Here is a 230,686-nt window from a genome sequence, read left to right as displayed (position 1 = left end):
TCGCTATCTATTCCACCTTCCTGCAGCGCGCCTACGATCAGGTGATCCATGACGTGGCCATTCAGAAGCTACCGGTACTGTTTGCTATCGATCGTGCGGGCATCGTCGGTGCCGACGGCCAGACTCACCAGGGCGCGTTTGACCTGTCGTTCCTGCGCTGTATTCCCGATATGGTTGTCATGACACCAAGCGACGAAAACGAATGTCGTCAGATGCTGTTTACCGGCTACCACTATCAGGATGGTCCAAGTGCCGTTCGCTACCCGCGCGGTAATGCGGTGGGCGTTGAGCTGCAGCCGCTGGAAAAGCTGGCGATCGGTAAAGGTCTGGTAAAACGTCGCGGTGAGAAAGTGGCAATTCTGAACTTCGGTACGCTGATGCCGGAGGCCGCGAAAGTGGCTGAAACGCTGAATGCCACCCTGGTGGATATGCGCTTTGTGAAGCCGCTCGACGAGTCTCTGATCCTGAGCATGGCGCAGACGCATGACGTGCTGGTCACGCTGGAAGAAAACGCCATTATGGGCGGTGCGGGCAGCGGCGTGAACGAGGTGCTGATGGCAAACCGTAAAGCCGTTCCGGTGCTGAACCTCGGCCTGCCGGATCATTTCATTCCACAAGGTACCCAGGACGAAGCCCGCGCGGCGATTGGCCTGGACGCGGCCGGTATTGAAGCCAAAATCCGCGCCTGGCTGGACTAATCCCTCCCCTTTTCCGCTCCTGCTATGCTTAAACCTGGTGTTTAAACAGCAGGAGCGGACCGTGCAATACACTACATTAGGAAAAACCGACCTCAAGGTTTCCCGACTTTGTCTGGGATGCATGACCTTCGGCGAGCCCGATCGGGGAAATCACGCCTGGACGCTGCCGGAAGAGAGCAGCCGTCCGATTATCAAACGCGCCATCGAGGGCGGCATTAACTTCTTTGACACCGCCAACAGCTACTCCGACGGCAGCAGCGAGGAGATTGTGGGTCGCGCCCTGCGTGATTTTGCTCGTCGTGATGAAATCGTGGTCGCCACCAAGGTGTACTACCCGGTGGGCGACCTGCCTCAGGGCCTTTCTCGCGCGCAGATCCTGCGTTCCATTGATGACAGCCTCAGACGCCTGAACATGGATTACGTCGATCTGCTGCAAATTCACCGCTGGGATTACAACACGCCGATCGAGGAGACGCTTGAAGCGCTCAACGACGTCGTAAAGGCCGGTAAAGCGCGCTACATCGGCGCGTCGTCTATGCACGCGTCGCAGTTTGCACGGGCGCTGGATCTCCAGGCGCAGCACGGCTGGGCGCGCTTTGTCACCATGCAGGATCACTACAATCTGATCTATCGTGAAGAAGAACGAGAGATGTTGCCGCTGTGCCATCAGGAGGGCGTCGCGGTGATCCCGTGGAGCCCGCTGGCACGCGGCCGGCTGACCCGCCCGTGGGGAGAAACCACGGCCCGCCTGGTATCGGATGAAGTGGGAAAAAACCTGTACGAAGGAACAGAGGCCAGCGATGCGCTAATCGCCGAACGCTTAGCCGGGATCGCCGACGATACCGGAGCAACCCGCGCCCAGGTGGCGCTGGCGTGGCTGCTGGGTAAGCGCGGCGTTGCGGCACCGATTATCGGCACATCCCGGGAAGAGCAGCTGGATGAGCTGCTGAGTGCAGTGGATTTATCCCTGACACCGGAGCAGGTTGCCGAGCTGGAGACGCCGTATCAGCAGCATCCGGTGGTGGGGTTTAAGTAAATACTTGCCGGGTGGCGGCTTCGCCTTACCCGGCCTACGCTCTCACCCTATTTGTAGGCCGGGTAAGCGCAGCGCCACCCGGCAATACAGAACACACAAACTTACGCGAAGTGATCGTACCCTTTCCAGTCCAGCGTCACAGGCGTACCGTCTTTCACAAACTTCAGCCCTTCGCCTTCCGGCATGATCTGACCGATGCAGGTAAATTTCGCGCCGAGATGCGCTAACGCGACATCCAGCGTCCCACGGTTCAGCTCCGGCACGGTGAAGCACAGCTCATAATCTTCGCCACCGGAGAGCGCCCAGCGCAGGGCCTGCTCAGGCTCCACATGGCGAAGCAGTTGCTCTGACAGCGGGAACAGGTCCAGGTCAACGCGCGCGCCGACGCCGCTGGCCTTCAGAATATGGCCGAGGTCTAAGATGAGACCGTCAGAGAGATCGATAGCCGAGCTTGCCCGCTCGCGCAGCGCCTGGCCGTGCAGAATACGCGGCGTCGGGCGCAGATGGCGTTTAACCAGATATGCCGCATCGTCAGCGTCTTTCACGGTTAAGCGATCCTGCAGAATAGCCAGCCCTGCCGCGCTGTCACCAGGCGTACCGGTCACGTAAATCCAGTCGCCGGGTTTTGCGCCTGAGCGCTTCAGCGCGCGACCGAGCGGGACATAGCCGTGGATCGCCAGCGTCATCGACAGCGGCCCGGCAGTGGTATCGCCGCCAATCAGCTGCATATCGTAGTAGTTGAGCTGCTCAAACAGCGCATCGCTGAAGGCTTCAAGCCAGGCTTCATCTACCTCAGGCAGCGTCAGAGCCAGCGTCAGCCACGCGGGATCGGCACCCATTGCCGCCAGATCGCTAACGTTAACCGCCAGCGCTTTATACGCCAGATCGGCAGGATCGATATCCGGTAAAAAATGACGTCCGCACACTAAGGTGTCGGTGCTGATTGCCAGCGTCTGTTTTTCGGGAATATTGAGAAGTGCACAGTCATCGCCAATGCCGGTTTCAACATCAAGACGAGAGGTTCTGACACGGTCGAAATAACGGGCAATCAGGGAGAATTCGCCGCATGCCATACGTTATGCCTCAGCAAATAAAAGAAAAAACCGGAGCCGCACTGCCCGTCAGGCAACGCAGGACTCCGGTTTGCGGATCACTTTTTGTGGGGACGGATCGCAGGTGCTGCTTTATCAAGTACGCCGTTTACAAACTTATGGCTGTCTTCAGCGCCGAAGGTTTTCGCCAGTTCGATCGCTTCGTTGATGGCCACTTTATACGGCACATCATCACGTTTGGACAGCTCAAACAGCGCGATACGCAACACTGCTTTTTCTACCTGACCCAGCTCTTCGAGCAGACGGGACAGGTATGGCTTCATCAGGCCATCGAGATACGCGCTATTAGTCGCCACTCCCGACAGCAGTTCACGGAAGTACAGAACGTCAACATCTTTCACGTCCTGTTCTGACAGGAACTGGTACTCAACATCAGCGATGTCGTTCTGGGACAACTGCCAGGAGTAAAGTGCCTGGACGGCACATTCACGGGCGCGGCGACGAGCAGCAGGTTTCACGGAATTCCCCTTACAAAAAAATCAGGCCTTGATGGCTTTCAATACATTAATCATTTCAAGCGCGGTCAGTGCAGCTTCTGCACCTTTGTTACCGGCTTTGGTGCCAGCACGTTCGATGGCTTGTTCAATACTTTCGGTGGTCAGCACGCCGAACGCGACAGGAATTTCAGCGTCCTGCGCAACGTGTGCCAGACCGTTGCTTGCACCGCCCGCAACGTATTCGAAGTGCGCAGTGCCGCCACGAATAACGGTACCCAGTGCAATCACCGCGTCATATTTACCGGTTTTCGCCAGCGCGCCCGCCGCCAGTGGCAGTTCGTAAGCGCCTGGAACCCAAACAACGGTAATGTTGTCATCTTTAACCTGGCCGATACGTTTCAGGGCGTCAATGGCACCTTCCAGCAGGCTGTCGTTGATGAAGTTGTTGAAACGCGCAATGGTGATGGCGACGCGAGCGTCCGGGGTAGCTACAGCAGCTTCAATAATGTTCATACTCTTCCTTTACGGGTTCATTTGGCCCCGCAGGGGGGCGGATTTTATCATAATACTTTGCGCACTGCTTCCCTATTTCGGGAGCAATTACGCTGTCGTTAAGTGGAGGCAGACATCCGGACCCACCGGACGAATCTCGCTAAATTTGAGTTGTGGTGCATCGGCCAGTTTTTCAAGGCCGGGCAGCACAAACAGGCCGCGCGCGTCGTGACCTAACAGTTTAGGCGCAACGTAAACAATCAGTTCATCCACCAGCCCGGCCTGTAAGAGCGCACCGGCCAGCATCGGGCCCGCTTCGACCCAAATGCTGTTCACCTGTTGCTTGCCGAGCAGCATCATCAGGACCACGAGATCCAGATGGCCGTTATGCTCTGGCACCATGATGCTGCGCACGCCTTCCGGCCATTCGCGCGTATCTTCCCTGGTGCGGGCAATCCAGGTTTCACCCGGCTGCTGGACAATACGGTGCTCCGGCGTCACGCGGTTCTGGCTATCAATAATAATACGCAGCGGCTGACGCAGGTTCTCCTGCGGATAGAGCGCCTGGGTATCGGCATTCAGCTCATCCCAGCGCACGGTCATGGCCGGATCGTCAGCGAGCACGGTTTCACTGCTGGTGAGGATAGCATGGCTTTGCGCACGCAGACGTTGCACATCGCGCCTTGCCTGCGGCGAGGTTACCCACTGGCTCTCGCCGCTTGCCATCGCCGTACGTCCATCCAGCGAGGCGCCCAGCTTGAGCTGGATATACGGGAACCCCGTGCGCATACGCTTCAGGAAGCCTTTATTGATTGCTTCCGCGTCCTGCATCATCAGACCATGGCTGACCTCAATGCCTTCCTGCTGCAGGCGATACAGACCGCGTCCGGCCACCTGCGGATTCGGGTCCTGCATCGAGGCGACCACGCGTGAAACACCGGCGGCAATCAGCGCTTCGCAGCACGGCGGCGTACGCCCGTGATGGCTGCAGGGCTCCAGCGTAACGTAGGCCGTGGCACCGCGCGCCTTCTCGCCAGCCATGCGCAGCGCATGAACCTCAGCATGCGGCTCGCCTGCACGATAGTGAAACCCCTCCCCCACAATCTCGCCGTCTTTGACGATCACGCACCCGACGTTTGGGTTGGGATGGGTAGTAAAACGACCGCGCTGCGCCAGCTTCATGGCGCGCGCCATGTACATCTCATCGTGCATGAGCTTAATCCTGTAAGCGGGCGATCTCTTCGCCGAACTCTTTGATATCTTCGAAACTGCGGTAGACAGAGGCGAAGCGGATATAGGCGACCTTATCAAGTTTTTTCAGCTGTTCCATCACCAGGTTGCCGATCATCTTGCTGGGCACTTCACGCTCGCCCAAACCGCGCAGGTAAGATTTTATGTGGTTTAACGCCATTTCGACGTCATCCGCGCTGACGGGCCGTTTTTCGAGGGCCTTTAGCATCCCGCTGCGCAGTTTCTCTTCGTTGAACGGCTCGCGCACGTCGTTACTTTTTACCACGCGCGGCATTACCAGCTCTGCAACCTCAAAGGTCGTGAAACGCTCGTTGCACACCAGACACTGCCGACGACGGCGTACGGATGACCCCTCGCCCACAAGACGAGAGTCGATGACTTTGGTATCCACAGCGGAGCAGAATGGGCAATGCATACGGTATCCCTGTTATCCGGTTAACTGATTTTCATTTTACCCTGATCTGGCCTGACAACAAAGGAAGAGCTTTTTGAGATAAAGGATCTATGTCTGACACAATGATGCTGGCTATCATTAGAGCGATCCGTTATTTCAAGGAAATAAACGCAATGACAAGACGTTACCTGAAAATTTTGCTGGTGGGGAGCCTCTTCACCCTTAGCGCCTGTGCACAGCAAACCGAAGTCCGTCAGATGAAACAGAGCGTGAATACGCTCAATACGGCGTTGGACAAACTGAACAAAGAAACGGTGAAGATCACCCAGCAAAACGCGCTGAACGCCAAATCCAGCAGCGGAGTTTATCTGCTGCCGGGCGCGAATACGCCTGCGCGCCTGAACAGCCAGGTCGGCACGCTGAAAATGTCGCTGGTGAACGTGGCGGCGAATGCTGATGGTACGCGCGCAACATTACGCATCCAGGGCGAATCCAGCGATCCGCTTCCAGCCTTCAGCGGTACCGTGGAGTGGGGACAAATCCAGGGCACCACGGAGAATTACCAGGAGGTGAACGTGAAGAATCAGCTGTTCACCGCCCCGGCCAGCGTTTTAGCGCCCAGCGATGTGGAAATACCGCTTCAGCTAAGCGGCCTTACGCCGGAACAGTTAGGCTTTATCCGCATTCACGACATTCAACCCGCCGCGCAGTAATTCCATCCTCTTAAGCGGAGTGAAATGTCACTCCGCTAACATTTACATTTCGTATGGATTGGCAACATAAATGATTGCCGCTACAATCCCGGCCGTTTAAAGTACGCAAACGTGAACGCAATCGATTACGCGTGTGAGAGATATGTGAAACAACACATATTTTTGTGAGCAGGGATTCCTATAATAGGCACCGCAGAAACACGAAATATTTAGAAACGCAATTCGCGCATTTTTCACTCCCGGAAGGGAATTTCAATCAGTGGCATGATTATGAAAAAAACATTACTCACAGCTGGCGCCGTGCTGGCACTGTCCTCCTCTTTCACTGTTAACGCAGCGGAAAACGACAAACCACAATACCTCTCCGACTGGTGGCACCAGAGCGTTAACGTGGTTGGCAGCTACCACACCCGCTTCGGACCTCAGATCCGTAACGATACCTACCTGGAATATGAAGCGTTCGCCAAGAAAGACTGGTTTGATTTCTATGGCTATATGGATGCACCGGTCTTCTTCGGTGGTAACACCGACGCGAAAGGTATCTGGAACCACGGTTCCCCACTGTTCATGGAAATTGAACCACGCTTCTCTATTGATAAGCTGACCGGTACCAGCCTGGCGTTTGGTCCGTTCAAAGAGTGGTACTTCGCGAACAACTACATCTACGACATGGGCCGCAACAAATCCGGTCGCCAGAGCACCTGGTACATGGGTCTGGGTACTGACATCGATACCGGTCTGCCAATGAGCCTGTCTCTGAACGTGTACGCTAAGTACCAGTGGCAGAACTACGGTGCCGCGAACGAAAACGAGTGGGATGGCTACCGTTTCAAAGTGAAATACTTTGTGCCAATTACCCAGCTGTGGGGCGGCAACCTGAGCTACATCGGCTTCACCAACTTTGACTGGGGTTCAGATCTGGGCGACAACGACTTCCGCGACCTGAACGGTAAGAAAGCGCGCACCAACGACTCCATCGCCTCCAGCCACATCCTGGCGCTGAACTACGATCACTGGCACTACTCTGTTGTTGCGCGTTACTGGCACAACGGTGGCCAGTGGAACGATGACGCGAGCCTGAACTTCGGCAACGGCGATTTCAGCGTCCGTTCTACCGGCTGGGGTGGTTACCTGGTTGTGGGTTATAACTTCTAACCTGACGGTTAGTGCCGGGTGGCGGCTACGCCTTACCCGGCCTACAAAACCTGTAGGCCCGTGCAAGCGCAGCGCCGCCGGGCAAAAAAGCCAGCTCAAGAGCTGGCTTTTTACTGCCTCACCTTGCGCAAAAAATCCGCCAATGACCTGTCCGCACTCTCGCTAAACCGCCTCTCCGTCGTCACAATATTGAGGCATCTGTCGAGCCGGAAACAGCGATAGTCATCGCGCCGTTCGCACCACGCCGCCAGCAGCCAGCGCTCACCCCAGAAGAACAGCCCCAGCGGCTGAACCTCACGCTTAGAGAGCTGTCCGGCTTCATCGCGGTAATGCAGCGCCAGCACGCGCTGGGCGGAAATCGCCTGATGAATCATGTCAAAATGGCTGCGGGAGTGGCTTTGTATGCAAAAGTCCGGGGCGTAGATACGCGCCTGCTCCGCCTTTCGCCGACTCTCCTCCGGCAGGATAGCCAGCACCTTTTCCTGAGCCGACTCCAGCTCGCGCGACAGCGACTCACCTCCCCAGGTTTTGAGCAGGCGAATCGCGACGATCAGCGCCTCTGACTCCCTGTTTGTCAGCATCAGCGGCGGCAGGTCAAAACCCGACATCAGCCGGTATCCGCTTCCCGCCTCACCTTCCACCGGCACGCCGGAAAGTGACAGGTCGCGGATATCGCGGTAGACCGTGCGCTCGGACACGCCAAGCCGGTCCGCCAGGTGCGCTGCCGTTGTCAGACGCCTGCCCCGCAGGATCTGCACAATCTGGAACAAACGGTCAGCGCGTCGGGTCATATCTAAATTAGCTCTCAGGCAGGTTGATGGAGGCCGACGCGATTACCTTCGCTGTCGGTGAACAAAGCAATGGTGCCAATGCCTCGCGGCAATTCCAGCGGACCAAAGACGCATGCACCGCCCGCAGAGGCAATGCGATCGAGCGTGGCCGCCAGATTGTCAGTATGCAGATAAATAATAGCGCCCTGCTGCGACGGCGTAACGCCGTCAAATTTCGCCAGCGCGCCGCCGGTTGCCGGGTCTTCGTGCGGGAAAATCGCCAGCTCTGCAACATCCATTTGCTCGCGCTTCAGCGTAACCTGCATTACCGGTTCATAAAATTTGATGGCGCGATCCATATCGGCGACCGGAATTTCAAACCAGTTAATCACACTTTTCATACTTCCTCCTGCCTGTTGTTTGGGTTCGAAAAGAGTCTACGACAGGGCTCCTGACAGCATACTGTCAGGAGTGTTTGTCAGGAGCAGATAAAAAAAATCCCGGCCAACAGACCGGGATTTCGATAACACCTAAGACAATGTCTTACGGCAGAATGGACGGCTGATCCGCCCCTTCTTTCTCGACTTTCTGCTGGAGCAGGTGCTCGCGCTTCATGCCGAGTTTCAGTGCCAGAGCGGACGCGACGTAGATAGACGACGCCGTACCGATGGTGACACCAATCAGCATGGTCAGCGAGAAGCCTTCCAGCACCGGGCCACCGAAGAGATACAGCATCAGGATAACCATCAAGGTCGTTCCGGATGTGATCAAGGTACGGTGCAGCGTCTGGGTCAATGACACGTTAAAGATTTCGTACGGCGTACCGCGACGGATCTTACGGAAGTTTTCACGAATACGGTCAGATACCACGATACTGTCGTTCAGTGAGTAACCGATAACGGACATCAGGGATGCCACAATCGTCAGGTCAATCTCAATGTGGAACAGCGACAGTACGCCCATGGTGATCACCACGTCGTGCGCAAGAGCGATAACTACACCTGCCGCCAGGCGCCACTCGAAGCGGAAGCCAACGTAGATCAGGATGGAGATCAGCGCCACCATCAGCGCCATCGCACCGGTTTGCGCCAGATCCGCGCCCACGCTCGGGCCGACGAACTCAATACGCTTCACCGCCGCATTCTGGCTGGTCGATTCGTTGATGACCTTGAGAACCTTGCTACCCAGCTCCTGGCTGCCGTTGGCATCGTGTACCGGAGGCATACGCACCATGATGTCGCGGCTGCTGCCGAAGTTCTGCAGCAGCGGCTCTTCAAAGCCCGCTTTCTGCAGCGATTCGCGCATCTGGTCCATATCGATCGGTTTTTCCAGGGAAATTTCAATTACCGTACCGCCGGTAAAATCGAGACCCCAGTTAAAGCCTTTCACGCCCATAATGACGATGGACAGAATCAGCAGAAAACCTGAAATGCCGAAGGCCCAGTAGTCCCAGCGCATAAAGTCCCAGACTTTACGGCCGTGGTTTAATTGTTCAACAGTATATTCCTGTGCCACAACGCACTCCTCAGATAGACAGCTTTTTGACGCGCTTGCCGCCGTACAGCAGGTTCACGATGGCACGGGTGCCGACAATAGCGGTAAACATCGACGTTGCAACACCGATACCGGTGGTAATCGCAAAGCCTTTGATAGCGCCAGTACCCACTGCATACAGGATAAGAACCTTAATCAGTGTTGTTACGTTCGCATCGAAGATGGAGCTGAACGCCCCTTTATAGCCTTCTTCAATCGCCTGTTGCACAGAGCGACCGTTGCTCAACTCTTCTTTGATACGTTCGTTTATCAGTACGTTGGCGTCGACCGCCACCGCAAGGGTCAGAACGATACCCGCAATACCTGGCATGGTCAGCGTCGCACCCGGCAGCAGGGACATGATGCCGATGATCAGCACCAGGTTAGCCAGCAGCGCGGACGTCGCGATCAGACCAAACTTCTTATAGAAGAAGATCATGAAGAGGATGGAGACCACCAGACCGGCCAGACACGCTTCCAGACCCTGCTGGATGTTTTGCATACCCAGAGTAGGACCAATGGTACGTTCTTCAACAATCTGAATTGGCGCAATCAGCGCACCGGCACGCAGCAGCAGAGAGAGCTGACGCGCTTCGTTCGGGTTGTTAATACCGGTAATACGGAAGCTGTTACCCAGACGAGACTGGATGTTGGCGATGTTAATCACCTCTTCCTCTTTCACCAACACCGCACGACCGTTTGCGTCTTTCTTACCGCTGTCTTTGTACTCCACGAACAGGGTCGCCATCGGTTTGCCGATGTTGTCCTTCGTGAAGTTGGACATGATGTTACCACCCGCGCTATCGAGCGAGATGTTAACCTGCGGCTGGTTGTATTCATCCTGGCTGGAAGTGGAGTCAGTGATATGGTCACCGGTCAGGATCACGCGTTTGTACAGCACAACCGGCTGACCTTCGCGGGTCTGTTTCACTTCGGAGTCACCCGGAATACGGCCTGCGGCAGCGGCGGACTGATCGACATTGGTGTTAACCAGACGGAATTCCAGAGTCGCGGTTGCACCCAGAATCTCTTTCGCACGTGCGGTATCCTGGATACCCGGCAGTTCTACCACGATACGGTCAGCACCCTGACGCTGTACCAGCGGCTCAGCCACGCCAAGCTGGTTTACACGGTTACGCAGAATGTTGATGTTCTGCTGAACGGCGTATTCACGCGCTTCGCTCAGACGCGCATCCGTCATCACCGCACGCAGCTGGTTGCTGCCCTGAGAGGTAATCACCAGATCGCGGTGACGCTGAGACAGGTAAGTTACAGCCTGGTCGCGCGCCGCGCTGTCGCGGAACGTGATGCTCAAGCCGTAGTTATCTTCTTTACGCACGGTAGTGTACGCAATGCCTTTCTCACGCAGATCGCTGCGCAGGCTGTCGATGTTCTGTTCCTGCAGCTTGCCGAGCGCGGTATCCATATCCACTTCCATCAGGAAGTGAACGCCGCCACGCAGGTCAAGACCCAGTTTCATTGGCTCTGCGTTCAGAGCAGCCAGCCAACGCGGGGTTGCAGGAGCAAGGTTAAGCGCCACGACGTATTTATCACCCAGCACGCCCATCAGCGCTTCACGAGCGCGGAGCTGCGTGTCGGTGGTGTCGAAGCGAGCAAGAATAGCGCCCTCTTCCAGTGCCACAGACTTAGCGGTAATTTTTTCTTCTTGTAACGTTTTCTGGACCTGGATCAGCGTTTGCTCACTGGCGGCGACACCGCGCGCGCCAGTGATTTGAACGGCCGGATCCTCACCATACAGGTTGGGAAGTGCGTACAGCAGGCCGACGAGAATCACGACGACCAGCATGATGTACTTCCACAAAGGATAACGGTTTAACACGGCAGTTCCCTTTGGGAAAAGTTGGGATTACAGCGCCTTCATGGTGCCTTTCGGCAGAACGGCAGCTACGAAGTCACGTTTGATAACCACTTCAGTGGTGTCATTCAGGGCGATAGCAATGTAGCCGCTTTCCGCTACTTTGGTCACGCGACCCACCAGGCCACCGTTGGTCAGTACTTCATCGCCTTTCGCGATAGAGTTCATCAGGTTTTTGTGCTCTTTGGTGCGCTTCTGCTGTGGACGCAGGATCATGAAGTAGAAGATCAGACCGAACACAACCAGCATCAGAATCAGAGACATCGGGCTGCCCTGAGAAGGCGCGCCAGTTGCTGCTACCGCATCAGAAATAAAAAAGCTCATTCAAATTCCCTCATTATTAAAATTAATCAACGTTCAAAGGTGGGACATCCCGGCCCTGGCGTTGGTAGAAATCGGTCACGAAGCTCTCTAATTTACCCTCTTCGATAGCCTTACGTAAACCAGCCATTAAGCGCTGATAATAACGAAGATTATGAATGGTATTGAGACGCGCACCTAAAATCTCGTTGCAACGATCGAGATGATGCAGATACGCGCGAGAATAATTGCGACAGGTATAGCAATCGCACTCGGCGTCGAGCGGACTGGTGTCACTTTTATGCTTCGCGTTACGGATTTTCACCACGCCATCGGTAACAAACAGATGACCGTTACGCGCGTTGCGGGTTGGCATAACGCAGTCGAACATATCGATGCCGCGGCGTACGCCTTCAACCAGATCTTCTGGTTTACCCACGCCCATCAGGTAACGAGGTTTATCTGCCGGGATTTGCGGGCAAACATGTTCCAGAATACGGTGCATGTCTTCCTTCGGTTCACCCACAGCCAAACCGCCGACAGCGTAGCCATCAAAACCTATCTCTACCAGACCTTTAACAGAGATATCGCGTAAATCTTCGTAAACGCTGCCCTGAATAATGCCGAACAGGGCATTTTTGTTCTGCAGGGAGTCAAAACGATCGCGGCTACGCTTCGCCCAACGCAGTGACATCTCCATAGAGCGCTTCGCGTAGTCCCAGTCGGCCGGGTATGGCGTACATTCGTCGAAGATCATCACGATGTCAGAGCCGAGGTCGTACTGAATCTCCATCGATTTTTCTGGATCGAGGAAAATAGGATCGCCGTTGATCGGGTTACGGAAGTGCACGCCCTGCTCGGTGATCTTGCGGATATCCCCCAGGCTGAAGACCTGGAAACCGCCGGAATCGGTCAGGATGGGGCCTTTCCACTGCATAAAATCATGGAGATCGCCGTGAAGCTTCATGATCTCCTGACCCGGACGCAGCCACAGGTGGAAGGTGTTACCGAGGATGATCTGCGCGCCAGTGGCTTCAACTTCTTCCGGCGTCATCCCTTTGACGGTGCCGTAGGTACCCACAGGCATAAACGCGGGGGTTTCTACCACGCCGCGATCAAACACCAGGCGACCGCGACGCGCGCGGCCATCGGTGGTATCGAGTTCAAATTTCATTTTCTTTCCTCTGTGCCGGAAAAACAGTCCGACACATTATTCTGGTGCCGCGGACTTATTCCCCGACACGCTCATTCAAAGCCAGCGGATTGTACGTGATAAACATCGCGTCCCCGTAGCTAAAAAAGCGATATTTTTGTTCTACCGCAGACTTGTAGGCATTCATCGTATGCTGATAACCCGCAAACGCGGAGACCAGCATAATCAGCGTCGATTCAGGCAGATGGAAGTTGGTCACCAGCGCGTCAATCACTTTGTACTGGTAGCCCGGGTAGATAAAGATCTGCGTATCGCCAAAGAACGGCTCGATAAGATCATTTTTTGCCGCCTGCGCGGCACTCTCCAGCGAGCGCACCGACGTCGTGCCGACCGCAACGACGCGGCTACCGCGCGCTTTCGCGGCCAGCACCGCATCCACCACGTCCTGCGGCACTTCGGCATATTCGGAGTGCATGATGTGATCTTCGATGCTGTCCACGCGAACCGGCTGGAAGGTTCCCGCGCCGACGTGCAGCGTGACAAACGCCATCTCAATACCTTTCGCGCGCAGCTTTTCCAGCAGCGGTTCATCAAAGTGCAGGCCTGCCGTCGGCGCCGCGACCGCGCCAGGCTTCTGGCTGTAGACGGTCTGGTACAGCTCGCGGTCGGCCTCTTCGTCCGGACGCTCAATGTACGGCGGCAGCGGCATATGGCCGATGGCGTTCAGGATGTCGAGCACCGAACGCTCGTCATCGAACGCCACTTCAAACAGCGCGTCGTGACGCGCGGTCATGGTCGCTTTGATGCTCTCGTCATCGCCCAGCAGCAGCTCAGCGCCCGGCTTCGGCGCCTTAGACGCGCGAATATGTGCCAGAATACGTTTATCATCGAGCATACGTTCGACCAGCACTTCAATCTTGCCGCCGCTGGCTTTACGGCCAAACAGGCGCGCCGGGATCACGCGGGTATTGTTAAAGACCAGCAGATCGCCAGGGTTGAGCTTGTCGAGCAAATCGGTGAAAGTACCGTGCGTCAGCTCGCCCGTTGGCCCATCCAGTGACAGCAAACGACAGCTGCTGCGCTCAGGCATTGGGTAGTGAGCAATCAGGGATTCAGGTAGTTCAAAGGAGAAATCGGCGACGCGCATGACGTATACTCGTGACTTAAAAACAGGCGGCATAGTCTAGTGCTCACACCCTTTTGCTGCAACAACTAGCCGCCCACGGACAAATAAAACGCATGAATTTTCTCGCTCACCTGCATCTCGCTCACCTCGCTGACAGCTCCTTGTCCGGCAATTTGCTGGCCGATTTCGTGCGCGGCAACCCCGCTGAAGACTATTCTCCTGAGATTGTCGACGGGATTTTTATGCACCGCCGCATTGATGTCATAACCGATAACCTGCCGGAGGTGACGGAAGCCAAAGCGTGGTTTCGCCCTGAAACCCGCCGCGTTGCGCCGATCACGCTCGACGTAATGTGGGACCACTTCCTGTCGCGCCACTGGGAACAGCTGTCGCCGGAGATGCCATTGCCGGAGTTTGTGCGCTATGCCCACCAGCAGGTATCGATCATTTTGCCCGACTCGCCGCCGCGCTTTGTGAATCTGAATAACTACCTGTGGTCGGAACGCTGGCTGGAGCGCTATCGCGAGATGGACTTCATCCAGAACGTGTTAAATGGGATGGCAAGCCGCCGCCCGCGCCTGGATGCGCTGCGTGACTCCTGGTATGACCTTGACGAACATTACGATGCGCTGGAAACGCGTTTCTGGCAGTTTTACCCGCGCATGATGACCCAGGCGAAAAACAAACAGCTGTAACAGAATTCACATTGATAGGTAAAAGCTGGCGGAACGATTGTCACCACCTCTTTGTCTTATCCATGAACACTCTCTATACTGGCTCGCGTTGCGTTCCAAATAACCTTAGTATCTACAGGAGAATCATATGGTTCTGGTAACTCGTCCGGCTCCGGATTTTACAGCTGCAGCAGTTCTGGGCAACGGTGAAATCGTTGAAAACTTCAACTTCAAACAGCACACCAACGGTAAAGCGACCGTTCTGTTCTTCTGGCCAATGGACTTCACTTTCGTTTGCCCGTCTGAGCTGATCGCATTCGACAAACGTTACGAAGAATTCCAGAAGCGTGGCGTGGAAGTTGTTGGCGTCTCCTTCGACTCTGAATTTGTACACAACGCATGGCGTAACACCCCTGTCGAAAATGGCGGCATCGGTGCGGTGAAATACGCAATGGTTGCGGACATCAAACGCGAGATCCAGCAGGCTTACGGTATCGAACATCCGGACGCTGGCGTTGCGCTGCGTGGTTCTTTCCTGATCGACGCAAACGGCATCGTTCGTCACCAGGTTGTGAACGATCTGCCGCTGGGTCGTAACATCGACGAAATGCTGCGCATGGTTGACGCGCTGCAGTTCCACGAAGAGCACGGTGAAGTGTGCCCGGCTCAGTGGGAAAAAGGTAAAGAAGGCATGAACGCGTCTCCAGACGGCGTTGCTAAATACCTGTCCGAGAACGTATCCAGCCTGTAATTGGCACGGTTTACGAAAAAGGCCCGCTTATGCGGGCCTTTTTTTATGCCTTACGCTGCGTCTCACGCCAGATACGCCAGGCCATGCCCGCCAGCAGAGCCACGCCCGCAATCAGTACGCCCCACACCAGCAGCGTGTTCATCCTGCTCTCCCGCTCGGCCGCGGAGGTGGCGGTCAGACGCCCTTCGCCGCCTAACGCGACATTATCCTGAATGTCAGCCTGCGGCAGGTTTGCCACATCATAGGTTTTACGCAGGTCGGCAGGGATCAGCATGTCGGGCTCCACGCTGGCAGGCTTTGCCGCGCCGTTGCCCCAGGCGAGCACGTACGGCGCTTTCCCCTGCGCGTTGAACACCAGGTCATAGCGGTCGCGATGCCCCGTTACGCCCGGCAGGTATTCTGGCAAACGCGCATTCAGCGTCGTGATTTTTACCGCCTGCACCAGGCCCCCGTTAAGCGAAACCGGTGGAGACGTTTTCCCCTCCAGACGGTAAAGAACCTCTTTTTTCAGGGGGTGCCATACGTCTTTTTCGGTACTCCGCCACGCTATCTCCACGGGAAGAACGCCGTCGCCATTCAGTGAAATGCTGACAGCGCTCAGGGGCTGCGGTCGCGCCCAGTGCCACTGCGCTTCACTTGCCGATAACGACTCCCCTTCGCCTTCCAGGTTAACCTCTTCCGGGGCCGCCTGCGCGGGTGCGCTAATTGCGTTTACGCCGGTCAAGGTTATCCCCTGGCTTTTTGTATTCAGCACCACCATGAGATAGCGATTCGCATCGGGAGATAAAACCGTATCAACATCGATCCGATCGAGCTTAAGGCGATCCTGGCCGCTGACAACGTCCAGCAGGGGCATATCCTCGCGCAGGGTATACCAGCGCTTAAGATCCTCGCTGTAATAAACCGACGCCGTTCCCTGCCACGACGTCTGAGGGGTATTCCAGAGCAGCTGCAGTTGGGACAGGCTTATCTCGCCCGTAGCCTGCTCCGGCAAGGTCAGCAGATAATGTTGCCCGGCTGCGGCGGCTTTTTGCCCCTCAAGCACAATCTCCACGCCGTTTCCGGAACGAAGCAGGATCTTATCGCTATCACCACCGTCTCGCGCAGGCGCAAGCGGCGAGGCGTCCAGCTTGAAGAGGCGCAGCGCTGTGGATTGCACTGGCACCTGCGGACGCGTCGCGCTGACCAGGCTGAAGGGAACCGGCTCGCCCGACTGGTTAAAGACGCGTACATCGTGCAGATCTGGTGACGTGCTCTGCTCATAGACGGCGAGCGGGAGCGCGACCCGATACCACTGGGAAGGGACAGACGTGTCCAGGGAACGACCAAAGGCATAATCCCGCGGCGATTCCGTTTGTGCCTCGTCGCAGAGCGCCGGGCCGGAAAGCGCCAGCAGCGCGGGGTAGTAGCGCTCCACCGCGCGATAAAAGATGACCAGCCCCAGCAGTGCGAACGCGGCACCTTCCTCAAGCGGGTTCACCAGCGGCAGCCATGTCTGGCGATAGACCACACCGTCCTGGAAATTGGTCACGACCAGCAACACCAGCAGCGCCGCGACGGCAGGGACCGGGGCCAGGCAGGCGTAAAGCGCGGGCCATTCCCGGAACGGCCACCCGCGACGCCGTACCGCGGCAGAGAGTGCCATAATCAAACCGCCACCTGCTGCCATCACTAGTCCACTTCCCCAGGCCGCCATCCCCCACGGAAGTGACCGGGCAAACCAGTAAAGCTCGGCGGCCAGCGCCAGCAAAATCATCCAGAACAGCGACAGATGCAGCCCCATCGCGAGGCGCGGCAGGAGCCTTTGACCGTCGCGCCACAGCAGCATCAGCGCGGCAGGAAGCGCAACGCACCAGGCCAGATTTGCCCAGCCGGCGGCAAAGACCTGCTGATGCGAGAGCTGATAACCCACCATCAGCAGCATAAGCGGCCACAGCAGCCATTTGCTGGCATCCAGCTCCCGCCATGCCAGACGAGCGGCAGCCTGACGCCAGCCCCAGACCGAGACGGCCGAGAGCGCCAGCACGCCTGCCAGAACAGCTAATTCCTGCTTCAGCATCAGCTGCGACGCCCCCAGCAGCGCCACTATCCAGAACAGCAGCCCGCCGGCCAGCAGCGCCCAGCTGACCGGCAGAGCGATTTTCCGCCACAGCCAGGCCGCAGCCAGCCAGCAAAGGCTGAGGACGCCGAAGATAAGCAGCAGGCTCAGCGACGTCACACCGTTCATTTGCGCCCACAGCGCGCTACCCAGCGCCAGCACCAGCAGCGCCGTCCCGCTATAGCTCATGCGCCGCTGCTGCTGCTGCACGCCCAGCCAGAGGATGCCCAGCCCCTCCAGCGCCCAGGCCATCGCCGTCCAGCGCGCCGACAGTGCCAGCGGAATGGCGAGCGTGGCAAACCCGCCGCCGATCGCCAGCGCCGCCATGACCAGCGGTCGTCCGATAGAGGGATAGCGCCGCAGCGCAAGGAACGCGAGAGTAAGATAAAATGCGCCGTATCCCAGCGAGCTCAGGGCCGGGCCATATTCCCAGTGCCGGGTCATGCCGTACTGCATTCCGAAACCGATCAGCGGCGGGGCAAACAGCAGCACGCCGTCAACGATCTGCTTCCCTTTCTCCTGCGCCCGCAGCGACAGCGCCACGCTCAGCACGCCGAATATCAGCGTATTGGCAATCAGGAACAGCTGGCAGACCCCATAGTCTTCAGGCCGGTAGTCGCTCAGCCCCCACAGACCGCCGACGCCGAACGTAAACAGCAGTCCGAGCAGATTCAGCTCGCGCCAGTGCTGCCAGATGCTGATCGCGAGAATGCCGATAGAAAGCAGGAGATAGAAAGAGAACAGCGCCACAAAGCTGCCGCCTCCGGTAGACAAGACCAGCGGCGCAAGATACCCGCCGAGGCTCGCCAGCATGGCAAGGCTCAGCGCCTTCTGCAGCACCGCCAGCCCGACGCTCGCCGCGCAAATGACCACCAGCAGCGCAAAGGCCAGCGTCATCGGCAACATCTGCCAGAGCCGGAAGGCGCCAAAGACGGTCAGATAGAGAATGCCTGTCGCCCCGCCCTGGAGAATCAGCGAATAGACGCGCTGTTTGTGCCGTAGCCGCCACCCGAGGACCAGCAGGACCATAGCAAACAGCGCCGTCGCGGCCAGGCGCAGCTCAAGCGGGAACAGGGAGTGTTCGACGGTATAGCGCAGCAGGAAAGAGAGACCGAGGAAAAGCAGCAGGATGCCCAGTTTCGCCAGCGGGTTACCCTGCATGAACCAGCGCACCAGCGACGTCAGCATGCCGCCAAAGGCAGAAGGCTGTTTTGCCGCGGGCGCAGGAGCGGGATTGGGTGCTGCCGCGGCAGCGGGAATATCCGGACGCCAGGGGTCGACAGGCGCGGGGACGTCCTCAGCCACCGGCTGGGCCACTGCCGGCGGCGCGGCGGCCTGTTCAGGCGCCGGCGCTTTCTCCGCGACGCCGCGCTGCTCGAGCGCTTCAATGCGCTGGCGCAGCCGGGCGATCTCCTGTTTCGCCGCCGTGCTTCGGTTAAAGCCGATAACCGCAAGCACCGGCGCAACGCCCAGCGCAAAAACCAGGAACAAACAGCCAAGGATGTAGAGCTCGTCCATGTTTCCACCTTCACCGTAAACGATCCGTTAAGATTGACACAAATAGTTGCATTTGCGCCATCTTAAAAGGTGAAAACCCTTCCGCCCGCGATTAACTGGCGAACCAGACCGCAGCGGAGATCGCCGGAAGCATGAGCACGCCATCCTGGAACGTTGCTTTACCCTCTTTGCTCTTCCACGTTTTTCCCGCCAGCAGCGGTGAATCTTCCAGCACCACCTCGCAGGCCTCGCCCCGGTTAATCGCCACCAGCACGCGCTGCTGATTATAGATACGGACAAAGACCACCACGTTATCGTGGGCGTACACCACCTGGCAGCCGCCGTAGCGCAGGGCGAGACTCTGCTTACGCAGCTTCGCCAGCCGCTGGTACAGGCTGAACAGAACCTTGTCCTGTTTTTCTGGCGCCCACGGGAAGGTTTTGCGGCAGAACGGATCGTTGTTGCCGTCCAGCCCCACCTCGTCTCCGTAGTAGATGCACGGTACGCCCGGCCAGGTGAAGAGCCAGGTGACCGCCAGCGGCAGACGCGCGACGTCCTTGCCGAGCAGAGACTTAAAGCGCGCGGTATCGTGGCTATCGAGCTGGTTAAACATCCGCAGCTGCTGCTGATGCGACAGGCCGGCGCGGTAGTTCTCCATCCACGCCATGCAAGTTTCCGCGTCAATATGGTTCGGATCGTAGGAGATATCGGTATTGGCGAGGAATCCCCACAGCGGGAAGGTAAAGCCGCGATAGTTCATCGCCGCATCTTCTGCATCGTTCTGCAGCCACTGGCGCGCGTCGCCAAAGTGCTCGCCAAAGACGAACGCCTCCGGCTGGGCCGCTTTCGCCGAGCGCGTAATCCCGGCGACGTGCTGAAGGTTATCCCGCGCCCCGCCCGCTTCGCCGAGCATATGCACCACGTCCAGACGCCAGCCGTCCATATTCCACGGCGCCTTCAGCCAGTGACGCACGATGCTGTCTTCCCCGCCGTAAATCTCGTTCACAAGCGTTGGCGACTGGAAATCCAGCTTCGGCAGGCTCGGGTAGCCCAGCCAGTCCAGGGCGCGGCCCTCCTCGTTAAAACTGTACCAGTCCCGCTGCGGAGAATCCGGGTTATGACATGCCCCGCCCATCGACTGATTATGACGGTCAAACCAGGCGTGCGAATCTCCGCTGTGGTTGAACACGCCGTCAAGAATGAGGCGCATGCCTTCGTTTTGGGTGTTCTTACGCAGGCGCAGCAGCGCCTCGTCACCGCCAAACCGGGCGTCAACGTGGCGATAATCTTCGGTATCGTATTTATGCACGCTTGGGGCTTTAAACACCGGGTTGAGGTACAGCGCCGTCACGCCCAGTTTTTTCAGATACGGGAGCTTCTCGCTAATGCCGTCCAGATCGCCGCCGTAGAAGGTCGAGCCGCCAGCCTGCGCGGTTAGCGGCTCATCCCACTCTTTCAAAATAATGTCGTGACCCGCGGCGTGGTGGTAATAGACCTTATCCTGTTCGGCAGTCCGCTTCTGGCTGCGGGCAAAGCGGTCCGGGAAGATCTGGTAAAAGACCTGCTCGTTAACCCACTGCGGGCCGTTATCCGGGTAATCGACCGCAAACTGCTCCAGCCGTGCGGGCGGGAAACGGCTAAACCCCTGCGGGGTAAACCACAGCTGGCGGTTATTCCACAGCAGCTTAAAGCTGTAGCGGCGGCGAGGCTGTCCGCTACTCAGGTCGATGTTCGCCCGCCACGCCGTGATCCCCGGCTGCGGCTGGCTGCGCTGCTTGTGCATTTTCAGCGACGTTTCTTCGTTATCCACTTCGGCGCGGAGCGTCACGCGTTCAGGCTGGTTTTCCCCCGCCAGCCAGAGCGTAATCACAAGGTTGTCTTTGTTTTGCTTAACAAATGGGGCAACCGGAAGGTGCCAGGCGTTTAACATCACGAATCCCCTTTGATGAAATTGACGTCACCTTGCCACAGGGTGGTTAAGGATAGCTCATCACGACAGGGATTATTGGGGGAGGAGAACGGAGGAGGAGTCATCAGTGCGGCCTGATGCCCTCACCCCAACCCTCTCCCACAGGGAGAGGGAGAAAAAAGATTACTGCGCTTCCGCCAGCTGACGGTCGCGGCGGCATTTAAACATCCAGCCCACCAGCAGCAGCACGATCCACGCACAGCCCACGTACAGGGAAATGCGGGTATCCGGGTGATAGCCAATCAGGCCAATGATGAACACCAGGAAGATCAGCCCGACGACGGTCGTTGCGACGCCGCCCGGAACTTTGAACTTCAGCGCTTTCGCCTCTTCCGGCGACAGGCGACGGCGGAAGGCAATCTGCGACAGCAGGATCATGATCCACACCCAGACGGTTGCGAAGGTCGCGAGGGACGCAATCACGAGGAAGACGTTCTCCGGCATGATGTAGTTCAGGTAAACCGAGAACAGCAGCGCAACGGTCATGACCACGACGGTCACCCACGGCGTGCCGCGACGCGACGTTTTGGCAAACACCTTCGGCGCACTGCCCTGCTCCGCCATGCCGTGCAGCATGCGGCCCACGCCAAAGACGTCACTGTTGATTGCCGAGAGCGACGCGGTGAGCACCACAAAGTTCAGAATACTGGCCGCAAACGCAATGCCCATATGCTGGAAGGTCAGCACAAACGGGCTACCGTTGGTACCCACCTGGTTCCACGGGTAGATGGACATAATCACAAACAGCGTACCCACGTAGAACACCAGAATACGCATCGGCACGGAGTTGATGGCGCGCGGAATAGATTTCTCCGGGTCTTTCGCTTCACCGGCGGTAATACCGATAATTTCGATACCGCCATAAGCGAACATGACCATCTGTAGCGACATGACCATCCCGAGCCAGCCGTTGCTGAAGAAGCCCCCGTTGCTCCAGAGGTTATGGATACCGGTCGGCTGCCCGCCGTTGCCAATACCCCAGATGATGATGCCGAAACCGGCCACAATCATGATGATAATGGTGGCGACCTTGAAGAAGGAGAACCAGAACTCCAGCTCGCCGAACACCTTCACGCTCATCAGGTTAACGGCGCAAATGATCAGCACCACGCTCAGGACCCAAATCCAGTGCGGCACCGCCGGGAACCAGACGCCCATGTAGATGCCAAACGCCGTCACGTCGGCGATCGCCACAATCAGGATTTCAAAGCAGTAGGTCCAGCCGGTGATAAACCCGGCCAGCGGGCCAAGGTTTTCCTGCGCGTAGCGGGAAAACGAGCTGGCGGACGGGTTGTGAACAGACATTTCACCGAGGGCGCGCATGATGATATAAGCCGCCACGCCGCCGATGATGTAGGCCAGCAGCACACTGGGACCGGCCATTTTAATGGCATCTGCCGAGCCATAAAAAAGACCGGTACCGATAGCAGAGCCCAGCGCCATAAAGCGGATGTGGCGCGTGCTCAGTCCACGTTTAAGTTTGTTAGTGCTTTCCATTTAAATCTTGCCATTCAACACGAAAAAAACAAAAAACCACGGGGCCTTAAGCCCCGTGGTTAAACAGTTTGTTGCCGTTGATTAATGGGCGTTCGATGCGACCTGACGCCCTGCGGCACGGTCCCAGATAATCGCCAGAACCAGTGCAACAACGGTAGGCATCAGCCAGGCCAGACCCTGCTCGGACAGCGGCAGACGCTGTGTCCATGCAGGCAGTATTCCTGCGAATGCTGATGCTTTAATGCCGTCAAGGATACCAAAAATCAGGCTGATAAACATGGCTGGCGCAATAATTCGTGAGGAGTTGTTCCACCACGGGCGGGTGAAGCTCAGCACCACCAGCACGATACACGGCGGATAAATCGCCGTCAGCACCGGAATAGAGACCTGAATCAGGTGGCTCAACCCGAGGTTGGACACCGCCATAGAGAAGATACCGAGGATAAACACCAGGGTGCGGTAAGAGAGCGGCAGATACTGTGCAAAGAACTCTGCGCAGGCACAGGTCAGGCCAACCGCCGTCACCAGACACGCCAGGAAAATAAGCGCCGCCAGCAGCATGCTACCCGCACCACCGAAGGTGTGCTGAACGTAGGCGTGGAGGATAGCTGCACCGTTCGCGTTCTGATCGACCAGCATGGCGCTGTCGGAACCCAGGCGGAACAGTGCCAGATACAGCAGCGTCAGACCCACGCCGGCCATCAGGCCAGCCCAGATGGTATAGCGGGTCAGCAGGCGCGCTTCGGTCACACCGCGGGAACGCGCGGCGTTAACGATAACGATACCAAACACCATGGCGCCCAGCGTATCCATCGTCAGATAGCCGTTCACAAAGCCGTTAGAGAACGCGGCGTTTTTATAGGCGTCCATCGCGTCGCTAATCGGGCCGGCAGGCCAGACAATGGCAGCCACCGCCAGTACGATCAGCGCCACAATTTTCAGCGGAGCCAGGAAGTTGCCCACGGTATCCAGCAGCTTGCCCGGATAGAGGGAAACCAGAATCACGATCGCGAAATAAATCAGGCTGTAGATAAACAGCGGCATCGCACCGTCACCGGTCAGGGGAGCAATACCCACTTCGAAGGAAACGGTCGCCGTACGCGGAGTTGCGAACAGCGGGCCAACGGCCAGATAGCAGACGGTTGCCAGCAGCACACCCGCCACTTTGCCAATAGGGGTGCTGAGGCTATCCACGCCGCCACCGACTTTCGCCAGCGCGACGACGGTCAGTACCGGTAGGCCCACGGCAGTAATCAGGAAACCAAACGCGGCGGTCCAGACGTGTTCACCCGCCTGTAAGCCAACCATTGGAGGAAAAATGATGTTGCCTGCGCCAACGAACAGCGCAAATGTCATAAAGCCCAGCGCGATGATGTCACGCGATTTTAAGTGATGGGTCATAAAACCTTACTGCCTGTGGATGTGGTGTTGAAAACATTGAGATTTCCGGCTTCCCTGACGGGACGATACAGCCGAAAACTTGCTCAATTTCAGCGGGAAATGCTCCCGTCCTGGCGTGGAGAAGAATAGTTTTTCGATTTACCACGCAAATACAGTCGGTCTGACAGTATCTGGGGGGCAATTTAAACGCTTATAACGTTTAAAGGCAAGGAGGGATCGTAAAACCAGAACAATATGCCATCATGAAAATACGCACCAGCATAATACGCTATTTATAAGAAAAACCCATGGCTAATCATGCGAACAAAAAACAGACAGCCGTATAAAATTCATCCGCGTTTCGCTTGACTGCAAAGCAAACGGGCCAGCTGACGCTGACCCGTGGAAAGGTAAAATGACACACCTGCTGTCAGGCGATCTTTTTGGCAATTAATCGTTCCGGGATAACGAAGCTGAAGCGGGTTCCTTTGCCCAGCGTACTCTGGATTTCGAGACGGCTTTCATGGTGATTCACCGCGTGCTTAACAATCGCGAGCCCCAGGCCGCTTCCTCCCGTCTGCCGCGATCGCGCTTTATCCACGCGGTAGAAACGCTCGGTCAGACGCGGAATATGCTCCGGTGCGATACCCGGCCCGTTGTCCTCCACGCTAAATTCGGCTCCCGTTGGGCTGTGGTGCCAGCGCACCAGGATTTCCGTCCCTTCCGGCGTATGATTCACCGCGTTATACACCAGGTTGGAGATGGCGCTGCGCAGTTCATCTTCACTGCCCAGCACCTTCAGCGCGCTGTCGACCTCAAAGGTCAGGTGGTGCTTTTTGTGGCTTAACGTCTGCGCTTCACGCTCCACTACCCGCAGCATCATCGGCACGTCAATGGTGTCATTCAGCGCAAGTGTGGGTGCCGCTTCAATCTTCGAGAGCGTCAGCAGCTGCTTCACCAGGCCTTCCATTCGGTAAGTTTGCTCGCGCATCGTGTGCAGCGCTTTTTCACGCGGCGCCCCTTCAAGCGTTTGCTCCTGCATCATCTCCAGGTAGCCCTGAAGCACGGTCAACGGGGTTCGTAATTCGTGGCTAACGTTCGCGAAGAAGTTGCGGCGCGCCCCTTCCAGCTGGTGCATCTGGGTGACATCGCGCGCCACCATCAGCCACTGCTTATCGCTGTAGGGCATCACGCGGATTTCCAGATGGCGACCGTTATTGAGCTTCAGATTGTGCGGACGGGTAAAATCACGTTTTTTCAGATACAGCGTGAACTCGGGATAACGTAGAAGGTTGAGGATATTCTGGCCATTATCGTCCGGCCAGCGCAGGCCCAGCAGCTGTTGCGCCAGGCCGTTACACCAGAAGATGGTCCCTTCTTCGGTGGTCAAAATGACCGCATCCGGCAGCGATTCCGCACCGCTGCGAAAACGCTTAATCAGGCTTCCCAGCTCGCGGCGACGCTTCTTATTACGCATCTGCATCTGATGCAGACCGTACAGCAGCGGCTCCCAGCTGCCGCTTCCCGGCGGCGGCGTCATGCTTCGGTCAACCCACAGCCACCAGGAGAGGCGCAGCAGGTTCCAGAAGTGCCAGATCAGCAGCCCGGTGACCGACGCCAGCAGAAACCACGGCAGATGTCCAAGAAAGGCCCCCAGAATGAAGGCCGGAATACAGCATAAGATCAGTTCAAAGACGAGCCTTTTCCATGACAGACGTTCCAGCACGCGTCACACTCCTGTCATTGTTCAGAAACGGGTAGAAAAACGATAACCCGTGCCGCGGACCGTCTGCACCATGCGATCGTGGCCGCTCAGTTCCAGCGCTTTTCGCAGGCGGCGGATATGGACGTCAACCGTCCGGTCTTCGACATACACGTTAGTTCCCCAGACGTTATTCAGCAACTGCTCGCGGCTGTAAACGCGTTCCGGGTGCGTCATAAAGAAGTGCAGGAGCTTAAATTCCGTAGGCCCCATATCGAGGGGATTTTCACCGGTCATCACGCGGTGTGAGGTGGGGTCAAGGCTCAGCCCCTGCATCTCAATCACCTCTTCCACCGCCATCGGCGAAATACGGCGCATCACGGCTTTAATGCGGGCCACCAGCTCTTTTGGTGAAAACGGTTTGGTAATGTAATCGTCCGCGCCGGTCTCCAGACCGCGCACGCGATCCTCTTCTTCACCGCGCGCCGTGAGCATCACCACCGGTATATCGCGTGTTAGCGCTTCACGCTTCAGATGTTTGATAAACTGCAGTCCGGAGCCGCCGGGCAACATCCAGTCCAGCAGAATCAGATCGGGCCAGGGTTCATTTAGCTGGTTCACTGCGCTGTCATAATCTTCCGCTTCAACCGGCTGGAAGCCATTTTGCTCGAGCACGAAGCACACCATTTCACGAATTGGAGCTTCATCTTCTACGACCAGAATACGTCTCGCCATACTTTGCCCTGTCTTATCTTATTTAAGTTACAAGTTTGTAATTCGGCGCCATTATGCGTCAGATTTATGACAGATTTATGAAAAACAGTACCACGATAACGGGCAAACCGTTGTTTTATTACAGCGGTTATTTTCCCTTCTCTGAAGGTTTATAATCCGGCTTTCTCTTTTTTGCCACGGATCAGCTATGCGCATACTTCACACCTCGGACTGGCATCTGGGTCAAAATTTTTACAGCAAAAGCCGTGCGGCTGAACATGAAGCGTTCCTGGGCTGGCTGCTGGAAACGGCCCGGACGCACGAGGTGGACGCGATAATTGTGGCGGGTGACATCTTTGATACCGGTTCTCCCCCCAGCTATGCGCGTGAACTGTATAACCGCTTCGTGGTGAATCTCCAGCAAACCGGCTGTCATCTGGTGATTGTCGCCGGCAACCATGATTCCGTCGCGACGCTCAATGAATCCCGCGACATCCTGGCATTTCTCAATACCACCGTTGTCGCCAGCGCCGGGCACGCCCCGCAGATCCTGAAAAAACGCGACGGTACGCCGGGGGCGGTGCTGTGTCCGATACCGTTTTTACGTCCGCGGGACATCGTGCAAAGCCAGGCGGGGCTGTCGGGGGCGGAAAAACAGCAACATTTATTACAGGCCATCACCGACTATTATCACCAGCAGCACGCCGAAGCCTGCGCTCTGCGCGGCGAACAGCCGATTCCGGTGATTGCGACCGGGCACCTCACCACCGTCGGGGCCAGTAAAAGTGACGCCGTACGTGACATCTATATCGGCACGCTGGACGCCTTTCCGGCGCAAAACTTCCCGCCAGCCGACTACATCGCGCTCGGGCATATCCACCGCGCGCAGGTTATCGGCGGCTGCGAGCACATCCGCTACTGCGGATCGCCCCTTTCGCTCAGCTTTGATGAAACGGGCAAAGCCAAATCCGTGCATCTGGTGAGTTTTTCCGACGGAAAGCTTCACGCCGTCGAGACGCTGGAAGTCCCGGTCACCCAGCCGCTGGCGGTGCTGAAAGGCGATCTTGACGCCATTACCGCCCAGCTTGAGCAGTGGCGCGGCGCGGCGCTTAACCCTCCCGTCTGGCTGGATATCGAAATCACCACCGATGACTACCTGCACGATATGCAGCGAAAAATCCAGGCGCTGACCGAAGATTTGCCGGTTGAGGTGTTGCTGGTCCGCCGCAGCCGCGAACAGCGCGAGAAAATTCTGCTCAGCGCCCGGCGCGAAACCCTCAGCGAGCTGAGGGTAGAAGAGGTGTTTGAACGCAGGCTCTCGCAGGAGGAGATAGACGACGCGAAGCGTGAAAGGCTTAGCGAGCTGTTCACCCATGCCCTGCATGCGCTCGATGATGAGGACGAAAACGCATGAAAATTTTGAGCCTGCGCCTGAAAAACCTTAACTCTCTCAAGGGCGAGTGGAAAATTGACTTTACTGCTGAACCCTTTGCCAGCAACGGGCTGTTTGCTATAACCGGCGCGACCGGAGCAGGCAAAACCACCCTGCTCGACGCCATCTGCCTGGCGCTTTATCACGAAACCCCACGCCTGCAGAAGGTCTCTCAGGCACAAAACGACCTGATGACGCGCGACACCGCCGAGTGTCTGGCCGAAGTGGAGTTTGAGGTGAAAGGCACGGCCTATCGCGCCTTCTGGAGCCAGAACCGGGCGCGCAATCAGCCTGACGGCAACCTGCAGGCACCGCGCGTGGAGCTGGCGCGCTGCGAAGATGGCAAAATCCTGGCCGACAAAGTGACGGATAAGCTGGAGCAAACCGCCGCGCTCACCGGGCTGGACTACGGCCGCTTTACCCGCTCCATGCTGCTCTCTCAGGGGCAATTTGCCGCCTTCCTCAATGCCAAACCGAGCGATCGTGCAGAACTGCTGGAAGAGCTGACCGGCACCGAGATCTACGGCCAGATTTCCGCCATGGTATTTGAGAAACATAAAGCAGCCCGCAGCATGCTTGAAAAGTGCGAGGCGCAGGTTGCAGGCGTCGTGCTGCTGAGCGAAGAGCAACAGCAGCAGTTACAGCAAAGTTTGCAGGCACTTACTGACGAAGAGAAAAGCCTGCTGGTACAGCAGCAAAGCCAACAGAGAGATTTTCAGTGGCTTACGCGCCACGATGAGCTTGTACGCGAGCAACAGCGCGTCACCGCGATGCAGCAGCAGGCGCAGCAGGCACTGACGGACGCAGCGCCTGAGCTGGCAAAACTCCAGCTTGCCCAGCCCGCCGCCCAGCTTCGACCGCTTTGGGAGCATCAGCAGGAGCAAACCGCGCGCCTGACGCAAACGCAGCAGCGAATTGTCGAAGTAAATACTCGCTTACAAGCTAAAACCGTGCTGCGCGCACGGATCCGCACCACCGCCCTGCGTAACCACGAGCAGCTACAGACCGAACTGACGGCGCTGGCGCAGTGGCTGGCGGAGCACGAGCGTTATCGCCTGCTGGGCCAGGAGATTGCCGGCTGGCGCGCGCAGTTCTCGCAGCTTAACCGCGATAAAACGCAGTTAGCCTCGCTTGCTGCGCGGATGCGTGAATTACGCAACAAGCTGGCAGAGATGCCGGAAAATGCGCTGACGCTGACGGCGGACGAGGTCAGCGCGGCACTCGAGCAGCAGTCCCGGTCACGCACGCTGCGCCAGCGGCTAACGTCGCTTCATGCCCGCTATCAGCCGCTGCAAAAGCGCCTGCTTCAGAATTCGGAAAGTCTGCAAAAAGCGCAGGCGGAACAGGGTAAGCTCAATGAAACGCTGGCGCTGCGCCGCCAGCAGTACAAAGAGAAAAACCAGCACTATCTGGACCTGAAAGCGCTGTGCGAAACCGAAGCGACAATCAAAAAGCTGGAACATTATCGTTCGCAGCTTGAGGCGGGCAAACCCTGCCCACTGTGCGGCGCAAGCGAACATCCCGCCGTGGAGACATACCGGTCGCTTGAGCTGACGGAAAACCAGCGCCGCCGCGACGCCCTGGAAAAAGAGGTCGCCTCACTCAAAGAGGAAGGCCTGCTGGTGCTGGGACAGGTTAATGCCCTGACGCAGCAGATCCAGCGTGAGACAGACGAAGCGCAGACCCTGGCTCAGGAAGAGCAAGCGCTCACTAAAGAGTGGCAGGAAGTCTGCGCGTCCCTGAATATCGCATTGAATATTCAGGAAGATATCGCTCCATGGATGAACGAGCAGGAACGCTACGAGCACCAGCTTTATCAGCTCAGCCAGCGTCTGACCCTGCAAAACCAGCTGAACGAGCAGGAAGTGCAGGAACGACAGTATCAGCAGCAGCTGGCGGCCGCGCGCCAGGCGCTGGAACACACCCTGCTCTCGCTATCGCTTAACGTACCTGAAGAGGGTAATGAAGCCGCCTGGCTGCACGCCCGTGAAGCCGAGTTCGCGCAGTGGCAAGAGAAGCAAACGCAGCACGGCGTGCTTCTGGAACGTATGAACGCCCTGAAGCCGCTGCTCGACGCGCTTCCGGAAACGCACAGCGAAGAGGCCGAACCGGCTATTCCTGATGACTGGCGCGCCATCCACGACGAATGCGTGTCGCTGCAAAGCCAGCTCACCGCGCAGCAGCAGCAGGAAGCGCTGGAGCAGGAGCGCCTGCAGCAGTCGCAAACGCAATTCACCGCGGCGCTCTCAGCCAGCTGTTTTGCCGACCGGGACGCGTTTCTTGCCGCGCTGCTGGATGAACCGACGCTTCGTCATCTCGAACAGCTGAAACAGTCGCTGGAAAACCAGCTACAGCAGGCCGCGACGCTGTGCGGGCAAGCTCAACAACAGCTGCAGTCTCACCTGGCACTGCGACCGGAAGGGCTCGACGCCGACGCTCCCACTCTGCAAATCCAGCTGCAGCAGCTGGCGCAGCGGCTTCGTGAGAACACCACCCATCAGGGCGAGATCCGTCAGCAGCTTAAGCAGGACAGCGATAACCGGCAGCACCAGTTGGCGCTAATGCAGCAAATTGAAGAGGCCGCGCGTCTGGCAGACGACTGGGGGTATCTGAACGCGCTTATCGGCTCCAGCACCGGCGACAAATTCCGCAAGTTCGCTCAGGGATTGACGCTGGACAATCTTGTCTGGCTCGCCAACCAGCAGCTTACCCGCCTGCACGGGCGCTATCTGCTACAGCGTAAGGCCAGTGACGCGCTGGAGCTGGAAGTGGTCGATACCTGGCAAGCGGATGCGGTTCGCGATACCCGCACGCTCTCCGGCGGCGAGAGCTTCCTGGTCAGCCTGGCGCTGGCGCTGGCGCTTTCCGATCTGGTGAGTCACAAAACGCGGATCGATTCGCTGTTCCTGGATGAAGGGTTCGGCACGCTTGACAGCGAAACGCTGGATACCGCGCTGGATGCGCTCGACGCGCTGAACGCCACCGGGAAAACCATCGGCGTGATCAGCCACGTTGAGGCGATGAAGGAGCGCATTCCGGTGCAGATCAAAGTGAAAAAGATTAACGGGCTGGGGTACAGCAGGCTGGACAGGGAGTTTGCGGTGCCGTAAAGGCCCGCTCCCTTCTGTAGGCCGGGTAAGGCGCAGCCGCCACCCGGCTTTTTTATTACGGCTGCCTGAATTCGCCCGGTGGCGCTTCGCTTACCGGGCCTACAAATTTACCGGCCATAACCACGCCGCGCCGCGCACGCCGCTGGAGTCACCGTGGACGGCTTTACGGATTGGGGTTTCGCACTCGCCGCCAAACACCCACTGTTTCACCAGGTTCGGCACAGTGGCGTACAGCCGGTCAACGTTGCTCATGCCGCCGCCCAGCACAATTACGTCCGGATCGAGAATATTCACCACGTGCGCCAGGGATTTCGCCAGACGCATTTCGTAGCGGCTCAGGGCCAGCTCGGCCACCGGATCCTGCTCTTCGACCAGCCGCATGATCTCGTTGCCCTTGAGCGGCTGGCCGCTCAGACGGTGATAATCGGTCGCAAAACCGGTGCCGGAGATAAACGTCTCTATACAGCCTTGTTTACCGCAGTAGCACGGAACGTCGGTGCGGTATTTAAGTTCGTCTTCATCCATCCACGGCAGTGGGTTATGTCCCCACTCGCCCGCAGTGCCGTTACCGCCAATATGGGCGCGCCCGCCGAAGGCCAAGCCCGCGCCGCAGCCGGTGCCGATAATAACGGCAAACACGGTCTGGGCACCCGCTGCCGCGCCGTCGATGGCCTCAGAGACCGCCAGGCAGTTGGCGTCGTTAGCCAGACGGACTTCCCGGTTCAGGCGCGCGCTTAAATCTTTATCAAACGGCTGGCCGTTGAGCCAGGTCGAGTTGGCGTTTTTAACCACCCCGGTATACGGCGAGATCGACCCCGGGATCCCCATCCCGACGCTGCCGATTTGTCCTGTCGCCTGCTCTGCCATCTCGACCAGCCGGGCAATCGTCTCGATAGTCTGGTGATAATCATCGCGCGGCGTAGGCAGACGGTGGCGGAACAGCTGTTCCCCCTGCTCGCTCAGCGCGATGACTTCTGTTTTGGTGCCGCCCAAATCAATCCCAATACGCACACGACTCTCCTCATTATTTTGATTATCAACAGAGTAGAAGCACGCTTCCCGATTAGCAATGCAAGCGATGCGACAATTCGTTATCATGCCCGCTGATTTAACGACAAGGCCGTGGAAATTATCATGCTGTGGTTCAAAAATTTGATGGTTTACCGTCTCAGCCGCGACGTTTCGCTGCGTGCAGAAGAGATGGAAAAACAGTTAGCCGCTTATACCTTTTCCCCTTGCGGTAGCCAGGATATGGCAAAAACCGGTTGGGTTCCGCCAATGGGTTCTCAAAGCGATGCACTGACCCACGCCAGCAGCACGGGTCAAATCATCGTCTGCGCCCGTAAAGAAGAGAAAATACTGCCTACGCCGGTGGTTAAGCAGGCGCTTGAAGCGAAAATTTTCAAGCTGGAAGCCGAGCAGGGCCGCAAGCTGAAAAAAACCGAAAAAGATTCGCTGAAAGATGAGGTTCTGCATTCACTGCTGCCGCGCGCCTTCAGCCGCTTCAGCCAGACCATGATGTGGATCGATACCGTTAACGGGCTGATCATGGTGGACTGCGCCAGCGCGAAAAAAGCGGAAGATACGCTGGCCCTGCTGCGTAAAAGTATCGGCTCTTTACCGGTCGTTCCGCTGGCGCTGGAAACGCCAATTGAGCTAACGCTGACCGAATGGGTACGCAGCGGCGCTGCGGCGCAGGGTTTCCAGATCCTTGATGAAGCCGAACTGAAAGCGTTGCTGGAAGACGGCGGCGTGATCCGCGCGAAAAAACAGGATCTGGTGAGCGACGAGATCGCGGTACACATTGAAGCGGGTAAAGTGGTCACTAAACTGGCGCTCGACTGGCAGCAGCGCATTCAGTTCGTGATGTGCGACGACGGCTCCGTGAAGCGTCTGAAGTTCTGCGACGAGCTGCGCGATCAGAACGAGGATATCGACAGGGAAGATTACGCTCAGCGCTTTGACGCGGACTTCATCCTGATGACCGGCGAGCTGGCCGCGCTGATTCAGAACCTGGTGGAAGGTCTCGGCGGCGAAGCGCAGAGATAGTCTCCCCTCACCCTAACCCTCTCCCCAATGGGGAGAGGGAAAAAAATCATTTCAGATAGCGGCACAGATAAGAGGTCGGTTCAGCAACCTGCAAATGGAACTCGCTGTGGCCAGGGACGTTGAAAACTTGTCCGGCGGCGTAAACTTTCCATTCCGTTTCCCCCGGCAGCAACACGTTCAGCGCGCCGCTCACCACCGTCATTTCTTCGGCCTCCGCCGTGCCAAAGGTATATTCCCCTTCAGCCATTACGCCAACGCTGGCGCGGCCAGTGCTGCTGCTGGTAAAACCAATGGATTTCACTTTACCGGAAAAGTATTCGTTACTCTGAAGCATGAACTGGCCCTTATATTTTCAGATAAAAATTCACTATAGGGGCCATGCTCATCACCTGTCACGTAAAATCATTACATCAGAAGCTCCGAGGCCAGGCGCGCCATCAGAACGTTGGATAACAGTACGGGCACATCCAGCGCCTTTTGCAGCAAATCACGATGGTGCTGGTGGAAACCCAGACAGTCCAGGATCAACACATCAGCCCCTCTCTCCAGCAGCTCCTTCCCGGCGGCAATGAGTTTGGCCTCACTGTCCCAGAACGGATTTGCCAGCGCGTACAAGGGGACTTTTTCGAGCACCTGCCATTTCGCCTCCTGGTTGTCCATGAGCTCCTCGATAGGAACAATCACCCCAACCTGATGGCCATCGACGATGGAGGCCACCAGCGGCGGTATGATCCGCATCGGCTCCAGCAAAATCGCATTGCGCGCCATGAGTCCCTTAATGGGCGCGGTACTCATCAGCAAAATAACGTCATAACCTTGATTATCGAGCACTTCTATCACGCCCTGCAGCGAGCGCTCGATTTTCTGGCGTGATACATGCGCCAGTTTACCGTCGCTTAATAACGTCGCCAGGGGATCCTCCCCCGCCTCTACAGCGTAGTCTTCCATGACCTCTTCCCGACTCATCTTCCCCAGCAGGCTGAGGTGCGTTATCTGTTGTTCAGATACATGCTCGGTTAAGAGCGGTAACACTTCGCTTACAGGGACCACACCAATGGTGAGGATCGCCAACGTTGCCTTCATCTTTATCGCCTTCCATTACTCCAACATCGTGCACACAGGTACAGGCTCACTACGCTGCACAGTTCATTTTTTCAACAAAACAGCACCAAGCGTAGCAGGCGATCCCGACATAGAAATGTAAAGATCGCCTGCCGATACCGGAGTTACTTGTAATAACTAAATATTAACTCCGGCTTAACTTTCTCGGTGAGTAAAAAGTGTGATTCAGGCACGATATTGGAGCGTTTAGGAAAACTGTCAGGTTTTGTCGGGATCTTCGTAGCGCCGTTTCGCATCCAGCGCTTCCTGTTCAGTCTCGTGTTCACTGATCAGCGAGTCCGGTTTTGGATGATCGGCACGCAGTTGATACCAGGTCACGGTGTGACTCGTCTGGCCTTTTTCAACGGTAACAATACGCGCTTCACGCGGATAGGGAGGTCTGGTTGGCATAGCTCATCCTTTTTTTATGTCTGAGCTATAAGTATAGACGCCGGTTAGCTTGCACAAGCCAAACGCAGGGCGGTAATAATCTGAATCACAACGTCTTCGGGAGACGCCGATGCATCCACCACGTGGTGAGCCGCTTCGCGGTATAACGCATCGCGTTCGGCCAGCACTTCACTCACCTCTTCGCTGAGCGGCCTGGAGGTCAGCGCGGGGCGTTGCCCCTCTTCAGGAAACGCTTCCAGTCGCCCGACCAGCGCCGACACCGGCGCGCTGAGATAAATCACAATCCCCTTTTCGCGCATAAAGTGACGATTGCACTCCGCCAGAACGATGCCACCGCCGGTCGCAATTACGGCTGACGGCGTGGTGACCGCTTTCAGCGCGGCCGTTTCGCGTGCGCGAAAGCTCTCCCACCCTTCCTGCTCAACAATGTCGGCGATGGTTTTTCCGGCCTCGGTTTGCAGCCAGTGGTCGGTGTCAACAAATTGGCGATGACACACGCGTGCCAGCTCCAGGCCAACGGTGGTTTTCCCACAGCCGCGGGGGCCAACTAAAAAGATGGGTTGGGTCATAGCCAGGTGTTCCCCTTGATGCCGGATGGCTGAAGAGTGTAAAGAAATAATTGCAGAAGATGTTGCGATTACTTTACTGCAAAGCGGTACGGGATGACAACCCTGTGGAGGCCACACTGTACCACAAATTGACAATAATTATCATTACGCAGTGCGGCGCTTCACTTCCAGCAGCCATTTATCCAGTTCGGCAGCGAACTGCTGACGGTCGCGCTGGGACAGGCTGTCTGGTCCACCGGTCTGCACGCCGCTGCCCCGCATCGTATCCATAAAATCGCGCATGGTGAGCTTCTCGCGAATGGTCGAAGGCGAATAACGTTCACCGCGCGGGTTAAGCGCCGCCGCCCCTTTCTCCAGCACTTCAGCGGCCAGCGGAATATCCGCCGTGATCACCAGATCTTCCGCACTACACAGGCGCACAATTTCGTTATCCGCCACGTCGAACCCGGCCGGCACGCGCAAAGAACGGATGAACCGCGAAGGTGGTACGCGGATATTCTGGTTCGCCACCAGCGTCATCGGCATCTGGACGCGCTCGGCGGCGCGAAACAAAATCTCTTTAATCACATTCGGACACGCGTCCGCATCAACCCAAATCGCCATATTGTCTCCCCATAATGAGTCTGCCGACTATTGTCGCCTGCATTTCGTTGTTAAGCTATCAATCAGAGAAAACAACGCACAATGACGGAGAATCGTGATGGACAAGAAAATCGGGTTTATCGGCTGCGGTAACATGGGCAAAGCCATCCTGGGCGGTCTGATCGCCAGCGGGCAGGTGCTACCGGGTCAGATTTGGGTCTATACCCCGTCACCGGACAAGGTCGCCGCGCTGCGCGATCAATACGGGATCAACGCCGCCGAAAGCGCGCAGGAAGTGGCCCAGGTTGCCGATATCGTCTTTGGCGCCGTTAAGCCAAACATCATGATCAAAGTCCTGAGCGATATCACCTCCAGCCTGAACAAAGAGACGCTGGTCGTGTCGATTGCCGCTGGCGTCACGCTCGATCAGCTGGCCCGCGCGCTGGGTCACGACCGTAAAATCGTCCGCGCCATGCCTAATACCCCCTCGCTGGTCAACGCCGGCATGACCTCCGTGACGCCTAACGCGCTGGTGACCTCAGAAGAAGTGGCCGATGTGCTGAACATTTTCCGCTGCTTCGGTGAGGCGGAAGTGATTGCCGAATCGATGATTCATCCGGTGGTCGGCGTGAGTGGTTCTGCGCCTGCGTACGTCTTCATGTTTTTAGAAGCGATGGCCGACGCCGCCGTGCTTGGCGGTATGCCGCGCGCGCAGGCGTATAAGTTCGCCGCGCAGGCCGCCATGGGCTCCGCCAAAATGGTGCTGGAGACCGGCAAACACCCTGGTGAACTGAAAGATATGGTCTGCTCACCGGGCGGTACCACCATCGAAGCGGTGCGGGTGCTGGAAGAGCGCGGATTCCGCTCGGCGGTCATTGAAGCGATGACAAAATGCATGGAAAAATCAGAGAAGCTGAGTAAATCCTGATCGTCTCAGCCGGGCGTTATGCGGCCACTTCGGTGCGGCTGCGCCCGGCATTTTTCGCCCTGTACAGCGCCACGTCAGCCGCCTTCAGCCATTCCCGATAATGCCCAAACTGCGGCCCCCAGGGGGCAACGCCCACGCTTATGCGCAGCGCTTCTTTTGGCGCGCACGGTAGCGACAATTTCTCCAGCCGCTCGTGCACCCGTGACATCACGGCGATGGCGCTTTCCGCCGCGGTCTGCGACATAATCACCGCAAACTCATCCCCGCCAAACCGGCCGATAGCATCGCCTGAACGCACCGACATCTGGAGCTGGCGCGTAATGGCGATGATCGCCTCGTCGCCCACATCATGTCCCCAGGTATCGTTGATGTTTTTAAAGTGATCGATATCAATCAGCAGTATCGTGGCGGTGATGTGGCTTCGTCGGCACTGCTCAAATTCATTTCGCAGCAGCATTTCCCAGTGCCGGCGATTAAAGACCCCGGTCATTCCGTCGCGGGTGCTCATCATTTCCAGCCGCCGCTTATGCTCCGCAAGCCTGACGGCCGTTCGGTGGCTGAGCCAGGCAAAGAGCATGGGATAAAGTACGAGTACGGGAAGCGTGAAGCCCCACTCCACGGGGTCGGGGTTGAAGGCAGCCACCCTCCCGAAGAATGGCAACGTCACCAGCGCAGAGAGCAGGGTCAACATTATCCCCGGGATAAACAGGCGGCAGCCGCCGGAACCCATCATATTCATCCCCACCATCATCACCAGCGCTGCGGTAGGTAACGCATTCATCCCCATCACGCCGATCCAGAGCCCGGCAATAATGGCATCGATCTTAAGATTGAAGATTTCCTGCTGATGAGGCGACGTGGCGCGGTAGGATAATTGCCAGGCGAAATGAGGCCAGATGAACGACCACCCCACCAGTATAAGCCACCAACCGCCGGGTAAAAAATGGGTGACCAGCATCCCGGCGATGGGGAAAAACATTGCCGCCAGCCCGGCTGCGCGTGCCAGCCGAACTCGCCGGGCAAACTGAATGCCGGCGCGGTGAGGGTCATCCTGAGAAAGGGTTAAATTCCACTCTTCCCGAATGCGCTTTTTGTTGTAATAGGTTTCATCATTCATCATTTTTGGGAATATTCTGAAACATTTTCCCAAATTATAGAGAGGAGGTCTGCGGGGAAAGTATGAAATTTCGGGTGAGCCGCCGGAGCCGCTCACCCGATAGGACTACACTTTTTTCTTCAGGCAGGCACTCATGAACTTGCTGCGGTCATCCCCCTTCAGGGACTGCTCGGTTGCCTTCGCATTACACTCGCGCATTTTTTGCTGCTGCGGCGTCAGGCTTTTTTCAGCGGGTTTCGAGGCGCCATTTTTGAGGCAGTCGCTCATGTAGGTCTTACGGGCGTCCCCCTTCAGGCTCTGAGACGTCGCCTGTTGGTTACACGTAGTCATACGCTGCTGTTGAGGCGTTAACGTTTTCTCTTCCGCGTTCGCCGATGCGACCATGAACAGGCCAGAGAGCAGAGTAACCAGTAATGTTGTTTTCATTGCACCATCCTTTTGTGAACATTCCCTGTAAGTCTGGTTCGTGACGGGAAAAAAACCACCCGGCAGATGTGATTTCCGCCGGGGTTTTATCATTTAAGACCCAGCGCCGCCTTCATGGTGTAGAACAGATCCGTTTGATCGGTCAGGCCCACCACGTTTGCCGCATGCGGACCGTAGGCTGCAATGCGCAGCTGGGTGCCCGTGTGCTCCATGGACTCTTCTTCAGAGTTGCCATAGCTCATCACCATGACGGCGCCATCTTTGGTATTCAGCGCCTGCGTAAGCCCCGGTGCTTTGGTATCAGCCGGGATGATCTGGCTGGCGTGCGCATGATCCGCGGTGACGATCACCAGGGTGTTACCGTCTTTTTTCGCGAACGCCAGCGCCTTCTGCACCGCTTCGTCCAGATCGACCGTTTCGCCAATCTGGCCGCACGGGTTGGCAGCATGATCCTGTTTATCGATCGACGCGCCCTCCACCTGCAGGAAGAACCCTTTTTCGCTCTTGCTCAGCAGAGAGATCGCTTTATCGGTCATCGCCGCCAGCGTCGGTACGCTGTCGGTGCGTTTCGGGTTAGGCGTACAGGTTACGGCAGGCTTATCAATGTTGCCGTGATATGAGGCTTTTGGACCTTCCCAGCGCACGGGCATGTTGCCGTCGGAGAAAAGCCCCAGCAGCGGTTTGTCCTGGCTCGCCTCGGTTATCGCCGCCAGAGAACTGGCATCACTCACCAACTGATAGCCGCGAGCCTGCGCCTGCTCGCGCAGCGTTTTGCCCTGCCACTCGCCGGCCGTCGCGGTTTCCGCGAAGGTTTTCGCGCCGCCGCCCAGCGTCACGTCAGGGCGCGCGTTCAGCAGCTGTTCCGTAATCGATCCCTTGCCGCCTTTTTCCAGCGCGTTCGTTGGGCATTTTTCGCTGGTCACTGACGGGCCGTAGCATTTACGTGAGGTCACGTGCGCCACCAGCGCCGCAGGCGTTGCATCCTGAAGCTCAGCAGTAGAGACGTTGCCGGTCGCCAGACCCGCCGCTTTTGCCATCTCGAGAAGGGTTTGATGATCTTTTTCGTGAATATCCACGCCCAGTGCGCCGTTATAGGTTTTCACGCCAGTGGACCACGCCGTGGCAGAGGCCGCTGAATCCGTTACGTAATCCGGTTTGCCGGTTTTTTTATCCAGCGCGTAATGGGTATATTGTCCGGTCAGCGGTAATGCGTCGATACCTTTAAAAAAGCCGCCCGCCCCCTCAGCATAATTTCGCGCCGCCGTAATTTCGGAATCACCCATTCCATCGCCAATGAGCAGAATAATGTTTTTTGCCGGTTTCTCATTCAGCGAAGCGCGAATAGAGGCGGTTTGATCTTCCGACAATCTGCGGGCGCCGCCAGGCTCGGTGATATCCCCTTTTGCAGCACGATTATCCAGCACGCTGGTTTGGACTGTGTCCGCATAAATGGCCGGGGTAATTAAAAGGGGAAGTAATGCGATGAAAAGTGCGCTCTGTTTCAATTTATTTTCTCCATGTACAAATACATAAAAATAAAAACAGAGCGACTATAGGCATCCTGCATGACAATTCTATGACACGTCGTTACGTCCTGTGACGGTTTAGCTGCGCGGATGCCTTAACAGCTTCTTTACGTACTGGTGGAGCATCTCCGCATCCTCAACCGGCACCTGCGATTCAGGCCTGACGCTGTCCAGCGCACCTTCCACGCTCTCAATCAACGCCTGTTGATCGGTTTTCGCCATCTGCCGCAGCAGCGCGGTAACCACAATTTCCAGCGCTTCGACCTGAGCGACCAGTTCTTTTGACTCTTCTTCCTTTTGTGCAAGCTTGACCAGCAATTCAGCAATCAGATTTTTCATCGTGCTATTTCCTTATCAGTTTTTTCTGAAGTTAGCATTCTGAATCCGTTATGCAAAGAGAAGAAATATATTATGGTATGCAAAAGTGATGCAGGAACGAAAATAAACGCCCCACGTCGTCAGCGAAACGTTTTTCTATAAAAAAACGCCGCATTTTGTTATATAAAAATGCGGCTACCATAAGAATATATAATACATTAGCGAAACGGTTATCTCCCTGATTTCGCCACCTCCATTTGCCTGCGGCGACGCAGCGCAATAGCCAGCTGGATAATATTGATTAAAACGACAATCGCCGTAGCAGCAAATACCCAACGAAAACCAGCCATTGCGGAAACGGAAGCACCAATAAGCGGACCGGCAACATTCCCCAAATACATAAATGACTGGTTATATCCAAAAATACGCCCCGTCACCTGGTCGCTGGAATATTTAACCAGCAGGGTCTGCACCGCAGGCAACATTGCGCCATCGGCAAAGCCGAGCAGAAAACGCAGTACGCCAAGCTGAAGCGGAGAGGTGACAAACGACATGGCGAAAAAGAGCACCACGGCAAAGATCAGCGTCGCCATCAGAATGCGCGCCGTGCCGATCCTGTCACCCAGTTTTCCAAGACGCGGCGCGGAAATCAGCGCGGATACGCCCGGCACGGCGGCAATCATGCCGCTCAGAAACGCGATATTGTTACTCTCCGGCTCCATCGACTTAATAAACAGCGCCAGAATCGGACCAACCGAACCGTTACAAAGCTGGATAACCATGGTGGTCACGAACAGGCTGATCATCAGCCCCGGATAGGGCAGCGAGGCGAAAACGGCCCTGCCGCTGAGGCGTTCAGATTTACTGATAACCGGGCGGCCTCCCTCTTTGATAAGAAAGAGCGTCACCAGAAAACTGACCACCAGCAGGATCGCGGTGATGATAAATACCGCGCGCAGCCCGACGTGGTCCGCCAGAAAGCCCCCCAGCAGCGGGCCACCGATAACGCCGCTTATCTGCGCCGTGGAGAGCGTGCTTAGCGCCCAGCCGCTGCGCTCGCGCGGTACCTGAGAGGCGACCAGCGCCATGGCGTTGGGAATATACCCGGACGTCAGCCCCATCACCGCTCTCAGGAAAAAGAGCTGCCAGACGTTGGTGGCAAAGGCCTGCAGCAGAATGGCTATCGCCATCCCGAGCGAGGCGCGCAGCAGCATCAGCTTCCGGCCCTTCCGGTCGGCCAGGCTGCCCCACATCGGTGACACAATGGCGGACACCAGAAACGTGACGCTGAACGTCAGACCGGACCACATGGAAAGCGCTTCATGGGAGGTCACACCCAGCTGTGAAACGTATAGAGGCAGGAACGGCAAGATCTGGCTGATGGCAAGCCCGGTAAAGAAGCAACCGAACCAGACCGAGATGAGATTTACTTTCCAGGATTCCATAAAGAAATAGTCTTCATTTTTAGGCGAATTCGCAGACAGATTAGCAAGTTACGCGTGTTGACGTCGCACCAGAGATGCGGCCTGAATGACTTTGGTGTTTTATCTTCCCAGTCATCATATTTGTGAAATAAGTCACAAATCATCCATTTTCTGGCGGAATATTATGCTTCAGCGGCAGAGCCCAAAACCGCGCATCCCCAGATGAAAGTGGTTGGCATGCGCCGCGTTATACTCAGGCCCCAGGCCGTTTCCGTAATAGCCACAGCTTGCCGCCAGCATTGCCTTCAGCCATGGCTGCGTGTTGGCCGCCTTCCAGCCTTTTAGCACCGTGACGCGTTCACCGTTCGTCAGCCGAAAGGCGGCGATATCCAGTGCCTCTGCCGTGGCATGTTCACTGCGTCGCGCGTCAGGGCGGTGGTAAATATTGCGGCAGGCATAGCTGCCGAGGTGATCGATCCGCGCCAGGTCGCTGCCCATATAGCGTTTTGCCAGCGGCCGGGCCTGCTGGCTGATAAACAGCGCAGAGCTGAGCGCCAGCGGACAGCTGGCAAGAAAACTGCCGTTGAGGCTGACCGGGCCGAAGCTACGCACGCGAACGACATTGTTAAGCGGACACGCCCCGCCGCTGTCAGCCACCGGTTGGGTGCGGATAAGATCTCTTTGGTTAGCCTGGGATAACAGGCTGGCGCAAGCCTCGGGGGTTAAACGCCGAAGCTTATACTGGGTGATTCGGCCAGGCGGGTCGTCAAGCGTCAGCGGGATGAAAGGGTTGTAGTCAGGCGGCAACCAGCGGTAACCCACCGTTGCGACGGCCACAATAATCAAAATGGTCAGCAGCGTTTTTCCTTTCACACTCCCCCCTCAACATTCCCCAAAATAGTATGGCAGAAGGTCGCGAAACCCGCCGGGCATCGTGGTATGTTACTGGCTTTTCGTCAGACTGGAAGAGAGTGAGATGGCTAAGCAGCGCGTAGGTATTGTCTTTGGGGGAAAATCAGCGGAGCACGAAGTTTCATTGCAATCGGCCAAAAATATCGTTGATGCGATCGATAAAAGCCGTTTCGACGTGGTGCTGCTGGGCATTGATAAACAGGGGCAGTGGCACGTTAACGATGCCAGCCAGTATCTGCTTAACGCCTACGATCCGGCACATATCGCCCTTAATCCTTCGGAAATTAGCGTCGCGACCGTACCCGGCGTGGTGAAAGGGCAGCTCATCGACGCTGGCAATGCACAGGCTCTCGCCCAGATTGACGTTGTCTTCCCAATCGTACATGGCACCCTGGGCGAAGATGGTTCCCTGCAGGGAATGCTGCGCATGGCCAACCTGCCGTTCGTCGGTTCAGACGTCCTCGGCTCCGCCGCCTGCATGGACAAAGACGTCACCAAGCGCCTGCTGCGCGATGCCGGGCTGAATGTTGCGCCGTTCGTCACTCTGACCCGCGCCAACCGCGACAAGCACGGTTTCGCGCAGATTAGCGAACAGCTGGGACTGCCGCTGTTTGTGAAGCCTGCAAACCAGGGTTCTTCCGTGGGCGTCAGCAAAGTGACAGACGAAGCACAGTTCACCGAGGCCGTCCGCCTGGCGTTTGAGTTCGACCATAAGGTGGTGGTTGAGCAGGGTATTAAAGGCCGTGAAATTGAATGCGCCGTACTGGGTAACGATTTCCCACAGGCGAGCACCTGCGGCGAAGTGGTCTTAAACAGCGACTTCTACTCGTACGACACCAAATACATTGATGACAAAGGCGCTCAGGTTGTCGTTCCTGCGGATATCGATCCGGCAATCAACGATAAGATCCGGGCGATCGCCATTCGCGCTTATCAGACGCTCGGCTGCTGCGGCATGGCGCGGGTGGATGTGTTCCTGACGCCGGAAAACGACGTGGTGATCAATGAAATCAACACGCTGCCGGGGTTCACCAACATCAGCATGTATCCGAAACTGTGGCAGGCGAGCGGGCTGGGCTACTCGGAGCTGATCACCCGCCTGATTGAACTGGCACTGGAGCGTCACGCCGCCGACAGCGCGCTTAAAAGTTCCGTAAACGGTTAATCGGCTCGCTTCGCCGCTTCCGCCTCATCCGCTGTCGTCTCTTCAGGGCGACGGCGGATAATCAAACCCGCCAGCCAGAAACTGATTACCCAGGTCACCAGCCCGACGGCATACGTTTGCCACCCTTTGGCTTCAAACCCCAGCAGGCCCACGACGCCGTTCAGAATAAAGATAAGCCCAATGGCAAAGGCATAGTAGTGCCAGTCACGGCGTAGTTTGGACGTGAGCTTCATAACATCTCCGGCAGGAAAAAAAGACATCCTCTCACAGTTTTATGGCCAGGTCTGTGGTTGATACGGAAATTCTGAAACGCGACGCAATTTCACTTAAGTGATGAAATTGTGATGTGCTGCAGAATTCAACAATCCAGGAGGATTCCGGCGGGTAAATTACCACGATTCTGATATTGACAAATGCGATGACCTGTCAAACTCACCCTGTACGACGCGTATTGAAACAGAGTGATATTTCGGGAGGTCTTATGGCTGACTTTACATTGTCGAAACCGATTTTTGGCGGCAAACCAAAAACCTCCACGGCGGGTAATATCGCTTATGCCCTGTTTGTCCTGTTCTGCTTCTGGGCCGGCTCGCAGCTGCTCAATATGTTGGTCCATGCACCGGGCGTTTATGAACACCTGATGCAGGTCCAGGACAACGGACGCCCGCGGGTTGAGATTGGTTTTGGTGTCAGCACCCTGTTCGGCCTGATTCCCTTTCTCACGGGATGCATGATTCTTGGCGTTGTCGCGTTAGTTCTGCGCTTTCGCCGTCGCCGTTAAAGCCCCATACAGCGAGCCCGGCGATCGTCCACGCGTTTAGCAAACCAGGCTGTGGTCAGGTTACGCGTGATCTTCGGGCTTTCCAGCTGGATCCCCGGCAGGATAGCCCTCGGTAACGTTTTTCCGCTTTTCTGCTCTGCGAGCGCAAACACCTTCCTGTACAGATCCGTTTTCTCAAATGCCAGGCTGTCGCCTTTCTCAAGCTGACGGCGAATGTCGCTGTTGCTCAGGCCAAGCGTTGTCGATAATTTCCGTACTGCCTGCTCGGTGCTTCCCGCCTCGCTGCTGCCGTAGGCGATAAGATCGCCGTCCAGCGCCAGCTTAACCCCGCTTGCGCGGCTGACCGCACTCTGAAATGCCGCGTTACGGCTGGCATACCAGCCCGCGTTAAAGTCGGCAAAGCGGTAGAGCGGCTCATTGTAGTTCGCCGGATAGTTCAGCAGATGATACGTGCCGAACCACAGTCCGCCGCGCAGGGAGAAGACCTCCTGGCGCACCGTACCGTCGATTTTCCACGGGTAGCCGTCGGTATGTTTCTCCGCGAACGCGATGCTCACCTGCATCGGCCCACCGGTGTGTACCGGGTTAAGCGAGCCAAACAGCTTCTGCCCCATCGGGACCATGCTGATGAAATCATCAAAGATGGCGCTGAGCTGCTTTTCGGTTTTCACGGAATCCAGCCGCTCGCTGTAGCTTTTACCGTTTGGCGAGTTGATTTTTAGCGCGGTGTGCACGAGGAACACCGGGATGTGCATGGATTCCGCTCGGCGGTCGATCTCTTTCCAGGCAATTTTGTTCAGGCCCGGCACGGCCGGATCTGACTGGTACATCGACTCCTGCTGCGCCACCGCCAGCACCGAGCAGATGTTCTCCTCGGTCGGCGCGATCTTTTGGCTTTCAAAGGTTTTTGCCAGCGCATCTGCCCACGCATTGCGATCCTTCACGCTCGCGGGCATTTTCTGCCGCACAACGCTTGCCACATCAACGGGCTTCTCGCCCTTTTTGAGCGGAGCGGCCCCCTTTTCGGCACAGCCCGCCAGCACAAGAGCGGCCAGTAAGGACAACGGTAACGCGCGCGGTACGGCAAAAGTCATAGCAACTTCCTGTATTAGCTAAATGTATTGGTAACTTCCTGCAGGTCACGATCGTCCAGCTCGCGTTCAAAACTGCGCAGACGTTTGTAGATGGACATCAGTTCTACCAGCGTAGTCCATGAGCTGATCAGGTACTGGAAAGAGCCACGAACCTGACCGAAAACGTTGGTGATCTGCGTCATCAGACCGAGCGTAATCGTACCCGCAACAATCGACGGAAACAGCAGGAACAAACCGAAAACGTTGTCCACCTGCAGATACAAAATACGCGCGATGTTGAAATACATATAGTGGAAGTAGAGACGGAAATAGTTACGACGCACGGCGCCAAACAGCTCGCGGACGGTCGGCGGCGAGGCGCGGTTGGCATCATCTTCGCCGTAAACCAGCTCTTTACGGTATGCGGCTTCGACGCGTTGATTTTTAAACTCCAGGCCCGGCAGTTTGATCCCGACCACCGCCAGCAGGCCTGTTCCCATCAGCGACCAGACGATTGCGGCAATCACCAGACCATACGGCAGGTGACCCACAATCGGCAGATCCGGCACATGCGCGGAGAGCGTCACCAGTACGGGCAGGAAGGCAATCAGCGTCATAATGGCGTTGATAAAGCTGACGCCCATGTCTTCAAGGGTGGAGGCGAAACGCATGGTGTCTTCCTGCACACGCTGCGCGGCCCCTTCGATATGGCGCAGGTGCTGCCAGTGCGCCATGTAATGTTCGTTCATTGCGGTACGCCAGCGGAAAACGTAGTGGCTGACGAAGAAGTTGTTCATCACGCCGATGATCACCGCAATAAGGGCGATACCGAGGAAGATCCCGACTTCATGGTAGAACTGGTTAATGGTCACTTTGTGCGGCGAACTCAGCGCGGTCTGGATCAGATCGTAGAACGGCGCATACCAGGCGTTAACCGCCACGCCCACCTCCACGAGGAACCAGGTCACAAAGATAATCAGGGATGTGCCGAGAATAGACCAGTACTGCCAGCGGTGCGGAGAATAAACAAACCAGAACAGCGCAAACAGCCCCACGCATACCGTATAGTAAGCATAAAACAGCAGATAGCTCAGCGACCAGAAGCGCGCGGCGCTAATCGGTACATCGCCCGTTGCCCCCGTGATGCGCGTCAGCCATGCGCCGCCGCCCGCCTGCCAAAAAATAACAGCGATGAGTGCCCAAATAAATGCCGACAGGAAAAAAGGCCCCGGCTTTGGGAAAAAAGACTTAAACATAATGCTTCCTTCTTGTTGTTATGGCTGTTGCTGTGCACAACACATCACCACACGAAAATCTGCCCGGGCCAGCCTGGCGGCTCAGGCAAAAAGGTCAGACCCGAGGGTTGATTATTAGTTCGCTTTCCAGTTTTCGAGAATTGTTTCGGTGCGTTTCACCGCGAGAGGATTCGCGGGTGCGATGAAGTCGCGCCAGACGTCGTTGTAGTGGTTAATCAGAACCTGCGCATCAGCCGCCGGGCGATTGGCGGTGGTATGGGCATCTTCCGCCACGGTAATGTGGTAGCCCCGACTGACGCCGTTTTTAATGGTCGCGTCGACACAGTAATCGGTGGCGCAGCCGCAGATGACAAACTCGCGAATGCCCTGCTCACGCAGCAGCGCCTCAAGCGCGGTGTTATAGAAGGCATCACAGGCGGTTTTGGTCACGTAAAGTGCGTCAGCCGGCTGATTGAGCTCAGGCAGTAGCGCAAATCCTTCACTTCCCTCTTCCAGCCCCCCGGTCTCGGTATGCTGAATAAAAATCACCTTGTCGGCTGCCTGCGTAAGCTGGTTGATCAGAGAGACGCACTTTTCGCGCTGATGACGCGGGGTTTCAAATACCCCGTTCTGCATATCGACAACCATAACCACACGCTTTTCAGACATACCGTTCTCCGTAAGATTGAGTGACACTGGTGCCTATCATAAGCCCGATGTCACAAAATGGGAGATGGCTCGCAAGTAAATTGTTCATATTTACCCATGGTTACGTTTTTCTCGCTATCGTTATGCAATTCCGGGCATTGCACGGTACCGATTAGTAGTATAAATACCCATTACTTTCCTAATTCACTTCATGGATGCTTTTCGTTGAAACGTTGTCTGCTCTCTTTTGCCGCGCTGTGTGCGGTGAGCTTTTCTACCGCCCAGGCAGCCCAACCGCTGACGGCGCCCGTTTTAGCTTCAGACATTGCCGATCGCTACGCGAACCTTATCTATTACGGTAGCGGCGCGACCGGGATGGCGATGGTTGTCATCGACGGCAACCAGCGCGTGTTCCGCAGCTTTGGCGAAACGCGCCCAGGAAATAACGTTCACCCGCAGCTGGATTCCGTTATCCGCATCGCGTCCTTAACCAAGCTGATGACCAGCGAAATGCTGGTAAAGCTGCTCGACCAGGGCGTGGTGAAACTCGACGACCCGCTCAGCAAATACGCGCCGCCAGGTGCCCGGGTTCCGACATATCAGGGCACGCCGATCCGGCTTGTGAACCTTGCCACCCACACCAGCGCGCTACCGCGCGAGCAGCCTGGCGGGGCAGCGCATCGTGACGTATTTGTCTGGCCAACGCGCGACCAGCGCTGGAGCTACCTGAGTACCGCCACGCTGAAGGCGGCCCCAGGTTCGCAGGCCTCTTATTCAAACCTGGCGTTTGACCTGCTGGCGGATGCCCTCTCGACGGCGGCTGGCAAACCCTACACGCAGCTGTTTGAAGAGCAGATAACCCGTCCACTGGGCATGAAAGACACCACCTTTACCCCGTCCCCGGACCAGTGCCGTCGCCTGATGGTGGCTGAGAAAGGCGCAAGCCCCTGTAATAACACGCTGGCTGCCGTAGGCAGTGGCGGAGTGTATTCCACCCCTGGTGACATGATGCGCTGGATGCAGCAGTTCCTCTCATCGGATTTCTACGCTCGCAGCAGCCAGGCCGATCGTATGCAGACCCTGATTTATCAGCGTACTCAGCTGCACCGCGTTATCGGGATGGACGTGCCGGGTAAAGCCGATGCGCTCGGCATGGGCTGGGTCTATATGGCGCCGAAAAATGGCCGTCCGGGTATTATTCAGAAAACTGGCGGCGGCGGCGGGTTCATTACCTATATGGCAATGATCCCGCAGTCAAACGTGGGCGCGTTTGTGGTGGTCACCCGCTCCCCGCACACGCGCTTCGTTAATATGAGTGACGGTATTAATAATTTAGTGGCTGAACTGAGCGCCAACAAAGCACAGGTTCTCACGGCGTCTAACTAAATCTAATATTCCGTGGGCAAGCGGTTAATGCTGACCAGCTTGCCCCGGCTCATATTGATGTAATTTCCTTGCCGCAGGGCCGCGAGCACCTCTGCCACCACTGAACGTGAAATACGCGTGCTTTGTTGAATATGATTCATCACACCAATTTTTGAGCGCAACGTTTCATCCCACTCCGCCATATTCAGCAGCATGGCGCGGATCTGGTGATAGGAATTATTTCCCACCAGCTGCATATCGCGTTTTTCAAGAATGTGATTTATCCAGGATAACCAACAGAATGCTTCTTTCCAAAGAGCATGCTGTTGTATCAGTTGACGAGTGGTTTCAGTGGGCAAATAAAAACCCGTGCAGGGTGTTTTGGCTATCACTCTGTATTCCTGACAGTGGTTAATCATCAACGTAGAAAGTCCCAGAATAAAAGGGGCCCTCGCAATGCCCACCAGCAATTCATCTGAATGTCGATGGATTTCCATGACACCGGTTTGTAATACGATAGTGCTGGGTTCATCACGCTCGCCGGAAGTAATTAAATGTTGCGGTGCAGATTTAAAAGGCGTACTGGCTGCTATCAGACACTGTTCGAGCCGGCGTAATTCAGAAAGTGGTTTCGCATTAACGTTCATGCAGACCTCAAGTCATCCGTATTTGTCGGTTCACTATTATTTTTATCGAAAAAAAAGCGGGGGATATCCTCCCCCGCTTTTATGCATTACCAGGTATATTTCACACCCACATTGGCGCCCCAGTTCTGATCAACGTCGCCGCCGCCCAGATAAGTGGCATCAGTGTACGCACTGAAGTTTTTGGTGAAGCTGAACTGAGTACCCAGCCCTACACGTACGGCTGAACCTTTCACGCCGTTATCAATGCTGTCACCGTTAATGTCAGCACTGTTATCGGCATCGTCATAGACGTAGGCCAGTTTAAAGTAAGGCGTCAGAGCCTGATCGCCGCCGTAGTTGAAGGTGTAACCCGTATCAACACCGAGCTCATATCGCAGGCTATCGTAAGATTGCCCGTCCATGCGCATGTCATTACTCAGGCGATAATCATCACCAGACTGGAACAGGCCAGACACAGCTGCGTATGGCGTAACATAGCCAGAGAGCTTAGGTTTCCAGTCATAGCCCAGTTTCAGACCAAAACCAACCGCATCATTGGTTGTATTGCCGTCAACATATTGGCCGTTGCTCATATTAGCGGAGAGATCGCTGTTGAAGCGGGTGTAGCTCAGTGAGCTGTCGAGGAACACATCGTTCGCAAACTTCGCCGACGCATAGAGCATCGCCGTCTGGCTATCCTGATCGACCTGACCGGTACGATCGCTGATATCACCCTTCGCAAACCCTGCCGCACCACCGACGATCCACTTCGCATTATTACCGTCAATCTGGGTATCCAGACCCACCATAATACCGCTCACGTCCTGATCGTAGCTGATAACGCCATTGTCACCGTCGAAGTTACCGCCGAAGTAGCTTACCCACGCCCCGCCGTTATCCGCCAGGCCGTGACGGCTGTTGGTCAGACGCGTGCCTACGGTATCCTGCTGCAGGTTCCAGATATTGGTATTGGCAGAAGGAATGCTCAGCGCCATGTTGGCGTAGTCAGTCAACTCTTTCTGCTGCAGAACAACGGTGTCACCCTGCTGCTTCGCCTGGTAGGTATAAGCACCTAAATCGGCTTTGTTTGCAGCAGTAAAGCTGGCATTGGTGTCCGCGTTATTGTCATAGACGCGGATAATCTCTTTATTTTTGTAATCAGCAACGGAACCGGCACCGGTCGCGTCGTCGATACGGACTTTGTAGTTGCCTGCGACATCACCGTTCACCGCCAGATGGCCGTCAGAGTTAATCGCCACAACGCCGTGGTCGTAATCAGCCTGGTGAATATCGTTGGTGATATAGCGTGCGTTGTTCAGATCGCTGTTCAGCACGTAATCACGGCTGGCAACGTTCAGCACACCACCATCGGTCAGAACCATATTGTGCGTATCAACCTGACCCAGCCCCAGCGCCAGCTCTGCACCGTTATCCACGGTGATGGTGTTAGCATACAGTTCGGCCGTTTCTTCCGTCAGTGCCGCACGGCTATAGCTGTCCAGATACAGATCGGTCGCCACGCCACCGCTGTCACCAATGTTCAATGATGAGGAATTGGTCAGGGTGATGGTATCCGCCAGCAGTCCAGAGTTTTCAACATTGACCTGAGAGCGGTTGTTTACCGTCAGCGCGTCGATGTTAGACAGCTTGCGGGTATCCCACTCAGAGCCGTTATCCAGCGCGATGTTAAACAGACCGCTCTGGTACACCGCTTCACCCGCAACGTGCCCGTTGCTGTCATAGGTGGAATCCGGCCAAATGCTGTTAGGGGACAGACTACTCCAGTCTACGTTGCTGTAGCCCAGGCCATACATCTGAGCCGTGCCGATAGCCTCGACGCTGGACTGAGCGGCACCTACCCACTTGCTGCCGTTGGTCAGGGTGACATCCAGCTTATCGGTGCCGTCCCAGCCGTTGGTAGTTGGGTTATAGATACCGTCTTCAGACGTATCGGTTGCAGGATCGCCGTTCGGGTAGAAGTTGTTGTCGAAGGTGCTGGAGAAAAGAATATCGCCCGTCACGGTGGAGTGATCAAACGTCGCGGTCGTTTGCATCGCGTTATCAGACGCGCCAGCGGCCACGATCAGCGCCGCATCATCTGCCGCTGTTGCGTTGGCTTCACCGTAGTCGCTCGGTTTCGCGGTTTGGCCGTAGAAGCCGCTGGTACCTAAATCACTGTAGGCGCCAGAGGTCAGCACAGAGTCTTTTACCAGCAGCGTATCGGTAAAGACGTTGCTGCTGTTGGCTACGCCTTCAACACCGTCGTATGGGGTATTATCCAGCTCCTGATAACCCTGCGTCAGGGTTATACCGGCGATGTGTGAATTATTCTGGATAACAATATCTGATTCCACATCCAGGGTAATCGCATTACCCAGACCATATGTGTCCAGATAGTGTCTTTCCGTATTTTCCCCATTCACGACATCATACGCATAATGCTCGTACGTATCGTTAATGGTGGAATTATCTACGGTCAGGCTAAAGCGATCGTACTGAGAATGATTGGTGCCGTCAGTATCCAGGCCGTCAGCACATGTGGTGGTCATGCACTCCGAGGTAATCATGCCATTAATGGTGCTATTGGAAATGCTCAATGCATTCGCCCGACCATTGATACCATCATCCAGATAATACGTTGAAATAACACCATTCACGGTGGATTTATTAATCACCGGGTAAATATCACCGTCATGACTGGCACCGGAGTAATTCCAGTCAGCATAACCATAATACCAGGGCGTAGAAGCGGTATTCTCATATCCAAAAGTATTATATGTCGTACCAGAAATATCTTTCGCATTGGCCTGAGAAGCGATAGCCAGGGTGCAGGCTAATGCAAGTTGAGATACAACCAGTTTCTTTTTCCATGTTTGCATTGGGTCATCCCTCCTCAGGGACGTAAGCAAGTTTGTCCATCAAATCATTTGGCAATATTTAATTGCGGAGGGAATTATGCATTTTCATTTCGAAAAGGTTCAATGAATGTTTCCATTAAGTCCGTATCCAGACAAATAACACTCTGAAACCACGAAACGATAAACCACTACAAATAAACATTATCAAAACAGAAACTTAAAATACGAGAAAAGCCATGCAAAAAATATCACAAGAAATAATGGATCATTTTTAATTATATATTCACTCCAATATAGAAGCAGCGCGAATATCTCATCATTCTTTCAGAGTGATACTTCCCTGAATTATATATTGATGAGATAAAGCCTGACCTGCCGCATTTTGCAAAAACAAAAAGCCCACTTTCGTAAAACCACAGCCTCCACTTTGAGGTACACTAGCCTTCTTTGTTCCACAAACATCAGGCATACCATGACCGATTTAATTGCACGCCCCCGCCGCCTGCGCAAGTCACCTGCACTGCGCGCCATGTTTGAAGAGACAACCCTGACCTTAAACGATCTGGTGTTGCCGATTTTTGTCGAAGAAGAGATTGATGACTATAAGGCCATCGAAGCCATGCCGGGCGTAATGCGCATTCCGGAGAAACATCTGGCACGTGAGATCGAACGTATCGCCAACGCGGGGATCCGCTCGGTGATGACCTTCGGCATTTCTCACCATACCGACGCCACCGGCAGCGATGCGTGGAAAGAAGATGGCCTCGTCGCCCGCATGTCGCGTATCTGCAAAGAGACCGTGCCGGAAATGGTGGTGATGTCAGACACCTGCTTCTGTGAATATACCTCACACGGCCACTGCGGCGTGCTGTGCGATCATGGCGTGGATAACGATGCTACCCTGCTTAACCTTGGCAAGCAGGCTGTCGTTGCGGCTGCTGCCGGTGCGGATTTCATTGCGCCTTCTGCCGCGATGGACGGACAGGTTCAGGCGATTCGTCAGGCGCTGGATGCGGCGGGCTTTACCGATACCGCCATCATGTCCTACTCCACCAAATTCGCCTCCTCCTTCTACGGCCCGTTCCGCGAAGCTGCCGGTACGGCACTGAAGGGCGATCGTAAAACCTATCAGATGAACCCGCTGAACCGCCGGGAAGCGATCCGCGAATCCCTGCTCGATGAAGCCCAGGGCGCAGACTGCCTGATGGTGAAACCAGCGGGCGCGTATCTTGATATCCTGCGCGACATCCGCGAGCGCACCGAGCTGCCACTGGGGGCTTATCAGGTCAGCGGCGAGTACGCGATGATCAAATTCGCTGCTCTGGCCGGTGCGATTGACGAAGAGAAAGTGATCCTGGAAAGCCTGGGGGCGATCAAGCGCGCCGGCGCGGATCTGATCTTCAGCTACTTCGCACTGGATCTGGCAGAGAAGAAAATCCTCCGCTAATCTTCACCAAACTGCAATACAACCGACATCTCCTCCTTCTACTGTCTGGGCAAGACGGCAGGAGGAGTGACCATGTTTAGCCTCGATAGCGTTCTCGACGATCTTTGGCCTCAGGCGAGGCCTGCACCCTGGCAAAAAAGTCTGTTAAAAAGACTGTTTTACGAAGACGAGTTTCAGCAGTTTGCCGCAGCACACCGCCACCTGAAAGGACTGGATATGGTGGAGCAAGTTCTGGAACATCTTGATATTCTCTGCACCGTTTCCGCCCGCGATCTCGAACAAATCCCCGAACATGGCCCGCTGGTCATTATTGCCAACCACCCGACGGGTACGCTGGACGGGCTGGCGCTGATGTACGCCGTCTCCCGCGTACGGCGCGACGTTAAAGTCGTGACCAACCGGATGCTGACCCACCTTGAGCCCCTCAGCTCGCTGTTTATTCCGGTGGACAATATGGGCGGCAGGACGGCGAAATCGTCCCTGATCCAGATGGAACAGCATCTGCAAAACGCAGGCGTGCTGATCTTCTTCCCGGCGGGAGAAGTTTCCCGGCCGACGCGAAAAGGCGTCCGCGATAAAAAGTGGCACTCAGGCTTTATCAAACTCGCCGGCAAGCTGCGCGCCCCGCTGCTGCCGGTGCATATTCAGGCGCATAACAGCCTGCTCTTTTATGCCAGCACGCTGGTGTCGCCGACGCTGTCGATGCTGCTGTTGATGCAGCAAATGTTTCGCCGCCGCCACAGCCAGCTGCCGATTAAAATCGGCCAGCAGATTGCGTGGCATCACTGGCATAGCGCCACCCTTTCGTCGCGTGAGATGGCCGAGCAGTGTCGTCAGCACGTGATGCGTCTTGGCAAGGGAGTGCCTGGCGTCTTTAGAACCCAGTGCGCCATTGCCCGTCCTGAAGACCGGGCTATGCTGAGGCGTGAACTGGCGCAGGCCGAGTGCCTGGGGAAAACCAGCGACGGCAAAACCATCTACCTGTGGCAGCGCAACGGTCAGGAAGATGCCCCGCTGCTGCGCGAACTGGGCCGCCTGCGCGAGATTGCCTTTCGCGCCGTGGAGGAAGGGAGCGGCAAACGCCGGGACACGGACAGCTATGATGACGATTATCTGCACCTGATCCTCTGGGATGAAGAGGATCTGGAGATCGTCGGCGCATATCGCTTTATGCCGACCGCAAAACAGGTTGAACGTCGCGGTCTGGAAGGGTTGTACAGCTATAGCCTGTTCCACTACGACGACAAAATGCAGGACGTGCTGGAACACGGTATTGAACTGGGGCGCAGCTTCATTCAGCCGCGCTACTGGGGACGCCGCGGCCTGGATTATTTATGGTCCGGGATTGGGGCTTATCTGGCGCGTTATCCGCACTACCGCTACCTGTTTGGCCCGGTCTCCATCTCCGGTGGCTTACCGCCTGCCGCGCGGGATCTGCTGGTGGCATTTTACCGCCTGTGGTTCCCGGCAAGCCATCCGCTAGCCGCCTCACGTCAGCCGTATCCCGCATCGCTTCCGGACGTGCTCGCGCAGTTTGGCGGCGTGGATTACGTGGACGATCTGACGAAGCTGAAATCCCTGCTCGGCAATCTGGGCTGCGGCATTCCGCCGCTCTACAAGCAATATTCCGAGCTCTGCGAACCCGGCGGCGTGCAGTTTATTGATTTTGGCAGCGACCCGGCATTTAACGACTGCGTCGACGGGCTGGTGCTGGTGGATTTGTGTTACCTGAAGGCGAACCGCTATCAGCGGTATATTGAGGCGCACCTTTAAATGTGCGGTTTTTGTAGGCCGGGTAAGCGCAGCGCCACCCGGCAAGAACGGTGCACAATTGCCGGGTGGCGGCTACGCCTTACCCGGCCTACGGGTGCGACGGTTCAAGGACGGTAAAACGGCTTATCCCCCAAAATCGTCGCCCGCTGCATAATCCGGCGCTGCGGAAGATAGTCCGCATTGGCATAGTGCTGTGTTACCCGGTTATCCCAGATCGCCAGGTCGTTCTCCTGCCAGCGCCAGCGCACCTGAAACTCCGGCTTGGTGATATGCGCGAAGAGGAACCCCAGCAGCGCCTCACTCTCTTTCTCGGATACGTCCACGATGCGCGTTGTGAACCCTTCGTTCACAAACAGCGCCTGCTTGCCCGTGACCGGATGGGTACGCACCACCGGGTGCAGCAGCGGCGGGTGTTTTGCGACAGCCTCCTGCCAGCGCTGATGTTCCTCTTCCGTTTTACGGTACTTGTACTCCTGGAACGATTTTTTGAAGTCGTGCTCTGCGCGCAGCCCGCTCAGCAGCGTCCGGAACGGCGCGGAGAGCGCCTCAAAGGCCGCAATGCCGCTGGCCCACAGCGTATCGCCGCCCGTCTCCGGCAGCAGCTTCGCCGCCAGAATCGCCCCGGCCGGCGGCGTCTCGATAAAGGTCACGTCGGTGTGCCAGTTGTCGTTATCCGGCGGGTTATCGTTGTGGGTGTCCAGAACGATAATCTCCTCCACGCCTTCCGCATGCGGATAGACCGGGTGGATATGCAGGTCGCCAAAACGCAGCGCCAGCGCGCGCTGCTGCTGCGGGGTGATCGCCTGTTCGCGCAGGAACACCACCTGATGACGCAGTACCGCGTGGTACAGCTGCTCGAACTGGTTATCGCTCAGCGGACGGGTCACATCCAGGCCCGACACCTGCGCGCCAATGTACGGCCCCAGCGGGGTAATGGTCAGACGTTCACTCATTGTATTTCTCCATGCCAGGGCGTCAGGCGGCGCTGTAACGCGCGCAGCCCCAGTTCTAATCCAAAGGCGATCGCGGCGATCACCGCGATCCCTGCCAGTACCACGTCAGTCGCCAGGAACTCTCCCGCCGACTGCACCATAAACCCTAACCCTCGCGTGGCGGCAATCAGCTCTGCCGCCACCAGCGTTGACCAGCCCACGCCAAGGCCGATGCGCAGCCCGGTTAAAATTTCCGGCAGTGCGCCCGGTAAAATAACGAACAGCAGCACCTGCGTGCGGCTGGCTCCCAGCGACTGCGCCGCGCGGATCCGCACCTGCTGGGCGCTCTTCACGCCCGCCAGCGCCGACATGGCGACCGGGGCGAAAATCGCCAGGTAGATCAGCAGGATTTTTGACGTCTCGCCGATGCCGAACCAGATAACCATCAACGGCAGATACGCCAACGGCGGCACCGGGCGGTAAAGCTCAATCAGCGGGTCGAGGATACCGCGCACCGTCGGGCTCAGCCCCATCGCAATGCCCACAGGAATACCGATGATGACCGCCGCCAGCAGCGCCACCAGAATGCGCGTCAGACTTGCCCCAAGATGCTGCCAGAGCGTGGCATCCATAAAGCCCTGCGGCCCGGCGATGGTAATGAGTTTGGTCAGCACCTGTCCCGGCGGCGGCAGAAACAGCGGGCTGACCCACTGCTGGGCAGCAACCGCCCACCATACCGCCAGCAATACCAGCAGCGTGCCGACGCTGAGGGTTAACTGACGAGAGAAAGGCCAGCGCAGCGCCAGACGCGTGCGGCGCGTTTTTTCACTGAAGACGATGCTCATGAGAAAGCCTCCCGTTGTTCAAACACGCGGCTTAAGACGTATTCACGCTGTTCGATAAACAGCGGATCGGATTTGATGCTGCGCACGGGTTCTCCCGCGACGTAGCGGCGGGCGAAATCCAGCGGCAAACGCTCCAGCACGCGGCCCGGCCCCGGCGAGAGCAGCACCAGTTCGGTCGCCATAAACACCGCCTCTTCGATATCGTGGGTAATCAACAGCACCTGCTTGCCCGTCTCATGCCACAGGCGCAGCAGCAGGGTTTGCATCTGCTCGCGGGTGAAGGCATCCAGCGCCCCGAAAGGCTCGTCCAGCAGCAACAGCTGCGGGTTTGCGGCCAGCGCGCGGGCAATACCTACGCGCTGCCGCTGGCCGCCGGAAAGCTGCCAGATAAAGCGTTTTTCCGCCCCTTCCAGCCCCACTTTTTTCAGCATCGCCCGTGCCGTTTCCAGCCGCAGTTCACGATTAACACCCGCCAGCTGCAGACCAAACGCCACGTTTTCCTGCACGTTGCGCCAGGGGAGCAGCCCTTCATTCTGGAAGACCACGCCGCGCTCGGCGCCCGGGCCTTCAACCTTTTTGCCTTCCAGTTGAATGGTGCCATGCTGATAAGGGACAAACCCGGCGATCAGATTCAGCAGCGTGGTTTTTCCGCACCCGGACGGGCCCAGCACCACCAGCAGCTCACCGCTGTCCAGCGTCAGGTTGATGTCCTCCAGCGCGGGTTTACCACCGTAATCGGCATACAGGTTCGTAATATTCAGCATGGCGAACTCCTTATTTCACAAAACGATCGGTCACGTACTGGCTGTAATCCGCCGCCACCGCGGGCACTTTGCCCTGCTCTTTCAGGAAGGTGGCCGTATCCACAATCGCTTTGTTCACCGGCCCCGTCAGCTGCTGTACCTGCTGTGCGGGTGTCAGATAGGTATTGCCTTTCACCAGTCCCGGCACGTCCGCCTCCGGCACGCCGCTCAGGCGGGAGAGTTTTTCCAGGTTGGCGGGCTGCTTCAGCCATTCATCCGGATTGCTGATGTACGGCTGCTGGGCGTCAATCGCGCTTTTCGCAAAGGCTTTCACCACCTCAGGATGTTTCTCGGCAAAGTCTTTGCGCACGACCCACACGTCGAGGGTTGGCGCGCCCCACTGGCCCACTTTTTCAGAGTCAGTCAGCACGGTGCCGTCTTTTTCCAGCTCGTTCACCGCCGGCGCCCAGACGTAAGCCCCGTCAATATCGCCGCGCTGCCAGGCCGCGATAATCGCCGGCGGCTGGAGGTTGAGAATTTGTACCTGACCCGGCTTGATGCCCCAGTGTTTCAGCGCCGCTAGCAGGCTGTAGTGGGTAGTGGAAATAAACGGCACGGCGATACGTTTGCCGATCAGGTCTTCCGGTTTGGTGATGTTTTTCTTCACCACCAGCGCTTCAGAGTTACCGAGCTGCGAGGCAAGCAGGAACACCTCAATTGGCACCTGCTGGCTGGCCGCGACCGCCAGCGGGCTGGATCCGATATTGCCGATCTGCACGTCGCCGGAGGCTAACGCACGCACCACGGACGCCCCGCTGTCGAACTTACGCCAGTCGACTTTCGCCCCGCTCTCTTTCGCAAAGGTGTTATCCGCCTGCGCGACTTTCGCCGGTTCCGCAGAGGTTTGATACGCGACGGTGACGTCCACCGCCTGCGCCTGAAAAGCCCACAGCGCCAGTGCGCCGAGTAATGTGATTCGCGATGAAATTGCCATAGTGCCTGCTCCCCTTGTTGTTATGAGGGCAGTATTTCCGGCGCGGGAATTTTGATAAAGGAATAAAAAGGTATCGCTCATTCCGAATCGTTTTTAGAAAAAAACCGGCAAAGGATAGTTAAAAAGTGGACTGTGGCTTTATTGCAATTTTGTTACATCGGTTACATAACCGCAGCCGCAGGATTGCCAGCCCGCCGGCAACGGGCATCATAGGTCAACTAATGAGCAAAAGGTGTCGAGATGATTAAAGTGGTGCTGGTGGACGATCACGTGGTGGTGCGTTCCGGTTTCGCCCAGCTGTTAAATCTGGAAGAGGATGTGATCGTTGAGGGCCAGTTTAGCAGCGCGGCGGAGGCGTGGCCCGCCTTGTCGCGCAACGATATCGATGTGGCGGTGATGGACGTCGCAATGCCGGACGAAAACGGCCTTAGCCTGCTCAAGCGCCTGCGCCAACAGCGGCCGACGTTTCGCGCCATCATCCTGAGCATCTACGACACCCCGGCCTTTGTGCAAAGCGCCCTCGACGCGGGTGCAAACGGCTACCTGACCAAGCGCTGCGGTCCGGAGGAGCTGGTGCAGGCCGTGCGCACCGTCGGCATGGGCGGGCATTACCTGTGCGCCGATGCGGTAAAAGCGCTGCGCGGCGGCGAGCCGATGCCAAAAGCGCTTGAGGCACTCACCCCGCGCGAGCGCGAAGTGTTTGAGCTGCTGGTGAAAGGCGAAAGCGTGAAGGAGATTGCCTATACGCTTTCGCTGAGCCATAAAACCGTTCACGTCCATCGTGCCAACGTGCTGGGCAAGCTTCAGTGCAGCAGCACCATCGACCTGGTGCACTTCGCGCTTGATAACCAACTGCTCACGGGCCACTGATGCGGCGCGCTGTCCGGCATCTGATCCTGTCCCTGTTCATTATGCTGGCCTGGGGAACCGGCTGGCTGATGCTGTGGACGCTGAGCTTCTACCTTACCCACAACGGCCAGCAGGCGGTGCTGTTTCTGCCGCAGGGCGTGTGGCTGGCGCTGATGATTTTACTTTCACGTCGCTACTGGCCTGCATTAATTCTTCCCCCCCTTGCCGCCATTCTGTGGCTGCACGGTGAGCAGCTCCTCACGCGTTATCTAATGCTGGCCGTGCCGCTTATCGGCATCGTCAGCGCCTGGCTGGCACAGAGGTACTGGCACCGCTTCCCGCTCTACTGGCAGCGGCTGTCGACGCTGATTGCGGCGGTGACGGTGAATGCCCTGCTGCAAACCTTGCTCCTGTCGCCCTTTCTGGACAGCCCGGCCACGCTGCTTTTGCTCGGCTCCTTTACCGGTGGCGTACTGCTTACGCCGTTCGTCTATCTGGTCTTCGAATTTTTACGCCAGCAGCATCGTTACCATCTGCTGGGGCTGGACACCAGCAATCCGCCGCTGCGCACCTCGCTGATTATCTGGTGCAGCCTGTTTTTCATTATCGGCATCGGCACGCAGATGGTGCTCTCCCCCGCGCTGGAGCGGCTACTGCTGATTGTCGTGTTCCTGCCCAACGTGGTGATGGCGTGGAAATTCGGCTGGCAGGGCGGTGTCCTTTCCGGGCTGCTCGGCAGCATGATGATCACCATTGCCCGCCAGGTGGGCGTCGGGTTTAGCGACCTTCTCGAACTGGAAATTTTTCTCTCTACCCAGTCGCTGCTGGGGATTGGCCTGGGGATCGCCATCAGCCGCCAGCAGCATCTGGCGATGAACCTCGAACGCTATCGCCACCGGCTTGAGAGTGAACTTCAGGCCAGACGGGCGCTGGCGGAAAAGCTGATCCATTCCGAAGAGGACACCCGCAAGCAGCTGGCGCGCGAGCTTCACGATGAAATCGGCCAGAACATCACCGCTATCCAGATCCAGTCTCAGCTGGTGAAGCGGGCGAGCGATACGCCGCTCGCCATTGAGGCCGCCGGACAGATCAACGACCTCGCGCGGCGTATTCACCACTCCACGCGCCAGCTGCTGCGCCAGCTCCGCCCACCCGTGCTCGACGAGCTGTCGCTCCAGGAGGCTCTGCACCACCTGGTCAACGAGTTCGCCTTCGCTGAACGCGGGATCCGCTGCCGTTTTGACTACCGGCTTCCCACGCCGCCGGAAAGCGAAACGCTGGTCTTTACGCTGTATCGCCTGCTACAGGAGCTGCTCAACAACGTCTGCAAACACGCCAACGCCAGCGAAGTCACGATTCTGCTCTGCCAGCGTCACGCGCGGCTGTACCTCGAGGTGCACGATAACGGCAGCGGCATCAGCCCGCAGCAGCAGCCCGGCTTCGGCATTCAGGGCATGCGCGAACGCGTCTCGGCGCTCGGCGGCGAACTGACGCTGGAATCCCGTCTCGGGACGCGCGTAATTGTTAACCTGCCCACAAATTTGCAACAAACGCCGCGCTGACCAGGAAAAAGTCTTAGTCACTCCAGACTTTGTCTCATCCCATTTATGCCGCACTTCCCTACAGTCATCTCAAACGGAGAACGCCATGCACGCACTGTCTGCTGAAGAGGTTTCACAACGTTACCGGGCGCTGCGCCCCAGACTGCTCCTTTGTATGGTGATTGGCTACGCCGCGTTTTACCTGACGCGAAAAAGCCTGAACACCGTTTTACCCGCGCTGCAGCTGGATTTGGGGCTCAGCAAGGGCGATATCGGGCTTATCGGCTCGCTGTTTTATCTCAGCTACGGGCTGTCCAAATTTGCCGCCGGACTCTGGCACGACAGCCACGGACAGCGCGCGTTTATGGGCATCGGGCTGCTGGCAACGGGCGTGCTGAACGTGCTGTTCAGCTTTTGCGATGCGTTCCCGCTGCTGCTGTTTATCTGGACGCTGAACGGCTTCTTTCAGGGCTGGGGCTGGCCGCCCTGCGCCAGGCTGCTGACCCACTGGTATTCGCGCAACGAGCGCGGCTTCTGGTGGGGCTGCTGGAATACCTCTATCAATATAGGTGGCGCGATTATTCCGTTGATTTGCGCCGTTGCCGCCCACCGATGGGGCTGGCAGGCGGCGATGCTGACACCGGGGATCATCAGCATCGTGCTCGGTCTGTGGCTGACCACACAGCTGCGGGGCACACCGCAGGAAGAGGGTCTGCCCACGGTCGGGGAGTGGCGGAGCGATCCGCTGGAGCTGCGCCAGCAGCAGCAAAGCCCGCCGATGGGGCTATGGCAGATGTTGCGCACCACCATGCTGCAAAACCCGATGATCTGGCTGCTCGGGGCGTCGTATGTGCTGGTGTATCTCATCCGCATCGCCCTGAACGACTGGGGCAACATCTGGCTGGCAGAAAGCCACGGCGTGAATCTGCTCAGCGCCAACGCCACGGTGATGCTCTTCGAAGTGGGCGGCTTACTGGGCGCGCTGTTTGCCGGATGGGGATCAGACCTGCTGTTCAGCGGCCAGCGTGCACCGATGATTTTGCTGTTCACGCTGGGGCTGATGGTGTCTGTCGCCGCGCTGTGGCTGGCACCGGTTCACCACTACGCCCTGCTGGCGATGTGCTTTTTTACGGTCGGATTTTTCGTCTTCGGTCCGCAGATGCTCATTGGCCTTGCCGCCGTTGAGTGTGGACATAAACAGGCGGCAGGCTCGATTACCGGCTTTCTCGGCGTATTTGCCTATCTGGGCGCATCGCTGGCCGGGTGGCCGCTGTCACAGGTGATTGAACGCTACGGCTGGTCGGGGATGTTCAGTTTGCTCTCGATTGCGGCCGTCCTGATGGGTTTATTACTGATGCCCTTGCTGATGGCGGGCATCACCGCTTCTCGCAGTCACATAACGTCATAAAAAGGGCTGAATAATGAAAACAACGCTTCTCTCTACCCTCATTGCTTCCGGGATCGCGCTGGCTACCTTAACCGGTGCCGCACAGGCCAAAGGCCGTCTGGTGGTGTACTGCAGCGCCACCAACGAAATGTGCGAAGTCGAAACCAAAGCGTTCGGTGAAAAGTACGATGTTAAAACCTCGTTTATCCGCAACGGCTCCGGCAGCACGCTGGCGAAAGTGGATGCCGAGAAGAAAAACCCGCAGGCCGATGTATGGTACGGCGGCACGCTCGATCCGCAGTCCCAGGCCGGTGAAATGGGGCTACTCCAGCCCTATAAATCGAAAAACCTGGAACAGATCATGGAGAAATTCCGCGATCCGGCCAAGGTGAAGGGCAACCTCTCCTCAGCGGTTTACGTCGGGATCTTAGGTTTTGGCGTCAACACCCAGCGCCTGAAAGAGAAAAACCTGCCGGTCCCAAAATGCTGGAAGGATCTGACCAAACCGGAATACAAGGGTGAGATCCAGATCGCCGATCCGCAAAGCTCCGGCACCGCCTATACCGCGCTGGCAACCTTCGTCCAGCTGTGGGGGGAAGACCAGGCCTTCGACTACCTGAAACAGCTGAACGGCAACGTATCTCAGTACACCAAATCCGGTATTGCCCCGGCGCGTAACGCCGCGCGCGGTGAAACCGCCATCGGCATCGGCTTCCTGCACGACTACTCGCTGGAAAAAGAGCAGGGTGCGCCGCTGGAGCTGATCTCTCCGTGCGAAGGCACCGGGTATGAGATTGGCGGCGTGAGCATTCTGAAGGGCGCGCGCAACGAAGAGAACGCGAAGCTGTTCGTGGACTGGGTGCTCTCCAAAGAAGCGCAGGAGCTGGCGTGGAAGAAGGGCAAGTCCTACCAAATCCTGACCAACACCACGGCGGAAACTTCGCCGAACTCGCTCAAGCTCGATGACCTGAAGCTCATCAGCTATGACATGGACAAGTACGGCTCTACGGACGTGCGTAAAGCGCTGATCAATAAATGGGTCAGCGACGTGAAGATGGGTAAATAAGCCCGCGAACAGTGGTCATCGCCCGGCTGCATTCCTTTGCCGGGCATCCAACACCCGGAAAACTTATGTCACAAACACTTCCTCTTCATCCCGCGAAAAAACGGGATGCGGTATTCCTGTGGGTTTTACTCGGCTGGCTGGCCTTTGCCCTGCTGCCGAGCTGGAGCCTTGATTACGGCCTGCTGGAATCTACCGGGGATGAGATCCTCGACGCCTACGGCTGGTCCCATTTCAACGTCAGCTGGCTGTGGTACCTGCTGCCGAGCCTGCTGCTGGTGCGCCCGTTTAACGAAGCAAAGCGCGAGCAGCGCAGCCGCCACTACCTTGACGCGGGCTGGGCGCTGCTGTGCATGGCCTTTATAGTCATCAGCGCCACGGTGGAAGGACGCGGCTTAGGCTATGCCACCATCATGCTGTTTGTTGCCCTGGGCGCCATCATGACGCTGGCCCTCACCCGCCTGGAGTGGCTGGGCGGCGATCGCTTTGTCATCGGCTCGCTGATTACCATCGTGGCGCTGATCGGCATTTTTATCGTCTGGCCGAGCATCGCCATTTTCATTCCGATGTTCACCAACGACGCTGGCGAATTCGCCCCGCTGGCCTTTATGAACGTGCTGTCGCAGGCGCACATTATCCAGGTCATCATCAACTCGATTCTGCTGTCGATAGCCGTCGGGGTCGGCTGCACCTTCTTTGGCCTGGTGCTGGCGATTTACACCACGCGCATCGCTAAACGCAGCGCCATCATTGGACGTATCTTCTCGATTCTCCCCATCGTGACCCCGCCGTTTGTGGTGGGGTTGGGCGTTACGCTGATGATGGGGCGCTCTGGCTATATGACGGAGCTGATGGTGGACTGGTTTGGGTTAACCAATACCAACTGGCTGTACGGCTTCACCGGCATCTGGCTGGCGCAGGTGCTGGCCTTCACGCCGATGGCCTTTATGATCCTCGACGGCGCGATCAAAACCATCCACCCGTCGCTGGAAGAGGCCTCATACACCCTGCGCGCCAGCCGCTGGCAGACCTTTAACGGCGTCTTCGTGCCGCTGCTGAAGCCGGCGCTGGCGAATGCGTTCTTAATCGTGATTGTGCAGTCGCTGGCCGACTTCAGTAACCCGCTGGTGCTGGGCGGGAACTTCGACGTGCTGGCCACGCAGATCTACTTCTACATTACCGGCTCACAGCTGGATTATCAGGCAGCGAGTACCCTTGGGGCCTTCCTGCTGCTGTTCTCGCTGCTGGTGTTCTGCATTCAGTACATGTGGATCGGCAAGCGCTCCTACGTCACCGTGTCCGGTAAATCGTACCGCGGCGACGTGCAGCCGCTGCCGGTGACGCTGGTGTGGAGCGTGATCGCCCTGCTGGCGGTGTGGATCGCCTTTAACGCCCTGCTCTACGGCAGCATTTTCTACGGGAGCTTTACCGTCAACTGGGGCGTGGATTACACCCTGACGCTGGATAACTTTATCAAGCTGTTCGGCCAGGGGATGAGCGACGGTGCGTGGCCTTCACTGCTCGATACTCTGCTTTACGCCGGGATTGCCGCGCCGATCACCGCCGCCTTCGGACTGCTGATTGCCTGGGTTGTGGTGCGCCAGCAGTTCCGGGGTAAAAAGACCATCGAGTTCACCACCATGCTGTGCTTTGCCGTACCGGGTACCGTGGCGGGCGTGTCGTACATTCTGGCCTTTAACAGCGCGCCGGTGTACCTCACGGGCACCGCCGCCATCGTGATTATCTCCATGGTGATGCGTAACGTGCCGGTGGGCATTCGCGCCGGGATCGCGGGATTAGGGCAGATCGACAAGTCGCTGGACGAGGCCTCGCTGAGCCTGCGTGCCGGAAGCCTGCGCACCATCACCCACATCCTGCTGCCGCTGCTGCGTCCGGCCATTTTATCGGCGCTGATTTACAGCTTTGTGCGCGCCATCACCACCGTCAGCGCCATTGTGTTCCTCGTCACGCCGGACACCCGCGTGGCAACGGCCTACATTCTGAACCGCGTGGAAGACGGCGAATACGGCGTGGCGATTGCCTACGGCTCGATCCTGATTGTGGTCATGCTGGCGATCATTTTCCTCTTTGACTGGCTGATCGGCGAGGCGCGTATCTCCCGTTCAAAAGCCAAAAACCAGGCGTAACGCTATGACTGAGAAACATTTTGTTGAACTGCGCAACGTGACCAAACGCTTTGGCGCAAACACGGTAATTGAAAACATCAACCTGGCGATCCCGCAGGGACAAATGGTAACGCTGCTCGGCCCGTCCGGCTGCGGTAAAACCACCGTGCTGCGCCTGGTTGCCGGGCTGGAAAAACCGACCGAAGGGCAGATTTACATCGATGGTGAGGATGTGACCCACCGCTCCATTCAGCAGCGCGATATCTGTATGGTGTTCCAGTCCTACGCGCTTTTCCCGCATATGTCGCTGGGCGAGAACGTGGGCTACGGTCTGAAGATGCTGGGCGTTTCGCGCGCAGAGATAAAAACGCGGGTCAAAGAAGCCCTGGCGATGGTTGACCTGGAGGGGTTTGAAGATCGCTACGTGGATCAGATTTCCGGCGGCCAGCAGCAGCGCGTGGCGCTGGCCCGCGCTCTGATCCTCAAACCCAAAGTGTTGCTGTTCGATGAACCGCTGAGCAACCTCGATGCGAACCTCAGGCGCAGCATGCGGGACAAAATCCGCGAGCTGCAAAAGCAGTTCAACATCACCTCGCTGTACGTGACGCACGATCAAAGCGAGGCATTTGCGGTTTCCGACACCGTGCTGGTGATGAACAAGGGCAACATTATGCAGATTGGCTCGCCTCAGGATTTGTATCGGCAACCGGCGTCTCGCTTTATGGCGAGTTTTATGGGGGATGCCAACCTCTTCCCGGCCCGCTTCAGCGAGGATGTCGTGGAAATCCACGGCTATCGTCTGCCGCGTCCGCTGCACTTTACTACCCAGGGCGAAGGCACCGTCGGCGTGCGTCCGGAGGCGATTACGCTCAGCCAGCACGGCGAGGCGAGCCAGCGCTGCACTATCCGCCACGTCGCCTATATGGGTCCGCAGTATGAGGTGATTGTCGACTGGCACGGACAAGAGATTTTACTGCAGGTTAACGCCACGCGCCTGCAGCCGGACGTGGGCGATGCGTACTATCTTGAGATCCATCCGTACGGGATGTTTGTATTGGCGGAGGCGGCATGATGTGTGCCGGGTAAGGCGCAGCCGCTACCCGGCAAAAGACTCAGCGCTGCGCGTTCAGCTCAGCAATATCTTTTGGCGTGGTGCGGCAGCACCCGCCAATCAGCTTCGCTCCGGCTTCCAGCCACTGCGGCAGATACCCCGCCAGCGTCTCGCACGCTTCGCCGTGGTGGTGCCAGGTTTTGGTTACCGCGTCATAGTGCTCGCCCGAATTCGGATAGACCACCAGCGGCAGCGCGGTCAGGCCTTGCAGATGCTTCAGCGCCGCCGTGGTGTTTTCCAGAGCGATGCAGTTAATGCCCAGGGCAACAATGTGCGGAGAATTCGCCAGTACGCTGACCACCTCACGCAGCGGCGTGCCGTCGCTCAGGTGTTCACTGTCTCGCAGGGTAAACGAGAACCACGCCCGGGCGCGAGGATACTCGGCCAGAAGTGCCGCCAGCGCCTTGATTTCCGCAAAGGACGGCAGCGTTTCACACGCCAGCAGATCGGCACCCGCATCCAGCAGTGCCTCCACGCGCGGGCGGTGAAAAGCAGTGAACTCTTCAGCACTGCGCACATAGTCGCCGCGATATTCAGATCCATCCGCCAGATACGCGCCGTACGGCCCCACGGAGCCAGCAACCAGCAGCGTGCCCGCATGCGGGTTTTCGGCCAGATACGCTTCGCGCGCGTTACGCGCCAGCTCTACGCTTTTGCCGATCAGCGCGCGAGACTGCGCCTCGTCCAGACCGCGCGCGGAAAAGCCCGCAGGCGTGGCCTTATAGCTGGCGGTGATAGCCACCTGCGCACCAGCCCGGTAGTAATCAAGATGTACTTCGCGGATGAGATCCGGGTTTTCAACCAGCACTTTGGCAGACCAGAGGCTGTCTGCCAGGTTACAGCCGCGCGCTTCCAGCTCCGTTGCCATCGCGCCATCCAGCACTACGAACGGCTGTTTTTCGAGGATGGCGGTAAGCGGATTATTCTGCGACATGTTCAGGCTCCTGCGATGTCATATTTCGGGTCAGATAGTAGGCACCATAGCACAGGGCAACGAACGGAAGCCCGCAATAAAGGGCAATGCGCTGGCTCGGGTCAAACCACAGGCCGACACAGGCCACCACGCAGAGGATAAAGCCGAGCACCGGCACCAGCGGATACCACGGCGCTCGATACTGCAGCGCAGAGAGCGGCTGGCCGGACTGCAGATAACGACGACGGAACACGAAGTGCGACGCGCAGATGCTGATCCAGACCGCCACCACGGCAAAGCCAGAAATCGCCGAGAGCGCAACGAACACGGTGTCCGGAGCCACGACGCTTGAGAACAGCGCCAGCACGCCGCCGAGCATGGAAACCGAAAGCGCCGTAAGCGGCACGCCGTTTTTGTTGACGCGGGCAAAGCAGCGCGGCAGCGTTTTCTCATTCGAGAGCGACCACAGCATGCGTCCAGACGCGTACAGACCGGAGTTCGCCGCCGAGAGGATCGCCGTCAGGATCACAAAGTTAAAGATGTCCGCCGCATAAGGAATACCGACCTTTTCGAACACCAGCACGAACGGGCTTTTTTCCACACCCGCCTGCTGCATCGGGATCAGCGCCGCCAGTACAAACACGGTACCGATAAAGAAGATAATCAGCCGCGCAATGGTGGTACGGATAGCGACCGGAATCACCTTGTGGGGGTTTTGGGTTTCACCCGCCGCGATACCGATAAGCTCCGTCCCGGAGAAGGCAAAATTCACCGCTACCATGGTCATCAGGATCGGCAGGCCGCCGTGCGGGAACCAGCCTTCGGCCGTAATGTTGGTTAAGCCCGGCGCGGGCGTACCGTCCTTCATCGGGATAAAGCCAAAGACCGCCGCGCCGCCCAGGATAATAAAAGCGATAATGGTGATGACTTTCACCAGTGAGAACCAGAACTCACCTTCCGCAAAGAAGCGCGTCGAGATGACGTTGAGGCTAAAAATCACCGCGCAGAAGACCACACACCAGGCCCAGACGGGCACCTGCGGGAACCAGTACTGCATGCAGAACCCGGCGGCGGTAAAACTTGACCCGAGCGCCACCGTCCAGGTGAGCCAGTAGAGCCACGCCACGGTGTAGCCCGTGGCCGGGCCAAGATAGCGGGCGGCGTAGACGTGGAACGCGCCGGTTTCCGGCATCGCCACGGAGAGCTCGCCCAGACACTGCATCACCAGCCAGACCACCAGCGCGCCTATCAGATACGCCAGCAGCGTACCCGCCGCCCCGGTCGTCGCAATGATGTATCCGGTATTAAAGAATAACCCTGTCCCAATCACGCCGCCCAGCGAGAGCATAATCAGGTGGCGCGTTTTCATGGTGCGCTTAAGCTGTCCATTTTCTTGTTGTGTTTGCATATTACCTTCTATACGTATGGACATCTAAACATCCAAAGAAGGTGTGTTATACCGCGGTTGTTAATAAAAAGCTAGATGACCAGACGCAAACGGGCGCGCCGCGCGCTGAGTCTGGGGTGGGTTGTGAGGATCACATAGAGAATTGGACGCCAGGCCATAAGCACCTCCGCAAGCAGATACTTACAGCATGGTGCGGACGACGTCGATCCTGGGTCAGACAAAAGTCATATCTTTTCCCTACCAGCTAAACCCTCTGCATGCCTCGCGCAGGCGAATTAAAAACTGGCGCGCGTTAGTGGTCATCGCCGATTTCTGCGACCACACCGCGCAGTACTGAGCCGACGGCAGCTGGGCGATGGGCAGCGCGACCAGCTTGTCATCAAGCTGCAGCGGCTGACACATTGCCCGAGCAACCACCGTCAGATAGTCCGCGTTGAGCACCATACTCAGGCCGGTGATAACAGAATCCGTACGCAGCGGCGTCACGTCGACCTGTCGGTAAAAATGGCTGAGCTCGTTTTGCAGCTGCTGGTAGTAACCCATTGATGACTCCGGCAGCAACCATTTAGCCTGACGCAGCGCCATCAGATCGCGTGCGTCAGCCAGCGGATGTCCTTTGCGCGCGACGATACAAAACGGCGAGGTGAACAGAGGTTCGATCATCACCCCTTCTGGCGGCGCCATCGGATCGACAGAACCGATGGCGATGTCAATTTCACCGTTGCGCACGCCGGGTAACAGCGAGGATAACTGCCCTTCTTTTACCGTCAGCAGCACCTGCGGCAGCGTCTCCTTAAACGCCTCGGCCACATCGGGAAACACCGTCAGCGCAATCAGTGACGAGAACCCCACGGTCAGCCGTCCGTGGGTGTAATGGTTAATCTGTTCCACTTCATCTGCCGCACGGCGCAACTCCTCCAGCACCCACTCCGCGCGGTGGGAAAAGGCCATTCCCGCCTCGGTCAGGGCGATGCCCTCTTTGCTGCGCAATAAAAGTTGCGTGCCTAAAGTTTGCTCAAGCTCACGCAATGTTCGGCTCAACCCGGGCTGAGAAACGCCCAGCTCGCGCGCGGCTGAACGAATACTGCCGCTGCGTGCCACCTGACGAAAGGCCTGAAGATGCCCAAGCTTTGGCAAATATCTCATCACTCACCCTATAACAAAAAAGCATCACCTATAGAAAAATTATATCTTCCCGGGTCTCAGGTAAACCCCTAGATTCGGAGTACACACAACACTCCTCATCACACTCTGACGTCAGGCGGAAAATAAAATGAAAAGCCAGTCACAGATGATTTTTTTGCTTTTTGTCGGCTATGTCGTGGTCTATATCGATAAAACCGTCATGGGGTTTGCCCTGCTGCCTATCGAAAAAGAGTTCGGCCTCACCAGCGCGGAACTGGGCTACATCACCGGCATTTTCTTCCTGGCCTATTCTCTCTTTCAGGTGCCCGCGGGCTGGCTGAACGACAGGCTCGGCTATAAAACCATGCTGATCCTCTCCCTGTGCGCGCTCGGGATCTTCGCCCTGTGCTTCGGTGCGCTGGGCATGAGCTTTGGCCTGCTGCTGCTGTTTCGCTTTCTCTCCGGAGTGGGGCATTCCGGCTACCCATGCTCTTGCGCGAAAGCGGTGGTCAGCAATTTCTCGCTGGAAAAACGCACCTTTGCGCAATCGGTTTTGCTTTCCTCCGCCGGGCTGGCAATGACCGTGGGGCCCATTGTGGCCGTCTCTGCGCTGGAGCATCTGGGCTGGCACGCGTCGTTTGTGGTGCTGGGGATCGTTGCTTGCGCCATCGCCGCGCTGATCGCCGTGCGCGTGCCCTATCAGAAACCTGCGCCGCGCCCGCAGTCAGGTGAGCAAAACGGCGCCCTGTGGCGTAACCCGACGGTGGTGCTACTCTTTGTCTCTGTGTTCTGCGTCAATATTCCCAGCTACGGCCTGATGGCCTGGCTGCCAAAATTCTTCGTCCAGAGCAGGGGGATGCCGCTGGAAATTTCCGGCTATATCGTCGCCGTCGGCGGCGCGGGGATTTGGCTCTCGTCCTTGTGCACCGGCTGGTTCGTCGGGAAATATTTCCACAACCGCGAGCCGCAGGTGATTTTGATCTGCGCGCTGATCGGTGCTGCCGCCATTTTCGGCATCTTCCATACCGCTACGGCGCTGACGGCCAGCGTCCTGCTGTTCGTGGGGGAGATCTTCCTGATGGCAACCTTTGTAACCGCCTTTACCCTGCCGATGAAACGCCTTCCGGAGAACATTATGGGATCGGCTATCGGCCTGATAAACACCGGCGGAACGCTGGGAGGCTTCGTTTCGCCTGTCGTAATTGGCTATCTTGTCGGGAAAAGCCACAGCTACGAAAGCGCGTTTATTTTCCTGTCACTGGCAATGGTCTGCGCGGGGGCGGCGATAGTACCGCTGATAAAAAAACCTGTGGCCACGCTGCCGGTGACTGACTGAAGGAGACCGTCATGAAAAGTACCACTGAAAACCTTATCCGCGACGTTAATGAAGAGGTGATCCGCTGGCGCAGGCATATTCACGCCAACCCGGACCTCTCGTTTCAGGAAAAGCCCACCGCTGATTTTATTGCCCGCGAGCTGGGGAATCTGCCGGAGCTGGCGATAAGCCGCCCGCTGGAGAACAGCGTAGTAGCCGTATTGCAGGGCGAAAAACCCGGCCCAACGTGGGCGCTGCGGGCCGATATCGACGCGCTACCGCTACAGGAAGAGAGTGGAGAATCATTTAGCTCCACTCGGCCCGGCGTGATGCACGCCTGCGGTCACGATGCCCACACCGCCATGTTGATGGGGGCAGCGAAAGTGCTCTGCCATCTGCGCAGCCAGCTTTGCGGCAGCATTAAGTTTATCTTCCAGCCTGCCGAAGAGGTGCCGCCGGGCGGCGCACGCGAGCTGGTGGAGAAAGGGGTCGTTGACGACGTCGAAAAGATTTTCGGCCTGCACGTATTCCCGAACAGCCCTACGGGAAAAATCACGCTGAAAGAGGGCGTTTACGTTGCCTCCAGCGATAACTTTGACATCACTATTTTTGGGCAGGGCGGCCACGGCTCAATGCCGCAGTTCTGTATCGATCCGGTGGTAATCGGCGCTGAAGTGGTTACCGCCCTGCAAAACGTGGTCGCACGTAATCTTGACCCGATCAACGCCCCGGTGCTGACCATTGCCACCTTCCAGGCCGGTGATAGCTATAACGTCATTCCGGACAGCGCCCGTCTGGCAGGAACGGTGCGAACCCATAATCAGCAGGTTCGTGAACAGGTTCCCCGGCTGATGCAGCGTATTGTTGAAGGCGTAGTGAGCGCCCACGGGGCGCGCTGTGAGATCCGCTGGCAGCAGGGTTATGCCGTCGGAAATAACCATGCCGACACCAACGCCATCGCCAAAAAAGCCATTGCGGAGCACTTTGGTGACGGGACGCTGCAGCTGGCCGATCGCGCGCTGTTCGGCAGCGAAGATTTCTCATCCTATCAGGAGAAAATTCCCGGTTCGTTCCTGTTTATCGGCTGCGGCAACGAGGAAAAGGGTGCGGTATGGAACGTCCATAACCCACACTTCCGCATTGATGAAGCCGCGCTCACCGTGGGCGTTAAGGCACATATTGCGCTGGTAAGCGCGTTATTTGAGGCGATTTAACGCCTCACCAACCATTGCACCTTACCCGGTGCAATGGTTGGTAATTCTCACAATCGGTTCTATAGTCGTCACAGTTTCTTAGTAACCAGGACTGACTGATGCGCTTTAACGGACTGACCAAAGGCTTCTTTATTTTCATTCTCGCCCTTGTGACCTGGGCCTTCTTCGACGTGCTCTCGCCCTACTTCTCCGCGATACTGTGGGCCGCGATTCTGACCGTCATTTTTAACCCGGTAAAAAACAAGCTGCGCACCGCGCTGGGGGAGCGCAACGGGCTTGCCTCGCTGTTGACCATCGGCATTATCTGCCTGATCGTCTTTATCCCGCTGATGGTGATCCTCTCCTCGCTCGCCATTGAGCTGAACGTGGTTTACACCAAACTGCAGGAGAACAACACCCAATTCCCTGAAGTGGTGGCGAGCATCTTCAACCACCTTCCAGGCTGGGCCAGCGGCTTCCTGGCGGATCACAACCTGACCAACGCGGCGCAGATCCAGAAAAAACTCTCCGATGTCGCCCTGCAGGGCGGGCAATATCTCGCCGGCAGCGCGTTTCTGATTGGCAAAGGGACGTTTGGCTTTGCGATTAGCTTCGGCATCATGCTTTATCTGCTGTTCTTCCTGCTGAAAGATGGCCCGTATCTGGTGCGCCAGATCCTCGACTCCCTGCCCCTGTCTGATTTCGCCAAGCAGCACCTGTTCGCTAAATTCGTCGGCGTGTCGCGCGCCACGGTAAAAGGAACGGCTGCGGTGGCCGTGGTTCAGGGCATACTCGGCGGAATTGCGTTTGCAATTGTGGGTATTGACGGCAGCGTGCTCTGGGGCGCGCTGATGGCGTTCCTCTCCCTGGTGCCCGCCATCGGCTCGGCGATTGTCTGGGTGCCCGCCGCTATTTTCCTGTTCGCCACGCATCAGATCTGGCAAGGGCTGTTTATTGTCGGCTTCTTCGTGATCGTCGTCGGGCTGGTGGACAACATCCTGCGCCCGCTGCTGGTGGGGAAAGACACCAAAATGCCGGACTACCTGATTCTGATCTCCACCCTCGGCGGTATGGAGCTGTACGGCATTAACGGCTTTGTCATTGGGCCGCTGATTGCCGCGCTGTTTATCGCCTGCTGGAACCTCTTCTCCGGGCGCGATCACGAAGGTAACGCCGAAGAGCTGGACGCGGATTTCATCGAAGAAGGAAAAAATCCTCCAGATTTGTAGGGATGTGACGATAAAGACCACACGAGGCGGCACTGTGCCGCCTTTTTTTTCACCTTAAATCAAACGTTTTCTATAATTTGAAGAACGCCATCCTACTCATGCCGTAAAAGGATCATCTGGTGCGAATCGCGACGATAACCAACTGGGCCTATGGTGCCACGGTCTGCCTGACCATCGCCTCCGGCATCATTATGCTGATGGCGTCCAATGCCGATACCATCGAGCGTCAGGCCGTTGAACAACGGCAGAAATTTGATCAGCTTACGGAAGATATCGAAACCGATGTCTGGGCGCAGTCTGATTTAGCACGGCTGTACGTCATTAAAAAAGATCCGCAGATTCTCAAGGAATATAACCAGGCAGAAAAGAGCCTGAAGAGCATCGAGCTTCGGCTGGAAAAGTTGCAGGATAATGGCGCATCGGATGAAGAACTGTCCCTGCTGCATGAAGGGGTAAAAATCGTCGATGAGCTGCAGGACGAACAGCAAACCGCACTCGCCAGCCTTGAGCAAGGCGAAGACGCTCAGGCCGTTGCCCTGCTCTATGGCGCCCCGTATGAGCAGGAGCTGGAGCGCGCGCAGAACCAGATCGATCACTTTCGCCAGATACTCGACAAACGCGTCATCGCCTCCGTTCAGGAAGCGACAAAAAAATCGAAAGCGCTGCGTACCGCCTCTGAGCTGACGGTCGGCCTGACCGCCCTGCTGTTCCTGTTTGTTCTTGGCTTTATATTAAAACGCCGCGTGCTGCGCCCCGTGGTGCGACTGAGCGACGTGGTGCACCGCCTGGCGTCACAGGATTACGCGGTTGAAACGCCCAATTTCAACCAGATTGATGAGATCGGCGATATGGCGCAGGCCATCAGCATCTTCCGTGAAAACGGCCTTGCGCGACAGCGTCTGGAAAGAGAGCGCGATGCCGACTGGGCCATCCGCGAGCTGCTGGCGCGCATGACCCAGCGGCTGCAGGGGTGTGAAAACTTTAACGATGTGATTAACGTGGCGGAGCTGTTTGCGCCCAACATTGCACCGGGGATAGCGGGCCGGCTCTACATTCTTGACCGTGAACCGTGGCAGATGCGCTGCGTCGCACACTGGCTTTCACCGGTGGGTGAAGAGACGACCTTCCACCCGGACGAGTGCTGGGCCGTACGTCGCGGGCAGAGCCATCCGCCGGTAAACGGTGAGCCGGATATCGCCTGCTACCATCTTCCCGCTTCACAGGCGGAAACCGCGCTGTGCGTGCCGCTTATCGCCCAGGGAGAGGCCATTGGCCTGCTCTCCTTCCAGAATATCACGGCAGACAATGCCCCTTCCCGCGCGTATCTGGAACTGATGGCCGAAGCGCTCGGGCTGGCGCTGGCCAACCAGCGTCTGCGCGACGCGTTGCTGGAAAAAGCCTTGTTTGACCCGCTCACCGGCCTGCGTAATCGCCATCATCTGGAAGATACCCTGCAAACCCAAACGGCACAGGCGATTCGCAGCGGCGAGCCGTTAAGCTGCATGATGATCGATATCGATCACTTCAAGAGCATTAATGACCGGTTCGGCCACGAAGCGGGCGACCTGGTTATCAAAACCGTGGCGTCGATTGTTCAGCGGGCCACACATGACAACGGACTGGCGTTCCGCTACGGGGGCGAGGAGTTTCTGGTTCTGCTTTCCGGTGCCGATGAAGCAGGGGCATACGCCTGCGCGCAGAAGATTTACACCGGCGTGCATGAGCTGTCGATTCGCTACGGGCTGACCGAGATTGGCCCGGTAGATGTGTCGATAGGCATTGCCAGCTACCCGCAACATGCCCAGACTGACAACCTGCTGCGCGCCGCGGATGTGGCCCTGTACCGCGCGAAAGAGCTGGGCCGGGCGCGGATTGTGAGTTTTGGGATGCTGGAGGCGGGTTAGCTATTATTTTCACGCCACTGCTTTACCATCTCATCCGTCACTTCATTTTTATAACAAATCGGAGCATAGCCTCCTGCTTTGCTCCATGCGCTGCGTCTTCCGCAGGCGCTTCCGTTCCTGGCCCGGTTAAAAGGACAGGCGCATACCCCGGGATAAGATGCAATTGACTCTGCAATAACATTCTCTTTAACCTGTTCACTGGAAACTGAACTGTTTTTTGCCACGGCAATGTCCGCAGCAAAAAAACAGCACACAGCGAAAAGCACCATCAAGGATGGTCTTTTTTTCATTTTTTTGACTCGTTTTAAGTAAGGGGCCTGCACACGATAAGCGGCGAAAGAAAGAGATATAATGATTCAAGTCAATGGTAATACATTTGAAAAAGACAAATTTAGCTGTGGTAAATTTAATAAAGAAAAAACGACCACTGTTTCCCCTCTGCGAATTAAAGAATGTCCGGTATAGATCGAGGCACACGTCGCCAGACATCATTACTCAAAGTATGATAGCGCGGCACCTGTACGGACACCGTATCGCAACGCCCACTGGAGCCGTCATCGGCACGTCCTGTCCTGACGTTTAGTCACTAAAAAATGATTTTCATCACAGATAAATCTGTGATGCGTAAAACGACAATCCGTAAAAACGATCGTTTTTTAAACGGCTGGGGAGCTTGTTCAAGTAACCTAAGCGGATTTCAAAAAAAGAAGCGCAGACAGACAATCAAAACCCGCAGATTCGGAATTGCGCAACCCATTGATTACAATGAGTTTAAACGCAACCATTCTTTAAAAACCATAGCGTTCCAACAAAATATATAAACTAGTAGGATTACTAAATTATAATTCTTATACTTCTGTTAAAAAGTGGAGGCAAAAATGCGATTAACCCTACTGCTGTTATGCTGTCTGGTACCTGGTGTAACCTGGGCTGGCGAACTGCCAAAACCAGTTGGTAAACCCATTTTAACGATTTACGGTAATATAGAAAATACCAATGAAAATGGAAAAGCAGTGTTTGATCTCGCCAGCCTTGAAAAACTGGGTGTGGTGAGTTTCGAGACGACCTCCCCCTGGTATAATGGACGTACTAAGTTTGAGGGTGTTCCCATGAGCAAACTCATGGATTATGTGGGTGCGAAGGGCTCTAACGTGAACGTTATTGCGCTCAATGATTATTCCACGATCATCCCTCTCAGCGATTTCAAAAAATACAACGCCATTCTCGCCTTAAAGGTCAATGGCGAATATATGCGCATCCGCGATAAAGGTCCATCATTCATTGTTTACCCCTATGACAGTATTCCGGAGTTGAATAATCAAATTTATTACTCGCGATCAGCATGGCAGGTTAGCAAAATGAAGATTGAGTAGCAGTTCAGGAGAACATAATGAACAGGATACTGGTTGGTATCATTTTTTCTCTTTTTATCACGACAGGATATATTGCATACCTTGTTTACGATCGTCAGCAAGAGTTGCAAAAACTGACTCAATACACTGAGTCCTGGTCCGTGGCACAACTGGTATCAGAGTACTACCGATTTGAATCATGGCTTGGTCTATACGCAACCGATACCGACGACGTTACGATAGACCAGGTCCGCATGCGCCTCGAAATTATGTTAAGCCAAAGTGACTTAATGAAAGGGGGAGATTTAGGTCGCTATATTGACAGCGATAAACTGCACCAGGCGCTCGCTTCACGCTTAGAGCAAATACTGGCCTATCTGGATGCTAATCTTGAAAAAATGAGCCATTCAGAGTTACAGGCATACCTGACAAATATGCACGAACTCGATGCGCCGCTAAGCCAACTTTCTGCAACGGCATTAACAAAAGATATTAATACCGTTAATGAATCCAATAATAAAATACAGATTCTTTATTATATTTATTCGGCACTTTCGTTACTTCTGGTAATACTAAGTTTCATCCTTGGTTTCTTAATGATCTACCAGAATAAAAATATTCTCAAAGCGCACATGCAGGTTAAAAGTCTTGCTGACGAGCTTCAGATATCAAAAGAAACGCTGCAAATCCAGAATGCGAAGCTGGAATATGATGTTTACCATGATTCCCTCACCGGCATGAAAAACCGCCTTTTCTTCTGGGACGACCTCAACAAAATTAATCTTCAGGCCGATAAAAACCACATCCCCGTCACGGTGATGTTATTTGATCTGGACCGCTTCAAAGAGGTCAACGATACCTATGGCCATGATGCCGGTGATTTGCTGTTGAATCAGGTTTCCCGGCGACTGACCTCGATGAGCAGTGCTTCCGATACGTTTTACCGTTTGGGGGGAGACGAGTTTGCCCTTCTGTCCAGCGGCTTGACCGAAAGCGCGGCAGTTACGCGCGCAAAAGAAATCAGCGATCAAATCAGCCAGCCCTATACGATTAATAACCAGCTGATAAAAATTGCCACCTGCGTGGGTATCGTTTTGTCTGATAATGAACGACGCTCTGATTATCTTTATAAATTTGCCGATCTGGCCCTCTACGAAGCCAAAAAAGAAGGCTCACAGCAGATAAAAGTCTTCCGTCAGTGGATGCTGCAAAAGCTGCAGGAAAGCCGAACTCTTGAACATGATATGGCATTGGCGCTGGATAACCATGAGTTCGTTGTTTATTACCAGCCGATTGTCGATTCATTCAGTAGTGAAATTTACGGCTACGAAGCGCTTATTCGCTGGATGCACCCGGTGAAGGGAATGCTGTCGCCGGATTACTTTATTTCTGTTGCTGAAAAAACAGGGATGATCAATGAGATTGGTAAAACGGTGCTTGAGCTCGCCTGCCGGGAAGCGGTTTCCTGGGCGGTTCCGGCAAGGATCTCTGTGAACGTCTCACCTATTCAGTTGGGTAACAAATTGTTTACGACGATGGTGCAGTCCATCCTGAAAGAGACAGGGCTGCCTGCTAGCCGACTTGAGTTAGAGGTGACGGAGTCTTCGCTCTTCAGCGACAGCAACACGCCGCTTACTATTCTCAAAAAGCTACGAGCGCTGGGTGTGAAAATTTCCATCGATGATTTCGGTACCGGATATTCGTCGCTCTCAAGATTGAGCGAGCTTAATTTTGATAAAATTAAGATAGACAAATCCTTCGTGAACCCGATATCCACGCAAGATGATGCGCTTAATATCGTTAAATTGATTACCGGTATGGCCAAGAGCCTCAATATGAGAGTCATTGCAGAAGGCGTTGAAACCGAAGCGCAGCTTGAACGTCTACAGGTGCTTGGCTGCGATCTCGTACAGGGTTACCTTTTCGGAAAACCGCAGCCTGAGGTTGAAAGGAAGATCAGATACGGTTGAAAAGGTTTTGCGGTTGTTTCAGGCCCAACACCTTTCAGATGATTGCGAATCAAGGTTAAACATGAAAAAAACCATCCCAGAATATACGCCTGTTGACTTATCTCGTTGGCCAAGGAAGGAGCATTTTGAGGTATTTCAGTCATTTGCTGAATGTACCATTAACCAAACTGTTCTGATCGACATTACCGCGCTGCGAAAACATATCAAAGAGGTTGGCTGGAAGTTTTATCCAACGATTATTTTCCTCCTCTCTAAAATCATGAACCGACATTCCGAGTTCCGTATGGTCATGAAGGACAATGAGCTTGTCGTATGGAATGAAATTCATCCCAGCTATACGATTTTCCACCCTGAAACGGAGACGTTTTCGTCATTGTGGAGCCATTATGATGGCAATATCCATCACTTCCAGAACACATATGCAGAAGACGTTGCCCACTATGGAAATACCCTTTCTTACTGGCCGAAGGAAGAGTCCCGGGAAAATGTCTTTTTCGTATCGTCTATTCCCTGGGTAACGTTTACGAACTTTACTATGAACATTGCTCACATGAAGAACTTCTTTTCCCCGATGTTCACGTTTGGCAAATACTACGAACAGGATGGAAAAGTTCTGTTGCCTATGGCGGTGCAGGTTCATCACTCCGTGTGCGATGGTTTCCACGTGGCAAGGATGTTTAATGAGCTGCAGGAGATGTGTGATGGTTTGCCGGAGGTGTCGGGGGAACGTAATGGCTGATGCGCCAGATTCCTCTATTTAAAAAGGCAAATGTTGTTTATTTAAAAGCTTTTAAAAGATGGTGCCGATAATAGGAGTCGAACCTACGACCTTCGCATTACGAATGCGCTGCTCTACCAACTGAGCTATATCGGCCCTGAGAGGCCGGTTACGAGCGTAACCACGGGGCAAAAGGTTAGATCTATCCGGGTGATGCGTCAATGCCCTTTTGAATCAAACGGCTATTTTTGCATCACCCGTGATTATTTACGCACGAATCGTATCGTCGCCGAAGCCGATCCACTTGTAAGTGGTGAGTGCTTCGAGGCCCATCGGACCACGCGCGTGCAGTTTCTGCGTGCTGACCGCCACCTCAGCGCCGAGGCCGAACTGGCCGCCGTCGGTGAAGCGCGTTGAGGCATTGACGTATACCGCGGAAGAATCCACCTCGTTCACGAAGCGATCGGCGTTGCGCAGCGTGCGCGTCAGGATAGCGTCGGAGTGCTGCGTTCCATGTTCACGAATGTGCGCAATGGCGTCGTCGAGATCGGTAACGATTTTCACGTTCAGGTCCAGCGACAGGAACTCGTCGTCGTACTGCTCCGCTTTTACGGGTACGACATTCGCCGGGCCATCCTGCAGCAGCGCGAGCGCGTTGGCGTCAGCATGCAGCGTCACGCCGCTCTCCGCCATCTGCTTGCTCAGGGTCGGCAGGAAGGTATTCGCAATACCCTGATGCACCAGCAGCGTTTCTACGGTGTTACAGGTGCTTGGGCGCTGTGTTTTCGCGTTCACGATAATCTTCAGCGCCGGTTCAATCTCAGCGCTGTCGTCCACCACGATATGACACACGCCGATACCGCCGGTGATCACCGGAATCGTCGACTGCTCGCGGCACAGCTTGTGCAGGCCCGCGCCGCCGCGTGGGATCAGCATGTCGATGTACTTGTCCATGCGCAGCATTTCGTTGACCAGCGCGCGGTCAGGGCTCTCGATCGCCTGCACGGCACCCGCGGGTAAGCCACACTCTTCCAGCGCCTGCTGAATGACTTTCACCGTCGCGGCGTTAGTGCGCCAGGTCTCTTTCCCACCGCGCAGGATAGCGGCGTTACCGGTTTTCAGGCACAGGGAGGCCACATCAACCGTTACGTTTGGACGAGCTTCATAAATGACGCCGATGACGCCGAGCGGCACGCGGCGGCGCTCAAGGCGTAAACCGCTGTCGAGCAGCCCGCCGTCGATCACCTGCCCCACCGGATCGGCCAGATTGCACACCTGGCGGACATCGTCGGCGATGCCTTTCAGGCGCGCCGGCGTCAGCGCCAGGCGGTCGAGCATCGCTTCGCTCAAACCGTTACGGCGGGCTTCCAGCAGATCCTGCTCGTTGGCGAGCAAAATTTCCTGGGACTGGGATTCCAGATAATCAGCGATTTTTTCCAGCACGCGGTTTTTCTCGCGGCTGGAAAGGAGCGCCAGTTTGTAAGAGGCGGCCTTCGCGGCGGCGCCCATTTGTTCCAGCATGTTCTGGCTCCTTAACGAATAATCATGTCATCTCGGTGCACGGCAACCGGGCCATATTCATAGCCCAGAATGGCGTCGATCTGCTGCGAGTGGTGACCCGCAATGCGGCGCAGCGCGTCGCTGTTATAGCGGCTTACGCCGTGGGCGATGTCGCGACCTTCGAGGTTACGGATACGGATCACTTCACCACGGGAGAAGTTGCCTGTCACGCTTTTAATTCCTTTAGGAAGTAATGAACTTCCTCGTTCCAGAATCGCAGCTGTTGCCCCTTCATCAACGACGAGTTCGCCTGCCGGAGGCGCGCCAAATATCCAGCGCTTACGGTTTTCCAGCGGGGATTCCTGGGCGTGGAAACGCGTGCCGACGGAAATACCTTCCATCACGTCGCCAATCACGCCAGGACGGCTGCCCGCCGCAATGATGGTGTCGATACCGGCGCGGCACGCCACGTCAGCGGCCTGCAGCTTGGTTCCCATGCCGCCCGTTCCCAGGCCAGACACGCTGTCGCCGGCGATGGCGCGCAGCGCATCGTCGATGCCGTGAACGTCGGTAATCAGCTCGGCTTCCGGATTAGAACGCGGATCGGCGGTGAACAGCCCCTGCTGATCGGTCAGAAGCAGTAATTTATCGGCACCGGCCAGAATCGCGGCCAGCGCAGAGAGGTTATCGTTATCACCTACTTTGATTTCAGCGGTGGCAACGGCATCGTTTTCGTTAATAACGGGAACGATATTGTTGTCCAGCAGCGCGCGCAGGGTATCGCGGGCGTTCAGGAAGCGCTCCCGGTCTTCCATATCCGCGCGCGTCAGCAGCATCTGCCCGACGTGGATGCCATAGATAGAGAACAGCTGTTCCCAGAGTTGAATGAGTCGGCTTTGCCCCACGGCGGCCAGCAGCTGTTTGGAGGCGATCGTCGCGGGGAGTTCGGGGTAACCCAAGTGTTCACGCCCGGCAGCAATCGCCCCGGAAGTCACTATCACAATACGATGCCCTGCGGCATGCAACTGAGCGCACTGACGAACAAGCTCAACAATGTGGGCGCGATTTAGGCGGCGCGATCCGCCTGTTAAAACACTGGTACCGAGTTTTACCACCAGCGTCTGGCTGTCACTCATGATTCTCTGCCGTTCAACGATAAGGGAAAGTAATGTCGAACGAACGTTTTAACAGGAGTCAGCCCGGTTGCCAACTGCCTTAGCACATCGCGAAACACTTTGTTGCGCGGGATCAGGAAGCGTAGCGGGAGAATTTGACACATTTATTACCGAAATAATAAATCACAGTTTTTTAAAATTATTCTTAGTTTGTCATAAAAGTTTCACTCCAGAACGATAAAACCCTTCCTGTTTTTTCACGGGACTTAAGCATGAGCTTATCGTCCAGCGAATTTTTTAGCGCGTTTATAAGACAGGATCGAAAATGAAAAAGAGCACTCTGGCATTAGTGGTTATGGGCGTAGTGGCTTCTGCATCCGTTCACGCAGCTGAAGTTTATAATAAAGACGGTAATAAACTGGACGTGTACGGCAAAGTTAAAGCCATGCACTACATCAGTGATGACGACACTAAAGACGGCGACCAGACTTACGTTCGTTTCGGTTTTAAAGGCGAAACACAGATTAACGATCAGCTGACGGGCTATGGCCGTTGGGAATCCGAATTTGCGGGCAACAAAGCCGAGAGCGACTCCTCTCAGAAAACCCGTCTGGCGTTCGCGGGCCTGAAGCTGAAAAACTTTGGTTCTCTGGATTACGGCCGTAACCTGGGTGCCCTGTATGACGTCGAAGCATGGACCGATATGTTCCCTGAGTTCGGCGGCGACTCTTCCGCGCAGACCGATAACTTCATGACCAAGCGTGCGACCGGCCTTGCCACCTACCGTAACACCGACTTCTTCGGCGCGGTTGACGGCCTGGACATGACCCTGCAATACCAGGGCAAAAACGAAAACCGTGACGCCAAGAAACAGAACGGTGACGGTTTTGGTACCTCTCTGTCCTATGACTTCGGCGGCAGCGATTTCGCAGTCAGCGGCGCTTACACCAACTCTGACCGCACCAATGCTCAGAACCTGCTGGCGCGTGGCCAGGGGCAGAAAGCAGAAGCCTGGGCAACCGGTCTGAAATATGACGCCAACGATATTTATCTGGCCGCCATGTATTCAGAAACCCGCAACATGACCCCAATTTCAGGTGGTTTTGCAAATAAAGCGCAGAACTTTGAAGTCGTTGCACAATATCAGTTCGACTTCGGTCTGCGTCCGTCCCTGGGTTATGTCCAGTCGAAAGGCAAAGATATCGAAGGTATCGGTGACGAAGATCTGGTGAAATATATTGACGTTGGCGCGACCTATTACTTCAACAAAAATATGTCCGCGTTTGTTGATTATAAAATCAACCAGATTGACGACAAAAATAAACTGGGCGTGAGCAGCGATGACATTGTTGCTCTGGGCATGACCTACCAGTTCTGATTATGCGAATAAGAAAATCCCGGCAGATAAGCCGGGATTTTTTTGCCCGGTGACGCTGCGCTTACCGGGCCTACGGGATAGTGCATTTTGTAGGCCGGGTAAGGCGAAGCCGCCACCCGGCGTCGTGACACCATCAGGCAGTCAGCTTCACCGCTTCGCTGGAAAAGTCATCCGCTGGCTCGAACTTGAGATCCAGGGTTGCCAGCAGCGCGCTTGCCTTCGCGTGGAACTCTTTCAGCGTATATTCCAGGCGATCGATCACTTCCTGGTCTTTAATGGTGGTGGCCTGCCAGTTGCCGTCTTTGTTAAACAGGCCAAACTGGTAGCTATACGTAAAACGTTTTTCCTCTGCTTCCATTTCCATCCACCAGCCCCAGAATTCACGTTTTTCGGGTGCAGGCTTCACGTTGACGCATACAGCCAGGCAGTCGAAAAAAAAGCGATTCTCTTCACACTGCTCTTCTCGAATATACGGGCCGAGAGCCATAAACTTCTTAATCAGTCTACTTTTCGGGTGTCCACTCGGTAACGTCATTGCGATCTCCTTTTGTGAAGCCACTGTTTTACCAAACCAGCAAAATTTAGCAAACTATTAACACAATCTCTGAGCGATCCAGCGCGTAATCTCTTTCAGTGCTTTGTCGAAATTCTGATAGACCGGGCTGAACGGCACCTCAAGCAATTTGCCATCCGCAGATGACGACGTGATTAAGCGCGATTCTTCTTCTGGGCTAAATGGATCGTTTTTCCAGAACCCCGACAGCATCGGCGTTGGGCAGCGACGTCCCAGTAAACCCTGCGTTTTTAACGAGTAGCGATTGAGCTCAACGCGCAGCGCTTCGTCTGATGCATCATGCATGCCAAGGCGGCTGGCCAGCACGTCAAGATACATTTCAGGTACGCTCCCCTGACGCGCGGGATCGCTGAGCAGGGCGTGAACGACCGGCCCAAGGCAGGCGACGGCTTTCAGGCGAGAAGCTTCAAGGTAGGCCAGACGCACCGCGACGTTCGCGCCAAAACGGAAGCCAAATGCCGCCACGCGGGTGTGGTCAACCCACGGAATGTTTTCCAGCGCTTTTAGCGCATGCTGGTGCAGCAGGCTCGAATCCTGAGTCAGTTTCCATTTGGATGAGAAGCCAATTGAAGGCATATCAAGCGTCAGCATCGCGATCCCTTTTGGTGCGAAGTAGCGCTCGTACAGGCTGTAATAGTCGATCTGCAACGAATCCAGCCCCCCGCACATCAGTACGGTCGGGAATGGGCCTTCCCCTTCAGGCATATGCAGGAACCCGGTAACGGGCGCGCCACCCGGAATGGTAAACTCAAGTTCGCGCATCTGGCCCGGCAAGCGTTGAGCCGCCTCTTCATAGGCGCGATTCGCCAGCGCCTGAGCCTGCTCGGCCAGTTCATCGCCTTTTAAATGCGGGTAGGCGGCAATCCCGTAGAGGTTAGCGGCATGCAGCCAGTGCTTGCCGCTGAGCGTGGCATCCTCTTCCTGGCTGGCTTTTTGCTGCCAGAGCATCGCCTGCTTCGACCATTCATAGATCCAGTTGCCGCCGCGATAGCCCACCACCGTATCGTAGAGTTCGCTGTCGGTACGTTCGGCTTCACTCATTACGATACGCGCCTGCACGTCGAGGATTTCACGCGGATCGATACCGCGCCAGACCCACATCAGGCGGTTAATCATGCGATACCAGTGAGGCACGTTTTTACCGTCTAACGCAGACTGGACGGCAGGCTGGGTACCCGGATTAAAGCGGCGCACCAGCGTCGACGTTTCAGGGTGTTTGAAACGGGGTTTGAAGAGAGTTTCGGTGAGATTCGCCTGCGTCATTGCGTTGCCTCCATGGATACGTCGTATAGAGACTATTGTAACGCGGTGCAGGCTAAAAAGAACAACGCCCGGCATAGCCGGGCGTGTAAAGTTACGTACTGCTATTAACGGCCTGAAATAGGCGGCACAAAGACCACGCCCATATCCCATGGCTGTTCAATCCAGGTATCCTGCGGGATATCAATCACGTAATCGTCAACCAGTGGGCGGCCCGCCGGTTTCGCGAAGATAGTCACGAAATGCGCTTTTGGATACATTTCGCGGATGGCAACCGCAGTACCGCCGGTATCTACCAGGTCATCAATAACGATGAAACCTTCACCGTCGCCTTCCGCGCGTTTCAGTACGGTCAGCTCGCGCTGGTTGTCATGGTCATAGCTGGAGATGCATACGGTATCGACATGACGAATGCCCAGCTCACGTGCCAGCAGCGCCCCCGGTACCAGACCGCCACGGCTGACGGCAATAATGCCTTTCCACTGTTCGGAAGGCATCAGACGCGCAGCCAGTTTGCGTGCGTGAATCTGCAACATGTCCCAGGTGACGACGTATTTTTCGCTCATGTGAAGTGTCCCAGCCTGTTTTTATACGGCTTAAAAAGTGTTCGAGGGGGAAATAGGTTGCGCGAGATTATAGAGATCTGACGCACTAAAAACCAGTGTTTAGCGCCCTCTGCCTGAGTTTTTACATGCTTTATGCTACCAGCCAGCAGAGAAAGTGGTATTCTCAGTTTCATCTCGCAAGCCTGACTTGTGGTAACTATTAACCTGCTAACCCTGTGACCTGCAACCCTGTTTGCAGCGCCTCGACAAGGAGACTTATCGTGTCTGAACTGTCTCAATTATCTCCGCAGCCGCTGTGGGATATTTTTGCCAAAATCTGCTCCATTCCACACCCTTCCTACCATGAAGAACAGCTTGCCGAACATATTATGGGTTGGGCGAAGGAAAAAGGTCTGCATGCTGAACGTGACCAGGTTGGCAACATTCTGATCCGCAAGCCCGCTACCGCAGGCATGGAAAACCGCAAACCGGTTGTGCTGCAGGCGCACCTGGACATGGTGCCACAGAAGAACAACGACACTGTTCACGACTTCACCAAAGACCCGATTCAACCGTACATCGACGGCGACTGGGTGAAAGCGCGCGGCACTACACTTGGCGCAGATAACGGGATCGGCATGGCCTCTGCGCTGGCCGTGCTGGCTGACGACAGCGTTGAGCACGGTCCGCTGGAAGTGCTGCTGACAATGACCGAAGAAGCGGGTATGGACGGTGCATTCGGTCTGCAGGCTAACTGGCTGCAGGCGGATATTCTGATCAACACCGACTCCGAAGAAGAAGGCGAAATCTACATGGGCTGCGCGGGCGGGATTGATTTCATCTCTACCCTGCCGCTGTCGCGCGAAGCGATCCCTGCCGGTTTCCAGACCTTCAAGCTGACGCTGAAAGGGCTGAAAGGCGGCCACTCCGGCGGTGATATTCACCTGGGCCTGGGGAATGCCAACAAACTGCTGGCGCGCTTCCTGGCAGGCCATGCGGCAGAGCTGGACCTGCGTCTGGTCGATTTCAACGGCGGTACGCTGCGCAACGCGATCCCGCGCGAAGCGTTCGCCACCGTGGCGGTGCCGGCGGCAAAAGCGGACGAGCTGAAAAAACTCTCCAGCGTGTACCTGGATATCCTGAAAAACGAACTGTCAGCAAAAGAGAAAAACCTGACCGTGGTACTGGAATCCGTCTCCACGGATAAAGCCGCGCTGACCGCAAAGTCTCGTGACACCTTCGTTCAGCTGCTGAACGCGACGCCAAACGGCGTGATCCGCAACTCTGACGTGGCGAAAGGCGTGGTGGAAACTTCACTGAACGTTGGCGTAGTAACCATGAGCGACGACAGCGCGGAAATCATTTGCCTGATCCGCTCGCTTATCGACAGCGGTAAAGAGTATGTGGTGAGCATGCTGGAATCTCTGGGCACGCTAGCGGGTGCAAAAACCTCCGCTAAAGGCAGCTACCCGGGCTGGCAGCCGGATGCAAGCTCTCCGGTGATGGCACTGGTGCGCGAAACTTACCAGCGTCTGTTCAACAGCACCCCGAACATCCAGGTGATCCACGCCGGTCTGGAATGTGGCCTGTTCAAGAAGCCGTATCCGGACATGGACATGGTTTCTATCGGGCCAACCATTACCGGACCACACTCGCCGGATGAGCAGGTTCATATCGAAAGCGTGGGCCATTACTGGACCCTGCTGACTGAACTGCTGAAAGCGATTCCTGCTAAGTAATACCCTCACCAAGCCCTCTCCCAAAGGGAGAGGGTGTACAACGTCGTGCCACCGGTCTTTTTACAATCCCAATACCAGCTGTCGTTCCAGCTGCGGGTCCAGCAGCGTGACGTGCAACCCCACCAGCCTGACGCCGCGCCCTGCCCGCCGCTCTTCCCATGCCTTTTTCGCCGTCGCAATGAGATCGTCTTTATTCAGACGCGGCCAGACGTGTTCCTGCGTGGTCTGCTGGAAGTCGTTGAATTTTAGCTTGATACCCTGACGGGCAATGAGCAGGTCCGGTTTTACTTTAATTAAGCGTCGTTCCAGCTCCGGGTAGAGCTGTTCTGTGATAATGAATTCGCATTCGGACCAGTCATGAATATCTTCACTGAGGGTTCGCTCAACGCCAACGGATTTCCGTAACCGTTCGCTGTTTACATCGCGATCGTCAATCCCCTGGCTGCGCTCCCACAGCACGCGGCCAAACTTGCCAAAGCGCTTGAGCAGCATGGCGAGATCGCTTCGCTGCACATCTTCGCAGGTGCGTAATCCCATGCTTTCCAGCTTTGCGGCGGAGACTTTTCCCACCCCGGGGATTTTGCCGAGCGGCAGCGTTTTTAAAAATGCAGGCACCTCTTCCGGCGTAATGACGTACTGGCCGTTGGGCTTATTCAAATCGGAGGCAATTTTGGCGAGGAATTTAACGGGCGCGACACCCGCCGATGCGGTCAGATTCAGCTCGTTGAAAATCGTCTGGCGGATCTCCTGAGCCATTAGCGTGGCGGAGCCGTGACAATGCACGCTGTCGGTAACATCCAGATAGGCTTCGTCCAGCGACAGCGGCTCAATCAAAGAGGTATAGCGGGAGAAGATTTCGCGAATATGAACCGAGGCTTCCTTATAGGCGTCAAACCGGCCTGGCAGGAGCGTGAGATGAGGGCAAAGCTTTAAGGCCATCGCCGTCGGCATGGCGCTACGCACGCCAAATATGCGCGCAGGGTAGTTTGCGGTGCTGATGACACCCCGCTGCACGCGGCTGCCGCCAATGGCGATGGGAATATCCCGTAGCGCCGGGTTGTCACGCATCTCCACTGCGGCAAAAAAACAGTCCATATCAACATGGATAATTTTGCGCATAGTAAGCCCTCACTCATTACTGGATAAGTATACAGTAAATAAATGAGAATTGAGAAGCGGATCGAAGAACGCCGGGTGGCGGCGTTGCCTTACCCGGCCTACAAAAACTCAAATAATGCGCTGCTGTTCGCGGGCCATTCTTTTTTTCCGCGCATCGCACGGTTCCGGGCAGTCGCACACCTTCTCCATCCCAATGGAAGAGATGCCGCCGCAGCTGCCCTGGAGGCTTTTCCGCTTAACGATCCAGCCTAACGACATGCCGAAGATGACAAGCACAAAAACCGCAAAGGTTGCCAGAAACGTCAGCATCATCAGCCTCCAAAGTCATCAAGCATGATGTTCTCATCTTCCACGCCAAGATCTTTCAGCATCTTAATCACGGCGGCGTTCATCATCGGCGGCCCACACATATAGAACTCGCAGTCCTCGGGTGCCGGGTGCTGTTTGAGGTAGTTTTCGTACAGCACGTTGTGAATGAACCCCGTGTATCCCGTCCAGCTATCTTCCGGCTGCGGATCGGAGAGCGCCACGTGGAAGGTAAAGTTCGGGTTTTCGCGCGCCAGCTGTTCGAATTCATCATCATAGAACATCTCGCGCAGCGAGCGCGCCCCGTACCAGAAGCTGATCTTACGCTGGCTGCCGAGCCGCTTAAGCTGGTCAAAGATGTGCGAGCGCATCGGGGCCATACCGGCTCCGCCACCGATAAACACCATTTCAGCCTCGGTATCTTTGGCAAAGAACTCGCCGAACGGACCGGAGATCGTCACTTTGTCGCCTGGCTTAAGGGACCAGATATACGACGACATCACGCCCGGCGGCGCGTCCGGCACGTTCGGTGGCGGCGTGGCGATACGCACGTTGAGCATGATAATGCCCTTCTCTTCCGGGTAGTTGGCCATCGAGTAGGCGCGCAGCGTCGGCTCTTTCACCTCGGACACAAAGCGGAAAAGGTTGAATTTGTCCCAGTCGGCGCGGTACTCCTGCGGAACGTCAAAGTCCGCATACGCCACCGTGTGCTCCGGGCACTCAATCTGAATGTATCCCCCGGCGCGGAACGGGACATCTTCCCCTTCCGGCACCCGCAGCTTCAGCTCTTTAATAAAGGTGGCTTTGTTATCATTAGAGATAACCTCGCACTCCCATTTTTTAACGCCGAATATCTCTTCCGGCAGCTCAATCTTCATGTTCTGCCGCACCGCGACCTGGCAGGCGAGACGGCAGCCCTCTTTTGCCTCACGTTTTGTGATATGCGCCAGTTCGGTTGGCAGAATATCGCCACCGCCCTCTTTCACCGTCACGCGGCACTGCCCGCAGGAGCCGCCGCCGCCGCAGGCTGAGGAGACAAAAATGCCGTTACCGGAGAGCGTATTGAGGAGTTTATCCCCCGCCGGCGTGCGGATCTGATGCTGCGGCTCGTCGTTGATATCAATCACCACGTCGCCGGAATTCACCAGCTTCGCGCGCGCCGCCAAAATGAGCCCTGACAGCACCAGTACAATCAGCGTGAACATCACCACGCCAAGAATAATTTCCATCTGTAAGCCCTTATAGCTGCACGCCGGAGAAGGACATAAAGCCCAGCGCCATCAACCCGGTGGTGATAAAGGTGATCCCTAAGCCACGCAGCCCAGCAGGCACGTTGGCATATTTCATTTTTTCGCGGATCCCCGCCATGGTGACAATCGCCAGCATCCAGCCGATGCCGGAGCCGAAGCCGTAGACGACGGATTCACTGAAGTTGTAATCACGCTGAACCATAAACGAGACGCCGCCGAAGATGGCACAGTTCACCGCGATAAGCGGCAGGAAGATCCCCAGCGCGTTGTAAAGCGACGGGAAATACCTATCCAGGATCATCTCAAGGATTTGGACCAGCGCCGCAATTACCCCGATAAAGGTGATGAAGTTCAGGAAGCTGAGATCAACGCCTTCCACCAGCGCGCCGTCCCGCAGCACAAAGTTGTACACCAGATTGTTAATGGGCACGGAGAACCCGAGCACGACCGTCACCGCCACGCCCAGTCCAAAGGCCGTCGACACTTTTTTGGAAACCGCAAGGAACGTACACATGCCCAGGAAAAACGCGAGCGCCATGTTTTCAACAAACACCGCGCGCACAAACAAACTCAGGTAATGAGCCATCGTCGGTTACTCCTTTTCCTGCTGTTCTGGTCTTAACGTACGAATCAGCCAGATCAACAAACCGATAATGAAAAATGCACTAGGAGCCAGCAGGAACAGGCCGTTTGGCAGATACCAGCCGCCGTTCTGCACCGTGTCCAGCACCGTGATGCCAAACAGCTTGCCGCTGCCAATGAGCTCACGCAGGAACCCAACGGTCAGCAGGATCACGCCGTAGCCGAGGCCGTTGCCGATACCGTCCATAAAGCTCGCCAGCGGCGGCATTTTCATGGCGTAGGCTTCCGCACGCCCCATGACGATACAGTTGGTGATGATAAGCCCGACAAACACCGAAAGCTGTTTCGAGGTTTCATAGGCGAAGGCGCGCAGCAGTTGATCGACCACGATCACCAGCGAGGCGATGATCGCCATCTGCACGATGATCCTCACGCTGTTGGGAATGTGGTGGCGGATCATTGAGATAAACATGCTGGAAAACGCGGTTACCAGCGTTACCGCCAGCGTCATCACGACCGCCGTTTCCAGCTTGGTCGTTACCGCCAGGGCTGAACATACGCCCAGCACCTGCAGCGTGATCGGGTTATTGGCGAGCAGTGGGCCAACGAGCACCTTTTTGACTTCTTTCAGTTCACCGGTATCAGCCATTGTTCAGCGCTCCTTCACGTACGTTTTTCAGGAAAGGACCAAAGCCCAGCTCGCCCATCCAGAAATCAAAGCTGTGCTGCACGCCTTTTGATGTGAGCGTGGCGCCGGAAAGCCCGTCGACGGCGTAGTCGTCACCGGGACGAGCCGCCCCTTTCATCACCTTCAGCGCGGGCAGACCGTTATCGTCGAGCACTTTTTTGCCGACGAACTGTGCCCGCCAGTTAGGGTTCTCAACTTCGCCACCCAGCCCCGGCGTTTCCCCCTGGTCATAGTACGTAATGCCTTTTACGGTGCGGCCATCCGTATCAAGGGCCACAAAGGCGTACATCATCGACCACAGTCCGTTGCCGTAAATCGGCAGCACCATTTCCTGCACGCGTTTTTGCTCATCTCGCACCAGGTAAATTTCGGCGAGATTGCTGCGGCGCTTAATACCGGCGGGATCTTGCGATGCCTCAAGCGTCAGGCTCATCTGCGGATCTTTCAGCGCCAGCGCCTGGTTGAATTTTGCCGGGTCTTTATCCAGCAACTGGCCGGTTTTTAAATCCACCAGACGCGCCGAAATACGTTCAGCAAAGACGGCCGAAACATCATCTGCGCTCATTCCTTCCTGCATCAGCCCGGCTACGGCCAGAATGTTGCGCTGTTTATCCAGCGCGCGTTGCTTCTGCTGCAGAGGTTTTAACCCCACGGCAGAACCGGCCACGACAATTGAACAGACCAGACACAGCACCAGCACCACCAGCAGCGTTTTGCTGATGCTGTCGTTATTTTTAACTTCAGCCACGCGCCTTCCTCCGCTTAATGTTGGCCCGCACCACCAGGTAATCGAAGAGTGGCGCAAACAGATTGGCAAACAGAATGGCCAGCATCATCCCCTCCGGATACGCCGGGTTGACCACGCGGATCAGGACACACATCGCGCCAATGAGCACGCCATAGCTCCATTTGCCTTTATCCGTAAACGAGGCAGAGACAGGGTCGGTCGCCATAAACATCATGCCGAACGCGAAGCCACCCAGCACCAGATGCCAGTACCACGGCATGGAGAACATCGGGTTGGTGGTCGAACCGATAACGTTGAACAGGGTGGCGGTCAGCACCATGCCGATCATCACGCCTGCAACAATGCGCCAGGAGGCCACGCGACCGAAAAGAATGATCGCGCCGCCCAGCAAAATCATCAGCGTAGAGACTTCCCCGATGGAGCCCGGAATGTTGCCAATAAAGGCATCGAACCAGGTGACAGGCTGTCCCGTCGCGTTGTTCACCAGCGCTTCACCGCCGCGTGCCGCCCACTGCGAAAGCGGCGTCGCGCCGGAAAAACCGTCTGCCGCCGTCCACACCAGGTCGCCCGAGATTTGTGCCGGATAGGCAAAGAACAGAAACGCACGCCCCGCCAGCGCCGGGTTGAGGAAGTTCCGCCCGGTTCCGCCGAAGATCTCTTTGGCAATCACCACGCCGAAACTGATGCCCAGTGCTGCCTGCCAGAGCGGCAGCGTTGGGGGAACAATCAGGGCAAATAGAATGGAGGTCACGAAGAAGCCTTCGTTGATCTCATGTTTACGGATGATGGCAAACAGCACTTCCCAGAAGCCGCCCACGATAAAGACCGTGATGTAAATCGGCAGGAAGAAAACCGCGCCCAGGGTCATCATGCTCATCCAGCCTGCGTCTGCCGAGAAGCTCACCCCTAACAACTGGGCCAGACGGTAGTGCCAGTCAGACTGAAGCACCTGCGCCAGCTGCTGTGCATCGTACATGTGGTGCAGCGCCGGTATGGTCTGCAGGCCGACGTTGTACATCCCCCAGAACATCGCCGGGAAGACCGCAAACCACACCAGGATCATCATCCGCTTGAGGTCGATGGCGTCACGAACGTGCGCCGCCCCTTTCGTCACCAGCCCCGGCGTGTAGAAAATGGTCGCCGTGGCTTCATACAGCGGGTAGTACTTTTTGAGCTTCCCTTCGGTAAAGTGAGGCTCAATCTTTTTAAAGAGGTGTTTTAAGCCCATCGGTTATCCTTCCTGCTCAATGCGGGTTAACACCTCGCGCAATACGGGTCCGTATTCGTATTTTCCCGGACACACATAGGTACAGAGCGCCAGGTCTTCTTCGTCCAGCTCCAGGCAGCCCAGCGCCTGCGCGCTGTCGGTATCGCCGGCGAGGAGATCGCGCAACAGCATGGTCGGCAGAATATCCAGCGGCATGACGCGCTCGTAGTTGCCAATCGGGACCATGGCGCGCTCTCCACCGTGCGTAGTGGTCGAGAAGTTAAACAGCCGGTTACGCAGGAAGTGACCCAGCGTGGTCCGGGTGACGGAATATTTCTCCGCGCCGGGCAGCACCCAGCCGAATAGCTCTTTCTCGCGGCCTTCCTGCACAATGCTGACCTGCAAATGGAAGCGTCCCAGATAGGCGTGCGCATCAACAGCATGGCGGCCGCTGAGCACCGAACCTGAAATGAGGCGGTTTTCGCCCTCTTTTATCTCACCCACCAGCAGTTCATTGATGTCCGCGCCCAGCAGCGTCTTCACCAGACGCGGGTGGCTCGCCTGAGGCCCGGCGATGGCGATAGTCCGTTCAGCGCTCAGTTCACCGGTGGTGAAGAGATGACCAATGGCGATAACGTCCTGATAGTTAAGGTGCCAGACCTGTTTCGTCAGGCTAACCGGCTCAAGGAAGTGGATGTGCGTCCCGACCAGCCCCGCCGGATGCGGGCCAGCAAACTCGTTAAACGTGACCTGCCCCTGCGGATGCCCGCCGAGCTTGCCGCCGCCGGCCTGACAAACGTGAACTTTCCCCGACGTCAGGCGGGTTAAAAGGGTCAGCCCGGCATCAAAGGCTTTGCGCTGCGCCAGGATAACCGGCTGCGGGTCCACGCTAAGCGGGTTGGTATCCATTGCCGTAACGAAGATCGCGGCCGGTTCCGTGCCTGGAACAGGGGATTTACTGAAGGGACGGGTCCGAAGCGCGGTCCATAAACCCGACGCCAGAAGTTGAGCCTGAACAGCGTCACGGCTCAGCGACGCGAGGTCTGCCGCGTCGTAATGGGTGAATTCACGCTGTTCATCGCCTTCAATGCGGATAACCACCGATTGCAGAACGCGCCGTTCGCCGCGGTTGATCGCTACAACGATGCCGCTCGCGGGTGCCGTGAACATTACGCCGGGATTTTTTTTGTCCTCAAAGAGCGCCTGTCCTTTGATAACGCGATCGCCTTCCTGTACCAGCATTGACGGCCGCATTCCCAGGTAGTCGTCGCCCAGGATGGCGACATGACGGACACTAACGCCTGTCGAAACGTGCTGTTCGGGCACGCCTGCAATCGGCAGATCAAGTCCTTTTTTGATTTTAAACATGTGGTTAGCAGGTTTCCATGAACAACAATCCAGTGGGCGCGAAGTGTAACATTTTCCCCTTCCCGCGGGCAGGGAATCCGCCGTCGCGCGCGCCAAATTGCGAGCTAATACGCAAAGTTCCTGGAGCCATCGCGATTTTGATGGTTTATAACGTAAAACTAATTTGTAAACTCACCGCCCGGCTCTTGCGAAAATCTCTGGCGGTGCTAATGTGAGCGCTCCTAACAGAATAATCTGATTTCGGGTCTCTTTTGCCGTCCTGGCAAGTTGGTCATGGTTTTATCAAGGAACTAGTAGTATGCGTAAAATCGCATTGTTCATTGCGATGCTTCTGATTCCGTGCATGTCGTTTGCCGGACTGCTCAGCAGTAATAGCTCAACGACGCCGGTCAGCAAAGAATATAAACAGCAGTTAATGGGATCGCCGGTTTATATTCAGATCTTCAAGGAAGAACGCACTCTCGATCTGTTTGTAAAAATGGGTGAGACTTATCAGCTGCTTGATAGCTACAAGATTTGTAACTACTCCGGCGGGCTGGGGCCAAAACAGCGTCAGGGCGATTTCAAAAGTCCGGAAGGGTTTTACAACGTTCAGCGCAGCCAGCTCAAACCCGACAGCCGCTTCTATAAAGCCATTAACATCGGCTTCCCGAATGCCTATGACCGTGCTCATGGTTATGAAGGTAAATACCTGATGATCCACGGTGCCTGCGTGTCTGTCGGCTGTTATGCGATGACCGACTCCGGCATTGATGAGATTTTCCAGTTCGTGACCGGCGCGCTGGTCTTTGGGCAGCCTAACGTTCAGGTCAGCATCTACCCGTTCCGCATGACGGACGCCAACATGACGCGTCACAAGTACTCATACTACGCGGATTTCTGGAAACAGCTTAAGCCGGGTTACGACTACTTTGAGCAGACCCACAAGCCGCCGGTGGTCTCTATCGTAGATGGCCGTTACGTGGTCAGCAAACCGCTGAGCCACGAAGTCGTCCATCCACAGCTGGCGTCAAATTACACGGTCCCCGAGACAAAATAGTACCCACTCGCCTGGCATAATCTTTTGCCAGGTTTCGTTGCCCGTCAGCGGCTGCGTTGCAATGACAGTGACCACATCGTTCGGTGTGGTCTCCTTCTGAAAGTCTATCTCCACATCCTGATCGAGTAGCGTCGCAACGCCAAACGGCGCACGGCGGGTGATCCAGAACAGATTCGTCGAGCAGAACGCCATCACGTAGCGCCCGTCAGAGAGCAGCATGTTGAACACGCCTTTTTCGCGTAGCTCCGACGCCAGCGTCGCGATGTATTTAAACACGGCGGCCATATTGCCTGGCGTGCGGGGATAGCGCTCCGTCAGCTTGTGCAGCAGCCAGCAGAAGGCTTTTTCACTGTCGGTTTCGCCAACCGGGCGGAAATTGCCCGTCTCCAGCGACTTATAACCCGTAAGCTGCCCGTTGTGCGCGTAGGTCCAGTTACGGCCCCACAGCTCGCGGGTAAACGGATGGGTATTTTCCAGCGCGACTTCGCCACGGTTTGCCTGGCGAATGTGGGCAATCACCGAGCGCGACTTGATGGGATAGTCCTGCACCAGTTTAGCAATCGGTGAGTTAAAGCTGGGCTGTGGATCTTTGAACGTGCGACACCCTTTGCCTTCGTAGAAGGTAATGCCCCAGCCGTCTTTATGCGGCCCGGTTCCCCCACCGCGCTGCACCAGCCCGGTGAAACTAAAGCAGATATCGGTTGGCACATTGGCGCTCATCCCGAGCAGTTCGCACATACGTCACCTCCACAACAGCGGGGGCAAAAGTGCCCCCAGCGAAGTCTTACTTAACCATCTCTTTTTCGATCAGCTGGATCAGGATGTGGATCACTTTGATGTGAATTTCCTGAATGCGGTCAGCATAACCGAAGTGCGGCACACGGATTTCAACGTCCGCGCTACCGTCCATCTTACCGCCATCTTTGCCCGTCAGGGTGATGACTTTCATCCCTTTTTCACGCGCGGCGGCGATCGCTTTAATCACGTTTCCGGAGTTGCCGGAGGTGGAGATCCCCAGCAGCACGTCACCTTCACGACCGACCGCTTCAACGTAGCGGGAGAAGATGTAGTCGTAACCAAAGTCGTTGCCCACGCAGGAGATGTGGCTCACGTCGGAAATCGCAATCGCCGGGTAGCCCGGACGGTTTTCGCGATAGCGACCGGTCAGCTCTTCTGCAAAATGCATCGCATCACAGTGGGAACCGCCGTTACCGCAGGAAAGCACTTTGCCACCGGCTTTGAAACTGTCGGCCAGCAGGACCGCTGCGCGCTGAATAGCGTGAATATTGGCATCATCTTTCAGAAAGTTAGCCAGCGTTTCCGCCGCTTCGTTCAGTTCGTTACGAATAAGATCCTGGTACATGAGGATAATCCTTCAGTATTGATGAAATAACACAGTGGAGTGTACCGGATAGCGGGAAAAGCGAGAAGCTAAAGCCATACGAATCGCCCGGCGTTTTGCTTTTTCGTGCCGGCGAAAACGCGAACAATGTGAACCAGGTTGTAATTATTTTGTAAACACATTGCTAAAGGAAATAACATCAACTACAACCATATCATCACAAGTGGTCAGACCTCCTACAAGCAAGGGAGCTTTTCTTTATGATGATTTTGAGCATTCTCGCAACCGTTGTTCTGCTCGGTGTGCTGTTCTATCACCGCGTCAGTTTATTCCTGAGCAGCCTGATTCTTCTGGCCTGGACCGCTGCGCTTGGCGTCGCCGGTCTCTGGAATATTTGGCTTTTAGTCCCTCTTGCCATCATTCTTCTGCCGTTTAACTTTGCCCCGATGCGTAAATCAATGATTTCCGCGCCGGTATTCAAAGGCTTCCGTAAAGTGATGCCGCCGATGTCGCGTACAGAGAAAGAAGCGATTGATGCGGGCACCACCTGGTGGGAAGGCGATCTGTTCCAGGGCAATCCTGACTGGAAAAAGCTGCATAACTATCCACAGCCGCGTCTGACAGCTGAAGAACAGGCCTTTATTGATGGCCCGGTGGAAGAAGCGTGCCGCATGGCGAACGACTTTGCCATTACCCATGAAATGGCCGATCTACCGCCAGAGCTGTGGGCATACCTGAAGGAGCATCGCTTCTTCGCGATGATCATTAAGAAAGAGTACGGTGGTCTGGAATTCTCCGCCTACGCTCAGGCTCGCGTCCTGCAAAAGCTGGCGGGCGTTTCCGGGATCCTGGCGATTACCGTTGGCGTGCCTAACTCCTTAGGCCCGGGCGAACTGCTGCAGCATTACGGTACGGAAGAGCAGAAAAATCACTACCTGCCGCGTCTGGCACGCGGTCAGGAAATCCCTTGCTTCGCGCTGACCAGCCCGGAAGCAGGCTCCGATGCGGGCGCAATTCCGGATACCGGCGTGGTCTGCATGGGCGAGTGGCAGGGCGAGCAGGTGCTGGGCATGCGCCTGACCTGGAACAAGCGTTATATCACGCTGGCACCTATCGCCACCGTGCTGGGTCTGGCCTTTAAGCTCTCTGACCCTGAAAAACTGCTGGGCGGCGAAGAAGATCTGGGCATTACCTGCGCGCTGATCCCAACCTCTACCCCTGGCGTTGAAATTGGTCGTCGTCACTTCCCGCTGAACGTGCCGTTCCAGAACGGCCCAACCCGCGGCCAGGATATCTTTGTGCCGATTGATTACATCATCGGTGGCCCGAAAATGGCCGGTCAGGGGTGGCGTATGCTGGTTGAATGTCTGTCGGTGGGCCGCGGCATTACCCTGCCGTCGAACTCAACCGGTGGTCTGAAGTCTGTGGCGATGGGGATTGGTGCGTACGCCCACATCCGCCGTCAGTTCAAAATTTCCATCGGCAAGATGGAAGGTATCGAAGAGCCGCTGGCACGTATCGCGGGCAACGCCTACGTGATGGATGCCGCTGCTTCCCTGATTACCTACGGCATCATGCTGGGCGAAAAACCGGCCGTGCTGTCCGCCATTGTGAAGTACCACTGTACCCACCGCGCGCAGCAGTCGATCATTGACGCGATGGATATCGCGGGCGGTAAAGGCATTATGCTCGGCGAAGGCAACTTCCTGGCGCGCGGCTATCAGGGCGCACCGATTGCCATCACCGTTGAAGGGGCAAACATCCTGACCCGCAGCATGATGATCTTCGGTCAGGGGGCGATTCGCTGTCATCCATACGTGCTGGAAGAGATGGCTGCCGCGCAGAACAACGACGTGGATGCCTTCGATAAGCTGCTGTTCAAACACATCGGTCACGTGGGCAGCAACAAGGTGCGCAGCTTCTGGCTGGGCCTGACGCGCGGTCTTACCAGCGCGACGCCAACCGGCGATGCCACCAAACGTTACTATCAGCACCTTAACCGTCTGAGTGCCAACCTGGCGCTGCTGTCCGACGTCTCTATGGCGGTGCTGGGCGGAAGCCTGAAGCGTCGCGAACGTATCTCCGCCCGTCTGGGTGACGTGCTGAGCCAGATCTTCCTGGCCTCTGCGGTGCTGAAACGCTACGACGATGAAGGCCGTCAGGAAGCGGATCTGCCGCTGGTGCACTGGGGCGTGCAGGATGCGATGTATCAGGCCGAACAGGCGATTGACGACCTGCTGGCGAACTTCCCGAACCGCTTCGTGGCGGGCGCCCTGCGCGCGGTGATCTTCCCGACCGGCCGTCATCATCTTGCGCCGTCGGACAAGCTGGACCACAAAGTAGCGAAGATCCTGCAGGTACCGAGCGCAACCCGCTCCCGTATCGGCCGCGGTCAGTATCTGGCGCCAACGCCGCATAACCCGGTAGGCCTGCTGGAAGAGGCGCTGCTGGACGTGATGGCCGCCGACCCGATTCACCAGAAAATTTGTAAACAGCTGGGCAAAAACCTGCCGTTTACCCGTCTGGACGAACTGGCGAAACAGGCGCTGGCAGGTGGCATTATCAGTAAAGATGAAGCTGCTCTGCTGGTGAAAGCCGAAGAAAGCCGTCTGCGCAGCATTAACGTGGATGATTTCGAACCGGAAGAGCTGGCGACGCAGCCGGTAAAGCTGCCGGAGAAGCACCGTAAACCTGAAGCGGCGTAACGCGTTTCGCCTGCACAAACCCCGCCTCGCGCGGGGTTTTTTATTGCCACATTTTCTCGTTATGTCGTGCTACAGTGTCAAAAAGCGGTCGTTTGAGGAGTCTGAATTGTGCCTGGTCTGAAGATTTCTATTTTGCAGCAACCTTTAGTGTGGATGGATGGCCCCGCCAACCTGCGCCACTTCGATCGTCAACTGGAAGGCATTACCGGGCGCGATGTGATTGTCCTGCCGGAGATGTTCACTACCGGCTTCGCCATGGAAGCGGCGAAACAGTCGATGCCGCAGGATGAGGTGGTCGCCTGGATGCATGCCAAAGCGCAGGAGACCAACGCGCTGATCGCCGGCAGCGCCGCGCTGCAAACCGACCGCGGGCCGGTGAACCGCTTCCTGCTGGTCGAGCCGGAGGGGAAAGTGCATTTTTACGATAAGCGCCACCTGTTCCGTATGGCGGATGAGCATCATCACTATGAAGCGGGTAACGAGCGCGTGGTGTTTGAATGGCGAGGCTGGCGCATTCTGCCGCTGGTCTGCTACGACCTGCGCTTCCCGGTATGGTCACGCAACCGCAACGATTACGACCTGGCGCTGTACGTCGCCAACTGGCCTGCGCCACGTTCCCTCCACTGGCAGTCGCTGCTGGTGGCGCGCGCGATTGAGAACCAGGCGTACGTGGTGGGCTGTAACCGGGTGGGTACAGACGGTAACGGGCATCACTATCGCGGCGACAGCCGGGTGGTGAATCCGCAGGGCGAGGTTATTGCCACCGCCGAGCCGCATCAGGCGACGCGCATTGATGCCGAGCTGTCATTGACGGCGCTGAAGGAGTATCGAGAGAAGTTTCCGGCGTGGCAGGATGCGGATCCGTTTAGCATTGGCTGAAAAATGCCGGGTGGCGGCTACGCCTTACCCGGCCTACAAAAAGCATAGCGTAGGCCAGGTAAGCGCAGCGCCACCGGGCGTTAATTAACTCACCAGCGCCTGTCCATCTTTGCGGCTTTCCGTCGCGGCCACGTAGTGCCCTTCCGGCATACGGTAAATCACCTGCGCACCGCCGAAGTTGTAATCCTGAAGCGGATCTTCCACCACGATCTGATGCCCGCGCTCGCGCAGCGCCGCGATAGTATTGCGATCGAACGTCGATTCGACGATCACCTCCCTGCCCTGCACCACGCGCCAGCGCGGGGCATCAATCGCCGCCTGCGGGTTTTGCCCGTGCAGCATAATGCGCAGCGCCATCTGCATGTGCCCCTGCGCCTGCATCGGCCCGCCCATTACGCCAAAGGACATCAGCGGCTTGCCGCTGCCGTCCATCGCAAATCCCGGAATGATGGTGTGGAACGGGCGCTTGCTGCCCGCCAGAGCATTCGGGTGCTCGGGGTTCAGCACAAACCCACAGCCCCGGTTTTGCAGGCTGATCCCGGTGTCCGGCACCACAATGCCTGAACCGAAGCCCATAAAGTTGGACTGAATAAACGAGACCATCATCCCGCTGGCGTCCGCGGTGCTGATGTAAACCGTGCCGCTCTGCGTCGGGGAACCGTAGACAAAATCAGAGGCGCTATCGTGGTTAATAAGCGCCGCGCGCGACTTCAGGTAATGGTCGCTCAGCAGCTCTTTCGCTGCGAACGCCATGTGTTCTTCATCCGCCACGTAGCGGTCGAGATCCGCCAGCGCCAGCTTCATCGCCTCGATGGAGAGATGAAGAGACTGCACGGAGTCCGGGTGATGCTTCTCGATGCCGCACTGCTCCAGGATGCCGAGCGCGATCAGCGTGGCGATCCCCTGACCGTTAGGCGGCAGCTCCTGCACCGAACCGCCCGCGAAGTCCCGCGACAGCAGGTCTACCCAGTCCACGCGATGGTTTGCCAGATCCTCTACCGTCAGGTGCGCGCCGTGCTCTTTGGCGAAGGCGGCAATTTTCTGCGCCAGTTCGCCGCGATAAAACGCGTCGCCGTTGGTTTTCGCAATCAGCTCCAGCGAGTTCGCCTGCGCCGGGTTACGGAAGATTTCCCCCACGCGCGGGGCGCGGCCTTCCGGCGCGAAGCAGGCGCTGAAGCCCGGCTGATCTTTCAACTTGTTATAGCCGCGCTGCCAGAGATGGCCAATCAGCGGCGAGACCGGGAAGCCGTTGCGCGCGTAGTCAATGGCAGGCTGCGCCAGCGTGGTCAGCGGCAGCGTGCCGAAGCGTTCCGCCAGGGCGACCCAGCCGGACACCGCCCCCGGCACGGTCACCGCGTCCCAGCCGATTTCCGGCACCGCGGTTTTACCGGCAAACAGATCCGCATGCCAGCTGGCAGGCGAACGACCGGACGCGTTCAGGCCGTGCAGCTTTTCACCGTCCCAGACGATGGCAAAGGCGTCGCTGCCGATCCCGTTGCCGGTCGGCTCGACCACCGTCAGCGCCATCGCGGTGGCAATGGCCGCATCGACGGCATTCCCGCCCAGCTGCAGCATTTTCATCCCCGCCTGCGCTGCCAGCGGCTGTGACGTGGCAACCGCGTTATGGCCCAGCATCGGCGGGCGTCGTGAAGCGTAACCGGAGGTAAAATCAAGCGCTTTGGTCATCATGACTCCTTAGTCGTGGCGCGGATCGAGCGCATCGCGCAGCCCGTCGCCAAGTAAATTAAAGCCCTGCACGGCAAGGAAAATCGCCACGCCGGGGAAAACGGACATCCACGGCGCCTGCTCAAGAAACCCTTTCGCGGTGTTGAGCATGGACCCCCAGGACGGATTGGGCGGCTGCTGTCCCAGCCCTAAAAACGACAGGCTGGCTTCGGCGATAATCGCCGAGGCAATCGCAAGCGTGGCCTGCACCAGGATCGGCGACATCACGTTGGGCAGGACGTATTTAATGATGATCCAGCGATCCGGCAGGCCAATCGCCCGCGCGCCGTCGATGTACTCTTCGTTGCGAATGGCGATCACCTGGCCGCGCGTCAGGCGGGCGAAGATCGGCATCGCCGAAAGGCCTATCGCGATCATCGCGTTGGTGAGGCTCGGGCCCAAAAATGCTCCCAGCGCGATCGCCATGATCAGGAACGGACAGGCCAGCAAAGCCTCAATAAAGCGTGAGATCACGCCGTCCCACATCTTCTGAAAGTAGCCCGCCACCAGCCCCAGCGGCACGCCGATAACCACCGCAATAACGACCGACATGCAGCCCGCCATCAGCGAGGTTCGCGCCCCCCAGATAATGCGGGACAGGATATCGCGCCCCAGCTCGTCGGTGCCGAACCAGTACATCGCCGACGGCGCTTTGCGCACCGCCAGGAAGTTGGCTTTAACCGGGTCGAACGGGGCAATCCACGGTGCCAGCAGCGCCAGCAGCACAAAGAACCCCACCACCACCGCGCCAATCACCGCGCTTTTATTGGCGAGGAATTTCTTCAGCACCCGGTTCTGCGCGCGCGGCAGCGCGGGGGCAACGGTTTGCGTTGTCAGTTCCGCCATGGTTAACCTCGAATTTTCGGGTTGATAAGGACGTAGAGCACGTCGGCCAGCAGGTTGAGCATCAGGAAGCCAATCGCCACGATCAGCACCACACCTTGCACCACCGCGTAGTCACGGTTGAATACCGAGTCGACGATCATCTTGCCGAAGCCCGGAATGGTGAAGACCTGCTCGGTCAGCACCGCGCCGCCCAGAAGCTCGCCGAACAGCAGCGTGGTGAGGGTGATCACCGGCACCAGCGCGTTGCGAAACGCGTGCTTCAGGATCACCGCCTTCGGCAGCAGCCCTTTCGCCCGCGCGGTGCGGATGTAATCCGCCTTCAGGACCGCAATCATCGAGGCACGGGTGTGCCGCATCAGCGTTGCCGCGAGCCCCGTTCCGAGCACGGACGCGGGCAGCAGCAGCGTCCGCAGGTTCTGGATCGGATCTTCACTGAACGGCACGTAGCCGGACGCGGGCAGCCACTGCAGGTTTACCGAGAAGACCAGAATCAGCAGGATCCCCAGCCAGAAGTGCGGGATCGAGATCCCCGAGATCGCCACGAAGTTCGCCCCGTGATCGACCCAGCTGTTTTTGTTCACCGCCGCGAGGATCCCCATGCTGATGCCGAATACCAGCGCGATAATCATCGCCAGCAGCGACAGCTCCAGCGTAACCGGCAGCTTGCTGGCAATGAGCTGCGTCACCGGTTCATGCGTGCGTAAGGAGACGCCCAGATCGCCCTGCAGCGCCCGCGTCAGCCAGTGGAAATACTGCACGGGGATCGGCGCATCGAGGTTCAGCTCCGCGCGCAGCTGGGCGATGACCGCCGGATCGCGCTCCTCCCCGGCCATGGCGATCAGCGGGTCGCCGGGCAGCAGCTTTTGCAGCCCGAAGACCATCATGCTCACCAGCAGCAGCGTCGGAACGGCCAGCAGCAGACGTTTGCAAATCAGTTCCAGCATGGGTTCTCCTCAGGACGTTTATTTCGCCAGCGTCAGGCCGGCCAGACGCACGATACCGTCCGGATAAGGCTTAAAGCCCTGCACTTTCTTGTTCAGGCCAAAAATGCGCGGCTCGAAGTAGAGATAGGCAATCGGCATGTCGGTTTGCAGCTGCTTCACCACCTTGTCGTACAGCGGCTGGCGGGCGGCCTGGTCGGTGCTCTGACGCGCCTGGGTCAGCCACTCATCAACCTGCGCGTTGCTGTAGCGACCGTCGTTCAGCGTGCCTTTACTGTGGATAAAGCCGTAGATGCTGCCGTCCGGATCCGGACGACCCGACCAGCCGGAGAAACTCAGCTGATAATCACCGCTCTGCTGGCGATCGAGCAGCGTGGCGAATTCGGTCATCTGCAGGTTCAGGTTAAAGCCCGCCTCGGCGACCATCGCCTGCAGCACCTGACCGACCTGCTGCGAGGTTGGGTTGTTCGGCACCAGCAGGTTGACGGTCAGCGGCGCGGTGACGCCTGCCGCTTTCAGCAGCGCTTTGGCCTTGTCGACGTCGCGCGGTGGGACCGGCAGGTTGACGTGATACGGGCTGACCGGCGAAAACGCCTGGTTTGCCGGGGTGTACAGCCCCTCAAAGACCACCTGGTTTAACGCATCGCGGTCGATGGCCTGAGAAAACGCCTCGCGCACGCGGGCATCTTTGAACGGATCGTTGGCCGGCACCTTGCCGTTGTTGATATTGAAGGTGATGCCCTGATAGCCCAGGCCGGTCACCTTCGCCAGCGCCAGCTTGCTGTCGGCTTCGACGGTTTTCACGTCGCTGGCGGCGATGCCTTCAGTCAGGTCGAGATCGCCCGCGCGCAGGTTCGCGAGGCGCACGGAGGCATCCGGGATCGGCAGATAGATAATTTTGTCGAAGTGGTAGGCGTCTTTGTTCCAGTAGTTGTCGAAACGGGTCAGAACGATGCGGTCTTGCGACACGCGGCTGTCGAATTTATACGGGCCGGAACAGACCGGATGGGCGGCAAAGTCAGGCTTTTTCGCCGCTTCGGGGGCCATCATTGCGCCCGCACGGTCCGTAAGCTGCATCAGCAGCGCGGCATCCGGCGTTTTCAGGTGCAGCGCAATCTGCATCGGGCCGGTGACGTCAACGGATTCAACGGAGGAGATCTCGCTCTTACGCAGGGAGCCTTTCAGGGTCAGGGCGCGGTCGAGGTTATATTTCGCGGCGGCGGCATCGAATTTCTCACCGTCGTGGAAGGTGACGCCTTCACGCAAATTCAGGGTCAGGGTTTTACCGTCGTCGCTCCAGGCCCAGTCTTTAGCAAGTCCAGGGACAACCTTCAGGTTTTCATCCACGTCCACCAGCCTGTCGCACAGCGAGGCAAACACGAAGCGGCCATAGTAGGTGCGCGCCAGATGCGGGTCGAGCATGTCCGGGTCAGCGCCCAGACCGACACGCAGCACGCTTTCTGAATGGGCGGGCAGCGCCGCCCCAAGCAACATAACACTTCCCAGTACGGTCAAAAGAGAATTACGCATTGTCATTATCATGAGTTCCTTGAAGGAAGGGAGGAGTGAGTGGCCGCGTGTTCAAACAGCGCGCGGCGGCGCAGAAAGGCGGCGGAGGGCGGCGCTATCTGGATAACGCTGCGATCGCGATTAATGTCCTGCCAGCGATGGCAGGCCACCTGTCGTCCGCCGTCCAGTACCTGATTTATCGGTTCCACCTGGCGGCATTCGTCGGTGACGTACGGGCAGCGGGTGTGGAAGCGACAGCCGGACGGCGGGCTGGCCGGGTTGGGCAAATCTCCCTGCAGCAGCGGCGCATCGCGTTCCACGCCGGGCTGCATCTGCGGCGCCGAGGCGATCAACGCCTGGGTATAGGGGTGCAGCGGTGCGTCAAAGATTTCATCGACGCTGGCAAGCTCGACGATTTGCCCGAGGTACATGACCGCCACGCGGTCGCTCATATGGCGGATAACCGCCAGACCGTGGGCGACAATCACCATCGTCAGGCCGAACTGATGCTTCAGGCTTTCAAGCAGGTTAACCACCTGCGCCTGTACGGACACATCCAGCGCGGAGACGGGTTCATCCCCCAGCAGCAGTTTCGGCCCGGAAGCCAGCGCGCGCGCAATGCCGATACGCTGGCGCTGCCCGCCGGAAAACTCGTGCGGATAGCGTCCGGCCCAGGCGGCAGGCAGGCCAACGGTCTTAAGCAGCTCGGCAACGCGATATTGCCGGTCTGCTTTTTTCATGTTCTGGTGCAGCCACAGCGGCTCACCAACGATCTGCTCCACCGTCATGCGCGGGTTGAGCGAGGCAAAGGGATCCTGGAAGATAATTTGCAGCTCGCGCCGGAGCTGGTTCAGACGCGCTCCTGATGCGTGGGTGATCTCTTCCCCCTGATAAAACACGCGCCCTTCGCTGGCGGCCAGCAGGCGCAGCAGCAGACGACCGAGAGTGGATTTCCCAGAACCCGACTCCCCCACAATCGCCAGCGTTTCGCCCGGCATCACGGCAAGCGAAACGCGATCGACCGCCGTGACAAACCGCGCCGGGGTAAAGAGTTTTTTAGGGCCGGGGAACAGCTTGCTAAGATCGCGGGCTTCAAGAATGGGCGTGGTCATGCGGTCTCTCCCAGGGCAATGTGGTGTTCGAGCGGCACGCGGAAGCAGGCGACCTGATGGCCGGCCCCCAGCGTGGCGAGCTGCGGTTTTTCATCATGGCAGCGCGCCTGCGCAAACGGACAGCGGGTGGCAAAACGGCAGCCCCTCGGCATGAATTCCGGCAGCGGCACCGATCCGGGAATGGTGGAAAGCGGGCCTTTACGCGCGCCAAGGGAGGGAATCGACCCCATCAGGCCGATGGTGTACGGGTGCTGCGGGTCGGCAAATATCGCCTCCACGCTTCCCTGCTCCACTACCTGCCCGGCATACATCACCGCCACCTGCTGGGCGACTTCTGCTACCACGCCTAAATCGTGGGTAATCATCAGTACCGCCGTACCGGTCTCTTCTTTGAGGGTGTTGAGCAAGGCGAGGATTTGCGCCTGGATGGTGACGTCGAGCGCGGTAGTCGGTTCATCCGCAATCAGCAGTTTGGGATGGTTAATCAGCGCCATGGCAATCATCACGCGCTGGCGCATCCCGCCGGAAAGCTGGTGGGGGTAAGCTTTCAGCCTCATCTCTGCGGCCGGGATCTGCACTTTCTCCAGAACCTGTAGCGCAGCCTGCATCGCCTCTGCTCGTGAGACGTTCTGATGGCGCATGACCGCTTCACTCAGCTGATCGCCCAGCGTAAACGCCGGATTAAGCGAGGTCATCGGCTCCTGGAAAATCATCGCCAGCTCGCTGCCGCGCAGATCGGCATACTCCCGCGGCGAGAGCTTGCGCAGATCGTGACGACGAAACTGCATCTCACCGCTGACAATCTGCGCGCTGGCAGGCAGCAAGCCCATCAGCGCTAGAGACGTGATGCTTTTCCCGCAGCCTGACTCCCCCACCAGCGCCAGCGTTTCGCCCGCTTTGACCGTCAGGGAAATGCCGTCCAGTACGCTCACCGGAGAGCCGGAAAATTTGACGTTGAGATTATTCAGCCGCAGTACAGGCGTGGAGTCCTTAAACGGGATCGTCGTCATAAGGTGAAGTCGTCCTCAAGGTGGATCGCATGAATCAGGGCGGTTTGCAGGCTGAGCAGATGTTCGCGCATGGCGGCCGCTGCCTCGTTAGGCTGGCGATGGATAATCGCAGCCATGATCCTGTGATGGTGGTCGTTATAGCTATCGACGCGTTCGGGCGTGCGGGCTAATTCACGCAGATGCTGCCAGCCCGGTTCACGTCTGACGGCATCAATGGCGTCAAACAGGCCGAGCATCAGGCGATTACCCGCCGCCTCCGCAATGGCGCGGTGAAAGGCGCTATCCCACAGTTCGTTGAGATCGCGGTCGTCCGGGCTGACCTTATCAATGCGTTCCAGCATACGCTGCATGAGCGCGAGGTTTTCCCTGGTGGCACGCAGTGCCGCAAGCCGGGCTAAGCCGGGTTCGAGCTGCAGACGAGCTTCCATCACTTCCAGAAGGTTGGTTTGCTGAACCAATCCCTGAAGGGCCAGCGGTTCAACGGGTGCAGCCGGGCCGATAAAGGTCCCTTTGCCCTGCTTACGCCAGATGCGCCCTTCTTCTTCCAGCACATCCAGCGCGCGACGCACTTCGCGTCGTCCTACGCCGAGAGTCTCCGACAGCTCACGTTCTGTGGGCAGCGGAGTGCCTGGTGTTGACTCGTGCTGGTTGATTAGCCCGCGCAGCTGTTCTAGCGCTGTGCTGGAATTTGCCAGAAACCGTGACGGTTTTTCCATATTGGTTCGCTCGCTTTCATCATTGCTTTATTTTTATTAACGATAAGTTATTGATATGGAATGACGCTTATCGTGCTAATGATTAAGCAATAACCAAACCAATACGTAATTGGTTCGGGAGGTTTTTGGAAAGCAGGAGATAAGAGGATGATTTTTCGTGATTTATATTTACAAAAAGTAACACCCTGACTGACGTCAGATGCGGCACAGGCAGATTAAATGCACAATTTCAGTGCAAATAATGCACTAATGTTGTGCATATGTTAATTATCCGCACCACGTTATTTAACTTTTTGTTAATAAAAAAGAGGAAGGAAATTCAGAAAGCTGAAACGACGAAGGCCTGAATCATTTCTGATTCAGGCCTTCTGAATAGTGGCGGAACGGACGGGACTCGAACCCGCGACCCCCTGCGTGACAGGCAGGTATTCTAACCGACTGAACTACCGCTCCACTGTTCCCGTTTGGGGAACGAGGCGCATATTACGGTGTGCCTCCGATCTCGTCAACGCTTTTTCTCACGTTTTGAATCGTTTGCTGCAAAAATCGCCCAACCGATGATTTTACAGACATTCCGGCGTTTTTTCAGGCGCGCCACATACAGCTTCCGCCCTTCTTCTGCACCAGATCAAGCCGGGATTCGTGGTTGAGAAGCTCTTCATCACTGGCTGAAACTACCCGCAACCGGCTTGCCTGACGGACAATGCGCTGAATACCCGCTTCGCCCTGCGTCTGCTGGGATTCATTTTCCATGCTGAACTTCATTGACGTCTGGCCGCCGGTCATCGTCAGATAAACATCGGCCAGGATCTGGGCATCGAGTAATGCCCCGTGCAGCGTTCGCTTGGTGTTGTCTATCTCGTAACGCGAACAGAGGGCATCAAGGCTGTTACGCTTGCCGGGGAACATTTTCCTCGCCAGCGCCAGGCTGTCCGTCACCTTACAGAAGGTGTTTGTCTTCGGGATATCGCGATTAAGCTTACTGAATTCATAATCCATAAAGCCGATATCGAACGAGGCGTTATGGATGACAAGCTCGGCGCCCTTGATGTATTCCAGGAACTCGTCAGCGACATCCGCAAACGTCGGTTTATCCAGCAAGAACTCATCGGCAATACCGTGAACGCCGAACGCTTCTGGATCTACCAGCCGATCGGGTTTGAGGTAGACGTGGAAGTTGTTCCCCGTAAGACGACGGTTCACCACTTCAACGGCGCCGATCTCGATGATCTTATGCCCTTCGTAGTGTGCGCCGATCTGGTTCATACCGGTGGTTTCGGTATCGAGGACAATCTGGCGAGTAATTGCAGTGCTCATAGCGGTCATTTATGTCAGACTTATCGTTTAACTGAACGTTTCGAATACAGGAAGTCTACCAGAGATGCGTAAACAGGTAGAAATTTTCACCGATGGATCTTGTCTCGGTAACCCGGGCCCCGGCGGCTACGGTGCGATTATGCGCTATCGCCAGCACGAAAAAACCTTTAGCGAAGGCTATTTTCTGACCACCAACAACCGGATGGAGTTGATGGCGGCCATTGTGGCGCTGGAGGCGTTAAAAGAACATTGTGACGTGGTGTTAAGCACCGACAGCCAGTACGTGCGCCAGGGAATCACCCAGTGGATCCACAACTGGAAAAAACGCGGCTGGAAGACCGCCGACAAGAAGCCTGTCAAGAATGTCGACCTCTGGAAACGTCTTGATGCTGCGCTGGGACAACACCAGATTAAGTGGGAATGGGTAAAAGGCCACGCTGGCCATCCGGAAAACGAACGCTGCGATGAACTGGCGCGCGCTGCGGCATCCAATCCCGCTCATGAGGATGCGGGCTATCAGCCCGACGCCTAATCGGTTTTTTTGTATTGCCGCGTGGCACCCACGGTCTGGCGGATGGGCGTTTTCGACTTGCTCTGTTTCATCGGATTAAGCGTAAGGGGAATGGTTCGCTTACGCGCGACGATAAACTGCAAACAGCCCAATGCGGGCAGATGGGTGCTCAGCACGACGCCCCCCTTCCGCGACCAGGGCAGCACCTGAAAACCCCCGTAGCAGAGCACTTCAAAGTTCAGGAGTGAAAGCCAGTCGAGCTGGCGCATCATGGTGAACATCCGGCTGTTGTAGGGCGGAGTCCGACGCAGCACTGGTACCAGCTTACGCAGGCCCATCAGGCTGAGCGGATTGAATCCGCTCAGTACCAGCCAGCCGTCATCAATCAGCACGCGATCGGCTTCGCGAAGCAGACGGTGCGGGTCGCTGCACCAGGGTAACGTGTGTGCGAGCAAACACGCGTCAACGGACTTTTCCGCAAACGGCAGATGTAAAGGGTCTGCTTTCACCTGTACCGGCGATCCGCCGAGAGAGACATTGACCTGATGCGAGATAGCGCAGCTTTCGGTATTGATTTCCGCGCTGAGATTGCCAATCTTAAGCAGGTGAAAGCCATACATTTTCGCGAGCCAGGGCTTTAGCTGTTGTTCTAACGCCTCGCGATAGTATTCACCCCAGGGCAATTCCGCCCAACGTTCCGGTGCTGCGACAGTCTGAGGTATCCTTGCCGGTTTCATCAACACACCCGCCACGCTATAAGAGGTAATGTATGAATCTTATCAGTATTCCTGCTTTTGAGGACAATTACATCTGGGTTTTGGTTGACGACGATCGTCGATGCGTCATTGTTGACCCCGGAGAATCCACCCCCGTTTTGCATGCCATCAAGGAAAATGGCTGGAAGCCTGAAGCCATTCTGTTGACCCACCATCATCACGATCATACTGGCGGTGTGCCCGATCTGCGCGCCCACTTTCCGCATCTTGTGGTTTATGGACCGGCAGAGACACAAGATAAGGGAACAACACAAGTAGTCGAAGAAGGCGAAAATATCCTCATACGCGAGTGGGAGTTTTCCGTATTTGCTACACCGGGTCACACTTTAGGACATCTGTGTTTCTACAGTAAACCTTATCTTTTTTGCGGCGACACGCTGTTCTCAGGGGGCTGCGGAAGATTGTTTGAAGGCACGCCTGAGCAAATGTACCAGTCTTTACAGAAGATTAATGCGCTGCCCGATGAGACGCTCATTTGTTGCGCCCATGAGTACACATTAGGGAATATGAAGTTTTCCGTGAGCCTCTTACCGGAGGATCGGGCGATTCAGGATTATTATCACAAAGTGAAGGAGTTACGTGCAAAAAACCAAAAAACACTCCCCGTAATTCTGAAAAATGAGCGCCAAATTAATTTATTTTTACGAACAGATCATATTGATTTAATTAACAAAATTAACCAAGAAACAAATTTGCAACAACCAGAACAGCGATTTGCATGGTTAAGGTCAAAGAAAGATAACTTCAGATAATTGCGGGTTGCCTTTTCAAAATTTCGCCGTTATCATCGCTCGTCTTTTAAGCAACTATTGACACACACATGAAGGCAAAAGCGATATTACTCGCCTCTGTCCTGCTTGTAGGTTGCCAGTCGCAGAACGGCAGCAACGTACAACAGCACGCACAGAGCCTTTCTGCAGCTGGTCAAGGGGAAGCAGGGAAGTTTACAAGTCAGGCGCGATGGTTGGACGATGGGACATCTTTCGCGCAGGAACAAGACTTGTGGGCCTCTATTGGCGACGAGCTAAAGATGGGAATTCCGGAAAATACCCGGATTCGCGAACAGAAACAGAAGTATTTAAGAAATAAGAGCTATCTCCACGATGTAACGTTACGGGCAGAGCCGTATATGTACTGGATAGCCGGGCAAGTTAAGAAACGTAACATGCCTATGGAGCTGGTACTCCTACCCATAGTGGAGAGCGCTTTTGACCCACACGCGACGTCTGGCGCCAATGCCGCAGGCATTTGGCAGATCATTCCGAGCACCGGGCGAAACTATGGTCTGAAACAGACCCGCAACTATGATGCGCGTCGCGATGTTGTCGCTTCAACGACAGCCGCTCTCGACATGATGCAACGTCTGAATAAGATGTTTGACGGCGACTGGCTGTTAACGGTCGCAGCGTACAATAGTGGCGAAGGTCGTGTACTGAAGGCAATGAAAGCGAATAAAGCACGGGGTAAATCCACCGATTTTTGGTCGCTCTCACTGCCACAGGAAACAAAGATTTACGTACCGAAAATGCTGGCATTGAGCGATATTCTCAAGAACAGCAAGCGTTACGGTGTACAACTGCCAACACCAGACGAAAGTCGTGCACTGGCGCGCGTTCGCCTCAGCAGTCCGGTTGATATTCAACAGGTCGCTGATATGACGGGTATGTCGGTAAGTAAATTGAAAACCTTTAATGCTGGCGTTAAAGGCTCAACTCTGGGGGCAAGTGGTCCGCAGTATGTAATGGTTCCGCAGAAACATGCCGAGCAGTTACGTGAGTCTTTGGCTTCTGGTGAAATCGCCGCCGTTCAGTCAACGCTGATCGCGGATGCATCATCAGTCAACAGCCGCAGCTATAAGGTTCGTTCAGGTGACACGCTTTCTGGCATTGCAACACGTCTTGGCGTGACGGCAAAAGATCTGCAGCAGTGGAATAATCTGCGCAGTTCAGGCCTGAAAGTTGGTCAAACGCTGACGGTGGGTGCAGGTAGCAGCGCACAGCGTCTCGCCAGCAACAGCGATAGCATTACCTATCGCGTGCGCAAGGGCGATTCACTGTCCAGTATCGCAAAACGACACGGCGTGAACATCAAAGATGTGATGCGCTGGAACAATGATACTGACAATCTGAAACCAGGCGACCAGCTGACGCTGTTTGTGAAGAACAACGCTACGCCAGACTCCTGATAACACGATCGAAAGATAAAAAGGCACCGATTCCCCTCGGTGCCTTTTTTGTTTATCCCGCTTTTTGCGCTTCAGCCATGATGGTATCGCTGGTAAAAGAGCCATCGTCCTGCAGTTCAAAGTACGCCTTCACCTCTGCAGACGCACTCTCCTGATACAGCCTGATTGCCTGGCTCAATGCTTCCGGGGTGCGCATACGCGCGATCCACGAGCTGAACTCCAGCGGTAAGCGGTCGGTAATCAACGCGCGCGCAATCAGCCCCGCGTCAGTGATAAATGAAAACCACTCACCGCTGGAGTAGTTTTGCACATGCGAGGTGTCGCGCAGCGCTTCCACCGTCTGCAGCCAGATATTGCGCACCGGATGCCCGGGCGACATCACATCCATCATGATGAAGATGCCACCCGGCTTCAGGACGCGTTTGACCTCACGTAATGCCTGGCCGACATCATGCCAGTGGTGCGCGGAATAACGGCTGATCGCCACCTCAAACGACGCGTCATCAAAAGGTAAGGATTCGGCATAGCCCTGGCGCGTATTAATGTTGTCCAGCCCTTTCGCTTTCGCCGCTTCAGCAACTACCTCCAGCATCTGGCTGGATAAATCATACGCGGTAACCTGCGCCACCTGCTGCGCAGCCGTAAAGCTGGCATGCCCGGCTCCACAGCCTAAATCCAGCACGTGCGCCTGCGGGAATGCCGCCAGGCGTTCACCGAGACGGACCAGGTCGCGGCCTGAAGCGTGTACGGCGCTGCTCAGATAGGCATTTGCCTGAGAACCAAACTGTTTTTCTACGTTGTCATGATGAGAGTGTGTTGTTGTCATCGTACTGTCCTTTGTGAGTTTAAAATAAAGGGCAGTACCCGCGCAGGCCTGCCCCACGGCAGACCTGACACACCATTATTTATCAGGTTTGCCGGGACTGAATTCAACTAGTAGAGGATTGTGATCAGAGGCGCGCGTCACCAGAACAGAAGCGTCGTGCACGCTCAAACCACGATAGAAGACAAAATCGAGAGGACGACCAAAGGCTTTTTTGCGCTGGTCATCGTTAAAACGAACTTCACGCAGGGACATTTCGCGCGCAAAGCGGTACAGCGCATTCATGCGCGGACGGCTCCAGGCATTGAAATCGCCGGCCATAATGATGGGCCCGCTGTGATGCGCAATCTGATCGCCAATGGGAAGTAATTGCTTACTATACACATCCACACCCAGGCTGAAATTTACCGCGTGGATATTCACGACCATCAGCATCCGGGTATCCGGCAGCGGGTAGACCGTCACCAGCGCCGATTTCGCCAGGCGCAGGATAGGCTCGCGTTCGCGCAGCGGACAGCAATAGACGGGATGTGCTGCCGAAAGCGTCATCACGCCTGAAGGATGTTGAGGCAGAACAAATGCAGGCACCTGGTCGGCGGCAAGGTAGTTGGTGGTCGCAAACCGCACCAGTTCAGGAGTGGTTTGCGCCTCCTGGAGCAGAACCAGGTGGGCATCTTTTCCAAAGTTCTTGAGTACCGATAACCACTCTGCACGCTGCTGCTTAAAGATATTCCACACCAGCACGCGAATTTTTTCATCGCTGCTTAACGGAGTGCCGGCGGGTAATGCCTGGCTTATGCTCGCAAACGACCCCGGAGGCAAGATCCTCTCCGCGGGCATTCCGGCAACATAACGCATGGCATAGGTATTTTTTCGCACTTTTGGAAACAGCCTCTGTAACATGAACCAGCCCGGAAAACGGACTGGTTCTAATGTTATAGGGACTTTAGGTCACACTTTCAACGCAATTTCTGAGAAACCGCTTTCCAGTTTTGTAAGCAAGCGCTTACTGATGTTATCCCAGCGCTACGCGAGCAGGTTTATCCAGTCGTCCACTCAGGCCAATCAGCAGGAAGGCCACCAGGACAATCACCGCACCAATCCACGGTGTCTGGGTTAATCCAACATGCGCTACGGTTTGCCCGCCTATGATGGAACCCAGCGCGATGCCAATATTAAATGCGGCAATGTTCAGACCCGATGCCACATCCACCGCATTTGGCGTATAGAGCTCGGCTTTCTGGACAACATAAACCTGAAGTCCGGGAACATTACCAAAGGCAAAGATCCCCATGACCAGTACCGTGGCCAGCGCGGCGTAGTGCATCGAAGCCGTGAACTGGAAAATCATCAGCAGAACAACCAGGGCGGCGAAGATGAACTTCAGCGCCGGTACCGCACCGTGCTTATCAGCAAGCTTGCCGCCCCAGATATTGCCAATGGCAACGGAAATACCATATCCCAGCAAAATCCAGCTCACGGCGTTGGGTGAGAAACCTGCCAGGTCCTGCATCATCGGTGCCAGGAAAGTGAAGGCGGTGAATACCCCACCATAGCCCAGGGCCGTAACCGCGTAGATGATCAGCAAACGCGGATGCGTGAGCACCTTCAGCTGATCGCGCAGGCTGGCGCTCGCCCGGCCAGGAATATTTGACGGTACCAGCAGCAGGCTGGTCACCAGGGCGATGACACCCAGTAAGGAGACGGCCAGGAAAGTTTCACGCCAGCCGAAGTGCTGTCCGATAAACGTGCCCAACGGTACGCCCGTGACAAGTGCAACGGTCAACCCACCAAACATGATCGCAATGGCTGAAGCCGCTTTCTCTTTGGGTACCAGGCTGGTTGCAATGGTGGAGCCAATCGAGAAGAACACACCGTGTGCAAGGCCGGTCAACAGACGGGCAATCACCAGAGTGGTGTAGTCCGGCGCCTTCCAGGCCAGAATGTTGCCGGCAGTGAACAGCACCATCAGCGCGACTAACAGCTGCTTACGTGGGAAGCGCCCGGTCAGCGCCGTCAGGACCGGGGCACCAACGGCGACGCCCAGGGCGTAGATAGATACCAGCAGCCCAGCTGAGGGCAGCGAGATCGCAAGCTGGTTAGCAATGGTAGGAACCAGTCCTACGATAACAAATTCGGTCGTGCCAATTGCAAAGGCACTGATCGTCAGGGCAAGTAGCGCCAGTGGCATAAAATACTCCGTATCATCAGGATTAAGATGACAGGCAGTATGCGCCAGTGCTTAAATAACAAAAATGGTCAAAATATCAATTGAATTTTGCAGGTGGTGCAACAATGAAAGCAACGTCTGAAGAGCTGACAATCTTTGTCGCCGTCGTCGAAAGCGGCAGTTTTAGCCGGGCCGCCGAACAGCTGGGGCAGGCCAACTCCGCCATTAGCCGCTCGGTAAAAAAACTGGAGATGAAGCTGGGGGTAAGTCTGCTCAACCGAACGACGCGGCAGCTGAGCCTGACGGAAGAAGGAGAGCGTTATTTCCGCCGCGTGCAGTCGGTACTGCAGGAGATGGCCGCAGCGGAGACGGAGATTATGGAGACCCGCAGCACCCCGCGTGGGTTGCTGCGCATTGATGCGGCCACGCCGGTTGTGCTTCACTTTCTGATGCCGTTGATCAAGCCTTTCCGCGAACGTTATCCGGAGATGACGCTCTCTCTGGTCTCCTCAGAGACGTTTATCAACCTCATCGAGCGAAAAGTGGATGTGGCCATCCGCGCGGGAACCCTGACAGACTCAAGCCTGCGTGCCCGCCCTCTGTTTGCCAGCTACCGCAAAATTATCGCATCACCAGACTATATTGCCGAACATGGCAAACCGGAGACGGTTGAAGAATTGAAGCAGCACCTGTGCCTGGGCTTTACGGAGCCTGTGTCGCTGAACACCTGGCCTGTCGCCTGTCATGATGGCCAGCTGCATGAAATTACTTGCGGGTTATCGTCGAACAGCGGGGAAACGCTAAAACAGCTGTGCCTCACCGGGAATGGCATCGCCTGTTTGTCGGATTACATGATTGATAAAGAAATTGCGCGCGGTGAGCTCGTGGAGATAATGGCCGATAAGCGTCTACCGGTAGAGATGCCTTTTAGCGCAGTGTATTACAGTGACAGAGCGGTAAGCACGCGCATCAGGGCCTTTATTGACTTCCTGAGCGAGCATATAAAAACAGCTCCCGAAGGAGCTGTGTGAGGGTTTAGAGTACAGAGGGGGGTTAATATCAATCCCAGTCAGGCGCTAAGCCTTCCGGGCTAACCAGACGATCGTTGCACTCCAGGGCTGCGATCGCTTTTTTATCGTCAGCATCCAGCTGAAGATCCGTTGCTAACAGGTTGCTGGCCAGGTTTTCACGTTTAGTGGAAGATGGGATCACGGCATAACCTTCACCCATCGCCCATGCCAGAATGACCTGCGCGGCAGTCGCATTGTGTTTCTCAGCGATACGCGTAATCACTTCATCTTTCAGCGCTTTACCATAGGCCAGCGTCATGTATGAGGTGATGTGGATACCGTGCTGTTTTGCCCAATCCACGACTTTGCGGTTCTGCAGGTAAGGAGACAGTTCAATCTGGTTGGTCGCAATATTTTCTGCACCTACAGCGGCAATGGCTTTTTCCATCAGCGGAATGGTGAAGTTGGAGATACCAATTTCACGGGTCAAGCCCTGAGCTTTTGCTTCCAGAAGGGCCTGCATGAATTCTTCCACAGAAACGGCATCGTTCGGTGATGGCCAGTGAATCAGCGTCAGATCCACATAGTCGGTGCGCAATTTCTTCAGGCTCTCTTTCAGGCTCGGGATCAGCTTGTCTTTGCTGAGGTTTTCAATCCAGATCTTTGTAGTGATGAACAGCTCATTACGCGGCACACCGCTCTCTTGGAGAGCTTGTCCAACGGCAGCTTCATTTTCATAGATCTGTGCCGTATCAACTGCGCGATAGCCCAGTTCAAGTGCGGTTTTAACCGATGCGATCACAACGTCGTCTTTCAGGCGGAATGTGCCCAGACCAAATGCAGGGAGAGTCATATAATCCTCGTTATTCATAATGTTTGTTAACTGAGGAGAATTATCGCTGCAGCGGTTATGAAGAAAAAGATCGTAAAACGCAGAGGATTTTTGCTGATTTAGCAATAATGAGGCAACAGATAAGAAAAAAGCCCTGAGCGTTAACTCAGGGCTTTTAATAAGTGGCGGAACGGACGGGACTCGAACCCGCGACCCCCTGCGTGACAGGCAGGTATTCTAACCGACTGAACTACCGCTCCACCGAAGACTGCTTGTAACCACCGGATTTATGCACCGGCTTACTACTTAATTTGATGCCTGGCAGTTCCCTACTCTCACATGGGGAGACCCCACACTACCATCGGCGCTACGGCGTTTCACTTCTGAGTTCGGCATGGGGTCAGGTGGGACCACCGCGCTAAAGCCGCCAGGCAAATTCTGTTAAATCTGTATCAGGCTGAAAATATCGTGTCTCATCCGCCAAAACACCTTCGGCGTTGTAAGGTTAAGCCTCACGGTTCATTAGTATCGGTTAGCTCAACGCATCGCTGCGCTTACACACCCGACCTATCAACGTCGTAGTCTTCAACGTTCCTTCAGGACTCTCAAGGAGTCAGGGAGAACTCATCTCGGGGCAAGTTTCGTGCTTAGATGCTTTCAGCACTTATCTTTTCCGCATTTAGCTACCGGGCAGTGCCATTGGCATGACAACCCGAACACCAGTGATGCGTCCACTCCGGTCCTCTCGTACTAGGAGCAGCCCCCCTCAATTCTCCAGCGCCCACGGCAGATAGGGACCGAACTGTCTCACGACGTTCTAAACCCAGCTCGCGTACCACTTTAAATGGCGAACAGCCATACCCTTGGGACCTACTTCAGCCCCAGGATGTGATGAGCCGACATCGAGGTGCCAAACACCGCCGTCGATATGAACTCTTGGGCGGTATCAGCCTGTTATCCCCGGAGTACCTTTTATCCGTTGAGCGATGGCCCTTCCATTCAGAACCACCGGATCACTATGACCTGCTTTCGCACCTGCTCGAGCCGTCACTCTCGCAGTCAAGCTAGCTTATGCCATTGCACTAACCTCCTGATGTCCGACCAGGATTAGCTAACCTTCGTGCTCCTCCGTTACTCTTTGGGAGGAGACCGCCCCAGTCAAACTACCCACCAGACACTGTCCGCAACCCGGATCACGGGTCTACGTTAGAACACCAGCCATTAAAGGGTGGTATTTCAAGGGCGGCTCCACGCAGACTGGCGTCCACGCTTCAAAGCCTCCCACCTATCCTACACATCAAGGACCAGTGTTCAGTGTCAAGCTATAGTAAAGGTTCACGGGGTCTTTCCGTCTTGCCGCGGGTACACTGCATCTTCACAGCGAGTTCAATTTCACTGAGTCTCGGGTGGAGACAGCCTGGCCATCATTACGCCATTCGTGCAGGTCGGAACTTACCCGACAAGGAATTTCGCTACCTTAGGACCGTTATAGTTACGGCCGCCGTTTACCGGGGCTTCGATCAAGAGCTTCGCGTTGCCGCTAACCCCATCAATTAACCTTCCGGCACCGGGCAGGCGTCACACCGTATACGTCCACTTTCGTGTTTGCACAGTGCTGTGTTTTTAATAAACAGTTGCAGCCAGCTGGTATCTTCGACTGATTTCAGCTCCACCCGCAGGGGCTTCACCTACATATCAGCGTGCCTTCTCCCGAAGTTACGGCACCATTTTGCCTAGTTCCTTCACCCGAGTTCTCTCAAGCGCCTTGGTATTCTCTACCTGACCACCTGTGTCGGTTTGGGGTACGATTTGATGTTACCTGATGCTTAGAGGCTTTTCCTGGAAGCAGGGCATTTGTTACTTCAGCACCGTAGTGCCTCGTCATCACACCTCAGCGTTAAAAAGGTACCGGATTTACCTGGAACCTCCGCCTACATGCTTAAACCGGGACAACCGTCGCCCGGCTAACATAGCCTTCTCCGTCCCCCCTTCGCAGTAACACCAAGTACAGGAATATTAACCTGTTTCCCATCGACTACGCCTTTCGGCCTCGCCTTAGGGGTCGACTCACCCTGCCCCGATTAACGTTGGACAGGAACCCTTGGTCTTCCGGCGAGCGGGCTTTTCACCCGCTTTATCGTTACTTATGTCAGCATTCGCACTTCTGATACCTCCAGCATGCCTCACAGCACACCTTCAACGGCTTACAGAACGCTCCCCTACCCAACAACACATAGTGTCGCTGCCGCAGCTTCGGTGCATGGTTTAGCCCCGTTACATCTTCCGCGCAGGCCGACTCGACCAGTGAGCTATTACGCTTTCTTTAAATGATGGCTGCTTCTAAGCCAACATCCTGGCTGTCTGTGCCTTCCCACATCGTTTCCCACTTAACCATGACTTTGGGACCTTAGCTGGCGGTCTGGGTTGTTTCCCTCTTCACGACGGACGTTAGCACCCGCCGTGTGTCTCCCGTGATAACATTCTTCGGTATTCGTAGTTTGCATCGGGTTGGTAAGCCGGGATGGCCCCCTAGCCGAAACAGTGCTCTACCCCCGAAGATGAGTTCACGAGGCGCTACCTAAATAGCTTTCGGGGAGAACCAGCTATCTCCCGGTTTGATTGGCCTTTCACCCCCAGCCACAAGTCATCCGCTAATTTTTCAACATTAGTCGGTTCGGTCCTCCAGTTAGTGTTACCCAACCTTCAACCTGCCCATGGCTAGATCACCGGGTTTCGGGTCTATACCCTGCAACTTAACGCCCAGTTAAGACTCGGTTTCCCTTCGGCTCCCCTATACGGTTAACCTTGCTACAGAATATAAGTCGCTGACCCATTATACAAAAGGTACGCAGTCACACCACGAAGGTGCTCCCACTGCTTGTACGTACACGGTTTCAGGTTCTTTTTCACTCCCCTCGCCGGGGTTCTTTTCGCCTTTCCCTCACGGTACTGGTTCACTATCGGTCAGTCAGGAGTATTTAGCCTTGGAGGATGGTCCCCCCATATTCAGACAGGATACCACGTGTCCCGCCCTACTCTTCGAGTTCACAGCCTGTGTGCTTTCGTGTACGGGGCTGTCACCCTGTATCGCCGGACTTTCCAGACCGTTCCACTAACACACAAGCTGATTCAGACTCTGGGCTGCTCCCCGTTCGCTCGCCGCTACTGGGGGAATCTCGGTTGATTTCTTTTCCTCGGGGTACTTAGATGTTTCAGTTCCCCCGGTTCGCCTCGTTAACCTATGTATTCAGTTAACGATAGTGCAACGAATTGCACTGGGTTTCCCCATTCGGACATCGCCGGGTCAAAGGTTCATATCACCTCGCCGGCGCTTTTCGCAGATTAGCACGTCCTTCATCGCCTCTGACTGCCAGGGCATCCACCGTGTACGCTTAGTCGCTTAACCTCACAACCCGAAGATGTTTCTTTCGATTCATCATCAAATTGCGAAAATTTGAGAGACTCGAACACACCATTAAAGATGTGTCGTTTCAATTTTCAGCTTGATCCAGATTTTTAAAGAGCAAAACTTCGCAGTGCACCTTTTCAGGTTCACTCTGAAGTTTTCTTGTGTTCGCAGTAAAAGATGGTGGAGCTATGCGGGATCGAACCGCAGACCTCCTGCGTGCAAAGCAGGCGCTCTCCCAGCTGAGCTATAGCCCCATCGTTTTGCAATCTCTGTACCGCTCATCCTTTAAAAGGAGTTTGGTAGGCCTGAGTGGACTTGAACCACCGACCTCACCCTTATCAGGGGTGCGCTCTAACCACCTGAGCTACAAGCCTGCAGAGATTTTTACTGCTGTTTTTCATCAGACAATCTGTGTGAGCACTACAAAGGCAGGTTCTTTAAGGTAAGGAGGTGATCCAACCGCAGGTTCCCCTACGGTTACCTTGTTACGACTTCACCCCAGTCATGAATCACAAAGTGGTAAGCGCCCTCCCGAAGGTTAAGCTACCTACTTCTTTTGCAACCCACTCCCATGGTGTGACGGGCGGTGTGTACAAGGCCCGGGAACGTATTCACCGTAGCATTCTGATCTACGATTACTAGCGATTCCGACTTCATGGAGTCGAGTTGCAGACTCCAATCCGGACTACGACGCACTTTATGAGGTCCGCTTGCTCTCGCGAGGTCGCTTCTCTTTGTATGCGCCATTGTAGCACGTGTGTAGCCCTACTCGTAAGGGCCATGATGACTTGACGTCATCCCCACCTTCCTCCAGTTTATCACTGGCAGTCTCCTTTGAGTTCCCGGCCGGACCGCTGGCAACAAAGGATAAGGGTTGCGCTCGTTGCGGGACTTAACCCAACATTTCACAACACGAGCTGACGACAGCCATGCAGCACCTGTCTCAGAGTTCCCGAAGGCACCAATCCATCTCTGGAAAGTTCTCTGGATGTCAAGAGTAGGTAAGGTTCTTCGCGTTGCATCGAATTAAACCACATGCTCCACCGCTTGTGCGGGCCCCCGTCAATTCATTTGAGTTTTAACCTTGCGGCCGTACTCCCCAGGCGGTCGACTTAACGCGTTAGCTCCGGAAGCCACGCCTCAAGGGCACAACCTCCAAGTCGACATCGTTTACGGCGTGGACTACCAGGGTATCTAATCCTGTTTGCTCCCCACGCTTTCGCACCTGAGCGTCAGTCTTTGTCCAGGGGGCCGCCTTCGCCACCGGTATTCCTCCAGATCTCTACGCATTTCACCGCTACACCTGGAATTCTACCCCCCTCTACAAGACTCTAGCCTGCCAGTTTCGAATGCAGTTCCCAGGTTGAGCCCGGGGATTTCACATCCGACTTGACAGACCGCCTGCGTGCGCTTTACGCCCAGTAATTCCGATTAACGCTTGCACCCTCCGTATTACCGCGGCTGCTGGCACGGAGTTAGCCGGTGCTTCTTCTGCGGGTAACGTCAATCGACAAGGTTATTAACCTTATCGCCTTCCTCCCCGCTGAAAGTACTTTACAACCCGAAGGCCTTCTTCATACACGCGGCATGGCTGCATCAGGCTTGCGCCCATTGTGCAATATTCCCCACTGCTGCCTCCCGTAGGAGTCTGGACCGTGTCTCAGTTCCAGTGTGGCTGGTCATCCTCTCAGACCAGCTAGGGATCGTCGCCTAGGTGAGCCGTTACCCCACCTACTAGCTAATCCCATCTGGGCACATCTGATGGCAAGAGGCCCGAAGGTCCCCCTCTTTGGTCTTGCGACGTTATGCGGTATTAGCTACCGTTTCCAGTAGTTATCCCCCTCCATCAGGCAGTTTCCCAGACATTACTCACCCGTCCGCCGCTCGTCACCCAGGAGCAAGCTCCCTGTGTTACCGCTCGACTTGCATGTGTTAGGCCTGCCGCCAGCGTTCAATCTGAGCCATGATCAAACTCTTCAATTTAAGTTTGATGCTCGTGAATTAAACTTCGTAATGAATTACGTATGTTCACTCAGAGACTTGGTATTCATTTATTGTCCGAAGACATTAAGAATCCATGTCACTTTGAGTGCCCACACAGATTGTCTGATAAATTGTTAAAGAGCAGTTGCAACGCGGCTTTCAGCTCACCGTTGCGAGGTGGCGTATATTACGCCTTCCTCTTTCAGAGTCAACCCGTTATTTCAGGATTTTTTCTCTTCAACCGAACAGCTTGTTATGTGAAGTGATTCACATCCGCCGTGTCGATGGAGGCGCATTATAGGGAGCCGCTGAGGAATGACAAGCGGAAAAATGCATTTTTATTTCAACCGCTCACCTTTTCGCCAAAAAGGCTATTTTTGGTGCTTTTTAATCTCTTTTGGCAGTTCGGCCAGACTATTAATCACCCAATCCGCTGCATTTTCTGCTTCCGGCGTCACTGGCTTGCCGGTACGAACTAATATTTTAGTTCCTACACCCGCTGCCGCTGCTGCCTGCATATCTTCCAGTTTATCGCCCACCATATAAGAGGCAGCCATATCAATATGCAGGAACTCCTGCGCTGAGATGAACATCCCCGGATGCGGCTTACGGCAATCACAGGTCTGACGATACTCTTCTACTGTTCCCTGTGGGTGGTGCGGACAATAATAGATACCATCGAGATCCACACCGCGGTCGGCCAGCGACCAGTCCATCCATTCCGTCAGCGTTTCGAACTGCGCTTCGGTGAATTTACCGCGTGCAATACCGGACTGGTTCGTCACAACCACCAGCGCATACCCCATCTCTTTCAGCTGGCGCATGGCATCTATTGCGCCTTCGATAAACTCGAACTCATCAATCTCATGGACATAACCGTGATCCACATTAATAGTGCCGTCACGATCGAGAAAAATTGCGGGTACTGATTTTGCCACCGGTTTGCTCCTGAAAAAGGCATGTTCGACTAGTATCTCATGAATCGCAGCGCAATAAAGTGCTCATCGTACAGAGTTGGATTGATTTAGACGTCTGGATGCCTTAACATCCGTTTTGTTTACGGTCATCACCCGTATCTGGCAGAAGAAAATGCCACGGCTAACTTACATACGATAAAAATAATCTAATGATTAAACTTTCCAATATCACCAAAGTGTTCCAGCAGGGGAACCGAACCATTCAGGCGCTGAACAACGTCAGCCTGCATGTACCTGCTGGTCAAATTTATGGCGTCATTGGCGCATCGGGTGCAGGTAAAAGCACGCTGATCCGTTGTGTTAACCTGCTTGAGCGCCCAACCCAGGGCAGCGTAGAAGTTGGCGGACAAGAACTTACCGCCCTTTCAGAGAAAGAACTCACCAAAGCGCGTCGTCAGATTGGCATGATCTTCCAGCACTTTAACCTGCTGGCATCCCGCACCGTGTTCGGCAACGTTGCCCTGCCGCTTGAGCTGGATAACACGCCGAAAGAAGAAGTGAAGCGTCGCGTTACCGAACTGCTCGACCTGGTTGGTCTGGGCGACAAGCATGATAGCTACCCGGCAAATCTGTCCGGTGGGCAAAAACAGCGTGTGGCCATTGCCCGCGCGCTGGCAAGCAATCCTAAGGTACTGCTGTGCGATGAAGCCACCAGCGCGTTAGACCCGGCCACCACGCGTTCTATTCTGGAACTGCTGAAAGACATTAACCGTCGTCTGGGCCTGACGATCCTCCTTATTACGCACGAGATGGATGTGGTGAAACGCATCTGCGACTGCGTGGCGGTCATCAGCAACGGTGAACTGATTGAGCAGGACACGGTAAGTGAAGTGTTCTCGCATCCGAAAACCCCACTGGCGCAGCAGTTCATTCAGTCCACGCTGCATCTGGACATTCCGGAAGATTATCTGGAACGTCTGAAAACCGAACCAACGGCAGACAGCGTCCCGATGCTGCGCATGGAGTTTACCGGTCAGTCCGTTGATGCTCCCCTGCTTTCCGAGACCGCGCGCCGCTTTAACGTAAACAACAACATCATCAGCGCGCAGATGGATTACGCCGGCGGCGTGAAGTTCGGCATCATGCTGACGGAAATGCACGGCACACAAGAAGAAACCCAGGCAGCCATTGCCTGGCTGCAAGAACATCACGTAAAAGTAGAGGTACTGGGTTATGTCTGAGCCGATGATGTGGCTGCTGGTTCGCGGCGTTTGGGAAACGCTGGCAATGACCTTTGTCTCTGGTTTCTTTGGTTTTGTGATTGGCCTGCCGGTCGGCGTCTTGCTGTACGTGACGCGTCCGGGTCAAATCATTGAGAACGCGAAGCTGTACCGTACGCTTTCTGCGCTGGTGAATATCTTCCGTTCTATCCCGTTCATTATTCTGCTGGTGTGGATGATTCCTTTTACCCGCGTCATCGTCGGAACGTCAATTGGACTGCAGGCGGCTATCGTTCCGCTGACCGTAGGCGCCGCGCCGTTTATCGCCCGTATGGTGGAAAATGCCCTGCTGGAAATCCCGACAGGTCTGATTGAAGCCTCCCGCGCAATGGGCGCAACGCCGATGCAGATCGTGCGTAAAGTTCTGCTGCCTGAAGCACTGCCGGGCCTTGTGAACGCGGCAACCATTACGCTTATCACCCTGGTGGGATATTCCGCGATGGGCGGTGCCGTTGGTGCCGGCGGTTTAGGTCAGATTGGTTACCAGTACGGCTATATTGGATATAACGCTACCGTGATGAATACCGTTCTGGTATTGCTGGTTGTTCTGGTTTACTTAATCCAGTTCTCTGGCGATCGCATCGTCCGGGCTGTTACTCACAAATAACGTTACACACAACACAAACTCTACGAGTTAAGGATAAAACATGGCGTTTAAATTAAAGACCTTTGCAGCAGTAGGCGCGCTGATCGGCTCTCTGGCACTGGTGGGTTGCGGTCAGGACGAAAAAGATCCAAACCACATTAAAGTGGGCGTTATCGTGGGTGCAGAACAACAGGTTGCTGAAGTCGCTCAGAAAGTGGCAAAAGAGAAGTATGGCCTGGACGTTGAGCTGGTGACCTTCAACGATTACGTTCTGCCGAACGAAGCACTGAGCAAAGGCGATATCGACGCTAACGCTTTCCAGCATAAACCTTACCTGGATCAGCAGATCAAAGATCGCGGCTATAAGCTGGTTGGCGTGGGTAACACCTTCGTTTATCCGATTGCCGGTTACTCTAAGAAAATTAAATCACTGGGCGAGCTGCAGCCGGGCTCTCAGGTTGCCGTGCCTAACGACCCAACCAACCTCGGTCGTTCCCTGCTGCTGCTGCAGAAAGTGGGTCTGATCAAACTGAAAGACGGTGTTGGCCTGCTGCCAACCGTTCTGGACGTCACCGAGAACCCGAAAAATCTGAAAATTGTTGAACTGGAAGCACCACAGCTACCGCGTTCCCTGGACGATGCACAGATTGCCCTGGCCGTTATCAACACCACTTACGCCAGCCAAATTGGCCTGACGCCAGCCAAAGATGGTATCTTCGTTGAAGATAAAGACTCCCCGTACGTTAACCTGATCGTGACTCGCGAAGACAACAAAGACGCGGAAAACGTGAAGAAATTCGTGCAGGCCTACCAGTCTGACGAAGTTTACCAGGAAGCCAACAAAGTGTTTAACGGCGGCGCTGTTAAAGGCTGGTAATCTCACCTCAGTGTAATATCATCAAGACGGGCTTATGCCCGTCTTGTCATTTGTGCAGTCAACTGATTCAATATCTGACGTTTTGATTATCCATTGAGGAAATATTATGCGTGCTTTACCGATCTGTCTTTTAGCACTCATGCTGAGCGGCTGTTCTATGCTAAGCAGATCTCCCGTTGAACCTGTTCAAAGCACGGCAACCCCGCCAAAAACAGAGCCTGCAAAACCGAAAGTGGTGCGCTCTGCGCCGGTTCGCATTATCACGAAAGCGGACGAACTCGTCGGCAAACCGTTCCGTGAACTGGGCGAAGTGAGTGGCGATTCCTGTCAGGCGACCAATCAGGACTCACCACCCAATATCCCGACAGCGCGTAAACGTATGCAGATTAATGCCGCAAAAATGAAAGCCAACGCGGTCCTGCTGCACAGCTGCGAAGTCACCAGCGGCACGCCAGGCTGCTACCGTCAGGCGGTTTGCATCGGTTCGGCGCTGAACATTACGGCGAAATGAGTGCATTTCAGTTCGAGCAGATAGGCGTTATCCACTCTCCTTATAAAGAGAAGTTCGCCGTACCTCGCCAGCCTGGTCTTGTCACCAGCGGCAGCGGTGAGCTTCACCTGATAGCGCCTTACAATCAGACCGATGCAGTACGCGGGCTCGAGGCTTTCAGCCATTTGTGGGTAGTGTTCGTGTTTCACCAGACGATGGAAGGCGGCTGGCGTCCTACCGTACGTCCTCCTCGTCTTGGCGGAAATGCCAGAATGGGCGTGTTTGCGACTCGCTCCACCTTCCGTCCAAACCCGATTGGAATGTCGCTGGTTGAGCTGAAAGGGATACGTTGCCAGAAAGATCGGGTGATACTGGAGTTAGGTAGCCTGGACCTGGTCGACGGCACGCCGGTTATCGACATCAAACCCTATTTGCCCTTCGCCGAAGCACTCCCGGACGCGCGCGCCAGTTACGCTCAGGACGCACCGCAGGCGGACATGCCTGTCTATTTTACGCCTGAGATTGCCTCGCAGCTCAGCCTGCTCGAGAAACGCTACCCTCGTTTGCGGAACTTCATCACCGAAGTTCTGGCGCAGGACCCCCGTCCGGCCTACCGTAAAGAAGAGGAAGCAGGAAAAACATACGCCGTCTGGCTGCTCGATTTTAACGTTCGCTGGCGCGTCACTGGGGCAGGTTTTGAAGTGTTTGCCCTTGAACCCAGGTAATTTTGTTCTCCTCTCTTTTGGCATCTTTGCCACACTGGTAAACTAAACCACTTTTTTTGTGTCAGGCTGGTGTTTCAGCCTGTTCCAATCGTCGAAATGGAACCGTAACAACATGCGTACTAGCCAATATTTGCTCTCCACTCTGAAGGAGACGCCTGCCGACGCCGAAGTGATCAGCCATCAGCTGATGCTGCGCGCCGGGATGATCCGCAAGCTGGCCTCCGGGTTATACACCTGGCTGCCGACCGGCGTGCGCGTCCTGAAAAAAGTCGAAAACATCGTGCGTGAAGAGATGAACAACGCCGGTGCTATCGAGGTGTCCATGCCTGTGGTCCAGCCCGCTGACCTGTGGCAGGAGAGTGGCCGCTGGGAGCAATATGGTCCTGAACTGCTACGCTTCGTCGATCGCGGCGAGCGTCCGTTCGTTCTCGGCCCAACGCATGAAGAAGTCATTACCGACCTGATTCGTAATGAGCTGAGTTCTTACAAACAGCTGCCGCTGAACTTCTTCCAGATCCAGACCAAGTTCCGTGACGAAGTGCGCCCGCGTTTCGGCGTCATGCGCTCTCGCGAATTCCTGATGAAAGATGCTTACTCTTTCCATACCTCTCAGGAATCCCTGCAAGAGACCTACGACAAAATGTACGAGGCATACAGCAAAATCTTCTCCCGCATGGGTCTGGATTTCCGTGCTGTGCAGGCTGATACCGGCTCCATCGGCGGTAGCGCGTCCCATGAATTCCAGGTGCTGGCACAGAGCGGCGAAGACGATGTGATCTTCTCTGACTCCTCTGACTACGCGGCTAACATCGAATTTGCAGAAGCGCTGGCGCCAAAAGAACCCCGCGGCGCGGCAACGCAAGAGATGACGCTGGTTGATACGCCAAACGCGAAAACCATCGCCGAGCTGGTTGAGCAGTTCAACCTGCCTGTCGAAAAAACCGTTAAAACGCTGCTAGTGAAATCTACCGAAGGTAGCGCTTACCCGCTGGTTGCCCTGCTGGTGCGTGGCGATCACGAGCTGAACGAAGTGAAAGCAGAAAAGCTGCCGCAGGTCGCCAGCCCGCTGACGTTCGCAACGGAAGCGGAAATCCGCGCCGTGGTAAATGCAGGCCCAGGCTCGCTGGGTCCGGTGAACATGCCGGTTCCTGTTGTCATTGACCGCACGGTTGCCGCAATGAGCGACTTCTCCGCCGGTGCAAACATCGACGGTAAACATTACTTCGGCATTAACTGGGATCGCGACGTAGCGACTCCTGAGGTGGCAGACATCCGTAACGTGGTCGCAGGCGATCCAAGCCCGGACGGCCAGGGTACCCTGATGATTAAGCGCGGTATCGAAGTGGGTCACATCTTCCAGCTGGGTGATAAATACTCTCGCGCGCTGAACGCCGCAGTTCAGGGTGAAGATGGCCGTAACCAAATCCTGACCATGGGTTGCTACGGTATCGGGGTGACGCGCGTGGTGGCTGCAGCAATTGAGCAAAACTACGACGAACGCGGCATCGTCTGGCCGGACAATATCGCGCCGTTCCAGGTTGCGATCCTGCCAATGAACATGCACAAGTCTTACCGCGTCCAGGAGCTGGCCGAGAAGCTGTATGCCGAGCTGCGCGCGCAGGGTATCGAAGTGCTGATGGACGATCGTAAAGAGCGTCCGGGCGTGATGTTTGCCGATATGGAACTGATCGGTATCCCACACACCGTCGTTATCGGCGACCGCAACCTCGATAGCGATGAGATTGAATACAAATACCGTCGCAGCGGCGAAAAACAGATGATCAAGACCGGCGACATTCTTGATTACCTGCTGAAAGCCATCAAAGGCTAAACAAAAAACCCCGCTCAGGCGGGGTTTTTTAATGGGTAATTGTCAGCTTATTTACTGTTACAGTCTTTGCCCGCAACGAATTTCGCGTCTTTATCTGCCACCAGCGTTTTCACCATCTCTCCGCTATCCGGGTTTGGCTCCAGCGTAAAGTGACCGTCAACCGTCAGCAATACCGGCTTGCTGTTATTGCCGCGCGCAACCGCGTAATCACGCTCCAGCTGCGCATTGTTTGCTACGCTGACTTTCCTGCCGGTTGCGCAGTCGGTAAAGATCGCCGCGTCGGCCATATAGAAATACATCCCCCGCATTGCCATTGGCGTGGCAGGTAGAGCCGCTTTTACCGGCGCAAGCGTGTAGTTGAACTGGGATTCAATCGGGTTGCCTTCGCGGTCAAGCATCTCCATCCCCTCGCCTTTGGCGCGGAAAAAGGTTTTCTCACCGGCGGTATCCGTCAGAACCAGCTTCTCAGCCGTACGCGCCCATGTCCCGTAAGTCGCAAATGACGAGGGCTCTTTAGCGCCCTGATAGCGCTGATTCATAACCCAAGTTCCGTCTTTTTGCAGGAACAGCGACGTTTCAATGCCTTCACAGTCTGCGCAAGGCAATACGCCGCGCCAGCTCTGCTGCATTGGCTTTAACTCTTCATTCTGCGCGGGCTGCATAACCTGCGTCTCAGAACGGTTGTTACACCCGAAAAGCGCAAACAGCGTACTCACTGCCAGCGCTGATAATAATGCTTTTTTCACAATGAATTCCTTATGAAAATTGTGTTCCCTTTCGTCACTCTGTCGGGCGACGAACTTTACCGCGTAGTGCTTTCACTGTGGATTTTTGGGCCTTCGAGGACAGCCGACGCTCTTTCGATGCGCGGGTTGGCCGCGTTGCCCGGCGGCTTTTTTGTACTGCCGTTAACTCTTTGATGACCGCCACCAGCCTGGCTATCGCCGCTTCCCGGTTTAACTCCTGGCTGCGGTATTCCTGAGCTTTGATCACAATCACGCCATCGCTGGTGATAAGGTGATGACTGGCGGCGAGCAGGCTTTCTTTATAATACTCTGGCAGGCTTGAGGCCCGAATGTCAAAACGCAAATGGATAGCCGTGGAAGCCTTGTTGACGTGCTGTCCGCCTGCCCCCTGAGCCCGAATGGCAGTGATCTCCAGCTCATTGTCAGGAATGCTGACGTTTCGGGACAAGACGATCATGACGCGGGCTGCCACGCCGTCAAATGAATTTCCAGATTATTCTGAGAATCAGAGAGCCAGATTGCGCCGTCCTGAATCGTCGCCTGCAACACCATGGTCCGGCCGGCAAATTCGCTCAGCTGCGCCAGCTGCTCATCATCCAGATACCAGACCGTGAGATTTTTAAACTGTCCGCACTTGCTCTTGCTTTGCTGCCACCAGATCTCCGCAGCGCGCTGATTATATGCGAATAAGGCCACTTCAGCGGACTGGGTGCAGGCCTTCTTAATCCTGCGCTCGTCCGGCAGACCGAGTTCAATCCACAAATCGATACCCAGATGATCGTTGCGCAGCCAGGCTTCAGGCTCGTCTTCTGCGCTTAACCCACGGGTAAACTGCAGACGCTCGTCGGCGTACTTTATCCACGCCAGCAGGCGCAGCATCATGCGCTCCTGGGTTTCAGAGGGGTGGCGTGCCAGAGTAAGCGACGCATCCAGGAACTGGTTGCGATCAAGATCGGCCACATTGACCACTGCTTTATAGATTGTCGCTTTCAGCGCCATGAGAGAACTCCATTCGAATCAGGCGCCCATTGTAGCGAAAACAACGGCAAAAGGCTGTTACGGGTGTTAAATACACCGCTATCAAGGCTCTGATATTGCTTAAATGAGTATGGTATAGTCACCTTGCTAAACCGAGTTTATCTTCGTAGGCTTAATGATATCTCACAGTAAGTCAGTGCGCTGGCGGGAGGGGATGTGAATAATTATTGTGAGTTAATTCGCAAACGGTATGCGGAAATCGCCAGCGGAGATCTGGGGTATGTCCCGGACGCGCTGGGCTGTGTATTGAAAGTGCTTAATGAAGTGGCCTCCGATGAGAGCCTTTCAGAGTCGGTCAGGGAAAAAGCAGCGTATGCTGCGGCGAATTTACTGGTGAGCGATTATGTCGATGAATGAAACTTATCAACCCATCAATTGTGATGACTATGACAACCTCGAACTCGCCTGCCAGCATCACTTAATACTGACGCTGGAGCTAAAAGATGGCGAAGTGTTGAAGGGGAAAGCCAGCGATCTGGTTTCACGTAAGAATGTGGAATATCTGATAGTGGAAGATGCCGGAGCAACGCGTGAGCTGCGTCTGGATAAAATTGCCAGCTTCAGCCACCCGCAAATCGGCACCGTCGTGGTGAGTGAATCCTGATGACATCAACGGGCAGCCAGGCTGCCCGTTACGCTTTCTGCCACTCAAAACTAACTCCCTCTTCCGACCATCCCTCTTCCGTGATGAAAACGCCCGCAGCAGCAATCAACGCCTCACCGTAGAACAGTAGCGGCGTGGTGTCGCGCAGCCACGGCGGCACGTTACTCTCCTGCCATATTTTCTTCAGCTTGCGTCCCCCCTTACGCCCGACGATATGCAGCATACCGCCAGCCTTAAAGCGTACGGTTACCGGCTCACCGGGCTTCGGCAGCCGCACATGACCAGACGGTTCGAGAGAGACACGTCCCGTCTCACAGGGCAATACCAGCGGTGCATCAGGAGAAAGCCAGTCGAGCACTACATCCGTCAGTGAGGGCGTGGATTTTATCCACCAGAGTTCCCCTTTATAGCGTCTTACGTCAAAGCCGTTCAGGTGTACGCACGGGGAAGCGTCATCCCGCGCCAGTGCGACTTCATCCCAGATGCGACTCAGCATCGCCCGCGACGGCATCGCTGCGTGATGAGAGGCCAGCCAGCGTCGTAACAGTGCGGCGCGACGTACCGGGCTCATCCCTTTCAGCGGTGTAATCGCCAGCGCCCCGTCGTCAGAAATCAGTTCAGTCAGCTCTTCACTCAGCAACTCATCCAGCAACGATTCCTGTTCGGCGCACAGCGTGGCGCTTCGTGCTGTTGCATCGGCAAAATGCGGCCAGCGCTCGCTGAGCAGCGGGAGGACGCGCAGACGCAGGAAGTTACGGTCGTAGCCGTCATCCTGGTTGCTCTCATCTTCAATCCAGTTCAGCTGATGTTCTTGCGCCCAGGCTTCCAGCGACGCACGCGTCTCGCCAAGCAGCGGACGCAGTAATGTTGTGCCGGCAAACTCAGAGCGCTCAGGCATGGCAGATAGCCCCGCCGGCCCACTGCCCCGCTTAAGCGCCAGCAAAAACGTTTCGCACTGGTCATCCTGGTGCTGGGCCGTCACCAGCACTTCGCCGGGCTGCAATGCGCCGGTAAAAGCGGCATAGCGGGCTTTACGCGCCTGCGCCTCGATGCCCAACCCTTCATCCACAAGCGTGACGCGCTCCACGAGGAGCGGGATCGCCCACGCCGCACACAGGGCTTCACAGTGCGCCACCCACTCCTCTGCATGAGAACTTAATCCGTGATGAATATGCATAGCCCGAAGCTGGACGTCAGGTTCCCGGTCGCGCCAGAGTTTAAGACGATGGAGCAGAACGGTGGAATCCAGGCCACCGCTAAACCCCACCAGCAGCTGGCGGTACGGTGAAACGGCTTGCGCGATAGCGGGTAAGGTCATAGGAAATTACACATAAAAAATGCCCGAACTGAGCGGGCATTATCACACAGGACAAACATTACTGCTGGTAAAGCTCCAGCGGCAGGCCGTCCGGGTCGTTGAAAAAGGTAAAACGCTTGTCGGTAAACGGATCGACACGGATCGGTTCGCACGTTACGCCGTGAGACGCCAGATGTTTTACCGCGCTATCCAGGTCATCAACGCTGAAGGCAAGATGGCGCAGCCCACAGGCTTCCGGGCGGGACGGACGCGCAGGCGGAAAAGGAAAAGAGAACAGTTCAATCACATATTGCCCGTTTAGCGCGAGATCCCCCTTCCAGGAGTCACGCTCCTCGCGGTACGCTTCGCTCAACAGCGTAAAGCCAAGGATGTCGCAGTAGAAGGCCTTACTTTTCGCGTAATCGGTCGCAATGATCGCAATATGGTGAACCTGTTTTAAACCCAGCATAGCTTCTCCTTTTTATGATGCCTGAACGTTACAACCGAAAACCCGCACCTTGCAAGCGGTCACCCTTATTTTAGGACTCGCACCCAGTAAACGCCGCTCTCATCGCGCTTCGCACCGTGAATATCCGTCTCAAAACCGGGATAGTGCCGCCCAACCGAACAGAGCATCAGCAGAAAATCGAGCACGGCCCGACTCTCTTCGGTAATCATCTCTCCCGGCATCAGGAGCGGCACGCCAGGCGGGTAAGGCAAGATCATATTGGCCGATACGCGTCCGACCAGATTTTCCAGTTCGACGGTTTCGACCTCCCCTTTCACCTGGCGCTGCCACGCCTTGTGCGGGGTAAACTTCATCTCCGGCAACACATCGAACGCCTGAAGCATCAGACGCGGCAGATCGTGCTGGCGGATCAACCTGTGGATCCCCTGGGCCAGATCCTGAATACGCATATTGCGATAGAAGTCAGGATCTTCCGCGTAGAGATCCGGCAGCATGTTCTTCACCCGCAGGTTGAGATCGTAGGCACGCTTAAACTCCATCAGGCCTCGTAGCAGCCCCATCGCACGGGTTTTATCGATCCCAATACTGAACAGGAACAGCAGGTTATAGGGGCCGGTTTTTTCCACCACCACACCCCGTTCATCAAGGAATTTCGCGACCAGCGCGGCCGGAATACCTTCTTCACTCATCTTGCCCTGTTCATCCATGCCCGGCGTCAGAATTGTCACTTTTACCGGATCGAGGAACATATGGTCGCTGTCGGCATCCCGGAAGCCATGCCAGCCTTCCCCGGGCGAGACCGGCCAGCACGCCGCTTCATCAATCTCTTCCGGCTGCCAGATATCAAAGAACCAGCCGTCGGCTTCATCTTTCAGACGCTGAACCTCTTTGCGGAAATGTAGCGCCCGCTCCACCGAACGGTTGATGAGGCGTTTACCCGGGTTGCCGCGCAGCATCGCCGCGGCCGTTTCAATGGAGGCAACCAGCGGATAGCTCGGTGAGGTAGTGGTATGCATCATAAAGGCTTCGTTAAAGGTCTCTTCGTCGTACTCGCCTTTGATGTGAATAAGCGAAGCCTGGGAAAACGCGGCCAGCATTTTGTGCGTCGACTGCGTTTCGAAGAACACTTTACCCGGCACGCGTTCACCGCTCATGCCGCTTTTACCCGCGTAAATCGGGTGGAAGTTGGTGTACGGCACCCACGCGGAATCAAAGTGAATCGACGGCACATCCAGCGTTTCTTTAATCCAGTTAGTGTTGTACAGCAGACCGTCATAGGTTGAGTTGGTGATCACCGCATGGACAGGCCAGCCTGCACCGGGCACTGCCGCGACCTTACTTTCAATGGCTTGATGCGTGAACTCCCGGCGCGGAATACCACCAAGAATGCCGAGCGCGTTACGTGTGGGTGACAGCCAGAGCGGTACGACGTCGCTCATCATAAGCAGGTGAGCCAGCGATTTATGGCAGTTACGGTCAATCAGCAGGGTACTGCCGGCAGGTGCAGCATACATCCCGACGATTTTGTTTGAGGTTGAGGTGCCGTTGGTCACCATATAGCTCTGCTCGGCACCAAAGGTGCGGGCGATATACTCTTCGGCTTCGAGGTGCGGGCCGGTGTGGTCGAGCAGAGAGCCCAGCTCAGTGACCGAAATTGACACGTCCGCCTTCAGCGTGTTGCCGCCGAAAAAATCATAGAACAGGCAGCCCACCGGGCTTTTTTGGTAGGCCGTCCCCGCCATATGCCCAGGCGTACAGAAGGTATATTTGCCCTCCTTCACGTAGGTGAAGAGCGCGCGGGTAAACGGCGGCGTAATGTTATCGAGATATTCACCGGTATATTGCTGAATGCGGGTCGCAATATCTTCCGCCACGCCGAGCGAGTATTCAAAGAACCACAGCGCCATACGCATATCGTTGGCGCTGACGTCCATTGTCGAGTGGGTATTAATAAACGCGTACAGCGGGAGATATTCGTTCAGCTTGTTGATATCGCTGCACAGTTCGAGGTCATATTCATCCCAGTCGAAGATCACGCCGCAGATACGCGGATTATGCTCAATGAACTTCAGCAGGTCGGCGCTGTTGTGCGGCCAGATTAGCTGATACCCGCGCGACTGCAGGGCGTGCTCCAGCTCCTTAATCGGCTCATCTTTATAAAAGACGCCGTGCGGCCCCATAATGGCAATGATATTCATGGGCTTCCTCCTTAAAAACTTTAGCTAAGCATAGTCCGGCTAAACGGCAGGTATAAAAAAAGCCGCAACAATGTGCGGCTTTTCAGATAATTGTGAAGCTTACGCGTAACCGTAGGTCATCAGACGCTGGTAACGACGGTTGAGCAGATCTTCTTTGCTCAGCACGTCCAGATCCGCCAGGTCAGCCAGCAGCTGTGCTTTCAGAGAAGCAGCCATCACTTCCGGCTTACGATGCGCACCGCCCAGTGGTTCCGGGATGATGGAATCGATCAGCTTAAGCTCTTTCAGGCGCGGCGCAATGATGCCCATCGCTTCTGCGGCCAGAGGCGCTTTGTCGGCGCTTTTCCACAGAATAGACGCACAGCCTTCCGGGGAAATTACGGAATAGGTGCTGTACTGCAGCATATTCACTTTATCACCCACGCCAATTGCCAGCGCACCACCGGAACCACCCTCACCGATAACGGTACAGATGACAGGCACCTTCAGACGAGACATCTCGCGCAGGTTGCGCGCAATGGCTTCAGACTGACCGCGCTCTTCCGCGCCCACGCCTGGGTATGCACCCGGGGTGTCGATGAAGGTGATGATTGGCATGTTGAAACGCTCAGCCATCTCCATCAGACGCAGGGCTTTACGGTAGCCTTCTGGTGCTGGCATACCAAAGTTACGACGGATTTTCTCTTTGGTTTCACGGCCTTTCTGATGACCAATGATCATCACCGGGCGTCCGTCCAGACGCGCGATACCACCAACGATAGCTTTATCGTCAGCGTATGCGCGATCGCCTGCCAGTTCGTCAAATTCGTCAAACGCCAGGCGGACATAATCCAGGGTGTACGGACGCTGTGGATGGCGTGCCAGCTGGGCTACCTGCCATGCGCCGAGATCGGCAAAGATTTTGCGCGTCAGTTCTACGCTTTTCTCACGCAGACGATGCACTTCTTCGTCGATGTTAATATCCAGTTTTTCATCCTGACGGCTTACCGCTGTCAGAGAATCGATTTTCGCTTCCAGCTCAGCAATCGGCTGTTCGAAATCAAGGAAATTCAGACTCATAGTATTCCTGTATTAGTCAAACTCCAGTTCCACCTGCTCCGAACCAATGAGGCCACGGAGATCGTTAAGTAAACGATCGCTCGGAGAGACACGCCACGTTGCACCAAAGCGCAACCGCGCACGTGCATCCGCCCTCTGATAGTAGAGATGTACTGGAATTGTCCCCGAGCGGTGGGGTTCCAGAGACTGACGGAGTCGGTTTAAAAGCTGGTCATCAATTTGCCTGTCCGTCAGCGAGATAGCAAGCCCGCGAGCATATTTTTCCCGGGCTTCGTCAATGTCCATCACTTCGCGGGCGGTCATTTTAAGCCCCCCACTGAAGTCATCAAAGCTGACCTGTCCGCTGACGATAAGTATGCGGTCTTTTTCCAGCAATTGCTGGTATTTATCCAGCGCGTCGGTGAACAACATCACCTCCAGACGCCCGGAACGGTCATCCAACGTACAGATGCCGATACGATTGCCGCGCTTGGTGACCATAACCCTTGCAGCAATCACGAGCCCCGCAGCCGTGGTGATTTTACCACGTTCTGTCGGATGCATGTCTTTCAGCCTGTGGCCGCCGACATAGCGCTCAATTTCTTTAATGTACTGGTTGATCGGGTGCCCCGTCAGGTACAGGCCTAACGTCTCACGCTCCCCATCCAGCACCACCTGTTCTGGCCACGGCTGGCAGTTGGAATAAGATTGCTCGATCTGCTCTGGCTCTTCCGCCAGCACGCCGAACATATCCGCCTGACCAATGGCTTCCGCTTTCGCATGTTGATCTGCCGCTTTCAGCGCATCGCCGAGGGAATTCATCAGCGCGGCCCGGTGCGGCCCCAGCCTGTCAAACGCGCCGGACATGATCAGCTTTTCAAGCACGCGGCGGTTCAGTTTTTTGGTATCAGTACGGGCGCAAAGATCGAACAGCTCGCGGAAATACCCGCCGTTGTTACGCGCTTCGAGGATCGCCTCGATCGGCCCCTCGCCCACGCCTTTGATCGCGCCGATCCCGTAGACAATTTCCCCGTGCTCGTTGACGTGGAAATGGTAGAGACCCGAGTTAATATCCGGCGGCAGGATCTTCAGCCCCATGCGCCAGCACTCGTCCACCAGGCCCACTACCTTCTCGGTGTTGTCCATATCGGCGGTCATTACCGCCGCCATAAATTCAGCAGGATAGTGCGCTTTCAGCCACAGCGTCTGATACGAGACCAAAGCATAGGCGGCAGAGTGGGATTTGTTAAACCCGTACCCGGCGAATTTTTCTACCAGGTCAAAGATCTTGATCGCCAGTTCGCCATCAATGCCGTTTTTTCTCGCGCCCTCTTCGAAGGTGCCGCGCTGCTTGGCCATCTCTTCCGGCTTTTTCTTACCCATTGCTCGACGCAGCATATCCGCGCCACCAAGGGTATAGCCAGAGAGTACCTGGGCTATCTGCATAACCTGTTCCTGATATAGGATGATGCCGTAGGTAGGCTCCAGTACCGGCTTCAGGCTTTCATGCTGCCACTGCACATCCGGATAGGAAATCTCTTCGCGACCGTGCTTACGGTCGATAAAGTTATCTACCATCCCCGACTGCAGCGGGCCCGGACGGAACAGGGCAACCAGAGCGATCATATCTTCGAAACAGTCGGGCTGCAGGCGCTTAATCAGGTCTTTCATGCCGCGGGATTCAAGCTGGAAGACCGCGGTAGTCTCCGAGCGCTGCAGCATGTCGAAACTTTTCTTGTCATCCAGCGGGATGGCTGCGATATCGAGCGGCGGCTCGCCGTTCTTTTCACGGCGGGCGTTGATCATCTCCAGCGCCCAATTGATGATGGTCAGCGTACGCAGGCCGAGGAAGTCGAACTTCACCAGCCCGGCGTATTCTACGTCGTTCTTATCAAACTGGGTTACCGGGTGCTGACCCGCTTCATCGCAGTAGAGCGGTGCAAAATCGGTAATTTTGGTCGGAGCGATAACCACCCCGCCCGCATGCTTACCGGCGTTACGCGTCACGCCTTCCAGCTTACGCGCCATGTCGATCAGCGCTTTTACTTCTTCGTCCGCTTCGTAGATTTCGGGCAGCTGCGGCTCGGCCTCAAAGGCTTTCGCCAGCGTCATGCCCGGGTCAGGCGGCACCAGCTTAGAGATGCGATCGACGAAACCGTAAGGGTGTCCCAGCACGCGGCCTACGTCACGGATAACCGCTTTCGCCGCCATCGTACCGAACGTAATAATCTGCGATACCGCATCACGGCCGTACATATCGGCCACGTGCTCGATAACCTGGTCGCGTTTCTCCATGCAGAAGTCGACGTCGAAGTCGGGCATCGAGACACGTTCCGGGTTGAGGAAACGTTCAAACAGCAGGTCAAATTCCAGCGGATCGAGGTCGGTAATTTTTAACGCATAGGCCACCAGCGAACCCGCACCGGAGCCACGTCCGGGCCCAACCGGTACGCCGTTATCCTTCGACCACTGGATGAACTCCATGACGATCAGGAAGTAGCCCGGGAAGCCCATCTGGTTGATCACCTGGAGTTCAATATCCAGGCGTTCATCGTACGGCGGACGCTTCTCTTTGCGAACGGCCTCATCCGGGAACAGAAACTCCAGACGCTCTTCCAGACCTTCTTTTGATTTTGCGACCAGGAAATCTTCCGTGGTCATGTCTCCTGTCGGGAACTGCGGCAGAAAGTACTCGCCGAGGCGGACGGTAACGTTACAGCGCTTGGCAATCTCTACGCTGTTTTCCAGCGCTTCCGGGATATCGGAGAAGAGTTCACACATCTCCTCTTCGCTGCGCATGTACTGCTGCGATGAGTAGTTGCGCGGTCGTTTAGGATCGTCCAGCGTGAAGCCATCGTGGATCGCCACGCGGATTTCGTGAGCGTCAAAATCACCCGGCTCAAGGAAGCGCACATCGTTGGTGGCCACCACGGGCAACCCGCGCTCTTCTGCGAGTGCCACAGCGGCATGAAGATAGCTCTCTTCGTCCTGACGGCCGGTGCGGATCAACTCCAGATAATAACGATCCGGGAAATGCTCTTCATAGAATGACACGCACTGATCCACCAGCGCGCTATTGCCACGCAGCAGACATTTGCCGACATCGCCCATACGGCCGCCGGAGATCAGCAGCAGCCCTTCATTCAGCTCAGCCAGCCAGTCGCGGTCGATCCACGGCCCCAGCGCGCCATACCCGCGCTGGTAGGCTTTTGAGATAAGCAGAGTGAGGTTTTGATAGCCCGTGTTGTTCATCGCCAGCACGGAGATTTGCGTCATTTCATCGCCGATGAGATCGCTCTGCACGTGAAAATCCGCGCCGACGATTGGCTTCATCCCTGCGCCATGCGCCGTTCCGTAGAACTTCACCAGGCCACACAGGTTGGTAAAATCGGTGATCGCCAGCGCGGGCATGCCAAGGGAGGCCGCCTTTTTTACCAGCGGCCCGGTCTTCGCCAGCCCATCGATCATGGAGTAGTCGCTATGCACCCGCAGGTGTACGAAACGTGGTTCAGCCATCTTCAGATTCCGCGTTACTTAATTGCTTGCGTATTGATTCAGGACACCAGTCCCAGCGCGCGTTTCACCGGGCCAAAGCTGCGCCGGTGATGTTCGGTTGCGCCATGTTCAGCCAGTCTTTCCAGATGGAAAGCGGTGGGATATCCCTTATGCTGGGCGAAACCGTACTGAGGGTAAGTCAGGTCCAGCGCGGCCATCTCGGCGTCGCGCGTCACTTTGGCAATAATAGAAGCCGCGCTGATTTCTGCGACCCGGCTATCGCCTTTGACGACCGCCATTGAAGGCATTGGCAGTGCCGGACAGCGGTTGCCGTCAATCAGGACATATTCAGGGGAAATTTTCAAACCCGCAACCGCACGCTGCATCGCCAGCATCGTGGCATGCAAAATATTCAGCTCGTCTATTTCATGCGGTTCAGCGCGCCCCAGGCTCCAGGCTAGCGCCTTCTCCTGAATCTCACTAAACAGCGCCAGCCGGCGCTTTTCGGACAATTTTTTAGAGTCGTTCAGCCCGATAATGGGACGAGCCGGATCGAGGATCACCGCCGCGGTGACCACTGCGCCTACCAACGGGCCGCGTCCTACTTCGTCCACACCCGCCACAAGGTGGGTATGAGGATAAACAAATTCCATCATTTTGCTAACTCCAGCACCGCATCAGCCGCTTGCTCATCGGCATTACAGCGGATCTGCTGATGCAGTTCGCGGAACGTATCATGCATCTGGTGGCTGGTCTTACCGTTTGCAAGCAGCGGGAGCAACGCATCGGCAAGCAGCTGCGGCTGACACTCATCCTGCAACAGCTCTTTCACCAGCTCGCGTCCGGCAAGCAGGTTTGGCAGGGAGACATAATCCGTTTTTACCAGACGTTTTGCCAGCCAGAAGGTGAACGGCTTCATGCGATAGCCTACCACCATCGGGCATTTTGCCAGCATACACTCCAGCGCTGCCGTTCCGGAGGCTAACAGCGCGGCATCGCTCGCGACCATTGCCTCCCGACCTTTCCCGTCCAGAAGGCGGATCTGGAGGTCTGGTGCGACGTCGGCCTTGATGCGCTCAAACTGCTCGCGGCGTTTGGCGTTGACCAGCGGTACCACGACTTCCAGATCGGGGTATGTCTGACGAAGGATTTGCGCGGTCTTAAGGAAATCTGCGCTCAGCATCTCAACTTCTGCGCCACGGCTGCCCGGCAGCAATGCCAGACAGTGCACATCATGCGGGATGCCCAGCACGTCACGCGCCGCGTTTTTATCCGGATCCAGCGGCATCGCATCCGCCATGGTATGACCGATAAAACGGCACGGAACATTGAATTTGTCGTAAAACGCCTTTTCGAAAGGCAGGAAAGCCAGCACCAGGTTGGTGGACCGCCCAATTTTGAAAACACGTTTCTGTCGCCACGCCCAGACGGACGGGCTGACGTAGTGAATGGTTTTAATGCCCTGCTTTTTCAGATTCCCTTCGAGGGTAATGTTGAAATCAGGTGCATCGATACCGACAAACACGTCGGGTTTGAGTTCGGTGAAGCGGCGGGTAAGATCGGCGCGAATATGCAGCAAACGGCGTAGCCGCCCCAGCACCTCAACGATGCCCATCACGGCCAGCTCTTCCATTTCATACCAGGCTTCGCAGCCTTCGGCCTGCATCAGCGGGCCAGCAACGCCCACAAAGCGTGCGTTAGGTACACGCGCCTTCAGCGCGCGAATGAGACCTGCACCAAGAATATCGCCGGAGGTTTCTCCGGCGACCAGGGCTATCGTAAGCGGACGACTATCGACCATTAACGAATCAGACCCCTCGTGGAACGGTCAAAGAATTCCATGAACGCGTTCACTTCCGGGTGCTTTTTCGCCAGCTCGGCAATGTCCGGCTTCGCCTCTTCCAGCGTTTTACCGCTACGGTACAGCAGTTTGTACGCGTTGCGGATGGCAGTAATCGCTTCGCGGCTAAAACCACGACGCTTGAGGCCTTCGATGTTCACGCCAAACGGCGTGGCATGGTTGCCCTGCGCAATCACATACGGTGGGACGTCCTGCGCCACACCGGAGCATCCGCCGACCATCACGTGTGCACCAATGATGCAGAACTGATGGACTGCGGTCATGCCGCCAATAATTGCGAAGTCATCAACCGATACGTGTCCTGCCAGCGTTGCATTGTTGGCAAGAATACAGCGGTCACCCACGGTACAGTCATGCGCGATATGCGCATTAACCATAAACAGGTTATCGCTGCCCACCTTCGTCAACCCACCACCCTGCACTGTTCCACGATGAATGGTGACGCTTTCGCGAATACGGTTACGATCGCCAATTTCCAGACGGGTCGACTCACCAGCATATTTGAGATCCTGGTTAACTTCGCCGATGGAGGCGAACTGATAGATCTCGTTATTGCAGCCAATGGTCGTATGACCATTCACGACAACGTGAGATTTCAGTACTGTACCCTCACCAATTTCGACATGGGGTCCAACAATACAAAACGGGCCAATGTGAACGTTAGCACCAATGATGGCGCCGGTTTCCACAATCGCGGTAGGATGAATAAAGGCGGATTTATCAATCACGTATCAGGACTCCCGGCTACGAGCACACATCATCGTCGCTTCGCAAACAACTTTGCCGTCAACCAGAGCTACGCCTTTGAAGCGAGTCAGGCCGCGACGCGTTTTTTCAAAAGTGACTTCCATGATCATCTGATCACCAGGCACGACAGGGCGCTTGAAGCGCGCTTCATCTATACCCGCGAAGTAATACAGCTCACCTGGCTCCAGTTTGCCGACGCTTTTAAACGCCAGAATACCGGTAGCCTGTGCCATAGCTTCCAGGATCAACACACCCGGGAAGATAGGTTTCCCCGGGAAGTGTCCCTGGAAGAACGGCTCGTTCACGGAAACATTTTTCACTGCGCGCAGAAAACGACCTTCTTCAAAATCCAGCACACGGTCTACCAGCAGAAACGGGTAGCGGTGCGGCAGAAGTTCTAAAATCTCTTCAATATGCAGAGTATGAGTGTCAGTAGTCAAAATACTCTTCCTGTCAAAATGTACTGATAACAATAATAACACGGCCTGCCGGTTTATTAGAAAGCCGACAGGCCGGGAAAAATAGCGTTAAACGGATGACGCTTAGTCTTGTTGATCGATTTTGCGCTCAAGAGACTTGAGGCGCTTGCTCATATCATCAATGTTCATCACCAGAGCTGCTGTTTTACGCCATACCTTGTTGGGCTGTAGCGGAATGCCTGAGGAATAGACGCCAGGTTCAGTGATAGGACGCATTACCATGCCCATACCCGTCACAGTCACCTTGTCGCATATTTCCATATGGCCATTAATCACGCTCGCACCGCCAATCATGCAATAACGGCCAATTTTCAGGCTGCCTGCCATGATGACGCCACCCGCAACCGCGGTATTGTCGCCAATCACGACGTTATGCGCAATCTGGCACTGGTTATCGATGATAACACCATTGCCAATGATCGTGTCGTCAAGTGCGCCACGGTCAATGGTGGTACAGGCGCCAATCTCCACGCGATCGCCAATAATCACGCGACCAAGTTGCGGGATCTTAACCCAATTACCGCGATCGTTAGCGTAACCAAAACCATCAGAACCAATCACGGTACTGGACTGGACGAGGCAGTTTTCGCCAATGTCGACTTCATGGTAAACGGACACATTGGCCCATAAACGGGTCCCGGCGCCGATTTTGGTATTTTTCCCAACGAAGCAGCCCGGGCCAATGACGACGTTATCGCCCAGCACCACGCCGGATTCGATAACCGCATTCGCGCCAACGGCGACGTTGTTACCAAGCTTTGCCGTCGGATCAATCGCTGCGCTGGCAGCAATGTTCTGGGCCGGCTGCGGCGTGGTATCGAGAATTTGAGCCATGCGTGCATACGTCAGGTAGGGATTTTTCACTACCAGTGCGCTTGCAGTGGCAAACGGAAGATCGTCCTGCGTCAGAACAACAGCTGACGCCTGGCATTGTGCCAGTTGCTCACGGTACTTAGGGCTTACCATGAAGGTAATCGTGCCAGCTTTAGCAGATTGCATGGACGCAACAGCGGTGATGACGATATCGCCATCACCGTGTAATTCTGCATCCAACTGCTGAGCTAAATCAGCCAGTCGAATTGAAGGCATTACTTATTTAACCTGTTTCAGAACATCAGCGGTGATGTCTTTAACATCGCTGCTGTTGAAAGCTACAGCGTTCGCATCAACAACCAGATCGATGTTCTGATCGGCAGCCACTGATTTAACAGCAGTCTGAATGCGAGTCACCAGCTTGCCACGTTCTTCGTTAGAACGACGCTGACGATCCTGCTCGAAAGCCTGCGCTTTCTGGGAGAACGTCTGGCGCTGAGCCATTACGTCTTTTTCCAGTTTGCTGCGATCGCTCGCTTTCATGGTAGAACCATCACGCTGCAGACGCTGCATTTTGGACTGAAGATCGTTTTCCATACCCTGCAGTTCGCTTGCACGGCCTTTGAATTCGTTTTCCAGAGTCGCAGAAACGCCAGTTTTCTGTGCAACCTGCTGGAACAAATTACCCATGTTGACGATTGCAATTTTGTCTGCTGCCTGAGCAGAAGTTGCCATCGCTAAACCGAGACCTGCAGCTAATAACCACTTTTTCACAATTAACTCCTTACCATCCCATTGGCACCAGAAGGTACCGTTCTTTGCGTGGCAAGGCGACCGTTTTACCGATCGCCAGTTGTCAGCGCTACACTGCCAACGCATTCCTTTGCTGCGGATTATTACCAGGTTTTACCAATGTTAAACTGGAATTGCTCCGACTTATCTCCATCATATTTCTTAAACGGCTGGGCGTAAGAGAAGACCAACGGCCCCAGCGGTGACATCCATTGTAATGCGATACCGGCAGACATGCGAATATTGCTCGGATCGCTGTAGTCTGGAACGCCAGCGGCACGCATCTGGGCAGTGTTCTCCCAGTTGGTATCCCACACCGTACCGGCATCCCAGAAGAAGGATGTACGTACGGAGTTTGCGTATTTATCACTGATAAACGGCGTTGGCGTGATGAACTCAAGGCTCGCCACGGCCATGGCGTTACCGCCTACAGCATCATCAGAGCTACATACATCTTTTGGATCTCGGCTTTCGCAGTTGTCTTTGTCGTTCCCGCCGTAGTAAACCGCTTTCGGACCAATGTTATTGGACTGGAAGCCACGAACGGTACTGGAGCCACCGGCATAGAAGTTTTCATAGAACGGCAGTTCTTTACCACCTAAGCCGTCACCATAACCCCAACGGGTACGACCCAGAACCACCCACTTATGATCGTCATCGATCGGGAAGTAGGACGCGGTATCCAGCGTGACTTTATAGAACTCGTTATCGGAACCCGGTACGGTAACTTTACCGTTCAGGTTGACGCGAGAACCTTCCGTTGGGAAGTAACCACGGTCTAGACGGTTATAGGTCCAGCCGTAGTTGAAGGTGAAGTCATCCGCAGCGAAACCGTTGTTATCGCTGTTTTTGCTCGCCGACTGACCGATAGAGTCCAGATAACGCCACATCGCCACCTGCGGTTGCATATTGGACAGGTCGTTATGCACGTAACCTAAGCCCGCACGCAGGGTGTTGTATTCGTTAACCGGGAAGCCAAGCGTACCATCCACACCGTAACTCTTGTTGGTGTACGAGGACAGATCCGCATCGTCAGCTTTAAAGTCGTTATAGAAAATACGACCGCCCAGGCTCACACCGTCAACGGTGAAGTATGGGTTAGTAACAGAAAACTCAGAGTAGGTCTGGTAGTCGTTTTTGGTACCGTTAATACCGACAGAGTAACCCGTACCCAGCCAGTTATCCTGCTGCACGCCAACCTGGAAGCTGACGCCGCTTTCAGTACCGTAGCCCACACCGAAGTTGAAGCTACCGGTGTTACGCTCTTTCACTTTATAAACGACATCAACCTGATCCGGGCTGCCGGGTACGCGTTGGGTATCGGTATCAACCGTTTCAAAATAGCCCAGACGGTTTAGACGCTCTTTACCCTGATCAACGAGATCGCTACCTAACCATGCGCCTTCCATCTGACGCATTTCGCGACGCAGAACGGAATCTTTGGAGGTGTCGTTGCCGACGAAGCGAATCTTACGCACGTAGAAACGGTTGCCCGCGTCGACGTTAACGTGCAGCTTAACGGTTTTATCCGCATCGTTGATTTCAGGCTGCGTTTGTACGCGCGGATAGGCATAACCATAGCGGCCGAGCAGCTTCTTAATGCTGTCTTCCATTTTGGTGACTTTAGAGCCGCTGTATAGATCGCCTGGCTGAATTTTGGTCAGCGATTCGATTTCAGCTGAATGCCCCGCCAGGTTACCACTCACTTCAACACCAGAAAGCTTGTACTGATCGCCTTCAGTGATGTTAACCGTAATGTAGATGCCTTTCTTGTCCGGAGTCAGACTCACCTGAGTCGAGTCGATGTTGAAACGCGCGTAGCCACGATCCAGATAGTAGCTGCGCAGGGTTTCGAGGTCGCCCGCCAGTTTTTGTTTCTGGTATTTGCGATCGCCTACCACGTTCCACCACGGCACTTCATCGCGCAGCTGGAAAGTGGAGATCAGTTCGTCGGTGCTAAAAGCGTGGTTGCCGACAATGTTGATCTGCTGGATCTTCGCTGAAACACCTTCCTGGAAGACCAGCTTCAGGTCAACACGGTTACGTGGCAGTGGGGTCACCACCGCTTTCACGCTGGCGCTGTATTTACCGACGCTGTAGTAGAAGTCTTCCAGACCTTTTTCAATGTCTGAAAGGGTTGTACGGTCCAGAGATTCCCCCACACGAACACCGGATGCTTCAAGGTTCTGCTTGAGCATGTCATCTTTCACCGACTTGTTACCGGAGAAAGTGATACTGGCGATCGTCGGACGTTCTTTTACCTGAACCAGCAGCGTATCACCATCGCGCAGAACGCGAACGTCCTCAAAGTTGCCGGTGGCAAACAGAGCACGGATGGTGTTACTGATATCTTCATCATTAACCGTATCGCCGGGGCGTACAGGCATACTGAGGAGGGCCGCACCAACGGCGACACGCTGGAGGCCTTCGAAATGAATGTCTTTCACTACGAACCCGTCAGCACCGTATACGGTGGCGCTGCTAAACAGCAGCGACGCTATGAGCAACTTTTTCATCGCCATCGTTATTATGCGTTCTTCCTAACACTCTCTTACAACCGAGAGAAATCATTGAAAAGTGCAAGCCCCATTAACAGCACCAGCAAAATCGAGCCAATGCGATAACTAAAGTCTTGAACTCGCTCGGATACCGGTCCGCCTTTTAGCTTTTCAATCGCTAAAAACAGCAGATGACCCCCGTCTAAAACGGGAAGCGGGAACAGGTTGATTATCCCAAGGTTCACGCTAATGAGCGCGAGGAACATGAAATAGTAAATCACCCCGAATTCCGCTGACATCCCAGCCCCCTGAGCAATCGAAATTGGCCCACTGAGGTTGTTCAGTTTCACATCACCGGTTATCAATTTCCCCAACATGTTGACCGTCAGCTTCATCAGTTGCCATGTTTTATCCGTGGCTTCAAGGATGGCGCTGAACGGCCCATACTGGCGTATTGTCTTGTACTCATCTGGCAGCGGGATCACTTTTGGCACAACGCCTGCAAACCCTTCTGCCTTTTTGCCGACCGACTTTGTATCCGGGATCAGCGTCAGCGAAAGCGGACTACCTTGCCTTTCAACTTCCAGCGCGAGAGACGTTCCCGGATTATCGCGCACCAGAGTAACAAAGGTCATCCACTCTGTTAATGGTTGACCATCGACTTTAACGATCCTGTCGCCTGCTTGCAAACCCGCTTTGCTCGCTGCCGAATTTGCCTGTACTTCGGCTAATATCGGCTCGATCTGTGGGCCGCGTGGACGAATGCCCAGCGCAGCGACGGGATCCTCTTTGTCTGGTTCGAAACGCCAGTGACGCAAATCGAGCACTTTGTTCTGGCGCACGTCTGTGCCAAACGGCGATACGCTGATGGTTGTCTGCGGATCGCCAATTTTGGCTACCAGCTGCAGTCGCACGGCATCCCAATCAGGGGTTTCGATGCCATCAATCGCTTTAAGTTCCATCCCGGATGTAATTTGCGCACTTGCCGCGATGGAGTTGGGGGCAATTTCACCCACTACCGGACGCACGCCGGGGACGCCGATGATAAACACCAGCCAGTAAGCGAAAATAGCAAAGATGAAGTTAGCTACCGGTCCGGCAGCAATGATGGCGGCGCGTTGTCCAACGGTTTTATTGTTGAATGCGCTGTGTCGTAGCTCAGGAGTAACAGGCTCAACGCGTTCGTCGAGCATTTTGACGTAGCCACCCAGCGGGATAAGGGCGATGACAAATTCAGTGCCATGACGGTCGGTGCGCGTCCAAAGTGATTTGCCAAAACCGATGGAAAACCGCTCTACCCGCACACCGCAACGGCGAGCAACCCAGAAATGGCCAAATTCATGCACGGTAATCAGTACACCCAGTGCAACAATGAACGCCGCCAGATTCCAGAGAATGCTCAGCATAAAACCTTCCGTTAAATCGTCCCGAATACCAGTAAAAGCAAACAAGCAAACACTGGAACAGCCGCTGTGAGGCTATCAATGCGATCCAGTATACCGCCATGCCCTGGAATCAGGTGTCCGCTGTCCTTAATCCCTGCTTCACGCTTAAACATACTCTCGGTTAAATCACCGAGCACTGAGGCAAGCGCAGCAAAAATCGAGCACACCAGCAGGATTGACGGTGCCACTTCCAGATTCGCCCAGACGCCATAGCCCCAGGAGATAATCGCTGCCGTAAACAGGCCGCCGATGAATCCCTGCCAGGTTTTGCCCGGAGATACCTTCGGCGCCAGTTTGTGTTTGCCGAACAGTTTACCAAACATATAGGCCCCGGAGTCAGCCCCCCAGACGAGAATCATCACATAAAGCAGCCAGATCGCACCGCTGTAATGGTTTTCGTCGTAGTGCCAGGCCCTAAGCGCGACCATACCCCAGAAAAATGGAACAATTGTGAGCAAGCCAAATATCAGTCGCAGCACTTTAGAATTACGCCATAACGCCGCAGAACCTGGATAAAAAAGCACCAGCAGCAGCGCACCAACCCACCAGGCCAACGATACCCACAGGGAACCGGCAACCAGCGGTTGATGAATATCATGATGATATTCAGGCAACGTAAACAGCATTATGGCCAGGATAAAGCCACAGAGTACCGCAAGCCATACTCGCTGGCTGCGCGAGGTAAAGCCGCTAAACTGTCCCCATTCCCACGCGGCGAGCATGCACACCACCAGCGTAACAATAGCGAATCCCACCGGGGGCAGTAAAAACAGCGCCGCAATGACAATGGGTATTAATACAAAAGCGGAAATCAGGCGATACTTCAGCAAAAGCTACCCCCATCAGGCTTTGTCGCCACCAGGCTCGGTGCCGCCGAAACGACGCTCTCGATTGGCAAAAGCATGCAGCGCACCCTCAAAGTCTTGTTCATCAAAATCGGGCCAAAGAACATCCGTAAAGTAAAGTTCGGCATAGGCAATTTGCCATATCAAAAAGTTACTTATGCGATGTTCCCCCCCTGTCCTAATTACCAAATCCACTGGCGCCTGTTCATTCATGCAGATTTGCTTACTCAGCGCCTCTTCATCAATTTGGTCGGGTCTCAGCAGCCCTTCCTGAACCTGTTCGGCCAGATGCCGAACGCCCTGGATAATGTCCCAGCGTCCGCCGTAATTCGCTGCAATATTAAGCGTCAGACCGGTATTACTTTCAGTCAACGCTTCTGCTTTACGAATCCGTTCCTGCAAACGTGAGTTAAAACGACTGGTATCGCCAATGATACGCAGGCGGACGTTGTGGCGGTGCAGGCTTTTTACTTCGCTGTCTAGCGCCCACACAAACAATTCCATCAACGCAGTCACTTCCTGCGGAGGTCGATTCCAGTTTTCACTGCTAAAAGCATAGAGCGTTAACGCATCAATGCCGTTATTGGCGGCAAAAGAAACGGCGCGGCGAACAGATTTCGCCCCTGCTTTATGCCCAAAGGCTCGTATTTTCCCTTGTCTTTTCGCCCAGCGGCCATTGCCATCCATAATGATTGCTACATGACGGCAGCCATGAGCTGGCAAGTTTTCGCTTATTGGTTGATTCGCAGACAACATAACGCGTTTTTTGTCCCTGAAAAGGATTTAACGGTACTCAGGAATACTGAAGCCTATACATAAAAAAGCCGTGTCAAACCACGGCTTACCTGACCACGTAAAGTCAAATTCCTGCGATCAGGTGGCGCAGACTATATCACTGAAGCCCAACGCTAACAAATAGCACGACGACTAGTGCTTGCTTTATCACCAGCTTGCGAGACGAGTCACCTGTTGGCGCGCAATATCACGCGCAGCTGTATCCACCGCCAGCACCTCTTCCACGCTCTGTGGTTCGCGCAAATCCATCATTTCCAGTACCGATAAATTTAACGACGCGATATCGGTAAAGCGAATCTGCTGATTCAGAAATGCTTCAACGGTAATTTCATTAGCTGCATTAAGTGCCGTCGTCGCCGCCTGCCCCTGGTCAAAGGCATTCATCGCAAGCTTCAGACAAGGATAGCGGTCGTAGTCTGGTTCACTGAACGTCAGGGAACTTAGCTTGCAGAAATCAAGCGGCTTCACGCCGGATTTCACTCGATTCGGCCACGCCATTGAATGGGCAATAGGCGTACGCATATCTGGCTCGCCTAGCTGTGCCAACACGCTGCCATCCTGATAGCGCACCATCGAGTGAATCACCGATTGCGGGTGGATCAGTACTTCCATCTGTTTCGCTGACGCATTAAACAGCCAGCGCGCTTCAATGTATTCCAGACCTTTGTTCATCATGGTGGCAGAGTCAACGGAGATTTTACGCCCCATCGACCAGTTCGGATGACGACACGCCTGATCCGGCGTCATTGCGCTCAGTTCAGACAGTGGGGTTTCACGGAACGGGCCACCAGACCCGGTAAGCAGAATAGATACCACGCCATTCTGCTCCAGGTCAGCGTACCCCAGGTTCTGTTGAAAAGGTTGCGGTAAACTCTGAAAAATCGCGTTGTGTTCGCTGTCGACCGGTAAAAGACGCGCGCCGCGCTGCTTCACCGCATCCATAAACAGGCGTCCGCAAGTGACCAGTGACTCTTTGTTGGCCAGCAGAACATCCTTACCGGCATCAATCGCGGCAAGCGTCGGCAATAATCCTGCAGCCCCGACGATGGCTGCCATAACCTGATCCACCTCATCCAGCGCCGCCATCTCGCAGGCCGCCTGTTGGCCACTCAGAACCTCGGTTCGACAGCCCTTTTCAAGCAGTTGCGCTTTCAGCAGACGCGCGCTCTCTTCGTCATCCATCACCGCATAGCGGGGCGTAAACTCCAGGCACTGCTCGACCATTCGCTGCACATTCTTACCGGCCACCAGCGCTGTCACGGTGTAAAGTTCAGGGTTATGGCGAACAACGTCGAGAGTACTGCAACCGATAGAGCCGGTTGAGCCGAGGAGTGTTAAATGCTTCATGAGATGCCCGAAAAAAGTTAGACCAGATAAAAGCAAAACGCCGCCAGCAAGACCCGAAGTCCCTCTGAACGGCGTTTATCAGTGTACGACAGAAATCAGAACTGCATCAGTTCCGCTTCTTTATCTGCCAGCGCCGCATCAATTTTCTTGATGGCAGCGTCGGTCATTTTCTGGATGTCGTCCTGAGAACGACGATCGTCATCTTCACTGATCTCTTTTTCTTTCAGCAGCGCTTTTACTTTATCGTTCGCGTCGCGACGAACGTTGCGCACGGAAACACGACCCTGCTCAGCTTCGCCACGGACCACTTTGATCAGATCTTTACGGCGCTCTTCGGTCAACGGAGGCAGCGGAACGCGGATGTCCGCACCCGCAGAGCTTGGGTTCAGGCCGAGGTCAGAGGCCATGATCGCTTTCTCAACGGCCGGGCTCATAGAGCGATCGAACACGTTGATTTTCAGCGTACGGGTATCTTCTACCGTTACGCTCGCCAGCTGGCGCAGAGGGGTTGGCGTACCGTAGTATTCTACGATGATGCCATCCAGCAGGCTTGGGGAAGCACGGCCAGTACGGATTTTGCTGATTTGGGTTTTGAACGCTTCTACGCATTTGTCCATGCGTACTTCAGCATCTTTTCTGATGTCGTTAATCACGTTACGAATCCTTGAAAACTTGTCTCAGGCAGACTATCCGCCAGCACAGCGCTAAAGGTGTGCTAAGTATAGTCGCGTTTAATTCATGACAACGCCAAAGGCGCGCCTGGGTAAGATACCACTACAAAATAAAGCGGAATCTTACCTGTATTTATCGTCAACGGAAATTATTCCGTGATCAAAGTGCCTTCTTTTTCGCCCATGACCACGCGACGCAGTGCGCCCGGTTTGTTCATGTTGAAGACACGGATCGGCAGTTTATGGTCGCGAGCCAGCGTGAAGGCGGCAAGATCCATCACTTTCAGCTCTTTATCCAGCACTTCATTATAGGACAGCTGATCGTACATGGTCGCAGAAGGATCTTTTGCCGGGTCGGCAGTAAACACGCCATCGACTTTGGTCGCTTTCAGTACCACATCGGCTTCAATCTCGATACCGCGCAGGCAGGCAGCGGAATCGGTCGTAAAGAACGGGTTACCCGTACCGGCGGAGAGGATCACCACGCGGTTGTTGCGCAGCAGGCTGATGGCTTCTGCCCAGCTGTAGTTATCGCATACGCCATTCAGTGGAATCGCGGACATCAGGCGAGCATTCACATAGGCACGATGCAGTGCATCACGCATTGCCAGACCATTCATGACGGTTGCCAGCATACCCATGTGGTCACCCACAACGCGGTTCATCCCCGCTTTCGCCAGACCAGCACCACGGAAAAGGTTGCCACCGCCAATGACCACGCCAACCTGGATACCCAGTTCGACCAGTTCTTTGATTTCCTGTGCCATGCGATCAAGGATGCTTGCGTCAATACCGAAGCCTTCCGATCCCTGCAGCGCTTCGCCACTCAGCTTAAGCAGAATGCGTTTGTACACGGGTTTTGCATTGGTAGCCATGTTTCTTTCCTGAGACTGTCAACGATTAAGATGGGGGTTAATTCTGGCGACATGATATGCCGCAAATCAGCACAGCGATACTGGAGCCTGTCTGATTTCATATGACGGGTGACAAAAAGAAGCCGCCCTCAGGCGGCTCCTTTTCAATCATTAAGACTGCTTGGACATTGCAGCAACTTCTGCTGCGAAGTCAGTCTCAACTTTCTCGATGCCTTCGCCCACTTCGAAGCGGATGAAGCCAGTTACGTCAGCGTTGTGCTCTTTCAGCAGCTGAGCAACAGACTTGCTTGGATCCATTACGAAAGGCTGGCCAGTCAGAGAAACTTCGCCGGTGAATTTCTTCATGCGGCCTTCAACCATTTTCTCTGCGATTTCTTTTGGCTTACCAGACTGCATCGCGATGTCCAGCTGAACCTGGTACTCTTTCTCTACCACTTCAGCAGACACGTCTTCTGGCTTAACGAATTCTGGTTTGCTTGCAGCGATGTGCATCGCCAGCTGTTTAACCAGCTCTTCGTCAGCGCCTTTAGCCGCAACCAGAACACCGATACGTGCACCGTGCTGGTAAGAGCCCAGAACGTCGCCTTCCAGAGAAGAAACGCGACGGATGTTGATGTTCTCACCGATTTTAGCAACCAGCGCAACACGTTCTTCTTCGAACTGTGCTTTCAGAACTTCAACGTCAGTGATTTTGCCAGCAACAGCTGCGTCCAGAACTTTGTTAGCAAATGCCTGGAAACCACCATCTTTAGCAACGAAGTCAGTCTGGCAGTTAACTTCCAGAATGATACCGTAGTTGCCGTCGATCTTAGTGATGATCACGCCGTCAGCAGCAACGTTGCCTGCTTTTTTAGCTGCTTTGATCGCACCGGATTTACGCATGTTTTCGATTGCCAGCTCGATGTCGCCGTTCGCTTCAGTCAGCGCTTTTTTGCAATCCATCATGCCTGCGCCAGTACGCTCGCGCAGCTCTTTTACCAGGGATGCGGTAATTTCAGCCATTCTTAAATCCTCGGGAGATGTGAACTGCCCGGCCAGGGGCCAAACAGTGTAAATTGAAAAAAGGGGCCGGTAATGGGCCCCTATTCATACACGGTACTAATAAGGGGTAAAACCTTATTATTCAGCTTCTACGAAGCTTTCTTCCGCCTGAGAAGCCAGATCCTGGGAACGGCCTTCACGAACGGTAGCAGCTACAGCGCTCAGGTACAGGCTAACAGCACGGATTGCGTCGTCGTTACCCGGGATAACGAAGTCAACACCGTCCGGATCGGAGTTGGTATCAACGATAGCGAATACCGGGATACCCAGGTTGTTAGCTTCTTTGATTGCGATGTGCTCGTGGTCCGCATCGATTACGAACAGCGCGTCTGGCAGGCCGCCCATATCTTTGATACCGCCCAGGCTGTTTTCCAGCTTGTCCAGTTCACGAGTGCGCATCAGCGCTTCTTTCTTAGTCAGCTTGTCGAAAGTACCGTCCTGAGACTGGGTTTCCAGATCTTTCAGGCGTTTGATGGACTGACGAACAGTTTTCCAGTTAGTCAGCATGCCGCCCAACCAGCGATGGTTCACGAAGAACTGGTCGCAGCTGTTAGCAGCATCTTTCACAGCTTCGCTTGCAGCGCGCTTAGTACCAACGAACAGAATCTTACCTTTACGGGAAGAGATCTTGTTCAGCTCAGCCAGGGCTTCGTTGAACATTGGTACAGTTTTCTCAAGGTTGATGATGTGAACTTTGTTACGTGCGCCGAAGATGAAAGGCTTCATTTTCGGGTTCCAGTAACGGGTCTGGTGACCAAAGTGAACACCAGCCTTGAGCATGTCGCGCATGGAAACAGTTGCCATGTTTAAAACCTCTATATTAAAAGTTGGGGTTATGCCTCCACGTATCCCATATTACCGACCCCAAAGGGCACCCCGGAATATGTGCCGATACGTGTGTGTTGTTACACAAAGTGAGATTTGTCGCTTCCGTCCAGCCTGTGTATCTGAAATGGATCGGAAGTCCGGCGCGCTTTATACCACAAAACGCCACCATAAACCAACTGTTGTTGGCGTAGTGTGCTGTTAATGATTCTCAATTTGGCACGGGGTGTGCCTGACTGATACCATTGACAGCACTTAGACTAGTATTGTCGAAAAAATCGACACCGATGGACAGATTACATGGCTATCTCTATTAAGACACCTGAAGAAATTGAAAAGATGCGCGTCGCCGGTCGTCTGGCCGCGGAAGTGCTGGAAATGATCGAGCCGTTCGTGAAGCCGGGCGTCAGCACCGGTGAACTGGACCGCATCTGTAATGATTACATCGTTAACGAGCAGCACGCGGTTTCCGCCTGCCTCGGCTACCACGGTTTCCCGAAATCCGTCTGCATTTCTATTAATGAAGTGGTTTGCCACGGTATTCCGGACAACGAAAAACTGCTGAAAGATGGCGACATCGTCAACATCGACGTCACCGTCATTAAAGATGAGTACCACGGTGACACCTCAAAAATGTTCATCGTTGGCAAGCCAACCATTCTGGGCGAGCGTCTGTGCAAAGTGACGCAAGAGAGCCTCTACCTGGCGCTAAAGATGGTTAAACCGGGCATTCGTCTGCGTACCATTGGTGCCGCCATTCAAAAATTCGTGGAAGCGGAAGGTTTCTCCGTGGTTCGCGAATACTGCGGTCACGGCATTGGTCGCGTCTTCCACGAAGAACCGCAGGTCCTGCACTATGATGCAGATGACGGCGGCGTGGTGCTGCAAAAAGGCATGACCTTTACCATCGAGCCGATGGTTAACGCGGGTGACTACCGCATCCGTACCATGAAAGATGGCTGGACGGTCAAAACCAAAGACAGAAGCTTGTCTGCGCAGTACGAGCATACTATTGTGGTAACAGACAACGGCTGCGAAATTATGACGTTGCGCAAGGATGACACCATCCCGGCGATACTGACGAACATTGAGTGATAAAAGAGCCGGCGAATGCCGGCTTTTTTAATGGCGATAGCTTTTTCTTATGGGTGGCGCACGATGAGTAATCTTTTACCCGAACAGTATGCTAACACAGCACTTCCCACCCTCCCCGACCAGCCCGACAACCCAGGCGTCTGGCCGCAACACGAGCTGACCTGTGCCGGCATCAAGGCGCATATGGACGTCTTTCACCGCTGGCTTGGAAGCGCATTTGATGCCGGTATTTCCGCAGAGCAGCTGATTGAAGCGCGCACCGAATTTATCGACCAGCTCCTGCAGCGTTTGTGGATCGATTACGGCTTCGGGCAGATCGGTGATGTGGCGCTGGTTGCCGTCGGGGGCTATGGCCGCGGAGAGCTGCACCCGCTTTCCGATATCGATCTCCTGATCTTAAGCCGCAAAAAGCTGCCGGACGAACAGGCGCAAAAAATTGGCGAACTGCTGACCCTGCTCTGGGACGTGAAGCTGGAAGTCGGCCACAGCGTACGCACCCTGGAAGAGTGTCTGCTGGAAGGACTATCCGACCTGACCGTCGCCACCAACCTCATTGAAACCCGCCTGCTGATTGGTGACGTCGCGCTATTCCTGGAGCTGCAAAAACACATCTTCAGCGACGGCTTCTGGCCGTCAGAAAAGTTCTTCGCCGCGAAGGTTGAGGAGCAAAATCAGCGCCACCAGCGCTACCACGGCACCAGCTATAACCTTGAACCCGATATTAAAAGCAGCCCCGGCGGCCTGCGCGACATCCACACGTTACAGTGGGTCGCCCGTCGCCATTTTGGCGCCACCTCCATGGACGAGATGGTCGGCTTTGGCTTCTTAACCGAGGCCGAGCGTAACGAGCTCAACGAGTGTCTGCACCTGCTCTGGCGCATTCGCTTTGCCCTCCACCTGGAAGTGACGCGCTACGATAACCGTCTGCTGTTTGACCGTCAGCTCAGCGTTGCCCAACGCCTCAACTACAGCGGCGAGGGGAACGAGCCGGTTGAGCACATGATGAAGGATTTCTTCCGCGTCACCCGCCGGGTCACGGAGCTGAACCAGATGCTGTTGCAGCTCTTCGACGAGGCCATCCTGGCCCTGACGGCGGACGAAAAGCCGCGCCCGATTGATGACGAATTCCAGCTACGCGGCACGCTTATCGATCTGCGCGACGAAACGCTGTTTATCCGCGAGCCGGAAGCGATTCTGCGGATGTTCTATACCATGGTGCGCAACAGCGCCATCACTGGGATCTACTCCACCACCCTGCGACATCTGCGCCATGCGCGCCGCCATCTGACGCAGCCGCTGTGCTATATCCCGGAAGCGCGTTCGCTATTCCTGAGCATGCTCCGCCACCCGGGGGCCGTCAGTCGTGGCCTGCTGCCAATGCACCGCCACAGCGTGCTGTGGGCCTATATGCCGCAGTGGTCGCATATTGTCGGGCAGATGCAGTTTGATCTGTTCCACGCCTACACGGTGGATGAACACACGATCCGCGTCATGCTCAAGCTGGAAAGCTTTGCCAAAGAGGAGACGCGATCCCGCCACCCGCTGTGCGTGGAATTATGGCCGCGCCTTACCCATCCGGAATTGATCCTGATTGCCGCCCTGTTCCACGATATCGCGAAAGGTCGCGGCGGTGACCACTCGGTGCTGGGCGCGCAGGACGTGCTTAAATTTGCCGAACTGCACGGCCTGAACTCGCGTGAAACGCAGCTTGTGGCCTGGCTGGTGCGTCATCACCTGCTGATGTCGGTCACTGCACAGCGTCGTGACATTCAGGATCCTGAAGTGATCAAGCAGTTTGCGGAGGAGGTTCAGACGGAAAACCGTCTGCGCTATCTGGTCTGCCTGACGGTGGCCGATATCTGCGCCACCAACGAAACGCTGTGGAACAGCTGGAAACAAAGCCTGCTCCGCGAGCTGTACTTTGCAACTGAAAAACAGCTGCGCCGCGGCATGCAAAACGCACCGGACATGCGCGAGCGCGTGCGCCATCACCAGCTGCAGGCGCTGGCGCTGCTGCGGATGGATAACATCAATGAAGAAGCGCTGCATCAGATTTGGGCCCGCTGCCGTGCCAACTATTTTGTCCGCCACAGCCCAAACCAGCTTGCCTGGCACGCGCGGCATCTGCTCAAGCACGATCTGACGCAGCCGATGATCCTGCTGAGCCCACAGGCCACGCGCGGCGGGACGGAGATTTTCATCTGGAGCCCGGACCGGCCTTATCTGTTTGCTGCGGTGTGCGCCGAGCTGGACAGGCGTAATCTGAGCGTTCACGACGCGCAGATTTTCACCACCCGCGACGGCATGGCGATGGATACCTTTATTGTGCTTGAGCCGGACGGCAGCCCGCTGTCGTCGGACAGACATGAAGGAATACGCTTCGGGCTTGAGCAGGCGATCACCCAGCGCAGCTGGCAGCCGCCGCAGCCGCGTCGCCAGCCGGCGAAACTGCGCCACTTTACCGTCGATACCGAGGTCAATTTCCTGCCGACCCACACCGACCGTAAATCGTTCCTGGAGCTGATCGCACTGGACCAGCCAGGGCTCCTCGCTCGCGTCGGCCAGGTGTTTGCCGATCTGGGAATTTCGCTTCATGGGGCAAGAATTACAACCATTGGCGAGCGAGTAGAAGATTTATTTATAATCGCCACAGCGGACCGGCGTGCCCTTAATAATGACCTGCAACTTGAAGTACAACAACGGTTGACAGCAGCCCTCAATCCAAACGATAAAGGGTGACGTGTTTTTTAGTGAAATGGAAAGAGTAAACCATGCAGCAGTTACAGAACGTTATTGAGTCCGCCTTTGAGCGTCGCGCCGAGATTACCCCGGCAAATGTGGATACCGTGACCCGTGAAGCGGTAAACCAGGTGATTTCCCTGCTGGATTCTGGCGCATTGCGCGTGGCAGAAAAAATCGACGGTCAGTGGGTCACTCATCAATGGCTGAAGAAAGCGGTGCTGCTCTCTTTCCGCATCAATGATAACCAGGTTATCGACGGAGCAGAAAGCCGCTACTTCGATAAAGTGCCAATGAAATTCGCTGACTACGATGAAGCGCGTTTCCAGAAAGAAGGCTTCCGCGTGGTACCGCCTGCGGCAGTGCGTCAGGGTGCATTTATTGCCCGCAACACCGTGCTGATGCCATCCTACGTGAACATCGGTGCCTACGTTGACGAAGGTACGATGGTCGATACCTGGGCGACTGTGGGTTCTTGTGCGCAGATCGGTAAAAACGTTCACCTGTCCGGCGGCGTGGGCATCGGCGGTGTTCTGGAGCCACTGCAGGCTAACCCGACCATCATCGAAGACAACTGCTTCATCGGCGCGCGTTCTGAAGTTGTCGAAGGCGTGATCGTTGAAGAAGGCTCCGTGATCTCCATGGGCGTTTATATCGGTCAGAGCACCCGTATTTACGATCGTGAAACCGGTGAAGTGCATTACGGTCGCGTGCCGGCTGGCTCCGTGGTGGTTTCCGGCAACCTGCCGTCAAAAGATGGCAAATACAGCCTGTACTGTGCGGTTATCGTGAAGAAAGTGGACGCGAAAACACGCGGTAAAGTTGGCATCAACGAATTGCTGCGCACCATCGATTAATCGGGTATAACAAAAAGCGGGGGCAACCCCGCTTTTTTTATATCTGAGGGTGGCGAAAATAGATTTTTTCGTTAATTATTCAAAGGTTATGTTGAGATCAAGGGTACCGCTATGTACGATAATCTGAAAAGTCTGGGCATTACCAATCCTGATGAAATTGATCGTTACAGCCTCCGTCAGGAAGCCAATAACGATATTCTGAAAATCTATTTTCACAAGGACAAAGGAGAGTTTTTCGCCAAAAGCGTGAAGTTTAAATATCCACGCCAGCGTAAGACCGTTGTTGCTGACGGTGTAGGTCAGGGATACAAAGAAGTACAGGAAATCAGCCCTAACCTGCGCTATGTGATTGATGAACTCGATCAGATCTGCCAGCGCGACCGCACCGAAGTCGATCTCAAGCGTAAGATCCTTGACGATCTGCGTCACCTTGAAAGCGTTGTGACCAACAAGATCAGCGAGATTGAAGCGGATCTTGAGAAGTTAACCCGCAACAAATAAGTTGGGTGCGGCCTGATGCCCTCACCCCGGCCCTCTCTCACAGGGAGAGGGAGAAAACCATTATGTAGGCCGGGTAAGGCGAAGCCGCCACCCGGCAAACAACATCATCGCTGTTCATCCAGCTGCAGCGCCACATAGAGCAGCAGCCTGTCGTCAAAATTCCCCAGATCCAGCCCCGTCAGCTCCGAAATGCGGTTGAGCCGATATTCCAGCGTATTGCGGTGAATAAACAGCGCTTTCGACGTCGCCAGCGGCTGCACGTTATGGCGGAACCACGCCTGTAGCGTTCGGCGTAGCAGGCCGTTGTTGTCCATGGCTTTCAGACGCGCTAATGGTCGTGCCAGCTCATTGGCCTGCCAGCCGCCGCGCAGGCTGTCGAGCAGCACCGGCAGCATCAGATCCTGATAGAAATAGCTGCGGCTCTCCGGCATGCGCTGCTTGCCCACCATCATGGTGGTGCGCGCGGTACGCCAGGAGCGGGCGATACTGCCCGGCCCGGTAAAGTAGTTGCCCAATGCAACGCGAAAGCGCAGCTGGCCATTCTCCTTCATCCGGGAGATCAGCAGCTCCACGCGACGACGGTGATCTTCTGCATCCCAGCGACCAAACTGATTGAGCGCCGGTTTGAGCACCACCATTTCCGTAAGAGAGACTATTGCCACCAGGTTGTCGCGCTCCGGCGTCGCCAGCGCGTTTTGCAGTTGCTGCAGCTCGGCCATCGCACTGTCGACCCCAAGCTGGCCGCTATCGACCTCAATCACCGCCACGACGCGCGGCTGGTTCAGATCGATCCCCAGACGCTGCGCCCATTCGCTGAGCGCAGGCGTATGCTCTTCCGCCTGAATAAGGTTCATTACCAGCTCTTCGCGCAGGCGGCTGTCCTGAGCGAGCAGGTGCATCAGGCGCGACTGCTCCAGCATCATTTCTGCCGTCATACAGACCAGCTCGCCGTATTTTCGCAGGGACTCCGGCTCACCGGTCAGGCCAATAACGCCGACTATCTCCCCTTCCAGACGCAGCGGTAAATTGATCCCCTGCCGGACGCCGTGAAGATGTTTCGCTACCGCGTCGTCGATATCCACAACCCGCCCCTGGGAAAGCACCAGCAGCGCGCCTTCGTGCAATTCACCAATACGCTCGCGATCGCCGCTGCCAATAATGCGACCGCGGGCATCCATTACGTTGATATTGGTATCAATGATGCGCATGGTGCGCGCCACGATATCCTGCGCCATTTTGGTATCAAGATGCCAGCCAGCCATGCAACCCTCCTGTGAGCAGAGCTCAAGCATAGGGAAGTTCAGCTGCGGCCGCATTGTGCAAACGCACAAAGAGAGAGGGAGAAATATGGACTTGTGGAAAGGGTCACAGAAACGAGAAAAGCCCCTGCCTGTTACAGGCAGGGGCTTACAGGATTTACTGCATCAGCAGGTAGATAGAGGAGTCACCACGCTGGATATTCAGCGCCAGCACGGAAGGCTTGCTGTCGAGAATTTTGCGCAGTTCAGCGATGTTTTTCACCGGCTGCTGGTTAGCCCCCATGATCACATCCCCTTTTTTCAGGCCGATACGGGCTGCCGGTGAATTCGCCTTCACGTTGTTCACCACCACGCCTTTATCTGCCCCTTTGTTGCTCATCTCCGCCCCTTCAATACCGCTGAAGATGGTGCTGGAATCCACCTGATTCTGGCTGCTCTGCTGCAGTTCCAGGCTCACGTTAACCGGCTTACCGTCGCGCAGCAGGCCGAGGGTGATTTTACTGCCAACCGGCATAGAACCCACTTCGGCGCGCAGGGCGGCAAAGCTGCTGATCGGTTTACCGTTCAGGGAGGTGATGACATCACCCGCTTTAATCCCCGCTTTCGCCGCAGAGGAGTTCGGCATCACCTGGCTGACGAATGCCCCGCGCTGAGCGTCAACTTTCATTGCCTTCGCCAGTTCGGAGTTCAGCTCCGTACCCAGGATACCCAGCTCACCGCGTTTCACCTGGCCATACTGCACCATCTGTGCGGTCAGGTTTTTCACCATGTTACTTGGGATAGCAAAGCCGATACCGATGTTGCCGCCGTCCGGTGCCAGGATAGCGGTGTTGATACCGATCAGCTCACCGTTCAGGTTCACCAGCGCACCGCCGGAGTTACCGCGGTTAATCGCCGCATCCGTCTGGATGAAGTTTTCATAGTTCTCGGCATTGAGGCCGCTACGGCCCAGCGCAGAGACGATACCCGAGGTCACGGTTTCACCCAGACCGAACGGGTTACCGATTGCCACGGTATAGTCACCCACGCGCAGCGCGTCGGAGTCGGCAATTTTAATCGCCGTCAGGTTCTTCGGATCCTGAATCTGGATCAGCGCGATGTCGGAGCGCGGGTCTTTCCCCACCACTTTGGCGTCAAACTTGCGGCCATCGCTCAGCTGCACCTTAATGCTGTTAGCGTTATCAACTACGTGGTTGTTGGTGACGACGTAGCCTTTCGCTGCATCAATGATCACTCCCGAGCCAAGCGCCATGAATTTCTGCTGCTGGGCGCCGCCCTGGCTGTCATCCCCTGCGCCACCGCCCTGGCAGAACGGAGAGCTCTGGAATGGCGAACCGTCCTGGCAGAACGGCGAGTTGTCGCCAAAGAACTGCTGGAAGTTACGCGGCATGCGCGGCGTATTGACGGTCGTGCTACCCTCAACGTTAATACTCACCACCGATGGCATCACCTTTTCGAGCATCGGTGCCAGGCTTGGCATCTGCTGCGCGGTTGCTGCCGACGACGCGGTCTCGGCTGCAGTAGCAGTCAGAGGAGACAGCGCTAAACCTAAACTCAGAGCCAGTGCACTCATTGCTAATGTGGTTTTTTTCATGTTTCTCAATCTCGATTTACAGATAACGCAAAATTGCTGTGTAACTCAGATTCATTTTATACCGCTTAGTTCCGGCGATAAGTTTATGGAAAAGGTAAAAATTTATTGGCCGTCTTTACAAAACTCCGTGATTATTCCACGGCCATCAGCTTGCGATATTCATCCCAGGCGTATAAATCCGTCATGCCGCTGATATAGTCCTGGATCAGGCGGCAGCGATAATAATATTCCAGCACCGGCCACTGGAGAGAATGACGGTCCAGCTTGCCAATTGCTTCAACATACGCCAGTCGATGACGGGTAGAGAGTTTCTGATAAAGCCGGGACTCAATCGGTATTCGGCGCACGCGCTCGTGTTCCACCAGCTCGCTGAATTCGTCGACCGACAGCTGGAGCAACGGGGAGTAAATTTCCAGTAACCCACTGATTACCCGGTAGCCCTGCAGCTCTAACTGTTCAACATCCGGGTGGCTGAACACGTGCCGCATAGCCACATGTTTATAAAGCTCAAGGAGCTGGCTGAAACTGCTGTCATCTTCCAGCAGCGCGTGATTGAATTCTCCGCTGTAAATCAGCGGCAAATTATCAATAAAGCGCGATGCCGCATATGGCACCAGTTTATTTAATGTATTGACCCGCAAATACATAAAGAACTGGTCTTCAGTACTGCGGCTTAATGTATTTGAGCGCGATTTTTCCCAGGCATTTTCGACAACCTGCGCAAACAGCGAGCCTTTTTCATGGGTGCCCCAGGCGGCATAAAGATGCTGATAAAGCTCCTCGACGCTGAAGATTCTTTTCTCAACGGCGTCTTCCAGATCGGCCACACAATAGGAAATATCGTCGGCGGCTTCCATAATCCAGGTTAAGGGAAAGCGGCCGTTTGGCGTCAATGAAAGTTCTTTACGCAGCCGTTCAATATAGGCTTCTTCAGAAAGGTAATAGCCCGGTTTTTTCATGAGATAACTGTGCGATTCGGGCGTATCCCCCATCCACCACGCGGGGCGGGTATATTTCAGGATACAGCCGACCTGTGCCCAGGTCAGGTTCATACGCATCAGAGAATGGACCAGCCGGATCCCCTGCGCGTTCCCCTCGAAGTGACACAGATCCTGGCGCACTTTACGACGCAGATCGTTCAGCCCCTCTTCCCCTTCACGCAGGCGTAAGTCGCGTACGGTACAGCGGTCATCGCTGAGGGGCTGGCTGGCCGCATCCGAAGGATGAAGCCGCTGTTTAAACCAGTCATTGATTGCCGCCTCACCAAAGTGGCCAAAAGGTGGGTTGCCGATGTCATGCATCAGGCAGGCCATCTCAACGATGCTCTCGAAGGGCCCCGTCAGTTCGTCCAGGCCATAAGTTTCCAGTAAGCGCTGTTCTTTGAGACGGCTCAAAATCTCTTTGGCAATATAGCGCCCGACCTGCTGCACTTCCATGGAGTGGGTTAGGCGCGTGCGCACCGCGGCGTTACGCTCGAGCGGAAACACCTGCGTCTTTTGCTGCAAACGGCGGATGGCCGGCGAGTTAATAATCCGCCCGCGATCGCTTTCGAAGATACGCAGGATCTCATGTTCGCTCTTGTCGCCCTGCGGCGAACGGAAACGCCGGTGCCAGTTAATTTTGGTGCGAAAATCGATTGGTGACATGTGCTCCCCCGCCTGAGAATGCGTTTCCCCTTAACCGCATGATAGACTATGCATCTTAACAAGGCACATCGCGAGTAAATCTATGAAAATCGGCATTATTGGTGCAATGGAAGAAGAAGTTACGCTGCTGCGTGACAAAATTGAGAACCGTCAGACCCTCTCTCTCGGAGGCTGTGAGATCTACACCGGCCAGCTGAACGGTGTTGACGTGGCTCTGCTGAAATCAGGCATCGGTAAAGTGGCTGCTGCGCTGGGTGCAACCCTGCTGCTCGAGCGCTGCAAGCCGGATGTGATCGTGAATACCGGCTCTGCGGGCGGCCTGGCGCCGACGCTGAAAGTGGGTGATATCGTTGTCTCCGACGAAGCGCGTTACCACGATGCTGACGTGACCGCGTTCGGTTACGAGTATGGTCAGCTCCCGGGCTGTCCGGCAGGGTTTAAGGCTGACGACAAACTGATTGCGGCGGCAGAAACCTGCATTGCTGAACTCAATCTCAACGCGGTACGCGGCCTGATTGTCAGCGGTGATGCCTTCATCAATGGCTCCGTAGGGCTGGCGAAAATCCGCCATAACTTCCCTCAGGCGGTGGCCGTTGAGATGGAAGCGACCGCGATCGCTCACGTTTGCCATAACTTCAACGTACCGTTCGTGGTGGTCCGCGCCATCTCTGACGTGGCAGACCAGCAGTCCCACATCAGCTTCGACGAGTTCCTGACCGTTGCGGCAAAACAGTCCACCGTGATGGTGGAACGCCTGGTGCAGAATCTGGCACGTGGCTAAACATAGCGTCAGGGCGCTGGCCGCCCTGCTTCTTTTCGCACCGCTGTGGCTCTATGCTGTCCCGCGTGTGATTACGCTCTCCCCCGCTAACACGGAACTGGCCTTTGCCGCAGGGATCACGCCCGTTGGCGTGAGCAGCTTTTCCGATTACCCGCCGCAGGCTGCGGGCATTGAACAGGTAGCAACCTGGCAAGGGATGAACCTTGAGCGCATCGTGGCGCTTAAACCGGATCTCGTGCTGGCCTGGCGCGGCGGCAACGCCGAGCGGCAGGTTAACCAGCTCGCCACGCTTGGCATCAAAGTCATGTGGGTTGATGCCGTGAGCATTGAACAAGTCGCTCAGGCGCTCCGCGCCCTGGCGCCCTATAGCCCTTCCCCCAAAAAAGCCGAGGCCGCAGCGAAACAGATGCTCAGCGACTATGCCGCGTTGAAATCCCGCTATGATACGCCGGTTAAAAAGCGCATCTTCCTGCAGTTTGGCAGCCAGCCGCTGTTCACCACCGGAAAAGGATCCATTCAGAACCAGGTGCTGGAAGTCTGCGGTGGTGAAAATATCTTTGCTGCCAGCCGGGTGCCGTGGCCTCAGGTTAGCCGTGAACAGGTCCTGGCACGCCAGCCACAGGCAATCGTCGTGGTCGGAAATGCGAGCGAGATTCCTAAAATTGAACAATTCTGGAAAAGGCAGCTAAAAATTCCGGTGATCCCGCTCAACGGTGACTGGTTTGAACGCGCCAGCCCGCGTATTATCCTCGCCGCAAAACAGCTCTGTGCCGCCCTGGCAGAGAGCCACTAACATAAGACCCTTTTCGAGGATTTAACGATGCTCGTTTATTGGCTGGATATTCTTGGCACAGCCGTTTTTGCTATCTCCGGCGTCCTGCTCGCCGGAAAACTACGCATGGATCCGTTTGGCGTGCTGGTGCTTGGCGTGGTGACCGCCGTGGGTGGCGGGACTATCCGCGATATGGCGCTGGCCAATGGCCCGGTGTTTTGGGTGAAAGACCCGACCGATCTGGTGGTCGCGATGGTCACCTGCCTGTTAACCATTGTGCTGGTTCGCCAGCCGCGCAGATTACCCAAATGGATATTGCCGGTGCTGGACGCCGTGGGTCTGGCCGTGTTCGTCGGTATTGGCGTAAACAAGGCGTTTAATGCGGGTACCGGTCCGATGGTGGCGATCTGCATGGGCGTATTAACCGGCGTGGGCGGTGGGATAATACGCGACATTCTGGCGCGTGAAGTGCCGATGATCCTGCGCACTGAAATTTACGCAACGGCCTGTATTGTTGGCGGGATTGTTCACGCGACCGCGTACTACACCTTCGCGCTCCCGCTGGAAAATGCAGCGATGCTGGGGATGCTCGTGACGCTGGTGATTCGTTTAGCGGCGATACGCTGGCACCTGAAGCTGCCGACGTTTGCGCTGGACGATAACGGAAGGTAAACGCAAAACGGTAACCGCCAGGTTACCGTTTTTAGTCTTTTCTCCCTCCCCCTGTGGGAGAGGGCCGGGGCGAGGGCATCAGCCCGAACCTCTTAGATGCTGAACGAAGAACCACACCCGCAGGTGCTTGTTGCGTTCGGGTTGGTCACCACAAAGCGCGATCCTTCCAGACCTTCGGTGTAATCCACCGAGCCGCCCACCAGATATTGCAGGCTCATCGGGTCAACCACCAGGGCGACGCCTTGTTTCTCGATAGTCATATCACCATCGTTAACCTGGTCGTCAAAGGTAAAACCATACTGGAAGCCGCTGCAGCCGCCGCCGGTAATATAGACGCGCAGTTTCAGATCCGGATTGTCTTCGTCTGCAATCAGGGTTTTCACTTTGTTGGCTGCTGCTTCGGTAAATTCCAGCGGCAACGCTACATCATCACTCATCATATGCTCCCATGAATACTGCTACTGCGATTGGGTAAAATTCACCCAATTCTTTGTGTCATTATCTAATACCCTGGTAATTCATTCAAGTATTCTGCGCTGCGGCCCGTTCAGCCTCTTGTTTTGCCAGAGTACGCGCAAGGATGGTGGAGTATAGCGGCTTTCCACCCAGGAATTGGGCTAATAGTGTCGCGCCGAGACAGGTAATGATCATTGGCAAAATGAGCTGGTAATTATCCGTCATCTCCAGCACCAGCACGATACCCGTCAACGGCGCGCGCAGGGACGCGGCCAGCAGCGCCCCCATTCCGGCCACCGCAAAGGTCCCGGCATCAAGGTGATAAGCGGGCAAGCCCGCCTGCGCCGCCATACCAAACGCGGTGCCCAGCAGCGTTCCCAGCGCCAGCATGGGTGCGAATATTCCGCCCGGCGCGCCGGAGGAGAAGCACAGCACCGTCGTGATGACGCGTGAAATAAACATAAACAGCAGCAGTCCCACGCTGAAATTCCCCGCCGCCGCAATGGGAATCAGGCCGAACCCGCCGCCTGCGGCATTCGGTTCAATAAAGCCGAGTACGCCGCACATCCCGCCCAGCAGGCCACCCATCAGCACCCATTTGGTTGTATTCCCGCCGTGAAGACGCTGGAACATATCCTGAGCGCGCAGAATGAAGGTGTTAAAGAGCGGGCCTACCACGCCAAAAATCATACCGAGGATCAGATAAAGCCACAGGGTATTGACCGGCGCGTTGGTGAGTTTTCCCACCTCAATGACCGCCCCTTCGCCATTAAAGATGCGAAAGACGATGCTCGACATAATGACGCCGGTAAACACCGCTTTTATGGAGATCAGGTTGTAGCGAAACTGGGCGCGCATCTCTTCGATGATGAACAAAATCCCGGCCAGCGGCGCGTTAAACGCCGCCGACAGCCCCGCCGCCGCGCCGGTGGCCAGCAGCGTATGGCGCGCTTCGGCGCTGCGCATCCGAAACAGATCGCCCACCATGCGCCCGACGTTCCCGCCCAGCTGCACGGTTGGCCCCTCTCGCCCCAGTACCATTCCCGCACCGAGGGTTCCCATGCCGCCGATAAATTTCACCGGGATCACTCGCCACCAGCGCACCGGACGCAGCTCCTCCAGCGCGCCCTCAATTTCCGGGATACCAGAGCCGCCCGCCTCCGGCGCAAATTTACGGACCAGAAAATAACCCACCATAGCAAGCAGCGCAGACAGCCCAAATGCCGCTGTCCAGACCAGCCATCTGCTGTCGGCGAAACCGGCTACGGTCCCCACTCGCCAGTTGAGTACGGCATTAACCGCTTTTTCAAACGCCACGCCAGCCAGACCCGCAAGGGTACCCACCACGGCAGCGGCCAGCAGGATCGCCAGCGGCGTTTTATCGCGATTGAGCAGCCGCCGAATACTGATTCGATGTTGGGCGCGCGAAAACTGTTGTTCTTCAAAAGACGGAGAATCTGATTTCATGTCCTGCTCTTATTCATCACACAAAAAGCCGTGAGGATTTTACCAGAGACAGTCGCGCCGTCCCGTGAAAAATCCTTAACAATTGTTTATGCATTAATGGGGCAAAAATTTCATAACCTTCCGCGAATCACTTAGAATAGTGTGCTTAATCATTTTATACGAACCAGGAACGACGCCATGAGCAAGTCTGAAAACCTCTACAGTGCAGCCCGCGAGCTTATTCCGGGTGGCGTGAACTCACCTGTGCGCGCCTTTACCGGCGTGGGCGGCACGCCGCTGTTTATCGAACGTGCTGACGGCGCGTATCTGTATGATGTCGATGGCAAAGCCTATATCGATTATGTCGGCTCCTGGGGCCCGATGGTGCTGGGCCACAACCATCCGGCTATCCGTAATGCGGTAATTGAAGCCGCCCAGCGCGGCCTGAGCTTCGGCGCGCCGACGGAAATGGAAGTGAAAATGGCGGAGCTGGTCACTGAACTGGTGCCTACCATGGACATGGTGCGTATGGTGAACTCCGGTACCGAAGCCACCATGAGCGCTATCCGCCTGGCGCGTGGCTTTACCGGCCGCGACAAGATCGTCAAGTTTGAAGGCTGTTACCACGGTCACGCGGACTGCCTGCTGGTGAAAGCGGGCTCCGGCGCGCTGACGCTCGGCCAGCCAAACTCGCCGGGCGTACCGGCAGATTTCGCGAAGCATACCCTGACCTGTACCTACAACGATCTGAACACCGTTCGCGCGGCGTTCGAGCAGTATCCGCAGGAGATCGCCTGCATCATCGTTGAGCCGGTTGCGGGCAACATGAACTGCATCCCACCGCAGCCTGACTTCCTGCCGGGCCTGCGCGCCCTGTGCGACGAGTTCGGCGCGCTGCTGATCATCGATGAAGTGATGACCGGCTTCCGCGTGGCGCTGGCGGGTGCTCAGTCTTACTACGGCGTTGAGCCGGACCTGACCTGCCTTGGCAAAATCATCGGCGGCGGCATGCCGGTCGGTGCATTCGGTGGTCGTAAGGACGTTATGGAAGCCCTGGCGCCAACCGGCCCGGTTTACCAGGCGGGCACGCTCTCCGGTAACCCAATCGCAATGGCTGCCGGTTTCGCCTGCCTGAACGAAGTGGCTCAGCCGGGCATTCATGAAACCCTGACCGACCTGACGACACAGCTGGCAAACGGACTGCTTGAAGCGGCAGAGGAAGCCGGTATTCCGCTGGTCGTTAACCACGTGGGCGGAATGTTCGGGATTTTCTTCACCGATGCGAAAACCGTGACCTGCTATCAGGACGTGGTGAAGTGCGACGTTGAACGCTTCAAGCGCTTCTTCCACCTGATGCTGGAAGAAGGCGTGTATCTGGCACCGTCGGCGTTCGAAGCGGGCTTCATGTCCGTGGCGCACAGCGAAGCAGATATCAATAACACCATCGACGCGGCGCGTAAGGTGTTTGCGAAGCTTTAAGGGCATTGCCGGGTGGCGCTAACGCTTACCCGGCCTACGATGTTCTCCCTCTCCCCGTGGGAGAGGGCATCAGGCCGCACCTGACTACCGACTCTGCTTTCTCAACAGATAAATAAAGTACGGCGCACCGATAAAGGTCGACAGCAGACCCGCCGGGATCTGATACGGGAACAGCACCATTCTTCCGCACCAGTCTGCAAACACCAGCATGACCCCGCCCGTGAGGGCAGACATCACAATATGCGGCATCGTCCGGCGGAACCCCATCATTCGGGCTATGTGCGGCGCCATCAACCCGACAAAGCTCAGCGGTCCGATAGTCATGGTTGCCACAGCCGTCAGGCACGCCGCCAGCAGCAGCAGGGCCACGCGCGCTGGCGTCAGCGCCATACCCACCGCCCGCGCCGTTTCACCGCCGAGCGGCAGGATGGTCAGCCAGCGACGGCACAGCGGCACAATCGCCAGCAGCACGATCATCACGATCCCGGACCAGACAACCTGACTGCCGGTGGCACCGTACGTTGAGCCGGAAATCCAGGTCAGGATCTTCGCCATGCGCGGATCGCCGCTCGCCTGCAGCATCATCAGGAGCATCGTAAATGCAGTGCTAAGCGCCATCCCGGCCAGCAGCATCCGGTGCGGAGAAAATCCGCCGCGACCGGCAGCCATCAGGATAATCATCAGCGTCGCCGCCGCACCGATACTCCCGGCAGGCATCAGCCAGCCAAACGCATTGCCCGGCACGAAGAACAGCATCAGTACCACGCCAAAGGCGGCGCCGGAGCTGATCCCCAGCACTTCCGGGCTTGCCATCGGGTTGCCGGTCAGACGCTGAATAATGCACCCCGCCACCGCCAGCATCACGCCGGCGATCAGCGCGGCGAAGATACGCGGCCAGCGCCACTGCAGCAGTTCGTTGAGTAAATCGCCCGTTGCCCAGTGCCAGCCCGCCGCATCGCGCCCAAACGCGAGCGCGGTAAACGAGGCGATAACCAGCACCGCCAGGCCAGCAAGGCTAAACCACAGCACCGACTGGCGTTCCGCATAGACTTTATCGCCTGCATCCATCGCCGGCGCGCTCATGCTGCGCAGGCGCGGCAGCAGCCACAGCAGCAGCGGCGCACCGATAAGCGCCGTGACCGACCCGGTGGACACCTCCCTCCAGACCCGCGCCAGCCACAGAATGAGCTGATCGGAAAGCCAGAGGATCAGCGCCCCAATCAGCGAGGCCAGCAGCAGACGCGCCAGCAAACGACGCGCCCCGAGCATTTTCGCCAGCAGCGGCGCGAACAGCCCGATAAACCCGATTATACCGACCGCATTCACCAGCAGAGCGCTCAGTACAATCGCCAGCGTCAGCGCCGCCAGGCGAGCCAGCGACAGCGCCAGCCCCAGGTTTCGCGCCACGCCGTCATCCAGCCCCATGAGCGTCAGGGGACGCAGGAGCAGCAGCGTCAGCACGACGCCGCCGGCCAGCTGTGGCCACAGATGCGCCACCACGCTCCAGTCGGTCTGGGTGAGCGTGCCGGTACTCCACAGGAACATGCTTTGCAGCCGATCGTGGTGGAACAGCACCAGCAGCTGGTTAATCGCCCCGCAGTACAGGCTCACCACCAGCCCGGCCAGAATAAGCGTCACCGGGGAAAGACGTTTGCGCCAGGCCACGCCAAAGACCAGCGCCCCCACCACGCACGCCCCCGCGAGAGCGGCAAACTGCGAGGTCAACGCCCCCGGCAGCGACCACAGCGTGATGACCGTGATCCCAAGCTGCGCGCCGGTCGCGACGCCGAGCGTGGTCGGTTCCGCCAGCGGATTGCGTAAAACCTGCTGGAACAGCACGCCCACCAGCCCTAAACCGGCACCGACTAAGAGGGAGATCGCCAGGCGCGGCAGCAGGCTGTAGTGAAACAGCATCTGCTGAATATTATCGATATCCGGCGCGGCCAGGGCAGCGCCCCACTGTCCACGCGGTAGCGCCGTCGAGAGGTTGATCCAGGTTAATACCAGCGCGGCCAGGAACAGTAAGGACAACAGCAGCGCCGGGAAGCGGGCGATACGCATGCTCATGCTTTTCCTCCCAGCGCGCTATCCAGCAGACGAGCAAAATGCATGGCCGACAGCGTCGCGCCGTAGAACCAGACCGCCGGGGCGCGCTGGAAGCGCTGCTCGCGCACAAACGGCATCGCCTGCCAGAGCGGCGTCGCCATCAGCGCCTGCATGTCACGCTCGTTTCCGTGGTCGAAACAGATCACATCTGCATCGCGAAACGCCGCCAGACGATCGATACCCACGGCGGTACTGCCCCAGAACGTCATCTCCCCTTCCCAGGCATTACGAATGCCAAAACTGTCGAGCACTTCCTGGAACAGGCAGTTTTTACCAAAGACCAGCATATGGCGGGCATCCAGCAGCGTCACCATCAGCAGCGGGCGATCGCCCCGGTGAGCAAAACGCGGCTTTAGCGCGTCAATCAGGGCATCAAATTCATCGAGATGCCGTTTGGCCTCCGCCTCGCGGTTGAGGAAATGCGCCATCTCGTTAATCGAGTTTTTCGCCACGGTCAGCGGTTTTTTACCGTCGCTGAACGAGAATCCGCGTCCTGGCGCAATGCGCGCCATCACCTCTTCTGACGGGCCGTAGCCCGCGGACCAGAACAGGAACGACGGCTTCATCTGGGTGAGCAGTTCGAGGTTTGGCTCCGTACGCAGACCGACGTCGATCACCGAGTCCGGCAGCTTCGGCTCGTTCACCCAGAGGTTATAGTTAGGAATGTCCGCCACGCCATAGGGCGTAACGCCGAGCGCCATCATCAGTTCAACCGGCAGCCACTCAAGGGCCACAATACGGTGCGGATCCACGGCGGCAGCCCGCGCCGTATTCATTTTCAACAGCAGCGGTGAGAGCGCCATGGCCGTCAGCAGGCGACGGCGGCTGATAAGCATATTGTCCAGCATCAGTATACGAAGCTCACCGGCGCAGCCCCGGCAGGGTGAGGCAGAATACCCATCGGAATACCGTAAATGTGTTCCAGCGTTTCACTGCGCATCAGCTCAGACGGCGTGCCCTGGGCAATCATCTCGCCCCCGCGCAGCGCGACGAGGTAGTCACAGTAGCGCGCCGCCATGTTGATATCATGCAGGACCGCAATCACCGTCAGCCCCCGCTGCTGGCTTAAGCGATGCACCAGCGCCAGCACGTCGACCTGGTGGGCAATATCCAGCGCAGAGGTCGGTTCGTCGAGCAGCAGGCAGCGGCTGTCCTGTGCCACCAGCATCGCAATCCACGCGCGCTGGCGTTCACCGCCGGACAGGCTATCCACCAGCCGGTGCGCCAGCGGTTTGAGCCCCACCAGCGCAATTGCCTCTTCCACTTTTTCTCTGTCGGCGACGCCGAAGCGGCCCAGCGCACCGTGCCACGGATAACGCCCAATGGCTACCAGCTCGCGTACCGTCATCCCTTCCGCCTGCGGCAGCTGCTGCGGCAGATAGGCGACTTTGCGGGCAAAGGCTTTACTGCTCCAGCTCTCCAGCGGTTGGTGATCCAACAGAATATCGCCTTCTGAAGGTGGCTGGTGGCGTCCCAGCATTTTGAGCAGCGTGGATTTACCGGAGCCGTTGTGGCCAATCAGCCCCGTCACTTTACCTGCCGGGAACGTCAGAGAGAGCGGATGCAGCAGCATGCGCCCGGGTACGCGAAAGGAGAGATGGTTGAGCGTAAAGGTGGTGTCGGGTTGCGTTTGATTATCCTGCATATCAGCCAACTTAAATAAAAAGGGCACGGCGAACCGTGCCCAAAGAGCGATTAGAAGCGGAAGGTCGCGGTGGCAACAACCTGACGTTCAGCACCCCAGAAGCAACCGTAGGTGTTGAAGCAGCTGGCAACATACTCGCGATCGAACAGATTGTTCACATGCAGCGCCACGTTTGAACCTGCCATGCCAACGCGTGCCAGATCGTATCTGACCAGTGCATCGACAACAGTGTAACTGCCCACTTTGAAGGAGTTTGCCGGATCGCCATAGCTTGAGCCCGTATAACGCACGCCGGTACCCAGCGTCAGACCAGACAGCGGGCCATCAAACATTGTGTAATCACCCCATACGGATGCCATATGTTTAGGCACCTGGGCTGGCGTGTTGCCTTTGTAGTTGGTATCGGTGGTGTATTGCGCATCGGTATAGGTATAGGAGCCGACAACGTTAACGCTCGCAGACAGCGCGGCTTTCGCTTCCAACTCTACGCCACGGGCACGGATTTCACCGCCTTCAACCGAGAAGAAAGAGCCCGCCGGGTCCGCCATCAGGTTGTTGGTTTTGGTCAGCTGATACACCGCACCGGTGACAACGATCGGACGATCGTTCGGAACGTATTTCACGCCCGCTTCGTACTGCTTGCCTTTAGACGGAGAGAACAGTTTGCCCTGTGCATCGGTCTGCGAAGCCGGTTCAAAAGATTCGCTATAGCTAAAGTACGGGGTGACGCCGTTATCAAACAGGTAGTTAACACCGCCACGCCAGGTGAACTGGGTGTCATCACGTTTGGATGTGGTATTGGTCACACGGTTATAGGACTCCTGATCGGCCCAGTCATAACGTCCCCCCAGAGTGACCAGCACTTTATCCCACTGCGCCTGATCCTGAACATACAGACCCGTCTGTTTCTGGCGGTTCAGGATCTGATAAGCTCCTGAGTTAGCCGGATCTTTTGCACCAAAATCGAAATCGCTGTTAACGGGATGATAAAGATCCAACAGAGGAACCGAGTCGTCATAGCCGAACCAGGAGTTGATGTCATTTCGCATACGCATAAAGTCAACGCCGGTCAGCAGAATGTGGTCCATCTTTCCGGTCGAGAATTTGCTTTGCAGCTGGGTATCAACGGTGAAGTTCTGCAGTTTTTCATTATCTACAACGTATTTACGCGCCAGATAATGCCCTTTGTCAGCAGGGGCCAATGCCGCACACTGTTTGCTGCCAGCATTCGCCGGATCGGTGCAGACACCATAACCGTAAACGCTGTTTTGCGAGGTTTTGTTCTCGGCAAAGCGCAGGTTCTGACGCACGGTGAAGGTATCGTTGAATTCGTGGTCGAAGCTATATCCCACCATTTTCTGGTTTCGGGAATAGGTGTTGTTCTTCGCACCTTCGTTGAAGTTCGTCGGCAGACGATCGCCGTTTGGCAGCGGATCGACCGTCCCCTCTTTGGGTAACCAGCCGTAATATCCCGTTTCAGGCTCGTTCTGGAAGTAAGAGAGGAACGTAAAGGTAGTCTTATCATCTGGACGCCAGGAGAAAGATGGCGCGATGGCATAACGCTGCTCACCTTTACCTTCCTGCTGCGAGTTGTTCGAACGGGCAACACCCGTCAGACGGTATGAGTAGACACCGTCATCGTCGATCGCATCGCTAAAATCAAAACCGGTCTGAAACAGGCTATCTGTGCCTGCTTTGAACTGGATCTCTTTCAGCGGCTCGGTTGTTGGGCGCTTACTTACCATGTTCAGCAAACCACCAGGGCTGCTTTTTCCGTACAGAACAGAAACCGGACCGCGCATGATCTCGGCGCGTTCCAGCATATAAGGGTCAATCACCGCGTCGTTATAGAAGTTTCCCTGCATTTTCATGCCATCGAGGTAGTTATTCTGCGTCTGGCCATCGGCCGCAAAGCCTCGAATGACCAGATAGTCATAGGTATTAGACGCACCACGAGTACCTACCGCAACGCCTGGCGTATAGCTCAGAGCTTCTTTAACCGAGCGCGGTTGATGCAGAGCCATCTCTTCGGCTGTTACCACAGAAATAGACTGCGGTACCTTTTGAATAGGGGTATCCGTTTTAGTACCCGTTGCGGATTGCCTTGCTGCGATGGTAGCAGCAGGCCCCCACGCACTTTCCTGCGCAGCAGGCGCGGCAGTAACGGTAATGGTTTCTTCTTTGTTCGGGGTTTCGGCAGCATGTGCATAAGTCGACATGCCGGCAACCGCTGTGGCTACGACGACTGCGATTTTACGCAGCGACGTGTTAATTGGCTGAGCAGTATTGGAAAGCGCCATGTTGAATCTCTGATGTGAAAGTGAATGATAACGTAAACGAGAATTATTATTATGAGCGCCAGAATAATAGGCGAAACGTTGCTTGCATAGCAAGCAGTATGCAGCCCTACGAGAATTAAGGGTTTAAGAAATAGACAAGAGAAAACGAAGGGTTAATCAGAGTTAAAGCGAGGGTTAACGAAATGCGGTTTACGGGTAAAAAAAGCCCCCTTCCAGGGAAGAGGGCTTTAAAAGGTTAGTTACCGCCGAACATGTCTTTAATCCAGCCCGCGACACCGTCGCTGTCTTTCTTCTCATTCTGCTGCTGCGGCTGTTGCTGCTGCGGCTGAGAAGACTGGTCGAACGGGTTACCCGATGGCTGTTCTGGCTGGCTTTGCTGGCACAGCGAGTCCGGATTTGCGGTCCAGACAGGCAGGGTACGCATCCCGCCGCCGCAGACAAAGTTGCCTGAACTGTCCACGCCCATATCGACGATGTCTTCCGGTGCAACCAGATTCAGCGGCACAGGGGACTGATTCGCCAGATAGCGCTGGTAAATCGACATCGCCCCGCTCGCACCGTACAGCTTGGTCGGCTGGTTGTTGTCGCGGCCTACCCAGGTGATCACCACTTCACGGCCATCGATACCGGCGAACCAGGTATCGACGTTGTTGTTGGTGGTCCCGGTTTTACCCGCCAGATGCAGACCCGGATACTTCGCCCCCAGCTGACGGCCGGTACCGCGCTGCACAACCTGCTGCATCGTCCACAGCGTCATATAGGCTGCCTGAGCAGGAACGGCACGTTCTGCCTGCGGGAAGCTCTGATACAGCACGGAGCCATCTTCGGCAATCACCGAACGCAGGGCAGACAGCGGCGCGCGGTTACCCCCGCTGGCAATGGTCTGGAACGCCTGCGCCACTTCGATCGGCGTCAGGTTAAGCGCACCGAGGATCATCGCGGGCACCGGATGCAGCTGATCTTTCGACACGCCGAGTTTCTGCCAGGTATCGACGATGGCCGGCAGGCCCAGCGACATCCCCAGGTTAACCGTTGGCACGTTCATGGAGCGCGTTAAAGCATCCACCAGCATGACCTGGCCGCTGAACTGTTTATCATCGTTCTGCGGTGACCAAACCTGGCCGTTAGGCTGACGCAGGGAGATCGGCGCATCCGCAATCCAGGTATTCAGGCGATACTGATTCGGCTGGCTCAGGGCAGTGAGATAGGTCGCAGGTTTTGCCAGAGAACCGATCGAGCGACGCGCCTGCATGGCACGGTTGTAGCCTGCAAACTGCGGCTCGGCACCGCCCACCATCGCGCGAACTTCGCCGGAGTTACGGTCAACCACCACCATCGCGGTTTCCAGATCGCTCAGCTTACGCTGTTTCTTCAGCGCCGGAATGCCTTCCACAGCCGCTTTCTCTGCCGCATCCTGCGCGACGGAGTCAAAGGTGGTGAAGATCTTCACGCCGGAGAGATCTTTGACCTTATCACCGAGCTTGCTTTGCAGCTCCTGACGCACCAGCTGCATAAACGCAGGCTGAGGCGAAATCACGCCACCGCGCGGCTGAACGCCGAGTGGCCGCGCACTTAGCATGTCGTACAGCTCCTGGTCAATCACCTGCTGTTGTTGCAGCAGGCGCAGCACCAGGTTACGACGCTCCAGCGCCAGTTTCGGGTTACGCCACGGGTTATAAATGGACGCCCCTTTCACCATACCCACCAGCAGTGCCTGCTGGTCGAGGCTCAGCTCTTCCACCGGACGGCCAAAGTAGTACAGGCTCGCCAGCGGGAAGCCGCGGATTTCGTTATCGCCGCTCTGACCGAGATACACCTCGTTCATATACAGCTCAAGGATACGATCCTTGCTGTAACGCGCATCCATCAGCACGGCCATGTACGCTTCGTTAGCTTTACGCCAGTAAGAGCGTTCGCTGGAGAGGAACAGGTTCTTCACCAGCTGCTGGGTAAGGGTACTCGCGCCCTGCACGGTACGGCCCGCAGTGAGGTTAGCCAGTACCGCACGACCAATCGAGTAGAGGCTGATGCCATCGTGCTCGTAGAAGTGACGGTCTTCGGTTGCCAGCAGGGTGTCCACCAGCAGATCCGGGAAACCGTTACGCGCAACGAACAGACGCTGTTCGCCGTTTGCCGAGGAGAGCATGGTGATCAGACGGGGATCGAGACGGAAGAAACCGAACTGACGGTTGTTATCCATGTTCTCAATAATATCCAGACGATCGCCATCAAAGGTCAGACGCGCGCGCACCTGCCCCTCTTTGCTGTCCGGGAAATCAAACGGACGGCGGATCATCTCAATGCTATTTGCCTGCACGGTAAATTCGCCAGGGCGCGTCATTTTAGACACCTGACGATACTGGGTGGCTTCCAGCAGCTTCACCATCTCGTTCTTACTGATGGACATATCTGGCTCAAGGTTCACCATACGGCCATACACTGCCGCAGGTAGCTGCCAGACTTTACCGTCGATACGGCTGCGGATCTTCTGATCCAGATACACGCCGTAAATCGCCATCAGCACAACAAAAATAATAAACAGCTTCAGCAGCAGCCAGAACCAGCCGCGCTTGCCCCGAGGCTTACGCCCTTTGCCTTTCCCTTTACGCGGCATCGGTTCTTCATCCTCATAATCGTCTTCATAGTCATCGTCATAGTCCTCATCTCTGAGGCGACGACGGCTTACCTTTTCTTTCGCCGGACGTGTTGGTTTTCCCTTACGTCCTATTGGCTCGCGGTCATTCCCCGCCATGCTTTTTCTCCGCAACTTTCAGGCGCAAAGGCCCGATTCTCTTTTCTTCCACCGATCTGTGAAAGAAGAAATCTCTCAAAATAAACAGCAACACTTTCCTGTCAGGAAAGTCTTTAGTGTTTTCTCCCTCTCCCCTTGGGAGAGGGCCGGGGTGAGGGCATCAGGCCGCACTGTCCAGGCCGCACTTCCCTCTTCCCCGCATTACGAATACTTCTTCGTCCGCCGCGTCGGCGCCGTATTCGCCGGATCGTCCGGCCAGACGTGTTTGGGATAGCGCCCCTTCATCTCTTTTTGCACCTCACGGTAGCTTCCCGCCCAGAACGCTCCCAGATCGCGGGTGATCTGCAGCGGACGATGCGCAGGCGACAAGAGCTCAAGCACCATCGGAACGCGCCCTTCGGCGATAGACGGCGTGGTCGCCTCCCCAAACATCTCCTGCATCCGTACCGCCAGCGCCGGCGGATTATCCTCGTGATAACGAACGGCAATCCGGCTTCCGGTCGGCACAGTGTAATGCTCTGGCAGTTCACTATCCAGACGTTGACGTAATGACCAGTCGAGTAAATTCTGTAACGCGACCTTAACATCAAGCGCTTTCAGCGCCCGAAGCGAATGAACGCCCTGCATTTGCGGCAGTAACCAGCGCTCCAGAGAGCCCAGCAATGTTTCATCATCCACCGCGGGCCAGGCATACTCCGGCAGCCAGCGCGCGGCACAGTGCAGGCGAAGACGATACTGTTCCGCCTCTGGCGACCAGTTCAGCACGCCGAGCCCTTTTTCCCGGATACCGTTCAGCATGGCCTGGTGCAGCTCTTCTTCCGACGGCTTCGCCAGCGGCTTCGTCCCGAGGGTCAGTTTACCTATCTGGCGACGACGAAATGCCTTCAGCGTACCCTGTGCATCATCCCACTCGACGATATCGGACTGCTGGAGCAGCTGCGGACACGCGTGCGTCAGGGCGTCGATATCCACGGCAATCGCCTGCAAAATACGGGCATCCGGGGAATGACTTCCCTGCAGCAAGAGCGGCGCAATCAGCCACTCGTGACGCGTCAGGGCGTCATCGCTGTCCAGCATCGCCCCCATGCCGTTTGCCAGCTGATAGCGTCCGTCCAGCCCGCGCCGACGCGCAATCCGGTCCGGAAACGCCTGCGCCAGCAGCCATGGGATACTCTCACTGTCTGGCACGCCGCCGCGGCTGTTAAGGCGCTTACACAGCTGTTGCGCCCGCTGCTGCCAGTTCCCCTGACTGCGCGAAAAGGCCTGAGCCAGATCGCTACTGCCTCCGCGCGGCGGCTCCTCAAGGATAGCTGCCAGTTTCGCGGCCGTAGAAATTTCATCGTCTCCCTGCGCAGCCACCAGCATGGCGGCCAGGCGAGGCTCGTTTCCCAGCGCGGCCATTTTTTGCCCGCGGGATGACAACCGCTCGCCGTCAAGCGCTCCGAGCTGGGTCAGTAAAGCGCGCGCCGCGGCAAGGTTCACGCCCGGAGGAGGATTAAGCCAGGTCAGCTGAGCGGGTTCCGGGCAGCCCCACAGCAGCAGTTCCATCACCAGGCCGGACAAATCGCTTTGTAAAATTTCCGGTGTGCTTTGCTGCGCCGCGCGTTCAGCCTGCTCCGCGCTGGTCAAATGCAGACAAATACCCGGCTCAAGACGTCCCGCACGGCCCGCGCGCTGCACCATCGACGCCTGGCTAATGCGTTGCGTCAGGAGTTTCGTCAGCCCGGTACGCGGGTCAAAGCTTGCCACCCTCTCCTGCGCGCTATCCACCACCAGGCGAATACCTTCGATGGTCAAACTGGTTTCAGCAATATTGGTTGCCAGCACCACCTTGCGCTGACCCGCAGGCGCGGGAAGGATCGCTTTACGCTGCTCGGCCAGCGACAGCGCACCGTAGAGCGGGCAAAGCAGCACGTCGCGGCCTACGCGGGAGGCCAGCTGCTCCTGCACGCGCTGGATCTCGCCCACGCCGGGTAAAAACAGCAGCAGCGAACCGGATTCCTGACGCAGCAGCTCTGCGGTTGCCATGGCCACGGCCTCATCAAAACGCTGATGAGCCGGCAGCGGCTGATAACACCGCTTGACCGGGAACGCCCGCCCCTCCGAGCTAATTACCGGTGCGTGCGGTAACGCCTGCTGCAGCCGCTCGTTGTCCAGCGTAGCGGACATGATGAGCAGCCGAAGATCGTCGCGCAGCCCCTGCTGCACGTCCAGCAAGAGCGCCAGGGCCAGATCCGCCTGCAGGCTGCGCTCGTGGAATTCATCCAGGATCACCAGCCCGACGCCGGTCAGCTCCGGATCGTTTTGCAGCATGCGGGTGAGGATCCCCTCGGTCACGACCTCAAGCCGCGTGGAAGGCCCCACGCAGGTTTCCGCGCGCATGCGGTACCCCACGGTCTCTCCCGTTTTTTCGTCCAGCAGTTCCGCCAGGCGCTGTGCCACGTTGCGCGCCGCCAGCCTGCGCGGCTCCAGCAGGATAATTTTTCCGCCGATATTCCCGTCTTTCAGAATCTGTAGCGGCAGCCAGGTGGATTTACCGGCCCCCGTAGGGGCGTTTAGCAAAACCTGCGGGGCATGGCGTAAGGCAGCGAGAAGCTCAGGAAGGACAACGGCGACCGGCAATGAGGACACTAACAGCTCCAGAGGGTTAACATTAGTCGGCGTACATTGTAGCATCGGCGCATATCATTACCGAGTCCCCCGTATGCCTGAGTCGAAACGGCTGTTTTTTGCCATTGAATTGCCCACCACAATACAGCGTCAAATTGTTCGCTGGCGCGCTGAACACTTCCCGCCGGAAGCAGGCCGCCCCGTTGCGGCCGCTAACCTGCACCTGACGCTGGCCTTTTTGGGCGACGTCAGCGCCGAAAAACAGCGGGCACTAGCCGCCATGGCCGGGCGAATTTCCCAGCCGGAATTTACGCTGCACCTCGACGACGCGGGTCAGTGGCTGCGTTCGCGCGTGCTCTGGCTGGGGACCCGCCAGCCGCCGCGCGGACTATTGCAGCTGGCAAATATGCTGCGCGCACAGGCGGCACGCAGCGGCTGCTATCAGAGCCCGCAGCCGTTTCATCCGCATATCACGCTGCTGCGCGATGCCGGTCAGGCCGTTGCCATCCCGCCACCGGGTTTTCACTGGGCTTTTCCGGTCAATAAATTTGCGCTTTACGAATCCGTCTTTGCACAGGGACGCACCCGCTATACGCCGCTCCAGCGCTGGACGCTGGGCAACACCGAAAGGAATTCTGATGAAGTTTGATCCTCCCCTGCAACACGCCACGCTGGTCCAACGCTACAAACGCTTCCTTGCCGACGTGATCACGCCCGAAGGCGTACCGCTCACCCTGCACTGCCCCAACACGGGTGCCATGACGGGGTGTGCAACGCCGGGTGACAGAGTCTGGTATTCCACATCAGAAAATACTAAACGCAAATATGCCCATACCTGGGAAATGACAGAAACGCAAAACGGGGCATTTATTTGCGTTAACACCCTGCGCGCGAATCAATTAGTTAAGGAAGCCCTGACCTTTGGTACCCTTCCCGAACTGGTGGGTTATGGCACGCATAAAAGCGAAGTGAAGTATGGCGATGAAGGCAGCAGAATTGACTTCATGTTACAGGCGGAAGACAGGCCTGAGTGCTATATTGAAGTAAAATCAGTGACGTTAGCGGAACAGGAAAATGGCTACTTCCCGGATGCGGTAACGCTACGTGGCCAGAAGCATCTGCGAGAGCTAATGAGTGTTGCGGCGGCGGGCAAACGCGCCGTATTGCTGTTTGCGGTATTGCATTCAGCCATTGAACGTTTCTCCCCTGCCCGCCATATTGATCCTAAATACGCGCAATTGTTGAATGAGGCACAAAAGCAGGGGGTAGAGGTTTTAGCTTATAAAGCGGAACTTTCTGCCGATAATATGACTCTGAGATCCTCTCTTCCCATTGTCTTATAAGGGATTAGACGATTGATGATTAAGTGTTCTGGCCGCGTGCGCAAATACGCTTTTCCTCACAGGCTTGTCAAGTGTTACGTTTAGATAATTGCCATCCGGAAAAGCATCTGCTATTTATAGCGACCTGATTTTTCCCCCAACACGGGGATCGATAGTGCGTGTTAAGGAGAAGCAACATGCAAGAAGGGCAAAACCGTAAAACATCGTCCCTGAGTATTCTCGCCATCGCTGGGGTGGAGCCGTATCAAGAGAAGCCGGGCGAAGAGTATATGAACGAAGCCCAGCTGTCGCACTTCAGGCGTATTCTTGAAGCATGGCGTAATCAACTCAGGGATGAAGTCGATCGCACCGTTACTCATATGCAGGATGAAGCTGCTAACTTCCCGGACCCGGTAGACCGTGCCGCTCAGGAAGAAGAGTTCAGCCTCGAACTGCGTAACCGTGACCGCGAACGCAAACTGATCAAAAAAATCGAGAAAACGCTGAAAAAAGTCGAAGACGAAGATTTTGGCTACTGCGAATCCTGCGGTGTTGAAATTGGTATTCGTCGCCTGGAAGCGCGTCCAACCGCCGATCTGTGCATCGACTGTAAAACGCTGGCCGAAATCCGCGAAAAACAGATGGCCGGTTAACACCAGCGCTGTTTACACACTCCAAAGGCGGGAGTCTCTCCCGCCTTGTTACTGTTGATATGTCTGAATCACACTATATTGGGCGCTTCGCGCCATCTCCTTCCGGTGAATTACACTTCGGCTCATTAATTGCCGCGCTCGGCAGCTACCTGCAGGCTCGCGCCAGCCAGGGCAAATGGCTCGTTCGCATTGAAGATATTGACCCTCCGCGTGAAGTTCCCGGTGCAGCAGAATCCATTCTGCGTCAGCTGGAACATTACGGTCTTCACTGGGATGACGAGATTCTCTGGCAGTCAAAACGTCACGACGCTTATCGGGAACGCCTGGCCTGGCTTAGCGCTCAGGGGCTTTCCTATAACTGCACCTGCACTCGCGCGCGTATTCAGAGCGTGGGAGGGGTCTATGACGGTCACTGCCGCACGCTGAATCTTCCCCCGGAAAATGCCGCCGTACGTATCAAGCAGCGCTCCCCGGTGACGCGCTTTAACGATTTACTCTCCGGTGAAATCCTCGCCGATGAGCGTCTTGCACGCGAGGATTTTATTATTCACCGCCGTGACGGCCTGTTCGCCTACAACCTGGCCGTGGTGGTGGACGATCATTTTCAGGGCGTGACGGAAATCGTGCGCGGGGCGGACCTGGTCGAGCCTACCGTGCGACAAATCTCGCTTTATCACCAGTTTGGCTGGACGGCACCGGATTACATTCATCTGCCGCTGGCGGTCAACGAGCAGGGCTGTAAGCTGTCGAAGCAGAACCACGCCCCTGCCCTGCCAGAGGGCGATCCGCGCCCTGTTTTGATCGACGCGCTGCGATTTCTCAACCAGAATGTAACCAACGAATGGCAGGATCTGCGTATTGACGAACTGCTGAAAATGGCAACGGCTCACTGGACGCTCACAGCGGTGCCAAAAATCCAGCATTCTCAAATGCGTTGCGCTGAGCTATGATTAGCCGCTTTTTTCATAACAAAACACACTACGAGGTGTACCATTTTTACCCGAGTCGCTAATTTTTGCCGTAAAGTGCTAAGCCGCGAAGAGAGCATGGCGAATGATGCTATTGCACAGCCACACATGTCGGTTATTCCGCGTGAGCAGCACACGATTTCCCGCAAAGATATCAGTGAAAATGCCCTCAAGGTGCTCTATCGTCTGAATAAAGCGGGCTACGAGGCCTATCTCGTGGGCGGTGGAGTACGTGATTTACTGCTGGGCAAAAAACCGAAAGATTTCGACGTGACGACCAGCGCCACGCCCGATCAGGTGCGCAAATTATTCCGCAACTGCCGTCTTGTTGGTCGCCGTTTCCGCCTGGCTCACGTGATGTTTGGACCGGAAATTATTGAAGTGGCGACCTTCCGCGGCCACCACGAAGCGGGCGCATCCGATCGCACCACGTCACAGCGCGGCCAAAACGGTATGCTGCTGCGCGATAATATCTTCGGCTCTATTGAAGAAGATGCCCAGCGTCGCGACTTCACCATCAACAGCCTTTATTACAGCGTGGCGGATTTCACCGTGCGCGATTACGTCGGCGGAATGCAGGATCTGAAAGAGGGTCTGATTCGCCTGATTGGCACGCCGGAAACGCGCTACCGTGAAGATCCCGTGCGTATGCTGCGCGCCGTGCGTTTCGCCGCCAAGCTGAATATGCGCATCAGCCCGGAAACGGCAGAGCCTATTCCGCGTCTGGCGACGCTTATCAACGACGTTCCACCTGCCCGCCTGTTTGAAGAGGCGCTGAAGCTGCTGCAGGCCGGCCACGGCTTTGAAACTTATAATCTGCTGCGTGAATACAACCTGTTCCAGCCGCTGTTCCCGACCATTACCCGCTACTTCACCGAAAGCGGTGACAGCCCAATGGAGCGGATGATTGCGCAGGTGCTGAAAAATACCGATACCCGTATTCGCAACGACATGCGCGTGAACCCGGCGTTCCTGTTTGCGGCAATGTTCTGGTATCCGCTGCTGGAAACGGCCCAGCGAATTACCCAGGAGAGCGGGCTCGCCTATTATGATGCCTTCGCGCTGGCCGCAAACGACGTGCTGGACGAAGGATGCCGTACGCTGGCGATCCCGAAACGAATTACCACGCTGGTGCGCGACATCTGGCAGCTTCAGCTGCGTATGTCCCGTCGCCAGGGCAAGCGCGCCTGGAAGCTGATGGAGCATCCGAAGTTCCGCGCCGCGTTCGACCTGCTGTCGCTGCGTGCTGAAATCGAAAGGAACCAGGAGCTGCAGCGTCTGACGCAGTGGTGGGCCGAATTCCAGGTTTCCGCACCGCCAGAACAGAAAGATATGCTTACCGGGCTGGACGAAGAGCCTGAACCGCGTCGCCGCCACCGTCGTCCGCGCAAACGCGCGCCGCGTCGTGAAGGTACTGCATGACCCTCGCGTATATCGCCATCGGCAGCAATTTAGCCTCTCCGCTGGAGCAGGTGAATGCTGCCGTTCAGGCGCTGGGTGAGATCCCCCAGAGCCGGGTCGTCGCGGTCTCCTCTTTCTACCGCACGCCGCCGCTGGGCCCGCAGGATCAGCCTGATTATCTCAATGCCGCCGTAGTGCTGGAAACCGCTCTGGATGCCGAAACGCTGCTGGACAATACCCAGCGCATCGAACTGCAGCAGGGCCGCGTACGCAAAGCCGAACGCTGGGGACCGCGCACGCTGGACCTCGACATTATGCTGTTCGGACACGAGACCATTACCACTGAACGGCTCACCGTTCCGCATTACGACATGAAAAATCGCGGTTTTATGCTCTGGCCGCTGTTTGAAGTCGCCCCCGATCTCACCTTCCCGGACGGCATTCCGCTCAGGGACATTCTGGACAAACTCCACGCGGAAAAACCCGCTCGCTGGTAAGCCAGTTCCTCTGCCCATTAGCCATGAAATAATTGTGGCTAATAGACTATCTAAAATCATTGTTCCCTCGAATGTTACTGTTAGAATGCGCAAAGATTCGCTTTTGGGCTATCAGGAAACAGTATGAAACCAACCACCATCTCCTTACTGCAGAAATGCAAACAGGAAAAAAAACGCTTCGCCACCATCACCGCGTATGACTACAGCTTCGCCAAACTCTTTGCCGAAGAGGGTATCAACGTCATGCTGGTCGGTGATTCGTTAGGGATGACGGTACAAGGACATGATTCCACCCTCCCGGTTACGGTTGAGGATATCGCTTACCATACCCGCGCCGTGCGCCGCGGCGCGCCTGCCTGCCTGCTGCTTTCCGATCTGCCGTTTATGGCCTACGCCACGCCAGAGCAGGCCTTCGACAATGCGGCAGCCGTCATGCGCGCCGGGGCCAATATGGTCAAAATCGAAGGCGGAGCCTGGCTGGTGGAGACGGTGAAAATGCTCACCGAGCGCGCCGTGCCGGTGTGCGGCCATTTGGGCCTGACGCCGCAGTCCGTCAACATCTTTGGCGGGTATAAGGTGCAGGGCCGCGGTGACGCAGCCCAGACGCTGTTTGATGATGCCCTGGCGCTGGAAGCCGCAGGCGCACAGCTGCTGGTGCTGGAGTGCGTTCCGGTTGAACTGGCGAAACGCATCACCGACGCGCTGTCGATTCCGGTGATTGGCATTGGTGCTGGCAACGTGACCGACGGCCAGATTCTGGTGATGCACGACGCCTTTGGCATCACCGGCGGGCATATCCCGAAGTTTGCCAAAAATTTCCTCACTGAAGCGGGCGACATGCGCGCCGCGGTCAGGCAGTATATTGCCGACGTTGAATCCGGTGTTTACCCGGGTGAAGAACACAGTTTCCATTAAGGAGTCTCGTTGTGCTTATCATTGAAACCCTGCCGCTGCTTCGCCAGCATATCCGTCGCGCGCGTCAGGAAGGTAAACGTATTGCACTCGTCCCGACCATGGGCAACCTGCACGACGGCCATATGAAGCTGGTCGACGAAGCGAAAGCCCGTGCGGATATCGTGGTGGTCAGTATCTTCGTTAACCCTATGCAGTTTGACCGCGCCGATGACCTGGCGCGCTATCCGCGCACCCTGCAGGAAGATTGCGAGAAGCTGAAAAAACGCCATGCGGACATCGTCTTCTCTCCGGCACCGGCGGACGTGTATCCTCAGGGGACGGAAGAGGCAACCTACGTTGACGTACCGGGCATTTCTACCATGCTCGAAGGTGCCAGCCGCCCGGGCCACTTCCGTGGCGTATCCACCATCGTCAGCAAGCTGTTCAACCTGGTACAGCCGGACGTCGCGTGCTTTGGTGAAAAAGATTTCCAGCAGCTGGCGCTGATCCGCAAGATGGTGGCGGATATGGGTTACGATATTGAGATCGTCGGCGTACCGATTGTACGCGCCAAAGACGGGCTGGCGCTCAGCTCCCGTAATGGCTATCTGACCGCTGACCAGCGTAAAATCGCCCCGGGCTTAAGCAAGGTCATGAATACGATGGCGGAGCAGCTTCTGGCCAAAGAGCTGACCGCCGAAGAGATGGTCGCCCTCGCCGAACAGGCGCTGAACGATAAAGGCCTCCGCGCTGACGACGTACAAATTCGTGATGCTGATACGCTGCTGGAATTGACTGAAACTAGCAAACGCGCAGTGATCCTGGTAGCGGCATGGCTTGGCCAGGCTCGTCTGATTGATAATAAAGTGGTTGAGCTGGCGTAGTTCTCGCCTCTGATAATTAAAGGTAAACGTAATGATTCGCAAAATGCTGCAAGGTAAGCTTCACCGTGTGAAAGTCACTCAGGCCGACCTGCACTATGAAGGCTCCTGCGCCATCGATCAGGATTTCCTTGATGCTGCGGGCATCCTTGAAAACGAAGCGATTGATATCTGGAACGTCAACAACGGCAAACGTTTCTCAACCTACGCCATTGCTGCCGAGCGCGGGTCTAAAATCATCTCCGTTAACGGCGCGGCTGCGCACTGCGCGGACGTGGGCGACATCGTGATTATCGCCAGCTTCGTGATGATGTCTGATGAAGAAGCGCGCCGCTGGCAGCCTAAAGTCGCCTACTTTGAAGGTGACAACGACATGAAACGTACCGCGAAAGCGATTCCGGTGCAGGTCGCATAAGCATTACCCCTGCGGCTGATTACTGATCAGCCGCGACATCGTTTCCAGCGAATCCGTTCTTAAAATATACAGACGTTTCAGTAAGAACGGATTATCACCCGGCTTAACCTTCCCTTTTACCGTTGTCACCGCCAGGTGAAAACCGGCATCGTTCGCTGCTTTTATCGCTTTGCTGTCGTAGCCGCCAAAAGGATAAGAGAGATACAGCACGCGCGGATTAAACTGCGCCAGCCCCCGGCGAGAACGTTCAAAATCGAAGAGGATCACGTGGTAGCTGCGGCTCAGTAAAATCGGATGTTTGTTGCCATCGACGCGGTGCAGGAAATGCGTGTGGGACTGAATATCAAACACGTCCTGGATGCCCTTCAGCTCCTGAACGCTCATAAACTGCAGCGATTTAGGATCCCACTTCTGTGGATGCCGCTTAATACGGGACGAGATAATAAACGCCGTGGCGTTAAAGCCGTACTCTTTCAGGATAGGATACGCATAGCGGCTTACCGATTTCAGCCCGTCATCAAAGGTGATCGCCACCGATTTGGCAGGCAGATTTAGTTTATTGCGCACGTATCCTTCCAGCTGATACATCGTCAGGGTGGTATACCCCTGATCGCGCAGCCAGGCCATCTGGTTGTTGAACGCGCGCACGCTGGTCGTGGTGGAGGTATGTCGAAAACGGGTGTTCTCTTCATCGCGCAGAATATGATGGTAGGTCAGCACCGGGATGCCGTTATCTTCCTGGGCATCCAGGCTACTCACCCACGCCAGGCGGTTGCCGATGCGGATCTGGAACCAGGTCTGATTCAGACGGTCTTTAAGTTTGTTCAGGATCGGATAGCGAAGATTCGCGCTTAACGTGCCGAACGGTGCACTTCCGCTGGAAGGCGCATTATACACCGGCGTGTCTTTCCAGGTAATAAGGTTCTGATTGCTCAGGGGTTTATTGAGATCCCCAAGGCTGTCCTCGACGCGCTGTTTCCCCTGAACCGGCTCCAGGTGCCCCTTGTCGATAAAGCCCGTACCAAAACCGAAGCGAAATTCGTAGTAGTCCGCCGCCGCGGGCACAACGGCCAGGATCTGCCCGGCGCGCACGTTGCCAACGTTGATCACACTGTTCCCCACCTGCGCCCAGATGACCGCATCTTCGGTGGTTTGCATATACTGGGCGGGCAGCGTTTGCTGACTAAGTAAACTGGCTGAGCTGACGCCGGAAGTGAGCATCAAAAGCAAGAAAAGAATACGCGGTAACATGGTGTCTTAATCGGTGCGGGAAACTGCCGCTATTGTAACAAATGAGACATCAATACCAATGTTTAATTCTTATACAAGTCATGGAGCAGGACAAAGGGAGGATTTTTTTGCTGCTGATGCCACAAGCTGCTGACGCCCGGAACGCCCTGCGCCACAATGGCATTGCGAAACTCAGCGCTGCTTAATGATTCACGCTGTGGATACATTAACGCCAGCAGAGCGAAGTTAATGCCCGAGATCACTTCACAGCACGCATGCTTATGGCTAAGCAAGGCGGCTGAGCGGTAAGGTGCCGCGCCCGATTTATCGGTAAGAAAAATCACGCCATCACCCGTGTCAGTCTCATGCAGGGCATCGCACATCATTCGGCTCAGCATGTTGGTGCTTAACCCACGCCAGTAATTTACCGCCCGGCATTGCACCAGCGGGCCAAATCTGGCTTCAAGCTTGTCCAGCATATCCTGCGCGTGTTCATCGTGGCAGGTGATAACCCATCCCAGCATAACTTTCTCCTTAGCAGGCAAGTAGTTTAGCGGAGTGAAGATTGGCTTTCGGTGATAACTATCAAAGAAAAGTGCCCGGCAAACAGAATGTCGCCGGGCAGAAGGTTAGCTGCGCAGACCGCGTCCGCGCTGGATCAGATACCAGCACAGCAGGTAGAAAGCGATGATAAACACCACCAGCACCGCCACCGTGGTAAACAGCGGCACGTCGGTAATCCCGAGGAAGCCAAAGCGGAAACCGCTGATCATGTAGACAATGGGGTTCAGGTGCGACAGCGCCTGCCAGAACGGCGGCAGCAGCGTCAGGGAGTAGAACACCCCGCCGAGATAGGTCAGCGGCGTCAGCACGAAGGTCGGGATGAGGCTAATATCGTCAAACGTTTTGGCGAATACGGCGTTCAGCAGACCGGCCAGCGAGAACAGGATTGCCGTCAGGAGCAGCGTCAGCGCGACAAACAGCCACGAGTGTACCTGGAACGGGACAAAGAACAGTGAAATCGCCGTAACCAGTATCCCCACGCACAGCCCGCGCGCCACGCCACCGCCGACATAGCCGGCAATTATGACGTGCGTCGGTACAGGCGCGACCAGCAACTCTTCAATATTGCGCTGAAACTTGGCGCTAAAGAATGACGACGCCACGTTGGCATAGGCGTTGGTGATCACCGCCATCATGATCAGGCCCGGCACGATAAACTGCATATAGGTAAAGCCATGCATTTCACCAATCCGGGAACCAATCAGGTTACCGAAGATGATGAAGTAGAGCGTCATCGTGATAACCGGCGGCACCAGGGTTTGCACCCAGATACGCATAAAACGGTTTATCTCTTTTGCCCAGATACTTTTCAGCGCGACCCAGTAAAGATGCGTCATGCCTTGTCTCCTTGTTTATCGTGCACCAGAGAGACAAACAGCTCTTCCAGTCGGTTCGCTTTGTTACGCATACTTAAGACCTGAATACCCTGCGCGCTCAGCTGCGAGAACACGCTGTTAATCCCCTGCTCGCGCAGCACTTCCACTTCCAGCGTCGAGGTATCGACGAGACGATACTGGTACCCTTCGAGCTTCGGTAGCGGGCTTTTTGCCGCCAGATCGAGAATGAAGGTTTCTGATTTCAGCTTGGAGAGCAGATTCTTCATTGAGGTGTTTTCGACCAGCTCGCCGTGCTGAATGATGCCGATATTGCGGCACAGCATTTCAGCCTCTTCAAGATAGTGGGTGGTCAGAATAATGGTGGTGCCTTTGTCGTTGAGGTCTTTCAGAAAGCCCCACATGGAACGACGCAGTTCGATATCGACACCTGCCGTCGGTTCATCGAGGATCAGCAGTTTTGGCTCGTGCATCAGCGCACGGGCAATCATCAGGCGGCGCTTCATCCCACCGGACAACATGCGCGCACGCTCGTTGCGCTTTTCCCACAAATCGAGCTGTTTGAGGTACTTTTCGCTACGCTCCACGGCCTCTTTACGCTCAACGCCGTAATAGCCCGCCTGGTTAACGACGATTTGCTGCACCGTCTCGAACGGGTTGAAGTTGAACTCCTGCGGTACCAGCCCCAGCTGGCGCTTGGCGTTCACCACATCTTTTTGCAGGTCGTAACCAAAGACGCTTACCCTGCCGGACGTTTTATTGACCAGCGAGCTGATAATACCAATGGTGGTCGATTTCCCCGCCCCGTTCGGCCCCAGAAGCGCATAAAAATCGCCGGCCTCTACTTTAAGATCTATCCCGCGTAGCGCCTGAACGCCACCCGAATAGGTTTTTTTAAGCTGCTCAAGCTCCAGTGCAATTGCCATGAAATTCACTTACCTTCAGTTCTTACACGCGTTGTGTGGTTTCATTAAAAGTCGGGTTACCCTATAGTAGCGCAACGCAATTACTCGGTTACAGGTCGCTAACCTCCATGAACAACATAGATACACTCATCAGCAACAATGCACTATGGTCAAAAATGCTGGTGGAGGAAGACCCCGGATTTTTTGGAAAACTCGCGCAGGCTCAGAACCCACGCTTTCTGTGGATTGGATGTTCCGACAGCCGCGTACCGGCGGAGCGTCTGACCGGCCTCGAGCCCGGCGAACTGTTTGTTCACCGTAATGTCGCCAACCTGGTCATTCACACCGATCTTAACTGTCTTTCTGTTGTTCAGTATGCCGTTGACGTTCTGGAAGTCGAGCACATCATTATTTGCGGCCATTATGGCTGCGGCGGCGTGCAGGCGGCGGTTGAAAACCCGGAGCTGGGGCTCATTGATAACTGGCTGCTGCACATCCGCGATATCTGGTTCAAACATAGCTCACTGTTGGGCGAAATGCCGCAGGAGCGTCGCATGGATACCCTTTGCGAACTCAACGTGATGGAGCAGGTCTATAACCTGGGCCATTCAACGATCATGCAGTCGGCGTGGAAGCGCGGACAGAAGGTTTCTATCCACGGCTGGGCGTACGGCATTCACGACGGCCTGCTGCGCAATCTGGAAGTGACCGCCACCAACCGCGAAACGCTGGAGCAGCGTTACCGTTCGGGCATTGCCAACCTCAAGCTTAAGCATGTGAACCATAAATAAGTGCACGTTAAAAAGCCGGGTGGCGGCTGCGCCTTACCCGGCCTACATGTGCCCATTCGTAGGCCCGGATCGCTGCGCGTCACCGGGCAACAAACCGCAACTACTCGTCCAGCAATACCACTTTCCCAACATACGGCAGATGACGATAACGCTGCGCGTAGTCAATGCCGTAACCGACGACGAATTCGTCCGGAATAGAGAAGCCTACAAATTCGACCGGCACCTGCACTTCACGGCGGTCAGGTTTATCCAGAAGGGTACAGATAGCCAGAGATTTTGGCTCACGCAGGCTCAGGATCTCGCGCACTTTTGAAAGGGTGTTGCCGGAGTCGATAATGTCCTCAACGATCAACACATCTTTGCCACGAATATCTTCATCCAGATCTTTCAGGATTTTCACATCACGGGTGGTGGACATGCCGCTGCCGTAGCTGGAGGCGGTCATAAAATCGACCTCATGTGGCACATGCACTTCACGGCACAGGTCTGCCATGAACATGAAAGAGCCACGCAACAGACCGACCAGCACCATTTCGCTGCCGCTGTCCTTGTAATGTTCGGTGATTTGACGACCCAGTTCGGCGATACGCGCTTTGATCTCGGCTTCCGGGATCATCACTTCAACAGTATGTTTCATATTACTAACCACATGATTTTAATGAAAATCTCTCAATGCTGGTGAATTCATCTCCGGCATCGATACGCAAGCCAGTCATTATATCAGCAAATGGCTAAGCCTGGCGCATGAGTTATAAAAAGCAAATTTTGTGATTCCGATCACAGTTGTTAATACCTATAATTAGTTGCTAGCAAATTATTAACAAAAACTGACGAGTACACTTTCTATGGCTGAAACAAACTCTAAACAGCCGCGTCTACTGGTGACACTAACAGCGTTATTCGCCGCCTTCTGCGGCTTATACCTGTTAATCGGTGGCGTCTGGCTGGTCGCAATTGGCGGCTCCTGGTACTACCCCGTTGCGGGCCTGGTTATGCTTGGCGTAACCGTCCTGCTCTGGCGTAGAAAACAATCCGCACTGTGGCTGTATGCTGCATTACTCCTTGCAACCATGATCTGGGGCGTCTGGGAAGTCGGTTTCGACTTCTGGGCACTGACGCCGCGCAGCGACATTCTGGTCTTCTTCGGTATCTGGCTGATCCTGCCGTTCGTCTGGCGTCGCCTGATTGTGCCGTCCAGCGGTGCCGTTGCGGCGCTGGTGGTGGCCCTGCTCATCAGCGGCGGTATTCTCACCTGGGCTGGCTTTAACGACCCGCAGGAGATCAACGGTACGCTGAACGCGGAATCCACGCCTGCGGCGGCCATCTCCCAGGTTGCTGACGGCGACTGGCCGGCCTATGGTCGTAACCAGGAAGGCCAACGTTACTCCCCGCTGAAGCAGATCAACGCGGACAACGTTAAGAACCTGAAAGAAGCCTGGGTATTCCGTACCGGCGATGTGAAGATGCCGAACGATCCGGGTGAACTGACCAACGAAGTGACGCCAATTAAAGTCGGCAACATGCTCTATCTGTGTACAGCGCACCAGCGTCTGTTCGCGCTCGACGCGGCCACCGGTAAAGAGAAATGGCACTTCGATCCGCAGCTGAACTCCAATCCGTCCTTCCAGCATGTCACCTGCCGTGGCGTCTCTTACCACGAAGCGCGCGCCGATAATGCGAGCCCTGAGGTGGTGGCCGACTGTCCTCGCCGCATCATGCTGCCGGTGAACGATGGCCGTCTGTTCGCCATCAATGCCGAGACGGGCAAGCTGTGCGAAACCTTCGCGAACAAAGGTATCCTGAACCTGCAGACCAACATGCCGGACACCACCCCGGGTCTGTATGAGCCAACCTCTCCGCCGATCATCACCGATAAAACTATCGTGATTGCCGGTTCGGTAACGGACAACTTCTCCACCCGTGAAACCTCCGGCGTTATTCGTGGTTTCGACGTGAACACCGGTAAACTGCTGTGGGCCTTCGACCCGGGCGCGAAAGATCCAAACGCGATCCCGTCGGATGAACACACCTTTACCTTTAACTCGCCAAACTCCTGGGCGCCAGCGGCGTATGACGCGAAGCTGGACCTGGTCTACCTGCCAATGGGTGTGACCACGCCAGATATCTGGGGCGGTAACCGCACACCGGAGCAGGAACGTTATGCGAGCGCTATCGTGGCGCTGAATGCGACCACCGGTAAGCTGGCATGGAGCTACCAGACCGTTCACCACGATCTATGGGATATGGATATGCCGTCCCAGCCGACGCTGGCGGACATTACCGTTAACGGCAAAACCGTACCGGTGATTTACGCGCCGGCGAAGACGGGTAACATCTTCGTCCTGGATCGCAGCAACGGTAAACTGGTCGTGCCTGCACCGGAAAAACCGGTTCCGCAGGGCGCTGCTAAAGGCGATTACGTCAGCAAAACCCAGCCGTTCTCCGATCTGAGCTTCCGTCCGAAGAAAGACCTCAGCGGTGCAGACATGTGGGGCGCCACGATGTTTGACCAGCTGGTATGCCGCGTGATGTTCCACCAGCTGCGCTATGAAGGCATCTTCACACCGCCTTCTGAACAGGGCACGCTGGTCTTCCCGGGTAACCTGGGGATGTTCGAATGGGGCGGCATTTCCGTTGACCCTAACCGTCAGGTCGCGATTGCCAACCCAATGGCCCTGCCGTTCGTATCCCGCCTGATCCCGCGTGGTCCAGGTAACCCAATGGAGCAGCCGAAAGACGCGAAAGGCAGCGGTACCGAAGCCGGCATTCAGCCGCAGTACGGCGTACCGTTTGGCGTGACGCTGAACCCGTTCCTGTCTCCGTTTGGTCTGCCGTGTAAACAGCCTGCCTGGGGTTATATCTCCGGTCTGGATCTGAAAACTAACCAGGTAGTCTGGAAAAAACGTATTGGTACCCCGCAGGACAGCATGCCGTTCCCGATGCCGGTTCCAGTGCCGTTCAATATGGGTATGCCAATGCTGGGTGGCCCGATTTCCACCGCCGGTAACGTGCTGTTCATCGCGGCAACCGCAGATAACTACCTGCGCGCGTACAACATGACCAACGGTGAAAAACTGTGGCAAGGCCGTCTGCCAGCAGGTGGACAAGCTACGCCGATGACCTATGAAGTGAATGGCAAGCAGTACGTTGTCATCTCTGCGGGCGGTCACGGTTCGTTTGGTACGAAGATGGGCGACTATATCGTCGCGTATGCACTGCCTGACGAAAACAAGTAACTGAAAAAGCCGGGTGGCGGCTACGCCTTACCCGGCCTACGGAAAGATGCAAAACGGCAACCTCGGTTGCCGTTTTTGTATTTGATCCCTCTCCCCGTGGGAGAGGGCCAGGGTGAGGGCATCAGGCCGCACTGTTTTAAACAGTGAAACCAAGCATCATCCCCGTATCCTCATGCTCCAGCAGATGGCAGTGCGCCATATAGGCAAACTCCTTCGGCGCGTCGTGGTCAAATTTCACCAGCACCTCGCTGACACCGCCTTCTACCCTCACCGTATCCTTCCAGCCCGCACGGTGCACATCAGGGGCCTTACCGTTCTCGGAGAGAATGCGGAACTGGGTACCGTGGATATGGAACGGATGCAGCATCATGTCCCCTTCGCCTGAAATCACCCAGCGCTCAAACTGACCTTTCGCGGCAGCAAACATCGGCGTATTCATGTCGAACGCTTTGCCGTTGATCGTATTGGCGTTGTGGAAATCAAAGCCATGCTCGCCGTGACTCATGTTCCCCATGCCGCCCATTTTGCCGTGGTCCATATTCATATGGCCCATCATCTGCCCATGGTGCATCCCCGCCATCGCCTTATCGCCATATTTCGCCATCAGCGCCTGCATGCCCATCATGTCGAGCATCGGGTTCATGGAGAGCTGCAGCTTGCGTTGCGTAAGCCCGTCAAGCGAGGGGAGTGCCGGCAGGGTGGTTAAGCTATCCGGCAGCGTGCCGGAAGCGGTCACCAGCAACGGCTGAATGCGCAGCACCGGATGCGCCTTATCAAAGGGCGCAACCGCCATCCCCATCTGACTGACCGGCAGCGTCACCAGGTCGAACGCTTTGCCGTCGCTGATATCCACCAGCACCTCAAAACGTTCCCCCATCAGCATCGGTAGCTCGTTTACCTTCACCGGCTCGGGCAGCAGCCCCCCGTCGCTGGCAACCACGTACAGGGGACGATTATCACTGGCGGCGAAATTGAGGGAGCGTGCGTTACAGCCGTTGAGCAGGCGCAGACGCAGCCAGCCTTTCGGTGCGGCATGTTGAGGATAAATAGCACCGTTGGTCAGCAGCGTGTCGCCAAACCAGCCGACCGCCGCACTCATGACGTCCAGCTGGTAGTCAATTTGCCCGTCAGCGTTGAATTTCTTGTCCTGCACAATCACCGGCACGTCGTCGATGCCCCACTGTTTAGGCAGGCGCAGCAGGCGGCTTTCGTCGTCTTCAATCAGCACCAGCCCCGCCAGCCCCATCGCTACCTGATGGCCGGTTTTACCATGCTGATGAGGATGAAACCAACAGGTGGCTGCACGCTGCTCGGGCGTAAAGGTGACGCTGCGCTTGCCGCCCGCTTTGATGACGCCCTGCGGCCCGCCGTCCACCTCGCCCGGCACTTCCAGCCCGTGCCAGTGCAGCGTCGTCTCTTCAGCAAGCGTGTTGTGAATATCCACCGTCACCGCTTTCCCTTTACGTAACTGAAGCGCCGGACCGAGCAGATTACCGTTATAGCCCCACGTCGTGGCGTTGTGCTCGCCAAACGCCGTTTTGCCGGACTGAACAACAAGCTGGATACGGCTGCGGGCGTCAGCGGTCAGTAAATCGGGGATGGGTAAGGCCGGCCTGTCAGCGGCGAAAACCGCGCGGCTCCAGAGTGGTAATGCGCTGGCAGCCCCCAGCGCAACGGAATATTTCAAAAAATCACGGCGTTGCATGTTCATTTCCTTATTTCCAGCAGGCTATCTTTTGAGCATAAACCCTCCCCTTACCGGAAGGTCAAGTAAAGCGGCAATAATAAAGATCGTCGCACCGGCATCAAGTATGCTAACGTTAATTTTCCGTGAAGAAGTGGTAGAAGCAATGAAGACGTTTTTCAGGACAATTTTGTTCGGTAGCCTGATGGCAATGTGTGCGAACAGCTATGCGCTAAGTGAAAATGAAGCGGAAGATATGGCCGATTTAACGGCGGTTTTTGTATTCCTGAAAAATGATTGTGGCTACCAGAATTTACCCAACGGGCAAATTCGCCGCGCGCTGGTCTTTTTTGCCCAGCAGAACCAGTGGGATCTCACCAATTACGACAGCTTCGACATGAAGGCGCTCGGCGAAGACAGCTACCGTGACCTAAGCGGCATTGGTATTCCCACTGCAAAAAAATGCAAAGCGCTGGCTCGCGATTCACTCAGCCTGCTCGCCTACGTGAAATAACCTTCCCGACGCCCCTTGTTGAGCCTATAGCCGTGCAACCACGGTTATAGTTAGCTATCATGTTTCGCTCATTTTTTGAGAGTGTAACGGATGTTAACACAGGAGGAGTCTGCATATGGCCGACCACACGTTGTGGCATGAAACACTGCATGACCAGTTTGGTCAGTACTTTGCCGTGGATAACGTGCTCTATCATGAGAAAACCGATCACCAGGATTTGATCATCTTCGAGAATGCCGCCTTTGGCCGCGTCATGGCGCTGGACGGCGTCGTGCAAACGACCGAGCGGGATGAGTTTATCTATCATGAGATGATGACCCACGTCCCTCTGCTGGCGCACGGTCATGCGAAGCATGTCCTGATTATCGGCGGTGGCGACGGCGCAATGCTGCGTGAGGTTTCCCGCCATCGGTCCATTGAAACCATCACCATGGTGGAAATCGATGCGGGCGTGGTCTCTTTCTGCCGCCAGTACCTGCCTAACCACAATGCCGGCAGCTATGACGATCCGCGCTTTAACCTGGTGATTGACGATGGCGTGAACTTCGTTAACCAGACTACCCAAACGTTTGACGTCATTATCTCCGACTGTACCGACCCGATCGGCCCCGGCGCGTCGCTGTTTACCTCCTCCTTCTACGAAGGCTGCAAGCGCTGCCTGAACCCTGGCGGGATCTTTGTCGCACAAAATGGTGTCTGCTTCCTGCAGCAGGATGAAGCTATCGACAGCCATCGCAAGCTGAGCACCTATTTCGGCGATGTCAGCTTCTATCAGGCCGCCATTCCGACGTACTACGGCGGGATCATGACCTTCGCGTGGGCAACGGACAACGACGTATTGCGCCATCTCTCCACCGAAATTATCCAGGCCCGCTTCCACCAGGCCGGTCTTCAGTGCCGATACTACAATCCGGCCGTACATACCGCTGCGTTTGCGTTGCCGCAATACCTGCAAGATGCATTATCCACAAAGGGGGTGAGCTAATTGAAAAAGCTTAAACTGCATGGCTTTAACAACCTGACCAAAAGCCTGAGTTTTTGTATTTACGATATCTGCTATGCCAAAACAGCGGAAGAACGCGATGGTTACATCGCCTATATCGATGAACTCTACAACGCCAACCGTCTGACCGAGATCCTGTCAGAGACCTGCTCAATTATCGGCGCAAACATCCTTAATATCGCCCGCCAGGATTATGAACCCCAGGGCGCCAGCGTGACCATACTGGTCAGCGAAGAGCCGGTCGATCCGAAGCTTATCGACAAAACTGAACATCCGGGCCCGCTGCCGGAAGTGGTTGTTGCGCACCTTGATAAAAGCCATATCTGCGTTCACACCTACCCGGAAAGCCATCCGGAAGGCGGGCTGTGTACGTTCCGCGCCGATATCGAAGTATCGACCTGCGGCGTGATTTCCCCGCTTAACGCGCTGAACTATTTAATTCACCAGCTGGAATCGGATATCGTCACGATTGATTATCGCGTCCGTGGTTTTACCCGTGATATCAACGGCATGAAGCACTTCATCGACCACGAGATCAATTCTATTCAGAACTTTATGTCCGACGACATGAAATCGTTGTACGACATGATGGACGTGAACGTGTATCAGGAAAACATCTTCCATACCAAGATGTTACTTAAGGAGTTCGACCTTAAGCACTATATGTTCCACACGAAGCCGGAAGATTTGAGCGAAGAAGAGCGTAAGGCCATTACTGACCTGCTCTGGAAAGAGATGCGCGAGATCTACTACGGCCGCAATATTCCGGCCGTGTAAAAGCAAGCCGGAGCAAGGATGCTCCGGTCTGTTATTTCTGTTTCATAAAGTCTCGGTACGCCGTCACCACCTGAAGGAAGTCCTCTACGCCGCACATCGACAGGCTTTCTTCGTCGTAATAGCTCATTCCCTCTTCCATCTCGTCACCTGAAAACTCGAGCTGGTTGGCGCGCACCATCACCTCTTCGCCATCCATCCACAGCGTGTATTCATGTCCGGCACGCTGCCAGGAACGTTCACTGCCTTTCACCGTATCTGCCGCCTGTTCAACTTCATCAAGAAGTGCGAGATTTTCTTTCACCTCTTCGTTAAACCAGTGTCCAACGGCTTCGTGGCCCATCGACATACGCACTTTCACCACTCCGGTGATGTCGCGCAGAAATTCGTAATCCATAGTGTTTTCCTCTGCAAAGCCATTAGGGTAATTATCGCAGCAGAGAGGAAGAAAAAAAGCGTGAGAGGTGGGAGGAATGAAAATAAAAAGGTGAGAGCAAGACCCTGCGGCCTGATGCCCTCACCCCGTCCCTCTCCCACGGGAGAGGGTGCAAACATTAAAAACCGTCTCGTGGAGACGGTTTTGCTGTTTATACCGCCGTCTGGAAGATAACCCCGTCAGCCTTCTCGGTGTACTGAGAGAGCTGGTCGAAGTTCAGATAGCGATAGGTATCCACCGCCGTCTTATCAACCTGAGCCACAAAGGTCTGGTACTCTTCCGGCGTTGGCAGTTTGCCAATCAGCGCCGCAACCGCCGCCAGCTCCGCAGAAGCCAGGAAGACGTTTGCACCGGTACCTAAACGGTTCGGGAAGTTACGGGTAGAGGTGGAGACCACCGTCGCGCCGTCGGCTACGCGCGCCTGGTTACCCATACACAGGGAACAGCCAGGAATTTCAATACGCGCACCGCTCTTACCAAACACGCTGTAATAGCCCTCTTCGGTCAGCTGAGCCGCGTCCATACGGGTTGGCGGTGCCACCCACAGACGGGTTGGCAGCTGGCCTTTGTGGGTATCCAGCAGTTTACCGGCAGCACGGAAGTGACCGATGTTGGTCATACAGGATCCGATGAACACTTCGTCGATCTTCTCACCCTGAACTTCAGACAGCGGACGCGCGTCGTCCGGATCGTTCGGTGCACACAGGATTGGCTCTTTGATATCCGCCAGATCGATGTCGATCACCGCCGCGTACTCTGCGTCAGCATCGGCTTCCAGCAGCTGCGGATCGGCCAGCCATTTTTCCATACCCTGGATACGACGCTCCAGCGTACGACGGTCGCCGTAGCCTTCTGCAATCATCCACTTCAGCAGCACGATGTTCGAGTTCAGATACTCAATAATCGGCTCTTTGTTCAGCTTGATGGTACAGCCTGCAGCAGAACGCTCGGCGGAAGCATCGGTCAGCTCGAACGCCTGCTCTACTTTCAGATCCGGCAGACCTTCAATTTCCAGGATACGGCCGGAGAAGATGTTTTTCTTACCTTTCTTCTCAACGGTCAGCAGGCCCTGTTTAATTGCATACAGCGGGATTGCGTGAACCAGGTCGCGCAGGGTGATACCCGGCTGCATTTTGCCTTTGAAGCGCACCAGCACCGATTCCGGCATATCCAGCGGCATCACGCCGGTCGCCGCAGCAAACGCAACCAGACCGGAGCCCGCCGGGAAGGAGATACCGATTGGGAAACGGGTATGGGAGTCACCGCCGGTACCCACAGTATCCGGCAGCAGCATGCGGTTCAGCCACGAGTGGATGACGCCATCACCCGGACGCAGGGAAACGCCGCCGCGGTTCATGATGAAGTCTGGCAGCGTGTGGTGCGTGGTCACGTCAACCGGCTTCGGATACGCCGCGGTGTGGCAGAAGGACTGCATCACCAGATCGGAAGAGAAGCCCAGGCACGCCAGGTCTTTCAGTTCGTCGCGGGTCATTGGGCCAGTGGTGTCCTGAGACCCCACGGAGGTCATCTTCGGCTCGCAGTACGCGCCTGGACGAATACCGGCTACGCCGCACGCGCGGCCCACCATTTTCTGCGCCAGAGAGTAACCGCGGTTGCTCTCGGCCACGTCTTTCGCCTGACGGAAAACGTCTGAATGCGGCAGACCCAGCGCTTCACGCGCTTTGGTGGTCAGGCCACGGCCGATGATCAGCGGAATACGGCCACCGGCACGCACTTCGTCGATCAGCACGTCGGTTTTCAGCTCAAAGCTTGCCAGCAGCTCGTTGGTTTCGTGATTACGCACTTCGCCTTTATACGGGTAAACGTCAATCACGTCGCCCATGTTCAGGTTATTCACGTCGACTTCAATTGGCAGTGCGCCCGCATCTTCCATCGTGTTGAAGAAGATAGGCGCAATTTTACCGCCGAGGCACAGGCCGCCGCCGCGTTTGTTCGGCACATGAGGAATGTCGTCACCCATGAACCACAGCACGGAGTTGGTCGCGGATTTACGGGATGAACCGGTACCCACAACGTCACCCACGTAGGCCAGCGGGAAACCTTTTTTCTGCAGGGCTTCGATCTGTTTGATCGGGCCGACGCTGCCAGGCTGGTCCGGCTCAATACCTTCACGGGCGTTTTTCAGCATTGCCAGGGCGTGCAGAGGGATATCCGGGCGAGACCATGCATCCGGGGCCGGAGAGAGGTCGTCGGTGTTGGTTTCACCGGTCACTTTGAAAACGGTGACGGTAATTTTTTCAGCCAGAGCTGGACGGTTCAGGAACCATTCGGCATCAGCCCAGGACTGCATCACCTGCTTCGCATAGACGTTGCCTGCTTTGGCTTTTTCTTCCACATCGTAGAAGTTATCGAACATCAGCAGCGTAGAAGAGAGCGCTTTAGCGGCAATCGGTGCCAGCTTGTCGTTATCCAGCGCGTCAATCAGCGGATGAATGTTATAACCACCCTGCATGGTGCCGAGCAGTTCAATGGCTTTTTCAGGAGTAACCAGTGGGGAGGTGGCTTCGCCTTTGGCGATAGCAGCAAGGAATCCGGCTTTTACGTAGGCAGCTTCATCTACGCCAGGCGGTACGCGGTTGATCAACAGATCTAACAGGAATTCTTCTTCGCCCTTAGGCGGGTTCTTCAGCAGCTCGACGAGCGCGGCCATTTGGGTTGCATCTAAAGGTTTGGGTACAATTCCCTCGGCGGCACGTTCTGCTACGTGCTTACGGTATTCTTCTAGCACGACGGTTCTCCTCGCTCTCATTGTCATATGCGGCGGGCGTTCTCTTCACGCTCCTGTGAGACAGCAGTTTGTAGGGTAAATGCCCGATACCGCGTCGGGCAGCATAGCAGGATTTCTGCACAGTGTTAATCCGTTTACAAAAAAGCAACATTAAAAAATTTGCTGAATCGTTAAGCATGGTGTAGCGACGATTTAGGGCATCGTTATGCGGTTTCTTATGCACCGTGACGCTTCAGTTTTTTCTCCATCAGATATAATTGTGTAATAAATACTCACACTCTTTATCCGGACGTACCGGACGCTTCCCAATAAAAGTCAAAACAGTAAAAGACGGGTGAATAATACTCACGCCAACCGTAACGCCTCACGGCACAGCGTTTGTCTCGTTGGAGTCATTTTATGAAGTTGCCCTTTAAGCCACATCTGCTCGTTCTTCTGTGCAGTGCCGGGCTGCTTGCCGCCTCAGGCGTCATGTTTGTCAAAAGTCGTGCAACGGAACCCGTTGCGCCAGCCCCTGCCGCACAACCGTCGGCTGCACCTGCCGCAGTACCACCTGCCCCTGTCGCCGCGCCAGCGTATACTGCCGCGCAAATCGACCAGTGGGTTGCCCCCATCGCGCTCTATCCGGACGCCCTGCTGTCACAAATTTTGATGGCTTCGACCTACCCGGCCAACGTGATACAGGCAGCGCAGTGGTCCAAAGACAACCCCAAAATGGAAGGGGACGCCGCTATTCAGGCCGTTGCCAGCCAGCCCTGGGATCCCAGCGTAAAATCGCTGGTCGCGTTTCCTCAGCTTATGTCGCTGATGGGCGAAAACCCGCCGTGGGTACAAAATCTGGGCGATGCGTTTCTCGCACAACCGAAAGATGTGATGGATTCCGTTCAGCGCCTGCGCGCGCTGGCACAGAAGACCGGCGCCTTACAATCGACGCCTCAGCAGACGGTCACCACCGTGACCAAACCGGCGCCGGCTAAAACCAGCACCACCGAGTCAACGACAGCCACAACGTCCGCGCCAGCGCCTACGGTTATTAAAATTGAATCTGCCGATCCGCAGGTCGTTTACGTCCCAACCTATAACCCCAATACGGTGTACGGTACCAGGCCAAACACCGCCTATCCGCCTACCTATCTCCCACCTTCACCCGGGGAGCAGTTTGGTAACAGCTTCGTCAACGGTTTAGGCTTCAGCCTGGGTGTCGCCACAACCTATGCCATCTTCAGCAACATTGACTGGGATGATGACGATGACTGGGACCATCACCATGACGACTGGGATAATCACGGCGGCTATAACCGCAACGGTGATAACAACATCAATATTAACGTTGAGAACTTTAATAAAATCAGCGGACAGCGGCTGACGGATGCCAACCGCACCTGGCAGCACAACCCGGCCTACCGGGAAGGTGTCCCCTACCCCACTAACCAGCTCAACAATCGCTTCCACTCCACCAGCGCGGCCACAGGGTTAAGCTCAACGCAGCAAAAACCGGCTAACCGCGATAGCCAGCGTCAGGCCGCCCTCAGCCAGATGGAGAAATCAACGGGCAAAACCTTCCCGCAAACGGCGCGCCCCGGAACCAAAGAGGGGCAGCGTCAGGCCTCAAGTGAACAGCTGAAGCAGATTTCTCAGCGCAATAACTACCGGGGCTACGACACCAAACCGCAGGCGCCGAAGCGGACGACCGCGCAGCAGCGAGAAAACCGCCAGGCCACGGCTCAGCGACAAGAGAAACGGGTTTCGCAACCCTCGCAGCAACGCATTCCTCAGCAGCGAAACAGTCAGCCCCGGGCTAATGCGCTGAGCGGCAACGACAGCCGCTCCGCGAACTGGCAGGCGCAGCAGCAGCGTGGTGCGCAAAGCAGACAGCTCGCGGCTCGCCAGCAGCCGCCGCGCCAGGCGTCTGGCGCACGTGCTGAACGCCGTGAAATTCGACATCGCTAAGGGGACCGACATGAAAAGTAAACTACTCAGTGGAATGGTGTTGTTCATGCTTTCGGCCTCGGCGATGGCGCAGCAGTCCTTTAGCACGCCCGACCAGGCGACCGATGCGCTGGCCCACGCCATTAGCGAGCATAATGAGAACGCTATGAGCAACCTGCTTGGAGAGAACTGGCGCGATTTTCTGCCCCCTGAAGGCGTTGATCCGGACGCCGTCGATCGCTTCCTGCGCGACTGGAAAGTCCGTCATAACACCGTTGTTGAAGGGGATACGGCGCACCTTGTTGTCGGAGAGAGCGGCTGGCAGCTTCCCATTCCGGTGAACAAAACCGTAGCAGGCTGGCAGTTCGATATCAAAGAAGGTGCTGAAGAGATCCTGACCCGCGAAATTGGACGTAACGAGCTCGCCGCCATTGAAGCCTTGCATGCCTATGTCGATGCGCAGCAAAGCTACTTTGCGATGAACCAAAAATACGCGCAGAAAATTGTCAGCGCGGAAGGGAAAAAAGACGGTTTATACTGGCCTGCCTCACCCGGCGAAGCGCCCAGTCCGCTCGGACCGGCTTTTAGCCCGAAAGAGCCGGGTACCGGCTATCACGGCTATCGTTTCCGGATCCTGCCGGAGAACAACGGTTTCGCGATGGTTGCCTGGCCGGTTAGCTATGGTCAGACGGGCGTGATGAGCTTTGTGATAAATCAGGACGACAAGGTTTATCAGTCAGATCTCGGCAGCGATTCGGAGCAAAAAGCCCGGGCGTTAACCGCGTATCACCCTGATAAAACCTGGCAGCCCGTTGCACCCTGAATAGCGTAAACGGACCACGTTTTGCAAGCCGGGTATGGCGAAGCCGCCACCCGGCTTTTGAACTTACAGAATATTTGCTACCGACTTCGCCAGCTGCGCTTCCAGAACCGGTTTCGCGTCTTCGAATTTCAGATTCACTTTGTTAGCATTCGATACCACGCGGGTCTGATACTTCGCGCGATCGCCCTGCTCGCTGCTGGTTTGCAGCTTCACGCCGGACGTACCCTGACGCAGCGCCGCAATGTTATCGGTGGTGACTTTCGCTTTGCTACGCTCAGAGATCTGCAGGTCGGTTACCATGGTGTAGTTCACATCTTCTACCATCGCATCTGCAGCCATGCCGATCAGGCCCGCCGCCAGCCCTACGCCCAACGCCGCACCAGAAGAATTACTGTTATAGGCCGTGATACCGGCACCCAGCGCAGCGCCAACGGCGGCACCTTCATAGCCGGTTTTTAAATAGCCCTGGGCTTCACGCAGATCCATTTTGTCCGCTTTCAGGACGTTAGCCTGAACCCAGTAGTATGCACTGTCAGGAGAGGACGTTACCTTATACCCTTTGGCGCTCAGATCGTTTGCCAGCAGCGTCTGGAGATTGCTCATATCTTTATCAGAGGTGTTTTTTACCTGAATGTAGACCGTTTTCTCGTTAGACGGCTCCAGCCAGATGGTTTCGCTCATCTGCGTTTTCACTTCCAGGTTACGTTTTTTCACGGCCGTCGTCATCGCACCGCATCCGGTCAGCGTCATGACTGCCGCCAGTAAGCCAATCCCCATCACTTTCTTCAAAGACATGTTATTTCCTTTTTGCGTGTAATCAAAAATCCAGAACCTCTAACCGTGTGGCCAGTAGCTACACAATGGTGAAAAAAGTATCGGCAGATAAGCGCAAATTTTTAGGGGAAATAACAATAAGTTACCTACCATAACGGGTAGTTTTCAGGCAAAAAAAACGCCTCCGAGGAGGCGTTTAGAAAGCAGAAATAAACTTATTTCTTCTTCGCTTTCGCGTTTGGCAGGTCGGTGATGCTGCCTTCAAACACTTCTGCCGCCAGGCCCACAGACTCGTGCAGAGTCGGGTGAGCGTGGATGGTCAGCGCGATGTCTTCAGCGTCGCAACCCATTTCGATAGCCAGACCGATTTCACCCAGCAGCTCGCCGCCGTTGGTACCGACAATTGCACCACCGATCACGCGGTGAGTCTCTTTGTCGAAGATCAGTTTGGTCATACCGTCTGCACAGTCGGAAGCGATAGCACGGCCAGAAGCAGCCCACGGGAAGGTGGCGGTTTCGTAGCTGATGCCTTTCTCTTTCGCTTCTTTCTCAGTCAGACCAACCCATGCAACTTCTGGCTCGGTATACGCGATAGATGGGATGACTTTCGGATCGAAGTAGTGCTTCATGCCGGCGATAACTTCAGCGGCAACGTGACCTTCGTGAACACCTTTGTGCGCCAGCATTGGCTGACCGACGATATCGCCGATAGCAAAGATGTGCGGCACGTTAGTGCGCAGCTGTTTGTCAACGCGGATGAAACCACGGTCGTCCACTTCCACGCCAGCTTTGCCTGCGTCGAGGTTTTTACCGTTAGGCACACGGCCGATAGCCACCAGCACGGCGTCGTAACGCTGTGGTTCTGCAGGGGCCTTTTTGCCTTCCATGGAAACGTAAATACCGTCTTCTTTCGCTTCAACGGCAGTCACTTTGGTTTCCAGCATCAGGTTGAATTTCTTGCTGATGCGTTTGGTGAAGACTTTAACGATGTCTTTGTCTGCAGCCGGGATAACCTGGTCGAACATTTCAACCACGTCAATATCTGAACCCAGCGCATGGTAAACGGTACCCATTTCCAGACCGATGATACCGCCACCCATAACCAGCAGGCGCTTAGGAACGGTTTTCAGCTCCAGCGCATCGGTGGAATCCCACACGCGTGGATCTTCATGTGGAATGAACGGCAGTTCGATTGGGCGAGAACCTGCTGCGATGATCGCATTGTCGAAGTTGATCACGGTTTTGCCGTTTTCGCCTTCCACTTCCAGGGTGTTCGCACCGGTGAATTTACCCAGACCGTTTACCACTTTCACTTTACGGCCTTTGGCCATACCCGCCAGACCGCCGGTCAGTTGAGTGATAACTTTCTCTTTCCAGGTACGAATTTTGTCGATATCGGTTTTCGGCTCGCCGAAGACGATACCGTGTTCAGCCAGCGCTTTGGCTTCTTCGATAACTTTCGCTACGTGCAGCAGCGCTTTAGAAGGGATACAGCCGACGTTCAGACAAACACCGCCGAGGGTGCTGTAACGTTCTACGATGACGGTTTCCAGACCTAAATCCGCTGCGCGGAATGCTGCGGAGTAACCTGCCGGGCCTGCCCCAAGTACTACGACCTGAGTTTTGATTTCTGTGCTCATCATGACCTCTTAATTTATACCCGTCGTCCACCGGGTCGTTCTATCCGTCCGTATTTTACAAAATTGTTAACAATTTTGAAACAACAAACGGCTCACGAATTGTCGCTTTCGCCGATAACCTCACGACCATCAGGAGATTACCAGAAAAAAGCCGGCCGATTGGCCGGCTTTTCGATTACATCACCAGGCGGCGAATGTCGCTCAGGGTGTTGTTGATGATGGTGATGAAACGCGCACCATCAGCACCGTCGATCACGCGGTGGTCGAAGGACAGAGAGATTGGCATCATCAGACGCGGCACGAACTCTTTGCCATTCCACACCGGCTCCATCGCAGACTTGGACACACCGAGGATAGCCACTTCCGGCGCGTTCACGATCGGCGCGAAGTGGGTAGTACCCAGGCCGCCGATGCTGGAGATAGTAAAGCAGCCGCCCTGCATTTCGCCGGCAGTCAGCTTACCATCACGCGCTTTCTTGGAGATGGTGGTCAGTTCACGGGACAGCTCAGTGATGCTCTTCTTGTTCACGTCTTTGAAGACCGGAACAACCAGACCATTTGGCGTATCAACCGCAACACCGATGTTGATGTATTTCTTCAGCGTCAGCTTCTGGCCGTCTTCGGACAGGGAGCTGTTGAAGCGTGGCATCTGCTCAAGGGCAGCGGCAACAGCTTTCATGATGAAGACCACTGGGGTGAATTTCACGTCCAGCTTGCGCTTCTCAGCTTCGGCGTTCTGCTGTTTACGGAACGCTTCCAGATCGGTGATATCGGTCTTATCGAAGTGCGTAACGTGCGGGATCATCACCCAGTTACGGCTCAGGTTAGCACCAGAGATTTTCTGGATGCGGCCCAGTTCCACTTCTTCGATTTCGCCGAACTTGCTGAAGTCCACTTTTGGCCATGGCAGCATGCCCGGGATACCGCCGCCGGCGGCTGCAGCAGGTGCAGCTTCGGCGCGTTTCACCGCGTCTTTCACGTAGGTCTGAACGTCTTCGCGCAGGATACGACCCTTACGGCCGGTCCCTTTCACTTTCGCCAGGTTCACACCGAACTCGCGCGCCAGGCGACGAATCAGCGGGGTGGCGTGGACGTAAGCGTCGTTTTCAGCGAACTCAGATTTGCCTTCCGCTTTTGCAGCAGGAGCCGCAGCAGGTTTAGACGCCTGAGCCGGAGCAGCAGCAGGTGCCGGAGCAGCCGCGGCAGCCGGAGCTGCGGCAGGCGCAGCGCCTTCCACTTCGAAGACCATGATCAGAGAGCCGGTAGACACTTTGTCACCGGTGCTGATTTTAATCTCTTTAACGGTACCCGCGAACGGCGCAGGGACTTCCATAGAAGCCTTGTCGCCTTCAACCGTGATCAGTGACTGTTCAGCGGCAACTTTGTCGCCCACTTTCACCATCACTTCGGTTACTTCAACTTCGTCACCGCCGATGTCCGGTACGTTAACGTCTTTCGCGCCGCCAGCAGCTGCTGGTGCAGCGGCCGGAGCCGGAGCAGCGGCCTGTGCTGGCGCGGCAGCAGGTGCAGCACCCGCCACTTCGAAGACCATGATCAGCGACCCGGTAGACACTTTGTCGCCGGTGTTGATCTTGATCTCTTTAACGGTACCCGCGAACGGAGCCGGCACTTCCATAGAGGCTTTGTCGCCTTCTACGGTGATCAGTGACTGCTCAGCTGCAACGGTGTCGCCCACTTTCACCAGGATTTCAGTGACTTCAACTTCGTCACCGCCGATGTCAGGCACGTTAACGTCTTTCGCTGCCGCGGCAGCTGCTGGAGCAGCGGCGGCCGGAGCGGCTTCTTTCTTCTCTTCCTGCGCAGGTGCAGCTGCTGCTGCACCGTCGGCGGAATCGAAAATCATGATCAGTTTGCCGGTCTCGGTTTTATCGCCAACAGAGACTTTGATCTCTTTAACGATGCCAGCCTGAGGAGACGGGACTTCCATAGAGGCTTTGTCGCCTTCTACGGTGATCAGCGACTGTTCAGCTTCAACTTTGTCGCCTACTTTGACCAGGATCTCGGTGATTTCAACTTCATCAGCCCCGATGTCCGGTACATTGATTTCGATAGCCATTATTCTTTTACCTCTTACGCCAGACGCGGGTTAACTTTTTCTGCATCGATGTTGAATTTGGTGATTGCGTCAGCAACCACTTTCTTATCGATTTCGCCACGTTTAGCCAGTTCGCCCAGTGCTGCTACAACCACGTAAGAAGCATCAACTTCGAAGTGGTGACGCAGGTTTTCGCGGCTGTCAGAACGACCGAAGCCGTCAGTACCCAGAACGCGATAATCATCAGCAGGAACGTAAGTACGAACCTGCTCAGCGAACAGTTTCATATAGTCAGTAGACGCCACCGCTGGTGCATCGTTCATCACCTGAGCGATGTACGGAACGCGTGGAGTTTCCATTGGGTGCAGCATGTTCCAACGCTCACAATCCTGGCCATCACGCGCCAGTTCAGTGAAGGAGGTCACGCTGTACACGTCGGAGCCCACACCGTAATCTTTCGCCAGGATCTGTGCCGCTTCACGGACGTGACGCAGGATAGAACCGGAGCCCAGCAGCTGAACTTTACCTTTGCTACCTTCGAGGGTTTCGAGTTTGTAGATACCTTTACGGATACCTTCCTCGGCACCTGCTGGCATTGCCGGCATGTGGTAGTTTTCGTTCAGGGTGGTGATGTAGTAGTAAATGTTCTCTTGCGCTTCACCGTACATGCGCTGCAGACCGTCATGCATGATGACTGCCACTTCGTACGCGTAAGACGGGTCGTAAGAGATACAGTTAGGGATAGTCAGAGACTGAATGTGGCTGTGGCCATCTTCGTGCTGCAGACCTTCACCGTTCAGGGTCGTACGACCGGAAGTACCGCCTACCAGGAAGCCGCGAGCCTGCTGGTCGCCAGCCTGCCAGCACAGGTCACCGATACGCTGGAACCCGAACATGGAGTAGTAGATGTAGAACGGGATCATCGGCAGGTTGTTGGTGCTGTAAGAGGTCGCAGCAGCCAGCCAGGATGCGCCTGCGCCCAGCTCGTTGATACCTTCCTGCAGGATCTGACCTTTCTCGTCTTCTTTGTAGTAGGCAACCTGCTCACGGTCCTGCGGGGTGTACTGCTGGCCGTTCGGGCTGTAAATACCGATCTGACGGAACAGACCTTCCATACCGAAAGTACGCGCTTCGTCGGCGATGATTGGAACCAGACGATCTTTGATCGACTTGTTCTTCAGCATCACGTTCAGGGCACGAACGAAAGCGATAGTGGTAGAGATCTCTTTATTCTGCTCTTCCAGCAGCTGAGAGAAGTCTTCCAGAGCTGGCAGTTCCAGTTTCTCGGTGAAGTTAGGCTGACGAGCTGGCAGGTAGCCTTTCAGCGCCTGACGACGTTCGTGCAGGTACTTGTGCTCTTCAGAACCTTCCGGGAAGGTGATGTAAGACAGGTTTTCTACCTGCTCATCGGTCACTGGAACGTTGAAACGGTCGCGAATGTAACGCACGCCGTCCATGTTCATTTTCTTAACCTGGTGAGCGATGTTTTTACCTTCTGCGGTATCACCCATGCCGTAACCTTTGATGGTGTGGGCCAGGATTACAGTCGCTTTACCTTTGGTTTCCTGCGCTTTTTTCAGTGCAGCGTAGACTTTCTTCGGATCGTGACCACCGCGGTTCAGGGCCCAGATCTGCTCGTCAGTCCAGTCTGCAACCAGCGCTGCGGTTTCAGGGTATTTGCCGAAGAAGTGCTCGCGAACGTAGGCACCGTCTTTGGATTTGAAGGTCTGGTAGTCACCGTCAACGGTTTCGTTCATCAGCTGGATCAGTTTACCGCTGGTGTCTTTACGCAGCAGCTCATCCCAACGACCGCCCCACATGACTTTAATCACGTTCCAGCCAGCACCTGCGAAGATGCCTTCCAGTTCGTTGATGATCTTGCCGTTGCCGGTTACCGGACCATCCAGACGCTGCAGGTTACAGTTGATGATGAAGCACAGGTTGTCCAGCTTCTCACGGGTCGCGATGGTGATCGCACCTTTAGATTCTGGCTCATCCATTTCGCCGTCGCCCAGGAAGGCGTAAACGGTTTGCTCAGAGGTGTCTTTCAGACCACGGTGTTCCAGATACTTCAGGAATTTAGCCTGATAGATCGCACCGATTGGACCCAGACCCATAGATACGGTCGGGAACTGCCAGAATTCAGGCATCAGTTTAGGGTGCGGGTAAGAAGACAGACCTTTACCGTGAACTTCCTGACGGAAGTTGTTCATCTGCTCTTCAGTCAGACGACCTTCCAGGAATGCACGTGCATAGATGCCCGGAGAGATGTGGCCCTGGAAGTACACCAGATCGCCGCCGTCTTTCTCGTTAGCTGCACGGAAGAAGTGGTTGAAGCACACTTCGTAAACGGTTGCAGAAGACTGGAAGGACGCCATGTGGCCACCCAGTTCCAGGTCTTTCTTGGATGCGCGCAGAACGGTCATGATGGCGTTCCAGCGGATTGCAGAACGGATACGACGTTCCAGATCCAGATTGCCCGGGTATTCCGGTTCGTCTTCGACGGCAATCGTGTTTACGTAGTTGCTAGCCCCTGCACCTGAAGCAACCTTCACACCGCCTTTGCGGGCTTCAGAAAGCAGCTGATCAATCAGATACTGAGCGCGCTCAACACCTTCTTCACGGATGACCGATTCGATCGCCTGTAGCCAGTCGCGAGTTTCGATCGGATCCACGTCATTTTGGAGACGTTCTGACATGGGGGTATTCCTTATCTATCTAATACGTTGATTTGTCTGGAACCTGTCCCATTGTGCTCTTGGGCAAGAACACAATAAGACAGGTTCTGCGTTTAGTTGCCGCGCTCTAAAAGTACCTGGCGCTTAATCCTTTCGTTGCTGTATGCGGCGTAATGAACGTTCGCGACGCGATTGTTCACGGCTGCGGTCCAGCAAGATTTCCTCAATGAAAGCCAGATGTCGGTGCGACGCTTCGCGCGCCTGCTCCGGTTCCCCGGCCATTATCGCCTCGAATACTCGGGTGCGATGGTTGCTTACCAGTGGGAGCATGTCCCGACGGGCATACAACAATTCAAAATTCTGACGAACGTTCTGGGCCAGCATCGGCTCCATGCAGCGTAGCAGATGGAGGAGCACCACATTGTGTGCTGCTTCGGTGACGGCGATTTGATACTGGACGACGGCGCTGGACTCGGCGTCTAAATCGCCGGACTGCTGTGCCCGTTCAATAGCCTGATGCAGTTCGCGGATACGCACGCGATCTTCATCAGTGCTGCGAAGGGCGGCGTAATAAGCCGCAATTCCTTCAAGCGCGTGACGGGTCTCAAGCAGGTCAAACTGGGATTCTGGGTGGTCAGAGAGAAGTTCTACCAGCGGATCGCTGAAGCTCTGCCACAGGCTGTTTTGCACAAAAGTTCCGCCGCCCTGGCGACGAAGCAGCAAGCCCTTTGCTTCGAGACGTTGAATTGCCTCACGCAGAGAGGGACGTGAAACGTCGAACTGTTTTGCCAGTTCGCGTTCTGGCGGAAGTTTCTCACCCGGGCGCAGAGTCCCTTCGAGGATTAAAAACTCCAGCTGCTGCTCAATCACATCAGATAGTTTTGGTTGGCGAATTTTGCTGTAGGCCATATTCCCTGTCTTACGCCTTTTTGCCCGGAGTCAATTGGTCTTACCAATTTCTATTTCGTATCGCTAAAGTAACAAAGTATTCACCTTCTGTCCATATTGGTTTTGATTGAAATCAGTAAACCCTGCACATTTTAACAACCTTACAGAAATAACGTTTCAGAAATGTAACTTTGCACAAATGAGTTGATTACTACTAAAGAGGGAGATTTAACCTTAATGAAACGAGGGTTTTTGCAATCTGAAGCGATTCAACAAAGCAAATAATGAAATTTCGCCCACTTATAGCGCATTTCTATTCTATAGGTTGGGGTAAGAAGGGTGAGCGGAGCGATTTACAAATGCTTTCTTTTTATTCAAGTCGTCATCCGTGCGTCATAAAGCAGGTGCATTCGCAGGCACTTACCACTATTCTTGCGCTTACGGAAGTCATCACCGCTTTTTTCGGTCTTATTAACCGTAAAGAAATAAATACAGAAAACGGATATTCATAATTACACACGCTCAGCGTGAACATAACAACCACACACGAGGTTTCAAATGGAAGCTCAACAGCACGGCGATCAGCTAAAGCGCGGGCTAAAAAACCGCCATATTCAGCTCATCGCACTGGGCGGTGCCATCGGAACCGGCCTCTTTCTGGGTAGCGCATCCGTTATTCAGTCAGCCGGTCCGGGCATTATTCTGGGGTACGCAATCGCGGGCTTTATCGCGTTTCTGATTATGCGTCAGTTAGGTGAAATGGTCGTGGAAGAGCCGGTGGCAGGCTCCTTTAGCCACTTTGCCTATAAGTACTGGGGCAGTTTCGCCGGTTTCGCCTCGGGCTGGAACTACTGGGTGCTGTACGTACTGGTTGCCATGGCCGAGCTTACCGCCGTCGGGAAATACATTCAGTTCTGGTATCCCGAGATCCCAACCTGGGCCTCCGCTGCGGCCTTCTTCGTCATTATTAACGCCATTAACCTGACCAACGTAAAAGTGTTCGGTGAAATGGAGTTCTGGTTCGCCATCATCAAGGTCATTGCCGTTGTGGCGATGATTATCTTTGGCGGCTGGCTGCTGTTCAGCGGCAACGGCGGCCCGCAGGCAACCGTTCGCAACCTCTGGGAACAGGGTGGCTTCCTGCCTCACGGCATGACGGGTCTGGTGATGATGATGGCAATTATCATGTTCTCCTTCGGCGGTCTGGAGCTGGTGGGCATTACGGCCGCTGAAGCTGACAACCCGGAGCAGAGCATTCCAAAAGCCACTAACCAGGTTATCTACCGTATCCTGATCTTCTATGTGGGTTCGCTGGCCGTGCTGCTCTCCCTGCTGCCGTGGACGCGCGTCACCGCCGATACCAGCCCGTTTGTGCTGATCTTCCACGAACTGGGCGATACCGTCGTGGCGAATGCGCTCAACGTTGTCGTCCTGACGGCGGCTCTGTCCGTTTACAACAGCTGCGTGTACTGCAACAGCCGCATGCTGTTCGGTCTGGCGCAGCAGGGTAACGCCCCGAAAGCGCTGCTCAACGTCGATAAACGCGGCGTGCCGGTAAACACCATTATCGTTTCGGCGATCGTGACCGCGCTGTGCGTCCTCATTAACTACATGGCGCCGGAATCGGCGTTTGGCCTGCTGATGGCGCTGGTGGTCTCTGCCCTGGTCATCAACTGGGCGATGATCAGCCTGGCGCACATCAAGTTCCGTCGCGCGAAACAGCAGCAGGGCGTCACCACGCGCTTCCCTGCCCTGCTCTATCCGCTGGGTAACTGGATTTGCCTGCTGTTCATGGCGGCCGTGCTGGTGATCATGCTGATCACCCCGGGTATGGCGATTTCTGTGTACCTGATTCCGGTCTGGATTGCCGTGCTTGGCGTCGGCTATATGTTCAGCCAGAAAAGCCGTAATGCGATGAAGGCCCACTAAGCCTGCCCCTGCGGTACCTGCTTTTGCGGGTACCGCACGTTGTTACCTCCCTCACACTTTCACGTCCACAGCGCTTTTATCCATATCACCGCCCTGATACTGCAACGCATATATTCCTTTGCCAGCAAATAATTCTCTCCATACCGTAACCCGGAGAGCAGTCTATGGATAACGCTAAACTGTCAGTAAAAGAAAAGATCGGCTATGGGATGGGCGATGCAGGTTGCAACATCATCTTTGGCGCCATCATGCTGTTTGTTAACTATTTTTATACCGATATTTTTGGTCTGGCACCTGCGCTGGTGGGCGTACTGCTGCTCTCTGTGCGCGTGATTGACGCCGTAACGGACCCGATCATGGGCGCCATTGCCGACCGTACCCGCAGCAAATATGGCCGGTTTCGTCCATGGCTGCTGTGGATTGCCTTCCCCTACGCGCTGTTCAGCATCCTGATGTTTACCACGCCTGACTGGAGCTATAACAGCAAAGTTATCTATGCGTTTGTCACCTATTTCCTGCTGTCGCTGACCTACACGGCTATCAACATTCCCTACTGCTCGCTGGGCGGGGTGATTACCAACGATCCCAAAGAGCGCGTCGCCTGCCAGTCATATCGCTTCGTGCTGGTCGGTATTGCCACGCTGCTGCTGTCGCTGACGCTGCTGCCGATGGCCGACTGGTTCGGGGGAGATGACAAAGCCAAAGGCTACCAGATGGCGATGACCGTGCTGGCGCTGATTGGAACCTGTATGTTTCTGCTCTGCTTCGCCACCGTGCGCGAGCGCGTGCGCCCGGCGGTTCAGACCAATGACCAGCTGAAAAACGACCTGAAAGACGTGTGGAAGAACGACCAGTGGGTGCGCATTCTGCTCCTGACCCTGTGCAACGTCTGCCCCGGCTTTATCCGCATGGCGGCCACCATGTATTACGTGACATGGGTGATGGGCCAGAGCACCCACTTCGCGACCCTGTTTATCAGCCTGGGCGTGGTGGGCATGATGCTCGGCAGCATGCTGGCGAAAGTGCTGACCGACCGCTGGTGTAAGCTGAAGGTTTTCTTTTGGACCAACATCGTGCTGGCGATCTTCTCAACCGCCTTTTACTTCTTCGACCCGAAGGCCACCGTCACCATTGTGGTGCTCTACTTCCTGCTGAACATTCTGCACCAAATTCCGTCTCCGCTGCACTGGTCACTGATGGCCGACGTGGATGACTACGGCGAGTGGAAAACCGGGAAACGCATCACCGGGATCAGCTTCTCCGGCAACATTTTCTTCCTGAAGCTGGGGCTGGCGATTGCCGGTGCAATGGTCGGCTTCCTGCTCTCCTGGTACGGCTACGACGCCGGGGCAAAAGCGCAAAGCGCAGACGCCATCAACGGCATTGTCCTGCTGTTTACCGTCATCCCGGGCGTTGGGTACCTCATTACCGCGGGCGTGGTGCGTCTGCTGAAGGTTGACCGTGAGACGATGAAGCGGATTCAGGAAGACCTGGAGAAGCGTCGCATTAACTATCGCGAGCTGAACGAGTATCAGGAACTCAGCGCCGCTGAGACAAAATAAGGAAAGCCGAATGCAAACCTCGCCAAACCCGTTTATTGAACAACGCGCCGATCCGTATATTTTGCACCACGAGGGGCAATACTATTTTATCGCCTCCGTGCCGCAGTACGACAGGCTCGAAATTCGCCGCGCGGACTCCCTGGAAGGGCTACGCAGCGCAGAAGAGGTGGTGGTCTGGCGAAAACCCGAGACCGGCCCGATGAGCCAGCTTATCTGGGCGCCGGAGCTGCATCATATCGACGGCAAGTGGTATATCTATTTTGCGGCCACGCACACGCAGGCGCTTGATAAGCTTGGGATGTTCCAGCACCGCATGTTCGCGCTGGAATGTAACGATCGCGATCCGCTCAGCGGAGCCTGGATCGAAAAAGGGCAAATAAAAACGCCTTTCGACACCTTCGCCCTGGACGCCACCACCTTTGTTCATCAGGGGAAACGCTGGTACCTGTGGGCGCAAAAAGCGCCAGATATCGCCGGAAACTCCAACCTGTATCTGTGTGAAATGGAGAACCCGTGGACGCTGAAGGGCGAGCCGGTCATGCTCAGTCAACCTGAATATGACTGGGAGTGCCGCGGCTTCCGAGTCAACGAAGGCCCGGCGGTGCTGCTCCACGGTGATAAGCTGTTCATCAGCTATTCTGCCAGCGCCACCGATGAAAACTACTGCATGGGGCTGCTGTGGATAGACATCAACGCCGATCCGCAAAACCCGGCGAACTGGCAAAAATCTCCGCGCCCGGTGTTCGCCACCAGCTATGAAAACCGCCAGTATGGGCCGGGCCATAACAGCTTCACAAAGACGCCAGAAGGGGAAGATGTGCTGGTGTATCACGCGCGTAATTACACCGAAATCGAGGGCGACCCGCTTTACGATCCGAACCGTCATACCCGCCTGAAGCTTGTCCTCTGGAACGAAAGCGGGATGCCTGATTTCGGCATCCCGCCTGCGGATACGCTTTAACCGCTGCGGCGCGCTGGCTTACACCAGCGTGCCGTAAATCGTCAGCAGCGCCACCACAACCACCACGACAAACGAGGTCTTCTTCGCCATGGAGACGGCGGATTTCGGCGTTTCAATCTTGTCGGTATGCGGCTCGCGCGCCAGAGAGAACTGCGCCAGACGCGTTAGCACCTGGTACTGCGAGGTATGGCGGTCGGCAAGAGAAGCGAACCATGCAGGCAGCGCTTTTTCACCGTGACCAATTAACGCATACACCACGCCCACCAGACGAACCGGAAGCCAGTCGAGCACGTGCAGGATGGCATCAATCCCAGACAGCAAGCGTTCATGCGGCGTCAGATAACGGGCAAGCCAGGTTTGCCAGGCGCGAAGAAAAGCATACCCCATCAGCAAGACCGGCCCCCACGGCCCTCCCACCACAAACCAGAACAGCGGTGCAAGGTAGTAACGGAAGTTAATCCACAGCAGCGCGTTTTGCAGCTCGCGCAGGAACTCGCGCTCATCGCAATCCGGCGGCACGCCGTGAATCATCGTTAGTTCACTGGCCATGGCACCGCGCGCGTGGGCATCGTCACGGGAAGCGGCTTTAAGATAAGCGTGATAGTGCAAACGCACCTTCCCCGCGCCAATGCAAAGGACACCGAGCAGGATCCACACCACCAGCAGCGGCACGTTGAAAAACAGACCGTACAGCGAGCGCAGCAGCAGGAACGTAATGACCATCACTCCAGCCATCATCAGCAGCGTACGCAGCATAGAAAAGTGCTTAATTCGGCGGAAAATCACCTCCAGCCGGTGATCCAGATGCCAGTGCTCGCCGAGTTTGAACAGGCGTTCAGCGATGATAACCAGCAGCATGGTAAACAACGTCATGTGATCTCCTTATTTGACGCAGCGGCAAGCATAGTACGAAACCGCCCCCAGTCGAATGCCGGACCGGGATCGGTTTTTCTCACCGGAGCAATATCGCTGTGTCCCGTGATATTTTCTGCCATCGCGGGGTACAGGCCGATCAGCGTTTGGGTTACCGCTACCAGCTGTTGGTACTGAGCATCGGTATAGGGTGTGGTATCAGTGCCTTCCAGTTCAATCCCGACGGAGAAATCATTACAGCGTTCGCGTCCTTGATACAGTGAGGCTCCCGCATGCCAGGCGCGCTTATCAAAAGGAACGTACTGAACGATCTCGCCATCACGACGGATCAGACAGTGTGCCGACACGCGCAGATGCGCAATCTCAGCGAAGAAAGGATGAGCATCGGGATCAATCGTTCCCGTGAATAACGCATCAATCCACGGACCGCCAAACTCACCCGGCGGGAGACTAATATTATGAACAACCAGCAGTGTGGGCTTTTCATCCTCCGGGCGGCAATCGTGGTGCGGCGAGGGCACGTGCCGCGCATCCACCAGCCATCCGTTTTCTAACAACATGCTGGAACTCCTTATGTATGGTGCTGTTACTCGGTTCAGAGTAGCATGTTTCAATATTATGATTCGTTACCAATTTGGAGTTTTATCATGCCGCCTCGCCGCTACAACCCCGACCACCGACGTGAAGCGCTTCTGGAACGTATTAACATGGATATCCCGGCAAGCGTCGCCCATGCTTTGAAAGAAGACCTGGGCGGTGACGTTAACGCCGAAAAGGATATTACCGCACAATTATTGCCAAAAGAGTCACGCTCTCACGCGGTGATTATCACCCGTGAAGATGGCGTTTTTTGCGGCAAGCGTTGGGTTGAAGAGGTCTTTACCCAGCTGGCGGGTGACGATGTGCAGATCGTCTGGCACGTTGAAGACGGCGATGCGATTACGGCGAACCAGCCGCTGTTTGAACTAGACGGCCCGTCCCGCGTGCTGCTTACCGGTGAACGAACCGCGCTCAACTTCGTCCAGACCTTGTCCGGGGTGGCAAGTGAGGTGCGCCGCTACGTTGACCTGCTGGCCGGCACTCGTACCCAGCTGCTGGACACCCGCAAAACGCTGCCGGGCCTGCGTACGGCGCTGAAATACGCGGTACTTTGCGGCGGTGGCGCAAACCATCGCCTGGGATTATCCGACGCCTTCCTGATTAAAGAGAACCACATTATTGCTTCCGGCTCCGTGCGTCAGGCGGTTGAGAAAGCCTTCTGGCTGCACCCGGATGTGCCCGTTGAGGTGGAAGTCGAAAGCCTGGAAGAGCTGGAGCAGGCCATTAAGGCCGGGGCCGATATCATCATGCTCGATAACTTCGAAACGGAGCAGATGCGCGAGGCGGTTAAACTGACCAACGGCCAGGCACAGCTCGAAGTGTCCGGGAACGTCACCTTCGATACGATCCGTGAATTCGCCGAAACGGGCGTGGATTACATTTCCGTCGGGGCGCTGACCAAACACGTTCGCGCTCTCGACCTCTCGATGCGTTTTAAGTAGTGATTCCTCCCCTCTCCGCCCGGAGAGGGGAAATGCAGCCCCGCTCGCAACGCCGTTGTTCTTCCCTGCAACGCTGAATGAATCTTCTGAAGCCCACTTCTCGTTCCCATTTTTGCCCCTCGTTTCTGCCCTTTCGCGCTGACAGAGTAGCGCCACTTAACGTAAGGAGCAGATATGGACAGACAACACGGATTCACTCTCATTGAGCTGATGGTGGTCATTGGCATTATTGCGATTCTGAGCGCCATCGGCGTACCCGCCTATCAGAACTACCTGCGCAAAGCGGCGCTGACCGATATGTTGCAAACGTTCGTGCCGTATCGTACGGCCATTGAGCTGTGCGCGCTGGATCGCGGCGGCGTGACAAGCTGTGACGGTGGCAGTAACGGCATCCCCTCCCCAACGACAACGCGTTATATCTCGGGAATGAGCGTGACGCAGGGCGTCGTATCATTAACGGGCCAGGAGAGTCTTAACGGGCTGGAGGTGGTTATGACACCCCAATGGAGCAGCGGCAACGGTATGACGGGCTGGAAACGCAGCTGCAATATCAGTAACGGCGGCGAGCTCAAACAGGCCTGCGAAGACGTTTTCCGCTTCGACAATAACTGAGGAGCGGCTAATGAATACCGATCGGCTTATGGCACTTTGTCTGCGCCATCATGCCCTGCTGCTCACCAGCGACAGTGACATGATAAGCATCGCCGTCGTGGGCAACCCCGCGACTGAACTCATGGAGGCCCTGCGTTTCGCGACTCAGAAACGGATTGATATAGAATGCTGGAGCGCTGAACGCATGGAAAAACACCGGCAGCTCAGGTCGCAATCGCATCTGCCCGCTGTTTCGCAAACTCACTCCACGGTGGATATGCTCAACCACACGCTGCAGCAGGCAATAAACCAGCGCGCATCCGACATTCATATCGAACCGATGGAGCATGCGTGCCAGATCCGTTTGCGCATCGACGGCGTGCTCTGCCCGCAACCTCCCCTTTCCGCCTCACTGGCAAGTCAGTTCAGCGCGCGCTTAAAGGTGCTGGGTAACCTGGATATTGCTGAACGCCGTTTACCTCAGGACGGCCAGTTTACGATTGAGCTGGCAAACGAGCCGGTCTCCTTTCGGATTGCCACGCTTCCCTGCAGCGGTGGCGAGAAAATAGTGCTGCGTCTTCTTCATCAGGTTCAGCAGGCGCTTGAACCGAAAGCGCTCGGGATGAGCGCTGAACAGCTGGCCTGTTTTAATGAGGTACTCCATCAGCCGCAGGGGCTAATTCTGGTTACCGGCCCGACCGGCAGCGGCAAAACCGTGACGCTGTACAGCGCGCTGCAGGCGCGTAACACCCCTGAGGTCAATATCTGCAGCGTGGAGGATCCGATTGAGATCCCCCTTGCGGGATTAAACCAGACGCAGATTAATCCCCGGGCGGGTTTAACATTCCAGAGCGTGCTGAGAGCGCTGCTGCGCCAGGATCCGGACATCATTATGGTCGGCGAAATTCGCGACGGTGAAACGGCCGGAATTGCCATTAACGCCGCTCAGACCGGGCATCTTGTGTTGTCGACGCTGCACACCAACTCGACAACGGAAGCCCTGACTCGCCTGGAACAGATGGGCGTGGCGCGCTGGATGATATCTTCCGCACTCTCGATGGTGATAGCCCAGCGGCTGGTCCGGCGTCTGTGTCCACACTGTCGCCGGGAAGCCAGCGAGCACGCTCAGTTACCTCGCTCCGTATGGCGCAGGCAGCTTCCCCGCTGGCAGCCCACCGGCTGCGAGCGTTGCTATCACGGGTTTTATGGCAGGGTGGCCATTTTTGAAGTGCTCGCGATCGACAACGCTCTTCGGCAGGCCATTGCCAGCGGGGCGGGAACAGAAGTGATAGAGGCGAGCGCCCGGCAGGGGGGAATGGTTTCTCTTTTCGAGCACGGCTGCCTGGCCGTTGAACAAGGGCTGACCACAATTGAAGAGCTGTTTCGCGTTCTGGGCATGCCCGATGGCAGCTAATCAGCTCTGGCGCTGGCGAGCGCTCACCCAGGAAGGAGAACCCAGAAACGGGACACTCTGGGCTACAGACCGCAATGCAGCCTTCGTCAGGTTGATGCGTAACGACCTTCATCCTCTGACGCTGACCCGATGCGCGCAGCGACACCGCTGGCGGCCACATCACTGCTATGAGATGTTTCGCCAGCTCGCCACGCTTCTGCAGGCTGGGCTGACTTTGTCCCACAGTCTGCAAATGCTGGCAGAGCAGCATCCGTTGAAACCCTGGCAGGCGCTGCTGCAAAGCATTGCCGATGAGCTCAGTGAAGGATGTTCCTTTTCTGAGTCGCTAAAAAAGTGGCCAGCGGTTTTTAACCCGCTGCATGTCTCGATGGTGAAGACCGGTGAGCTTACGGGAAAGCTGGAGGAGTGCTGTCGCCAGCTCGCTCAGCAACAAAAAGCGCAGCAACAACTCAGTGCGAAAGTAAAAAAGGCGCTGCGCTACCCGGCGATCGTTCTGACGCTGGCCGTACTCGTCGTGCTGGCGATGGTCACCCTGGTCTTACCCGAGTTTGCCGCGATCTACAAAACGTTTAACGCTCCGCTCCCGTGGCTGACGCAAAAGGTCATGGATATGGCGGCGTTTATGCAGTCATATGCCCTCGCGTTGTTCGCCGTGTTATTGGTGCCCTGCGCTGCCGCCTGGGCGCTGCGAGAGAATCCCCGCTGGCAGCGCATCCTGCTGCATACGCCAGTGATGGGGTCGCTGGCAAAAGGCCAAAAACTGGGACAAATTTTTACCGTGCTGTCGCTCACGCAGCAGGCGGGTATCGCCTTTTTACAGGGACTGGAAAGTGCAGAGGAAACCGTTGAAAGCCGCTACTGGCAGGAAATACTCCGCAGCGTTCGGGAGGAGATTGAAAAAGGCGTCCCCGTCTGGTCATCCTTTCAGAAAGCGACAATCTTTACTCCGCTGTGTATCCAGCTTTTACGCACCGGCGAAATGTCAGGCGCGCTGGACGTTATGCTGGCAAACCTTGCCCGGCATCACACGGAACAAACTCTTCAACGGGCAGATAACCTGGCGGCACTTCTGGAGCCAGTACTTCTGATTGTGACAGGGGTCATCATCGGCACGCTGGTCGTGGCAATGTATTTGCCGATTTTCCATCTGGGGAATGCGATGAGCGCGGGATAGTGCTGAAACAGTGATGAAGGGCTGGCGCACGAGCATGCGCCAGCGAAAGCCATTACAGGCTGTTGAATACGCGGTTTTCCTGTTCCTGAACGCGAATAAACGTCGTGCGTTTCGTGAGCTCTTTCAGGCGGGATGCACCCACGTAGGTGCAGGCGGAGCGCAAGCCACCGAGGATATCGCGCGCGGTGTTTTCGACCGGACCGCGCAGGGGCAGCTTGACGGTTTTGCCTTCCGCGGCACGGTATTTTGCCACACCACCGACGTGTCGGGTCATTGCCGATTCAGAGCTCATTCCGTAGAACAGCATAAATTTCTCGCCATTCTCTTCAACTACGGTACCACCGCTCTCTTCGTGACCTGCCAGCATGCCGCCGAGCATCACGAAGTCCGCGCCGCCGCCGAAGGCCTTGGCGACATCACCCGGCATGGTGCAACCGCCGTCGCTGATAATCTGTCCACCCAGTCCGTGCGCCGCATCGGCACATTCAATGACTGCGGAAAGTTGCGGATAACCGACGCCGGTTTTGACGCGCGTGGTGCACACGGAACCTGGGCCAATGCCGACCTTCACGATATCTGCACCGGAAAGGATCAGCTCTTCACACATTTCGCCGGTCACCACGTTACCCGCGATGATGGTTTTCGTCGGCCAGGCCTCACGCGCCTTGCTGACGAACTGCACGAAGTGTTCGGAGTAACCGTTCGCCACATCAATACAGACGAAGTTGAGTGCCGGGTTAGCATTCAGGATCTGTTTGGTCTTCTCGAAGTCTGCATCGGAGGTACCGGTGGAGACCATCACATGCTTCACCACATCAGCAGAGGCGGACGCAACAAACGCATTCCACTCTTCAGGACTGTAATGTTTGTGCACGGCGGTGAGAATATCGAACTGTGCCAGGGAGGTTGCCATCTCAAAGGTTCCCACAGTATCCATGTTGGCAGCGATGATCGGCACGCCAGACCAGGTCTGACCGGAATGCTTAAAGGTGAATTGACGTTCGAGTTCAACGTCTGAGCGACTTTTCAGTGTAGAGCGTTTAGGGCGGATGAGAACGTCTTTGAAACCTAACTTCAGATCTTCTTCGATACGCATGTGCGGATTCCTGGGGTTAGAGGCAAATATGTTAAAAGCACAACTCCAGTGACGTTATCATACGCACTAATACCTGCTCCGCAAGACTGCGAAATTCTCTTTTTTTACGCTACAATCCTATAAATTTACCTGGTAAAAAGCCGGTAAACAGGGTCAAACAGTTGCTGGCGCACTTAAGAGTTTTAATCAACTGATTTTAATAATGAATAATTCCCAGGATTTGATTTAATGGGGTATATCGTTGCATTAACCGGCGGCATCGGTAGTGGTAAAAGTACCGTTGCGGACGCGTTCTCTCGTCTGGGCATCACGATTATTGATGCCGATATCATTGCCCGTCAGGTGGTAGAACCTGATACACCCGCGCTAAAAGCCATCGAAGCTCATTTTGGTCAGTCCATCATCAATGCGGATGGCACGCTTAATCGCCGCCAGCTTCGTGAGCGCATTTTTGCTGATTCTGCGGAAAAACACTGGCTTAATGCCCTGCTCCACCCCATTATCCACCAGGAAACTCAGCGTCAGATTGCCGCAGCCCGTTCACCCTATGTACTGTGGGTGGTTCCGTTGCTGGTGGAAAATCAGCTACAGAAGAATGCTGACAGGGTGCTAGTGATTGATGTCTCTCCCGAAACGCAAATCCAGCGAACCATGACGCGCGATCGCGTCTCGCGTGAGCATGCTGAACAAATTCTTGCCGCTCAGGCCACGCGCGCTCAGCGCCTTGCCGTTGCGGATGATGTCATTGATAATAACGGCGCACCAGATGCCATAGCATCGGATGTTGCCCGTCTGCACGCGCTGTATCTGACGTTCGCCGCGCAGGCCGTTGCACAGGAAAAACCATAATGTCGACACACATCCTTTTTGAGCATCCGCTCAACGAAAAAATGCGTACCTGGCTGCGCATCGAATTCCTTATTCAACAGCTTTCACAACATCTGCCCGTTAACGATCATGCTACAGCGCTGCACTTCTTCCGCAACGTAGGCGATCTGCTGGATGTGATTGAACGCGGCGATGTCCGCACAGAATTGCTCAAAGAACTGGAGCGCCAGCAGCGTAAGCTGCAGGCATGGACTGAAGTTCCGGGGGTAGACGTAAGCCGCATCGACTCCCTTCGCCTGCAGCTTAAAAACAGCAGCAGCATTCTGATGGCCGCGCCGCGCGTAGGGCAGTTTTTGCGTGAAGACCGCCTGATTGGCCTGGTGCGCCAGCGCCTGAGCATTCCTGGCGGCTGCTGTAGCTTCGACCTGCCGACGCTGCATGTATGGCTACATATGCCGCAGGCCCAGCGCGATGCGCAGGTGAACAGCTGGCTGGCAAGCCTGGAGCCAATGCACCAGACGCTGTCGCTGATACTCGACTTGATCCGTAACTCAGCCCCGTTCCGCAAGCAAACCAGCCTGAATGGCTTCTACCAGGACAACGGTGATGATGCCGATCTTCTGCGACTCAATTTATCGCTTGGCGAACAGCTTTACCCACAGATTTCCGGGCATAAGAGTCGTTTTGCGATTCGCTTTATGCCGCTGGACAGTGAAAATGGCACCGTGCCGGAACGTCTCGATTTTGAACTGGCCTGTTGTTAAGGAGTGCCGATGTCTGATGTCACCACCGTAAACTGCCCAACCTGTGGCAAAACCGTTGTCTGGGGCGAAGTAAGTCCGTTCCGCCCATTCTGCTGTAAACGCTGTCAGCTCATTGACCTGGGCGAATGGGCGGCGGAAGAGAAACGCATTCCAAGCGAAGGCGATCTCTCGGATAGCGATGACTGGAGTGAGAGCCAGCAGTAATCTGTAAAGCCTGCTGGCGCTTCGCTTAGCAGGCCTACGGTTGTGCGACTAATCTCAGGATTACAGGCTCATTAGCTGGCGGGAATTTTTCGGCATCGCTTGCCTGAAGTTCAACCCAGTTACCCGGCTGCCCCTCTTTTCCCCAGGGTTCACCTTCCCAGTTTTCTACCAGCCAGAACCACAGCGTGATGTGCCTGTCCGGAAACTGGTATTCGAGCTTATCAAACAGCGTTGCACCAAGCGGGGTAATTCCCACCTCTTCCTGAAGTTCACGAACCAGCGCCTCTTCCGGCGTTTCACCTGACTCGATCTTTCCGCCAGGAAACTCCCATTTGTTCGCCATATGGGCGTCGGCGGCGCGCTGGGTAATAAAGATTTGGTTTTGCGGGTTGCGAATAATCCCGACGGCAATTTGCAGTATTTTCATATTGTCACGTCCATAAAAAAGGCGCAGATTTCTGCGCCTTTTCGATTTGTTAACGTTTTAGCTCAGACGGCCGTGGCACGCCTTATATTTTTTACCGGAACCGCATGGGCACGGATCGTTACGACCCACTTTACGATCGCCGGTCTGTGCCGCGATCGCCGCTGCGGCTTCGCTGTCGTCAGTCTGGTGGCTCAGCTGTTGCATCTGTGCCAGACGCTCAGCTTCTTCACGACGCTGCTGCTCCATCGCCTCCACTTCTTCCGGCATGCGCACCTGAACTTTGCTCAGGGTGCTGATCACTTCATACTTCAGCGATTCCAGCATAGCGGCAAACATGGAGAAGGATTCACGCTTGTACTCCTGCTTCGGATCTTTCTGCGCATAGCCACGCAGGTGGATACCCTGACGCAGGTAGTCCATCGCCGCCAGGTGCTCTTTCCACAGGGAGTCCAGCGTCTGCAGCATCACGCCTTTTTCGAAGTGACGCATCATCTCGGCGCCAACGACCTCTTCCTTACGCTTGTAAACGTCCAGCGCGGTTTCAAAGATACGCTCGCGCAGCGTCTCTTCGTGCAGCTCAGGCTCTTTGTCCAGCCACTCTTTGATTGGCAGCTCAAGGTCAAAGTCGTTTTTCAGACGTTCCTGCAGGCCTTCGATATCCCACATCTCTTCCAGAGACTGCGGTGGAATATGCGCGTCGATAGTGGCTTTAAACACATCTTCGCGGATGCTGTTGATGGTTTCGCTCACGTCGGACACGTCCAGCAGTTCGTTACGCTGAGTGTAAATCGCGCGACGCTGATCGTTAGCCACATCATCATATTCCAGCAGCTGCTTACGAATATCAAAGTTGCGGCTTTCGACTTTACGCTGTGCGTTCGCGATCGCTTTAGTGACCCACGGGTGCTCAATGGCTTCGCCTGGCTTCATACCCAGCTTGCGCATCATGCCGGACACACGGTCGGAGGCGAAAATACGCATCAGCGCATCTTCCATCGACAGGTAGAAGCGGGAGGAACCGGCATCACCCTGACGACCCGCACGACCACGCAGTTGGTTATCGATACGACGAGATTCGTGGCGCTCGGTACCAATGATGTGCAGACCGCCCGACGCCAGTACCGCATCGTGACGGACCTGCCAGTCCGCTTTGATCTGTGCAATCTGTTCCGGGGTTGGGTTTTCCAGCTCTGCCACTTCGGCCTGCCAGCTACCGCCCAGCATAATATCGGTACCACGACCCGCCATGTTGGTGGCGATGGTCACGGCACCCGGATAACCTGCCTGCGCAACAATGTCCGCCTCTTT

General features: G+C 55.8%; 204 protein-coding genes, 5 tRNA genes, 3 rRNA genes and 1 pseudogene (2 of these 213 cut by a window edge). 79 read left to right on the top strand and 134 right to left on the bottom strand.

What is annotated here, in order from left to right; translation table 11 throughout:
- Both dxs and ACWHWP_RS05140 read left to right on the top strand, forming a co-directional pair.
- A protein-coding gene (gene dxs / locus ACWHWP_RS05145; protein WP_059310518.1) for a 1-deoxy-D-xylulose-5-phosphate synthase crosses the window boundary here: on the top strand, nt 1-698 show its 3' end. The gene continues 1,165 nt to the left of window position 1, outside the view; the window shows 698 of its 1,863 coding nt (coding positions 1,166-1,863); its start codon lies off the left edge, out of view; its stop codon occupies nt 696-698.
- A 61-nt stretch (nt 699-759) separates the two neighbouring features.
- Nucleotides 760-1,734: an aldo/keto reductase gene (locus tag ACWHWP_RS05140; protein WP_447855174.1), complete on the top strand. Its 975-nt coding sequence runs from the start codon at nt 760-762 to the stop codon at nt 1,732-1,734.
- 101 nt (nt 1,735-1,835) lie between these two features.
- Here the strand turns inward: ACWHWP_RS05140 and thiL are convergent, their stop codons facing one another.
- The 5 genes from thiL to nrdR form a co-directional block, all read right to left on the bottom strand.
- A complete protein-coding gene (gene thiL, locus ACWHWP_RS05135; RefSeq protein WP_447855173.1) occupies nt 1,836-2,807 on the bottom strand; it encodes a thiamine-phosphate kinase in 972 nt (323 codons plus the stop codon).
- Nucleotides 2,808-2,884: 77 nt separating this feature from the next.
- Nucleotides 2,885-3,304 carry a transcription antitermination factor NusB gene (gene nusB, locus ACWHWP_RS05130; RefSeq protein ID WP_006809908.1) on the bottom strand — a complete coding sequence of 140 codons (420 nt, stop codon included), beginning with the start codon at nt 3,302-3,304 and terminating at the stop codon, nt 2,885-2,887.
- 21 nt (nt 3,305-3,325) lie between these two features.
- Nucleotides 3,326-3,796, bottom strand: coding sequence for a 6,7-dimethyl-8-ribityllumazine synthase (gene ribH / locus ACWHWP_RS05125; RefSeq protein ID WP_006176874.1), 471 nt, complete (start codon nt 3,794-3,796; stop codon nt 3,326-3,328).
- A gap of 87 nt (nt 3,797-3,883) precedes the next feature.
- The gene (gene ribD / locus ACWHWP_RS05120) at nt 3,884-4,987 is read right to left on the bottom strand and encodes a bifunctional diaminohydroxyphosphoribosylaminopyrimidine deaminase/5-amino-6-(5-phosphoribosylamino)uracil reductase RibD (protein ID WP_447855172.1); all 1,104 of its coding nucleotides are present in this window, start codon (nt 4,985-4,987) and stop codon (nt 3,884-3,886) included.
- Nucleotides 4,988-4,991: 4 nt separating this feature from the next.
- Entirely contained in the window at nt 4,992-5,441 is a 450-nt protein-coding gene (gene nrdR / locus ACWHWP_RS05115) for a transcriptional regulator NrdR (protein ID WP_008503337.1), read from the bottom strand.
- Between the two features lie 152 nt (nt 5,442-5,593).
- Between nrdR and ACWHWP_RS05110 the strand changes: the two genes are divergently transcribed.
- Both ACWHWP_RS05110 and ACWHWP_RS05105 read left to right on the top strand, forming a co-directional pair.
- Nucleotides 5,594-6,133, top strand: a complete 540-nt coding sequence (locus tag ACWHWP_RS05110) for a DUF3251 domain-containing protein (protein WP_447855170.1) — start codon at nt 5,594-5,596, stop codon at nt 6,131-6,133.
- Between the two features lie 270 nt (nt 6,134-6,403).
- On the top strand, nt 6,404-7,288 hold the full coding sequence (locus ACWHWP_RS05105) for a nucleoside-specific channel-forming protein Tsx (RefSeq protein ID WP_447855169.1): 885 nt from the start codon (nt 6,404-6,406) through the stop codon (nt 7,286-7,288).
- 110 nt (nt 7,289-7,398) lie between these two features.
- Here ACWHWP_RS05105 and ACWHWP_RS05100 read toward each other — a convergent pair whose 3' ends face one another.
- From ACWHWP_RS05100 to queA, 7 genes are all read right to left on the bottom strand, one after another.
- Entirely contained in the window at nt 7,399-8,079 is a 681-nt protein-coding gene (locus tag ACWHWP_RS05100; protein WP_447855167.1) for a helix-turn-helix transcriptional regulator, read from the bottom strand.
- A gap of 14 nt (nt 8,080-8,093) precedes the next feature.
- A complete protein-coding gene (locus ACWHWP_RS05095; RefSeq protein WP_059310513.1) occupies nt 8,094-8,459 on the bottom strand; it encodes a VOC family protein in 366 nt (121 codons plus the stop codon).
- Nucleotides 8,460-8,601: 142 nt separating this feature from the next.
- Complete coding sequence (gene secF / locus ACWHWP_RS05090) at nt 8,602-9,573, bottom strand: protein translocase subunit SecF (protein ID WP_063429239.1); 972 nt, start codon at nt 9,571-9,573, stop codon at nt 8,602-8,604.
- Between the two features lie 10 nt (nt 9,574-9,583).
- A complete protein-coding gene (gene secD / locus ACWHWP_RS05085; RefSeq protein WP_063429237.1) occupies nt 9,584-11,431 on the bottom strand; it encodes a protein translocase subunit SecD in 1,848 nt (615 codons plus the stop codon).
- A 27-nt stretch (nt 11,432-11,458) separates the two neighbouring features.
- Nucleotides 11,459-11,791 (bottom strand): preprotein translocase subunit YajC, encoded by a 333-nt coding sequence (gene yajC, locus ACWHWP_RS05080; protein WP_042320789.1) that lies wholly within the window; start codon nt 11,789-11,791, stop codon nt 11,459-11,461.
- Between the two features lie 22 nt (nt 11,792-11,813).
- Nucleotides 11,814-12,941, bottom strand: a complete 1,128-nt coding sequence (tgt, locus tag ACWHWP_RS05075; RefSeq protein WP_047347295.1) for a tRNA guanosine(34) transglycosylase Tgt — start codon at nt 12,939-12,941, stop codon at nt 11,814-11,816.
- Nucleotides 12,942-12,996: 55 nt separating this feature from the next.
- The gene (gene queA, locus ACWHWP_RS05070) at nt 12,997-14,067 is read right to left on the bottom strand and encodes a tRNA preQ1(34) S-adenosylmethionine ribosyltransferase-isomerase QueA (RefSeq protein WP_447855166.1); all 1,071 of its coding nucleotides are present in this window, start codon (nt 14,065-14,067) and stop codon (nt 12,997-12,999) included.
- 92 nt (nt 14,068-14,159) lie between these two features.
- Between queA and acpH the strand changes: the two genes are divergently transcribed.
- Together acpH and ACWHWP_RS05060 are read left to right on the top strand one after the other, a co-directional pair.
- Nucleotides 14,160-14,741 (top strand): ACP phosphodiesterase, encoded by a 582-nt coding sequence (gene acpH, locus ACWHWP_RS05065; protein WP_059310509.1) that lies wholly within the window; start codon nt 14,160-14,162, stop codon nt 14,739-14,741.
- A 127-nt stretch (nt 14,742-14,868) separates the two neighbouring features.
- On the top strand, nt 14,869-15,471 hold the full coding sequence (locus ACWHWP_RS05060; RefSeq protein WP_010428037.1) for a peroxiredoxin C: 603 nt from the start codon (nt 14,869-14,871) through the stop codon (nt 15,469-15,471).
- Between the two features lie 43 nt (nt 15,472-15,514).
- Here the strand turns inward: ACWHWP_RS05060 and ACWHWP_RS05055 are convergent, their stop codons facing one another.
- The 7 genes and pseudogenes from ACWHWP_RS05055 to phoB form a co-directional block, all read right to left on the bottom strand.
- Nucleotides 15,515-16,867, bottom strand: coding sequence for a DUF3999 family protein (locus ACWHWP_RS05055; protein WP_447856630.1), 1,353 nt, complete (start codon nt 16,865-16,867; stop codon nt 15,515-15,517).
- A pseudogene (locus ACWHWP_RS05050) lies at nt 16,847-19,087 on the bottom strand (DUF2339 domain-containing protein); the annotation flags it as partial. The gene ACWHWP_RS05055 and the pseudogene ACWHWP_RS05050, both read right to left, overlap by 21 nt.
- A 91-nt stretch (nt 19,088-19,178) precedes the next feature.
- Nucleotides 19,179-20,996: a maltodextrin glucosidase gene (gene malZ, locus ACWHWP_RS05045; protein WP_447855165.1), complete on the bottom strand. Its 1,818-nt coding sequence runs from the start codon at nt 20,994-20,996 to the stop codon at nt 19,179-19,181.
- 162 nt (nt 20,997-21,158) lie between these two features.
- On the bottom strand, nt 21,159-22,532 hold the full coding sequence (proY, locus tag ACWHWP_RS05040; RefSeq protein ID WP_059310504.1) for a proline-specific permease ProY: 1,374 nt from the start codon (nt 22,530-22,532) through the stop codon (nt 21,159-21,161).
- Between the two features lie 81 nt (nt 22,533-22,613).
- The gene (gene brnQ / locus ACWHWP_RS05035) at nt 22,614-23,933 is read right to left on the bottom strand and encodes a branched-chain amino acid transporter carrier protein BrnQ (RefSeq protein WP_047347302.1); all 1,320 of its coding nucleotides are present in this window, start codon (nt 23,931-23,933) and stop codon (nt 22,614-22,616) included.
- Between the two features lie 409 nt (nt 23,934-24,342).
- Nucleotides 24,343-25,638, bottom strand: a complete 1,296-nt coding sequence (gene phoR, locus ACWHWP_RS05030) for a phosphate regulon sensor histidine kinase PhoR (protein ID WP_447855164.1) — start codon at nt 25,636-25,638, stop codon at nt 24,343-24,345.
- A gap of 21 nt (nt 25,639-25,659) precedes the next feature.
- Nucleotides 25,660-26,349, bottom strand: coding sequence for a phosphate response regulator transcription factor PhoB (gene phoB, locus ACWHWP_RS05025; RefSeq protein ID WP_008503265.1), 690 nt, complete (start codon nt 26,347-26,349; stop codon nt 25,660-25,662).
- 187 nt (nt 26,350-26,536) lie between these two features.
- On the opposite strand from phoB, the gene sbcD reads away from it, so the two are divergent.
- Nucleotides 26,537-27,742 carry an exonuclease subunit SbcD gene (sbcD, locus tag ACWHWP_RS05020; RefSeq protein ID WP_447855163.1) on the top strand — a complete coding sequence of 402 codons (1,206 nt, stop codon included), beginning with the start codon at nt 26,537-26,539 and terminating at the stop codon, nt 27,740-27,742.
- Nucleotides 27,739-30,870, top strand: coding sequence for an exonuclease subunit SbcC (sbcC, locus tag ACWHWP_RS05015; RefSeq protein WP_447855162.1), 3,132 nt, complete (start codon nt 27,739-27,741; stop codon nt 30,868-30,870). Before sbcD ends, sbcC begins: the two co-directional genes overlap by 4 nt.
- 99 nt (nt 30,871-30,969) lie before the next feature.
- Here sbcC and mak read toward each other — a convergent pair whose 3' ends face one another.
- Nucleotides 30,970-31,881, bottom strand: coding sequence for a fructokinase (gene mak / locus ACWHWP_RS05010; RefSeq protein WP_447855161.1), 912 nt, complete (start codon nt 31,879-31,881; stop codon nt 30,970-30,972).
- A 123-nt stretch (nt 31,882-32,004) separates the two neighbouring features.
- Here mak and rdgC point away from each other — a divergent pair, with 123 nt between their 5' ends.
- A complete protein-coding gene (gene rdgC / locus ACWHWP_RS05005; protein WP_023310540.1) occupies nt 32,005-32,919 on the top strand; it encodes a recombination-associated protein RdgC in 915 nt (304 codons plus the stop codon).
- Between the two features lie 46 nt (nt 32,920-32,965).
- Here rdgC and ppnP read toward each other — a convergent pair whose 3' ends face one another.
- From ppnP to ACWHWP_RS04980, 5 genes are all read right to left on the bottom strand, one after another.
- Entirely contained in the window at nt 32,966-33,253 is a 288-nt protein-coding gene (gene ppnP / locus ACWHWP_RS05000; protein WP_008503270.1) for a pyrimidine/purine nucleoside phosphorylase, read from the bottom strand.
- Nucleotides 33,254-33,324: 71 nt separating this feature from the next.
- On the bottom strand, nt 33,325-34,002 hold the full coding sequence (locus ACWHWP_RS04995) for an AroM family protein (protein WP_047347307.1): 678 nt from the start codon (nt 34,000-34,002) through the stop codon (nt 33,325-33,327).
- 237 nt (nt 34,003-34,239) lie between these two features.
- On the bottom strand, nt 34,240-34,431 hold the full coding sequence (yaiA, locus tag ACWHWP_RS04990; protein ID WP_447855160.1) for a protein YaiA: 192 nt from the start codon (nt 34,429-34,431) through the stop codon (nt 34,240-34,242).
- 44 nt (nt 34,432-34,475) lie between these two features.
- Complete coding sequence (gene aroL, locus ACWHWP_RS04985; RefSeq protein WP_047347308.1) at nt 34,476-35,000, bottom strand: shikimate kinase AroL; 525 nt, start codon at nt 34,998-35,000, stop codon at nt 34,476-34,478.
- Between the two features lie 144 nt (nt 35,001-35,144).
- Nucleotides 35,145-35,603: a YaiI/YqxD family protein gene (locus ACWHWP_RS04980; protein ID WP_447855159.1), complete on the bottom strand. Its 459-nt coding sequence runs from the start codon at nt 35,601-35,603 to the stop codon at nt 35,145-35,147.
- 97 nt (nt 35,604-35,700) lie between these two features.
- Here ACWHWP_RS04980 and proC point away from each other — a divergent pair, with 97 nt between their 5' ends.
- Nucleotides 35,701-36,510: a pyrroline-5-carboxylate reductase gene (gene proC, locus ACWHWP_RS04975; RefSeq protein ID WP_447855158.1), complete on the top strand. Its 810-nt coding sequence runs from the start codon at nt 35,701-35,703 to the stop codon at nt 36,508-36,510.
- A 16-nt stretch (nt 36,511-36,526) separates the two neighbouring features.
- On the opposite strand, the gene adrA is transcribed toward proC, so the two are convergent.
- The 6 genes from adrA to ACWHWP_RS04945 all read right to left on the bottom strand — a co-directional run bounded on the left by adrA (nt 36,527) and on the right by ACWHWP_RS04945 (nt 42,194).
- Nucleotides 36,527-37,630 (bottom strand): diguanylate cyclase AdrA, encoded by a 1,104-nt coding sequence (gene adrA, locus ACWHWP_RS04970; protein ID WP_063429216.1) that lies wholly within the window; start codon nt 37,628-37,630, stop codon nt 36,527-36,529.
- A gap of 102 nt (nt 37,631-37,732) precedes the next feature.
- Nucleotides 37,733-38,053: a phosphate starvation-inducible protein PsiF gene (gene psiF / locus ACWHWP_RS04965; protein WP_047347312.1), complete on the bottom strand. Its 321-nt coding sequence runs from the start codon at nt 38,051-38,053 to the stop codon at nt 37,733-37,735.
- A gap of 89 nt (nt 38,054-38,142) precedes the next feature.
- Complete coding sequence (gene phoA, locus ACWHWP_RS04960; RefSeq protein WP_447855157.1) at nt 38,143-39,558, bottom strand: alkaline phosphatase; 1,416 nt, start codon at nt 39,556-39,558, stop codon at nt 38,143-38,145.
- Nucleotides 39,559-39,657: 99 nt separating this feature from the next.
- A complete protein-coding gene (gene iraP, locus ACWHWP_RS04955; RefSeq protein WP_024906786.1) occupies nt 39,658-39,918 on the bottom strand; it encodes an anti-adapter protein IraP in 261 nt (86 codons plus the stop codon).
- 209 nt (nt 39,919-40,127) lie between these two features.
- Nucleotides 40,128-41,342: a multidrug efflux MFS transporter gene (locus ACWHWP_RS04950; protein WP_059310497.1), complete on the bottom strand. Its 1,215-nt coding sequence runs from the start codon at nt 41,340-41,342 to the stop codon at nt 40,128-40,130.
- A 168-nt stretch (nt 41,343-41,510) separates the two neighbouring features.
- On the bottom strand, nt 41,511-42,194 hold the full coding sequence (locus tag ACWHWP_RS04945) for an extensin-like domain-containing protein (protein WP_059310496.1): 684 nt from the start codon (nt 42,192-42,194) through the stop codon (nt 41,511-41,513).
- A 103-nt stretch (nt 42,195-42,297) separates the two neighbouring features.
- Between ACWHWP_RS04945 and ddlA the strand changes: the two genes are divergently transcribed.
- Nucleotides 42,298-43,398 carry a D-alanine--D-alanine ligase gene (ddlA, locus tag ACWHWP_RS04940; protein WP_447855156.1) on the top strand — a complete coding sequence of 367 codons (1,101 nt, stop codon included), beginning with the start codon at nt 42,298-42,300 and terminating at the stop codon, nt 43,396-43,398.
- Here the strand turns inward: ddlA and ACWHWP_RS04935 are convergent.
- A complete protein-coding gene (locus ACWHWP_RS04935; RefSeq protein WP_047347317.1) occupies nt 43,395-43,631 on the bottom strand; it encodes a DUF2754 domain-containing protein in 237 nt (78 codons plus the stop codon). The two genes, ddlA and ACWHWP_RS04935, sit on opposite strands and share 4 nt — an antisense overlap.
- A 248-nt stretch (nt 43,632-43,879) precedes the next feature.
- Here ACWHWP_RS04935 and ACWHWP_RS04930 point away from each other — a divergent pair, with 248 nt between their 5' ends.
- The gene (locus ACWHWP_RS04930) at nt 43,880-44,179 is read left to right on the top strand and encodes a DUF2755 family protein (protein ID WP_047347318.1); all 300 of its coding nucleotides are present in this window, start codon (nt 43,880-43,882) and stop codon (nt 44,177-44,179) included.
- Here ACWHWP_RS04930 and ACWHWP_RS04925 read toward each other — a convergent pair.
- From ACWHWP_RS04925 to ACWHWP_RS04915, 3 genes are all read right to left on the bottom strand, one after another.
- Entirely contained in the window at nt 44,176-45,273 is a 1,098-nt protein-coding gene (locus tag ACWHWP_RS04925) for a DUF1615 domain-containing protein (RefSeq protein WP_063955286.1), read from the bottom strand. The two genes, ACWHWP_RS04930 and ACWHWP_RS04925, sit on opposite strands and share 4 nt — an antisense overlap.
- Before the next feature lie 14 nt (nt 45,274-45,287).
- Nucleotides 45,288-46,508, bottom strand: coding sequence for a peptide antibiotic transporter SbmA (sbmA, locus tag ACWHWP_RS04920; RefSeq protein ID WP_063429208.1), 1,221 nt, complete (start codon nt 46,506-46,508; stop codon nt 45,288-45,290).
- Nucleotides 46,509-46,622: 114 nt separating this feature from the next.
- Entirely contained in the window at nt 46,623-47,156 is a 534-nt protein-coding gene (locus tag ACWHWP_RS04915) for an isochorismatase family protein (RefSeq protein WP_063955284.1), read from the bottom strand.
- Nucleotides 47,157-47,360: 204 nt separating this feature from the next.
- Here ACWHWP_RS04915 and ampH point away from each other — a divergent pair, with 204 nt between their 5' ends.
- The gene (ampH, locus tag ACWHWP_RS04910; protein ID WP_029739742.1) at nt 47,361-48,521 is read left to right on the top strand and encodes a D-alanyl-D-alanine-carboxypeptidase/endopeptidase AmpH; all 1,161 of its coding nucleotides are present in this window, start codon (nt 47,361-47,363) and stop codon (nt 48,519-48,521) included.
- Between the two features lie 2 nt (nt 48,522-48,523).
- Here ampH and ACWHWP_RS04905 read toward each other — a convergent pair whose 3' ends face one another.
- The gene (locus tag ACWHWP_RS04905) at nt 48,524-49,147 is read right to left on the bottom strand and encodes a helix-turn-helix domain-containing protein (RefSeq protein WP_063429204.1); all 624 of its coding nucleotides are present in this window, start codon (nt 49,145-49,147) and stop codon (nt 48,524-48,526) included.
- Between the two features lie 86 nt (nt 49,148-49,233).
- Entirely contained in the window at nt 49,234-52,005 is a 2,772-nt protein-coding gene (locus ACWHWP_RS04900; protein ID WP_447855155.1) for an autotransporter outer membrane beta-barrel domain-containing protein, read from the bottom strand.
- A gap of 451 nt (nt 52,006-52,456) precedes the next feature.
- Between ACWHWP_RS04900 and hemB the strand changes: the two genes are divergently transcribed.
- Both hemB and ACWHWP_RS04890 read left to right on the top strand, forming a co-directional pair.
- A complete protein-coding gene (gene hemB, locus ACWHWP_RS04895; RefSeq protein WP_025756233.1) occupies nt 52,457-53,431 on the top strand; it encodes a porphobilinogen synthase in 975 nt (324 codons plus the stop codon).
- Nucleotides 53,432-53,503: 72 nt separating this feature from the next.
- The gene (locus ACWHWP_RS04890) at nt 53,504-55,204 is read left to right on the top strand and encodes a lysophospholipid acyltransferase family protein (RefSeq protein WP_447855154.1); all 1,701 of its coding nucleotides are present in this window, start codon (nt 53,504-53,506) and stop codon (nt 55,202-55,204) included.
- A gap of 104 nt (nt 55,205-55,308) precedes the next feature.
- Here the strand turns inward: ACWHWP_RS04890 and tauD are convergent, their stop codons facing one another.
- Genes tauD through tauA form a run of 4 tightly spaced genes read right to left on the bottom strand, consistent with a single transcriptional unit; the run spans nt 55,309 to nt 58,718 of the window.
- Nucleotides 55,309-56,157 (bottom strand): taurine dioxygenase, encoded by an 849-nt coding sequence (tauD, locus tag ACWHWP_RS04885; RefSeq protein WP_010427974.1) that lies wholly within the window; start codon nt 56,155-56,157, stop codon nt 55,309-55,311.
- Nucleotides 56,154-56,981: a taurine ABC transporter permease TauC gene (gene tauC, locus ACWHWP_RS04880; protein ID WP_059310487.1), complete on the bottom strand. Its 828-nt coding sequence runs from the start codon at nt 56,979-56,981 to the stop codon at nt 56,154-56,156. Before tauC ends, tauD begins: the two co-directional genes overlap by 4 nt.
- A complete protein-coding gene (gene tauB, locus ACWHWP_RS04875) occupies nt 56,978-57,745 on the bottom strand; it encodes a taurine ABC transporter ATP-binding subunit (RefSeq protein WP_063429194.1) in 768 nt (255 codons plus the stop codon). The genes tauC and tauB overlap by 4 nt, the downstream gene beginning before the upstream one ends.
- 10 nt (nt 57,746-57,755) lie before the next feature.
- Nucleotides 57,756-58,718 (bottom strand): taurine ABC transporter substrate-binding protein, encoded by a 963-nt coding sequence (gene tauA, locus ACWHWP_RS04870; protein WP_042716721.1) that lies wholly within the window; start codon nt 58,716-58,718, stop codon nt 57,756-57,758.
- 240 nt (nt 58,719-58,958) lie between these two features.
- Between tauA and ACWHWP_RS04865 the strand changes: the two genes are divergently transcribed.
- The 6 genes from ACWHWP_RS04865 to fbpC all read left to right on the top strand — a co-directional run bounded on the left by ACWHWP_RS04865 (nt 58,959) and on the right by fbpC (nt 66,756).
- Complete coding sequence (locus ACWHWP_RS04865) at nt 58,959-59,588, top strand: response regulator transcription factor (protein ID WP_059310485.1); 630 nt, start codon at nt 58,959-58,961, stop codon at nt 59,586-59,588.
- Nucleotides 59,588-61,129: an MASE1 domain-containing sensor histidine kinase gene (locus ACWHWP_RS04860; RefSeq protein ID WP_059310484.1), complete on the top strand. Its 1,542-nt coding sequence runs from the start codon at nt 59,588-59,590 to the stop codon at nt 61,127-61,129. The genes ACWHWP_RS04865 and ACWHWP_RS04860 overlap by 1 nt, the downstream gene beginning before the upstream one ends.
- A gap of 85 nt (nt 61,130-61,214) precedes the next feature.
- The gene (uhpC, locus tag ACWHWP_RS04855; protein ID WP_063428262.1) at nt 61,215-62,516 is read left to right on the top strand and encodes an MFS transporter family glucose-6-phosphate receptor UhpC; all 1,302 of its coding nucleotides are present in this window, start codon (nt 61,215-61,217) and stop codon (nt 62,514-62,516) included.
- Between the two features lie 13 nt (nt 62,517-62,529).
- Nucleotides 62,530-63,561 (top strand): ABC transporter substrate-binding protein, encoded by a 1,032-nt coding sequence (locus ACWHWP_RS04850; RefSeq protein WP_033487712.1) that lies wholly within the window; start codon nt 62,530-62,532, stop codon nt 63,559-63,561.
- A gap of 65 nt (nt 63,562-63,626) precedes the next feature.
- A complete protein-coding gene (locus tag ACWHWP_RS04845) occupies nt 63,627-65,705 on the top strand; it encodes an ABC transporter permease (RefSeq protein ID WP_447855153.1) in 2,079 nt (692 codons plus the stop codon).
- A gap of 4 nt (nt 65,706-65,709) precedes the next feature.
- Nucleotides 65,710-66,756: a ferric ABC transporter ATP-binding protein gene (fbpC, locus tag ACWHWP_RS04840; RefSeq protein WP_059310481.1), complete on the top strand. Its 1,047-nt coding sequence runs from the start codon at nt 65,710-65,712 to the stop codon at nt 66,754-66,756.
- A gap of 40 nt (nt 66,757-66,796) precedes the next feature.
- On the opposite strand, the gene mmuM is transcribed toward fbpC, so the two are convergent.
- The 3 genes from mmuM to ACWHWP_RS04825 all read right to left on the bottom strand — a co-directional run bounded on the left by mmuM (nt 66,797) and on the right by ACWHWP_RS04825 (nt 70,262).
- The gene (mmuM, locus tag ACWHWP_RS04835) at nt 66,797-67,729 is read right to left on the bottom strand and encodes a homocysteine S-methyltransferase (protein WP_447855152.1); all 933 of its coding nucleotides are present in this window, start codon (nt 67,727-67,729) and stop codon (nt 66,797-66,799) included.
- Nucleotides 67,716-69,116: an S-methylmethionine permease gene (mmuP, locus tag ACWHWP_RS04830; protein ID WP_447855151.1), complete on the bottom strand. Its 1,401-nt coding sequence runs from the start codon at nt 69,114-69,116 to the stop codon at nt 67,716-67,718. The genes mmuM and mmuP overlap by 14 nt, the downstream gene beginning before the upstream one ends.
- A gap of 237 nt (nt 69,117-69,353) precedes the next feature.
- A complete protein-coding gene (locus ACWHWP_RS04825; protein ID WP_059310478.1) occupies nt 69,354-70,262 on the bottom strand; it encodes a LysR substrate-binding domain-containing protein in 909 nt (302 codons plus the stop codon).
- Nucleotides 70,263-70,389: 127 nt separating this feature from the next.
- Between ACWHWP_RS04825 and ACWHWP_RS04820 the strand changes: the two genes are divergently transcribed.
- From ACWHWP_RS04820 to ACWHWP_RS04805, 4 genes are all read left to right on the top strand, one after another.
- Nucleotides 70,390-71,577, top strand: coding sequence for an MFS transporter (locus ACWHWP_RS04820; protein WP_059310477.1), 1,188 nt, complete (start codon nt 70,390-70,392; stop codon nt 71,575-71,577).
- Nucleotides 71,578-71,588: 11 nt separating this feature from the next.
- A complete protein-coding gene (locus tag ACWHWP_RS04815; protein ID WP_447855150.1) occupies nt 71,589-72,770 on the top strand; it encodes an amidohydrolase in 1,182 nt (393 codons plus the stop codon).
- A gap of 98 nt (nt 72,771-72,868) precedes the next feature.
- On the top strand, nt 72,869-73,978 hold the full coding sequence (locus tag ACWHWP_RS04810; protein WP_059310475.1) for an AI-2E family transporter: 1,110 nt from the start codon (nt 72,869-72,871) through the stop codon (nt 73,976-73,978).
- 119 nt (nt 73,979-74,097) lie between these two features.
- Entirely contained in the window at nt 74,098-75,882 is a 1,785-nt protein-coding gene (locus tag ACWHWP_RS04805; RefSeq protein WP_059310474.1) for a diguanylate cyclase, read from the top strand.
- Here the strand turns inward: ACWHWP_RS04805 and ACWHWP_RS04800 are convergent.
- Nucleotides 75,879-76,172 (bottom strand): hypothetical protein, encoded by a 294-nt coding sequence (locus tag ACWHWP_RS04800; protein ID WP_072250571.1) that lies wholly within the window; start codon nt 76,170-76,172, stop codon nt 75,879-75,881. The genes ACWHWP_RS04805 and ACWHWP_RS04800 overlap by 4 nt on opposite strands.
- Before the next feature lie 588 nt (nt 76,173-76,760).
- Here ACWHWP_RS04800 and ACWHWP_RS04795 point away from each other — a divergent pair.
- The 3 genes from ACWHWP_RS04795 (at nt 76,761) to catA (ending at nt 79,943) form a co-directional block, all read left to right on the top strand.
- Entirely contained in the window at nt 76,761-77,255 is a 495-nt protein-coding gene (locus ACWHWP_RS04795; RefSeq protein ID WP_059310473.1) for a molybdopterin-dependent oxidoreductase, read from the top strand.
- Nucleotides 77,256-77,272: 17 nt separating this feature from the next.
- Nucleotides 77,273-79,204, top strand: coding sequence for an EAL domain-containing protein (locus ACWHWP_RS04790; protein ID WP_447855149.1), 1,932 nt, complete (start codon nt 77,273-77,275; stop codon nt 79,202-79,204).
- A 61-nt stretch (nt 79,205-79,265) separates the two neighbouring features.
- Nucleotides 79,266-79,943, top strand: coding sequence for a type A chloramphenicol O-acetyltransferase (catA, locus tag ACWHWP_RS04785; RefSeq protein ID WP_447855147.1), 678 nt, complete (start codon nt 79,266-79,268; stop codon nt 79,941-79,943).
- 59 nt (nt 79,944-80,002) lie between these two features.
- Here the strand turns inward: catA and ACWHWP_RS04780 are convergent.
- The 3 genes from ACWHWP_RS04780 to proB form a co-directional block, all read right to left on the bottom strand.
- A tRNA-Thr gene (locus tag ACWHWP_RS04780) sits at nt 80,003-80,078 on the bottom strand.
- 111 nt (nt 80,079-80,189) lie between these two features.
- The gene (gene proA, locus ACWHWP_RS04775; RefSeq protein WP_447855146.1) at nt 80,190-81,443 is read right to left on the bottom strand and encodes a glutamate-5-semialdehyde dehydrogenase; all 1,254 of its coding nucleotides are present in this window, start codon (nt 81,441-81,443) and stop codon (nt 80,190-80,192) included.
- Between the two features lie 11 nt (nt 81,444-81,454).
- Nucleotides 81,455-82,558, bottom strand: coding sequence for a glutamate 5-kinase (gene proB, locus ACWHWP_RS04770; protein WP_008501877.1), 1,104 nt, complete (start codon nt 82,556-82,558; stop codon nt 81,455-81,457).
- A 304-nt stretch (nt 82,559-82,862) separates the two neighbouring features.
- On the opposite strand from proB, the gene phoE reads away from it, so the two are divergent.
- Nucleotides 82,863-83,915 carry a phosphoporin PhoE gene (gene phoE, locus ACWHWP_RS04765; RefSeq protein WP_059310469.1) on the top strand — a complete coding sequence of 351 codons (1,053 nt, stop codon included), beginning with the start codon at nt 82,863-82,865 and terminating at the stop codon, nt 83,913-83,915.
- Nucleotides 83,916-84,048: 133 nt separating this feature from the next.
- Here phoE and crl read toward each other — a convergent pair whose 3' ends face one another.
- The 3 genes from crl to gpt all read right to left on the bottom strand — a co-directional run bounded on the left by crl (nt 84,049) and on the right by gpt (nt 86,315).
- The gene (crl, locus tag ACWHWP_RS04760; protein ID WP_045330370.1) at nt 84,049-84,450 is read right to left on the bottom strand and encodes a sigma factor-binding protein Crl; all 402 of its coding nucleotides are present in this window, start codon (nt 84,448-84,450) and stop codon (nt 84,049-84,051) included.
- Between the two features lie 57 nt (nt 84,451-84,507).
- The gene (frsA, locus tag ACWHWP_RS04755) at nt 84,508-85,752 is read right to left on the bottom strand and encodes an esterase FrsA (protein ID WP_047347349.1); all 1,245 of its coding nucleotides are present in this window, start codon (nt 85,750-85,752) and stop codon (nt 84,508-84,510) included.
- A gap of 104 nt (nt 85,753-85,856) precedes the next feature.
- The gene (gene gpt / locus ACWHWP_RS04750; protein WP_010427903.1) at nt 85,857-86,315 is read right to left on the bottom strand and encodes a xanthine phosphoribosyltransferase; all 459 of its coding nucleotides are present in this window, start codon (nt 86,313-86,315) and stop codon (nt 85,857-85,859) included.
- Nucleotides 86,316-86,575: 260 nt separating this feature from the next.
- Here gpt and pepD point away from each other — a divergent pair, with 260 nt between their 5' ends.
- A complete protein-coding gene (gene pepD / locus ACWHWP_RS04745) occupies nt 86,576-88,033 on the top strand; it encodes a cytosol nonspecific dipeptidase (protein ID WP_047347350.1) in 1,458 nt (485 codons plus the stop codon).
- A gap of 60 nt (nt 88,034-88,093) precedes the next feature.
- Here the strand turns inward: pepD and dinB are convergent, their stop codons facing one another.
- From dinB to ACWHWP_RS04705, 8 genes are all read right to left on the bottom strand, one after another.
- Nucleotides 88,094-89,152: a DNA polymerase IV gene (dinB, locus tag ACWHWP_RS04740; RefSeq protein WP_447855145.1), complete on the bottom strand. Its 1,059-nt coding sequence runs from the start codon at nt 89,150-89,152 to the stop codon at nt 88,094-88,096.
- A 108-nt stretch (nt 89,153-89,260) separates the two neighbouring features.
- The gene (gene nqrM, locus ACWHWP_RS04735) at nt 89,261-89,464 is read right to left on the bottom strand and encodes a (Na+)-NQR maturation NqrM (RefSeq protein ID WP_059310466.1); all 204 of its coding nucleotides are present in this window, start codon (nt 89,462-89,464) and stop codon (nt 89,261-89,263) included.
- Nucleotides 89,464-90,687 carry an NADH:ubiquinone reductase (Na(+)-transporting) subunit F gene (gene nqrF / locus ACWHWP_RS04730; RefSeq protein WP_447855144.1) on the bottom strand — a complete coding sequence of 408 codons (1,224 nt, stop codon included), beginning with the start codon at nt 90,685-90,687 and terminating at the stop codon, nt 89,464-89,466. The genes nqrM and nqrF overlap by 1 nt, the downstream gene beginning before the upstream one ends.
- Nucleotides 90,688-90,697: 10 nt before the next feature.
- A complete protein-coding gene (nqrE, locus tag ACWHWP_RS04725; RefSeq protein ID WP_447855143.1) occupies nt 90,698-91,294 on the bottom strand; it encodes an NADH:ubiquinone reductase (Na(+)-transporting) subunit E in 597 nt (198 codons plus the stop codon).
- A gap of 6 nt (nt 91,295-91,300) precedes the next feature.
- The gene (locus ACWHWP_RS04720) at nt 91,301-91,939 is read right to left on the bottom strand and encodes an NADH:ubiquinone reductase (Na(+)-transporting) subunit D (protein ID WP_059310464.1); all 639 of its coding nucleotides are present in this window, start codon (nt 91,937-91,939) and stop codon (nt 91,301-91,303) included.
- Nucleotides 91,932-92,726, bottom strand: coding sequence for a Na(+)-translocating NADH-quinone reductase subunit C (locus ACWHWP_RS04715; protein WP_059310463.1), 795 nt, complete (start codon nt 92,724-92,726; stop codon nt 91,932-91,934). The genes ACWHWP_RS04720 and ACWHWP_RS04715 overlap by 8 nt, the downstream gene beginning before the upstream one ends.
- Nucleotides 92,719-93,954 (bottom strand): NADH:ubiquinone reductase (Na(+)-transporting) subunit B, encoded by a 1,236-nt coding sequence (locus tag ACWHWP_RS04710; RefSeq protein ID WP_063955172.1) that lies wholly within the window; start codon nt 93,952-93,954, stop codon nt 92,719-92,721. The genes ACWHWP_RS04715 and ACWHWP_RS04710 overlap by 8 nt, the downstream gene beginning before the upstream one ends.
- Nucleotides 93,955-93,957: 3 nt before the next feature.
- Complete coding sequence (locus tag ACWHWP_RS04705) at nt 93,958-95,301, bottom strand: Na(+)-translocating NADH-quinone reductase subunit A (RefSeq protein WP_059310461.1); 1,344 nt, start codon at nt 95,299-95,301, stop codon at nt 93,958-93,960.
- A 298-nt stretch (nt 95,302-95,599) separates the two neighbouring features.
- Here ACWHWP_RS04705 and dpaA point away from each other — a divergent pair, with 298 nt between their 5' ends.
- Nucleotides 95,600-96,340, top strand: a complete 741-nt coding sequence (dpaA, locus tag ACWHWP_RS04700; protein WP_059310460.1) for a peptidoglycan meso-diaminopimelic acid protein amidase — start codon at nt 95,600-95,602, stop codon at nt 96,338-96,340.
- On the opposite strand, the gene ACWHWP_RS04695 is transcribed toward dpaA, so the two are convergent.
- Together ACWHWP_RS04695 and lpcA are read right to left on the bottom strand one after the other, a co-directional pair.
- Nucleotides 96,311-97,078, bottom strand: coding sequence for a class II glutamine amidotransferase (locus ACWHWP_RS04695; protein WP_010427885.1), 768 nt, complete (start codon nt 97,076-97,078; stop codon nt 96,311-96,313). The genes dpaA and ACWHWP_RS04695 overlap by 30 nt on opposite strands.
- Nucleotides 97,079-97,124: 46 nt before the next feature.
- Nucleotides 97,125-97,703 carry a D-sedoheptulose 7-phosphate isomerase gene (gene lpcA / locus ACWHWP_RS04690; protein WP_047347358.1) on the bottom strand — a complete coding sequence of 193 codons (579 nt, stop codon included), beginning with the start codon at nt 97,701-97,703 and terminating at the stop codon, nt 97,125-97,127.
- 239 nt (nt 97,704-97,942) lie between these two features.
- Between lpcA and fadE the strand changes: the two genes are divergently transcribed.
- Nucleotides 97,943-100,387 (top strand): acyl-CoA dehydrogenase FadE, encoded by a 2,445-nt coding sequence (gene fadE, locus ACWHWP_RS04685; RefSeq protein WP_059310459.1) that lies wholly within the window; start codon nt 97,943-97,945, stop codon nt 100,385-100,387.
- A 108-nt stretch (nt 100,388-100,495) separates the two neighbouring features.
- Nucleotides 100,496-101,266 carry an amidohydrolase gene (locus tag ACWHWP_RS04680; protein ID WP_063955168.1) on the top strand — a complete coding sequence of 257 codons (771 nt, stop codon included), beginning with the start codon at nt 100,496-100,498 and terminating at the stop codon, nt 101,264-101,266.
- 84 nt (nt 101,267-101,350) lie between these two features.
- On the opposite strand, the gene ACWHWP_RS04675 is transcribed toward ACWHWP_RS04680, so the two are convergent.
- The 9 genes from ACWHWP_RS04675 to dnaQ all read right to left on the bottom strand — a co-directional run bounded on the left by ACWHWP_RS04675 (nt 101,351) and on the right by dnaQ (nt 110,442).
- The gene (locus ACWHWP_RS04675; protein ID WP_447856629.1) at nt 101,351-102,952 is read right to left on the bottom strand and encodes a gamma-glutamyltransferase family protein; all 1,602 of its coding nucleotides are present in this window, start codon (nt 102,950-102,952) and stop codon (nt 101,351-101,353) included.
- Between the two features lie 9 nt (nt 102,953-102,961).
- Nucleotides 102,962-103,837 carry an ABC transporter permease gene (locus tag ACWHWP_RS04670; RefSeq protein WP_047347362.1) on the bottom strand — a complete coding sequence of 292 codons (876 nt, stop codon included), beginning with the start codon at nt 103,835-103,837 and terminating at the stop codon, nt 102,962-102,964.
- Nucleotides 103,838-103,839: 2 nt separating this feature from the next.
- Nucleotides 103,840-104,781, bottom strand: a complete 942-nt coding sequence (locus ACWHWP_RS04665; RefSeq protein ID WP_447855142.1) for an ABC transporter permease — start codon at nt 104,779-104,781, stop codon at nt 103,840-103,842.
- A gap of 18 nt (nt 104,782-104,799) precedes the next feature.
- Nucleotides 104,800-106,314, bottom strand: a complete 1,515-nt coding sequence (locus ACWHWP_RS04660) for an ABC transporter substrate-binding protein (protein ID WP_072250570.1) — start codon at nt 106,312-106,314, stop codon at nt 104,800-104,802.
- A gap of 2 nt (nt 106,315-106,316) precedes the next feature.
- The gene (locus ACWHWP_RS04655; RefSeq protein ID WP_063431378.1) at nt 106,317-107,399 is read right to left on the bottom strand and encodes an ABC transporter ATP-binding protein; all 1,083 of its coding nucleotides are present in this window, start codon (nt 107,397-107,399) and stop codon (nt 106,317-106,319) included.
- Nucleotides 107,396-108,409, bottom strand: coding sequence for an ABC transporter ATP-binding protein (locus ACWHWP_RS04650; RefSeq protein WP_447855141.1), 1,014 nt, complete (start codon nt 108,407-108,409; stop codon nt 107,396-107,398). The genes ACWHWP_RS04655 and ACWHWP_RS04650 overlap by 4 nt, the downstream gene beginning before the upstream one ends.
- Complete coding sequence (locus ACWHWP_RS04645; RefSeq protein WP_047347367.1) at nt 108,406-109,125, bottom strand: FadR/GntR family transcriptional regulator; 720 nt, start codon at nt 109,123-109,125, stop codon at nt 108,406-108,408. Before ACWHWP_RS04645 ends, ACWHWP_RS04650 begins: the two co-directional genes overlap by 4 nt.
- A 376-nt stretch (nt 109,126-109,501) precedes the next feature.
- Nucleotides 109,502-109,578: transfer RNA gene (locus ACWHWP_RS04640), tRNA-Asp, on the bottom strand.
- 132 nt (nt 109,579-109,710) lie between these two features.
- Nucleotides 109,711-110,442 carry a DNA polymerase III subunit epsilon gene (gene dnaQ / locus ACWHWP_RS04635; RefSeq protein WP_074170259.1) on the bottom strand — a complete coding sequence of 244 codons (732 nt, stop codon included), beginning with the start codon at nt 110,440-110,442 and terminating at the stop codon, nt 109,711-109,713.
- A 64-nt stretch (nt 110,443-110,506) separates the two neighbouring features.
- On the opposite strand from dnaQ, the gene rnhA reads away from it, so the two are divergent.
- Nucleotides 110,507-110,974 carry a ribonuclease HI gene (gene rnhA, locus ACWHWP_RS04630; RefSeq protein ID WP_023310485.1) on the top strand — a complete coding sequence of 156 codons (468 nt, stop codon included), beginning with the start codon at nt 110,507-110,509 and terminating at the stop codon, nt 110,972-110,974.
- On the opposite strand, the gene ACWHWP_RS04625 is transcribed toward rnhA, so the two are convergent.
- Nucleotides 110,971-111,690 carry a class I SAM-dependent methyltransferase gene (locus ACWHWP_RS04625; protein ID WP_059310522.1) on the bottom strand — a complete coding sequence of 240 codons (720 nt, stop codon included), beginning with the start codon at nt 111,688-111,690 and terminating at the stop codon, nt 110,971-110,973. The two genes, rnhA and ACWHWP_RS04625, sit on opposite strands and share 4 nt — an antisense overlap.
- A 32-nt stretch (nt 111,691-111,722) precedes the next feature.
- Between ACWHWP_RS04625 and gloB the strand changes: the two genes are divergently transcribed.
- Together gloB and mltD are read left to right on the top strand one after the other, a co-directional pair.
- The gene (gene gloB, locus ACWHWP_RS04620; protein ID WP_063955155.1) at nt 111,723-112,481 is read left to right on the top strand and encodes a hydroxyacylglutathione hydrolase; all 759 of its coding nucleotides are present in this window, start codon (nt 111,723-111,725) and stop codon (nt 112,479-112,481) included.
- A 68-nt stretch (nt 112,482-112,549) separates the two neighbouring features.
- Entirely contained in the window at nt 112,550-113,914 is a 1,365-nt protein-coding gene (mltD, locus tag ACWHWP_RS04615; RefSeq protein ID WP_059310452.1) for a murein transglycosylase D, read from the top strand.
- A 52-nt stretch (nt 113,915-113,966) separates the two neighbouring features.
- On the opposite strand, the gene ACWHWP_RS04610 is transcribed toward mltD, so the two are convergent.
- The 3 genes from ACWHWP_RS04610 to ACWHWP_RS04600 form a co-directional block, all read right to left on the bottom strand.
- Nucleotides 113,967-114,740 (bottom strand): class I SAM-dependent methyltransferase, encoded by a 774-nt coding sequence (locus ACWHWP_RS04610; RefSeq protein ID WP_447855140.1) that lies wholly within the window; start codon nt 114,738-114,740, stop codon nt 113,967-113,969.
- A gap of 75 nt (nt 114,741-114,815) precedes the next feature.
- The gene (locus ACWHWP_RS04605) at nt 114,816-115,616 is read right to left on the bottom strand and encodes an endonuclease/exonuclease/phosphatase family protein (protein WP_047347395.1); all 801 of its coding nucleotides are present in this window, start codon (nt 115,614-115,616) and stop codon (nt 114,816-114,818) included.
- 136 nt (nt 115,617-115,752) lie between these two features.
- Nucleotides 115,753-116,928 carry an MFS transporter gene (locus tag ACWHWP_RS04600; RefSeq protein WP_447855139.1) on the bottom strand — a complete coding sequence of 392 codons (1,176 nt, stop codon included), beginning with the start codon at nt 116,926-116,928 and terminating at the stop codon, nt 115,753-115,755.
- A 104-nt stretch (nt 116,929-117,032) separates the two neighbouring features.
- Between ACWHWP_RS04600 and yafC the strand changes: the two genes are divergently transcribed.
- Nucleotides 117,033-117,938 carry a DNA-binding transcriptional regulator YafC gene (gene yafC, locus ACWHWP_RS04595; RefSeq protein ID WP_059310450.1) on the top strand — a complete coding sequence of 302 codons (906 nt, stop codon included), beginning with the start codon at nt 117,033-117,035 and terminating at the stop codon, nt 117,936-117,938.
- A 28-nt stretch (nt 117,939-117,966) separates the two neighbouring features.
- On the opposite strand, the gene dkgB is transcribed toward yafC, so the two are convergent.
- The 8 genes from dkgB to gmhB form a co-directional block, all read right to left on the bottom strand.
- Nucleotides 117,967-118,770: a 2,5-didehydrogluconate reductase DkgB gene (gene dkgB / locus ACWHWP_RS04590; RefSeq protein WP_063955153.1), complete on the bottom strand. Its 804-nt coding sequence runs from the start codon at nt 118,768-118,770 to the stop codon at nt 117,967-117,969.
- 162 nt (nt 118,771-118,932) lie between these two features.
- Nucleotides 118,933-119,009: transfer RNA gene (locus ACWHWP_RS04585), tRNA-Asp, on the bottom strand.
- 56 nt (nt 119,010-119,065) lie between these two features.
- Nucleotides 119,066-119,181, bottom strand: a 5S ribosomal RNA gene (gene rrf / locus ACWHWP_RS04580).
- Nucleotides 119,182-119,250: 69 nt separating this feature from the next.
- A 23S ribosomal RNA gene (locus ACWHWP_RS04575) occupies nt 119,251-122,155 on the bottom strand.
- Between the two features lie 181 nt (nt 122,156-122,336).
- Nucleotides 122,337-122,412, bottom strand: a tRNA-Ala gene (locus ACWHWP_RS04570).
- Nucleotides 122,413-122,455: 43 nt separating this feature from the next.
- Nucleotides 122,456-122,532: transfer RNA gene (locus ACWHWP_RS04565), tRNA-Ile, on the bottom strand.
- A gap of 69 nt (nt 122,533-122,601) precedes the next feature.
- Nucleotides 122,602-124,141 (bottom strand): 16S ribosomal RNA (locus tag ACWHWP_RS04560).
- The 16S, 23S and 5S rRNA genes sit together here with 3 tRNA genes alongside, the layout of an rRNA operon.
- A gap of 371 nt (nt 124,142-124,512) precedes the next feature.
- Nucleotides 124,513-125,079, bottom strand: a complete 567-nt coding sequence (gene gmhB / locus ACWHWP_RS04555) for a D-glycero-beta-D-manno-heptose 1,7-bisphosphate 7-phosphatase (RefSeq protein ID WP_059311915.1) — start codon at nt 125,077-125,079, stop codon at nt 124,513-124,515.
- Between the two features lie 188 nt (nt 125,080-125,267).
- Here gmhB and metN point away from each other — a divergent pair, with 188 nt between their 5' ends.
- The 6 genes from metN to proS all read left to right on the top strand — a co-directional run bounded on the left by metN (nt 125,268) and on the right by proS (nt 130,847).
- A complete protein-coding gene (gene metN / locus ACWHWP_RS04550; RefSeq protein ID WP_023334590.1) occupies nt 125,268-126,299 on the top strand; it encodes a methionine ABC transporter ATP-binding protein MetN in 1,032 nt (343 codons plus the stop codon).
- A complete protein-coding gene (locus ACWHWP_RS04545; protein ID WP_003856130.1) occupies nt 126,292-126,945 on the top strand; it encodes a methionine ABC transporter permease MetI in 654 nt (217 codons plus the stop codon). Before metN ends, ACWHWP_RS04545 begins: the two co-directional genes overlap by 8 nt.
- Before the next feature lie 40 nt (nt 126,946-126,985).
- Nucleotides 126,986-127,801, top strand: coding sequence for a methionine ABC transporter substrate-binding lipoprotein MetQ (gene metQ / locus ACWHWP_RS04540; protein ID WP_063957503.1), 816 nt, complete (start codon nt 126,986-126,988; stop codon nt 127,799-127,801).
- Between the two features lie 106 nt (nt 127,802-127,907).
- Nucleotides 127,908-128,312: an Rcs stress response system protein RcsF gene (rcsF, locus tag ACWHWP_RS04535; protein ID WP_059311916.1), complete on the top strand. Its 405-nt coding sequence runs from the start codon at nt 127,908-127,910 to the stop codon at nt 128,310-128,312.
- Nucleotides 128,309-129,016 (top strand): tRNA (N6-threonylcarbamoyladenosine(37)-N6)-methyltransferase TrmO, encoded by a 708-nt coding sequence (tsaA, locus tag ACWHWP_RS04530; RefSeq protein WP_447855137.1) that lies wholly within the window; start codon nt 128,309-128,311, stop codon nt 129,014-129,016. Before rcsF ends, tsaA begins: the two co-directional genes overlap by 4 nt.
- Before the next feature lie 112 nt (nt 129,017-129,128).
- Complete coding sequence (proS, locus tag ACWHWP_RS04525; RefSeq protein ID WP_047346428.1) at nt 129,129-130,847, top strand: proline--tRNA ligase; 1,719 nt, start codon at nt 129,129-129,131, stop codon at nt 130,845-130,847.
- 47 nt (nt 130,848-130,894) lie between these two features.
- On the opposite strand, the gene nlpE is transcribed toward proS, so the two are convergent.
- Genes nlpE through ACWHWP_RS04510 form a run of 3 tightly spaced genes read right to left on the bottom strand, consistent with a single transcriptional unit; the run spans nt 130,895 to nt 132,592 of the window.
- Nucleotides 130,895-131,593, bottom strand: a complete 699-nt coding sequence (nlpE, locus tag ACWHWP_RS04520; RefSeq protein ID WP_447855134.1) for an envelope stress response activation lipoprotein NlpE — start codon at nt 131,591-131,593, stop codon at nt 130,895-130,897.
- 34 nt (nt 131,594-131,627) lie between these two features.
- Entirely contained in the window at nt 131,628-132,050 is a 423-nt protein-coding gene (arfB, locus tag ACWHWP_RS04515) for an alternative ribosome rescue aminoacyl-tRNA hydrolase ArfB (protein ID WP_032649720.1), read from the bottom strand.
- The gene (locus ACWHWP_RS04510) at nt 132,047-132,592 is read right to left on the bottom strand and encodes a YaeQ family protein (RefSeq protein ID WP_059311919.1); all 546 of its coding nucleotides are present in this window, start codon (nt 132,590-132,592) and stop codon (nt 132,047-132,049) included. Before ACWHWP_RS04510 ends, arfB begins: the two co-directional genes overlap by 4 nt.
- Before the next feature lie 195 nt (nt 132,593-132,787).
- Between ACWHWP_RS04510 and ACWHWP_RS04505 the strand changes: the two genes are divergently transcribed.
- Nucleotides 132,788-132,988 carry a YaeP family protein gene (locus tag ACWHWP_RS04505; protein ID WP_008501889.1) on the top strand — a complete coding sequence of 67 codons (201 nt, stop codon included), beginning with the start codon at nt 132,788-132,790 and terminating at the stop codon, nt 132,986-132,988.
- Entirely contained in the window at nt 132,975-133,235 is a 261-nt protein-coding gene (gene rof, locus ACWHWP_RS04500) for a Rho-binding antiterminator (protein WP_047346425.1), read from the top strand. Before ACWHWP_RS04505 ends, rof begins: the two co-directional genes overlap by 14 nt.
- 28 nt (nt 133,236-133,263) lie before the next feature.
- Here rof and tilS read toward each other — a convergent pair whose 3' ends face one another.
- The 20 genes from tilS to rpsB all read right to left on the bottom strand — a co-directional run bounded on the left by tilS (nt 133,264) and on the right by rpsB (nt 156,745).
- Nucleotides 133,264-134,553 (bottom strand): tRNA lysidine(34) synthetase TilS, encoded by a 1,290-nt coding sequence (tilS, locus tag ACWHWP_RS04495; protein ID WP_447855133.1) that lies wholly within the window; start codon nt 134,551-134,553, stop codon nt 133,264-133,266.
- A gap of 58 nt (nt 134,554-134,611) precedes the next feature.
- Nucleotides 134,612-135,001, bottom strand: a complete 390-nt coding sequence (locus ACWHWP_RS04490; protein ID WP_447855132.1) for a VOC family protein — start codon at nt 134,999-135,001, stop codon at nt 134,612-134,614.
- Between the two features lie 65 nt (nt 135,002-135,066).
- Entirely contained in the window at nt 135,067-137,199 is a 2,133-nt protein-coding gene (locus tag ACWHWP_RS04485) for a lysine decarboxylase LdcC (protein ID WP_447855131.1), read from the bottom strand.
- Between the two features lie 99 nt (nt 137,200-137,298).
- Nucleotides 137,299-138,258, bottom strand: coding sequence for an acetyl-CoA carboxylase carboxyl transferase subunit alpha (gene accA / locus ACWHWP_RS04480; RefSeq protein WP_008501895.1), 960 nt, complete (start codon nt 138,256-138,258; stop codon nt 137,299-137,301).
- A gap of 12 nt (nt 138,259-138,270) precedes the next feature.
- Nucleotides 138,271-141,753, bottom strand: a complete 3,483-nt coding sequence (gene dnaE / locus ACWHWP_RS04475) for a DNA polymerase III subunit alpha (RefSeq protein WP_047346421.1) — start codon at nt 141,751-141,753, stop codon at nt 138,271-138,273.
- 38 nt (nt 141,754-141,791) lie between these two features.
- Entirely contained in the window at nt 141,792-142,388 is a 597-nt protein-coding gene (gene rnhB, locus ACWHWP_RS04470) for a ribonuclease HII (RefSeq protein ID WP_047346420.1), read from the bottom strand.
- Nucleotides 142,385-143,533 (bottom strand): lipid-A-disaccharide synthase, encoded by a 1,149-nt coding sequence (lpxB, locus tag ACWHWP_RS04465; protein WP_059311924.1) that lies wholly within the window; start codon nt 143,531-143,533, stop codon nt 142,385-142,387. The genes rnhB and lpxB overlap by 4 nt, the downstream gene beginning before the upstream one ends.
- Nucleotides 143,533-144,321, bottom strand: coding sequence for an acyl-ACP--UDP-N-acetylglucosamine O-acyltransferase (lpxA, locus tag ACWHWP_RS04460; RefSeq protein ID WP_047346418.1), 789 nt, complete (start codon nt 144,319-144,321; stop codon nt 143,533-143,535). The genes lpxB and lpxA overlap by 1 nt, the downstream gene beginning before the upstream one ends.
- Nucleotides 144,322-144,324: 3 nt before the next feature.
- The gene (gene fabZ, locus ACWHWP_RS04455; protein ID WP_010426706.1) at nt 144,325-144,780 is read right to left on the bottom strand and encodes a 3-hydroxyacyl-ACP dehydratase FabZ; all 456 of its coding nucleotides are present in this window, start codon (nt 144,778-144,780) and stop codon (nt 144,325-144,327) included.
- Nucleotides 144,781-144,882: 102 nt separating this feature from the next.
- Entirely contained in the window at nt 144,883-145,908 is a 1,026-nt protein-coding gene (gene lpxD / locus ACWHWP_RS04450) for a UDP-3-O-(3-hydroxymyristoyl)glucosamine N-acyltransferase (protein ID WP_059311925.1), read from the bottom strand.
- A 3-nt stretch (nt 145,909-145,911) separates the two neighbouring features.
- Nucleotides 145,912-146,406: a molecular chaperone Skp gene (gene skp / locus ACWHWP_RS04445; protein WP_047346416.1), complete on the bottom strand. Its 495-nt coding sequence runs from the start codon at nt 146,404-146,406 to the stop codon at nt 145,912-145,914.
- Between the two features lie 122 nt (nt 146,407-146,528).
- Complete coding sequence (gene bamA, locus ACWHWP_RS04440) at nt 146,529-148,946, bottom strand: outer membrane protein assembly factor BamA (RefSeq protein WP_447855129.1); 2,418 nt, start codon at nt 148,944-148,946, stop codon at nt 146,529-146,531.
- 29 nt (nt 148,947-148,975) lie between these two features.
- On the bottom strand, nt 148,976-150,328 hold the full coding sequence (gene rseP, locus ACWHWP_RS04435) for a sigma E protease regulator RseP (protein WP_447855128.1): 1,353 nt from the start codon (nt 150,326-150,328) through the stop codon (nt 148,976-148,978).
- Between the two features lie 11 nt (nt 150,329-150,339).
- Nucleotides 150,340-151,197 (bottom strand): phosphatidate cytidylyltransferase, encoded by an 858-nt coding sequence (cdsA, locus tag ACWHWP_RS04430; protein WP_047346413.1) that lies wholly within the window; start codon nt 151,195-151,197, stop codon nt 150,340-150,342.
- 12 nt (nt 151,198-151,209) lie between these two features.
- A complete protein-coding gene (gene ispU / locus ACWHWP_RS04425) occupies nt 151,210-151,968 on the bottom strand; it encodes a (2E,6E)-farnesyl-diphosphate-specific ditrans,polycis-undecaprenyl-diphosphate synthase (RefSeq protein ID WP_059311929.1) in 759 nt (252 codons plus the stop codon).
- Between the two features lie 186 nt (nt 151,969-152,154).
- Nucleotides 152,155-153,354, bottom strand: a complete 1,200-nt coding sequence (gene ispC / locus ACWHWP_RS04420; RefSeq protein ID WP_063957498.1) for a 1-deoxy-D-xylulose-5-phosphate reductoisomerase — start codon at nt 153,352-153,354, stop codon at nt 152,155-152,157.
- Nucleotides 153,355-153,449: 95 nt separating this feature from the next.
- Entirely contained in the window at nt 153,450-154,007 is a 558-nt protein-coding gene (gene frr, locus ACWHWP_RS04415; RefSeq protein WP_047346410.1) for a ribosome recycling factor, read from the bottom strand.
- Nucleotides 154,008-154,174: 167 nt separating this feature from the next.
- Nucleotides 154,175-154,900: a UMP kinase gene (pyrH, locus tag ACWHWP_RS04410; RefSeq protein WP_047346409.1), complete on the bottom strand. Its 726-nt coding sequence runs from the start codon at nt 154,898-154,900 to the stop codon at nt 154,175-154,177.
- Nucleotides 154,901-155,050: 150 nt separating this feature from the next.
- Entirely contained in the window at nt 155,051-155,902 is an 852-nt protein-coding gene (gene tsf / locus ACWHWP_RS04405; protein WP_014882627.1) for a translation elongation factor Ts, read from the bottom strand.
- Nucleotides 155,903-156,019: 117 nt separating this feature from the next.
- Nucleotides 156,020-156,745, bottom strand: coding sequence for a 30S ribosomal protein S2 (rpsB, locus tag ACWHWP_RS04400; protein WP_003856207.1), 726 nt, complete (start codon nt 156,743-156,745; stop codon nt 156,020-156,022).
- A 321-nt stretch (nt 156,746-157,066) separates the two neighbouring features.
- Here rpsB and map point away from each other — a divergent pair, with 321 nt between their 5' ends.
- The 4 genes from map (at nt 157,067) to ACWHWP_RS04380 (ending at nt 161,958) form a co-directional block, all read left to right on the top strand.
- The gene (gene map / locus ACWHWP_RS04395; RefSeq protein ID WP_059311931.1) at nt 157,067-157,861 is read left to right on the top strand and encodes a type I methionyl aminopeptidase; all 795 of its coding nucleotides are present in this window, start codon (nt 157,067-157,069) and stop codon (nt 157,859-157,861) included.
- 63 nt (nt 157,862-157,924) lie between these two features.
- A complete protein-coding gene (gene glnD, locus ACWHWP_RS04390; protein ID WP_059311932.1) occupies nt 157,925-160,600 on the top strand; it encodes a bifunctional uridylyltransferase/uridylyl-removing protein GlnD in 2,676 nt (891 codons plus the stop codon).
- 32 nt (nt 160,601-160,632) lie between these two features.
- Nucleotides 160,633-161,457: a 2,3,4,5-tetrahydropyridine-2,6-dicarboxylate N-succinyltransferase gene (dapD, locus tag ACWHWP_RS04385; protein WP_008501915.1), complete on the top strand. Its 825-nt coding sequence runs from the start codon at nt 160,633-160,635 to the stop codon at nt 161,455-161,457.
- 111 nt (nt 161,458-161,568) lie between these two features.
- The gene (locus tag ACWHWP_RS04380) at nt 161,569-161,958 is read left to right on the top strand and encodes a DUF3461 family protein (protein WP_008501916.1); all 390 of its coding nucleotides are present in this window, start codon (nt 161,569-161,571) and stop codon (nt 161,956-161,958) included.
- 104 nt (nt 161,959-162,062) lie between these two features.
- Here ACWHWP_RS04380 and cdaR read toward each other — a convergent pair whose 3' ends face one another.
- The 3 genes from cdaR to dgt form a co-directional block, all read right to left on the bottom strand.
- Entirely contained in the window at nt 162,063-163,220 is a 1,158-nt protein-coding gene (gene cdaR / locus ACWHWP_RS04375; RefSeq protein WP_059311933.1) for a DNA-binding transcriptional regulator CdaR, read from the bottom strand.
- A gap of 154 nt (nt 163,221-163,374) precedes the next feature.
- The gene (degP, locus tag ACWHWP_RS04370; protein ID WP_059311934.1) at nt 163,375-164,811 is read right to left on the bottom strand and encodes a serine endoprotease DegP; all 1,437 of its coding nucleotides are present in this window, start codon (nt 164,809-164,811) and stop codon (nt 163,375-163,377) included.
- Nucleotides 164,812-164,942: 131 nt separating this feature from the next.
- The gene (dgt, locus tag ACWHWP_RS04365; RefSeq protein WP_447855127.1) at nt 164,943-166,457 is read right to left on the bottom strand and encodes a dGTPase; all 1,515 of its coding nucleotides are present in this window, start codon (nt 166,455-166,457) and stop codon (nt 164,943-164,945) included.
- 82 nt (nt 166,458-166,539) lie between these two features.
- On the opposite strand from dgt, the gene mtnN reads away from it, so the two are divergent.
- From mtnN to ACWHWP_RS04350, 3 genes are read left to right on the top strand one after another with little or no spacing between them, the layout of a single operon-like run.
- Nucleotides 166,540-167,238: a 5'-methylthioadenosine/S-adenosylhomocysteine nucleosidase gene (gene mtnN / locus ACWHWP_RS04360; RefSeq protein ID WP_008501920.1), complete on the top strand. Its 699-nt coding sequence runs from the start codon at nt 166,540-166,542 to the stop codon at nt 167,236-167,238.
- A complete protein-coding gene (gene btuF, locus ACWHWP_RS04355; RefSeq protein ID WP_447855125.1) occupies nt 167,231-168,031 on the top strand; it encodes a vitamin B12 ABC transporter substrate-binding protein BtuF in 801 nt (266 codons plus the stop codon). Before mtnN ends, btuF begins: the two co-directional genes overlap by 8 nt.
- Before the next feature lie 27 nt (nt 168,032-168,058).
- Nucleotides 168,059-168,682 (top strand): TRIC cation channel family protein, encoded by a 624-nt coding sequence (locus ACWHWP_RS04350; RefSeq protein WP_059311937.1) that lies wholly within the window; start codon nt 168,059-168,061, stop codon nt 168,680-168,682.
- Between the two features lie 92 nt (nt 168,683-168,774).
- On the opposite strand, the gene erpA is transcribed toward ACWHWP_RS04350, so the two are convergent.
- Nucleotides 168,775-169,119: an iron-sulfur cluster insertion protein ErpA gene (erpA, locus tag ACWHWP_RS04345; RefSeq protein ID WP_013095643.1), complete on the bottom strand. Its 345-nt coding sequence runs from the start codon at nt 169,117-169,119 to the stop codon at nt 168,775-168,777.
- An 85-nt stretch (nt 169,120-169,204) separates the two neighbouring features.
- Nucleotides 169,205-170,605, bottom strand: coding sequence for a H(+)/Cl(-) exchange transporter ClcA (clcA, locus tag ACWHWP_RS04340; protein WP_063431968.1), 1,401 nt, complete (start codon nt 170,603-170,605; stop codon nt 169,205-169,207).
- A 177-nt stretch (nt 170,606-170,782) separates the two neighbouring features.
- On the opposite strand from clcA, the gene hemL reads away from it, so the two are divergent.
- Nucleotides 170,783-172,063 carry a glutamate-1-semialdehyde 2,1-aminomutase gene (hemL, locus tag ACWHWP_RS04335; RefSeq protein ID WP_059311939.1) on the top strand — a complete coding sequence of 427 codons (1,281 nt, stop codon included), beginning with the start codon at nt 170,783-170,785 and terminating at the stop codon, nt 172,061-172,063.
- A gap of 84 nt (nt 172,064-172,147) precedes the next feature.
- Here the strand turns inward: hemL and fhuB are convergent, their stop codons facing one another.
- The 6 genes from fhuB to hrpB form a co-directional block, all read right to left on the bottom strand.
- On the bottom strand, nt 172,148-174,130 hold the full coding sequence (gene fhuB, locus ACWHWP_RS04330; RefSeq protein ID WP_447855124.1) for a Fe(3+)-hydroxamate ABC transporter permease FhuB: 1,983 nt from the start codon (nt 174,128-174,130) through the stop codon (nt 172,148-172,150).
- Nucleotides 174,127-175,017 carry a Fe(3+)-hydroxamate ABC transporter substrate-binding protein FhuD gene (fhuD, locus tag ACWHWP_RS04325; protein WP_063431972.1) on the bottom strand — a complete coding sequence of 297 codons (891 nt, stop codon included), beginning with the start codon at nt 175,015-175,017 and terminating at the stop codon, nt 174,127-174,129. The genes fhuB and fhuD overlap by 4 nt, the downstream gene beginning before the upstream one ends.
- Entirely contained in the window at nt 175,017-175,814 is a 798-nt protein-coding gene (gene fhuC, locus ACWHWP_RS04320) for a Fe3+-hydroxamate ABC transporter ATP-binding protein FhuC (protein WP_447855123.1), read from the bottom strand. The genes fhuD and fhuC overlap by 1 nt, the downstream gene beginning before the upstream one ends.
- Before the next feature lie 50 nt (nt 175,815-175,864).
- Entirely contained in the window at nt 175,865-178,114 is a 2,250-nt protein-coding gene (fhuA, locus tag ACWHWP_RS04315; protein ID WP_447855122.1) for a ferrichrome porin FhuA, read from the bottom strand.
- A 235-nt stretch (nt 178,115-178,349) separates the two neighbouring features.
- On the bottom strand, nt 178,350-180,866 hold the full coding sequence (gene mrcB / locus ACWHWP_RS04310; protein WP_447855120.1) for a bifunctional glycosyl transferase/transpeptidase: 2,517 nt from the start codon (nt 180,864-180,866) through the stop codon (nt 178,350-178,352).
- Nucleotides 180,867-181,067: 201 nt separating this feature from the next.
- Nucleotides 181,068-183,497, bottom strand: a complete 2,430-nt coding sequence (gene hrpB / locus ACWHWP_RS04305; RefSeq protein ID WP_447855119.1) for an ATP-dependent helicase HrpB — start codon at nt 183,495-183,497, stop codon at nt 181,068-181,070.
- A gap of 73 nt (nt 183,498-183,570) precedes the next feature.
- Between hrpB and thpR the strand changes: the two genes are divergently transcribed.
- The 9 genes from thpR (at nt 183,571) to panD (ending at nt 190,507) form a co-directional block, all read left to right on the top strand.
- Complete coding sequence (gene thpR / locus ACWHWP_RS04300; RefSeq protein ID WP_059311945.1) at nt 183,571-184,125, top strand: RNA 2',3'-cyclic phosphodiesterase; 555 nt, start codon at nt 183,571-183,573, stop codon at nt 184,123-184,125.
- Nucleotides 184,115-184,819, top strand: coding sequence for a DNA/RNA nuclease SfsA (sfsA, locus tag ACWHWP_RS04295; RefSeq protein WP_447855118.1), 705 nt, complete (start codon nt 184,115-184,117; stop codon nt 184,817-184,819). Before thpR ends, sfsA begins: the two co-directional genes overlap by 11 nt.
- A gap of 176 nt (nt 184,820-184,995) precedes the next feature.
- Nucleotides 184,996-185,451: an RNA polymerase-binding protein DksA gene (gene dksA / locus ACWHWP_RS04290; protein WP_003829221.1), complete on the top strand. Its 456-nt coding sequence runs from the start codon at nt 184,996-184,998 to the stop codon at nt 185,449-185,451.
- A 59-nt stretch (nt 185,452-185,510) separates the two neighbouring features.
- Nucleotides 185,511-186,401, top strand: a complete 891-nt coding sequence (gene gluQRS, locus ACWHWP_RS04285; RefSeq protein WP_063957493.1) for a tRNA glutamyl-Q(34) synthetase GluQRS — start codon at nt 185,511-185,513, stop codon at nt 186,399-186,401.
- A 42-nt stretch (nt 186,402-186,443) separates the two neighbouring features.
- Nucleotides 186,444-187,841, top strand: a complete 1,398-nt coding sequence (gene pcnB, locus ACWHWP_RS04280; protein ID WP_072250697.1) for a polynucleotide adenylyltransferase PcnB — start codon at nt 186,444-186,446, stop codon at nt 187,839-187,841.
- On the top strand, nt 187,838-188,317 hold the full coding sequence (gene folK, locus ACWHWP_RS04275; protein WP_059311949.1) for a 2-amino-4-hydroxy-6-hydroxymethyldihydropteridine diphosphokinase: 480 nt from the start codon (nt 187,838-187,840) through the stop codon (nt 188,315-188,317). Before pcnB ends, folK begins: the two co-directional genes overlap by 4 nt.
- A gap of 123 nt (nt 188,318-188,440) precedes the next feature.
- The gene (panB, locus tag ACWHWP_RS04270; protein WP_059311950.1) at nt 188,441-189,232 is read left to right on the top strand and encodes a 3-methyl-2-oxobutanoate hydroxymethyltransferase; all 792 of its coding nucleotides are present in this window, start codon (nt 188,441-188,443) and stop codon (nt 189,230-189,232) included.
- 11 nt (nt 189,233-189,243) lie between these two features.
- A complete protein-coding gene (panC, locus tag ACWHWP_RS04265; protein WP_447855117.1) occupies nt 189,244-190,095 on the top strand; it encodes a pantoate--beta-alanine ligase in 852 nt (283 codons plus the stop codon).
- A 31-nt stretch (nt 190,096-190,126) separates the two neighbouring features.
- Nucleotides 190,127-190,507, top strand: a complete 381-nt coding sequence (gene panD / locus ACWHWP_RS04260; protein ID WP_006810068.1) for an aspartate 1-decarboxylase — start codon at nt 190,127-190,129, stop codon at nt 190,505-190,507.
- 3 nt (nt 190,508-190,510) lie between these two features.
- On the opposite strand, the gene ACWHWP_RS04255 is transcribed toward panD, so the two are convergent.
- The 4 genes from ACWHWP_RS04255 to ACWHWP_RS04240 all read right to left on the bottom strand — a co-directional run bounded on the left by ACWHWP_RS04255 (nt 190,511) and on the right by ACWHWP_RS04240 (nt 194,060).
- Nucleotides 190,511-191,758, bottom strand: a complete 1,248-nt coding sequence (locus ACWHWP_RS04255) for a polysaccharide deacetylase family protein (RefSeq protein WP_047346380.1) — start codon at nt 191,756-191,758, stop codon at nt 190,511-190,513.
- A 62-nt stretch (nt 191,759-191,820) separates the two neighbouring features.
- Nucleotides 191,821-192,261, bottom strand: coding sequence for a PTS sugar transporter subunit IIA (locus ACWHWP_RS04250; protein WP_047346379.1), 441 nt, complete (start codon nt 192,259-192,261; stop codon nt 191,821-191,823).
- Nucleotides 192,262-192,366: 105 nt separating this feature from the next.
- Nucleotides 192,367-193,137 carry an ABC transporter permease gene (locus ACWHWP_RS04245; RefSeq protein WP_023334536.1) on the bottom strand — a complete coding sequence of 257 codons (771 nt, stop codon included), beginning with the start codon at nt 193,135-193,137 and terminating at the stop codon, nt 192,367-192,369.
- A complete protein-coding gene (locus tag ACWHWP_RS04240; protein WP_063430940.1) occupies nt 193,134-194,060 on the bottom strand; it encodes an ABC transporter ATP-binding protein in 927 nt (308 codons plus the stop codon). Before ACWHWP_RS04240 ends, ACWHWP_RS04245 begins: the two co-directional genes overlap by 4 nt.
- Before the next feature lie 107 nt (nt 194,061-194,167).
- On the opposite strand from ACWHWP_RS04240, the gene can reads away from it, so the two are divergent.
- A complete protein-coding gene (gene can / locus ACWHWP_RS04235; RefSeq protein ID WP_013095615.1) occupies nt 194,168-194,830 on the top strand; it encodes a carbonate dehydratase in 663 nt (220 codons plus the stop codon).
- A 100-nt stretch (nt 194,831-194,930) separates the two neighbouring features.
- On the opposite strand, the gene hpt is transcribed toward can, so the two are convergent.
- On the bottom strand, nt 194,931-195,467 hold the full coding sequence (gene hpt, locus ACWHWP_RS04230; protein WP_008501948.1) for a hypoxanthine phosphoribosyltransferase: 537 nt from the start codon (nt 195,465-195,467) through the stop codon (nt 194,931-194,933).
- Between the two features lie 208 nt (nt 195,468-195,675).
- On the opposite strand from hpt, the gene ACWHWP_RS04225 reads away from it, so the two are divergent.
- Entirely contained in the window at nt 195,676-198,066 is a 2,391-nt protein-coding gene (locus tag ACWHWP_RS04225) for a glucose/quinate/shikimate family membrane-bound PQQ-dependent dehydrogenase (RefSeq protein WP_063957491.1), read from the top strand.
- A 136-nt stretch (nt 198,067-198,202) separates the two neighbouring features.
- Here ACWHWP_RS04225 and cueO read toward each other — a convergent pair whose 3' ends face one another.
- Nucleotides 198,203-199,771: a multicopper oxidase CueO gene (gene cueO / locus ACWHWP_RS04220; RefSeq protein ID WP_447855115.1), complete on the bottom strand. Its 1,569-nt coding sequence runs from the start codon at nt 199,769-199,771 to the stop codon at nt 198,203-198,205.
- 145 nt (nt 199,772-199,916) lie between these two features.
- On the opposite strand from cueO, the gene ACWHWP_RS04215 reads away from it, so the two are divergent.
- From ACWHWP_RS04215 to speD, 3 genes are all read left to right on the top strand, one after another.
- On the top strand, nt 199,917-200,264 hold the full coding sequence (locus ACWHWP_RS04215; RefSeq protein WP_047346446.1) for a YacC family pilotin-like protein: 348 nt from the start codon (nt 199,917-199,919) through the stop codon (nt 200,262-200,264).
- 115 nt (nt 200,265-200,379) lie between these two features.
- Nucleotides 200,380-201,249: a polyamine aminopropyltransferase gene (gene speE / locus ACWHWP_RS04210; protein ID WP_047346375.1), complete on the top strand. Its 870-nt coding sequence runs from the start codon at nt 200,380-200,382 to the stop codon at nt 201,247-201,249.
- Nucleotides 201,250-202,044, top strand: a complete 795-nt coding sequence (gene speD, locus ACWHWP_RS04205; RefSeq protein WP_023334531.1) for an adenosylmethionine decarboxylase — start codon at nt 201,250-201,252, stop codon at nt 202,042-202,044.
- A 31-nt stretch (nt 202,045-202,075) separates the two neighbouring features.
- Here the strand turns inward: speD and yacL are convergent, their stop codons facing one another.
- Together yacL and acnB are read right to left on the bottom strand one after the other, a co-directional pair.
- Nucleotides 202,076-202,438 carry a protein YacL gene (gene yacL / locus ACWHWP_RS04200; RefSeq protein WP_047346374.1) on the bottom strand — a complete coding sequence of 121 codons (363 nt, stop codon included), beginning with the start codon at nt 202,436-202,438 and terminating at the stop codon, nt 202,076-202,078.
- A gap of 190 nt (nt 202,439-202,628) precedes the next feature.
- The gene (gene acnB / locus ACWHWP_RS04195) at nt 202,629-205,226 is read right to left on the bottom strand and encodes a bifunctional aconitate hydratase 2/2-methylisocitrate dehydratase (RefSeq protein WP_063430936.1); all 2,598 of its coding nucleotides are present in this window, start codon (nt 205,224-205,226) and stop codon (nt 202,629-202,631) included.
- 399 nt (nt 205,227-205,625) lie between these two features.
- On the opposite strand from acnB, the gene ACWHWP_RS04190 reads away from it, so the two are divergent.
- Entirely contained in the window at nt 205,626-207,176 is a 1,551-nt protein-coding gene (locus ACWHWP_RS04190) for a DUF3300 domain-containing protein (protein ID WP_447855114.1), read from the top strand.
- A 10-nt stretch (nt 207,177-207,186) separates the two neighbouring features.
- Nucleotides 207,187-207,978 (top strand): DUF2950 family protein, encoded by a 792-nt coding sequence (locus tag ACWHWP_RS04185; RefSeq protein ID WP_063957517.1) that lies wholly within the window; start codon nt 207,187-207,189, stop codon nt 207,976-207,978.
- A 63-nt stretch (nt 207,979-208,041) separates the two neighbouring features.
- On the opposite strand, the gene traT is transcribed toward ACWHWP_RS04185, so the two are convergent.
- The 5 genes from traT to pdhR form a co-directional block, all read right to left on the bottom strand.
- Nucleotides 208,042-208,773 (bottom strand): conjugal transfer complement resistance protein TraT, encoded by a 732-nt coding sequence (traT, locus tag ACWHWP_RS04180; RefSeq protein ID WP_063430932.1) that lies wholly within the window; start codon nt 208,771-208,773, stop codon nt 208,042-208,044.
- A gap of 194 nt (nt 208,774-208,967) precedes the next feature.
- Nucleotides 208,968-210,392, bottom strand: a complete 1,425-nt coding sequence (gene lpdA / locus ACWHWP_RS04175; protein WP_014068924.1) for a dihydrolipoyl dehydrogenase — start codon at nt 210,390-210,392, stop codon at nt 208,968-208,970.
- Between the two features lie 175 nt (nt 210,393-210,567).
- On the bottom strand, nt 210,568-212,469 hold the full coding sequence (aceF, locus tag ACWHWP_RS04170) for a pyruvate dehydrogenase complex dihydrolipoyllysine-residue acetyltransferase (RefSeq protein ID WP_063957487.1): 1,902 nt from the start codon (nt 212,467-212,469) through the stop codon (nt 210,568-210,570).
- A gap of 14 nt (nt 212,470-212,483) precedes the next feature.
- Nucleotides 212,484-215,147, bottom strand: coding sequence for a pyruvate dehydrogenase (acetyl-transferring), homodimeric type (gene aceE / locus ACWHWP_RS04165; RefSeq protein ID WP_059310644.1), 2,664 nt, complete (start codon nt 215,145-215,147; stop codon nt 212,484-212,486).
- 123 nt (nt 215,148-215,270) lie between these two features.
- Nucleotides 215,271-216,035 (bottom strand): pyruvate dehydrogenase complex transcriptional repressor PdhR, encoded by a 765-nt coding sequence (pdhR, locus tag ACWHWP_RS04160; RefSeq protein WP_008501960.1) that lies wholly within the window; start codon nt 216,033-216,035, stop codon nt 215,271-215,273.
- Between the two features lie 537 nt (nt 216,036-216,572).
- Between pdhR and aroP the strand changes: the two genes are divergently transcribed.
- The 3 genes from aroP to ACWHWP_RS04145 all read left to right on the top strand — a co-directional run bounded on the left by aroP (nt 216,573) and on the right by ACWHWP_RS04145 (nt 220,466).
- Complete coding sequence (gene aroP / locus ACWHWP_RS04155; RefSeq protein ID WP_047346367.1) at nt 216,573-217,943, top strand: aromatic amino acid transporter AroP; 1,371 nt, start codon at nt 216,573-216,575, stop codon at nt 217,941-217,943.
- A gap of 164 nt (nt 217,944-218,107) precedes the next feature.
- The gene (locus ACWHWP_RS04150; protein ID WP_447855113.1) at nt 218,108-219,505 is read left to right on the top strand and encodes a glycoside-pentoside-hexuronide (GPH):cation symporter; all 1,398 of its coding nucleotides are present in this window, start codon (nt 218,108-218,110) and stop codon (nt 219,503-219,505) included.
- Nucleotides 219,506-219,515: 10 nt separating this feature from the next.
- Nucleotides 219,516-220,466, top strand: coding sequence for a glycoside hydrolase family 43 protein (locus ACWHWP_RS04145; RefSeq protein WP_447855112.1), 951 nt, complete (start codon nt 219,516-219,518; stop codon nt 220,464-220,466).
- An 18-nt stretch (nt 220,467-220,484) separates the two neighbouring features.
- Here the strand turns inward: ACWHWP_RS04145 and ampE are convergent, their stop codons facing one another.
- Together ampE and ampD are read right to left on the bottom strand one after the other, a co-directional pair.
- Nucleotides 220,485-221,339, bottom strand: a complete 855-nt coding sequence (ampE, locus tag ACWHWP_RS04140) for a beta-lactamase regulator AmpE (protein ID WP_063957485.1) — start codon at nt 221,337-221,339, stop codon at nt 220,485-220,487.
- Nucleotides 221,336-221,899, bottom strand: coding sequence for a 1,6-anhydro-N-acetylmuramyl-L-alanine amidase AmpD (gene ampD / locus ACWHWP_RS04135; RefSeq protein WP_059310641.1), 564 nt, complete (start codon nt 221,897-221,899; stop codon nt 221,336-221,338). Before ampD ends, ampE begins: the two co-directional genes overlap by 4 nt.
- Nucleotides 221,900-221,986: 87 nt before the next feature.
- Here ampD and nadC point away from each other — a divergent pair, with 87 nt between their 5' ends.
- The 4 genes from nadC to hofC all read left to right on the top strand — a co-directional run bounded on the left by nadC (nt 221,987) and on the right by hofC (nt 226,059).
- Entirely contained in the window at nt 221,987-222,880 is an 894-nt protein-coding gene (gene nadC / locus ACWHWP_RS04130; RefSeq protein WP_063430922.1) for a carboxylating nicotinate-nucleotide diphosphorylase, read from the top strand.
- A 174-nt stretch (nt 222,881-223,054) separates the two neighbouring features.
- The gene (ppdD, locus tag ACWHWP_RS04125; protein ID WP_063430920.1) at nt 223,055-223,492 is read left to right on the top strand and encodes a prepilin peptidase-dependent pilin; all 438 of its coding nucleotides are present in this window, start codon (nt 223,055-223,057) and stop codon (nt 223,490-223,492) included.
- Nucleotides 223,493-223,502: 10 nt separating this feature from the next.
- Nucleotides 223,503-224,885: a type II secretion system protein GspE gene (gene gspE / locus ACWHWP_RS04120; protein ID WP_447855111.1), complete on the top strand. Its 1,383-nt coding sequence runs from the start codon at nt 223,503-223,505 to the stop codon at nt 224,883-224,885.
- Nucleotides 224,875-226,059, top strand: coding sequence for a protein transport protein HofC (gene hofC / locus ACWHWP_RS04115; protein WP_063430917.1), 1,185 nt, complete (start codon nt 224,875-224,877; stop codon nt 226,057-226,059). The genes gspE and hofC overlap by 11 nt, the downstream gene beginning before the upstream one ends.
- Before the next feature lie 52 nt (nt 226,060-226,111).
- On the opposite strand, the gene ACWHWP_RS04110 is transcribed toward hofC, so the two are convergent.
- Nucleotides 226,112-227,155, bottom strand: a complete 1,044-nt coding sequence (locus tag ACWHWP_RS04110) for a GMP reductase (protein WP_047346358.1) — start codon at nt 227,153-227,155, stop codon at nt 226,112-226,114.
- A gap of 228 nt (nt 227,156-227,383) precedes the next feature.
- Here ACWHWP_RS04110 and coaE point away from each other — a divergent pair, with 228 nt between their 5' ends.
- The 3 genes from coaE to yacG are packed head-to-tail and all read left to right on the top strand — an operon-like array spanning nt 227,384 to nt 228,951.
- Nucleotides 227,384-228,004 (top strand): dephospho-CoA kinase, encoded by a 621-nt coding sequence (coaE, locus tag ACWHWP_RS04105; protein ID WP_447855110.1) that lies wholly within the window; start codon nt 227,384-227,386, stop codon nt 228,002-228,004.
- Nucleotides 228,004-228,747: a cell division protein ZapD gene (zapD, locus tag ACWHWP_RS04100; protein WP_447855109.1), complete on the top strand. Its 744-nt coding sequence runs from the start codon at nt 228,004-228,006 to the stop codon at nt 228,745-228,747. The genes coaE and zapD overlap by 1 nt, the downstream gene beginning before the upstream one ends.
- A 9-nt stretch (nt 228,748-228,756) precedes the next feature.
- Nucleotides 228,757-228,951 carry a DNA gyrase inhibitor YacG gene (gene yacG, locus ACWHWP_RS04095; protein ID WP_028015516.1) on the top strand — a complete coding sequence of 65 codons (195 nt, stop codon included), beginning with the start codon at nt 228,757-228,759 and terminating at the stop codon, nt 228,949-228,951.
- Nucleotides 228,952-228,985: 34 nt separating this feature from the next.
- On the opposite strand, the gene mutT is transcribed toward yacG, so the two are convergent.
- Entirely contained in the window at nt 228,986-229,378 is a 393-nt protein-coding gene (gene mutT / locus ACWHWP_RS04090; RefSeq protein WP_023310403.1) for an 8-oxo-dGTP diphosphatase MutT, read from the bottom strand.
- Nucleotides 229,379-229,435: 57 nt separating this feature from the next.
- Nucleotides 229,436-230,686, bottom strand: the 3' portion of a protein-coding gene (secA, locus tag ACWHWP_RS04085) for a preprotein translocase subunit SecA (RefSeq protein ID WP_059310634.1). The gene runs 1,455 nt beyond the window's last position; 1,251 of the gene's 2,706 nt are visible here — the last part of the coding sequence; its start codon lies off the right edge, out of view; the stop codon is at nt 229,436-229,438.

This window comes from Enterobacter sp. WI-ESBL-E8, assembly GCF_053364895.1.
This window is presented reverse-complemented; position numbering and strand designations above follow the sequence as displayed.

What these genes read in the sequence shown, in the direction of transcription:
- thiL (WP_447855173.1), bottom strand. Translation starts at nt 2,807, where the DNA reads ATGGCATGCGGCGAATTCTCCCTGATTGCCCGTTATTTCGACCGTGTC.
- ribH (WP_006176874.1), bottom strand. Translation starts at nt 3,796, where the DNA reads ATGAACATTATTGAAGCTGCTGTAGCTACCCCGGACGCTCGCGTCGCC.
- ribD (WP_447855172.1), bottom strand. Translation starts at nt 4,987, where the DNA reads ATGCACGATGAGATGTACATGGCGCGCGCCATGAAGCTGGCGCAGCGC.
- nrdR (WP_008503337.1), bottom strand. Translation starts at nt 5,441, where the DNA reads ATGCATTGCCCATTCTGCTCCGCTGTGGATACCAAAGTCATCGACTCT.
- ACWHWP_RS05110 (WP_447855170.1), top strand. Translation starts at nt 5,594, where the DNA reads ATGACAAGACGTTACCTGAAAATTTTGCTGGTGGGGAGCCTCTTCACC.
- ACWHWP_RS05105 (WP_447855169.1), top strand. Translation starts at nt 6,404, where the DNA reads ATGAAAAAAACATTACTCACAGCTGGCGCCGTGCTGGCACTGTCCTCC.
- ACWHWP_RS05100 (WP_447855167.1), bottom strand. Translation starts at nt 8,079, where the DNA reads ATGACCCGACGCGCTGACCGTTTGTTCCAGATTGTGCAGATCCTGCGG.
- ACWHWP_RS05095 (WP_059310513.1), bottom strand. Translation starts at nt 8,459, where the DNA reads ATGAAAAGTGTGATTAACTGGTTTGAAATTCCGGTCGCCGATATGGAT.
- yajC (WP_042320789.1), bottom strand. Translation starts at nt 11,791, where the DNA reads ATGAGCTTTTTTATTTCTGATGCGGTAGCAGCAACTGGCGCGCCTTCT.
- tgt (WP_047347295.1), bottom strand. Translation starts at nt 12,941, where the DNA reads ATGAAATTTGAACTCGATACCACCGATGGCCGCGCGCGTCGCGGTCGC.
- queA (WP_447855166.1), bottom strand. Translation starts at nt 14,067, where the DNA reads ATGCGCGTCGCCGATTTCTCCTTTGAACTACCTGAATCCCTGATTGCT.
- acpH (WP_059310509.1), top strand. Translation starts at nt 14,160, where the DNA reads ATGAATTTTCTCGCTCACCTGCATCTCGCTCACCTCGCTGACAGCTCC.
- ACWHWP_RS05060 (WP_010428037.1), top strand. Translation starts at nt 14,869, where the DNA reads ATGGTTCTGGTAACTCGTCCGGCTCCGGATTTTACAGCTGCAGCAGTT.
- malZ (WP_447855165.1), bottom strand. Translation starts at nt 20,996, where the DNA reads ATGTTAAACGCCTGGCACCTTCCGGTTGCCCCATTTGTTAAGCAAAAC.
- proY (WP_059310504.1), bottom strand. Translation starts at nt 22,532, where the DNA reads ATGGAAAGCACTAACAAACTTAAACGTGGACTGAGCACGCGCCACATC.
- brnQ (WP_047347302.1), bottom strand. Translation starts at nt 23,933, where the DNA reads ATGACCCATCACTTAAAATCGCGTGACATCATCGCGCTGGGCTTTATG.
- phoB (WP_008503265.1), bottom strand. Translation starts at nt 26,349, where the DNA reads ATGGCGAGACGTATTCTGGTCGTAGAAGATGAAGCTCCAATTCGTGAA.
- sbcD (WP_447855163.1), top strand. Translation starts at nt 26,537, where the DNA reads ATGCGCATACTTCACACCTCGGACTGGCATCTGGGTCAAAATTTTTAC.
- sbcC (WP_447855162.1), top strand. Translation starts at nt 27,739, where the DNA reads ATGAAAATTTTGAGCCTGCGCCTGAAAAACCTTAACTCTCTCAAGGGC.
- rdgC (WP_023310540.1), top strand. Translation starts at nt 32,005, where the DNA reads ATGCTGTGGTTCAAAAATTTGATGGTTTACCGTCTCAGCCGCGACGTT.
- ppnP (WP_008503270.1), bottom strand. Translation starts at nt 33,253, where the DNA reads ATGCTTCAGAGTAACGAATACTTTTCCGGTAAAGTGAAATCCATTGGT.
- ACWHWP_RS04995 (WP_047347307.1), bottom strand. Translation starts at nt 34,002, where the DNA reads ATGAAGGCAACGTTGGCGATCCTCACCATTGGTGTGGTCCCTGTAAGC.
- yaiA (WP_447855160.1), bottom strand. Translation starts at nt 34,431, where the DNA reads ATGCCAACCAGACCTCCCTATCCGCGTGAAGCGCGTATTGTTACCGTT.
- aroL (WP_047347308.1), bottom strand. Translation starts at nt 35,000, where the DNA reads ATGACCCAACCCATCTTTTTAGTTGGCCCCCGCGGCTGTGGGAAAACC.
- ACWHWP_RS04980 (WP_447855159.1), bottom strand. Translation starts at nt 35,603, where the DNA reads ATGGCGATTTGGGTTGATGCGGACGCGTGTCCGAATGTGATTAAAGAG.
- proC (WP_447855158.1), top strand. Translation starts at nt 35,701, where the DNA reads ATGGACAAGAAAATCGGGTTTATCGGCTGCGGTAACATGGGCAAAGCC.
- adrA (WP_063429216.1), bottom strand. Translation starts at nt 37,630, where the DNA reads ATGATGAATGATGAAACCTATTACAACAAAAAGCGCATTCGGGAAGAG.
- psiF (WP_047347312.1), bottom strand. Translation starts at nt 38,053, where the DNA reads ATGAAAACAACATTACTGGTTACTCTGCTCTCTGGCCTGTTCATGGTC.
- iraP (WP_024906786.1), bottom strand. Translation starts at nt 39,918, where the DNA reads ATGAAAAATCTGATTGCTGAATTGCTGGTCAAGCTTGCACAAAAGGAA.
- ACWHWP_RS04950 (WP_059310497.1), bottom strand. Translation starts at nt 41,342, where the DNA reads ATGGAATCCTGGAAAGTAAATCTCATCTCGGTCTGGTTCGGTTGCTTC.
- ddlA (WP_447855156.1), top strand. Translation starts at nt 42,298, where the DNA reads ATGGCTAAGCAGCGCGTAGGTATTGTCTTTGGGGGAAAATCAGCGGAG.
- ACWHWP_RS04935 (WP_047347317.1), bottom strand. Translation starts at nt 43,631, where the DNA reads ATGAAGCTCACGTCCAAACTACGCCGTGACTGGCACTACTATGCCTTT.
- ACWHWP_RS04930 (WP_047347318.1), top strand. Translation starts at nt 43,880, where the DNA reads ATGGCTGACTTTACATTGTCGAAACCGATTTTTGGCGGCAAACCAAAA.
- ACWHWP_RS04925 (WP_063955286.1), bottom strand. Translation starts at nt 45,273, where the DNA reads ATGACTTTTGCCGTACCGCGCGCGTTACCGTTGTCCTTACTGGCCGCT.
- sbmA (WP_063429208.1), bottom strand. Translation starts at nt 46,508, where the DNA reads ATGTTTAAGTCTTTTTTCCCAAAGCCGGGGCCTTTTTTCCTGTCGGCA.
- ACWHWP_RS04915 (WP_063955284.1), bottom strand. Translation starts at nt 47,156, where the DNA reads ATGTCTGAAAAGCGTGTGGTTATGGTTGTCGATATGCAGAACGGGGTA.
- ACWHWP_RS04905 (WP_063429204.1), bottom strand. Translation starts at nt 49,147, where the DNA reads ATGAACGTTAATGCGAAACCACTTTCTGAATTACGCCGGCTCGAACAG.
- ACWHWP_RS04900 (WP_447855155.1), bottom strand. Translation starts at nt 52,005, where the DNA reads ATGCAAACATGGAAAAAGAAACTGGTTGTATCTCAACTTGCATTAGCC.
- hemB (WP_025756233.1), top strand. Translation starts at nt 52,457, where the DNA reads ATGACCGATTTAATTGCACGCCCCCGCCGCCTGCGCAAGTCACCTGCA.
- ACWHWP_RS04890 (WP_447855154.1), top strand. Translation starts at nt 53,504, where the DNA reads ATGTTTAGCCTCGATAGCGTTCTCGACGATCTTTGGCCTCAGGCGAGG.
- tauD (WP_010427974.1), bottom strand. Translation starts at nt 56,157, where the DNA reads ATGAGTGAACGTCTGACCATTACCCCGCTGGGGCCGTACATTGGCGCG.
- tauC (WP_059310487.1), bottom strand. Translation starts at nt 56,981, where the DNA reads ATGAGCATCGTCTTCAGTGAAAAAACGCGCCGCACGCGTCTGGCGCTG.
- tauB (WP_063429194.1), bottom strand. Translation starts at nt 57,745, where the DNA reads ATGCTGAATATTACGAACCTGTATGCCGATTACGGTGGTAAACCCGCG.
- tauA (WP_042716721.1), bottom strand. Translation starts at nt 58,718, where the DNA reads ATGGCAATTTCATCGCGAATCACATTACTCGGCGCACTGGCGCTGTGG.
- ACWHWP_RS04865 (WP_059310485.1), top strand. Translation starts at nt 58,959, where the DNA reads ATGATTAAAGTGGTGCTGGTGGACGATCACGTGGTGGTGCGTTCCGGT.
- ACWHWP_RS04860 (WP_059310484.1), top strand. Translation starts at nt 59,588, where the DNA reads ATGCGGCGCGCTGTCCGGCATCTGATCCTGTCCCTGTTCATTATGCTG.
- uhpC (WP_063428262.1), top strand. Translation starts at nt 61,215, where the DNA reads ATGCACGCACTGTCTGCTGAAGAGGTTTCACAACGTTACCGGGCGCTG.
- ACWHWP_RS04850 (WP_033487712.1), top strand. Translation starts at nt 62,530, where the DNA reads ATGAAAACAACGCTTCTCTCTACCCTCATTGCTTCCGGGATCGCGCTG.
- ACWHWP_RS04845 (WP_447855153.1), top strand. Translation starts at nt 63,627, where the DNA reads ATGTCACAAACACTTCCTCTTCATCCCGCGAAAAAACGGGATGCGGTA.
- fbpC (WP_059310481.1), top strand. Translation starts at nt 65,710, where the DNA reads ATGACTGAGAAACATTTTGTTGAACTGCGCAACGTGACCAAACGCTTT.
- mmuM (WP_447855152.1), bottom strand. Translation starts at nt 67,729, where the DNA reads ATGTCGCAGAATAATCCGCTTACCGCCATCCTCGAAAAACAGCCGTTC.
- mmuP (WP_447855151.1), bottom strand. Translation starts at nt 69,116, where the DNA reads ATGCAAACACAACAAGAAAATGGACAGCTTAAGCGCACCATGAAAACG.
- ACWHWP_RS04825 (WP_059310478.1), bottom strand. Translation starts at nt 70,262, where the DNA reads ATGAGATATTTGCCAAAGCTTGGGCATCTTCAGGCCTTTCGTCAGGTG.
- ACWHWP_RS04820 (WP_059310477.1), top strand. Translation starts at nt 70,390, where the DNA reads ATGAAAAGCCAGTCACAGATGATTTTTTTGCTTTTTGTCGGCTATGTC.
- ACWHWP_RS04815 (WP_447855150.1), top strand. Translation starts at nt 71,589, where the DNA reads ATGAAAAGTACCACTGAAAACCTTATCCGCGACGTTAATGAAGAGGTG.
- ACWHWP_RS04810 (WP_059310475.1), top strand. Translation starts at nt 72,869, where the DNA reads ATGCGCTTTAACGGACTGACCAAAGGCTTCTTTATTTTCATTCTCGCC.
- ACWHWP_RS04800 (WP_072250571.1), bottom strand. Translation starts at nt 76,172, where the DNA reads ATGAAAAAAAGACCATCCTTGATGGTGCTTTTCGCTGTGTGCTGTTTT.
- ACWHWP_RS04795 (WP_059310473.1), top strand. Translation starts at nt 76,761, where the DNA reads ATGCGATTAACCCTACTGCTGTTATGCTGTCTGGTACCTGGTGTAACC.
- ACWHWP_RS04790 (WP_447855149.1), top strand. Translation starts at nt 77,273, where the DNA reads ATGAACAGGATACTGGTTGGTATCATTTTTTCTCTTTTTATCACGACA.
- catA (WP_447855147.1), top strand. Translation starts at nt 79,266, where the DNA reads ATGAAAAAAACCATCCCAGAATATACGCCTGTTGACTTATCTCGTTGG.
- proA (WP_447855146.1), bottom strand. Translation starts at nt 81,443, where the DNA reads ATGCTGGAACAAATGGGCGCCGCCGCGAAGGCCGCCTCTTACAAACTG.
- proB (WP_008501877.1), bottom strand. Translation starts at nt 82,558, where the DNA reads ATGAGTGACAGCCAGACGCTGGTGGTAAAACTCGGTACCAGTGTTTTA.
- phoE (WP_059310469.1), top strand. Translation starts at nt 82,863, where the DNA reads ATGAAAAAGAGCACTCTGGCATTAGTGGTTATGGGCGTAGTGGCTTCT.
- crl (WP_045330370.1), bottom strand. Translation starts at nt 84,450, where the DNA reads ATGACGTTACCGAGTGGACACCCGAAAAGTAGACTGATTAAGAAGTTT.
- frsA (WP_047347349.1), bottom strand. Translation starts at nt 85,752, where the DNA reads ATGACGCAGGCGAATCTCACCGAAACTCTCTTCAAACCCCGTTTCAAA.
- gpt (WP_010427903.1), bottom strand. Translation starts at nt 86,315, where the DNA reads ATGAGCGAAAAATACGTCGTCACCTGGGACATGTTGCAGATTCACGCA.
- dinB (WP_447855145.1), bottom strand. Translation starts at nt 89,152, where the DNA reads ATGCGCAAAATTATCCATGTTGATATGGACTGTTTTTTTGCCGCAGTG.
- nqrM (WP_059310466.1), bottom strand. Translation starts at nt 89,464, where the DNA reads ATGATGCTGACGTTTCTGGCAACCTTTGCGGTTTTTGTGCTTGTCATC.
- nqrF (WP_447855144.1), bottom strand. Translation starts at nt 90,687, where the DNA reads ATGGAAATTATTCTTGGCGTGGTGATGTTCACGCTGATTGTACTGGTG.
- nqrE (WP_447855143.1), bottom strand. Translation starts at nt 91,294, where the DNA reads ATGGCTCATTACCTGAGTTTGTTTGTGCGCGCGGTGTTTGTTGAAAAC.
- ACWHWP_RS04720 (WP_059310464.1), bottom strand. Translation starts at nt 91,939, where the DNA reads ATGGCTGATACCGGTGAACTGAAAGAAGTCAAAAAGGTGCTCGTTGGC.
- ACWHWP_RS04710 (WP_063955172.1), bottom strand. Translation starts at nt 93,954, where the DNA reads ATGGGCTTAAAACACCTCTTTAAAAAGATTGAGCCTCACTTTACCGAA.
- ACWHWP_RS04705 (WP_059310461.1), bottom strand. Translation starts at nt 95,301, where the DNA reads ATGTTTAAAATCAAAAAAGGACTTGATCTGCCGATTGCAGGCGTGCCC.
- dpaA (WP_059310460.1), top strand. Translation starts at nt 95,600, where the DNA reads ATGCGTAAAATCGCATTGTTCATTGCGATGCTTCTGATTCCGTGCATG.
- ACWHWP_RS04695 (WP_010427885.1), bottom strand. Translation starts at nt 97,078, where the DNA reads ATGTGCGAACTGCTCGGGATGAGCGCCAATGTGCCAACCGATATCTGC.
- lpcA (WP_047347358.1), bottom strand. Translation starts at nt 97,703, where the DNA reads ATGTACCAGGATCTTATTCGTAACGAACTGAACGAAGCGGCGGAAACG.
- fadE (WP_059310459.1), top strand. Translation starts at nt 97,943, where the DNA reads ATGATGATTTTGAGCATTCTCGCAACCGTTGTTCTGCTCGGTGTGCTG.
- ACWHWP_RS04675 (WP_447856629.1), bottom strand. Translation starts at nt 102,952, where the DNA reads ATGACCAAAGCGCTTGATTTTACCTCCGGTTACGCTTCACGACGCCCG.
- ACWHWP_RS04670 (WP_047347362.1), bottom strand. Translation starts at nt 103,837, where the DNA reads ATGGCGGAACTGACAACGCAAACCGTTGCCCCCGCGCTGCCGCGCGCG.
- ACWHWP_RS04665 (WP_447855142.1), bottom strand. Translation starts at nt 104,781, where the DNA reads ATGCTGGAACTGATTTGCAAACGTCTGCTGCTGGCCGTTCCGACGCTG.
- ACWHWP_RS04660 (WP_072250570.1), bottom strand. Translation starts at nt 106,314, where the DNA reads ATGACAATGCGTAATTCTCTTTTGACCGTACTGGGAAGTGTTATGTTG.
- ACWHWP_RS04655 (WP_063431378.1), bottom strand. Translation starts at nt 107,399, where the DNA reads ATGACCACGCCCATTCTTGAAGCCCGCGATCTTAGCAAGCTGTTCCCC.
- ACWHWP_RS04650 (WP_447855141.1), bottom strand. Translation starts at nt 108,409, where the DNA reads ATGACGACGATCCCGTTTAAGGACTCCACGCCTGTACTGCGGCTGAAT.
- ACWHWP_RS04645 (WP_047347367.1), bottom strand. Translation starts at nt 109,125, where the DNA reads ATGGAAAAACCGTCACGGTTTCTGGCAAATTCCAGCACAGCGCTAGAA.
- dnaQ (WP_074170259.1), bottom strand. Translation starts at nt 110,442, where the DNA reads ATGAGCACTGCAATTACTCGCCAGATTGTCCTCGATACCGAAACCACC.
- rnhA (WP_023310485.1), top strand. Translation starts at nt 110,507, where the DNA reads ATGCGTAAACAGGTAGAAATTTTCACCGATGGATCTTGTCTCGGTAAC.
- ACWHWP_RS04625 (WP_059310522.1), bottom strand. Translation starts at nt 111,690, where the DNA reads ATGAAACCGGCAAGGATACCTCAGACTGTCGCAGCACCGGAACGTTGG.
- gloB (WP_063955155.1), top strand. Translation starts at nt 111,723, where the DNA reads ATGAATCTTATCAGTATTCCTGCTTTTGAGGACAATTACATCTGGGTT.
- mltD (WP_059310452.1), top strand. Translation starts at nt 112,550, where the DNA reads ATGAAGGCAAAAGCGATATTACTCGCCTCTGTCCTGCTTGTAGGTTGC.
- ACWHWP_RS04610 (WP_447855140.1), bottom strand. Translation starts at nt 114,740, where the DNA reads ATGACAACAACACACTCTCATCATGACAACGTAGAAAAACAGTTTGGT.
- ACWHWP_RS04600 (WP_447855139.1), bottom strand. Translation starts at nt 116,928, where the DNA reads ATGCCACTGGCGCTACTTGCCCTGACGATCAGTGCCTTTGCAATTGGC.
- yafC (WP_059310450.1), top strand. Translation starts at nt 117,033, where the DNA reads ATGAAAGCAACGTCTGAAGAGCTGACAATCTTTGTCGCCGTCGTCGAA.
- dkgB (WP_063955153.1), bottom strand. Translation starts at nt 118,770, where the DNA reads ATGACTCTCCCTGCATTTGGTCTGGGCACATTCCGCCTGAAAGACGAC.
- metN (WP_023334590.1), top strand. Translation starts at nt 125,268, where the DNA reads ATGATTAAACTTTCCAATATCACCAAAGTGTTCCAGCAGGGGAACCGA.
- ACWHWP_RS04545 (WP_003856130.1), top strand. Translation starts at nt 126,292, where the DNA reads ATGTCTGAGCCGATGATGTGGCTGCTGGTTCGCGGCGTTTGGGAAACG.
- metQ (WP_063957503.1), top strand. Translation starts at nt 126,986, where the DNA reads ATGGCGTTTAAATTAAAGACCTTTGCAGCAGTAGGCGCGCTGATCGGC.
- rcsF (WP_059311916.1), top strand. Translation starts at nt 127,908, where the DNA reads ATGCGTGCTTTACCGATCTGTCTTTTAGCACTCATGCTGAGCGGCTGT.
- tsaA (WP_447855137.1), top strand. Translation starts at nt 128,309, where the DNA reads ATGAGTGCATTTCAGTTCGAGCAGATAGGCGTTATCCACTCTCCTTAT.
- proS (WP_047346428.1), top strand. Translation starts at nt 129,129, where the DNA reads ATGCGTACTAGCCAATATTTGCTCTCCACTCTGAAGGAGACGCCTGCC.
- arfB (WP_032649720.1), bottom strand. Translation starts at nt 132,050, where the DNA reads ATGATCGTCTTGTCCCGAAACGTCAGCATTCCTGACAATGAGCTGGAG.
- ACWHWP_RS04510 (WP_059311919.1), bottom strand. Translation starts at nt 132,592, where the DNA reads ATGGCGCTGAAAGCGACAATCTATAAAGCAGTGGTCAATGTGGCCGAT.
- rof (WP_047346425.1), top strand. Translation starts at nt 132,975, where the DNA reads ATGTCGATGAATGAAACTTATCAACCCATCAATTGTGATGACTATGAC.
- tilS (WP_447855133.1), bottom strand. Translation starts at nt 134,553, where the DNA reads ATGACCTTACCCGCTATCGCGCAAGCCGTTTCACCGTACCGCCAGCTG.
- ACWHWP_RS04490 (WP_447855132.1), bottom strand. Translation starts at nt 135,001, where the DNA reads ATGCTGGGTTTAAAACAGGTTCACCATATTGCGATCATTGCGACCGAT.
- ACWHWP_RS04485 (WP_447855131.1), bottom strand. Translation starts at nt 137,199, where the DNA reads ATGAATATCATTGCCATTATGGGGCCGCACGGCGTCTTTTATAAAGAT.
- accA (WP_008501895.1), bottom strand. Translation starts at nt 138,258, where the DNA reads ATGAGTCTGAATTTCCTTGATTTCGAACAGCCGATTGCTGAGCTGGAA.
- dnaE (WP_047346421.1), bottom strand. Translation starts at nt 141,753, where the DNA reads ATGGCTGAACCACGTTTCGTACACCTGCGGGTGCATAGCGACTACTCC.
- rnhB (WP_047346420.1), bottom strand. Translation starts at nt 142,388, where the DNA reads ATGATGGAATTTGTTTATCCTCATACCCACCTTGTGGCGGGTGTGGAC.
- lpxB (WP_059311924.1), bottom strand. Translation starts at nt 143,533, where the DNA reads ATGGTCGATAGTCGTCCGCTTACGATAGCCCTGGTCGCCGGAGAAACC.
- lpxD (WP_059311925.1), bottom strand. Translation starts at nt 145,908, where the DNA reads ATGCCTTCAATTCGACTGGCTGATTTAGCTCAGCAGTTGGATGCAGAA.
- bamA (WP_447855129.1), bottom strand. Translation starts at nt 148,946, where the DNA reads ATGGCGATGAAAAAGTTGCTCATAGCGTCGCTGCTGTTTAGCAGCGCC.
- rseP (WP_447855128.1), bottom strand. Translation starts at nt 150,328, where the DNA reads ATGCTGAGCATTCTCTGGAATCTGGCGGCGTTCATTGTTGCACTGGGT.
- ispU (WP_059311929.1), bottom strand. Translation starts at nt 151,968, where the DNA reads ATGTTGTCTGCGAATCAACCAATAAGCGAAAACTTGCCAGCTCATGGC.
- ispC (WP_063957498.1), bottom strand. Translation starts at nt 153,354, where the DNA reads ATGAAGCATTTAACACTCCTCGGCTCAACCGGCTCTATCGGTTGCAGT.
- pyrH (WP_047346409.1), bottom strand. Translation starts at nt 154,900, where the DNA reads ATGGCTACCAATGCAAAACCCGTGTACAAACGCATTCTGCTTAAGCTG.
- tsf (WP_014882627.1), bottom strand. Translation starts at nt 155,902, where the DNA reads ATGGCTGAAATTACCGCATCCCTGGTAAAAGAGCTGCGCGAGCGTACT.
- rpsB (WP_003856207.1), bottom strand. Translation starts at nt 156,745, where the DNA reads ATGGCAACTGTTTCCATGCGCGACATGCTCAAGGCTGGTGTTCACTTT.
- map (WP_059311931.1), top strand. Translation starts at nt 157,067, where the DNA reads ATGGCTATCTCTATTAAGACACCTGAAGAAATTGAAAAGATGCGCGTC.
- glnD (WP_059311932.1), top strand. Translation starts at nt 157,925, where the DNA reads ATGAGTAATCTTTTACCCGAACAGTATGCTAACACAGCACTTCCCACC.
- dapD (WP_008501915.1), top strand. Translation starts at nt 160,633, where the DNA reads ATGCAGCAGTTACAGAACGTTATTGAGTCCGCCTTTGAGCGTCGCGCC.
- ACWHWP_RS04380 (WP_008501916.1), top strand. Translation starts at nt 161,569, where the DNA reads ATGTACGATAATCTGAAAAGTCTGGGCATTACCAATCCTGATGAAATT.
- cdaR (WP_059311933.1), bottom strand. Translation starts at nt 163,220, where the DNA reads ATGGCTGGCTGGCATCTTGATACCAAAATGGCGCAGGATATCGTGGCG.
- degP (WP_059311934.1), bottom strand. Translation starts at nt 164,811, where the DNA reads ATGAAAAAAACCACATTAGCAATGAGTGCACTGGCTCTGAGTTTAGGT.
- dgt (WP_447855127.1), bottom strand. Translation starts at nt 166,457, where the DNA reads ATGTCACCAATCGATTTTCGCACCAAAATTAACTGGCACCGGCGTTTC.
- mtnN (WP_008501920.1), top strand. Translation starts at nt 166,540, where the DNA reads ATGAAAATCGGCATTATTGGTGCAATGGAAGAAGAAGTTACGCTGCTG.
- ACWHWP_RS04350 (WP_059311937.1), top strand. Translation starts at nt 168,059, where the DNA reads ATGCTCGTTTATTGGCTGGATATTCTTGGCACAGCCGTTTTTGCTATC.
- erpA (WP_013095643.1), bottom strand. Translation starts at nt 169,119, where the DNA reads ATGAGTGATGATGTAGCGTTGCCGCTGGAATTTACCGAAGCAGCAGCC.
- clcA (WP_063431968.1), bottom strand. Translation starts at nt 170,605, where the DNA reads ATGAAATCAGATTCTCCGTCTTTTGAAGAACAACAGTTTTCGCGCGCC.
- hemL (WP_059311939.1), top strand. Translation starts at nt 170,783, where the DNA reads ATGAGCAAGTCTGAAAACCTCTACAGTGCAGCCCGCGAGCTTATTCCG.
- fhuB (WP_447855124.1), bottom strand. Translation starts at nt 174,130, where the DNA reads ATGAGCATGCGTATCGCCCGCTTCCCGGCGCTGCTGTTGTCCTTACTG.
- fhuD (WP_063431972.1), bottom strand. Translation starts at nt 175,017, where the DNA reads ATGCTGGACAATATGCTTATCAGCCGCCGTCGCCTGCTGACGGCCATG.
- fhuC (WP_447855123.1), bottom strand. Translation starts at nt 175,814, where the DNA reads ATGCAGGATAATCAAACGCAACCCGACACCACCTTTACGCTCAACCAT.
- fhuA (WP_447855122.1), bottom strand. Translation starts at nt 178,114, where the DNA reads ATGGCGCTTTCCAATACTGCTCAGCCAATTAACACGTCGCTGCGTAAA.
- mrcB (WP_447855120.1), bottom strand. Translation starts at nt 180,866, where the DNA reads ATGGCGGGGAATGACCGCGAGCCAATAGGACGTAAGGGAAAACCAACA.
- thpR (WP_059311945.1), top strand. Translation starts at nt 183,571, where the DNA reads ATGCCTGAGTCGAAACGGCTGTTTTTTGCCATTGAATTGCCCACCACA.
- sfsA (WP_447855118.1), top strand. Translation starts at nt 184,115, where the DNA reads ATGAAGTTTGATCCTCCCCTGCAACACGCCACGCTGGTCCAACGCTAC.
- dksA (WP_003829221.1), top strand. Translation starts at nt 184,996, where the DNA reads ATGCAAGAAGGGCAAAACCGTAAAACATCGTCCCTGAGTATTCTCGCC.
- gluQRS (WP_063957493.1), top strand. Translation starts at nt 185,511, where the DNA reads ATGTCTGAATCACACTATATTGGGCGCTTCGCGCCATCTCCTTCCGGT.
- folK (WP_059311949.1), top strand. Translation starts at nt 187,838, where the DNA reads ATGACCCTCGCGTATATCGCCATCGGCAGCAATTTAGCCTCTCCGCTG.
- panB (WP_059311950.1), top strand. Translation starts at nt 188,441, where the DNA reads ATGAAACCAACCACCATCTCCTTACTGCAGAAATGCAAACAGGAAAAA.
- panD (WP_006810068.1), top strand. Translation starts at nt 190,127, where the DNA reads ATGATTCGCAAAATGCTGCAAGGTAAGCTTCACCGTGTGAAAGTCACT.
- ACWHWP_RS04255 (WP_047346380.1), bottom strand. Translation starts at nt 191,758, where the DNA reads ATGTTACCGCGTATTCTTTTCTTGCTTTTGATGCTCACTTCCGGCGTC.
- ACWHWP_RS04250 (WP_047346379.1), bottom strand. Translation starts at nt 192,261, where the DNA reads ATGCTGGGATGGGTTATCACCTGCCACGATGAACACGCGCAGGATATG.
- ACWHWP_RS04245 (WP_023334536.1), bottom strand. Translation starts at nt 193,137, where the DNA reads ATGACGCATCTTTACTGGGTCGCGCTGAAAAGTATCTGGGCAAAAGAG.
- ACWHWP_RS04240 (WP_063430940.1), bottom strand. Translation starts at nt 194,060, where the DNA reads ATGGCAATTGCACTGGAGCTTGAGCAGCTTAAAAAAACCTATTCGGGT.
- can (WP_013095615.1), top strand. Translation starts at nt 194,168, where the DNA reads ATGAACAACATAGATACACTCATCAGCAACAATGCACTATGGTCAAAA.
- hpt (WP_008501948.1), bottom strand. Translation starts at nt 195,467, where the DNA reads ATGAAACATACTGTTGAAGTGATGATCCCGGAAGCCGAGATCAAAGCG.
- ACWHWP_RS04225 (WP_063957491.1), top strand. Translation starts at nt 195,676, where the DNA reads ATGGCTGAAACAAACTCTAAACAGCCGCGTCTACTGGTGACACTAACA.
- cueO (WP_447855115.1), bottom strand. Translation starts at nt 199,771, where the DNA reads ATGCAACGCCGTGATTTTTTGAAATATTCCGTTGCGCTGGGGGCTGCC.
- ACWHWP_RS04215 (WP_047346446.1), top strand. Translation starts at nt 199,917, where the DNA reads ATGAAGACGTTTTTCAGGACAATTTTGTTCGGTAGCCTGATGGCAATG.
- speE (WP_047346375.1), top strand. Translation starts at nt 200,380, where the DNA reads ATGGCCGACCACACGTTGTGGCATGAAACACTGCATGACCAGTTTGGT.
- yacL (WP_047346374.1), bottom strand. Translation starts at nt 202,438, where the DNA reads ATGGATTACGAATTTCTGCGCGACATCACCGGAGTGGTGAAAGTGCGT.
- ACWHWP_RS04190 (WP_447855114.1), top strand. Translation starts at nt 205,626, where the DNA reads ATGAAGTTGCCCTTTAAGCCACATCTGCTCGTTCTTCTGTGCAGTGCC.
- ACWHWP_RS04185 (WP_063957517.1), top strand. Translation starts at nt 207,187, where the DNA reads ATGAAAAGTAAACTACTCAGTGGAATGGTGTTGTTCATGCTTTCGGCC.
- traT (WP_063430932.1), bottom strand. Translation starts at nt 208,773, where the DNA reads ATGTCTTTGAAGAAAGTGATGGGGATTGGCTTACTGGCGGCAGTCATG.
- lpdA (WP_014068924.1), bottom strand. Translation starts at nt 210,392, where the DNA reads ATGAGCACAGAAATCAAAACTCAGGTCGTAGTACTTGGGGCAGGCCCG.
- aceF (WP_063957487.1), bottom strand. Translation starts at nt 212,469, where the DNA reads ATGGCTATCGAAATCAATGTACCGGACATCGGGGCTGATGAAGTTGAA.
- aceE (WP_059310644.1), bottom strand. Translation starts at nt 215,147, where the DNA reads ATGTCAGAACGTCTCCAAAATGACGTGGATCCGATCGAAACTCGCGAC.
- pdhR (WP_008501960.1), bottom strand. Translation starts at nt 216,035, where the DNA reads ATGGCCTACAGCAAAATTCGCCAACCAAAACTATCTGATGTGATTGAG.
- aroP (WP_047346367.1), top strand. Translation starts at nt 216,573, where the DNA reads ATGGAAGCTCAACAGCACGGCGATCAGCTAAAGCGCGGGCTAAAAAAC.
- ACWHWP_RS04150 (WP_447855113.1), top strand. Translation starts at nt 218,108, where the DNA reads ATGGATAACGCTAAACTGTCAGTAAAAGAAAAGATCGGCTATGGGATG.
- ACWHWP_RS04145 (WP_447855112.1), top strand. Translation starts at nt 219,516, where the DNA reads ATGCAAACCTCGCCAAACCCGTTTATTGAACAACGCGCCGATCCGTAT.
- ampE (WP_063957485.1), bottom strand. Translation starts at nt 221,339, where the DNA reads ATGACGTTGTTTACCATGCTGCTGGTTATCATCGCTGAACGCCTGTTC.
- ampD (WP_059310641.1), bottom strand. Translation starts at nt 221,899, where the DNA reads ATGTTGTTAGAAAACGGATGGCTGGTGGATGCGCGGCACGTGCCCTCG.
- nadC (WP_063430922.1), top strand. Translation starts at nt 221,987, where the DNA reads ATGCCGCCTCGCCGCTACAACCCCGACCACCGACGTGAAGCGCTTCTG.
- ppdD (WP_063430920.1), top strand. Translation starts at nt 223,055, where the DNA reads ATGGACAGACAACACGGATTCACTCTCATTGAGCTGATGGTGGTCATT.
- gspE (WP_447855111.1), top strand. Translation starts at nt 223,503, where the DNA reads ATGAATACCGATCGGCTTATGGCACTTTGTCTGCGCCATCATGCCCTG.
- hofC (WP_063430917.1), top strand. Translation starts at nt 224,875, where the DNA reads ATGGCAGCTAATCAGCTCTGGCGCTGGCGAGCGCTCACCCAGGAAGGA.
- ACWHWP_RS04110 (WP_047346358.1), bottom strand. Translation starts at nt 227,155, where the DNA reads ATGCGTATCGAAGAAGATCTGAAGTTAGGTTTCAAAGACGTTCTCATC.
- coaE (WP_447855110.1), top strand. Translation starts at nt 227,384, where the DNA reads ATGGGGTATATCGTTGCATTAACCGGCGGCATCGGTAGTGGTAAAAGT.
- zapD (WP_447855109.1), top strand. Translation starts at nt 228,004, where the DNA reads ATGTCGACACACATCCTTTTTGAGCATCCGCTCAACGAAAAAATGCGT.
- yacG (WP_028015516.1), top strand. Translation starts at nt 228,757, where the DNA reads ATGTCTGATGTCACCACCGTAAACTGCCCAACCTGTGGCAAAACCGTT.
- mutT (WP_023310403.1), bottom strand. Translation starts at nt 229,378, where the DNA reads ATGAAAATACTGCAAATTGCCGTCGGGATTATTCGCAACCCGCAAAAC.